Origin of the sequence: Paenibacillus sp. FSL H8-0548, assembly GCF_038630985.1 — a bacterium.
Classification (GTDB): domain Bacteria; phylum Bacillota; class Bacilli; order Paenibacillales; family Paenibacillaceae; genus Pristimantibacillus.
This window is the reverse complement of the sequence record NZ_CP152049.1, coordinates 190,001-420,686: the sequence shown is the minus strand read 5'-3', so window position 1 is coordinate 420,686 and position 230,686 is coordinate 190,001. Positions and strand designations below refer to the sequence as shown.

Genomic DNA, 230,686 nt, shown 5'->3' with positions numbered 1-230,686 from the left:
CCATTAAGACCCGCTCAATGCGGCTCATCATCTCGCCAAAGCCTGCGGAATGCGAGGAACGTGGATGCTTGATGCCTACCTCAAAAATCTCTGCGATCTCGCCATGCTTCATGACGACTACTCGATCTGCCAGATAAACAGCTTCGCTAATGCTGTGCGTGACGAACAGAATGGTCGGCTTCAGCTGGCTGCAAATCTTTTGCAGCTCTACGCGCATCGTCTCCCGGGTCAGTACATCCAAAGCTCCAAACGGCTCATCCATCAGCAAAATATCCGGCTTGCTCGCAAGCGCCCTCGCAATACCAACGCGCTGCTTCATGCCTCCCGACAGCTCACCTGGATAATGCGACGCATATTGCTCAAGTCCAACCAGCTTTAGAAACTCATTTGCCGTTTCCTTCGCCTGTGCTTTGGGCACCTTCTGCACCTCTGGGCCAAAGGCAATATTGTCCTTAATCGTCATCCATGGAAACAGGGCATGATCCTGAAACACCATCCCGCGAGACTTCGACGGTCCCTTGATCTCTTCTCCGTCTACGGAGATAGAACCATCATCGGGTAGAAGATAACCCGCAATCATATTTAACAGCGTCGATTTGCCGCATCCGCTATGTCCAAGTATGCAAATAAATTCATGTGAGTTGACCGTGAGATCAACATTTTTCAAAATCGTTCTGCTTCCAAAGCTCTTGCCCACCTGATTCACTACTAATTTCATTTTTTCCAACCCCAATCCATTTTGTTGTTAGCTTTCATTACATGTATCGGTGATGTATAGCTACATCATAATCTGATTCGCCAGCATTGTCATTGTGCATTATAGCTAAAAATTTGTACTTTTCATTGAATATAGTAGCTAATCATACATTTACAGCTAGTGGCATAGGTGATATATTAACGTTAGATTATATGACATTAAAATAGACTGGTGGTGCCGTCATGCTGCTCAAAGAGCTTATTTCCCTCCCTATTTACGCGAATGCAAAGGTTGTTGCCGGAAATGAAGGCATGACAAATAACGTCCAGTCGGTCAATATCATGGACGCTCCCGATATTATCAATTATTTAAAGCCAAATGAGCTGCTCCTAACGACTGGCTATGCCATGAAGGACCACCCCGAAGCGCTGCTATCGCTCGTCACAAGCATGGCCAAGGTTGGCTGCGCTGGGCTCGCGATTAAGACGAAGCGTTTTCTGCAGGAGGTGCCCGCAGATGTGTTGCTGCGCGCTGCAGAGCTCCATTTTCCCATTATCGAGCTTTCATTAGAGCAATCATTAGGCGATCTCGCCAACTACTCACTTAGTCATATTTTGGAGAAACGTACCGATGAGCTTAACTATGCGTTAACTACGCACAAGCAGTTTTCTCAAATGATCATGCAGGGCAAAAGCACGGAGGATATTATCGAGGCCTTATCTCTTCTGATTGATTCGCCAGTCATGCTGGTAAACCAGCAAGCGGGATTGCTCTTTCGTTCCAGCTCGATGACCGAGGAGCTCTATCAATGGCTGCCATCTGAGCTTCTTACCACGTCCGCCGCAGTCGGGACTCACAATTCATTTACCGTTACGCTGCTGCAGCCATCCTATGTAAACATACCTTACTCCGCAGCCGAGCTCCATCCGATCACAACCTTTCAACTGGAGGGCTACTTAGTCGCATTAACGAGCAATAACAGCAACGAGCTTAACAACCTAACTAAGCATGCGATGGAGCAAGCTGCTAATGTGATCGGCCTAGAGCTCATGAAGAAGCAAGCAGTCAAGGAGCGTTCGCGGCGTTACAAAAATGAGTTTTTCTCCGACTTCGTCGACGGCCTCATTACTTCTGAGCAAGAGCTGCTTCACCGCAGCAAAAACTATGATTTGTTGAATCATCCTGTGTACATTAGTGTAGTCGCTAAACGAGATACGTCGTTCGACTCGCTTCATCCCTCCAGCGCGCTTGAGTCGGATGGCCGATTTATTTCCGAGCGCGACCGCCATTACAATGTGCTGAAAAGCGAGTTTTCGAAGCTCGATTTGCGATTTGTTTTATTTACGAAAAATGAATACTTCTGCTTCCTCATTGCGCTGCATGCCAGCCAAGATGTAACCGACAGCAAAGAAAGCAAATTTATTGAACAGTTGAAGCAAATGGTACGCAGTCTGAGTGCTGAGCACAGTATCCCTATTTCCATCGGGATCGGCAATCCCGTGTCGCAGCTTCCAGATATTCCATTATCATATAAGGAAGCGATCGAAGCGCTGCAAACCGGCTATGACGCCCGTAAGAAACAGTTTGTCCAGCCGTATAGCGCCAAAAATTTCAACAATCTGCTGAGGATGATTCCGAAGGAGGAGCTGAAGGAGTATTACGAGGAAACGTTCAAGGATTTGCTAAGCATTGAAGGGAAAGAGCGGAGTGATTTGCTGAAGACGCTCAGCACCTTCTACAACACTCACTGTCAGCTGGCCGAGACTGCCAAGCAGTTATTCGTTCACCGCAACACCGTTACCTATCGCCTCGAAAAATGTGAAAGGCTCACCGGCCGCGACCTGCGCGACCCCGTTGAGAGCCTGCGTTTCCGCACAGCATTCTCTATGGAATCACTGTTTTTGGCGGAATAGAGGGGCGGGTGACATGGCTGTTCGCCAGATGGGGAAGCCCTTTCCCCCGTGGCGGGGAGGGGCCTTCCGGGCGGATGGTTAAGCACGCATATGTGCTTATTGCCGCGATACAGCTTACTTTCTTAGGCGATAAGCACGCATGTGTGCTTATGAGACTGAATTAGTGGCGGGGACGCACATTTTGATGCGGATAAGCACACATAGGGGCTTATTGCCGCGATACAGCTTACTTTCTTTGGCGATAAGCACGCATGTGTGCTTATGGGACTGAATTAGTGGCGGGGATGCGCATTTTGGTGCGGATAAGCACGCATAGGGGCTTATTGCCGCGATACAGCTTACTTTCTTTGGCGATAAGCACGTATACGTACTTATCAGGTTGAATTAGTGGTGGAGCGCGGCTTTTTGGGGCGGATAAGCACGCATAGGTGCTTATTGCCGCGATACAGCATACATTCTGGAGTCATAAGCACGTATACGTGCTTATTAGGTGCAATTAGTGGTGGGGAGCCGCTTTTTGGGGCGGATAAGCACGCATAGGTGCTTATTGCCGCGATACAGCAAACATTCTGGAGTCATAAGCACGTATACGTGCTTATTAGGCGGAATTAGTGGTGGGACGCGGCTTTTTGGGGCGGATAAGCACGCATGTGTGCTTATTGCCGCGATACAGCAAACATTCTGGAGTCATAAGCACGTATACGTGCTTATTAGGCGGAATTAGTGGTGGGACGCGGCTTTTTGGGGTGGATAAGCACGCATGTGTGCTTATTGCCGTGATACAGCAAACATTCTGGAGTAATAAGCACGTATACGTGCTTATTAGATGCAATTAGTGGTGGGGCGCGGCTTTTCGGGGCGGATAAGCACGCATGTGTGCTTATTGCCGCGATACAGCAGACATTCTGGAGTCATAAGCACGTATACGTGCTTATGAGGCGGAATTAGCGGCGGGGCGCGGCTTTTTGGGGCGGATAAGCACACATGTGTGCTTATTGCCGTGATACAGCAGACATTCTGGAGTCATAAGCACGTATACGTGCTTATCAGGTGCAATTAGTGGTGGGGCGCGGCTTTTTGGGGTGGATAAGCACGCATGTGTGCTTATTGCCGTGATACAGCAAACATTCTGGAGTCATAAGCACGTATACGTGCTTATTAGATGCAATTAGTGGTGGGGCGCGGCTTTTCGGGGCGGATAAGCACGCATCTGTGCTTATTGCCGTGATACAGCAAACATTCTGGAGTCATAAGCACGTATACGTGCTTATTAGATGCAATTAGTGGTGGGGCGCGGCTTTTCGGGGTGGATAAGCACGCATGTGCGCTTATTGCCGCGATACAGCAGACATTCTGGAGTCATAAGCACGTATACGTGCTTATTAGGTACAATTAGTGGTGGGGAGCCGCTTTTTGGGGCGGATAAGCACGCATGTGTGCTTATTGCCGTGATACAGCAAACATTCTGGAGTGATAAGCACGTATACGTGCTTATTAGATGCAATTAGTGGTGGGGCGCGGCTTTTCGGGGCGGATAAGCACGCATGTGTGCTTATTGCCGCGATACAGCAGACATTCTGGAGTCATAAGCACGTATACGTGCTTATCAGGTGCAATTAGTGGTGGGGCGCGGCTTTTCGGGGCGGATAAGCACGCATGTGTGCTTATTGCCGCGATACAGCAGACATTCTGGAGTCATAAGCACGTATACGTGCTTATTAGGCGGAATTAGCGGCGAGGCGCCGCTTTTTGGGGCGGATAAGCACGCATGTGTGCTTATTGCCGCGATACAGCAAACATTCTGGAGTCATAAGCACGTATACGTGCTTATTAGATGCAATTAGTGGTGGGGCGCGGCTTTTCGGGGTGGATAAGCACGCATGTGTGCTTATTGCCGCGATACAGCAGACATTCTGGAGTCATAAGCACGTATACGTGCTTATTAGGCGGAATTAGCGGCGGGGCGCGGCTTTTTGGGGCGGATAAGCACACATGTGTGCTTATTGCCGCGATACAGCAGACATTCTGGAGTCATAAGCACGTATACGTGCTTATTAGATGCAATTAGTGGTGGAGCGCGACTTTTCGGGGTGGATAAGCACGCATATGTGCTTATTGCCGCGATACAGCAGACATTCTGGAGTCATAAGCACGTATACGTGCTTATCAGGTTGAATTAGTGGTGGGGCGCGGCTTTTCGGGGCGGATAAGCACACATAGGTGCTTATTCTCGCGATACAGCAAACATTCTGGAGTAATAAGCACGTATACGTGCTTATCAGGTGCAATTAGTGGTGGGGCGCGGCTTTTCGGGGCGGATAAGCACACATAGGTGCTTATTCTCGCGATACAGCAAACATTCTGGAGTGATAAGCACGTATACGTGCTTATCAGGTTGAATTAGTGGTGGAGCGCGGCTTTTTGGGGCGGATAAGCACGCATGTGTGCTTATTGCCGTGATACAGCAAACATTCTGGAGTCATAAGCACGTATACGTGCTTATCAGGTTGAATTAGTGGTGGGGCGCGGCTTTTCGGGGCGGATAAGCACGCATGTGTGCTTATTGCCGCAACCCCAAAGAAACCAATCTTTAGCGAGATGGCAGCGATTAGCAGCCATCCAACTAAGGAGAGGTTTCTTTTGTTCGTTTATAGCTTACCGCGCTTCGCCTTTTTGCAGTTCAGAGTGTAGGTTCTACCATAGGCTTTGGCGTAGCGCACGATTTTGCGGAGCATAGTCTGGTCCCGAAGAACCGCAAACGGGCAAGGGTCTGGCACAGTATTGGCCTCAATTATCCAAGGCTTAAGCCTACGATCAATTGCCAAATCCAATCCAAGCTCATTCATACCGGAATAGCTGCGCCCCATCTTCTTTGCCATATGGATGCCAAGCCGGTCCATATCAGCCAGCATGCTTTTGCGCTTCCCTGTATCCGTATATTTCCTCAGCAAAAACGCAGTCGGATAAATCGTTCCCCCCTGGCTTCCGTTCGTTACGATTTTCCGAGGATGAGCGACTCTTCCCAGTGTACCCGTTGCTTCCCAGCCGCCCCGCGGCGTTCGCTGAACAACAAGTCGGATATCAAATGGACGTCCCGCATGCTTAAGCATATGAATCCCCTTCTGCACGAGATAAACCTTCCCCTTAGTATCCTTCAAGAGCGAAGAATACAATGCCTGATACGAACCAAAGCTGTGCCTCCGCTCACCAAGCTGATAATGATACCTCCGAACCACACGGCCAGCACTCTTCACCTTGCTTTGCTCTACTCTCATCACACCGCGGCCCTGCGACCCCCTCGTCGGCTTCACATAGACCATGCCCCACCGCTCCAGCATCTTCTGTAGATTTCCTGCAGTCAACAGCTTCGCTGCGGGGAGATGCTTTCTGAGCCTTGCATCCCCCAGAAACAGCAGCGTTTTCTCCCACTTATCCGCGGCGCGGTGAGCTCGTTTCGAGACAACTCCTCGTTTTCTCCTCACAAACTCCCTCCTTTCATTCTCGCTTCTATTAGCATACGAATCTTTTGCAAAATGGATGTAGGCCGCTATACCCTAAGCTCGAACATGAGAGCGAAAGCAACATATGCTTTAGTAATCCAGCCCCTAAGAATATTGTGCCATAGGAGGTTTCGACCAGCATGACCGCAATCACTCAGCTCTATCAGCAAATCAAACGCATTGGCCAGCTCCACCCTTGGTACGACACACTTCTTTTACAGCAAGGGGTCAACCCGCATGCCTGCGAGCTGACCGAGCTGCCGCTTATGACATCAGAGCTTCTGGAAAAGCATTACTATTCCAAGGAAACAAGATCCGAGCAAGGACTATCCGTATATAAAACCTCCGGCACCTCCTCGGGCATTCGCAAAGCGATCTATTACTCTGAGGAAGATGATGAGAGCTATATTGCCGCGAAGACGGCCTGCTTTCGGGATTGGCTGACAGACAGCAGCCTATCCAAGCAGCAGCTCCCTCCAATTCGCAAAGCATTGGCGGATATGGGCACCGGACATGCAGCCAGCACCGCTATGATGATATTCGAGCGGCTAGGTCTTCAAGCAGAATCATTATCCTTCGCTCTGCCAATTGAAGAGCATCTGAGCAAACTCGCCTCGTTCCAACCAGAGCTGCTGTACACGATGCCGTCCATTCTTGACGCTATCGCTTCCGCCTCAGGTGATCCGAAGCATTTTGGCATCCAAAAAATAATTTTAGTAGGCGAAATGGCCCCGCTAAATTGGCAGGCCAATATAGCGAAGCGGTTCGGAATCGAGCCTCACCATATTTTGGACACCTATGGCTCGATTGAGATTGGCGCTATCGCCTCTTACTCCCATAAACTCGGGCGATATATTTTCGCTGACGGCATTATAGCTGAAGCTCTGCCCGCCGAACAGATCGATCATCAATTCGAGCCGCTGCAAGAAGGAGAGAATGTTCTCGTGCTGACCTCTTATCATCGCTCGATGTTCCCGGCTATTCGATACGTTACCTATGACGTGGTTCGGGATTTTCAGACGATCGTTATAGACGGCGAGGAGAAGCAATGCTTCCGCTGCATAGCCAAACGCATCGGCACTGACCTGAAGCATGGCGAAAAAATCAGCTTATATGACATCGAAAGTGTCGTGCACCAATTTGCGCCGGATGCCGAGCTTCGCGTACGACTGCGCGAAAATAAGCTGTCCATTCATATTCGCAGCCAAGCGCTGGATGATGAGAAGCTTGTTCACATTCAGCATGCCATTGAACATACCATTGTCGAGATTGGACAAATGATTCAAAATCGCATGCTTGATGGAATTACGGTAACACGCGCAGCGGAAAACGAGCAGCTCGAACGCGGGGCGGTGAAATCCAAAAAAATTTATTTTTAAGGAGATAAGGGTAGTGGAGAGAAATTTGTTGTCTATCATCGGGAATACGCCACTCATTCAACTTTCAAAGCTATTCGCGAACGATCGCGGCATCCAGGTTTTTGCCAAGCTCGAACTGCTGAACCCCGGCGGCAGCGCAAAGGATCGCTCCGCTGCGCGCATCATTGATAAGGCGTGGGAGGAGGGCCTCATCGGGCCTGGCTCCGTTATTATTGAATCCAGCTCCGGCAATATGGCGATTAGCCTCGCCGCCATTTGCTCCTACCTCGGAATGCGGTTCATTAGTGTCATCGACCCAAAGGCAACGCAGCAGAACATTCGGATTATGCGCGCCTATGGCGCAGACATTGAACTGGTAGAGACGGCCGATCCTGAGACAGGAGAGTTTTTGCCAGCAAGATTGCAACGAGTTCAACAGCTGGTGAAACGCATACCGAACAGCTTTTGGCCAAACCAATATGCCAATACAAACAACTATTTATCTCATTATGAAGGAACGATGCGCGAGATCGTTGAAGAGCTGGGTCATGTCGATTACATAATCGGCGGGGTCAGCACCTGTGGTACGATGCTGGGCTGCGCACAATATATAAAGGATCATAAGCTTGCTGCGAAGGTGGTCGCCGTCGATGCGGCAGGAAGCGTTATTTTTGGCGGAGTGAATGGGAATCGCCGGTTTCCCGGACTCGGAGCAGGAATTATCCCTACATTCGGGGAGAAACGATTTATGGATTATGCGATTAAGGTCGCTGATCAAGATATGGTCGCAGGCTGCAGACTGCTGGTGAGCCAGGAATCCATTCTCGCTGGACCCTCCTCCGGCGCAGTCATTCACGCCTTAAAATCGATGGAGCACGAGCTGCCGGACAAATCGGTTTGTGTCGTTATTTTGCATGATCGCGGTGAGCGATATATGGATACCGTATATTGCGACGAATGGGTCAAGCAGCAATTCCACTCCTCCTAACTTACACAAAACAGCAGCATATACGCTCCATTATTTTAAAACTGAAAGGAAAATGTCCGTGTTATATCTCGGTGATGAGCATATTCGCGCAATCGGCCTACACTGGAAAGCGCTCGTAGACAGCATGGAAACAGCAGTGCTCGCTCTCGATTCCGGTGATTATGCGCAGCCGATCAAGCCTTACCTGCGTTATCATAATCCAGCTAATCGAATCATCGCCATGCCGGCTTATATCGGGGGAGCCGTGCAGACGGCCGGCATCAAATGGATTGCGAGCTTCCCAGGCAATATCGACACCGGTTTGCCGCGCGCCCATAGTATTACCGTGCTGAACAATGCCGATACCGGCATCCCTTACGCCATACTTAATACGCCGCTGCCAAGCGCCGCCCGTACCGCTGCCGTAAGCGGCCTGGTCATTCGTCATTATCTAGCAGCTCAGGGGGCGAAACGTCGCTTCAAGCTCGGAATTATCGGCTTCGGTCCTATAGGGCGGCTCCATTATGATATGTGCGGTCAATTATTCAAGGAAAGAATAGATGAAATTTATGTTTGCGATATTCGAGGCTGCGATCTGAATCACACCGATCTGTCTCATCTTGATCCTTCTCTGCGCAATTGCACCCACATAACGAGCAGCTGGCAGCATTTGTACAGCGAGTGTGATCTTATCATCACCTGCACGGTAAGCAATCAACGGTATATCGACCTCCCCCCTGCAGATGGCAGCCTGCTGCTGGATGTGTCTTTACGGGATTACACGCCGGCCGCAATAGGCGGTATCACAGCGATTATCGTCGATGATTGGGAAGAGGTATGTCGCGAAAATACAGACATTGAGCTGCTGCATCTTAAGTGCGGCTTAACCAAGGCGCGGACGATGACCTTAACCGACGTCATATGCCGCGGCGCATTAGCAGCGTATCCGAACGAAGCGTCCGTATTATTTTGCCCGATGGGAATGGCTGTGTTTGATATGGCGGCAGCCGATTATTTTGTACGAAGCGCTAATGCTCATGGCATTGGATTACAGGTAAAATGAAAAATGAGGATGATACCGGCATTCCGGTCATCATCCTCGTTTTGTTATCGCTATGATAAGCCTACGGTTAACCCACTTACGTTATTAAGCGGATTGTCCTAGGCGGTTTACAGGGAATTTGTAAATTTTCGAACGATCTCCCGTTTGAGCCGCAGCATCCTCGCTTGCCTTCCGCGCACTTGTCAGCTCCATGAACCAAGCCTCATCCCATGTATCCAATGCCAAATCGATAGAATTCTGATAAACATAGGCATCATCTATTGCAATATCGGAAACGGTCTTAAGCCAGGATGATCGAACAGCAACGATTTTACCAATGACTTCGACATTATCCGATTTTACAACATTAACCGTCACGAAGCCTTGCAAAATATCAATCGTTTCCACAAATCCATGGATAAGCTCTCCATCTTTCGTTTTACCTTGAACCCAGTCGCTTATGTTGAATTTCATCCTCCAACACCACCTATCTCTAATAGTAGGACTAGCCCTCTAAACTGTATCTTTTTTTATTACACTTACTGTAAAAAAGTAGACGCAGCACATTCGATTACTCAAGTGACGTCTTTATTAGCTTTCATACTGTAAGTTTAATGATTACAGTTATCTTTGTCAAGTCTTTCCGAGAAAACTAGCTCCAGCCCCAGAAGAAGCCATCTCGCTCCCACGCCGCTTTCCCTTTATGCAGCTTGCGGAATACTTTCTTTACTTCTTTATCAATGGATGGATTGCCGTGCTCGTTTATGTAGATAAACGATTCTCCAAAAAAGCTTTTAATATGCTCTACGGCAGCGCTTTGATGCAAAATTCCTTTTTCCTTCAATTCACTTAGCATCCACTCTGCAACCTCATTGGCGGTATAGGTCAATCTTCTCACTCCTTCATGGAATAAACGCTGTAACTATAGCATACTTCACTGCCACACTACAATTAAAACGACGGACGGCGTGCAAATTGACAACTTAATACCGCTTCTACTATATTGTATTTATAACAATTTAATTTTACTAAATCGGTTTACGATACTCAGCGTATTCGAAGCCCAAAAATTCACCTTCCCTTGGAGGATAACAACATGAATAACGATGACATATTAAAATTAGACAACCAAATCTGCTTTGCCTTTTATGCCTGTTCACGGGAAATTACGAAGCTGTATCGACCTATGCTGGAAACGATTGATTTGACTTACACACAGTATGTTACGATGCTCGCTCTGTGGGAGCAGGATCACGTTACGGTAACTGCGCTTGGCAACAAGCTTTATCTCGATTCAGGCACATTAACACCTCTGCTTAAGAAGCTGGAGGCCGCTGGGCATCTCACTCGTACTCGCGATCGCAACGATGAGCGCAGCGTCTTAGTTGAGCTCACGGAGCAAGGCAGAGCATTGAAGGAGAAGGCACTCGACTTTCCTATGCAGCTCGCCTGCAAGCTTGACGGGACGCCTGAGGAGGGTGCGGCGCTGCTTGCGCTCATGCATCAATTTCTTAATCGAATCCACTCCACGATTCAAAGCTGACCAGATAGGGTATAGAAGGGTGTAACCTCATACTAGCTGACAAGCGAGAGGAGGGCTCACCATGAAGGTGACCATTGGAATTTTCAAAAGAGAAGAAGGCGTACTAGATGCAGCTCAAGCATTTCAAGCCACGAATACAGGTACGGGCAGCCTACGCATTATCGTTAAGAATAAGGAATCAGCGCCACTCCTAGCTTCACAATCGAGTACCCCAGTTGAAGAGGTATATGAGATTCGCGAAGCTCAAGAGCGCGGCAACGGGAATAATGTGCCCATAATTGGGGCGGCGCCTATTTCTACGGCGGCATATTCAGCCGGAGGGCTGGGTATAGGAACGAACTCGGGCGGTGTCGTCGTAAACGCGTATGATCCGGTGCTGGATCAGCATCAACGCACACAGGATGTACTGCACGCTATAGGCATTCCAGGCAGATTTGTCGAGGAGTGTGGCGACGCCATCGAGCAAGGACATTTTCTATTAGTAACCCAAGACGAGTCAGGAGCTGCCGCGGAAGAATTACTGCTGCGTTCCGGAGCGTTTAACGTCATCCATGAATAATTTGCTCACTTACAAAAGAAGCTTCTTGTCCTTATCTAAGGACAAGAAGCTTCTTACAAAAATATAGGCGGAGTATACATGTGTAACTCCTCCCTTCGGGCAGGTCAAGTTCTTCGGTCTCCTCAATCTTAGCGGACGTCATCACCGCTTTTCTGCCTGAACCTCTCACATAATCGCTCGCAACCTTTTGCGTTTCTGAACTAATCGGTGCAACCCATTTACCAGATGATGAAATTATAATTACTTGGGGACTTGGGGACGCTTATAGCTAAGTTACTTTTTTGCGTCCGAAAACGATTAGTTGAGGTATCATTCACGAGAGCTTCGTCGTTTACAGTACTAGTCGTTGATGTTATGCTATGTATACAGTACTCTGATTTTTTTCGATGTTGTAACCTTAGCCAAGGAGACATACTTTATTTGGTTTAGCTGTATCCTTTAACGGACAAGCTTGTACCAGGAGGAGTGTTTATGCCAAAGCAGGGTAACTTGGAAGGAGGTCGACATAAAATGACGACTGAAATAAAACCTATTCGTCCAACATACTTGGAGTTCGAATCTGAAGAAGAGATGAATAAGTTCATCAATTATGCGACCAGTACGAAAAAAACAGCTGATCCTGGTTTGGATCGTTTGCGTCAATTGATGAAAACTCATAAACGTGCACCGGAAAGGAAGTAACTTCTGGAACAATGCTAACGTATAAACATATATCATTCGAACACAAAGAGGCTATTGATAAATTTAATTGTTCTGATGAAATCAGTGTTGAACTCTTTTTAAAAGAACAAGCTTTAAAATTACATTTACTTCGTTCAGCGATTACCCGGCTGTATTTTGATGAAAGTCAGAATTTAGTCGGGTTTTTTACTTTGTATAACGATCATGTTCACCTATTTCCCAGTCAAAAAGCAAAACACGGATGGAAACTTCCTGAACTTGACCTGTTCCCAGCTGTAAAATTGCACTATATTGGCATCGACATCCGTCATCGGAATCGTGAATTACATCGGTATGGAGAGTATTTACTCGGTGAAGTTGTGGATCTTATTGAGGACATAGCAAAAAATAGTGGATGTAACTTCATCACGATTGAAGCATTGCCGAGCGCTCTTTCATTTTACGAGAAATATGGCTTTAAAGTTAGTTCGAGGCAACCAGGAAATGGAGAGCTTTACAACATGGTTTTAAAACTTGGTGAACTATAGGAGTAAATACAAAAGCAGAAGCTGTTCGCTATTCACGCGAATAGCTTCTGCTTTTTTTTAAATTGACACTCCATTATATATTGTGTAAAATTAAATTATACAAAATATAAATTCGATTCATGGAGGTCACTCGCTATGTCCTTGTACAATATTGAAGTAAAGACGATAAAGGGAGATAAGCAGACGCTCGCCCCCTACAAAGGCAAGGTCATGCTTATCGTGAACACAGCTACCAAGTGCGGCTTTGCCAATCAGTTCAAGGGTCTCCAGAAGCTTCATGACACCTATAGCAGCCAAGGCTTCTCCGTACTAGGCTTTCCATCCGCACAATTCGCTAACCAAGAGCTTAGCGAGGATAGCCAAGTCGCAGAAGCATGCGAAATTAACTTCGGTGTTTCTTTTCCACTCTATGCAAAAATCGACGTGAACGGCAGCACAGCTCATCCGTTGTTCCAGCATCTTACGAGGGAAGCCCGCGGCTTTCTCGGTTCAAGATCAATCAAATGGAACTTCACCAAATTTCTTGTTGATCAAAACGGGAAGGTGCTGAAGCGCTTTGGCTCCAAGGATACACCCGAGCAGATCGACAAGCATATCCAGAAGCTCCTGCGGGTTCCTACACACGCTTAATCAATAAAAAGGCTGCTCTAAAGGAGAAATCCCCTCTAGAACAGCCTCTTTTTAATATGATTAACCGATAAACTGCTGCGTCCAATATGAGTTATATTTTCCGACACCAATGTACATAAACGAGCTGTTGAGCATATTTCTCAAATGGCCCGGGCTGTGTTCCCATCCACTAGTCACCGACGTCGCCGTACGATAACCATAAGCAATATTCTCGCCCGCCGCACTATAGTCAATCCCGAATTGCTTCATCATTTCGAATGGGCTGCCATACGTAGGCGAGGTATGATCAAAATATTCATTCTCGCTCATATCCTTCGACTTCAAACGAGCAACCTTGCTCAGCGGTACATCCAAACCGAGCGGCCCTTCTGTACCCATCTTCGCTCTCACATCGTTCGTAAGAAAAAAGACCTCAACCTCTTCTTTCAGCATTTCCTTTAAATCCCCACGAAGTGCATACTCAGGAAAAGAAACCTTCGTCGCAGCCACTCCTGCCTGCTTCAAGCCAGCTTGAAGGGCATTCTCCGTCCAAGATACTGAATAACCCAGAAACTCCCCGCTAGCACGAAGCGGTATATAGACACGATTGTTGATCATGCGCGTCGGCACATCCACCTGAACCACCTTCGACGAAACCGCCCCATTAGAGCTCGTCAGCGTACGCCCCACGAACGGGGAGCCAACTGTCATTTCTACGTGCACGATGACATTGTCTGTATCCTTTGCATAATCTACCGTTACAAGCTGCTGCTTGCTATTCCAATCAATTTTGGCACCTATCCCTTCCAGGACAGCCCTTAGCGGAACAAGCACCCGACCTTCCGTTCGAATCGGCTTGGCATCTAGAAACACAACGGCTTTATCGTTTACCATAACACCAATTTCACCTGCACTGCTTGCCGCAGCCGCTGGTTGCGGCGCCATCACAGCACCACCAAGCCATAGAACAGGGAGAATAATAAAAGAGGCCAAAATAATTGATAGTTTCTTGTGAAAACTGAATCGTATGTCATTCATAGTATGCAATCCTCCAATATTATCCGAACATTTAATATCATAAATTAAAATATAACATATATTCTAATACAGGAGATGAAACAACTACATTTTATAATACTATTTTTTAGAGCAGCCCTAGGCTCTTCATCTGTCAGCCAAACGGTAAATCACTTCATCAATACACAGGTTTTGCTCCGTCCTCTCTTCCATATCCTTCAGGCGCACCAGCCCCTCCTTCCACTCCGATTCGCCCAGCAGCAAAGCATAACGGATACCACTGTCCGATACTGAAGCCAAAATATTTTTTAGTTTTCTCCCGCTCGTATCGAGCCTCACCCTAAGACCAGCAGCACGCAGCTCAGCCGCTGTCTGCAGCATTTCCACAGCCGTTACCCCAAGAGGAATAAGTACAATTGCAGCAGACGACTTTTCTACCGCACGAGTTTCCAGCAGCGCCATAATTGACTCCATACCGAACGAAAGGCCAGCCGCGCTATAATCCGAATCATTCCTGCCTACCAACTCTCCAATTATCGCATCATAACGTCCGCCTCCACCGAGACTAGAAGCGAAGTTGCTGGCAGCATCGAATATTTCATAAACCGTCCCCGTGTAGAAGGAAAGTCCGCGAGAGAGGAAGGGTTCAAACACACATACCCGTTCCAGACCAAGCTTAAGCAGCATATTTCGAACAGCTAAAACCTCCAGCGCCCCTTCACTGTTCTGCAGTCCGTAATTATTCATCAGCAGCTCCAAGCTCGGCTCCTTCAGCTCAATCAGCGCCATAATGCCGTTTATTACGGTATCACCAAGCCCTTTGCCGATTAGTTCCTGCTTCACGCCGCTTAATCCAACTTTTGCGAGCTTATCTAAAGTCAGCATCACTGACAGCGTATCCTCTGCCCGAACCTCGATAGCAGCCAGCACTTCACCTAAGAAGCGACGATTATTCCATTTAAGCGCAATCTCGATATCAAGTGTCCGAAAAACATCAACAGCCAGCTGCATTAGCTCCACTTCCGCCTCCGGCCCCTTTACTCCTACAACATCCACATCACATTGTAAAAATTCACGCAGCCGCCCGCGCTTTACAGGGCCATCCCGGAACACCTTTCCCATCTCATACCGCTTGAAGGGCAGTTCAAGGCCCGGATTTAAAGCAATCACCTTCGCGAAAGGAATCGTCAAATCGTATCGCAGCCCTAAACTTCGCCTTCGCTGATCAGTCAATTGGTACATTTCCTTGACGATTTCATCGCCGCCGGCATATTTGGAGGTAAGGAATTCGAGCTCGGTCAGCTCAGTTGTCACCATTTCATCGTAATCATACAGCTCAAACTTTTGTCTGAGGGTGGTTTGAATCTGCCTCCTGAGCGCTTGCTCCTTGCCAAAATAATCATAGGTACCCTTCACATTTTGCATACGTTTCATCCCTCTTTCGAATTATTGGAATAAAAAAAACGCGCAGGACCTCTTGGTCCTGCGCGCATCGTATGCTGCAGGGAGGCCAACGCGAGAAGCGCTAGCCCACCCTGAAAATGTTCAGGGGTGCTAACGCTTGGTGAAATGATGAAGCTGATTCCATTGTAGTTGATACATAATACCCCATCCCTTCAGATGAATTAATGTGATTATAGCTAATCAACGCTACTTACGCAACTCTATGATCGGGCTGCTTAAATTCGCTCATTCATTTCATGATGCTTTTTTTGCACAATAGTTTATATCATTCGTCGCCGTAGCTACAAGCAGCGCATCCGATGTAAACTTCACCTATCACCACACACTGCACTTTTTACAACGTAATGAGGGATATTCGACTTGTCCTTATCGTACACTGCACTTTTTACAACGGATTGCCTGCTTTAATCGTAAATTCACTCGTTTTACCACTATTCTATTGCATTATTACATCGTAGCCGCACCAAACAGCTCTCATGTGAGGTTTCTGTTGCACAAAGTGCATTGTAGGCGGGGCGGGGCGGGGCGGGGCGGGGCGGGGCTGAAGCAGTGTCATGTGTGTGGTGTGTAGGTAGTTTAGCAGCTATGTTCCATACGAAAAGAGATAGATGCAGGAGAGCGATCCTCACAAGCGATTCGCAATTAATTGGACCAATATGCTATTATACAAGTTAGATAATAAAGTCGGATGCTTTGCTTATCGGATGCGGAGGAAACTCCTATTTGCATTCGCAATTTTAAGGGGGATATGGGAATGTTATTTAAAAACAAACGTCTTGGAATGATGCTACTTTTAACACTTACTTTGCTCATCGTAGTTTCAGGCTGCGGCGGCGGCAGCAAAACGAACAACAACACTGGGGCGGCGGCGCCAACTGAAGCACCGACGGAAACACCAGCAGCGGAAGGTCCTGAGCTACTTGGATCGGACAAGCACCCCGTTGTTACGATGGAGCTAAGCAATGACAAAATCATCAAGCTCGAGCTTTATCCTGAAGTGGCACCCAATACCGTTCAAAACTTTATTTCTCTCGTTAATAAAGGATTTTATGACGGCCTCATCTTCCACCGCGTCATCCCAGACTTCATGATTCAAGGCGGCGATCCCGATGGCATCGGGTCTGGTGGTCCAGGCTACAGCATCCCTGGTGAGTTCAGCAGCAACCGCTTTGAGAACAAGCTAAAGCACACACGCGGCGTTCTCTCTATGGCTCGCTCGAGTTCCCCAGACTCTGCAGGCTCGCAATTTTTCATCATGGTTGCCGATTCTCCATCGCTCGATAACGAATATGCAGCTTTCGGAAAAGTAACTGAGGGCATGGATGCAGTTGATGAAATCGTTAATCAGAAGAAGAACGCGAATGACAGACCCGATACACCGATATCGATGAAAAAGGTTACAGTAGACACGCTTGGCATGACTTTCGATGAACCCCAAAAAGCTAATTAAAAGTAATCGGTAACGGAAGAACTAATAAAAAGACGACTTTTCATTCGGTATTTTCGAATGAAAGTCGTCTTTTTTTACCCATTAGCGCTGCTCTGGGCCTATTCACTTTTCCCATCTTCAGGAAGTCGCGACCTGAGCACGCATCTATACGCAGCGGCTATCCTGCACTTCCGCAGGATGGCCACTACTTTTTCACCGTAGCAGCTGTCTATGCTGTACTTCTGAAACATAGACACCTATTTAGAGATGAAGAAGGTTAATAACAAGCCATTCTAATGCAATTATGCAGGATAGGACATTCTTTCAAGCAAAAAAGAGCAAAGTTGCTGCAACGATGCAGGATAGCCCGTACTCTAGAGCTGCTGTAAAAGCGACGTAGTTTACTAGAACAACCCACACTTGGCGGTTCATTTGCGGTTCATTTGCGGTTCATTTGCGGTACATTAACGGTTCATTTGCGACTCATTAGCGGTTCATTAACGGTTCATTAACAGTGCAATAGAATCCAAAAAAGGCGCTGCCTCGTCAAGCAGTAAGACCACTTAACGAGGCAGCACCTTTATTTCAATTAAACTACGCTTGCTCCTGCGCTACAGGACGCGCTTTGCGGAAATGATCCTCGCTCGGACGCTCTAGGCCAAGATGCTCGCGAAGCGTATTTCCTGTATAATCCTTGCGGAACAGGCCCCGCTGCTGCAAAATCGGTACAACTTGATCAACGAAGTCATCAAGGCCGCCGGGAAGTACAGGCGCCATAATATTAAACCCGTCGCAGCCATATTCTTCAAACCAATGCTGCATCAGATCCGCCAGCTTCTCAGGCGTGCCCACAAATTGCAAATGCCCCCTTGCACCAAGTATCCGTCTTCCTAGCTCCCGCATGGATAGCTGCTCCCTGCGCGCCATATCCATAATGAGCTGCACGCGGCTCTTCATCCCATTGGAAGCACCAACAGGGTCAGGAATGTCTGGCAGCTGCTCCTCGAGCGAATAGCCGCTTATGTCGAAGCTAAGGAAGCCAGATAGGAAGCCGACAATAGCTGAGTCGGGAATCAACTCCTGCAGCTGCTGAAAGCGCTGCTGCGCCTCTTCCTCAGTCGCTCCGAGCACCGGAGACAGGCCAGGCATAATTTTCATGCTGCCGCGCTTTCTTCCATAGCCGCCGAGCTTGCTGTTTACACTTTCATAAAAAACTTTGGCCGATTCCAGCGACTGCTGTGCTGTGAAAATAACCTCGCCGCTGCTCGCCGCAAAATCCTGGCCTGGATCAGATGAACCCGCTTGAATGAGCACCGGATAGCCCTGCGGCGATCTCGGTACATTTAACGGCCCCTTCGTCGAATACCATCGACCGCTGTAGTCTACCGGCTTCACCTTCGCCTCGTCAGCAAATTGTCCGCTCTGACGATCCAGCACAAGCGCGCCATCCTCCCAGCTATCCCATAACCGCGTGACCACATCAACGAATTCACGTGCCATTTCATACCGAAGCCCATGCTCTGGATGCTCAGGCTTGCCGTAGTTATGAGCCTCGATATCAAGCTGTGAGGTTACAATGTTCCAGCCTGCTCGCCCGCCGCTAATATGATCAAGCGAAGAAAATTTACGCGCTACATTGTACGGCTCATTATAAGTAGTCGATACCGTTGCAGTCAGCCCAATCTTCTCCGTCGCTGCGGAAAGAGCTGACAACAGCGTAACCGGCTCCAGCATACCCGCTACAGCCTGACTGACATTAGTCGCATACAATAAATCCGCGAAAAAAATCATATCCATCTTGCCCCGCTCCGCGGTCTGTGCCAATTCGCGATAAAACTTTACGTCGAACATCCCTTCTACTCCTGAATCCGGATGTCTCCAGCCCGCATGGTGATGTCCTGCATAATATATAAAAGCTCCCAGATGGAGTTGCTCGTGCCGTTTCCCCATAATCGATAACCCGCCTCTCCGAACCATTGATGTCTTTACCCTTTGTACGTGTCGCGCCAGCGCAGCCACTTAGCTTCCAGCAAACGAACAGCCGAATCCGATAATTTGCCAACAACCGCGAATATAATAATGCCGACGAACACAATTTCCGTTTCTGAATAAGCGCGCGCATCCTGAATCATATAGCCAATCCCGGCGCTCGTCCCCATCATTTCAGCCACAACAAGCAGCAGCCAAGACACCCCTAGAGACAGCCTTACACCTAATAAAATATTCGGAAGCGCAGATGGGATAATGAGCTTAGTCACCTGCTGAAGCTTTGTGTATTGAAAAATACGGGACACCTCATACAGCTTCACATCGGTGCTGCGAATACCTAGAAATGTATTGACGTATACCGGGAAAAACGCACCCAATCCAATCAGCAATACTTTCGAGAACTCGCCAATGCCAAACCACAATATAAAAAGCGGAATAACCGAGAGTAAAGGTACGGTGCGCAGCATTTGCAGCGATGGATCAAGCGTCTTCTCTACTACCTTGCCAAGTCCCGAGGATAAGCCGAGCAGAAGGCCGATTGTACCGCCAAGAAGGAAGCCTAAGCCTGCACGATATATACTGATACCCAGATGCTCGAACAATTCCCCGCTGGCCCCGAGATCTGCAAAGCTCTTCAATATAGCAAGGGGAGACGGCAATAGCGTCTCAGACAGCACTCCCATCCCAGAGACCACCTGCCATACGGCAACAATAAGGAGCGGAATAATCCAGCCATGAAGCGGCTTCGGAATACGACCGAGCCAGTCCCCGCCAGCTACCGGAGCAGTCGTTTTCTTATCAATCGCTTGCTCGCTCATGATGCATCTCCCCCTCTATAGCTGTCCTGCCATCTCAGCAATCTTCTCTCCAGCAGCTTCACAAGAGAGTCCGTCACCTTGCCTACGAGTGCAAATACGATAATGCCGACGAATACTACGGATGTAATCGAGAAATAACGTGCATCGTTGATCAAATAACCAATGCCTGAGCTGGACCCCATCATTTCCGCTACAACGAGTCCGAGCCACGCAACGCCGATGGAGAGCCTCAAACCGAGAAAAATATTCGGAAGCGATGCCGGGAGCACCAGCTTGCTAATCATTTGCCAGCGGCTGAACTGCAATACACGCGCTACATCAAAGAGCTTTCCATCAACCGAGCGAATACCGAGAAATGTATTCACATACATCGGGAAAAACGCTCCTTTTGCAATTAACAATACTTTCGACGTCTCATCAAACCCAAACCACAAAATGAACAAAGGAGCCACGGCCAGATGCGGCAGTGTACGAAGCATTTGCAACGATGGATCAATCAACCGCTCTGTCTTATAGGAAAAGCCTACCCAAAGCCCGGCTGCAAGCCCAAGTCCACCGCCAAGCAAGAAACCAAGCAATGCACGCCAAGTAGAAATTTCTAGATGCCGAAGCAGCTCGCCCGAGGCGGTCAAACTTATAAATTCCTGCACAATAACGCCTGGCGTTGGCAATAGCGTCGGGTTAAGCTTGCCCATCATGCCTGCGATTTGCCATACGGCAAGCAGAATGACCGGCAGCAGCACACCTAGCAAAACATTCACCGACTGTATGGAGAAGCGGCTTGGCTGCCTGCGCTTCTCTGCCTGGATACGCTGTGGCAGCATATTTTCCGTTCCTGCTTGCTGCATAACAAACGCCTCATTTCTTCATCATTTCTGACCGTTTACTTCAACGCCTCTTCGATAAAGCTGTTGTCAAAAACCTCAGATACGTCTATTTTTTTGCGGATCGATTTAATTTCAAATTGGAAGTCGGCCGTTTTTTGCTGCTCAGCAATGATCTCATCCGTCACCGGAATGCTGATAGATTTCGAGCGTTTGAAGATCGCCTCGATGATTGCAGCCGGAACATTGCGTTCTGCCGCATAACGTTCAATCGCTTCATCCCAGTTGTCATTTTCCCACGTTAATGCTTTATCCAGCACCTTCAGGTATAACGTTACAAGTTCTGGATAATCATCAGCGAATTGCTTTCTAGCGATGTAGTACGATGGAGACAATACACCTAGCTGCTCGCCATCGGCAAGTACTCTAGCTTTATCCTGCAATGTATTAAGCGTGATATTCGGGTCCCAAGTAGCCCACGCGTCAATTTTACCGGATTCGAATGCCGGCTGAGCCTCATCAGGCTGCAGTGGAATAATTTCTAAATCCGTCGATTTCAGGCCCGCTGACTCCAAACCGCGATACAGAAAATTGTAAGCGTTGCTGCCTTTCGCAACAGATACCTTCTTGCCCTTCAAATCAGCTACGGTTTGAATATCGCTATCCTTTGGTACAATGATCGCGACATTGTTTTTACCTTCAAGCGCTTGAGAAATGACAGTGAACTTAATATCCGCTGCTTGAGCAGCAATAATCGGCATATTGCCAAGTCCAGCGAAATCAAGTCGATTGGAAGCCATCGCTTCCGTCATAGGCGGTCCACTTTGGAATTCAGCAAATTCCACTTTTACGCCCAGCTTATCAAATTCCTCTTCAAACCATTTTTCCTCAATCGCTTTGCCAAACAAACCGCCACTGCCCTGATAACCAATAGTAACAGTCAAATCCTTGTACTTGTCAGCCCCGTCCTTAGCATTGCCGCTTTCCTTGTTGTCTTTGGCTGCGCATCCGCTTATAAACACCGCCAGTATAATAATTGCTGCTGAAAGCCAACGTAATTGCTTCTTCATCGTTAATCGCTCCCTATTTTTTCAATGTGATAAAACCTACTTATTAGATACCCGCACCCTCATCAATAGATGGCCCTTCGACCTTTTCAAATTCACCCAGCACCTTATGGCGCAGCTCCTGAAATGCGATTCCTGATCTCTTCCTCGGATAAGGCAAATCAATCGGCAAAATACTTCGAATATGTCCCGGACGCGGATTCATAATTACGACTCGATCTCCCAAAAATACCGCCTCATCCAAGTCATGCGTTACGAACAGCATCGTCGTACGATTTTTCTGCCAAATATCGAGCAGCACCTCTTGCATATGCGATCTAGTGAAAGCATCCAGTGCGCCAAATGGTTCATCAAGCAGCAAAATATCAGGACTGCGAAGCAATGCCCTTGCTATAGCTACACGCTGTGCCATACCGCCTGACAGCTCGCGCGGGTACGATTGCTCGAAGCCTTTCAATCGAACGAGCTCAATTAGCTCATCTACGCGCCTCCGCACCTCGGGCTTGCGCAGCGACAGGTTCGCCGCAATGTTCTTCTCCACCGTAAGCCAAGGAAACAGCCGGGGCTCTTGAAAAATAAACCCTTTCTCAATGCTGGGTCCGTCAATTGGTTTTCCGTTCAGCAGCACCGTTCCTTCATAACGCGTATCAAGTCCGGCCACAATTTTGAGAAGTGTACTTTTGCCGCAGCCGCTCGGTCCAATAATCGTAATGAATTCTCCCTGCTTCACCTGAAGTCCAATCCGGCTTAATGCGATAACATCGCCGGATGGTGCCGGGAACGTTTTGTTAAGCTCATGAACAACGAGCATTTCTGCAGCCATTGGAAAAGCCCCTCTCCTACTAAATGTATTATTCATACCCGTTTACTTGGTTTTATGCTAAAATAAAAAGACTTAACGCTATTCAACACGAACGTTAAATCTCCAGTCGTCTGGTCGATCAGTCCATTTATTATCGGCTTTCACAAGTCGAATCAGTATTCGGTTTGTTATGTTGCTTATTTTGCAGTACGGACCATGTTTTGTCAACATTTTTTTCGAGCTGGATTTATGATTTTCCTTCACTACAAATAGACGAATCATAGCATCGACGTTCATATCAACAGGAACCTCATAATCAGGCGGGCGCTGCAGCGTCAAGCCTTGAATTAAACTCACAAAATAGAAGGCTAGCTGCACAGGGTCCTCATCTATAATGACTCCTCGCTCAATGCCCTCCTGCATAATAGCCGCTACTGGATTCAAGTTGGCGGTAAAGCGATCGGTAATTGCTTTTTTTATGTCCGGCGGGGTCGATTCCGACAATCTGGCCGTATGCATCAATATCGTAAATGCCCAATTCGTACGCATCGACAGCCAAAAGGACATGATGACCCTCAGCTTGGTAACCGGATCTACATCCATCGCCGCAATCTCTGAAACATATTTACCGTAGCTCGTCTGTCCCGTCCGCAAAACCTCGCTAAAAATTTCTTCCTTTGATGAAAAATAGTGATAGACATTGCCGACGCTGACATTCGCTTCACTTGCAATATCCTGTATGCTCGTTAACTGAAACCCGTTAACGGCCATGACTCTTAGCGCACAATCAAGGATGTGCTGCATACGTTTCTCGCGCATGAGTGTATCTTTCTCCACATTTCTCGGTGACACTTCACTACCTCCTTAAGCAAGCTCCAATTCATCTATTGCTAGGTATGATGAATACCGATTCTATCATAAACCATATCAGAATGTTTTAAATAGTCCTATCCAGCAAATATTACAAGCGACAAGGTGAAACTTACACTTTCCTATATTTCAAAAAAAGACGGCCCCTCAAGGTCTCAGCAGACCTCTTGGAGCCGCCTTTATGGCAGCTAACTATTTATTCGCTTTTTTCGAGCATATTCATAATAACGGTGATCGCATCCGCTCTCGAAGCTGTAGCTTTTGGAGCAAAAACATTGCCTGTGCGGCCTTGAATAATACCTTTGTCGCTAACAGCCTTGACTGCGCTTTTCGCCCAAGCAGGAATGTCCTTGTCATCAGCGAAGCTTGTTGCGGCATCAGACTCTAAGGTCAGTCCCGCTCCCTTCGCAATCATTGATACCATTTCCATTCGCAAAATATTATCGCTTGGCCGGAAGCTGCCGTCTGGATACCCGCCAATAATTTCTGCTTTGACAGCCAGAGCAACAGCCTCCTTAGCCCATGCTGCAATTTTTGCCTGATCGGTAAAGGTAAGCGCTGCGCCTTCGCCCTCCGCTTTCAATGCACCCATCAGCATCACGGAAAATTCTGCACGTGTAACCGTTTGGTTCGGTTTAAATGTGCCGTCAACATAACCTTTCACAATACCGGCAGCTACTGCTTCTTTAATCGCAGCCTCTGCCCAGTGTCCTGCAATGTCCGTAAACGAAGCCGCTGCTTCATCTTCCTTATCTACTGCAAACACGGCGAATTTAGTGAAATGATCGGTGTCTACCGTAATTTGGTCACCTTTTACTGTGCCACCCATTTCAACCCACTGCTTCTTCGCCTCATCGTAGTAGAATACGGATGCCGTTTGACCCTCTTTAACAAGCGTGGTATCAAACTTAAAGGTCAGTGTCGCTGGAATTAAGAAATTATCCGAGACCGTCTTCAGTATTTCAAAAATCGACGATACCAGCTGACTGGAGGAATCTACAATCCCAGCTGTGCCCGTCAGCTTTGCAATGGAAAGCTGCATCTGCTCCTTCGTAGCCCCGGCAGGTATAGATACCGTGATACTGTCATCCAACCCCAAAGTGCCAGAACTGCCAGCCCCGATCGTCACCTGACCAACATTCGATCCGCCTGAGCCGCCATTTCCTGTCGAAGGAGTCGTCGGTGTTGGCGTTGGTGTTACAGGAGTTTCCCCTGCATCGATTGAAATATCCTGAGTTCCTACCGTTTCGAACCAGCTTTTGAGCTGGTTGAAATCATCCGAGAAAGCCAAGGACAGCATAAGCATAATGCGAGCATGCTGTGCATTTAAGTTATCTCCGGCAATAATGCCGTTGCCTCCCCCAGTAATCGTGCCTGAGCCAGTTCTTGTCGTTGATACAAACGTTACGCCATGGTCCTTGATCGCTGCGGTACGTGCTGCACTCATTTTCGACGAAATCCCCGCCGCACCCGTCCCTGCAGTTACGATCCCTTTGGCTCCATCCTCAACCAACGCACGAATCGCTCCGCCGCTCGCTTCTTGATAACTGTAAACAATTTCAACCAGCGGAAGCTTATCGCTTGAAATCAGCTTCAAGTTAAATGGCGTTGCCCAGTCCGCTCGTCCTGCCTTTAACGCCCTAGCATTTAACCGATAAATCCGCACTGCTGGATCATCAACGTAGCCGAGTGCACCGAACATCGGCGTTTCAAACGTATCCATACGATGCGAGTTGGATTTCGTTACCTCGCGTGCCGCATGGATAACATCATTCAGCATAACGACCGTACCAAACCATTTGGTCTTGCCGCTACCCGCAACCTTAATGGCTTGATACAGGTTGGCTGGACCATCTGTACCGATAACGTCCCAAGGCCTCATAGCACCTGTGACCACTACCGGCTTCTCACTCTGAACCGTCAAATCAAGGAAGTAAGCAATCTCCTCCATCGTGTCCGTTCCCGTTGTAACAACGGCGCTGTCATAAATTTCTAGAGCAGCATCTACAGCAAGAGATAAATTATACAGTTCTTTCATCGTATAACCGCCTGAACCTTTGTTGCCAAATTGATAGGTAGCCACATCGGCTATTTTTCCTTTATTCGGGAGCTGGTTCACTAAATCAGACATTAAAAATGTGCCTGCTGCGTAATTTTGAAAATTGGTTGGATCATTATCTCTCGCCTTGCCTGCCAGCGTACCGCCCGTTGCTACCACGATAACATTAGGCAGCGGAGAAGTCTTATGCTCCTCAGACAACGCCGGAATGTCGAAGGTCGGCAGTACGAGCGCTTCCGCCTCGGCACGAACTGGACTGGCATAGCTAGTCAAAATCGTGCTGAGAAGTGCTGCAATGAGGAGAGGAATGAAAAGTTTCTTAGCCGTAAATGGATGATTTCGTATAGTCATAGCCGTGCTCCTCCCCAAAATTATGGCGTTACTGGTGCTGCTTCAGGCGTTGGCTCTACAGTGACTGGCTCTGTAGGAGCATCCGTAGCAACAGGAATTTCAACTTCAGGGGTAGGCTCAATTACTACAGGCTCAGCGATCACCTCTTCTACAGATGTGCTCAAAACTGTATTTGCATCAACCGAAATTTCTACATCCTGTGTACCGAAAGTCGTAAACCAATCTCTAATTTTACTTACGTCATTTGTGAATGCCAGTGAAAGCAGCAGCATCATACGAGCATGAGCAGCGTTGAGGTTGTCTCCGCCAATCACATTGCCGGTTCCACCATCATAAACAGAACCTGAACCCGTTCTTGTTGTTGAAACGAATACAACACCATTTTCTGATATCGCCTTTGTACGTGCTGCGCCGAGCTTAGATGAAATACCGCCTGCGCCAGTACCTGCGGTTACAATCCCTTTCGCGCCGTCCTCTACCAATCCACGAATAGCGCCTCCGCTTGCTTCTTGATAGTTATATACGATTTCTACCATCGGTAAGCTGTCCTTGGAGATTGTTGTAAGGTCGAACGGTGATGCCCATTCCGCTGTGCCTGCTTTTAGCGCTCTTGCAGGAGCACGATAAATACGTACAGCTGGATCATCAACATAACCAAGTGCACCAAACATCGGAGCATCAAATGTATCATTGCGGTGTGCATTTGTTTTCGTCACTTCACGAGCCGCATAAATCGTATCATTCAGCATAACTACGGTACCAAACCATTTGGTTTTGGCGCTGCCTGCTACTTTAATCGCTTGATAGAGATTGGCAGGCCCGTCTGTTCCAATAACGTCCCAAGGCCTCATAGCACCTGTGACAACAACCGGTTTTTCACTGCGAACCGTCAAGTCAAGGAAGTAAGCAATCTCTTCCATCGTATCTGTTCCCGTCGTTACAACGGCGCTGTCGTAAATTTCAAGCGCTGCATCAACTGCAAGCGAGAGATCATACAATTCTTTAATCGTGTAACCACCTGAACCTTTATTGCCAAATTGATAAGTAGACACATCAGCAATTTTACCTTTATTCGGGAGCTGAGCAACCAAATCTGCCATTAAGAAAGTGCCTGCCGCGTAGTTTTGAAAATTGGTAGGATCATCATTTCTAGCTTTGCCAGCTAGCGTTCCTCCCGTTGCGACAACGATAACATTTGGGAGACTTGATGACTGATGTTCTGAGGTAAGGGCCGGAATATCAAAACTAGGAAGCTGCGGTGCCTCTTCCGCCCGAACAAAATCAGTTTTTACCAGTACTCCAACCATTGCTGCAAGCAGCGAAAGAACCAATAGCGGAATAAGAACCTTTTTTGCAAACTCGCTTTTCACCATTTGTGTCATATTTCCCACTCCTTCTATGTTATGTATTTCTCTATTCATGTTTCATAGTCTATTTCATGTTAGATAACATAACAAATTGAAAAACATTCATAAAAACGGAAACAACGCATTCTATCTCGTTATACCTTTTGTTTTCAATATAATTCTAGCTTTCTCATGATATACATATGTTAGTTTAACTTACACAATTTAACGTAAATTTCGACATAACTAACATACACATTACATAATAAAAACATATAAATTAAACTTGCATCCTTTTTATATTTACTAATAAAGAGCCCCTTTCGTTAAACCTGTATGCCAAATGATCGATTTATTTGTCATCCCGCTTAGTTATGGGCTGATGCTGGTTGACACTCACAATTCGCAAGTGCTATGGTGGACGTGAAAAGGCATTCCGCTACTTCGCGGAATGCCTGTCTGTCTAGTTGGCACGGGGGGTGAGATAAGCATGATACAGGTTAAAGAGTTTATCGATACGGATACTGTTTTTGCAGAAAAAAGAGCAAATGAATTTTTGGCAGAACTGCAGGATGACCAAATCATCAATATTTGCTACGGCTCCATGATCAAAACAGCCACATCCGGCAACACCTATCAACGCAGCACGATATTGGTTGTTTATAAACAAAACCGAGAATAGCATTTTAGAAAGCGGGTGATCCCATCATTAAGCCTCGTCAGGACAAATCAGTATCATCTTCGACGCAGGGAAATGAAGCAAAGGACATTCGAAGCATTAAAAAAGATAAGTGGGAGTGGTTTTTCCTTATTCTTTCAACCACGGCAACAATCGCAATCATTGCAGCCGCAATTAGCTACACCGTATACCTGATTATTACGTAATAAGAACGGCAGCCATGTGAGCGATATTACCGACTCATGATCAATGACACAAACACAAAGAAGCAAGCAGCCTTTGCCTAAGTACGGCGTCAGCAACTTGCTTCTTTGACTTGTCTTCTAAAGCGATATTTTCTACAAAAACACTATTTGACGCCAAGTCTCATACGGTAGCTGAACATAACCTCCAGCGTTCTACCTGCAAAATATTGTTCCACACTGCTTCGGAAGGCTTGCAGTGATTGCTCCAGTGCCGATGAGCCCAGCTTGAATACAGCTTGTATGCCGCCCTGACTAAGCGCCAAACCAATATAGCGAGCTGCATCACATTGCTCCAAATTATGAAACACAATTTCCTTCGAGAAACGGAAATGTCCGCTGTTTCGAATTTGCGTGAGATGCTGCTCCTTGTCACGCTTACTCGCTCGATCCTTTTCTGCGATATACTTGGCAATAATTTCTTCGGTCTTAGCAATGAGCTTCTCGTATTCAGCCTCCACACTCCAATGAAGCGTCGGCGGCCAGTCGCAGTCATAGGCTGCGAAAACTCCCCCCGGCTGAAGAACACGAGCAAATTCTCGCAGTGTACTAACCGGCTCCATCCAATGAAACGACTGTGAGCAGGTAACAATATCTACGCTCTCTGCGTCCAATGGCAGCTTATCAGAGTAACCCTTGACGAAGGATATACGTTCTGGCTCGGCCAATGAAGGCAGCAGCGACAGCGCTTTTCCTCTCATATCATCATTCGGCTCGAATCCAATAATTCGCTTAGCATTAGCAAGCCAGACATAGGAGGACAAGCCTGTACCGCAGCCAACATCCGCAACGAGATCTGGCGTCCTGCCTAGATAGCTTGTCAAAATAGTAATAACTGCTGTCGGCGCCTTCGGTCGATGCTGGTCGTAATCATTTTCAAATCCAGAGAATCGGTCAATATTATTTTGAAAATGGCTTCCTGAGGTCATTGCACAGCCTCCGTTCTGATTATAGGGAGCTAAGCCAGTTACAGCTCGCTACTCATAATAATAGCATTGAATTCCTCATCATGCGCAAGAAACAGTGAAGCTGCATCCGCCAAATAGTCCGCATCTACGTAAAGAGTTCCTTTCGTCAAAACGATAGTCCCTTTCGCATTCGCCTTGAGCGTAAGCTTCCAATCTTGCTTCGTTACATAGACTTCCTTCGAGGCGGCATTCCACTTTATTTCCGCTCCCCATGCCTCAAACACAGCTCTTGCCGAAAGATATGTTTTATCTCCGCTTGTGTACGGCTTCTGCCCAGCATTGAACTTAACCTGCTTGCCCTCTAGCCAAACCTGTACTTCAGCGCTTGCCGGCAACAGCTCTGTTCCTGCGATTAAATCCTCTTTCGTGACCACAGGCTTAAGCGCTCCCGGTATAACTGCCAGCACTTTTACCGTATTGTTTAACGTATCCGCAACATATAGCTTGCCTGAAATATAAAGCAAGGAGGAGGGCTGATTAAATTGTGCCTTCTCCACTTCGCCAACGGCATCGCCAGCCGTGCTTTGACCTGCTATAGTAATAACACTCCCGTCAGCTCGCACAGCCCTTATACGGTTATTGAGACTGTCCGCAACGAACAATACACCATCAGCATACGCAAGCCCGCGAGGCCGGTTGAACTTCGCCTCACCGCTCTTTCCATTGACATAGCCGCCTTCCATATAGCCCGTCAGCGCATCAACAGCCGTCGGTTTTCCAGCTATCGTCGTAACCTTCCCATCGTGTATATAACGAATCAAATGATTGCCGCTATCTGCTACGTATAATCCGCCTTTTTCGTCGAATACAAGCCCCGTTGGCTCATTAAACAAAGCTTCATCAGCGCTTCCGTCCTTATAGCCGGAGGTTCCATTACCAGCTCCTGCAAAGGTAGACGTCACACCTTCTGGCGTAATTACCCGAATGACATTATTGAGCGAATCGGCCACATATACATTATCCTTTGCATCAACTGCTAATCCCATAGGAGCATTAAAGCGCGCCTCGCCGAATTTGCCATTCTCATTTCCCGCTTCGCCATTTCCAGCAGCCGTATATACACGTTCATTCACAATTCTGCGGACAACATGGTTTTCCGTATCAGTGACATAGAGAACACCTTTACTATTAACAACGGAATAAGTAGGCTGATTAAAAGTAGAGTTGGCTGTCGTCCCGTCAAAATATCCCGTCTTTGTTTGTGCTGTAACAGGCGTAAGCTTCCCGTCCTGCCACTTGCTGATTTGATTGCTGCCAGAGCCTATCACATAAATGCCGCCATCCGGCGCAGCAGTCAGCCCCCAGGGCTGACTAACTTTCTCGATGACTTTAGCAATCGCGGCTTCACTCGTCTGATCCGTTATAGCTGCCACATTTTCCGTCGCTGCATAGGCCGCCCCGTTAAGTGCCACTAGTGCTGTCGCAAGTGCCGTGCTTACTGCCAATATCCGAATTTTATTTTTCATTTGAATGCTCCTTTCTTTTTTTAAATATTAGCCTGGTCCAGGTCCCACAAATATTTCTATTGTATCTATTGGTTCACCTATTGAATCATCATTGTCCGTAATAGACAATCTGATGTAATGATATCCCTGTAATGTATTAAAAAACGCTCCCTTAAGTCTCATTTTTACAACAGGCCCCACTCCCAGCAGCTCATACGCCTCGCTCGGTAATGGTTGGTCTTCATTACATTCCTCATCAACACAGTTATACATATGCTCAGAGATCTTAACTTCCCCTATAGCATAACCCTGAGTATAAATGAGAAGCTCTTTGTCCGTGAAATTTGAAGGCATATATTCAAATTCTATATAACTAGGAGAAGCATCAGCCACATTGGTAAAATAGAATACTTGATCCTCCATTTGTACATTATTAGTGCGTAAGTTAGATACTGTATCCCCTTTAACATAGATATCAACATATGAGCCATATTCTAAGGGATCTACAAGTTTAACAATCAACTGTGTGCGGTCTTCCGAATTGACTACTGTATTCCCAAGGTCAACAGCTTTGGGCAGACACTGCTCACCTTCCGACCCTTCCTCACCCTCTCCAAAATCCCAACTACAGGCATTTACATGTATAATCTCCGAAATAGCATCTGAAGTCAGCACAATTTCAGTCGTAAATGGAAGCACGATTGTAGACTTGTCAGTCATATAAACCGGCTTTAAATCGTCTGCCCAAGGAGCCGCATTAGCCCAGACAATAATATCGATTTCCAGAAAGCCTTCAACTGGTTCAGCGTTAGCATCAATTAATGAAATACTTAATTTATAGGTTCCGGGACCTAAATAATCATCGGCAAAATAAGATGGCATAAGCTTCACACTTGCAAGATTATACGATGTAATACTGAACATTAATGCGTCACTCGGGATATTTCTTTCCATTGGATAACAAAACGCTTCATCATCAGAGCAAACTCTAGTGACAATTATATTCGGAAAATAACCCCCGTCGGATTCTATCGGGAGATTATATCCTAAATTAGGAAATTCTATTTCTTGCGCATGCTGTTCATCCCTGTCCATGAAAATAAATTCAAGCGGAGGATGGTCATAGTTGTACTTAAAAACAAATGTGATAACCTGAGCTTCATCTTGAATATCATTGGTCTCAGCATTTTTGAATTGGTCGCCTTGAACTGTCATACGAATACTTGACCCGTATGGTACAGCTTCTGAGAGTTCGATGATTAATTGATCAGCATTATTAGGAACAACATCGACGCCCTCAATCCACTCGGTACGATCAACGAAGTCTCCGGCCCCAGACTCGTCTATCTCAAATGCTACAATTTGAGACGGAATATTAGGTTCCGACCCGTTATACATAAGCTCCGTAGTAAACGGCAGAATAAACTTTTTGTCATTAATCATATACGAATAAGGCTGAGCATAAAAACCTGATACGTCTAATACAGGCGGCACCGGTGTTGGTGTCGGCGCTTCTGATGGTGTTGGTGTTGGTGTTGGTGTTGGTGTTGGTGTTGGTGTTGGTGTTGGTGTCGGTGTCGGTGTTGCTGTTGCTGTTGGTGTTGGTGTTGCTGTTGGCACTGGAGGCACTACACTTCCGCCGCCACCGGATGAGCCTGTTTTATCCTCATAAACAATCGTAGAGTCCGCATTTTGGCCTCCATTATTTGTAGAAGCATCCGCTGCTTCCTCTTGTTTTTTCTTTTCGATTAATTGCTTGACCTGTTCGATAAGTGCTTTGTTTGCCGCAGCATTCTGCTCAAGCAGCTGCACATACTGCTCTAGGCCAATGAGCGGAAGATCACGATAATCCAGCTTCTCTTTTTCACCTGTCCCCGATGCATCTAATTGCAGCTGCTCATCCGGATTTACAATCGTTTCGTCAGACAAACCTTGTCCATGCTTAGTTTTAACAGCGCCTTCGAACACGCCTAGATAGCTCTCTTCGTCCTCATATTGGACGGTAAACTGAGTGCCCATTACGCCCATAATTGCTGTAGGAGTTTCGATTTCAAATCTAGAGTCGCCATCAAGCTTTTTCTTAATAGAAATGACCACTTTCCCCTTCAATAAGCTGAGACTTGTCTTGCCGCCGAGCGCCTTCGCACTCTTGACAAGCTGGCTGACAACAAGTGTCGTATTGGTGCCTATCGTCACCTCTTTATCACTGTCCAGCTCCAGAGTAATCTTGCCATCACTGCCAGTTATAATCGTATCGCCCTGCGTAATAGCCATTCCTTTAAACGCGTTAAACTTTTTAGAGCCGCCATTCTTCTTCACTTCAGCTTTACCGGAAACAGTGGTAATCTTCCCCGCCTTATCCGTATCCTTCGCAAAAACCGATGCAGGCAGGATGAGCGCCATTACGAGCAGAGACACCAAAAACAGCTTTAATGTTTTCATTGCAATCCCTCCAATTCATAAATGATAATGCCCTGTTCTTTACCTTTGACCTTGATTTCACCCAGCGGATTAACCTTAACCCTGTTCTTAACAGCCTGATAAACCACATCACTCAAAATAATCTGCCCTGGCTTCGCATTGCTCTCCAGCCGCGCTGCCGTATTGACCGTGTCCCCAATGGCGGTGTAGTCCATTCTGCTCTTCGAGCCAATATTGCCGAAAACAGCAGGGCCTGTATGAATCCCCAAACCAAACTTCACACCAAATCCAAAACGTTCAATCAGCTTGCGCTCCAGCGCAGCCGAACCTTCCTTCATCGCCCATGCCGCTTCTACAGCTCGCATAGGATGATCCTCCAGAAGCAGCGGTGCGTTAAAGATGGCCATAGCCGCATCACCAATGAACTTATCCAGCGTTCCATCAAATTTAAAGATGCAGTTGGCCGCAAGATCGAGATATTCATTTAATATTTCTACGATTTCCTCCGGCTCTGCCTTCTCTGAGAGAGGCGTAAAACCGCGAATATCGACAAACAATACGGTCAACTCTCGACGCGTTCCGCCAAGCTTCAATCCTTCTTCGCCATTTTTCAAAATTTGGTTAACTACCTCTGGCGCAACGTATCTCCCAAAAATATCGGTTACTCTTCGCCTTTCAAACAGCTCCTCCACATAATGAAAACCTACGACGACAATACAGCTAACAATGAGCAGCGGCACAACGTAACCTATAGAGACAATGACCCCTTGCCTATACAGGTAACCGCCTCCAATAACGAATGCCGCGATAAGCACGGCAACCGATACAAAGGAAAACAGCATATTCCACTTTCGGAACAGGAAGTAAGCGAGCGCGGCTGCAATTAGCAGAATAAACGCATTCCATTTCCAATCAAGCTCATGCTTAAAATTTCCTTCGAGCAGCGCTTGAATAATATTCGCATGTATTTCTACTCCATACATAGGACTCTTCACCTGCAGCGGTGTCGGATAATCATCCTTAAACCCTGTAGCATACGGACCAATTAAAACAATTCGATCCTCAAAATAGTCCGCAGGAACATCGCCGCTGAGCACAGCCGAGTACGGAATCGCCTCATACTGAAAAGGCCGCCCTGTATAAGGAATATGGAAGCGCCCAAAGTCATCGAGCGGTAGCATATCTGCATTTGCGGTCTCGCCCATTCTTTCCTTGTACATCTTATAGACAACCCACGAAAAGCTCTCTATTTGCTTTCCCTGATCCATGAAGCTATACAAGGAATTCCGTACAACCCGGTCACGATCGGGAATCGTGTTAATATGTCCTACCGTTGCAGCTGCCGCTTTCAGCTCTGGGTAAGGCTCAGACATTTGAATCGCTTCAATCGCCCCCCGCTCGGCAGAGGAAGCAAAGGTTCCATATACCGGCATGACGACATTGCCCGCATTTCTCACTGCGGCGATCAACGCTTCATCTGATGAGGTATCATCTGCCGAAGGAGCAGGGAACGTTACGTCAAATGCAATAACCGCCGGCTTCCCTTCCGCAAGCGTGTCGACAAGCATCGCATGAACATTGCGATTCCAAGGCCAGCTGCCATATTCATTGACACTCTCGTCATCAATAGCGATTATAGCAATCCTCGTATCTATGCTGCCTTCCTTCTGCATAAACCGATCCTGGAAGAAATAGTCCATCGTATCCAGAGTTCCTCTATACATAAAGAAGACAGAGAGCGCAGTTAATAGGGCAATAATATGTACCAGCTTTAGCTTCATAGCTTCCTCCTACCTATTTTCTTTGGCAGCACTATATCAGAGAGTCCCCTAAGCATAACGATTCCTGTAAGACTCTCGTATTCATCTACCTCATTATTGGAAAAATTAGTTCTTTAGTTATACGAATCTATTATATATGAAAAGCCCATTAAATAGTAATTTGTTATAGCTTATCTAAACATTAAATGTACTGCCTAATAAACGCATATTCCCTCTACGTCTGACAACTGCGTGTAGAACCAGATTTGTTTCGAAAATTGGATATTCAACAAAGACAGATTTTCGGAAATTAGTTTTTTAGCAATATAGTCAGCTTACTTTAGCTTTCTTTCTGCGGTTATTAGGTTGGGCGTGCTAGTTGGATTAATTCATTTATGAAATAGCGCTGTAGACCGATGCTACGCTGCAGTTTGTACAACGTAATCGACTTTACTAGCCTGATCCGACACGTACAGTGCAGTTTCTGCAATAGAATGCCTAGCTTAGGGCGATATTCGTTGGTTTGGAGCTCATTCTACTGCAGAATTACAATGTAGCCGCCTGAAACGGTTCTCATGTGAGGTTTCTATTGTACGAAGTGCAGTGTAGGCCAATTCTCCTTAAACTAGCGGGGACTTTAGTGCATGATATAACGCATTTAAGGTCGTACGCAGCTAACGATGCTGCAAGATTAGCTGTGCATTGGAGTTTAGTCTATAAGTTGAACTTAAATAATGATCGATTAGCTGTTGCCAAAACGGGTATTTTTCAATAGTATTAAATTATTAAATACCACTTGGGAAAGTTGGTTTTTGTATGAAGGAAATTCCTATTCCATACGTCCGCGCCAATCAGACCGGCATAGTCACCGTGCTTCTCATTGCAATAGTACTGCAGCTGCCTTGGCTAATTGCAGCATTGTGGGTCATTCAAGCAGCTGGACTACTCTTTGGTCCAAAAGCTAATTTGTTTATTCGCATTGCCCGTCCGCTGCTCACTCGTTATATTGCTTCATCCCAGACGGAAGCAGCCGAGCTGCAGCGCTTCAACAATTCACTCGGTGTAGGCTTCCTCACCTTTTCATTGCTGAGCTTCGCATTCGGCTGGTCCATTGCAGGCTATATATTTGCAGGCATGATGGGTGCTGCTGCTCTCTCCGCTATTCTTGGCTATTGCATTGGCTGCACACTTTATTTTCAATACAAGCAATTTCGCGCTCGGAGCTTAAACCGGGATTAAATACTCTCTTCCAGCCAAAGAGCGGAGCAATCCGCTCCACCTGCTGCCTCGTTATGATGACAATCGCGGCATTGTCACCTGGACCGTCGTACCGGCGCCAGGCTGGCTCTGTATCGTAATGCATCCTTGATGCAGAGATACTAGCTTCTGCACAATTGAAAGACCCAGCCCGCTGCCAGTCGACGCATGATCTCTGGCCTTATTCGCTTTATAGAAACGATCGAAAATAAACAAAAGCTCATCCTCAGCTATGCCAATCCCCATATCGCGTATTTCAACAACAATCTCCTCTGTATTTGTGATCGCAATGCTGATAACCTGGCCCGCATTGGAAAATTTTATACTGTTGGTGATGAGGTTCAGCCATACCTCATAAAGCAGCTGTTGATCAGCAACGATGACCGTATCCGGCAGCTCCAGCTCTAATTGCAGCCCCTTCTCCGTCCACTGCCACTCAAGCGCAATCAAAACCTCGCGAATCTGCTCATCAAGGCGATACGTTGTTTTATGGAGCGGCGGATGATCCTTGTCCAGCACCGCGAGCTTCAGGAGCTGCTTGCTGAGCCCGGAGAGACGCCCGCTCTCCTTCTCGATGATAGTCAAGTAGTTCTCCCGCTGCTCTTCAGTCGTCTCCTTGTCACGTGCTGCCCTTGCAAGGCCCTGCATTGACGTTAGCGGTGTCTGAAATTCATGCGAGACGTTGGCGACAAAATCCTGCCGCACCTGATCCAGCTGTTTGATCGCTTTAGTCATTACAGAGAAATTACGTGCCAGCTCGCCAATTTCATCCTTCCTAGACAGCTGCAGCGATGCATGAAATTCACCGACAACCATTTGCTTTGTCGCTTTCGTCAGCTGATTAATCGGCTTGACAATTAGCCGCGACAGAATGACGATAAACAGCAGGCTAATCAAAAACGTATAACCAATTAATATGGCTGCAATAACGCGGACCTCACCAATTTGCTGCTGGAGATCAGGGCGAATAAACCATGCCTCCACACCGTTTGGCGTTTGAACGGGCAAGCCTGCCGTATTCAGAACACTGTTTTTGAAATAGGAAAACAGCTGCAGCCGGTTTTTCTGCTCCTCCATGCCTAAATAAGCAATGCCATTCTGTACGGACTGAATTTGCTGCTCCGTCAGCTGTCCATGCTTAAAGGGCGAGCCGTAGGCTTGTCCTTCTCCATTCGCGCCTGCTCTATAAATTTGGAAGCCTAGCGCCGCAATATGTGTCAAATACGCATTCAAATCCATTTCCGGATTTTGCTCATATTGCTCCTGAATATTGGTTGCAATATCGAGCATCGTTTGCTCATTTCCCGACTGCTGCTTATTTTGATAATACAGGCTTGTTACGATTAAACCGAGGACCCCGCTTGCCATAGCGACTATTACGAACGTGAAAACAATGCGAACATATAATGACTTCATCCCTCATGTACCTCCAGCTTATAGCCGAGTCCCCGAATCGTCTTAATCGTAAAATCATCCTGACGATCAGCAAAGCGCTCCCGCAGCCGCTTAATATGAACATCAACCGTACGGCTGTCCCCTTTAAAATCCGAGCTCCAAATCAGCTGAATCAGCTGCTCTCTCGTATAAATACGGCCAGGGTGGCTCGCCAATTGCGACAATAGCTCAAATTCCCGCAGCGGCAGCGTAAGCAGCTCGTCCCCCACCGTAATTTCATATCCTCTGCGATCAATCATAATGCTGCCTAGCTGAATCACCTCGGAGGATACTAGCCGATATCGGCGCAGCAATGCCTTCATACGAAACAAAAGCTCCTTTGGCTCGAAGGGCTTGACCAAATAATCGTCCGTTCCCGCATCAAACCCTTTCTCCTTATCCTCCATCTCTCCTCTGGCCGTGAGCATAATGACTGGAATATCATAATGCTGCCTGATTTCCTGACAAAGCTCGAAGCCGTCCTTGCCGGGCATCATAACATCAACAACAGCCAAATGAACCTGTTCATTTTCCAATAGATTAGAGGCTGCCTGTCCGTTTTCTGCTTCTAGCACAACATAGCCCTCCTTCCGCAGCACGAAGCGCAGCAGCTCTCGAATAGAGGGATCATCATCTACAATTAGCACATGCATTCTCATCGTCTTATTTTAGTCCTCCTATGGATAAAAGAAACACCGGTATGGTTAGCCATTATGCCCACGCTACAGGTGCTTCTCTGCTCAGCTTACCAATTATCATAATACTTATTAGATGAGAAAGGTACTTTCCCCCACACTGCCTGCAATTCCAATCCTCTCGTAATCCCTCTGCCCCGCTGGAATAACGTCATTCACTGAAAGCCTGCGCAAGTATTCGAAGTCAGGATGAACGACCAAATCCTGCAGATAAGCTGAAATCGTGCTTCCTCTTCTCCTCATTCGATTCAGTGCAGCAATAATATCCTGCCCCGACTCAATGCCGATTCCGTGCCCAAAATATAAATTGTCATCGAGCATAATCACATTTTCTCCCTGCCACTCCGGTGTTTCCGGATCATGGTCGGGGTTTTTAAAGTAAAGCACATCACCTGGATAGGCTTCGTTTTTATTGTAAGTCGTAATTAAGCTCAAATCACGGTCATATTGCCAATCCCTCAAAAACAGGTTTTGAAAATACGCGTTGAACACCGCTTCGCCTACCGTTTCGAGTACTGCTTTATATAAAATAATAATAATAGCGCCTGCACATTCGAAACCATACAAATGACCATTTTCAAAAATATCGGTTATACCTACAGAAGGCAGCACGCCCCCCCTGAGCTGGAAGCCTCCATTTGCTGTGCGAATCCAATACTTCTCATTGCATTTGGACCCCTCAAACGTTGCAAAGTTGGCTCCGCCCGCATAAAGAGCCTTGGCCGCCTCGATAATATGCGTACGCATCTTCATCTCAAACACTAGCGCGTCGACTGACGGATAGCGATAGACGACCTGGCTTCTCCGCTTAGCTTGCAGTATCCTTCTTTCCAGTTCTGACAGCGTTAGCGGGTTAAGCTCAAACGTAGGACTATCCGAAACAAGTATCACTGTCGTTCTCCTCCATTTCATCGATTTCCTATTGGGTTATTGTACGTGTAAAAGAAAAATTTGTGATCAAAGTTTAAGCAAACCGTATACTATCCACGATTTCATCCATCTTCTGTTCATCAGCAGACCATGTTATAATTTGTCGATATCACTCAGGAAAGGTAAATATGCCCATGAGCTGCTATTTCACGATATGCTCCACCGCTAAATCCCAAGAGATTTATATGCAATTTTTGCTAGAGAACTATGACGCCTTAAATTTGCCCTATTCCTTTCCTGTTGCCCTAAGCTATATCTCAAGCCCTGTATTAATGGGAGAGGAATGTATTCTCATTAGAGATTCCAATGACGAGGCAGCAGGCGCGCTTGGATTTATTCGCGGAACAGGAGCGCAGAGCTATGAGGATCAGCACATACTACAAATTCAAACGGTTTTTCTAAAAGAACACTTTCGGAGCAGCCGACTCTTTCTGCAAGCATCGCAGTTTCTCGCTCAGCATTTGGCCCAGCTAAAGCATCCCGTGACTGAGCTTCGTTTCTGGATACCGGCACAGCCGCGCCTTCAAAGGCTATGCGGCAAGCTCGCTCAGAAAACCGCAATTCAAGAAACCGTTCACGGCATAATAGAGGAATATCGGATGGATTTCGCCGACTGGCATGCATCCATGCAGAAATATCCCCATGAACTATACTTTTAAGCTCAGGAGGAGCAAACGAACTTATGGCCTTTACTGTCATCAGGCAATTAATCGGTTATATGCGTGCTTATAAGCCGCTGGCTGCCTTATTCTTTGTCACCCTATTTCTCGATCTACTCTTCATATCTCTAGCACCTTTAAGCTTTCAGGTTCTCATCGACAAGGCTATTACTCCGAAGGACATGAATGCATTCACTCTCATCCTATTCATTATTGGAATTAGCGGAGTGATCTGTGTCAGCGCCGGTGTTCTGAGCGATTATGCACTCTCCAAGCTGATTGCACGTATTCAAAAGGATTTGCGAATGAAGCTGTTTCAGCACATGCAGCAGGTCAATATGGGCTTCTTTCAAAAAACGCGTTCAAGCGAGCTGCTCTCTCATTTCACCGTCGACCTGCCTGCGATTGAATATGCAATGAGCGCTTTACTGACAGTCGGCATCCAGTCGGCAGCCGTCGTAACAATTAGTACAATTGTTTTATTTTATTTGCAATGGAAAATGGCACTTGTTATTCTGCTTGGGGCTGCCTTTGTTTTTATTGGACCCTATCTGCTTAGCCGCCGTGCGCAAGCGATTAACTCAAGCCACAAGGAACAGCTGGACCTGATGACCGGAGATGTGCAGGAAACACTCAAAGCGCAAAAGGTGATTAAAGGCTTTAACCTTCAGCAGGCGATGACTGAAAAATTTGCTGATCGATTGCAAACGATGTTCCATATTCATTACCGTAAAAATATTATGGCCGCTCAGCTTGAACGATTGCCGATGGTCAGCCTGCTGGTCGTCAATATGACCATTATCGCTATCGGATCTTATCTGGCGCTGCACGAATATATTACACTCGGTGCGTTGGTTGCTTTCTTCACGATGTATACGTCTATGGGAAATTCAGTATTTAATTTAACCTTTACCATACCCGCATTTACCGATGCTTCGGTAAGTATAGAGCGAATGAATCGGCTGCTGAATGCGCCCAAGGAAGCAACGGGAAGCCTGCCTTTGGCGAGGGCAAAAAATCAGCTTCCTGATCTTCGTTTCTCCGACGTTTCCTTCAGCTACAACGAGGAACGGGAAACGCTGAAAAAAATCAATCTGCACATCGCTGCAGGAACTACCGCCGCATTCGTAGGCTCCAGCGGCTCCGGCAAAAGCACGCTCATCCAGCTTGTGCTCGGATTTTATGAACCGAGTGCGGGACAACTGGAAATAAACGGCCAGCCCATGCAGGACATCAGCCGCGGCTCCATTCGTGATCAGCTTGGCGTCGTCTTTCAGGAAAATTTTCTTTTTCGCGGAACGATAATCGAAAATATTCGAATCAGCAAGCCCGAGGCGACCAAGAAAGAAATTATTAAGGCAGCCGAGCAAGCGGAGATTCATTCCTACATTATGTCACTGCCCGATGGCTACGACACGCTCGTGATGGACGATGGCTCAAACTTCTCTGGCGGACAGCGGCAGAGGCTAGCCATTGCCCGCGCAATATTGAGAAATCCACCAATGCTGCTGCTGGACGAGGCGACCTCTGCGCTTGACCCCATCTCTGAAGCATCGATTAACGAAACGTTTAATGAGCTCGCGCCCAATCGTACAGTCATTACCGTTACCCATCGTCTCGCCTCTATCGTGGAAGCGGACTGTATATTTGTGTTCGACAAGGGCGAGCTTGTGGATAGCGGCACTCACCAGCATATGCTGAGCACCGACGGTTATTATAAGCAGCTATGGGACAAGCAGCATGGCATTTCGGTATCTGAAAACGGACAAGAGGCCGATATTGACGAGGAAAGACTAGCGAAGCTTCCGTTTTTCGAAGGTGTCGACCGCAGCATTTTGCAAGAAATCCGAAGTCTATTCAACACCGAAACGTTTGCTCCCGGCCAATCGATCATTCAAGAGGGAGAGCAGGGCGAGAAGTTTTACTTCATTGCCCGCGGCCGTGTAGAGGTTTCCCGCCGAGATGCCAACACTGATACCGGAGTGCATCGTCTGGCTGTTCTTGGAGATGGTGATTATTTTGGAGAGATTGCCCTAATGAATAACGTGCCTCGTACAGCCGATGTAACCGCCATTACAGCCTGTACGTTTCTTACGCTTCAGCGGAAAGGCCTTCATTATGTACTGTCCAAGCATCCTGAGCTTGATGAGCGCGTGAGGCAAACCTTAAAGGACAGAAAATAGGAGGAGGCTCGCTAATCGATGCTTGCACACTATCAAATATGTCAAAGCGGCACGGACTTTGCCGAATATACGTTGTTTTTTATCAAGCATCGCGCCGATTTCAAGAGACAGTTCTCCCTTTCAGATACGCTATTGCATATTTTGCAAGCTTCAGCAGACGACAAGATCATGTTGATTAAAAGTCCGCAAAACGAAACCATCGGCTGGGTACATTTCAAATATCTAGCCTCCAGCTATGAGTCCGATCCTCAGGGAGAGATTGCTTTTGTCGATTCCGTCATTATAGACAACGCCTACCGAAGCAGCCGCTTGTTCATAGAAGGCTTCCGTCATTTGATCAGCCATATTGCTGAAGAAAATAAACAGGTGAAACAATTCGAATTCCATTGCTTGGCGAGCCAACCCTACTTAAATCGACTCTATTCCAAGTTTGCGACGCTCAAAGCTCAAAGAGAATGCGATGACGAACTAGAAAATATTTATTTGGCCGACTTCCTTCAACTGCAGCTCTACTTAAATACAACAAAAAGTTACAATTGACGCCACTTTCTTCCATATGCTATGTTGGCCCTATTAACTAGTAAAAGGAGGCCTAGCAATGGTACCCCCAAAACCTACGATTACTAAAGACACCAAGGGCAGTGGATTCGGTAAGTTCTCTGACCTGCTCAAGCTGAATGAGCAATCTCGTTTGAATGCTGCTGCCAAATAGTGCTTAAAGCAGGCAAGGTGAAACGGCTGTCGCCGTCCTTATGGCGATGGCGCGTTTCATTCCGGAGAAATATAGAGAAAGTATGGTGAAATGATATACTTTCCTATATTTCAAAGAAGAGAGCCGCAGACCAACAGGTCCACGGCTCTCTTCTTTGTCATTTATTTAGGCGAATTTCCGCTGGCAGAGCCTGCGCCGCCAGAGCTGTATTGATCCGAGTATTCTGTGCCGCTCTTCTCCCAAACATCCTCATAGGCAGGATAACGTTTGAACTGGGCGAGCGCGTAGGAGCAGGAGGGAATAATCTTCCTTCCCTTCTCTCTAGCCTCTTCCACTACAAAATCCAGCAGCTGTTTCGCCAAGTTTTGACCGCGATATGCTCCGTCGACAAACGTATGATCGATGACCCAAGTGTCGACGTCAACCATAGCGTAGGTGATCTCTCCGATGGTGCCCTTTGTTGTCGTTAAAATGTAGCTGTTTCCTTGTTTTTTCGCCAAAATCTCCTCTTCTACTGCACCATACAAATCCCGATCTGTACTCATATTCACTTGCACCTCCGAGAATGTTTTTGTTAATTCTCTGTTTTCGGTCAAGCATCTGCCCTAGGATTAATTACCCCGAAATGGCGGCGGTGAATCTATTTGATTTCTTTTCCTTTCAAATGGAGACCGGACGTACGGCGGTTCTACTAATAAAGCCCCACACCACAAAGCAGAGGATAGCCGCTGGTACAACCGCCCATAATCCAAGCAGCTTATAGCCTGCAATAGACGACCAAATGAGCATCGGCAGCAGCAGCAGCCAGAATCGCGATAGAACCGCTCCTCTCTGAGCATCATGATCCGTCCAAGGGAACTGGGTTAAAAATTCTTCACCAAACCACTGCTTCCACTGCAGCTGCAGCCATGTAGAGCCGATGATCGTCAAAGCAATGACTAAGAACAGTGCAATTGGGCCAGGCACAAGCGTTACCGCATACGTAGTTGCAAAAATAAAGCTAATCCAGACACGTATATGCGTCATGCCTCGCAAAAAAGCTTTTATTCGCATTTCCGCAAGCATCGTCCCTGCATCTGATTTACGAAAGATACGTTGTGAACGACGGAAAAATATCGGTCGCTTAATCCGGATCATCGGCTTTGATTCAACGACCTGACTCATTAGCAGCTCCGTGCTGCGCAGCCGTGCTTGGCTTTCTGCTTTCACCTCTGCTTCAAAGTTGATTTTGAATTTCAAGCTGACCCGCAGCACTAGAAGCATAACGATTACTCCAATACTAAGCACGATGCCCAGCATGGTTGCATTTTTGGCCCAGGCTAGCATTGGAATTAAATAAACAGCAACAAATAACAACAAGCAAGCAGCATCTATTGCCGTTTTGCGCCAGCCCCTCATCCAGCCGTTCATCATCTGTATGCTGACAGCCAAAATCATCCCGATAACAATCGTATAGCTATAAGCCATCACCAGCTGAAGCCAAGACAACCCTTCGACCTTTATTAGAAAAGGCACTAGCAGGCTAAAAGGCAGCCCGATTACGACAAGCTTAGCAGCTAACGTATAAGCTATACCATGTCGCTTTAACGATTGCAGCCACTCTGGCTTTTGCAAAAGAAACAATCGATCGGCTTCATCTACAAATATACGGATCTGTCCAAAAAATAAAATAATAAGCAGCAAAATAGGGTACAACGTAGTCCAAGGAAAATTCATAGCCCATAACGGCATTTCCAGCATAGCCTCACGGTAGAGACCGCCACCTATGAATAGACCCGGGATAAGCAAATACAGCCATACCGTCCAATCCAGCACGCTCGTCCAAGCGCGAAGCTGCTCCTTTCGGTTCCGCTTCAGCCGAATCCAAAATAATTGCCTGGGAGTAATCATCTGCCTCCACCTCCTAAGTCAATGCGTGAAAGCAATCAAATAATGTCGCGTCCTCTGCGCAGCCCGCAGCGGCTCTTACCTGATCCAATGAGCCCCGGGCAACCACCGATCCGCTATTAATAAGGACGAAGCCGCTGCAAATTCGCTCTGCGGTGTCCAAAACATGTGTAGACATCAGTACGCCTGCGCCTCGCTCCCGTTCACCCTCCAGCAGCCTCAGGAAATCTGCTGTTGCCCGCGGGTCCAGACCAACGAACGGCTCATCCACAATATAAATATCCGGCTCCAGCAGAAACGCAATAATAAGCATTAGCTTCTGCTGCATGCCCTTGGAGAAATGAGTCGGGTAATGATGCTTCTCCTCTGTCAGCCGAAATCGCTCCAACAGCTCTTCTGCCTTCGGACCGAACTGGCGCTCGTCCATGCCAAAGACCGATGCTGCCAAGTGCAAATGCTCCCATAATGTAAAATATTCATAGAAGACCGGCTGCTCCGGGACATAGGCATACCGTTTATTTTGACCACCGAGCTCAATTTCACCATTTACATGCGCCATCAATCCAAGAATTGTTTTAATCGTCGTGCTTTTCCCCGCTCCGTTAGGCCCAATTAAGCCAATTAGCTGACCTGGCGCAACCTCCAGCCCAATTTGACGAATGACCGGCTTTTCCTCATCATAGCCAGCCTCTCTTATCGCTACGCGAAGGACGTAATCCTGCATGCTTATATACTCGCTCTGCTTATTCATCATTTCGGGGCCGCCCTTTCTTGCCTGTTTATTAGTATGCTTATACGGATAGGCATACCTTTTCGTGCCAATATTTAACATACATCTTACAGTTGATTATTCCCATAAAAATGCTGGCTATCGTATACTATTGCGATTTGTTATACAAACAGCCCTGTCTCGCGAGGAGACAGGGCTGTTATGCTCCCACTAGGGGATGATGAATCGCTCTTATTTACAATAAACCTGCTTTAACTAATCCATTGCGAATGCCTTGCTCATCTACATGGGTAGTCACAAAGTCAGCGAATGGCAGCAGCTCTGGATGAGAGTTGCCCATAGCAACCCCGAAGCCTACCGTCTCCAGCATCTCTTTATCGTTCAGCCCATCCCCGAAAGCAACCGCATCGGCAGGTGTCAAGCCTAGCTTATTAAGCAGCGCTTCAATCCCTTGTGCCTTGGAGCCTCCTGCCGGAAGAACATCAATCGCTTGTGGATGCCAGCGGATCAGCTTTAATTCAGAGTGCAAGCCATCATACAAGTGCTCTTCATGATCTTCACAGTGAAGGAACACCTGATAAATGCCGTCTGTCTTCCAAAACTCTGGGTTATAGCCCGGCAAATCAACCTTTAAAGAATTAACCGACTCGATAATAAACGGATGATCCTCTTTATCAGCGAAGAAATTATGCTCGCCTTCAAATACGAGCCCGTGGTTATGCTCGGCAGCAACCTTAACAAGCGCCTCTAGCCTGCTCTTCTCAATTTCCCGTCTGTACAGAGCCTCACCTTTGTAGACAACATATCCGCCGTTCAAGCAGACGAAGGATTCAATACCTAGCTGCTCCGCAAGCGGCTTAATGAAATAGGGTGCCCTGCCCGTTGCGATAACCGGCTCCACGCCGCTTTCCTTCAGCTCGGCAATAGCTTTAATTGTATCCGCTGGAATTTCCTTTTGTTCATTGATTAGCGTCCCATCGATATCAAAAAACACGATTTTATAACCCATTATGTCATCTCTCCTGTCCCTAATCGCAGACGTATGCCGCCTGTCCTTTTTATACAGTATAAAGAAACACAGCCAGAAAAGGAATGTTTGATCCTGACGGACCAAGGTAAAACGGCTGTCGACGTCCTTGTCCAAGGGCAAAAGGTTTCTCTGGAATATACAGGCGGAGTATAAATGTGTAACTTCTACTTTCCTGTACTTATTGGATAGGAGGCTAATTATTAATTAGCCTCCCTCCCACACCACCAAGCATACCGTTCGGCGCTTGGCGGTTCCTAAGTTTACACCTTTACTATTTTAAGATAATCCGAGAAGCATGCGTATCCCGCTTGCTTTAAGCGGGCATTCGTTACAGTAGTACTAAGGATAAGGATTTTGGCTATTCGCCAACAGCCTTTTCTTGTGCATGCAAATTTAAAGGCAGTGTTATGGTTAAAGCCGATGCCTTCAGCAGCTTCTCCATCTCAGTAAGTTTGAAGTCGTTTACCCATCCTGTTATGAACGTTTTCAGTTCTAACTTCAATCAGGAGACTTGTCACATTTCTCAAATCGCGCATGGATCGCCTTAGTCGCTTTTGCTTCCGTCCCATTGTTCGCTTCGACGAGCAGCAAGCAGGTTTGAAGTATTTTCCGAAAAATGCGCTGGACTGTTCGTACTTTGCTTACTCACCTATTTCCTATTTCCTTGGATTTAAATTTTCAATGTATGCAATAAACCGTTTGGCTGCTGGAGAAATATGACGGTCTTCTCTCCACTTCAATCCAATTTCCCAATACCAACCTTCGTCAATGATTGGAATCCAAATCAGTTCATCCAACATCAACCCCAGAGTCTTAGGCAATACAGACACACCTAGACCTGACTTCACGAAACCAGCTACAGTAATCAGGTCTTCGGCTTCATACGCCGAATCAAAAACAAACCCGGTATGTTGGAACCGAGACATAATCGTAGCCTTTAATCCACAGTTATTTTTCAAACCAATGAATGGCTCACCCGACAGCTCTGCCAAATTTAGAGCAGAGCAATCCGCATAATGATGCTGGGAGGACACAACAATATATAAAGGGACCTTTTGAATAATTACCCATTGATGATTATCTAAAGTGGATTCCCTCGATGTAATCATAACATCCGAAAAACCTTGTTCCAGATGGTCATCAATATCCCCTAGATTCCCTTGTGTCAATTCAAAACGAACTTTGGGATATTCCAACTGGTAACTCCGGATTAAACTAGGGATCAAATCCACACCTAGAATATTCAGATAAGATAACGTAATCACTCCTGTTTCAGGATTAGACCATTCTTCAATTTCCTTAATGCCATTTTCGATATTTTGCAACGCTCTGCCAATCCATTTTGAGAACATGGTTCCATTTCGGTTCAGCTTTATATTTCGTCCATTTCGCTCAAATAAGGGAGCTCCTATTTCGTTTTCAAGCTTGGCAATCGCATGACTTAACGCTGGCTGAGTAATACCGAGTGTTTTGGAGGCTAAGGTCATATGTTCAAGCCGTGCAACGGTCATAAAGTATTCTAATTGTGTAAGTTCCATTAAAATATCCCTTCTATACATTAATATTATTCATCATTTTTATTATTATAATAAATTGGACGTTATAGAAGTGGCAAGTGTAATATTAAATTTAGCTCCTCTCGAACAACACATCAAGGCTAACGGACAGAGCTATTTTAGATGAATCATTGAATATGAACGTGTCCATCACTAGGAGGAATAGATATGAAAAAAGTATTTGAGTTCTCTGCAGCAGAATTTGAAGGCAAGAAGGTGCTTGTAACCGGAGGAACAAAAGGAATGGGACAAGCTGTTGTGAAAAGGCTCACCAACAGTGGGGCTAGTGTCCTGACAACTGCCCGTTCCCAATCTGCGAACTTGCCGAATTCAGTCAAATTTGTTCAAGCAGATATTGCTTCACCTGAAGGTGTAGATCAAGTGATCACCGCAGTGAAAGAACAACTTGGCGGTATCGATATTATTATCCATTGCGTAGGTGGATCAACCACACCTCCCGGAGGTGCTCTTGTATTGAGCGATGAAGATTGGTTTCAGGCATTAAATTGGAATCTGCTCGCCGCCGTTCGGCTTGATCGCGGCTTAATTCCACTCATGTTGGAAAATAAATCAGGCGTTATTCTTCATTTCACCTCAATCCAAAGCCGGTTACCTCTATATGAAACGACACTAGCTTATGCTTCCGCAAAAGCCGCTCTTGCTAATTACAGCAAAGGATTGTCTAATGAGTTTTCTCCTCAGGGAATTCGAATAAATACGTTGTCTCCTGGTTTTATTCAAACCGAGGCAGCAGATGCATTGATTGATCGAATCGCAACGGAGACAGGAAGCAGAGAAAGCGCGCTCGAGCAACTCATGGCTTCGCTTGGAGGCATACCCATTGGTCGGCCAGGATTCCCAGAAGAAGTGGCTGAACTGGTCGCATTTTTGGTTTCCGACCGTGCAGCATCCATTACAGGAAGTGAATACGTCATTGATGGTGGAACCATTCCTACCGTCTAACCATTAAAAATGGAGTGAACAATACCATTTCGGGGCAAACGTAACGTTGGAGCCAAAAGAAACAAAAGAAGATGGCGAAGAGATTGTGGTAACTTGCCAATTGGATGGAACTTACGACAAAACCGGTTTACCCGATCCGTTATTGTTGAACTATCATTTCGGTATTGTAGACGATAAAATTGTGAGCCTATCCATTTTCTGAGCAATCACCATCGTTGGCCTTAGGGACCGTTCCCTAAGGTCATGTTGAATTCAAATACAATGACGGAGGTACCCATGATTATTAACCACTTGCTTTTAAAGTTGAATGACAGCGATGCCACGAAGATTAAAGAAACAAAGGACGTTCTCCTTGGAATGAAAGGAAACATTCCAGCTTTACTTGATATACAAGTTGAGGTGGACATTCGCCATGATGCATCTTCTTACGATCTCATTCTGATTACAAAATTTGCGTCGATGAGGGATATGGAAACTTATCTTGCCGATCCATTACATTTACAAGTTGCGAAATTTATTGGTAGTGTATTGGATACTCAAGCATCGGTTTGTTGCGAAATATAAAGACTATAGAAACAAGCTTAAAACCTCCATATAGCATGTATTCAATGAAAACCCATCAATCTGAGCCCCCTCCTATCGGATAGTGGGCTCTTACCCGTTTCCACTGTTTCCCAATATACATTCGCAGCCTCCGCCTTCACCATTCCTCCGTTGCCTTCAGCAGCTTCTTCATCTCCGCAAGTTTGAAGTCATTTACCCATCCTGTGACGTAGGTATACCCTTGGTTCGCATATTCCTTGCACTTCCTCAACGCATCCTGGGCACTTCTTTTCGATCTGAAACCATAACTATTTTTCAAAAATTAGGGTTCAAAGACAGGCGTTAGTACTTGGGTCACAGCTTGTTGCAGCATTTTGTCTACTGCCTCCCTGGATTCCCAACGTTCGTATGGTTCCCTTGTCTTTGAGATCGTCCAGAAGAACCCTAGAGATAGCGCCCATGCTGGGCGCACCTAAAAAAAAGCCTGGATTCCTGTTTGGAATCCGGGCTTTTAAAATGATTAAATCAAACGTTGTTGGGGTGCTGCCAGCAATAACATTCCGGTTAGTCTTAGCGAAGTTGACCAAAAAACTTTCGGATGTCATTCACTAATAGGTCAGGTGCTTCCATTGCCGCAAAGTGACCACCTCGATCGAATTCCGACCAGCGCACGACGTTATGCTCGCGTTCAACAATACCCCGAATCGAGATGTCTTTCGGAAAAACCGCAACACCGGTAGGAACTGTGGAGCGCTGAGCAGGCATGCCCCAGGATTTTGCCTCCTCTTTATAAATCCTTGCCGATGACCCTGCTGTTCCGGTCAACCAATACAATGAAACATTTGTCAGCAAGTGGTCGAGACCAACCGCATCTTCCGGGAGATTTGCGGTAGGATCTGTCCATTCCTTGAACTTCTCAACGATCCAAGCAAGCTGACCGACAGGCGAGTCAGTCAGAGCGTAAGCAAGTGTCTGTGGTCGTGTAGATTGTATAATCGCATAACCTGTTGTCTCATAGCTTTGTTCAGTCAACGTATCGTAGCGCGCTCGCTCGAGTTCAGTTAAATTAAGCGATTCTGCGGGATCTCCGGACGGGAATGTTGTAAGCCCGTTTGCATGTATTCCAATGACAGATTCTGGCGCAAATCGTCCAAGCTCTGGAGAGACCATCGCTCCGGTGTCCCCGCCTTGTGCGCCGTAACGTTCATAACCTAGACGACGCATCAGTTCAGCCCAAGCCCTGGCTACTCGACCAATGTTCCACCCCACCTCGGTTGTCGGTCCAGAAAAGCCAAAGCCCGGTAGTGAAGGTATAACGACATGGAAAGCATCTTCCGGGTTACCGCCATGAGCACGGGGATCGGTGAGCGGTCCGATAATGTTCATGAACTCTACGATTGAACCCGGCCAACCATGTGTGATGATCAGTGGCATTGCCCCAGGTTCTGGTGAACGCACATGCAGAAAGTGTATGTTCTGTCCGTCTATGATGGTAGTGAACTGTGGGAATTGGTTAAGAGATTCCTCGTGTGTGCGCCAGTCATATTTGGTTCTCCAGTATTCTGCCAGTTCCTTGAGATAATCAACGGGAATACCATAGTCCCAGCCTACACCGGTCAAAGCATCCGGCCAACGGGTACGGGTTAAGCGGTCTCGTAATTCATCAAGATCCGCCTGCGGAACATCGATGCGGTAAGGCTTGATCTCAGTGCTCTGGTGGTCACTGCGTACACTTTGTTGTTCTGAACAAGTCATTTTTGGAAAGCCTCCTCAAATTTTTTACTATTTTCTTGTGACTGATTCATGTGTTCGCTCTATTTAAACTCATAATAAACCATGCTTGTTGACAACTGTGTGTCAACAATCGATATAAAGTTTAGCTATCTCCAAAGCACTTCTTCGTACCGCCTCAGCAATATGCGGGGGTTCAATTATAAACAAATCCGTCCTAAAATGAAGTAAAAAGCCGATTAACCAATCGTTATCCGGATATCGAACCCGAACGATAAGCGAACCATCGGGTTGCCGTACAATTTCATCCGAATCAAAATGATCTTCGGCTGAAACCTTAGCCGGCCCTGTAAATCTAAGTACCAGATCGACCATTCTGGAATCATGCTGCTGACCCCAATTTTCATTCAACTCAGACAGTGTCACCATTCGACGCTCGAACATGTCCTCAAGAATGAGTAGATTTCGGATCCGAGAAAGCCTGAACATGCGTAATGCTCTCGGTTTAAGCAATAGCCGTGAAGATACCACGTGTAGCCTTTGAGCACCAGCCCCATGGGTTCAATACAACGTTCTGTTTCTCCCCCTTGTCCGTTGGTATAGGTAAAACGGATCAGCCTTTTATCACTTACGGCTTTATGCAGCGTATCGTACTAGCTCTACCTTCGAGACTAATGCGCCAACTTTATCGAGCAACCCATCCAAATTTTGGTTGCCGAATGCCAGTGTAGAAGGATCGTAATGGCCATAAGTCTTTCAAGTTTCACTGTTGTCCCCTCCAATTCAGAACATAATAATTCCGAGAAAGCTTTGTTCTTATCAATATATATATAAGTTGAACTAAACATTTACGTTTTGGGCGCTGTGCGAGAAGATCATTCTAAAGGGTCGCTATTGCAGCCAGATTCTTTGATTTTCTAAGACATTTAAAGGTGAAAATAAGGCTGCAAAGGAGAAGCAGCCTAGACTGCACTTCGTGCAATAGAAACCTCACATGAGAGCTGTTTCAGATGGCTACATTGTAATTATGCAGGAGAATGAGCTCCAAACCAACGAATATCGCCCTATACTAGGCCATCTATTGCAAAAACTACAGTGTACGTATCGAGTCAGGCGATTAACGTCGCTTACGTTGTACAAACTGCAGCGTAGCCTCGTCCTTAGCGCTATTTTCTAAACGAACTAACCCAACTATATCAGTTGAACCAAAGAAAACGGCGATGTCCTTGACTGCTTTTCCCTTATGATATGAATATAACGCTTGATAACGTTCATCCCTGCCTGTTCGAGTTATTCGCTTTCTTATTCGACATGCAGGCCGCTATTTCCTTACCATAGGTTTCCAAAAATTAAGTTCAACTTATATAGCTTCAAACTGCACCCCCCCCTATATCAGGTACTGTTGAATGAAGCAGTGATTTGGAATCGCAGACGTATCAGCTCACACTTCTAACGGAAACCAAAGACGCTAAATCGCCTTTATTTTCCGTTTCAAGATTTTAACGGAAACACAGGCCTCTATTTGTACCCAATATGCCCCATCTCACTTCATTTCTGCGGAATAGCGTCTCCCACTTCCGTTAAAATGTGACGCTAACCAAAAATGGAACTTTAGCGTCTCTGGTTTCCGTTAGATTTCGTTAGATTTCGTTATCCGCTCTCCGGCTGCTGGCGCAGCATCGTTATCAACAGGTTCCGAGAATCCATAGCTTCCTGTACAACAACAAAAAGGACTCCACATATTAATGTGGAACCTTTTTGTCTGATTTAAATTTTTTTGTATGCCTACCACCCAAAATCGAGGTTCTTGCCCGTTTCAACATACGTTTTTACATTACTCAGAATCATCCACCATTGGCTGTCCACCGTTTCCAGCGAAGGATGATTGTCTGTAAATTGGTCATTGACTAGCGTCAGCTTCGTTGTTGTCCCAACCGCTTCCAGCGAGAATGTAATTCTGGACTCCAGCTCCGCATGGTTCGGTCTATAGGACGGACCTGGATGCTCTAAAACGCTAAATATTTTATTCTGCTCATATGCTAGAATAGTACCATAGATATGAACCGTCTCATCGCCATCCGTTCCTGGGCCAATGTATTCAAAGGTCGAACCCGTCTCGAATGCAGACTTAATGATGCAGCCAAAAAACGTTTGTCTCGTTCCCTCAGGCAATACAAGCGCAGCCCATACCTTCTCTGGCTCCGCTCCGATATAAAACTCATACTTGAACTCCATCGCCGACACTCCTTCTTTTGCGTTTCTATTGATCTTGCTTTTGACTCTATCTATTCGAAGTATAGCGTTACTAGCAGACCCCCGTATTGTAAAAACGCGACAAAACAATCAATAGGAGAGATTCACTAATGACGATAACGGACAGAAAGCCCAGCATGGGTATTTTGCAGCTGAGCGAGGGCGAGAAAAAATTTCAACTTACCCGACATGACCCCTCTAAACAATTACGCCCCTTTGTTAAGCATTACTGGGCCGTAAGCTGGAATCTAGATGATCAGCCCCCCTATTTGCAAAATGTTGTCCCCAATCCTTGTGTGAATATGGTGATGGAGGATCATCAAAGCGGTATTTATGGGCCTGCCAGCCGCATGTATACGAAAAAAATTGAAGGGCATGGACAGGTTTTTGGCGTTAAATTTCATCCTGGGGGCTTCTATCCCTTTATTCAATCACCGATATCCAAGCTTACGGAGCATGCTTTGTCGCTTGAGGACGTTTTTGGCAATGATGGTATGGTATACGAGGGACAATTGAAAGCTCAGACGGATACGGAAAGTAAAATTGCATTGACCGAAGCTCTGCTTTTGAAGCATCTTCCTAATGATGACGAGTACGTTACGCAAATCAATCAAATGATTACTCATATTCTTGAGGACAGTGAGCTTACAATGGTTGAACAGCTATGCCGCAAAAACCAGATCAATAAGAGAAAGCTTCAGCGCTTATTTAGCCAATACGTTGGCATTAGCCCCAAATGGGTGATCAAGCTGTACCGACTGCAGCATGCCGCAGAGGCTATGGATAATGGCAGCTATCCAGACCTATTAAAGCTATCGACGGATCTAGGCTATTATGATCAATCACATTTCATAAAGGATTTCAAATCCATTATCGGAAAAACACCAGAAGAGTATACGCAGAGCAACTCGGTATAGGCCATTTCACCCTTGACGACAGCTTGAATCATCCTGTATATTGGTAGAATTAGTTAAATAAGCACGGCTTACGATGGAAGCACCCGTAAGAGATGGCGCATGACGCCTATCTTGCTGGTGCTTTTTTTGCGTTGTAATGTACGTGCCAAAGGAGGCTTCATTATTTATGAGTATCGTTTCACGGTTAACCGCAATTGGGCTTGTTATTCTGCTTGTGCTTATCAGTCCAACCGCTATTGCTGCTGCATCGTTCGAGTTCAGCGCCACTGCCAGCACCGCCTTTGACAAAATGAAAGGAGCTGCCGATAAGACAACGGCCGCCAAGCTTACCTCGCAATATGCGGAGCTGCAAGCTGTTCAGAAGCGAACGATAGAGTGGGATACGAAGATTGACAAGCTACATTACCAGAATGAAGAGGCTGTGCTGGCGACACGCAAGCGCATTAAGGAGGTTGATGCAGAGAAATTGCAGAAGCTTGAAGGCGCCGTAGTCCAAGCGAAGAAAAAATACGAGCCCTTGTTCACACTTTATAATTCATTAAACCAGCAGCTAAACATCGCAAAATCCTATAAAAATAAAACCATGGCAAATGTACTGAAGCCGCAGGTTGAGACGACAAAGGCTGCCGTTCAAATCGCTAAGCTCGATATACGCAGCAAGGAGGCATCACTAAAAGCAGCAAAATCGGCTGCGACAAAATCGATAAAAAAACTACGCGATTCACTAAGTGCTATTGATCCGCTTAAAGTTAAGCTAAAGGCTTCCAAAAGCTCCATCAGCAGTACGAAAAAGCAGTTTACAACCGAATCCTCCCTGTTAAACCAAGCGGTCAAGAAAGGAAATGCGACAGCTTCGTTAAGCTCTATGACCAGAATGCTCACCTATGTTAACCAAATCAATGCGCATAAACAAAAAGCATATGTATACGAGCAGCAAATGATGAGCATTATTGCAAAGGTTGACGCGCAATTAGCCCAAAAATAACGGTATATACGCAGCAGAAGCGCGTTTCGTCATTCGAAACGCGCTTCATCCAAATAAAATATTGCCTTCTCCGCTTTGTTTAATCCTGTGGAGCAAGCTTGATCTTTATCGCATCGAGATAGAAGGTAGTTAGACCCTCATAGCCAGAATCGCTTCCTATGATAACATAAAGCTCGCCCTTCTCATTGGATTTCAGCGTGGCAGCGTAATCCATCGCCACAGGCTGAAAGCCCGTGAGCGTATCATCGGGCTGTACCATATTACCAACGATTTTCATATCCTCGCCTTCGCTGCTTTGATTGCCTTTGTCGATATTCATACGGAAAATGGGCTCGCCTTCCGTATCCGACTCAATAGCCTTTGGCTCCTTGTTCAAAATTCCCGCTTTAATGCTGACAGCTTCCCCTGGCGCGCCGCCTACCCCCATCATACCGCCTGCTTGGTCCGTGTAAAGCTGAAAGGATAATGAAGCCTGGTAGGTTGTGTTTGGCTGCAAGCCTTCTATTTTTTTCGTAACGTACATAAACAAATCGTCACTGCGATTCATTCCGCTAAGCTTCAAGCCATAGTTGGTTTTATTATTGTTCGTCGGCAGTAATTCTCTCGCGTACGCCAGATTATATATGTCTGGATTGTAATCAACGGGATAATCAGCGAATGCGCCCTGCCAGCCCTCTTCACTTTGATCGAAGCTGTAGTGAAGCGATAGCGCTGTCTCGTCCGTCTGAATCGACACTTTTTTCTGTTTCGCATCCCATTCGGTCTGCGCTCCTAGAAGCTGCGCCACCATCTTCGCCGGTACAAAGACATTTCCTCGTACATTAGCTACCTTCGCAGGAAGCTTTACGTTTTTAATATACGTGCCAATGACCGCGTCGCTGTTTTGTGTAAGGTGAACGGTAAGCCCTTCTCGGATTAATAAAATACCTTTTGCGCTGGCATCCCACTCTATCGTTGCTTGCAATCCTTCCGCCAAAGCTCTGACCGGTACCATCGCAATACCGTTCGATATATAAGGTGCTGCGGCAAGCGTATGCGCGCCGCGGTAATCAGTCGATTGATTACTGCCGATTTGAAATTTTACTGGGACAGAGGAATGAGCAGCAGCACTATAAGAAACCCCTCCAGGGGCTATTCCACTTAAGAGTACGGCTGTCGTAAGAGACACAGTTACTAGGCTCCTGCTTATCTTTCGATTTAAGGTCACTTTTCTACCATCCTTTTTCGTTAGTCATTGGGTGCGTACATTAACTAACGAACAAAGGACCCAATAGGTTGCGAAGCCTCAAGCAGCTGGTTACGCTCTCAAGCCCTGCTCCAAATCCTCAATGAGATCTGCGTAGTCTTCAATCCCAACAGATATGCGAATCAGTCCATCAGTAATGCCGAGCTGAGCCCTTCTTTCAGACGGAATAGAGGCATGTGTCATCTGGGCTGGCACAGATATGAGGCTTTCAACAGCTCCAAGACTTTCCGCTAGAGTAAAATATTTCAATAGCTTGATGACCCGCGATGCATTGTCTGCACTGCCAACATCAAATGATATGATGCCCCCAAAGCCCCGTGCCTGCTGCTTCGCAAGCTCATGCTGCGGATGGCTCGGAAGCCCAGGATAGTGGATGCATAAGACCGCATCTGAGCCCGACAAATAAGAGGCGATTGCCCTCGCATTCTCTTCGTGAGCCTCCATTCGGAGTCCCAGCGTCTTCAAGCCGCGCATAAGCAGCCAAGAATCCTGGGGACCGAGAACTGCTCCCGTTGCATTTTGTACAAAATGCAGCTCTTCGCCCAGCTTCTCGCTATTGACCACCGCCAAACCCGCAACGACATCGCTATGGCCGCCGATATATTTCGTTGCTGAATGCAGCACAATATCTGCTCCAAGCGCAATCGGGTTTTGCCAGTACGGTGTACTAAACGTATTATCGACGATAAACAGCAGCTTCCTATGCTTTGCCCATTCGCTGATTTTGGCAATGTCAGTTACTTTCAGCAGCGGATTCGTAGGCGTTTCCACAAACAGTGCCTTCGTGTTCGGCCGAAGCGCCTTGTCGAGCTCTTCTTGCTTGGTTGTATCGATGAAGGTTACCTCGATGCCAAGGCGGCTCAGTACCCTCGTCACGATACGATACGTCCCCCCATACACATCATCCGTTAAGATAATATGATCACCTGAGCTTAACAGAGAAAATACGGCATGGATGGCCGCCATCCCCGAGCTGAATGCAAATCCTCTTACGCCTTCCTCCAATTCCGCTACATACCTCTCAAGTGCATGACGAGTTGGGTTTCCGGTGCGTGAATACTCATAGCCCTTATGAACGCCGATATCATCCTGCTTATAGGTGCTGACCTGATAAATGGGTATGCTTACCGCACCTGTATGCGGATCAAAGGGATTACCCCCATGGATTAGCTTTGTTTTTCTGCGCAGCTTAAACACCCCCGCCATAAATTTGTTTACTTAAGTAGCGCTCGCTGCCATCGGGAAAAATAGTTACAATTCGGCTGCCAGGCTTTGCACCATGTGCCTCAATCAATGCAGCATGCAGAGCAGCTCCAGATGAGCTGCCTACCAGCATACCTTCGAGCTGCGCCAGCTCCCCCACTCTAGTAAAGGCATCCTCATCCTTAATCGTATGAATGGCATCGAAGTAAGTGCTGTCCATAAATGGAGCCAGCTTCTCAACGCCGATTCCCTCCGTCCGATGCGGACCTGGCGCACCGCCGCCAATAATCGAGCCCTCTGGTTCAACAATGACCGTCTTTATATTTGGATTCTGCTCCTTCAAATAGATCGCCGTGCCCATAAAGGTTCCACCCGACCCCGCTCCAGCTACAAACACATCAAGCTCACCGGCCAAATCATGCCAAAGCTCAGGACCGAGTGTTTTATAGTAGGTTAACGGGTTAACAGCGTTTGTGAACTGCCTCGGTGAATACGCCCCAGGTATTTCCCTCACAAGCTCTTCAGCCTTCTGAATGGCACCGGTAATACCAAGCTCTGAATCCGTATTGACAATTTTCGCGCCAAGTGCCCGCATAAGCTGCTGCTTCTCCACACTGAATTTCTCTGGGACGACAAATATCGTCGATATGCCCCGCCCAATTGCAGCCAAAGCAAGTCCTATCCCCGTATTCCCGGCGGTAGCCTCAATAACAGTGCCTCCCGGCTGCAGCTGTCCGCTTGCTAGTGCATCGTTCAGAAGCTCCACGCCAAGCCGATCCTTGACACTGCCCCCTGGATTTTTATATTCAAGCTTTGCATAAAGTTGTACTCCTTCCGGCAGCGCAAACCCCTTAAGCTCAACTAGAGGTGTATTGCCAATAAGCCCGTGGACATTTTGATACTTAGCCATCTGTTGTCCCTCCCACGATATCCTATTCCTCTCATGCTCATTCATGGCTAGCCCTTTACCCTTCATCATATGAAACGGCCATGCTTCGTGCTCATGCCTCGGCCCTTCCGAATAGTGTTATTAAGCAGTTGTTGCTTGTCATTCATTCCTAAAAATACAGCAAATCATTTCTATCGCTTTATACAATATTTCAATTATAAACAACTATTCCGATATGTTATCATGACTTTATATCCTCAATCTATTCGGAAATGAGTAAATATGTTAATCATAGGAGGCTGAATGTTGTCAGCAGAACTAACCGAAAAACGGAGTGAGCCACTTTATGCCAAAGCATCATTTTGGCCTGCGCTGGCGACGCTCTTTTTTGGCTCATTTGTAGGCATGTACCATGTCGTTTCACTCAATGTATCCCTGCCAGGTTTTATGGGCATTTTTCATACCGATTTGGGGAAGGTGCAATGGATTATTACAGGCTTCTCGCTTGCCTGCGGCGTAATAGCTCCCGCCAGCGGCTATGCAGGGGATCGATTCGGAGGAAAACAGGTCTTTCTCTTTTGTCTAGCCGGCATTACGATTACGTCCGTCTTATGTGCCTTATCATGGAATATCTATGCGCTTATCGCTTTTCGTATTTTACAAGGTATTTTCTGCGGACTCATTCAGCCCGTATCACTTGCTTTAATCTACCGAACAGTCCCGCCTGATAAACAGCCGCTGGCTGTGAGCATATGGTCGTTCTCGACCATTCTTGAAACGGCGCTGGCTCCTTCTGTAAGTGGCTGGCTGCAGGGCTATGATTGGCACCTTATTTTTCTAGTGACCGTACCGATTGGCATTTTGGCCCTAATTATTGGCCATCGCATTCTTCCATCCAGTCCTATAAACAAAGAGACTAGGCTTGACCGTATAGGACTTGCGCTCGCTGCTCTTGGCAGCCTGTCACTCCTGCTGCTGTTTGGAAATATATATGCTTGGGGCTGGCATTCGGCAGCTTTTTGGCTATGCCTGACTGTTGGTTTAAGCAGTGCAGTTCTGTTTGTTATCCATCAATTGCGGACAGAGGCGCCCTTGCTCCAGCTTCGCTTGTTTCGCAATCGGACATTTACGGTAAGCTTAATTATTTCGCTTATTCTCTCTGTTGCGCTTTATTCAGGTATTTACTTTGTTCCTTTATATTTGGCAGAAATCCACTCACTCAGCTCCTTTCATATCGGCCTTCTGTTCTTGCCGGGAGCTGTTTGCTTAACCTGTGCCACCTTCTTCTCCGGTCGCTACTATTATAAGCTTGGCCCTGCGGTGCTAGCCCTTGTTGGCGGTTCTATTCTTATTATTACAACGTATCTGTTCAGCAGGCTGCAAATAAGCACAAGCCTGCTGACCATAATGATTATTCTCGCTATTCGCAATACAGGAACGGGCCTGGCGCTGACGCCCGTGACCAATGCCGGGATGATGGCGATTCCAAAGGAGCTGTCCGGTCACGCCTCCGCGCTCATTAACTGGCTGAGACAAATCTTCAGCGCGATGGCGCTCGGCTTGTTTACATCGTTATTTTATGCCCGGCTGGCTGTTCATCAGGCTCGGATTGGCGAAAGCCCCGCTGATTATAAAGCAGCCTATACGCTCGGTATTAATGATGCCTTCTTATTCTCAGCTATTATTATTGTGTCTGCGCTGCCGCTTTCTTTGCTGCTTCGCAAGCCGGCAGCTGGCAGCGCAAAGAAGACTAAGGCTGAGGCCTTTCAACCGGACAGTTGATAGAAAGCTCAGTCTTCGCATAAGCGCCCAGAAAATGGCATGCTTCATTGTCCTATTCAGCGCGCTCCACTTGCTTCCATTCTCCCGGTATTTGGACGCATAGGCAGCCTCATTTTTCATTGAGTATGACAAAGTATTACTTTGTAATATCATGAGTTATAGGCGAGCACGCCTAAAAAAGCTTTGATTTATTTGAATATTCTCAATATAATAAAGTAAATATTTGGTATGTGTAACTGGCGCTAACGTGGAGAACCACGAGGAAGCACATATTCATACTGTCGTACGCCTGGGCAAAGTGTTTGATCATAGATCAAATGCTTTTTTTATTTTATAACATGGAAGGGCCGGTGCTTAAGATGAAGATGGCTTTCATTCTGTTTGATCAAATGACTACTTTAGATTTTGTTGGGTTTTATGAATCGGTAACGCGGCTCGGGATTGTAACAGCAAATGAGAACATATCGTGGGATTTTTGTTCAAACAAGGATCAAATTACGGATGATCGAGGCTTGACGATTAAAATCAATCATGTTTACCCTGACCTATCAGGTTATGATGTTGTATTTATTCCCGGCGGTATGGCAACAAGGCAGCTTCGATATGATGCTGAATTTATATCATGGATTCAAACAGCGCGTGATGTCCAGTATCAGGTGTCGGTCTGTACCGGAGCTTTAATTTGGGGTGCTGCTGGTTTTTTAAAGGACAAAAGAGCGACAACAAATCCTTCTGCCTATGAGCTGCTAGAGCCCTATTGCTCTGAGGTCGTTAAAGAACGTTACGTAAGAGATGGGAACGTATTCACAGGCGGAGGAGTTTCGGCTTCGATTGATTTAGGTCTATTTTTCATAGAGTCTATTACGAGTGGCGACGTGGCTAGGCAGGTGCAAGAAAAAATGGACTATCCCTATTATAAAGCTGGGGGTTAATAGGTGAGGCTGCTCCAAAAGTGGTATGCTCACTAATAACATAGCTCGCTATTAGTGAAGAAAATTTCAAAAAATAGCGGTGCAGGAGTTAATTCCTGTACCGCCAATAATTTCACCTCATAAGCGCATATATGTGCTTATCGTGCAAGAATGCCCGCTCTCTGTGGCATTAAGCGCCTATGTGTGCTTATCGGCACGATGTGACCATCTCCCGCCAATAATTTCGCCTCATAAGCACATATATGTGCTTATCGTGCAAGAATGCCCGCTGCTCTATCGCATTAAGCACCTATGTGTGCTTATCGACACGATGTAACCATCTCCCGCCAATAATTTCGCCTCATAAGCACATATATGTGCTTATCGTGCAAGAATGCCCGCTGCTCTATCGCATTAAGCACCTATGTGTGCTTATCGGCACGATGTGACCATCTCCCGCCAATAATTTCGCCTCATAAGCACATATATGTGCTTATCGTGCAAGAATGCCCGCTGCTCTATCGCATTAAGCACCTATGTGTGCTTATCGGCACGATGTGACCATCTCCCGCCAATAATTTCACCTCATAAGCGCATATATGTGCTTATTGTGCAAGAATGCTCGCTGCTCTATCGCATTAAGCACCTATGTGTGCTTATCGGCACGATATGACCATGTCCCGCCAATAATTCCACCTCATAAGCGCATATGTGTGCTTATCGTGCAAGAATGCCCGCTGCTCTAGGGCATTAAGCACCTATGTGTGCTTATCGATTGAATTGGTTCATTTATGCAATAAATAGCCTATTATAGTCCCATATTCGTTGTTTTAGAGCTAATTCTACTGCAGGATTACATTGTAGACATCTGAAATCTCCCTCATGTGAGGTTTTTATTGTAAGAAGTGCAGTCTAGGTGGGGTATAGATATCAAACTTATACTTGCCTCTATACTTTAAAAAAAGAGAGGCTAAGCGCCTCTCCCTACCCTTGACTTATTGCAATCATCCTTATAATTTTTCCTCAATTTCAGCCTTTAACCGCTGCACAACCTCAAGCACCGCTTGCGTTCCGAGGTCGCCTTCGCCGCGTTTCCTAATAGCAGCTGTATGCGCATTTTTCTCATTCTCACCCAGCACCAGCGTATAAGGAACCTTGCTCAGTCCCGCCTCGCGGATCTTGTAGCCCAGCTTCTCATTCCGAGTATCCACCTGCGTACGAATGCCGGCTTCTGCCAGCTCTTGCTTCACCTGCAAAGCATAATCGATATACTTCTCCGAAACGGGCAGAAGCTTCACTTGAACGGGAGCGAGCCACAGCGGAAATGCTCCGGCATAATGCTCTGTAATAATACCGATGAAACGGTCGATCGATCCATAAACCGCGCGGTGAATAATGACCGGCCGATGCTTCTGATTATCCTCGCCAATGTAGGATAAGTCGAACTTCTCCGGCATTTGGAAGTCCAGCTGAATCGTTCCGCACTGCCAGCTGCGTCCAAGCGCATCGAGAATATGGAAGTCGATTTTCGGTCCGTAAAATGCACCATCGCCTTCATTTACACGATATTGAATATTTCGGCTGTCCAGCACGCTCCGCAGCGATTGCTCCGCTTGATCCCACAGCTCCTCTGAACCCATGGAATCCTCCGGTCTTGTCGACAGCTCAATCCGAAAGGCAAAGCCGAATACGGCATAAATATGATCGATCAATGCGATCGCGCGGCTTATCTCCTCTTCAATCTGGTCGGGTCTGACGAAGAGATGGGCATCATCCTGACAGAATGTACGAACACGCATCATGCCATTTAGCGCTCCCGAGTATTCATGGCGATGCACCTGACCGAATTCCGACATTCGAATCGGCAGATCCCTGTAAGAGTGCAGACTATTTTTGAAAATGAGCATATGCCCTGGGCAGTTCATTGGCTTGAGCGCATATGACGTATCGTCAACATCTGTAAAATACATGTTCTCTTTATAGTGATCCCAGTGCCCTGACTGCTCCCATAGCCGCCTATTCATCATGAACGGCGTACGTACTTCCTCATAATCCCGCTGCCGTTGAAGCTCGCGGATCAGACTCTCCAGCTCTGTACGAATCGTCATTCCGTTCGGCAAATAAAACGGCATGCCTGGCGCTTCCTCGGAGAACATGAACAGCTCCAGCTCCTTGCCGAGCTTGCGGTGATCGCGCTTCTTCGCTTCCTCAAGCAGCTGCAAATGCTCCTCCAGTTGCGCCTTCTTAGGGAAGGATGTGCCGTATATTCGCTGCAGCATTTGATTGTCCGAATTGCCGCGCCAATACGCGCCGGCTACATTTTGCAGCTTAAACGCTTTAATTCGTCCTGTTGAAGGCAAATGCGGACCACGGCAAAGGTCCACAAACTCGCCTTGCTCATAAAGCGTAATGACAGCGTCCTCCGGCAAATCACGGATCAGCTCCAGCTTGAGCGGCTCCTCCAGCTGCGCAAACAGTGCTGTCGCCTCCTCCCGGCTTACTTCCCGGCGCTCGATGGGCAAATTCTCTTGTATAATCCTGCTCATTTCTGCTTCGATAGCAGTAAGATCATCGCTTGATAACGGCTTCTCAATATCGATGTCATAATAGAAACCATCTTCAATGACAGGGCCGATTGCCAGCTTCACTGCTTTGTCTCCGTAAATTCGCTTAAGTGCTTGCGCCATAACATGTGCTGTACTATGACGGTAAACTTCAAGTCCCGCAGCCTCATCCAGCGTTACGATCTCTACTTGGCTGCTCGCATTTAGGGCATAATTCAAATCGACCAGCTTGCCGTCAACCTTGCCTGCCACTGCGTTTTTGCTTAGTCCCATGCTGATGGATTCCGCGATTTGCTGTGGTGTGGTACCGCTCTGATACTCCTTAACTGTTCCATCTGGTAATGTAATTTCAATACTCATATTGCAGCCTCCGATCGAATTAGTTGAACGCAAAAAAAACACATCTCTCCCGTAAAGGGACGAGTGCGTTCAGCTCGTGGTTCCACCCTCATTCGATCTGCTGCTTTATATCACTGGCTGAACGCCAGATCCGTAAGCTAGAGCAAGATCCTTATTGAGCATCCGGTAACGGGGATGAAACGGTGTTATGTACAACCGTCCGAGCAAATAAGCAACGGGTTCCATAACACGGCTGCAAAGGGGTAATTACACATTCGGTTGCTGGAGAAGCTCTCAGCTTTCGCCTCTCTCTCTGGACAGCCCGCTTAAGGTAATCGTGTCTTTGGTCAAAGCCTATTTCTGGGTAAATTGTAATCCGAACCTGCCGAGAAGTCAACCTTGGCGAATCCCCGCTTTACACCGTTGAAGAACGCTCATGCAGGAAATCAGAAGGCGAGCTTCCCGTGCTGCGCTTGAATATACGATAAAAATATGACACATCGTTATAGCCCAAATACTCAGCAATTTCACTGATCATCAGCTGCGATTCCGTCAGCATATAGATCGCTGTCTTCATCCGTTGATTATGAACATATTCACTAATGGTCTGATTAGTGACCGATTTAAATAAGGTCGCTGCGTAATTAGGCGTCGTATTAATTACATCGCCCAGCTCCTCCTTCGTGACCTTCTCGCGATAATGCGACGCAATATACTGCTTCATGCTGTCTACGCGCCGATGCTTCTCCGAGGAGATCAATCCGCGATCCTTCTCCTGATTCAAATAAATCAAAGCTTCCACCAGCAGCGCCTCCGCCATCAGCTCATAATAAGCCGGCTTCTCCTTATATTGCATCAGAATGCCCCGAAGCCTCTCCTGCACAACCTCAAAGCAGCCCAGCCTTTGCTTCATCGGCTCTTGCAGCCCAAGCAGCGGCAGAACAACTTCTCCCTCAGCTCTTCGAAAATTGATCACATATTTCGTATGAACGACCGTAGGAATGCTCTTCCCGTAGAAAGAATTAGGACCAGGAACCAGAAGCAGATCTCCTTTCTCTAAAATAACCTTCTCCTCGTTCACCCAATATACACATCTCCCGTAGGTCACCAACGCGAGGTGAAAGGAACGCTCTCGCCCCTCTCCCTCCTCGTACCAGTCCGCTCCATTGTCTTGGTGCGCATCCGAAATCACCAGCATGCCGCATGCCCCTTTCGACAGTACTATTGTACAATCATTGTACTATAGTTCTCATTCACTTTCGACAAACTACGTTACAATGAAAAAAACGAGGAGGCCTACAACATGCTAAAAACAAAAATTATTTGTACAATGGGTCCCGCTTGCGACTCCGTTTCGACGATCAAAGAAATGATCCAAGCAGGAATGACCGTTGGTAGACTGAATATGGCTCACGGGGAATTAGAAGATCACGTCATGCGAATGAATAATATACGACAAGCGGCGCGCGAGCTTAACACTTACGTGCCAATTATGATGGATATAAAAGGCCCTGAGGTACGGATTGGTAAGCTAAAAGAAGCTTCCTGCGAGCTAATTATCGGCGAAGAGCTGATTCTAACGACAGAGGATGTGCTAGGCGATGCGACTCGTCTGCCTGTCAATTACGCGGAGCTTCCACTAGTCGTGAAGACCGGTGACAGAATACTTATTGATGATGGACTCGTTGATCTTAACGTGATTTCTGTTGACGGAAATGACATCCGCTGCTTGATCATTAGCGGCGGCACGCTGAAGCCGCGCAAGGGCGTCAATCTGCCAGGCATCAAAACGACACTTCCGGGTGTAACCGAGCGTGATGTCGTGCACATCAACTTTGGCATTCAGAATAATGTTGAGATTATTGCCGCTTCCTTCGTACGCAAGGCAGAGGATATTTTGGAAATCCGCAACATTCTTGAGGAAGCAAACGCCAGCCATGTGCAAATCATCTCCAAGATCGAGAACGAAGAAGGCATGCTTAATCTCGATGCCATTATTGAAGCCTCCGACGGCATTATGGTTGCCCGCGGCGATCTCGGCGTAGAGGTGCCTATTGAGGACGTTCCGATGATGCAGCGTGAAATGATCAACAAATGTAATCTCGTTGGCAAGCCCGTTATCGTTGCTACACATATGCTCGAGTCGATGCAGGTAAACCCTCGTCCAACTAGAGCTGAGGTTAGTGACGTAGCAAATGCCGTTATTCAAGGTGCAGACGTTGTTATGCTCTCCGGCGAAACCGCCGCTGGCAAGTATCCAATTGCCTCCGTACAAACGATGGCTGCTATTGCCAAAAGAGCGGAATCGATGATCGATTACAAAGAGCAGTTCGATAAAAAAAGATCGCAGCAAAGCACGAATATTACAGAGGTTATTAGCCAAGGCGTCGTTAGCTCTTCGCTAGAGCTAAGTGCCAAAGCTATTCTAACTTCGACGGAAAGCGGCTTTACGGCGCGCATGGTATCCAAATACCGTCCGAGTGCTCCGATCATCGCGATTACCCAGCATGATCATGTATTGGCGAAAATCTGCCTGCTCGCTGGTGTTATTCCGGTGAAGGGTGATCCTGTGACGACTACTGATGAAATGTTTGAATCTGCTACGCGAAATGCTAAGCTAACAGGCCTGATTGATACAGGAGATATTATCGTGCTCTCTGCCGGCGTTCCGATTGGCCAAGCCGGTGCTACGAACCTAATCAAGGTGGCACAGGTTTAGAAATCACGCTCCTTCGATCATTATAATAGCTGCAGCGTCCTCGGATGCTGCAGCTTTTTTTCCCTAGTAAGCAGCAATATATTCTACATTTTCAAGAAGCTTTCACAATATACACGCTTCCTAAGCAGCAAAAGGGCATAATATAATAATAACAACACTTACGTATAATTGATCTGGAGGGAATCATAATGAAAAAAGAACATACCGTCTATTTCAAAATTATGCATGGAGCGGAAACGAAGCAGCTGACTGCTCTGATTTATTTGGAAGAAAACACTCTACCCACTGTCCAGGATTATGAGCTCTGTTTAAAGCAATGCGGACACGATGTACATATCATCGACAAGGAGCAGTTTATTTTCCGCTCCAACAATCCCGCAGACGACTATTTAATCGATGTGCTCGAAAACTACAAAAAAAATGATAAAGATCTGTACGCCAATCATCTCGCCCAAAGCTTCGTAAAAAAGACACCTTTCCTCTAAATCATTTGTGGAATTCGGTTGGCGTCTGACCCGTTACCTGCTTGAATATACGGCTAAAATAATACGGGTCGGCGTAGCCTACCTGCTCGCCAACTTCCTTGATGGATAAGCCGCGTTTATGAATCAGCAAATATTTGGCTTCGTTGATTCGTAATGTAATTAAATATTTGGAAGGCGGCTCGCCTGTATGCTTCACGAATATTTTGCTTAAATACGATGGGTTGAAATTGAAGTTGGCAGCAATCTTCTCCAAGCTCAGCTCGTTGCTGAAATTTTCACGCATATACGTCTGCACCTTGGCTACAATTTCTTCGGGGGTTGCGCCCTGCTGAAATGCCCCTTTCATATTTTGGCCGTAGCTTGGATGATCAAACTCAGACTTGACACGTGACAGCGTAGCTGCCAGCTCGCAGGCTGAGATGGGCTTTAACAAGTAATCGACTACATTGTATAAAATCGCTTGACGAGCGTATTCAAAATCACTGTATCCGCTCGTAATGACAATTCGAATACGCGGATAATACTTGTCGACATTGCGAATAAGCTCCATTCCATCCATGATCGGCATCCGAATATCAGTGAGCAGCAGGTCCGGCTGGAACTGATGAATCATTTCCAATGCCTCCTTGCCATCCTGTGCCGCTCCTACAATACGAATCGCCGGCTCGCTGCCCAGTTTCCTGATGAGACTGTTGCGTATTAAATCCTCGTCCTCCGCAACAATTGTCGATATAGCCCCTGGTTTTTCCATGCCGCATTACCCTCCATTCACTGTCTTGCCGCCGATTACAATACTCGCACCACCGGCCTTTAGATTTCCGACCTCGAATAAAGCAGAATCCCCATAGGTTAATCGCAGACGGAGATAAATATTAAGCAGCCCCATACCATTAAGCTGGAGGGTTGGAATCTCACCCATCCGCTCTATTTCCCGTCGCTTGTCGGCTAAAGTTCGCAGGCTTTCCTCACTGAAGCCTCCGCCATTATCCAATACCTCAATGATCCAGCGACCTTCCTCCACCTTGCCATTCACCTGAATCATCCAATTTGGCTGAGTACGGGTGACAAACTTTATGGCGTTCTCGACCAGCGGCTGAATCACCAGCTTCGGAATTTGGTCTTGTAAAATACGTGCATCCATATTAAACGAGAAGTTCAGCTTGCGGCCAAAGCGGATCTGGTTAATCTCTAAGTAATTTCGTGTATGCGCAAGCTCCGTCTCCATCGATACCAGAGAGGCATCAGACGAAATATAACGTAGGAAGCCCGACATATTTTCTGATAAGGAAACGATCTGCTCATTCATATTTTCTTCTGCCATGACTTGAATCGTAGCTAAAGTATTGTACAGGAAGTGAGGATTCATCTGTGATTGCAGTGCCACGAGCCTTGATTGCAGCTCTTGCGACTGGGCAAGCAGCAAATCGTCCATCGATTCTTTTAATCTTGTGCTCATTTGCTGAAACTCCCAGTGCAGCTGATCCAGCTCATTCAGTCCGCTGTTCAGCTCACGCGAGGCTATACGTCCAGTGCCAGCATCCTCAAGACGATAATTGCGCACGGCACGGTGGATTTTTTGAATCGGTGATGCGATTTTACGTGCAGCGACGAAAGAAAGTACAATAGCCATAAGCAAAATGACAAATGCCACCAGCACCGTTTGCTTGGAAAAGGTGGATAGCGGTGAGAGAAGCTCGCGCTCTGACACGATCAGCATCGTAGTCCAGCCCGTGAAATCCGAATAATTAACCGATAGCAGCTCATTCTCGCCGCTGGCTGGATTAAGAACGGCTGTACTCGCAGAGCCTGCATTCTCTCTCTGCTGCTCCGTCAGCCGAATATAGGCTTGATAGTCCGCGGGCTCCTCGCCCATGGGAAATATAATCTGCCCTTGATCATCATACACGATGACCTTCTCATGGTAGGCGCTTAGCTTGCGCTGATCCAATACACTACGAAATATACGACTATAATATTGTTTAATTTCAACAATGCCGATCGGCACGTTATAGTTATCGAAAAACACGCGGAACAGCGACAACGAATATTGCCCCTCACGCGTGGATACGTATTTGGCCATATCCGTATCGATGACAGGCCGTCCAAGATGCTTCTTAAACGGATTCTCTACAACGCCGTCGTACCAAGGCTTGTCATTGGAGTTATACGTACGCTCTCCATTATCAAATCCGTTGCCGTACATTTTCCCTGCAAAATCATAGAGGTACAACTGCTCCACCGGCCTCGACGGACCGATAGCAGCCGTCAATATATCCGCCAGCTGCTTGGCGCTCTCCCGTGGATTTGAAGGAATAAGGCCTTCTGGAGGTAGGGGGGAAGCTTCAGCCTTCTCTTCCAAATCCGTACCTGATTCGCCTTCGACCAACCGTTTAAACTGCTCTTTTACTAGATTGGAGTACATGACATTTAAGGAGACATCATTCATTTTTTGCACTTCGGAATCAATCTGGTTTTGTACAGAGCTGCCCATTCCCGCAAGTGTATCCAGCGCGTTGCGCCGCAGCTCGCCGGATGCCCACCAGTAGAACCAGAGGACAAGCACTGTAAAGACGACGACAATAATGAGGGTATAGGTGAGAAAAAGGATCGTTCGGATGTTATTGAATTTTGTCGTCATAAGCGTCCTCCGCAGTCCGTCTTTTCTTACGTTTTTCTATTGTGCGTTCGCAGCACTGCTTTTGTCAAAATATTTAATTGGAAATGTAAGCGGTAAAATAAAGACAAAAATGAATCCGTTTTCTCCATGGAGACAACGACCATTAGCTCTTATATTAGTTATAAGTCACGCAGGCGGCAAGCTACCGCCAGGAAAGACTGAAAGCGAATACAAAATTTTTGATTAAAGGGGAGTACGTTTATGAAAAAGACCATTTGGAGTATGATTTCCCTCGTTCTCATTATCGCTTTAATCGCAGGCTGCGGCAGTAACAGCGGCAACTCAGACAATCCCAGTGCTACAAACGGGGGAGCTGCTAGCGGAAAAAGCGACGTGACCTTAACGTATATTGCCAGCCAAGGCTGGATCAAGGATGCAGAGATGGAGCTCGCCAAAAAATTCGAAGCAGAAACCGGCATCAAAATTGATTATCAAATTGTACCGTCTGATCAATATTTCAACGTGCTAAAAACAAGATTGAACTCCGGTGAAGGCCCGGACATCTTCGGCGGCCAAAGTGGGAAAAGTGAAATTCAGCTCAACTACAACGTAGAAAAAAACGCAGTCGATCTCAGTGATCAAGAATGGGTTCAGCGTGAGGATCCCTTGTCCATTGAGCAGCTGTCCCTTAATGGAAAAGTTTATGCTCTAACTATTTGGGATACTTACAGCAGCTTTGTTATTACGTATAACAAGAAAATGTTTGCTGACCTTGGAATCAGCGTACCGAAAACCTATGAGGAATTCAAAACGATCAGTCAAAAAATTAAAGACTCCGGCGTTACACCTATCTATGAGCCAATTGCAGACGGCTGGCACCATGTGCTGTGGTTCGCGGAGCCCGGCCCTCGCTACGACGAGCTGCAGCCAAATTTGTATGATGATTTGAACGCAAATAAAGTGAAATTCGAAGGCAATGAACCGATGACAACCGCACTGACTCAATTAAAGGAGTTGTACGATCTCGGCTATTTCGGCGATAATGCGTTCTCTGATACTGGCTCTGATACTGCTAATAAGCTAGGAAGCGGCGAATATGCCATGTCCTTGACTGCACAAAGCACGCCTTCTGATATCGCAGAGGCATTCCCTGATCTGAAAGCTGAGGACTTTGGTTACTTCGTTATCCCGCTGGCAGACAATCAAATCTATTACATCAATCCAGGAGGTCCGAGCAAATTTATTTACTCCGGCTCAAAGCATATTGACGAAGCCAAACAATACTTTAATTTCTTAACTAAGCAAGAAAACCTGCAATTCGTTCTCGATAACGATACAACGATTGCCAACCTTAACTTCCCTGGCTTGACGGATAAATACAGCGATGATCAAAAAGCATTGTTTGAAACGTATCCTGTTAAAGGCACTGATATTCAAAACATCGTCAACTACGTGAATCCGCAGTGGATGGATATCGGCAAGGATTTGCAGTCCATGTTCGGGGGAGCAATGACACCTGAAGCGCTGTTGAAAAGCATTGATAAACGCCGCAGCGACATGGCGAAGGTAGCAAAAGATCCTGCTTGGGACAATTAGTCTGGCCTAAGCAGCGTTCGACAATGGATGCCAACATAGATAGGGATCGGTCAGCGCCCTGCAAGGCTGCTTTGGCCCTGCGGGGCGCTGCTTTACCGATCTCATGAAAGCGAGAGGAGAGAACGCTGTGAACAAAAAAATATATCCCATTCATTTTGCATGGATTACGCTTGCCTTATATACGGTATTTTTTGTATTGCCCGGGCTCATGGGCTTCTATTACTCCTTTACGGATTGGAACAGCTATTCAACCGAGATTAACTTTATCGGATTCGACAACTTCAAACAGCTTTTTTCCGCCGACGAAAATTACTTGGGTTTCATTAACAATACATTGATATTTACCATTGCTACGGTCCTTCTTAAGACGGGCCTAGGTCTTGCTTTCGCTATCACACTAAATGAAGGCGTTCGCATGAAGGGGTTCCACCGCGTCATGCTGTTCCTGCCTACCGTCGTACCGATGCTGGTTGTCGGTTTAGTGTTCAAGTCTATTCTAAATCCGGCTACAGGCTTGCTTAACGAGACGCTTCGCTCGGTAGGACTTGGCTTCCTTGCGCAAAAATGGCTTGTCGATCTCGATTGGGCATTCAAATCCATCATAGCCGTTGACACTTGGAAGGGTGTCGGCTATATCATGATTATTTTGCTCGCTGGCCTGCAGGCTATTTCCAAAACGTATTATGAGGCAGCTTCGATCGACGGTGCAGGCGCTTGGAATAAGCTTCGTCACATTACAATTCCACTGCTAATGCCTGCACTAGCCGTAACGACAGTACTTAATTTGCTGCATGGATTAAAAGTATTTGAGGCCGTTTATGTATTGACCAATGGTGGTCCCGGCTATGCAACGGATGTCCTTTATACGTCCATATTCAAAGAGTTTTCGATGGGACGCTTCGGTATGGGAACCGCGCTGTCTACATTGCTATTCGTCTTCATGACCATTGTCGGATACTTCGTCGTAAGAATTATGTCTAGAGAGGGGGATGGAGAATAATGAAGCAAGGAAAGCTGCTGTCCTTATTCCGCAACGTATTTGCCTGGGTGCTTAGCCTAATTATGTTCATTCCCCTCCTGCTCGTGGTCATCAATGCACTGAAGACGAAGACCGAAGCCAATGGGATGAATATGTCGCTGCCAAGCTCCTTGCAATGGAGCAACTTCGCGGTCGTTATTGAAGAAGGCAAACTCATTCAATCCTTTTTCAACAGTCTGCTGTATGCCAGCGGATCTACCGCTTTGAGCATTATTCTAGCATCTGCCGCGGCGTACGTATTGTCTCGCAACCGTACGCGTATCAACAAGGTGCTGTATTTCTATATTATACTCGGCATCGCCATGCCGATGAACTTCGTTACGCTGACCAAGGTGATGCAGGCTACGCATCTCATTAATACACAAATCGGCATCATTATTCTTCTTGCAGCTGCTGCACTTCCGTTCAGCGTATTTCTTATCTACGGCTTCGTAAGCTCGGTGCCTAGGGAGCTGGATGAAGCAGGCATTGTCGATGGCTGCTCACCGTATAAGCTATTTTTCACTATCGTGCTGCCGCTGCTGCTGCCCGTCATCGTGACGGTCGGCATTCTAAACTTCATGGGCGCATGGAGCGACTTTATTCACCCGCTTTATTACTTGAACAGCTCTGACAAGTGGCCTATGACGCTTGCGGTATACAATTTCTTCGGACGCTTCCAGGTGAACTGGAACTTGGTTTCCGCCGATATCGTGCTCACGACGCTGCCCGTTGTCGTTATCTATTTACTAGGCCAAAAATTTATTATTTCCGGCATGACCGCTGGTTCGGTAAAAGGCTGATTCAGCCTATGGTCTAAGGAGGAGATCTGCTGATGTACGATCATGATTTGCGCCCAGATCGAGAACTGAAGATAGAATGCCGCTTGGACAGTGATACCGAGCATGAGCTGCACCGCCACGATTTGCTGGAAATAAACGTGCTGCTTGAGAGCGAAGCAAGGTTCCGGCTTCTAGATCGAGATTACATCGGCAAGCCTGGCGATGTATTTCTGTTCCGGCCCTTTGAGCCGCACTATAACCTCGCGGCTGAAGAAGGAGCTCCTATACGTTGGATTATGCTGCTGTTCTCGCCTTCAATTGCAAGACTCATTCCGCAGGGCGATCGTCTGCTCTATCCATTTTATACGAGCCGTTCCTCACCGCTCATTAAAGCTCATTCCGAGCATGCCCGCCGCATTCAAACAGCGGCAGCGGCGGCGCTTGAGGAGCAGGAGCAAGCACTGCCTGGCTGGGAGGCCAAACGTTTCTTGCACTTTGTCGATATCCTCGTCAGCGCTTATCGTCATTCCCTTGAAGCCGCTGAGGAGAGCACACCCGGCCAGGAAATCAAGGTAGAGACCGGCGTCGTCAGCGCAGTCGAATATATGATTCGCAACGTCACCGAGGACATTGATATGCGTCAGCTTATCGATGGATATAAACGGGGAAAAACCTACTTCTATACGGATTTCAAACGAACCGTTGGGGTTACACCTAATCAGTTCATCCACCGGATGCGCATGCAAATCGCTATGCATCTGTTGCAGACAACAGGAAAAACCGTAACCGACATCGCCTTCGATTGCGGCTACCATTCGGTCCATTATTTCAACAAGCATTTCAAGCAGTACCGCAGCGTATCGCCGAGTGAATACCGGAGCCGGTATCAGCGGTCGATGTGACAACTAGGATGTTAGCGTGAAAGGAGAACATAACATGACGACTGATAGAACAGCTTGGTTTACACATGATCGATTCGGGATGTATATCCATTGGGGACTATATGCGCTTGGCGCACGCCATGAGTGGATGCGTTCTCGTGAATTTTTGAGCAATGAGCAGTATAACAAATATTTCAAACGATTCGATCCCGATCTCTACGATCCGGAGCTTTGGGCTAAGCTTGCCGATGAGGCAGGCATGAAATATATGGTCGTAACAGCCAAGCATCATGAAGGCTTCAGCTTATGGGATACGCAGCTATCCGATTATAAGGTTACGAACACCCCTGCGGGCAGAGATTTGCTTAGGCCGATGCTCGACGCCTTCCGTGCAAGAGATATTAAAGCTGGTCTCTATTATTCCTTGCTCGATTGGCATCACCCGCATTATACCGTTGACGTTAAGCATCCACAGCGTTACGATGCCGCCTTCGTCGAGCAAAGCAAGCAGCGCGACTGGCAGCAATACATTGATTACATGTTCGGCCAAACTGAGGAGCTGCTGTCCAAGTACGGCAAAATCGACGTTCTGTTTCTAGACTTCTCCATCCCGCCAGAGCAAGGCTTCCCAGGCAAAGGGAAGAAAGAATGGCAGAGCGAGAAATTTGTCGAGCTTGTTCGCAGGCTGCAGCCGCAAATTATGATCAACGACCGTTTGCAAATTCCAGGTGACATTACGACGCCTGAGCAGTATCAGCCGCGGGAATGGATCAAAGTAAATGGCGAGAAGGTCATTTGGGAAGCTTGCCACACCTTCAGCGGCTCATGGGGCTACTACCGTGACGAGGAATCCTGGAAAAGTGTGGACATGCTCGTCAAAATGCTTGTAGACACCGTCGGAAAAGGCGGTAATTTGCTGCTTAACGTTGGCCCTACCGGTCGCGGCGAAATCGATGAACGCGCCGTTGAGCGCTTGAAAGGGATGGGAGAGTGGATGCGCCGCCACAATCGCTCCATCTACGGCTGTACGGCTGCACCGGAGCAGTTCCGCTGCCCGGACGATTGCCGCTTTACCTATAATCCGGAAACGAATCGGCTGTATTTGCATATTTTCAGTTGGCCATTCAAGCATCTGCATCTCTATGGCTTATCCGGTCAGGTCGAGTACGCACAGCTTCTGAATGATGCTTCCGAAATTCGCATGGTAGAAGGAGCTCAGGAAATGACAATGGAGGCCGGTGCTTTCAATGAAGGAAGAAGTGCTGACACGCTGACGCTTGAGCTGCCCATTAAGCCGCCGAATGTAGCTGTGCCGGTTATTGAGCTCTTTTTGAAATCATAACTGTCAGTTACAAGGTGAAACGGCTGTCGCCGTCCTTATGGCGGTGGCGCGTTTCATTCCGGAGAAATATAGAGAACGTATGGCGAAATGAACTACTTTCCTATATTTTAAGAAAAACCTCCGATAAGCCGCAACAACGGCAAATCGGAGGTTTCCTTCTTTCGAGCTAGCTGCTAACGCTGGCAATCTCAAAATCAAGCGTATAACCAGCTTGGTCTCGCGGATAGATTCGCACCTCGGTATCGCCAAAGCGCTGTGTCCAGCGGTTCTCTCCGCAGGTAAAGGGAGCAGTAGCTTCACGCACGCGCTCCGACAGGAAATCCTCTGTCGGCAGCCAGCTTCCGCCACCGGCAAAGCCTTGCTCTGTTTGCCACTCGGAAGGAAGCAGCCAGGATGCGACTATAACCGTGATGCCTTCCTCCGCTAGTTTGCGAACATCCTGCAGCGTAGCCGCGGAGACCGATGAACCAGCCACGAGAATGAGCTTTGGACGGCCGATTTGCTCTGCCCGCACAAAGCCATCATACACAAGCGTACTTGGCAGCGGTGCGAATAAAGGATGCGATGCTGGCGGATAGCCGCCCGCAGCTGCCGTATCCACGCCAAGCGGCAGCGGAAACTGATCGGCGGGCACTCTTCTTTTTAATTCATGACGCGGGAAATCATAGCCTGGAATGTGTAGACAGCTGCCATGTGCGGGAATAACACCGCCGCTCAGCAAATGCCAAACATGGAATATGCTCTGCGAAGCTTCTGGCATTTGCAGCGCTTGGCTGCCAAAGGGACGCTCGTTTTGTCCATAATTGCTGTCATCGGAATGAATAAATACAACATCGGCGACAGCATCAAGGTGCGACCAAGTGAGCGGGTTCGCTGCGGCATAATCGATTACGAAGCTTTTCCACACATCGCCGAACACCGATTTCTTAAAGCCGTCGGCACTGTATTGCAGCAGGCCATCTGCGTTTTCCGTGAATAAATGGGTCGGTCCTTGTAAGTAGCCCATACGCAGCGCTGAGGCAAATTCCTCTGGCGAGTGACCTGGAAAACCCGAGGTGCGAGTTGGCCAAGGACCTACGTCAGGACCCCATAAATCAGCACAAATCCACATGGGCAAGCCATATTGCTTGGCGGCTCCGAGCGCTGTAGCCAGTTGAAGGGGCTGAAACGATTCCTTCATGATTTTCGGGCATGGCGCCATTCCACCTCGCGCATGGGTATGAAATAGTGTTGGAAACACTTGCTCAGACAACAGCGGGACTGCTTCAGCATTATAGCCGGCAGCTGAAAGCTGCTTATGAACATGCTGAACACGTGAGGCTACTGCTTGCGTAACCTCATCTCTGGCAGCATCCATGGAGATGCTCCCGCCCGCTCCCCAATGCGGCTGCCAACTATCCTCGCGATACTGCGAGACATTAATTTGCAAATGCTCAGGCTCGTCGTAAAGCAAGCCAATCAGCTTGCCTGATGCCGCGGCATCAAGCAGGGCATTATCCGGTACATCGTACCGATTCGTCCCTTCTATCCAAGGGCCGTTAATATTGCCGTACTCATTGCCAAGTACGAGATCGATTCCGTTGTCGCGGGCATCCTGCAGCAGCTGCTCCTGCCCTTCAAGATTTGGAAAGACATGATGAATATAGAAGTCAGCCTTTAAATCCTGCAGTGCTGCTATAAAATGCGCTGGTGGAGGCGTTAAATCCTGAGAGGCAATGATTGCACCAGTCCCCGTGCGCATGTATAAATCAGACGCGTCCTGCGCCCAAGGGTCCTGCCAGCCGATAACGGTGCCTTGAATGCCGAAGCGAGGCTTATGTTGAGCATTATCCTTCATGAGCGATTCTCCTTTGACGATATGATTAGCATGCGATTTTGCTACCTCTAAAGTTAGCACAATAAGCAGTCGGCGGCTTGAGCAAAACAATCGCAAAAGTTGCAAATCTGTCCAGCCTTCAATAAAGGATGCAGGGGCATAATCAATCCTTTCTTCCCGAAATTTAGGCGGAGTATAAATGTGAAGCTTATGCTTTCCTATATTTGAACAAAATCGCAAATCCTTGCGCATCTCCTGACAAGCGGGCGAACCCGCTATTCGTTATACTTTGCCTACAACTACTACACATGAAGGAATGGTGAGACGATATGATGACAAAAAAATATAAGCTTGGTGTAATTGGGCTTGGCGAAGGCCGCAGTATTATGTCCGCTGCATTGCAAAGTGATCGCTGGAGCTTGGAAGCGGTATGCGATTTGAACGAGGAGCTATGCCGTGCCCGCGAGAAGGAATTTGGCTTCTCCAGCTGGACAACAAACTATGATGAGCTGCTGCAAAATCCAGACATTGATGTTATCGCGATCTATACGCCCGATCAGCTGCACTTTACTCATATCCGTCAAGCAATCAAAGCTGGCAAGCATGTCATCTGCACGAAGCCGGTGCTGCCATCCCTGGATGATGCGGCAGAGCTGCTTCGCTTATGCGGAGCCACGGATCGCAAGCTGTTCGTAGGACAAAGCACACGCTTCTTCGAGCCAATGCTCCATCAGCGCCGTGACTATGAAGCCGGCAAGCATGGCGCTTTATCCGTCGTAGAGTCGCATTATATTACTGACGGACGTTGGTTTCTTGACAAGGGCTGGAGCAAGCAAAAGGGGTTTAGCTGGATGTATGGCTTCATGATCCATGCGGTAGACATGGTTCGCTGGTATTTGCCGGACGTAAGCGAAGTAACGGGCTATGCCCTAACGAGCGACAATACGAAGGAGCATGGCATGGACGCTTGGGATTCGCTGCGCTTCCTGCTGCGCAATCCCTCCGGACAAATCGCGCAAATTGCCGGTGATTACACGCTTCCAACGCTTGGGCAGCATGTCGAACCTTCCATTGCGTGCGTTCTTCGCGGAACAAACGGAACATCGCGCTCTGAATATTCCAATTTGCAATACCACGCTCACTTTGCCGGTGAAGATCCGGTCACGCAAACGTTCGAGGAGAAAAACGATTATTATTTCCGTTTTGAGGGAAAAAGCCACCATGCAGGCGAATACCAAAATTACATCGAATATTTTGCAGACTGCCTAGATCATGGTTCTTCGCCACTTCCCGATGCTGCAGAAGCCATTCGTACGCTAGGGCTGATGCTCGCGATGGAAAGAAGCGCCCGCGCAGGCGGCGTGCCGGTGAAAATTGATGATGTGCTGCAGGAATTCGGTATCTAATAACGATTACGGCTGCAATCCGGCAACGCTGATAGTTGTATTGAAAGTATAGGCACGCTGAAGGGAGAAGCGCAGATGAAGCTCACATACGATAAACCGGCACGCCTTTGGACCGAGGCGCTGCCCATCGGCAATGGAAAACTGGGAGGCATGGTGTTTGGCGGCATTGATCTTGAACGTATTCAGCTGAATGAGGATACGCTATGGTCAGGATACCCGCGGGATTGGAACAATCCAAAGGCTCGCGAGGCTCTTCCAAGATTGCGCAATCTACTAGATGAGGGCCGATATGAAGAAGCAGAACAGCTTAGCAAGTCTGCGATGATGGGGCCCTATACGCAGTCCTATATGCCGCTCGGCGATCTGCATCTTCGCTTTTTTCACGGTTTTTTTGTTAGCGATTATACGCGTGAGCTTGACCTCGCTAATGCGGTAGCTCGTACCTCCTTCCGCATCGGTGAAACGATTCATACACGCGAGGTGTTTGCCTCTTATCCTGACCAAGTCATCGTCATACGACTGCGTACGAGCAAGCCTGGCCTGCTCAGCTTCCGTGCATCTCTGGATAGCCCGCTGCGATCCTTGATGTCCTACAGCGACGATGGGCTAAGCTTGCAGGGCTATTGTCCCGAAGAGGTAGATCCTAATTATTACGATACGGATCAACCCATTCGCTATGGAGAAGAAGGAGCAACGAGCGCCATGCGCTTCGTCGGACGACTCGGCTTTCGCCTCGAAGGAGGCGGCAGCTGGCGCACCGATGCAAGCGGCCTTCATATCGAAGGAGCAACGGCCGTGACACTGCTGTTTACTGCAGCAACGAGCTTTAACGGATTTGATCGTATTCCTGCGGGAGAAACAGGCAGCAATCCCGAGCTGCTCACGACTAAGACGCTCCACACTGCTCTATCTCATACGGACGATGCGCTTCTGCAAGCGCATCTTGATGATTACCGCCCGCTCTATGGAACAGCTGGCATTCAACTTGGTCAATCGCCCGCTCCTGCTGGCCTTACTACCGATCGTAGACTTATAGAGTACGGAGCACAGGATCCGCGGCTCATTGAGCTGATTTTTCAATACGGTCGCTACCTGCTCATCGCCTCTTCCCGGCCTGGCTCTCAGCCTGCCAATCTACAAGGGATTTGGAATGCGGATGCACGGCCAATATGGAGCTGCAATTATACACTCAATATCAATCTGCAAATGAATTATTGGCCCGCTGAAGCAGCTGGCCTCGCATCCTGCCATCTGCCGCTGCTTGAATTCATACGCGAGCTTGCTGTTACAGGAGAACAGACAGCGCTAACCAACTATGGGTGCCGGGGCTGGACGGCTCATCATAACTCGGATATTTGGCGGCAGTCCGCTCCTCCGGGCGATTATGGGCATGGCAATCCGCTCTGGGCCAATTGGCCGATGGGCGGTGTCTGGGTCTGTGCACACTTATGGGAGCATTATAGCTTCGGCAGGGACATCCACTATTTGCGTGAGCATGCCTATCCCGTTATGCGCAGTGCTGCACTATTTTGCATGGATTGGCTTATCGAGGACGGTAAGGGTGGACTTACAACTTCTCCTTCTACTTCGCCAGAGCATCGGTTTGTTCTAGAAGATGGACGCATTCCTTCACTTAGCAAAGGAGCAGCGATGGACATCAGCCTCATACGTGAGTTGTTCACGCACTGCATCGAGGCTTCGCGGCTGCTTCAAACGGATGAGCCCTTCGCTAATCAGCTTGCTAACATCCTTGCTCGTCTCCCTAAGCACCAAATCGGACGATACGGTCAGTTGCAGGAATGGTCCGAGGATTACGGTGATGAGGATGAGCAGCATCGGCATGTCTCTCATCTATATGACATTTTCCCCGGCGAGGGATTGCATGCGAATGAAGAATCTGAGCTGATTCATGCAGCACGACTCTCTCTTGAGAGGCGCGGTGACGGGGGAACAGGCTGGAGCCTCGGCTGGAAGGTTAACCTATGGGCCCGCTTCCAAAACGGCAATCGTGCCTTCTCCCTCATCTCGAATCTTCTGAAGCTTGTCGAGGATGACGGTAAAATGGATTTTACACGCGGTGGTGTTTACGTCAATTTATTCGATGCTCACCCGCCATTTCAAATTGACGGTAATTTCGGCGTGACAGCCGGTATCGTTGAGATGCTGCTCCAATCACACCTTAATGAGCTGTGTTTGCTTCCCGCCTTGCCCGATGCATGGCCCGAGGGAAATGCTTGGGGGCTTCGCGCTCGCGGCGGTTTTACAGTTACACTAGCTTGGTCCGAGGGCCGTCTCTCCAGCGCAAAAATCCAGTCTGTGCAAGGCGAGCAGTGCAGCATCCGTTCATCCATACCTCTATTTGTAGCCTGTGATGATACTACGGTCGCGTGCCAGAGCAGCAAAGATGGGGTTTATACCTTTGCAACCAAAGCAGGGAAGACCTATCTCATAACTACAGCGTAGAAAATACATCTATTTACGTTTTGGGCGCTGCGCGAGAAGATCATTCTTACAATCATGGTTGCAGCCAGATTCTTTGATTTCCTAAGACATTTAAAGGTAAGAATATGGCTGCAAAGGCGAACACTTCGTTTCTCCAGAACGATCCTCTCGCTTCGCTAAACCTTCATTTTTCAAGTTCAAGTTATATACTCAACTTTCGCAGAGTCAAAACCGAGTTGACTCCAATCCGGTGTTAAGGTAAAGCTGGTTTAAGTAACGATCTTGCCAACATAGAAAAACACCGCTTCATTTGGTAAAGTGAGATTGTCGAGATCCACTAAACCAAAGAAGAGGTGTCCCTTCCATGATAAAGCAAAAGTCGTCCCTAGATCAACTCCCACCTGAAATGAGGCCTGCTTTTCAGGAACTCGGTGTACTGAAGCACCTGAGAAATGCAGGATTCAAAAAGACTTTTGGCTATACCTGTTCCCATCTATTTATGCTCGTTTTTGTCCTTCTCTTTCATCAGAAGAACTGGTTTCGTCTGCTCGAAAGTTCCAAAAGTGAAGCCTTTCCTGGCAAAGATGCCGTCTACCGGTTTCTTAATCACAGCGGATTTGCTTGGCGGCGTTTCTTGACTTCTCTCAGCAGTGACACCGTTCAGCGAGTCGAAACCTTGACCTCCGTCACACGAACTTCCGTGTTTATTGTCGACGATTCCATGTTTGAACGAAATCGCAGCAAAGCGGTAGAACTTCTCGCTCGGTTCAAGGATCACGCCACCGGTGCTTATTATAAGGGGTTCCGTATGCTGACTTTAGGCTGGTCGGACGGCCATACATTTCTCCCTCTGGACTTCGCCCTGCTCAGTTCTGTGAAGGCTGGACTGACCGGTATTCATCCGGGAATCGATAAGCGATCCACTGGGTACAAACGCCGGAAAGAAGCTCTGCTTTCGGCCCCGCATCTGGTTTCTGAACTGCTGGATCGGGCCATCGCCTCGGGTGTTTCTGCGTCTTACGTACTCATGGACAGTTGGTTCACTCATGCGCCCTTAATCGAGCGAGTGGTGGAACGAGGTCTTCATGTCATTGGCATGGTGAAAAACGACAACAAGCGATATCTCGTTCAGGGCAAGCGGGTCGATCTCAAAGGTCTTTACCGATCTGCAACGCAAGTCCAAGGGAAGCAACGGAATATTTTGCGTCAGATTCATACGGAACTGGTTCCCGGTATTCCAGTCGTCGTGGTCTTTGTTCGCCATCGCTCCAAGAAAAACGAGTGGCTCGCGATTCTATCGACGGATCTCACACTGACGGCACCGGAAATCATTCAAATCTACGCTCTTCGCTGGGACATCGAGGTTTTTTTCAAATGCGCTAAATCCTTGCTGCGCCTGCAAAAAGAGTTCCAAGGTCGCTCCTACGATCTGCTCATTAGCCATACTACGATTGTCTTTTCCCGTTATATTCTGCTGGCTTGGCAGCATCGGCAAAGTACCGATCAACGGACGCTCGGTGGACTGTTTTATTTGCTATGCGATGAAGTCGGTTCTTTGGACTGGGCAGTGGCTTTACAGCAACTGGTGGAATTGATGAACGAAATCGCTAATCAAGTCGGCAAAAAGCTATCCGCTATGATAAAAAGTCAACTACAGCTCTGGATCTCCGCTTTGCCCAATTACATCAAGGCTTACTTGCCAATTTCAGGCTGCGAAAGTTGAGTTATATAGATCTAAATTTTAGACCTATTCCCATCAATTCAGTCCACAAGACAAAAATAGATCTAGTAAATAGACCTATTTCCGTTTATCCCATCAAAATGAGGGTTATATATGGATTTGAGATGAAATAGATCTAAATTTTAGACCTATTTCCATTAATTCAGTCTAAAGGACAAAAATAAGTCTAGTAAATAGACCTAAATTCCGTTTATCCCCCTCAAAATGAGGGTTATACATTGATTTGAGATGAAATAGATCTATCTCAAAAGGACAGAAATAACCTCTGAATTTGCTGTTTTTGAGACACTTATGCTGAGGCAGCCTTCTTCGGTTCCCGCAGCAACAGAATAAGCGGCAAGGAAACGATAATTATGATCGTTCCAATCACGAAGACGTCCTGCACGCTAAGGGAAAGAGCAGCGGTCTCCGATACGTCGCCCGATTTCATATGAGAGATCGTCCGTGCCGACAATATGGAGCTGAACAAGCTAATTGACAGCGCCGACGACCCCTGCCTGATCCAGTTCATTACTGCAGAGGCATGGCCTGAGTTTACGCTTGGCACAGCTGACATTGCCGCATTCATTACCGGCATATTGCTGAAGCCGATACCTATTATAACGGATGATCAGCCAGACGGTTATAAATAATGCGCTGGTGGCAGCATTTGCATGACTAAGCTCCCAAGTCGCGATGCCCATAAGAACAAGGCCTACTAAAATTAAACGCGCCGGCCCAACTTTACCATAAAGCTTACCCGCGGCAAGTGAAACTAGAGTCATCGCCAGCGTTCCTGGCAGCATGATGAGTCCAGTCGTTAGGCTGGATTCTCCTTTTACCGTTTGCATAAATACGGGAATTAACAACGCAGCTGCATACAGTGAAATCGTAATGCAGCAATTGAGAATAAGACCGTACGTAAAGCGTGAAATTTTCAGCACACTTAAATTTAGTAAAGGATTGCTGACGCGCAGCGTCCGCCGTATGAAATAAGTGAGTATAAGTATGCCTGCCGCAAGCATTCCGAGCGTCTCCCAGCTTGCCCAGCCCCAGCTATGTGCCACGCTAAAAGCGACCAGCAGCGCGCTAGTTCCGATGACCACCGAAGCAAACCCTATCCAATCCAGTTTGATGCCTTTGCTTAAACGATAATTAGGAATATATTTCGCTGCGACGATAACAGCGATAATACCGATAGGAGCATTCATGCTCCTATTCCTCTAGACGATCAATAGCGTTCAGCACCCTATTCTCATACTCTATTAATTCATCTTTAAATTGCGCCATTCTTGCAAGCTTATTATCGATCATCGTCAGTTCATCCTGGAGTATCTTCGATATATCGATGAGCTTCAATCGGCGCGCTGCACGGTCCTCTGTCGAATGATAGTCACTTTTTTGCTGCTCAATCACGGCTTGAAGCTCCAAATATTGCTGAATCTCTGAGAGCGAGAAGCCCAGCACCTCTCTTACTAGCAATATTTTATTAATTTTCTATATGTCTTCCTCCGAATATAGCCGCATACCACCCTGTGACCTCTCCGGAGCTGAGATAAGTCCAATATCCTCATAATAGCGAATCGCTCGCTTGGTTAAGCCTGTTCGTTTGGCTACCTCTTCTATTTTTAACAATTCCAAAATGTCCGCACCTCCATAATTTTAGCACTCATAGCATACGCCTAGTTACAGTTAACGTTAACGTTAACTTTAGAAGCAAAAAAAAGAAAGCATAGCTTAAATGCTTCCTTCACCAGCATTATTTTGTACAGAACGCAGCTGCAGCTGCTTACGGAACTTCAAGTACGATACGATTCGCCAAGGCAATATATAGGAAAAGGCTACAAGCATAAATAAGGCAGCCAACGTTTGCGGTTCAATCATACTCAAATAGCTGCGCAGGACAAAGCGTATAGCTATAACTACGATAAAGGCAAACACAAACCCGATGTTCCGCTTCGCATAGATCTGATTGTCGTCACGCACCTCATAGTTAGTCGTCCAAATTAGCGGCAGCGATAGTACAAGCCCTAATAAAGCAGCGATTAACCAATCATAGAGCGGCGCATGAACACTCGGCTCTAACAATAGAAATACACCTGGCAGCATAAATAACAAAGGCATCAAAATCCTTCTTCCATCACCGCGAATCGGCTTATAGAAGTTTCTTTTCATTCATTGTTCCATCCAATTCATCCCAGCTTCTGCAACAGCCACTCCAGCACGATTTGACTGCCTTTCTGATTGCCCTTGGAACCGTTCATAATCAGATCCGCATACCAACGAGTCGGCTCCACATACTCATCATGCCTATGTCGGACCAGCTCCAAATATTCATTAATCACCTCTTCGCGCGAGTAACGGCCATTCACGAAATTGTCCAGTCTCCTGGCAAGCCTCTCATCGGAGGGGCAATCCACAAATATTTTATAATCCATATTTTCTCTTAGCCTAGCATCATGAAACAGTAGAAAGCCCTCAATAATGACAACGTCTTCCTTTAATGCAGCGTATTGAAAATCTTCCAGTACCTTATCCATATGTATGGCGCTCGGGTGATTAAAATCTTCATATTGCTTTCCTGAGAAGGGAGCTGTCGCAATCGGCCTTTTCTCCTTGTAGTACTTGTCCATATGAATCATTTTCACCTTATATTCACTCAATCCGCTAGCTAAAAACCTGCTTAAGGTTGTTTTTCCGCTGCCAGACCCTCCAGCAATACCAATTGAAATCATAGAACGCAACACGATCCTCTCTATATGGGATTTAGGAGCAAGTTTATTTTACCATATACAGGTAATTAAAGACTTTCGCAAGCTTATCTATTGAAAAGCATCAGCTGCTATCCCAATTGTCGCCGACAAACGCTATGAGCATGCTGCTGTTACGCTGCACTTTCTGCAATAGATTCGATACGGATTGACCAAACTTTGGCCTACACTGTACTTTCTGCAGTAGTTTACCTATTTTTCGGAGGAAATCGCCCGTTAGGCGTTACTCCTGCTGCATTATTACAATGTAGCTGTCCAAATCAGCTCTCATGTCAGGTTTCTGTTGTATTTTGTGCAGTGGATCTGCGCAAAGGATGGCATTATCGGGCCGAGGAAGGCTGCAATCGCGTTATGAGCTAATACTGCTAATACTCACCGTTGAAGGAAGCGCTAGCAGCGTTCTCCTGCCACCAAAGTCCACAAAAATGCACCCCATTCGTTAGATGCTGTCTAACAAATGGGGTGCATTTCATCGTGGTTTGATCTTGTTATTTTTTAGCAATAGGAGTCCAGCTTTTCACGCCATCATCCTCAATTATGCCTAAAATAGCATCGGTGATGTCAGTGTCCTGGAGCAGTCGATCACGAACTTTAAATTTGATGTCATCTGCATCGGCAAGCGTTAATCCCGGCTTTAGCTCCATCATGGCCTCAACGTGATAATAGCGCCCTTCCTGCAAAATACGCAATTGATAAATATCAGTCACCAGAGGCTCAGATAATATGATGTTGGAAACCTTATCGGATACTTCCTTCGGAGCAGAGACGCCGATCAAACCGACCATATTATCATAACCGACTCGAAAGGCGACACCAACCATCAGCAATCCGATCAGTATGGTCACCAGACCATCCATCACTTCAAAGGTAGTTAAGGAGACAACAATGACCGCAACCATAGCCAGAAAAGCTCCAGTTACGGCAACGATATCCTCATAAAACACTAATCTTGTCGCAGGTGCTGAACGGCCTACATTTTTGAAAGCAGCGCGCATAATCTTAAATCCACTTGCTTCTACCTTCGCTTCCGTCAGTATTTCTTTCATCGCTTTTATTAATATCAACCCATCCACAATAAGGTTAACCAGCAGCACCCCAATATTGAGCCAAATGCCTTCGCTTGCCACAGGATGCTGAATTAAATGCCAACCCTCGCGTATCGTTTCGTAAGCCATAACGGTAACGACGATAACAGCAATCATACAGAAAATATTAATGACGCGTCCAAAACCGGTCGGAAACCGCGGTGTCGGCTTTTTCTCAGAGAGAATGCTGCCAGCAAAGACAAAGCCCTGATTTACTGCGTCTGCCAATGAATGCATAGAGGAAGCAAACATCGCCCCGCTGCCGCTGAAGGAAGCGGCGAAGCCTTTAATAACGGCAATAATCGCATTTCCAATCATCGCTATGGCAGATGATTTATTTCCTTTCTTAACTAGTACCCAAAACCCTTGTCCTTGTGATGTCGAATTCATTTTCGCCCCCTAAGGTTTGTGTATTGTTACCTTACCACCGTTGCCGACAAAACATTCTACACATGGAAGATTTTTTAATGAACTATCCACATTTCCGACTGTTTCCGCGTCATTATTTTCTTCTTGTTAGTTTCAAAATAAGGTAGGCCCCTTCAACGAGCAAGCCTGCCGCGACACCTGCCGCAACTGCCTCCAGAAAAACAAGCAAGCTGATTAAATCCTCCCAGCCAGTCATATTGCGTGAATACATAGCCATCAGTACAAGACCTATGAACATGCCAATATTCGAGAGAAGCCACAGCTTCCTTGCGCCGAGCCAGCCAGTAAAGCTGAACAAAAAAGACAATACGACGGCAAGCACCATAAATCGGAAGGCGTGCAAGCCCGTGAACGGCTGGCCAAGTATAAGAAATCGAATGATCCATAATAAAATACTGACTAACAATGAGGATGCTCCAGCCAATAGCCACCATTGATTGCTTCTTGCAGCAGGAATCCAGCGCATCTGAACCAACCCCTCTCCTGTAGCTCCATTCTTGCTTATATAAACGTCTGCTGCTCTTACTATGTTTCGCTTATGAACCTCAGGCAGAAACCATTTCAGGCACAGCGAAGCATTCAGTAAACGTTCAGCCATTCTTCATATGCACTTAACGTTGCGGTACGACAATAACAATGTGCCTATGTGAATAATCAATCGCATTTTTTTGGAGAGCTGCTTATTCTCTCATCCCATTTCAGGAGTTGATTGACATCATAAAACTGACGAAACGCAAAAAACTTGGACTTCTAATCACCGCCCTCATCCTGCTTGTCAGCTGCATCTTATACTCGCTTGCTGACCGTTATCTGATCGAACATGTAGAGGTACGCGTCGCCAATGAGGTTGATCAGAACAAGCCTACTGCTGATGCGGCAGTTGAAGAGGATACAGAGCAGCAAGTACAGCAGGACGATTGGAGCTACAAAAGCGCGAGCACCAGCATTCAGATTGAAAAAGTAGAAACAGGCTCCGGAAGCGATAAGATTACTTATTTTGTTGCAGACGTTCAGCTTACAGAAACAAGTGTGCTGCAAGCCGCCTTCGCAAAAAATTCGTTTGGCCGCAACATCATTGAGAAGACCTCAACGATAGCAGCAGAGCACAATGCTATCTTCGCCATAAACGGTGATTATTACGGCTTTCGTGACGACGGAGTCATTATTCGCAACGGCACCCTTTATCGAGACGAGCCTGTACGCGACGCCCTAGCTCTTCTATCCGACGGCTCGATAAAAAGCTATAACGAGGAACAGCTTAGCTCCTCTGCCCTTCTGGCTGAGGGTGTATTGCACACCTATTCGTTCGGGCCCATTCTTGTGAAGGATGGCGCAGTCGCGGACGACTTCAGCAAGGTCGCTATCGATAAAAATTTCGGGAATCGTTCCATTCAAGGCTCAAATCCGCGGACGGGCGTCGGTATGATCTCACCTAATCATTACGTATTCGTCGTCGTCGACGGTCGTAAGGACAATTACAGCAAAGGGATGACCTTAGCTGAATTTGCCAACGTATTTGCGGAGCTAGGCGCTGCCGAAGCCTACAATCTGGACGGAGGCGGCTCATCAACCATGTATTTCATGGGCCGAGTCGTGAACAGTCCGGCAGGCAAGGAGCAGGAGCGCGGCGTCAGCGATATTTTATATATTTCAGAATAGAAAATTTCATGTGTACTTAAGTATGTAAGGAGGCTGACCGCCATGAACATATTAATCCCCTCCTATGAGCCGGATGAACGGCTTTTGATTCTTATTGAGCAGTTGAGAGCGATTGGCTCTGCCCAGATTGTCATTGTAGACGACGGAAGCGGCGCGGCGTACAGCGAGCTGTTTCGCACTGCAAGAGAGCTCGGCTGCACGGTCATCACGCATATTGCCAATAGAGGCAAAGGGCATGCCCTGAAGTCAGGTTTTCTTTATTTTCGGCAAAAAGGCACGACAGACGGCATCGTCTGCGCTGACAGCGACGGACAGCATCTTCCGCATGATATTATGAGAATTGCCAGCAGCATTCAGGAGCATAATCAGCATATCATTCTCGGAAGCAGACGATTTACCGGTAAGGTTCCGATGCGAAGCCGCTTTGGCAATGCGCTGACACGGCTCGTCTTCTCATTCACAACAGGCAAACGCATTTATGATACGCAAACAGGCCTGCGCGGATACTCTGCTGACATGCTGAACTGGCTGTGCCGCATTCCTGGTGAACGCTTCGAGTATGAGATGAATCTGCTGCTGGAAGCGCCTGCTGCTGGATTTTCCTTTCATGAGGTTCCCATTGACACCATATATCTGAATCACAACGACTCCTCCCACTTCAGACCGATTATAGATTCAGCCAGAATCTATGTGCCGTTTCTTACCTTCAGCCTTAGCTCTATATTATGTGCCGTTATTGACTTTCTATTGCTGGCTGTCATTCATTTCTTTAGCTCCAGCTTGTTTTTCGCTGTTCTAGGAGCAAGGCTCACAAGCTCTGTTTTCAACTACACGATGAACAGGAAATTCGTATTTTCCAAAGGCAAAAAGTCTAAGCTCCACTCCTCCATGCCAAAATATTTCACTCTCGTATTCGTTATACTTTGTTTGAATTACGGACTCATGCATGTCTTTAATGAGCGAATTGGCATCCCTTTGCTGATCGCCAAGCTTATGACTGAAGGCACGCTGTTTCTATTCAGCTATTGGGTACAGCGCAAATATGTATATTAATAGACAACAAGACATCAATTCAAACAAAAAGACGGGCAAAGCTTGCAGCGATTATTCCCTGCAAGCTTTGCCCGTCTATTCAATTTCGCTTAATGAGCTGCGGTTAACATTCTTTCTGCATTCATGCCTTGCGGAAGCTGAAAGCTTACGTCCCGCGATATGAGCTTATCTATCAAGGATGTGAAAGGCACTGAGCCCAACCAGTCATGAATCTTAATAATCTCATTCCCCGCAGCAAGCGGAGTGCTCTGCGTTCCGTCTCCTGCTGCTAACGCGGCTAAGTCAAACGTATCCCTCGTATGCGTTACATGCAGCCCCTGCTGCGAACGGTCCTCATGATCTTTTACATTTTCAAACAAAGGCTGTCTGTACCCAAGCTCCTCCAACATACTTTGAAGGTCCGCAAAATGGCCGTCATTCACTTCGTGATGCATATAAGGAAACCGGAACGCCTTGCATGGCCTAATGACCTCCGCTCCTGCATAAAGCTCATTGATGATCTGGTCCGTTCGTTCCAATTGCTCCCTGGCTTCCTGAAGGCTTATTGCCGAGAAATCAGCATCATCGTAGCTGCGATTGCCAATAACATGGCCCGCTTTTATCGCTAGTATCGCTTCTTCTGCAAAGTCTTCCAACGCCTCGCCGAGACAAAACCAAATGGCCTGAATACCCAAAACATTCAAATACGCAACTTTTTGTTTAAAATCTCCGGCAGGACCATCATCAATCGTGAGGTACACCGTTCTTTCAACCGCCAACATAACATGAAACCTCCAATTGTTTATTGCTGCCAAGCTCTATGATCTATGCGTTATCCTACATTTCGAGGTTTATGTATTTCAAAGGATATCCTATAGGTTAAATGTTAAAGTATTCTCAACCACAAGTAAAGGAAGCCGCACACAAAAAAGCTGAGCAGCCATCGTTTCTTCTGCTCAGCTTTGCATACAACTATGTTTTTTCAACCATATCGATTATGATTGCTTCTTTACACTGTTCATTTCATTCTCAGTTTGATGCCACTTTTTAATCATGCTTTGATAATAATTGCTCTCCTGCAGGTTTAATGGCTGCCTATTGTCTTTAATCACCATTCTTCCGATGCTGCGCTTCAAAATTTCACTCCGACGTTCTAACATGTCCATATAAGTCAAGTAATTTCACCCTCCAGATAATGTTTTTCAATCGGTCCACTTAAGTATATCGAATACTAAACCTAATGAAAAACCGTATCAGGACGCGATATTTCCAATATTGCCTTCTTAGGAGGGGTGAGCTGAAGGGAGCCATAGCCGTTCGGAAACATACGGCCATATACGCCATATAACGCCCCTATAGCCAAAAACAACAGCCTCAAGAGAGGCTGTTGTTTTTGGCTACGATCAGGATTTTCCTAGGATTTCATCTATTTCGCTTTTCAGTAATAGATATCTGTGGACGCTGCGATTAATCGAAACCTTCGTCAGGTTATGCTTAAGCACATACACCTTCATCTGGTCCTTTGTCAGGCCTAGTAAGTCTCCTGCTTCAGTTACGGTCAATACAACTTGCTTGCTCGTTGCATTAAACGTTTTCTTTACCTTTTGATCCCAGTCTTCAAATACTACCTGCATATTTCCGACTCCTTTATCATAGTCAATGATCTTTATTGACTGCACCTCTTAATTATAGCATGAACAGTCAACTAAACTTAGCTTGATAAAAAATATAAATCTAAATATTACTAATCGACTATCCAAAATGTGTTATTTTAAGCAAGACAGCCAGACTTTAGACCCAAAGTGGATACAGGATAAATGCTATAATAGACATATAAGCGTAAACGGCTGTCGCCGTCCTTTAAAGGCAAAGCTCATTTCACATTAAAATATAAGCACGGCAGCGTCTCAAGCTTATGCTTCCTTAGTATTTTCTAAATAAAACAACTCTATTCACTCGGGAGAACGAAGTCATGAACCCTATCGATACGTTAAATATCGCGCAGTGGCATGCACGGTTTCAACAGCAAACCGCCACTTTAACTCATACACGCAATCTTGCCTTTGTAGAAGAAGCATTAGCTGCATTAAACCGAGGGAAGCCTGATTTCTCCCCCTTCATGAGCCGTTTATTCGAGCTGCATGCACACCTTTTTGTTTTGGAGCTGCTCCTTAATCGATCACCTCATCCTGCGGCAAACATAGGATCTTTTATCGGTTTTCAAACGCACGCAGCTATCGCTGACGTTCAGCAGATGATTACTGACATTTTGCAAAATAAACCTCTCTACATAAGCAGCAGCAAAAGCGAATGGTCATCCTTAAAGGAAACGCTCGCTTATTTACGCCAGCATATGCTGATTGAGACCAGCTCGAAGTCCTACTTCTTCCAGCCTTATTTTCAGCTGCTTAAGTATTGGGCTTCCCCGCACCCAGGTGAGGAAAACCTCTATTTACACGAGCTGGAGCAGTTAAATGCAGCACCAGCTGCGCTCGGCTCAGCACTTTCACGTTATTCATGGCTGCTGGCGCTGGCCGTCGTACATTTTTTTCTGCGCAATGATGTAGAAGCTCGTGCAAAATTAATGAAAATCGACAATGACCTTAACCTTCCTCCTGAGGAATGGCTACGCCTGCTGGCTATACTGGCCCTCGCCGAGGAATGGGGACGGCTTTCTGAGTGGCTCATGGAGCTGACTCCAATAGCCGAGAAACTGCGCCTGCAAAATATGGAACAATTTTATCAATACTGGGATATCGTCATTGTCCATATGCCAGAGCTGGAGCAGCGAATGTGGGAGCCGCTAATGCGTTCCTTGCCTTATTCCAGTGCCATTTATCAACAAAAGCTTCTTCTTCATGGCAAGTGGCAGCAATGGATCGATTATCAGCTTAGTAAAGCTTCTGAGCCGCTCAGCTTCCGTGTCAGCGTGCTTGCGCCTATCGAGAAGCATGACCCAGCGCTGCTGCTTCCCTACTACCATCAAGCAGTAGAACGCTATATTTTGCTCAAAAACAGAGCTGACTATAAATCAGCAGTAAAGCTGCTTAAACGGCTCGCGAAGCTGTACAAAAAAACGAAAAATGAAGAACGCTGGGAAACGTTTATTACGGCCTTCGCTTCACGAAACAGCCGGCTTCGTGCGCTTCAAGAGGAGCTTCGGAAAGGAAAGCTGATCGAATGAGTAAGCATATAAAATCGATTTCCGTTCACATGAATTTAACGACTCACGGTGATGCTCTCCTGTATGGCGTCACCAGTAATAACGACTACTTAAGCGGCGTTAGCTTAAAGCAGCAATTGTTCGCTTGGCACGAGGCTTCCTTCTATGGGACAGAGCTTGAGGTGCAGCAGGTGCAAGGCTTAGAGCTGGTACTGCTCCCTGCTGAGCTGGTTATTCCCTTCTTCGCAGAGCAAAAGCTGCTTGAGCACATCGCATGGACATGGGGAGAACAAGCTGAGCAGCTCTCCTTGCTTTCACCCTTGCTTATGGCAGAAATCGAGGCCAAGCGCTTCAAGCCCAGCTTCTCGGCGTTTCGCTCAGGCATGCTGCAATGGACCTGGGACAACGCTGCCTTAAACAAACAAATTCAAGCAGCACTCCAGATGCTGGATGAAGACAACGCTATTCAGGCCGGCCTGCAAGCCGCGTTCTCAGCGGTTGTCTTTGACCTCTGCTATGGTACCGAGACAACTGCGGCAGATTTACGAAGAGAATATCCGCTGCTCTTTGCCAATAGTGCTGCTGCAGCAGCGGGGCTGGATGCACAGTCGTGGCTGATCTCTATTGGCTGGAAGGCTGATCAAGCGCCCTTCCGACCGATGCTGCAGCTGCTTGAGCCGCAGGATACAGACGCGACATGGCAGCTTAAGCTTATTTTGCAGGACAAGCTTGATGAAGCGGTGCTTGTCCCTCTCAAAATGTCAGCCGCTGGCGAAGCTCTTGGCTCTTGGCCCGCTTCTTGGACAGCCGCCATACGCGAGCGTGAACGCGGCTGGCTGGATCGTCTCCGCGCCTGTCTGCCGCGAGAGCGGCTGGCCGGGCCTGCCGAGGATCTCCTGCACTCGCCCCTCGATAATGATGCAGCGTGGCGCTTCCTTGCAGCCGACAGCCCTCGGCTGCTCGAGGCTGGCTGGCAGGTGCTGCTGCCAGCATGGTGGGAAACTGCAAGCCGCCGGAAGCCGCGGCTTCGTGCCAAGATCAGCTCCCGTGCGGAGAGCGCCGGCGAATCCTTATTCGGACTGGATTCGCTCATCGAGTTTGATTGGCGAATTGCGATTGGCGAGAGCGACTTAACGGAATCCGAGTTTAACGAGCTTGTTGCCCGCAATGAGCGGCTGGTGCGATTCCGCGGCCAGTGGATTTCGCTGGACCCGGCCTTGCTTGCACAAATTCGCAAGGCGATGGCTGGCATTGACCGCTCCGAGGGACTGTCCTTTCAGGATGTCCTTCAGCTTCATCTGCTCGGAAGCAGCGACGAGCCGGAGGGTGGTCCAGCCGAGCAAGATGCGGAGCAGGCGCAGCGCATTATGCTTGAGGTTGAGCTCAACGAGCATCTGGCTAAGCTCGTCAGCCAGCTTAGCCAGCGGGCTGACTGGCCAGTCCTTGATGTGCCTTCTGGGCTGCAGGCGGAGCTGCGCGCTTATCAGCGCGAGGGCTATGCCTGGCTTGCCTTCTTACGCCGATTCGGCCTTGGCGCTTGCCTCGCTGACGATATGGGGCTCGGAAAAACCGTCCAGCTTATCGCCTATTTATTGCATCTCAAAGAGAGCACGGCAGATTTGGCGAGACATAGCCCGTCGCTCATTATTTGCCCAACCTCGGTGCTCGGCAACTGGCAGAAGGAGATCAGCAGGTTTGCTCCTTCATTGAACATTATGCTTCACTACGGAAGCAGACGTCTGGAGGGCGAAGCCTTCCAGCTTGAAATGCAGCAAGCCGATGTCATTCTGACCTCATTCGCAACAGCAACGCTTGATCAAGAGCTGCTGAAAACATACCACTGGGCATCGATTTGCTTGGATGAGGCGCAAAATATTAAAAACGCTCAAACGAAGCAATCCGCAGCGGTACGCAGCTTTACAGCTCAGCATCGCATTGCGCTGACCGGTACGCCAATTGAAAACCGTCTATCCGAGCTGTGGTCCATTTATGATTTTATGAATCCCGGATTTTTGGGCACCGCCCACGGCTTCCAGCAGCGATTCAGCAATCCTATCGAGAAGGAGCACAACACGGAGCGCACCGCGGATTTGCAAAAGCTCGTCAAGCCGTTTATGCTTCGTCGCAAGAAGAAGGACCCAGCGATCCAGCTTGACTTGCCGGACAAAAATGAAATGAAAACCTATATCCATCTTACAGCCGAGCAAGGCGCGCTTTATAACCAAACCGTCAACCAGCTCATGGATCGGATGCAGAAGCTTGAAGGCATCGAGCGTAAAGGTGCTATTCTGTCCGCTATTATGCAGCTGAAGCAGATTTGCGATCATCCTATGCTCCTGTCTAAGGAATCGATTACAGAGGCAACAGCGTCATCTGACGATGACATCGATACGGAGCTGCTGATCAGCCGCTCAGCCAAGCTCGAGCGTTTGCTTGCCATGGTGAAGGAGCTTCGCGACGAGGGCGAGCGCTGTCTGATCTTTACGCAATATCTTGGAATGGGACAGCTGCTCCAAACGGTATTGCAGCAGGAGCTTCAAGAGCCGATTCTTTATTTGAACGGCAGCACCGCAAAGCCCGCACGCGACCGTATGATCGACAAGTTCCAATCGCAATCGCTGCCTGCTGCTGAGCAGCCTAATATCTTTATTCTCTCGATCAAGGCTGGAGGAGTCGGTCTCAATCTAACAGCGGCTAATCATGTGTTTCATTTCGATCGCTGGTGGAATCCCGCCGTCGAGAATCAAGCGACCGACCGTGCTTATCGGATCGGACAGACCAAAGACGTGCAGGTGCATAAGTTTATTTCGCTTGGCACGCTCGAGGAGCGAATTGATGAAATGCTGGAGAATAAGCAGCAGCTTAGCGAAAATGTCATTTCCAGCTCTGAGGGCTGGATAACGGAGCTTTCAACAGAAGCATTGAAGGAGCTCTTCACGCTGCGTCAGGATTGGAGCAGCTCATAGTCTCTGCACATACAATAGCTTGCAGCACAGCCAACGATTGTGCTACACTATTGCTAATTTAAATGAACGGAGGGTTACATGTGATAGATTTTATCCGAGTAAGATCTTTGCGCAGCTGCTAATTGAATAGCGCCAAAGCTCTGCCTGTGTGCAGAGGACTCAGGATAAGTCTGTCTTTTTGAAGGTAACCCATATTTTATGAATACGACGATACGGACAGGGATTGAACCCTTTTCGCGTATTCGCCTTTAGATTGAAGTCTATTTCCTAATGGATTTTTTTCTGATGTCCTCTTACGGTGAACACAGGCAGAGCTGCCTGTGTTTTTTGTTTTCCAACTAACCAAAAGAGGATGATGAATAATGGAACAACCGAAGCAAAAAGCAATAATCGTCGGCGTTCAGCTACAAAACCAAACCGACTTCACTTACTCCATGGAGGAGCTGCGCAATTTGGCTGCCGCTTGCTACATTGAAGTGGTCGATGAGCTAAGCCAGAAGGCTGCCCGAGTTAATCCGTCCCACTATATTGGAACCGGCAAAATTCAGGAGCTGCTCGCGCTGCTGGAGGCGCATGACGCACAGGTCGTTATCTTTAACGATGAGCTGTCTCCCTCCCAAATCCGCAATCTGGAGGCATCGCTGGAGAGAACGGTCATTGACCGGACGATTCTGATTCTGGATATTTTTGCGGAGCGTGCCAAAACAAGAGAAGCTCAGCTTCAAGTCGAGGTTGCCCGCCTCCAGTATATGCTGCCACGACTGGTCGGCCTTCGCGCATCACTTGGACGGCAAGGCGGCGGCTCTGGACTAAAAAACAGAGGTGCAGGCGAGACGAAGCTGGAGCTGGACCGCAGACGCATCGAAGAGAGAATTACAGCACTTCAAGCTGAGCTCGATAAGCTCGTGGCCAGGCGCCAAATTCAGCGGAAGCAGCGCCAGAAGAACGAGATGCCTGTCGTCTGTCTTGTGGGCTATACGAACACAGGGAAGTCCAGCTTGATGAACGCGCTGCTGGAGTGCTACAATCCTGGAAGCCACAAGCAAGTATTCGCACAGGATATGCTGTTCGCTACGCTTGAGACCTCTGTCAGAAACATTGAATTGCCGGATAACAAATCGTTTTTGCTGACAGATACCGTGGGATTCGTGAGCCAGCTCCCCCATCATCTGGTCAAGGCGTTCCGCTCCACGTTGGAGGAAGTGACCGAGGCCGATTTGCTGGTGCATGTGGTCGATTACTCCCACGAGGACTATGAGCAGCTCATTTCTGTTACGAACCATACGCTCAAGGAACTGGGAGCTCATGACATTCCAACGATCTTTGCTTATAACAAATGCGATTTGACAGACCATCCTTATCCAGATGTAAAAGACAACCAGGTTTATCTCTCGGCCAAAAAAAATAGCGGCCTTACGGAGCTGATCGAGCTCGTTCGCGATCAGATCTTCGATGACTACATGGAATGCGAGCTGCTAATTCCATTCAGCCAAGGACGCTTGGTCGCCTATTTCAATGAGCATGCTCACGTTCAATCTACAGATTACGAGCCCGATGGTACTCGCATGAAGCTGGAATGCCGCGTAGCGGACTTTGAAAGATATCGTAACGAGGTCACTGTCTTGTCATAGAACAAAGGCTCTCCCCTTGGTCAATGACCAAGGGGAGAGCCTTTGCGGCTTGTGAGCGACCTCGATTCATCACATTAAGCACGCATGTGTTCTTAATGTGTCAAAGTAACCTGGACTTGCTACTCTTAAGAACACATAGGTGCTTATTGAGCCCATTCGGCTTGTGAGCGACCTCGAATCATCACATTAAGCACGCATGTGTTCTTAATGTGTCAAAGTAACCTGGACTTGCTACTCTTAAGAACACATAGGTGCTTATTGAGCCCATTCGGCTTGTGAGCGACCTCGAATCATCACATTAAGCACGCATGTGTTCTTAATGTGTCAAAGTAACCTGGACTTGCTACTCTTAAGAACACATAGGTGCTTATTGAGCCCATTCGGCTTGTGAGCGACCTCGAATCATCACATTAAGCACGCATGTGTTCTTAATGTGTCAAAGTAACCTGGACTTGCTACTCTTAAGAACATATAGGTGCTTATTGAGCCCATTCGGCTTGTGAGCGACCTCGAATCATCACATTAAGCACGCATTGTAGCTAGAATAAAAAGTGGACACCTCATAAGAGTATGCAGATAATAAACTACAAAGAGGAAGAGGTGTCTAGTATGGGTGAGCATCAAACAGGCCCCACCTAGCAGTCAGATGGAAGCCCGTGTATGAAGGATCAGTATTAAGGCATGCGACAAGTATCCGGCAATGACGTGGATCAGGGTAATACTCAATCACGCTATACAGGGCTGCGCTGGCCTTCGCGCCCCGAGGTGTATTGAATACCCACTATGCCCCTGCTTTGGTTCATGTTCATAATATGGCTACTCACCGGATGGCAAAGGGATCTTTGCATCAACAGCAACTGGGACGCCAAAATCCGGATAACCTGACTCATTCCAGCTAAAAGCTTGAATTCTCGTGCTTCGTGTTGCCGTAGGCGCGCCTGATTCAGAAAGGGCATGATAAACAATCCAGTCCTCTGTCCCGTCAGGCGATACGGTGAAGCTGTTATGTCCTGGCGCAAACACGTTTCGTTCCGGCGATTTGCTGAAAACCGGCATCGGAAGCTTCGTCCAAGCAGCGGCATCGGTCGGCTCGCATGCTTCGTCTGCGATTAACATGCCTAATCCATAGTCATCCGCCCATGTCGTGCTGGCAGAGTACACGAGAAACAGCTTGCCATTCCTCTGCATAACAACCGGTCCTTCGTTAATAGCCATGCCGCCCTGCTTCTCCCATTCAAACTCAGGCTTCGTAAGCATGGTTTCCTTGGTAGCAATCGTCCAAGGATTTTCCATTCTAGCGATATAGATAGCAGAACCGTAATCGGGAAAATGCCCATAGCCGGCATACAAGAAATACAGCATCCCTTTATGGTGAAACACCGTTCCATCCAATCCCGGCAATTGCGTATTTACGGCGCCGCGCTCTACCCACGTTCCTTCAAATGGATCATGATGCTCGTTCTCAAGCACATAGACTCGCCTTGTATCATCTCCTCCGCCATCATTAGCGGTGAAATATATATACCATTTGCCGTTGATCACATGCAATTCCGGCGCCCATAGATTCTGACATCCGGGACCCGAGGCAGGCGGTGTATAGATAACCTCATGCCGTCCTTCAGCAATTCCGGTCATTGAAGTAGCCGATCTTAATTCCAAATGGCTTCTTTTGGTTACCATTAAATAATATTTACCGTCTGTATGCTTCATCATCCACGGATCTGCTCCGCCCGTCAAAATAGGATTCACAAATGTTTTATCCATTTCAACCCGCCTCTCTGTAACTATTCCAATCCGTCGGTTGATATCGGAGTCGCTCCCGCTACTAGCTCGCGATAGGTTTCAATCGGAAGCTTAGGCACGCGATCGAATGTTAGCAGGCCGTTTTTCTCCTGCTCGACATCGGTCAACTGCGTATAGCAATAGCCCTGCAATCCGCCGGCAGCGATAACCGGACGCATCACCGCGGTCAAACGGTTCAAGAAGTCCTGATTATCTTTCGCCGATGAGTAACCCCAGCCTTCACTGCTGCCCTGAATGTACGAAATACCTCCGAATTCCGATAGCTGTACCGGCTCGCCATGATAAGAGAATCCAGGAATCATAATTTTTCTGCCTTGTGGATCACTCTTAATGGCTAACTCGGGCGTTGCATATCTGCGCGCTAATACTTCTTCCCGGCATTCATAATCATGAACCGTATAAATATCCGATTTTACATGCTCCCAGCCGTCATTCGAAATAACCGGTCTAGTGTCATCCAGCGATTTGGTTAAATAATAGAGCGTGGAAGCATGGTGCTGCTGTCTTTTGTCTATTAAAATATTGGGCGTTCCCCAGCTCTCATTCAGTGGAACCCAGACGACGATACAAGGATGGTTATAATCACGTTGAACCGCTTCCTGCCACTCCTTCGTAATTCGGCCTACATATTGCTCCGAGAATTGATAGGCATTGGCCATTTCTCCCCACACAAGCAATCCAAGCTTATCGCACCAGTACAAATAACGCGGATCTTCAATTTTCTGATGCTTCCTCGCGCCGTTGAACCCCATCTGCTTCGTCAATCCCACGTCGGTACGCAGCATTTCATCGCTCGGAGCCGTAAGCACGCCGCCTGGGAAATAACCTTGATCCAAAATTAGCTTCATATAATAGGGACGGTTATTTAAACATATAACGCCATCTTCTATCGATATTTTCCGCATACCGAAGTAGCTTTTCACTTGATCAAGTTCTTCTTCGCCGTCCAGCAGCCTAAATTCGACGTCATAGAGATGCGGCTTCTCCGGCGACCACCAGCGTCCAAGGCCGTGATCGTTAAAGTCATGCAGCTTAATGGAAACTTCCTCTTCCTGCGCCATGACACGAATGACATCCTCGGCTATCAGCTCGCCCTCAAACGATATTTTTATGCTGAGCCGTAAGCTATTGTATAATTCCGTGCCCTTAATATAACTGCGAATATGAATTTTATTGGAATCGATATCCGGCGTCAGTCTCACGTGTTCCACATGCGCAGCATTTACCGCCTCGATCCATACCGTTTGCCATATGCCCGTCGTCCGTGTATAGAAGACCTGTTCCGACTTCTCCTTCCAGTACTGCTTGCCTCTAGGCAGCGTGACATCCTTGCTGTAATCCTGTGCACGCACAACGATGATGTTTTTCCCGCTAACCTGAAGGGCTGCTGTAACATCGGCTTGAAAAGGGGTATGGCCGCCCTCATGGGATGCAACCAAATGCCCGTTCACCCATACCTTAGCCTCGTAATCGACAGCGCCAAAATGAAGGATAATACGTTTTCCGGCATATTCAGAGGGCAGCTCGACATTTTTACGGTACCATACAATATCGTGAAAGGCTTGTTCATGAATGCCGCTCAGCTCGCTTTGATAACAAAACGGCACTTGAATCTTACGGTCAAAATTTTCTCCCTCATACCATCTATTGTCGCAGCCAACATTCGTATCATCGTAGGCAAATTCCCACTCCCCGTTTAAATTGAGCCAGGAAGTCCGTTCAAACTGCGGTCTAGGATATTCATTTCGTGATGGTTCAATCATGTTCCCACTCCAGTCCTATTGCTTATGCTTATATATTATTTTTTCAACGGTTTCACAATTAAATCGTAGAATGATAGGGTTGAGCGTTCAGCATGAATGCCTACCTTGCCATATAAAAATGGTTGCGGATCCGTGTACTGAATTAGCGGCTTCGGATCATCATTTAGAAACACTTGAATAGTCCCGCCTTTTGCTGCTGCCTTCAGCGTATAAACGCGTCCCGGTTCCAGCTCTACGGTTTCACTGGTTATAAGCTCGGAATCATAGTTCAAACGATGCAAGGTCAGCTGCGAAGAAGAAATGCCAATATAATAGCCCATCGCCGCATCTCTGACTTGAGCGGGATGATACGATTCATTCGTCTCGCGTATAAATAGACCGCCAATATCCGTATCCGCATTCAGCTTCACGCCAACCGAAAACGTATAGTCATCCCATGCGTCGCTGCCCGCAAACAAGCGGTCATCCTCTGTCCCGCTGCCGGTATAAGCATGGTCGTCCTCTCCAAATAAACCAAAACCCGATTGAACAGGCAATTGCTCGAATGATTGCTGCTCTTCCAGCTGCTCGGCAGTAAACAGTTCAAAGGATTGAATAACAGCCGCGCCGCTTTTTAATTCAAGCTTCAGTTCATGAAAGCCGGCGGAAATATCCAGTGTTCCGATTCGAAGCTTGGCTGTGTCTTCCGTAAAGGCCGGATCATCAGCGTTAATCTTCGTTTTTACCGGATCTCCTCCGTCAATGGACCATTCCAGCACGATATCCTTCTCTGGCTTCCGGAGAGCTAGACCGATTCCATACTTCGCATCAGCCTTCGCATTGAGCTTGTATTTTAACCAGTCTCCGGACTGCTGCAGCGTTACGGAGTAGCTGCCGTCATCGCTTTTTTGGATGGGTACGCCGTCTGCCGCCCGGTATGCGCTTATTTCTGATGACTTCTGCTCTACGTGGAAGCCTCGCTCCGCTTCCTTCAAATAATGAACCGCTTCAATCATGCCAGGTACCGGCTTATAAGCCTCAAAATCACTGCTGCCGCCTGCATCATTCGCGAACGCCGTATATTCATAAATCGGCTTCACATTCGTTGCAAAATACCCGATTTTCCCTTCGCCTGGACCAGCCGTTTCTTCCTCCAGCTTCTTCATCCCGTCAAAGAAAACAAGAACTTGGTCGTCACGCCGCTCTACCCGTATCGTATGCAGCTTCGAGTAATCAAAGTCAGAAGGAAGCGCGGCATAACCGCCATGCTGCTCGGAACCATTTTTTACAGTAATATAGTGAAGCTCATGTTTCGATGGCAGCAGGATAACCGCTGAATAATTAGAGGCGTCTGTATATGAAAATACCGCTTCAACCATCCCGTTACCCGCTGCTGCGTCTGCTCCGTCCAAACGGAAATTATATTCCGCAATAAACGTCGCTTCTGTCGCCAGTTTGCTGAGCACCGTCTCGCCTTTTGCCGTCTCTGTCTTGTCCCACTGTTCAGCCGCGATCCCTTCTGACAACCAGCCATATAAGGCTGGCATGGCAGGCGCAGGCTGCTTATGGTCATGCGTGGGGCCAAATACAACCAGCTTATCGCCATTATAAGCAAGCCGGTCAATATTGAGCTCGCGTACCGGGGGGCCTTCTGCGGAATGCCCGACCAAATTATGATAGGTCAAATAATAGGAATCCATATCCGGGCCAAGCACCGTCGCGCTATGCCCAAGCCCCTTAAATTCATCCTTCACGCCGATGACAATCGGATTGTTCGCAGGCAAGGCATAATCGCCGAAAGGGCCTTCTGTCGACACGGCATAGTTAACGCGATAGCCATTGCTGAATACATGATTTCCGGTATACGTCATATAATACAAGTCGTTTCGCTTCCAGATCATCGAGCCTTCCGTCCAATGCCCCAGAAAGGCGTTAGTCGTTACGCCGATATCAATTGTAAAGGGATCAGGCATCTCATGGGCGACAATGCCCTGCGTACCCGCATTCGTGAAATACCATTTTCCGTCATCATCGATAAATACGGAGCCATCAATGGAATTTCCTAGATTTTCTGTTTTGACAACGAACGGACCCGTTGGGCTATCACTCTGCAGCACATAATGTCCTTGTCCGGCGGGCGATGTATATAAGTAGAAGCTTCCGTTCCAATAAAAGACTTCGGGAGCATAAGCGCCTGTCGTGATCGGATCCTCTGTAACCAGCCCTTCATAACTCCAATCCACGAGGTTGTCGGAGCTCCATGCTTTGATGCCGGATCGAAAGTCCTTTGTACTGCAGTATAAGAAAAACCTTCCATTGTAACGCATGATGAAAGGATCGCCGATTCCGTAATCCTCCCACTCTTGGTCCAGCTTAAACGAGTTCGTATACACTTTTGCATCCTCCTTTAACAGGGTGATCTCTTTCTCATCCGGGCTGGATTCACAACCGCTCAGCATGAGCGCCAATGCTGCGGCAAGGAGTGCGACAGCTTTCATCGCCCTCCTTTTTCCTGCTACAAATATGCGCATCCGGTTAACCCTTTAATCCGCTGATCGCCATGGATTCGATAAAATAGCGCTGGCAGAAGAAAAATACGAGAATTACGGGAATCATGGAAATAATCGACGCCGCCAAAATAACCGGATAGTTAGAGGAGCCCATATATTGTGATTGCATTGAAGCAATCAAAACTTGAATCGTTTGCTTCTGCGGTGAGCTTAAGTAAATAAGCGGACCCATAAAATCATTCCAGATGCCCATGAAGCTTAATGCTGCTTGAGCCGCAATCGCCGGTTTGGCAACTGGCAATGCGATCGTCCAGAAGGTACGGAAGAATCCGCTGCCGTCCAGCTTGGCTGCTTCGACCAGCTCATTTGGTAGACCGCCCGCCAAATACTGCCTCAGGAAGAAAATAACGACAATGTTCCCGAATAGGCCAGGTACAATGAGCGGCAGCAGCGTGTCTGTCCAGTTGATCCTCGAGAAGCCAATAAATTGTGGAATCATAACGACCGAGAAAGGAATCATCATCGTTCCAAGCAAGGATAGGAAAATCGCATCCTTAAATGGAAAATCGATTTTAGCAAAAGCATAAGCCGCCATCGTAGATACAAAAATTCCAATTACGAGAACAAATACGACGATAATCATGCTGTTCATAAAGCCGCTAAGCAATGGAGAATCGTTCCAAGCCGTTACATAGTTTTTGAATGTAGCAGGATCAGGAATCCACTTTGGCGGAATTTCGAACACGTTTCGTTGATCTTTTAATGAAGTGGAAATCGTCCATACGAACGGTGCCAGCATGACAACCGAGCCGATACAGAGGATTAATGCCACCCAAAGGTTTGTCATTCTTTTTTGCAGCATGTGAAATCAAACTCCCCTCGCAAACTGTGACGGTAAACGATCAATCATTGTACACCCATTTCTTCGACAGTCGGAACTGAATGAGTGTAACGATGAAAATAATAACGCCAAGAACCCAAGCAACTGCGCTGGCATAGCCCATATTGAAGTACTTGAACGCATTTTCAAAAATATAAAATACTACGGTCGCCGCACTGTACTCCGGACCTCCGTCGCCTGCCAAGACGTAGATCTGGCTAAACGACTGGAATGCGCCGATGACGCCCATAACGATTACGAAGAAATGAATATTCGTGAGCAGCGGAATCGTAATCAACCACAGCTTCTGGAACGCATTTGCGCCGTCTACTTCAGCAGCTTCGTAATACGTAGATGAGATGGACTGTAATCCAGCCAAGTAAAGCACCATCGTACCGCCAACGCCGCCCCATACGCCCATAAGAATCATGGAAGGTTTAATCCAGCTCGCATCACCGAGCCAGTTAGGTCCTTCGATGCCAAACCAGCTCCACATCGTTTGATTGAGCAGTCCAAAATCTTGATTCAAAATCCACTGCCACAGCAGCGAAACGGCAATGATCGGGGAAATAACCGGCAAATAATAAATCGTCCGAAGATAGGATATGCCCTTGAGCGGCCGGTTCATCATAATCGCCAGTAGCAGCGCGACTACCATCCCAATCGGAATGCCAAGCATCATAAACACCGTGTTATAGAGAGATTTGTACACCTTCTCGTCGTGGAAAACCTCCACATAATTCTCAAAGCCAACAAATTCAGGCGGTGTAACGAGATCCCAAGAGGTGAAGCTCAGCCAGGCCGAGTAGAGAAGCGGCGCGACTCCAAAGATGAGAAAGCCAAGTACCGGCGCTGCCACAAATAGATAGGCCCAAATGTATTCTTTGCGGATATAACTAGGTTTTCTTTTTTTCATGCGTACACATCCTCGCACTAGCTATTCGTTATTTAAGTTTTAAAATGAACCTGATTTTTTAAATTATTTATTGCCCTTGTCATACAGCTCCTGAAGCTTAGGCTGCATTTCCTTCGCCCAGTCGGCTGCCGTCATCCTGCCGTCCCATACCTTGCCTGCCTCTTGCCACATCGTATCGATCCATTTCGTATCCTTCGAGGCGAATTCCACCGGCGGATGCCCGTAATCCTCGATAATGTCCAAGAACACCTCGCGGTTAGCCGGCGCTTTGTCATAAGCCACAAACTCACCTTTGGCCATATCGATCAGGTTAGGCACCGCTTGGCCCAGCTCATAGTTTTGCTTCTGGCCCTCCGCGTCCAGTGCCAGGAATGCAGCGAGGTTAAACGCTTCCTGCGCATGCTTCGATTTGCTCGAGACCGAGTAGCCCATCGACCCCACCCATGTTCCCGCTTTTCCTGTTGCTGGATTTACCGGCCATGCCGCAATATCCCATTCGAACGGCAAATCCCAGAAGCCCGGTTGATCCCACGGACCCATCGGGAACATGCCTACTTTGCCTGCCACGAAACGAGAATAAGCATTCAGCGCTTTCTCGTCCTCCGGCGACGGGGTTACGTTGTGCTTCAAGCGAAGATCCGCTACCCACTGCATCGCGTTTGTGAATTCAGGGGTATCGATGGTTACCTTGCCTGTGCCGTAGTCGATGAAGTCTCCCCCGCTTGCCCATACAGCTCCTTCAAGCGTAAAGTTTGCCCCGCCGTAAATATCGATCTTGCCGTCTCCGTTATCATCTTTTGTCAGCTTCTTCGCTGCGTCCAGCCAGTTATCCCATGTCCATTTGCCAACCTCGGCCGGCGGCAATTCCACTCCGGCTTCCTCGAACATCGTTTTGTTGTACGCCATTGCCCATGGACCTACATCCTTCGGCAGGCCGTACAGATCGCCTTGTCCGAGCTGCGTGCCGTCAAAGCGGTAACGGTCGAGCGCCTGCTTCCATACATTATCCTCTTGGAACAGCTCGGTCGTTTCTAGAAACGGCTGCAGGTTCTGAATCGTACCTGCCTCAGCGAATTTATAAAATTGCGGACCCGATACGTAGAATACATCCGGCGTTTTGCCTGATGCGACCAGCGTGGACAGCTTTTGGTTGTATTCCGCCGGAGGCACGCTTGTATATTCAACCTTTACGTTCGGGTATTTCGTTTCATAGGATTTAATGAGTTTCATGAATATTTCCTTCTCCTGCGGGCTGCCATGGCCCATAAACGAAATCTTCACCTGCTCCTGCGGCTTATTTCCCGTTTCTGCTTCTTTGTTGCCCGCGTTGCCGTTCGTTGTCGAGCCGCTGCCATTATTGCCCGATGAGCATGCTGACAACAGCATCCCGAAGCATAATAGAAAAATAAGTCCAAGCTTTGCCGATGGTTTTCTCTTCATTTCAATTGACCCTCCCTCGTAATTTAAACATGCTTGGCGCAAGATGTAAGCGCTTAAATCAATAAACTAATTATAAATTATATTGTTATATGTTTATATACTAAATACAATATAAAAAAGCACCTCTGCACAAAAGCTGTGCGAAGATGCTCCTTATAGGCTAAAGCTTATTTTTTACAAAACTTCACGGGTACGACGATCCGCTGCGGCGTATATTCGCCTTGCAGCTGCGCATGCAGCAAATCAACCGTAACCCTGCAGATTTCATCTTCATTTTGCTGCAAATAGGATACATCCTGAAAATCCGGCTGGTCGAAGCAGACAAGTTCGATGTCGTCCGGCACTGATTTTTTCAACCGTTTGGCAGCATAGTAAGTATAGTTGGTCAACTCCACATTTACTACGAAAGCAGCAGAAACCGCAGGCCTTTCGTTCATGAAGGCTTCTATAATAGGCTGCGCCTTGCCGCTTGATATATCCTCGATTTTTAATATGCACCACAAATCCTTATCAATCGGAAGCTTCTTGGCCATATAGGCTTTCTCGAAACCGCTCAACCGCTCCTCGGTCGCCGTATTCGTAATCTCCGGAGTAATAAGCGCAATATGCTCGTGACCGCTCTCCAGCAAATGCGTAATCGCCTGCTCCGTGCCGTTCACATTGTCCGAACTAACGCTGTACGTTCGGATTTCTTTTAGGAATCGGTCGATCAGTACATGGGGAAATTTATCGAGCGACAATCGCAAAATACTATCATTGTAGCGTTCCTCTTCCGTTGGAAACACAATGAGTCCCCTTACGCCGGAAGCGACCATCGATTCAATTGCCGCACTCTCTTCAATTTGAGACTCCCGCGTAATACGGACCTGCAAGCTGTATCCGCCAGCCGTCACGTATTTCTCAATGGAATCAAGGATCTTCTGATCCACCTTGGTCTTCATACACGGCAAAATGAGTCCAATCACGTCTCTCGCATGGCTGGATGCAACAGCTTCTACAGTGGATTCGCCATCCTGCCTCACAAACGTCCCTTTGCCCTGCACACGAACGAGTACGCCTTCATCCGCAAGCCCGATCAAAGCATTCTTGCTCGTAATTTGGCTGACCCTATAGTGCTCTGCCAGCTCTTTCTCTGAGGGGACACGATCTCCGGGACGCAGCTTGCCTGTTTGAATTTGTCCTAAAATATCAGCTTGGATTTGTTTATATAAGGGATAATTTTTCACATCGCACCCTCTTTTTATATTAATATATCAAGTATACTAAATTGATTGTGATTTGTCTTTATAAAAAAACTGTGCCTCCGAGGTTAACAACCCGAAGGCACAGCATTTAATCTTTCTTATTCCAATTATTTGTTGCCCTTGTCATACAGCTCCTGAAGCTTAGGCTGCATTTCCTTCGCCCAGTCAGCTGCCGTCATCCTGCCGTCCCATACCTTGCCTGCCTCTTGCCACATCGTATCGATCCATTTCGTATCCTTCGAGCCGAATTCCACTGGCGGATGCCCGTAATCCTCGATAATGTCCAAGAACACCTCTCGGTTAGCCGGCGCTTTGTCATAGGCCACAAACTCGCCTTTGGCCATATCGATCAGGTTAGGCACCGCTTGGCCCAGCTCATAGTTTTGCTTCTGGCCCTCCGCGTCCAGTGCCAGAAATGCGGCGAGGTTAAATGCTTCCTGCGCATGCTTCGATTTGCTCGAGACCGAGTAACCCATCGACCCCACCCAGGTTCCCGCTTTGCCTGTTGCCGGATTTACCGGCCATGCCGCAATATCCCATTCGAACGGCAAATCCCAGAAGCCCGGTTGATCCCACGGACCCATCGGGAACATGCCTACTTTGCCTGCCACGAAACGAGAATAAGCATTCAGTGCTTTCTCGTCCTCCGGCGACGGGGTTACGTTGTGCTTCAAGCGAAGATCCGCTACCCACTGCATCGCGTTTGTGAATTCAGGGGTATCGATGGTTACCTTGCCTGTGCCGTAGTCGATGAAGTCTCCCCCGCTTGCCCATACAGCTCCTTCAAGCGTAAAGTTTGCCCCGCCGTAAATATCGATCTTGCCGTCTCCGTTATCATCTTTTGTCAGCTTCTTCGCTGCGTCCAGCCAGTTATCCCATGTCCATTTGCCAACCTCGGCCGGCGGCAATTCCACTCCGGCTTCCTCGAACATCGTTTTGTTGTACGCCATTGCCCATGGACCTACATCCTTCGGCAGGCCGTACAGATCGCCTTGTCCGAGCTGCGTGCCGTCAAAGCGGTAACGGTCGAGCGCCTGCTTCCATACATTATCCTCTTGGAACAGCTCGGTCGTTTCTAGAAACGGCTGCAGGTTCTGAATCGTACCTGCCTCGGCGAATTTATAAAATTGCGGGCCCGATACGTAGAATACATCCGGCGTTTTGCCTGATGCGACCAGCGTGGACAGCTTTTGGTTGTATTCCGCCGGAGGCACGCTTGTATATTCAACCTTTACGTTCGGGTATTTCGTTTCATAGGATTTAATGAGTTTCATGAATATTTCCTTCTCCTGCGGGCTGCCATGGCCCATAAACGAAATCTTCACCTGCTCCTGCGGCTTATTTCCCGTTTCTGCTTCTTTGTTGCCCGCGTTGCCGTTCGTTGTCGAGCCGCTGCCATTATTGCCCGATGAGCATGCTGACAACAGCATCCCGAAGCATAATAGAAAAATAAGTCCAAGCTTTGCTGATGGTTTTCTCTTCATTTCATTTGACGCCTCCCTTTGGTAAGTGCTTCATTAAACACGGTTTCGCCATCAAGGATTGTGCAATGGAAAGCTTTATGCAATGAGCCATCCTACAGTTGCTTTCGACGCCTGACTCGCTTTTGCAAGCGCTTCCTTGATGAGCTTATTCTAGTTTATATTGTTATAAGTTTAAATACTGTATTTAGTATAAAAAACAAATTATTTTTCTCCAACCATTCCTACATGCTTCAATTTTGATCTTTTACCCTCGAAATTTTGTACATGTCCACCCTTCTATCCTCATTTTCACATGTCCCTTTTAGCATAACGGCTTTTATTATACTAATTTCAGTATATATTTAAATACTAACATACCTTATAATCCGTTTTGAAGCGCTTACATTATGTAAAAGGAGATGATTTCACTTGTCCGTAGCCAAAAAAATGAGTATCACTGCAAGCTCAACCTCCTTACTGCTTATACTCACTACCCTGTTAGCCTGCTTTCAAGCTTTTGCAGCACCAGGCTTAGCTTGGCCTTCTAACACCTCCACTGTTTTTGCTCCATCGAACGGAGGGGTATGGTATCCGCGTTTGCTTAAGCTTAACAATAACGATATTCTTGCTTCCTTTGATACAAATGCCGGCGGCGGAAAAACAAGAATCATGATTGCCCGAAGCAAGGACGGCGGGCATAGCTGGTCTTCTGCCATACAAGCTGCGGCTGATGCGAACGGCGATGTTGGCAACGGACAAATGCTTCAGCTCGCGAACGGCGATATTTGGTTATCCTACCGGCTTGTCGTGCAATCCGGCTCCAATTACAGCACCTATCTTAGAACAAGAAAAAGCACGGACGGCGGCAATACGTGGTCGGATCTCGCAAACGGACAAATCGGAGCTACTTCCGCCAACTCCTTTAAAGGCTTATGGGAGCCGCATCTACAAATGCTAGGCAATACCGTCGCTGTTTATTATGCGGATGACGGTCCTGCGGCAGCTGGAACAACGGGTCTTCAAAAGCTCATTATGAAAACCTGGACCGGAAACGGCTGGAGCGCCGAAACGGTTGTCAGCGACGGCGTTGCCGCGGGTTCGAGAGACGGCATGCCCGTCATCACCCAAATGGCGGACGGAAGATATATGCTTGTTTTCGAGGCGACTGACGTTGCCGGTCATCCCTTCGTCATCAAATATAAGATTTCAGCTGACGGCTATAACTGGAATGTGCCCCGTCAAACCTTGTATATTCCATCAAAGGCCGGCAAAAAAGCCGGTGCTCCCTTTGTCGTGAAGCTCGGGGACGGTCGTCTTCTCGTTTCCTTCCAAACCGACAATGACAGCACTAATACCGGCGATGCCTACTCCTCCATGTATACGATGATCAGCGCCGATAACGGGGCGACCTGGCAGTTCCGCACCAATATTTTTCCGGTAAGCGACTCGACCAGCTCCAATTGGAATACCTTACTCCCTATAGATGCTACGCATGTGCTGGCGGCAACTAGCTCGGACTATCCTGCCAGCGGCGTTTATGTTCGCTTCGGCCATGCCGTCACACCCTCCAACACGAATCTGCTTACGAATTGGAGCTTCGAAACCGCCAATGTAAGCGGCTGGACAACGTTCGGCGATGATTATCCCGTACGAATTAAGATTCACGGGACAAATGACGGCGTTGGCGTTCCATCAGCGCATGGCAATCATTTTATCGGATTAACCGGAACAAGTGGTCCTGCAACGGCTTATGTCGGTCAAACCATCAGCGGTCTAGATAACGGCAATTATACGATGCGCGCGTATATGCGAAGCAGCGGCGGGCAAAGCGCATGCGTCATGGAAGCCAAAGACTTTGGCGGTACGATGCGGCAAATAACTTGTCCGGTAACGACGGCATGGACGCCAGTTACCCTTACTAATATTACGGTTACTAACGGACAAGCAGCGGTTGGATTTTTTGCCTCGAACACGCTAGTAAGCCAATGGGTCGATATAGACCGGGTTGAATTTTATCGGAATGACGTTTATAACGGTGTGGTATCCGGTGCTGTGTATAAGATCATAAATTCGCACAGCGGGAAAGCACTCGAGGTTGACGGCTGGGGGACGGCAAACGGAGCCAATGTGCAAATTTGGACGGAAGGCGCGAGCCAAGCGAATCAGCTATGGCAAATTACGAATGCGGGAGGTGGAGCGTACAGGCTTATTAATACGAATAGCGGAAAAGCGCTTGAGGTTAACGGCTGGGGCACTGCGAATGGAGCGAACGTGCAAATTTGGGACTATACCGGCAACATTAATCAGCTTTGGAAGCTCGTCGATACAGGTAGCGGATATATGAAACTTATCGACTCAAACAGCAATAAGGCATTAGACGTAGCAGGCTCAGGCACGGTGGACGGCACCAACGTGCAAATTTGGGATGATCTGGGCAATGGCGCTCAAAGGTGGAAACTCGTCAGGGTGAGTTGATCGAAGGATTAGGGTTCTCGCGAGGGTTACATCCCTTGCGAGAACCCTTCTGCATGTGAGCGACCTCGAAACAGCACCTTAAGCACGCATGCGTGCTTATTGCGACAAAGTAACCTTGATTTGCTACTCTTAAGAACACATAGGTGCTTAATGAGCCCATTCGGCGGGTGAGCTACCTCGAAACATCATCTTAAGCACGCATATGTTCTTATTGCGTCAAAGTAACCTGGATTTGCTACTCCTAAGAACAACATAGCAGCAAACGACGCTTTCTGCCTCGTGTGTCGCCTACATTCTGCGATATTATTTAATATTTATATCCTGCGGATGCGGCTCAGAGACGAGCTCCACCGCTTTGGCATTAGCTTCAACCTGCTCAGCGTCCTTGCAGCCCGGAATAACCGCGGTAACCGCAGGATGCTTTAAGCACCAAGCAAGTGCCCAGCTTGCCATCGTTACACCCTGCGGAACCTCCTCGCGCTGAATATGCTCCACTTCGAGCAGCTTAAGCCGAGTGCTCTCTTTATCATGTCTGTGGCGTACATCGTTATCGCCAAAGACCGCGCCTGGCCTATATTTGCCGCTCAGGTAGCCGCTTGCTAGAGGCACACGCGCAAGCACGCCAAGACCCTGCTCCTCGCAAGAAGGAAATACCCGCTCCTCTGGTGCACGATCCAGACGATTATAAACGACCTGAATAACGCGAGAGTTCACTTTCGATGAAGCCTCCGTCTGATGCAGATTATCATTGCTGCCGATCGATGTTCCGAGAAAACGAATCTTCCCAACAGCTATTTGCTTGTCCAGTACCGTCCAAAGCTCGTCGTTGTCGAAGGCTTGATCCGGACCCGAATGGAATTGATATAAGTCAATGTAATCCGTTTGCAGTGCTTTGAGCGAAGCATCCAGTTGAGCAACAACTCCCTCGGCGCCAAATACGTCGGTGCGAGTGAAACGCTCATGAAAATGATGTCCGAACTTTGTGGCGATGATCCAATCCTCACGATTGCGGCGGCTAATATAATCCCCGATGAGAGACTCTGAAAGATGATCACCGTAACATTCTGCTGTATCAATTAAATTAATGCCGAGCTCCCGCCCCTTGTCCAAAATCATATCCGCTTCCGTCTGCGAATATTCCCTTCCCCATTCTCCTCCGAACTGCCAGGTTCCAATCCCGATCACGGATACATTCAGATCTGTACTTCCAAGCTTCCTATATTTCACAGCCGACACTCCTCTCAGATCATCTCATGCCTTCTGTTTCATTTTACTCCTTCAGCTCAAAAATATGAAATTCTATTCATGATCGATCATCGAACTCACATCAGCAGTACTGTAAATGCGCAGCCATAATGAAAAGAGGCGCTGGTTATGCTACAATACTAAAATTGCAAAGGTAAACACCATAGGGAGGCTTATTGAAACACCATGCTCATTATTGGAATCGCTGGCGGCACCGGCTCGGGCAAAACTACCGTTGCCCGATCTGTCATTGACCGACTTGGATCAGACAAAGTAACCTTCGTATCCCAGGATAACTATTATAAAAACCCCATACATCTCAGCCTCGCCGAGCGTGAGCGGATTAATTACGATCATCCGTTTGCTTTCGATATTGAGCTTCTGACACGCGATCTCCTTCTACTCAGAGAAGGCAAGGCTGCCTATGCCCCGGTCTATGACTTCACCATTCACGCTCGCTCCTCGAATGAGTCAGTCGAGCTTAAGCCTAACCATATTGTCATTCTTGAAGGACTTCATGTCCTCTCTGAGGAAAGCATCAGAAACGTACTTGATATTAAAGTGTTCGTTGATACGGATCCCGATGTTCGCATCCTCCGCCGGGTGCTTCGTGATATTGAGGAGCGCGGAAGAACGATTCAATCTGTTCATGACCAATATCTTAATACAGTGAAACCAATGCACGAAGCCTTTATTGAGCCCTCCAAAAAATATGCTGACCTGATCATTCCAGAAGGTGGTCACAATGCCGTCGGCATCCAGCTGCTATCGATCCTTACCGAGCGATATTTGCTGGACGGTCCTGAGTCGTTAAATGTTTAGCAACAGCGCGTATGCAGCCTCATGGAACAAAGAAGCACCTCGTTTGGGGTACTTCTTTGTTCCACAACTATACAGCAGCGTATCCACTTATAGCCGAATACCCAGCTCCCGTTATTTTGCAAACCGCAAAATCGCTATCGCTGCCCGTTCCCTCCGCTCTGCATCCTCACTTCCCATCGCACTCTTTAATATATCCAGTGCCTCCTTGACTGTAGCCTCATCTACAAGACTCATCTTGCCCGCTTCTTCATGCGGCACTTCGGCGGTCTTCGCCATCCACTGCTCCATCTGCTCATGAGTAACCTCGCGCTCAAATTCTGCTAGTGTCGCCTGCTTCCCGACTAACTGCTGCAGCTCTGCATGTAATTCCTCCCGTGGAAGGCTCTTTAGCCATGTGACGCCGCGCCGATGACTGATATTATCCTCCGATTCGCTGGTGCGCTCCACGTAATAATAGTCACCGAGATCGCCAAGATGAGCATGGTCTCCATCCGTCATGAGAACATAATCACCATCCTGCATCGTATATACGAATAGACTGATCTCCGCCAAGCGATCAAGTAAGGCCTGTCCATCATCCAAACATGCTTCAATAGCCTTCGCCTGCCATTCATCCTTGTCGACATGCTCCAAATCAGCTATACCCGGCCAATCAAAGCCTACATAATTATCTTTCAGAAAGTACGGCATGGGATTAAAGTGATTAGACTTAAGCCCCATATAAAATAAATTCATTCGAGACTCCTCCATCGCTTAGCTCGGTCATTTCAAATCTTCCATCCATATGATTTACATCGGCTTCTGAAGACGAAAGATTGCCTGCGCATGATCGCCAACCTCCCATTTCCCTTAAAGATCGCTAACCTAATTCCTTGCGGTGCACTCTGCAATTTAAAGTGCTTCTGCTATCTAACGATTATTTTATCCTTGAATAGAGAGCTGAGCAATTTCTTTCTCTTGCTCTTCCAGCTTAACACGCTTTAAACTGGAATATATTTCATTTCCCATTGCTCCTAATTCTCCATAAGTTAAATCTCATTTAGCAGATAGCCGTTTCTTCATATGTGTGGCTTATTTTGTTATTTGAAATACATCTCTGTATTTCCTTTTTCTTCTCTAAGGTTACTTACATATCGGCAATAATGTTGATAGTGGGCATGATATAGTTGACCATTTTTCCCCGGAGAATAGGTCAAGTATAATTGACGACGGCTCGTGCTAGCTGTGTTGGAGCCGCTTTGATGCGGTGTAAAGGAATGGAAGATAATAATATCGCCTGGCTCCGTCTCGACGATTTCGCCCTTGGACGCATCAATCTCAGCAATTTCTTCCGCATTCATATTGCGAAATTCTCCTCTCGCTGAACGAAAGCGATCATGATAGCCTGGAAAAAGCTCCAAACCCCCATTTTCTTCTGTCGCACCATCGATGGCTACCATAACTGAAATTAATCCTTCTAACGGGAAGCCCTGCCACCACGAGGCATCCTGATGCATGGTATACCCAGTAACACCTGGAAGCTTGTAGATGAGTTTGTCTTTAAACAACGTAGGCTCATCCATATAGATATCACGCAGCGGGGCCAGTATGCGCTCATCCTTTTCTAGAGCATGAAATACATCTGAAAGATCCTGTACAGGATCAATCTTCTCAATAATCGAACGATTATTGATATTACGGTAATTTACGCGCAGATTATTCGGATCAAGATACTCATCCAGAGTGAGCAGGCGCATACATTCCTGCTGCCATACGGCTGCCTCTGCGGCAGTAAAGACATTACGCAGTACGAGATAGCCATTATCGTTAAAATCTTTTAATTGACCAGAAGTAAGAAATTTTGTGATTTTCATCTTAACACATCCTCTTCTTTTTTTAAGATCCATATCGTTTTTTGTCATTTCCTGATATCATGATACTACTTGCAAACCAAGCAGAACATGCATGAACTTATCAACTTTCATATCCTTTTTTGTGCGAACCTGAGAGGAGGCGCCAGGCGATGCTGAAACATTCATTTCAAGCAAAACTGATGCGATGGCACAACACTTCAATAAAACAAGTCTTTATGCTGACGGAGGATACCTATGATGGCTGGGTCATATTAGCAGCTGATGAGGGCAGCTTCGATTATCGTATAGGCGAGGAAGAAGGCCGGGCGAAATTTGGTGATATCATCTTGTGCCCTCCTGGAATAACGCTGTACCGTAAGGAGGTTGACAGTCTCTCCTTCCTCTTTATTGAGTTTGACTGGTGTGACGAAGAAGGGACTCCACTGGTGCCTGGGCCAGATCTTCCTTACGGCAAAATATCTCTTCAACGCATGGAGCGTTATTCTTCAACCTATTCGTGCATCCGAGAGCTCTCCCACTCGAGTATGAACGAGCAATTTTTCTATAAACAACATCTGTTAATGGATTTATTGTATTTATATGTGCTAGAGCAACAAGAACACACCGCTCACTTACCCGTGAGAGATCCTATCGTTCGAATGGCCGTTCTTCATATCCAAAAGCATGCATATGAGCCGTTGTCCTTGAAGCTATTAGCAGATCAGGCATCCTTAAGCCAGTCACAATTTTCTAGACGGTTTCAAAGTGCCATGAGAGTATCCCCCATTACCTATTTGACGATGATTAGAATGCGTAAGGCCCAAAGTCTATTAATGAGCAGCGAACTTACTTTAGAAGAAATTGCCCCGCTTTGCGGTTACCAGAACGGCTTTTATTTGAGCCGGGTATTTACAAATAGCTGTAACATGAGCCCTTCCGCGTTTCGGAAAGCGTATCGAATATGACCTTTCTTATATACTTTCCTATATTTGAGAAAAGGGACTTCTACGGCCATATGCCGCAGAAGTCCCTTTTATTTCAACTCCATTATCCAGATCCATAAATGAGATGACTTATATCGGTTTACTCCTACACCCATTGCTGATGGATCATGAGTATCTCTTTCTCTGACAAAGCACGATTGAACACAGCCAAACCTCCGAGCAAGCCATTATAGAAGTTGCCGATTTCACCGGAACGGTTGACCGCCCCTACGGTAAAGTCTGCACCGCCTTCTCCCCCATTAAATAGTCCATCCGGGTAAGCGTAAGGATTATACCTATCTCTACGATCAAGCCGTCCATCCAGATATGCCCTTGCTTCCATACCATCATAAGTAAAGGCAATGAAATGCCAATCTCCTTTGGAGACGGGTGTAGCCCCGATTGCGCTTGTCATGCAGTATTTATACCCCGGAGTTGGACCCCCAACAGCAGACACATGGCCGCATACTTGTTCCGAACTGTCCCATATTTCCAGATTAATGAACATACCGTACTGGCGCTTTTTAGCTGTTTCATTCCATATTCCGGCAATAAACTCACATCCGCTGCTCGTGATCTCAGCACGGTTTATCCAGGCTGCGACAGTCAGAGTCGCCTGCGGTCCATGAATATTTAGTTCAGGGCAATCATTGCGAGGAATACTGAGCCAGCTGCCATTCGTTAAATTGACTGAGTTCGCTCCAAAAACACCTTTTTCCGCCTGTTCTACTGTCTCGTTCATTTTCTTCAATCGGTACGGATAAGGTCCCTTTGCCACGTATTCATCGCCACAAGCCTCCTGAAAATCCCAGAAGCTAACGAGTCCATCTACTCCTGTTATCCAATTAACACCTGAATGTGCAGCACTCTTCATTTGATATTTCTCCTTGCCTCGTCAGTTTGCTTATACAGCCTCTTCGCTCTCTGCTTCCTCTTACTTAAAGTAGCTTTTGTTTAGAGTCGTCGCGTCAACCCCGCGAGTAGCATAGCGGATATAATGCTGATAATGCGCTTTATATAACTGCCCATTTTTTGTAGGAGAATAAGTCAAAAACAGCTGTCTCCTGCTTGAATCCGATGTATTTGAGCCACTTTGATGTGGTGTTAAGGACGAGAATAGAATCATATCCCCTGGATTCGTCTCATAGATTACCCCTTTAGAAGCATCAATGGCGGCAATTTCCTCCGCATCAAAATTACGAAGCGGCTCTTTCTGACGCAGCTTATCATGATACCCAGGAAACAATTCCAAACCGCCGTTAATTTTAGTGGCACCATCAATGGCAACCATGACAGAGATCAGTCCTTCATACGGGAACGTATCCCAGAAAGCAGCATCCTGATGCATCGTATAGCCAGCATTCCCAGGTAGTTTGAAGATTAATTTATCTTTGAAGAGAAGCGGTTCATCCATATAAATATCTCGAAGCGGTGCCAAAATCCGCTCATCCTGAAAGAGATTAGCAAAAACCGGCGATACGTCCAGGAGAGGATCAAACTTCTCAATCATTTTCTCTCCATTAGCTATCTGACGAAAAGCAACACGAAGATTCAGTGGGTTCACATACTCTTCGAGGCTTTGAAGACGGTCGCATTCCGCTTGCCATAAGCGTACTTCTTGCTCGCTAAACACATTTCGCAGTACCAAATATCCCGTTTGCTTGTAGCTTTCCAGTTGCTCATACGTTAGATTTAAATTCATTTGAATATTCCCTCCTCTGAATGTATACCGCCAATTATTTACATTTGCACTAAAGATGCAGCCTTCCACTCCCATGAAGCTCACTCTTAACCATTGGCAGCCGAATACGGATGCATGTACCAATACCCAAGCGGCTAAAGCATTCTACTCCGTAATTGTCCCCGTAATACAGACGAATCCGTTGATGCACATTTTTCGCACCGTATCCGCCGCCCCGATCCTCTTGCAGCAGTATAGCTTGCTGCTTACGGGTCATGCCCACTCCATCATCAATAACATCGAATACGTAATGGGCATTGTCCGCATATACTCGCACGATGACTGTGCCAGAATGGTCTTCCTTTTGCTGAATCCCATGCAAGACCGCATTTTCCACTATGGGTTGTAAAATTAACTTCGTAATTCGACAACTAAGCAATTCACTGTCTACCTCATACCAGTAGCTAAGCTTTTCTGAAAACCGAATATCCTGAATATTCATGAAGGCTTGGACATGACCTAGCTCATTCACCACAGTTGTCAGCTCCTGACCACGATTCAAGCCAAGCCGAAAAAATTTCGACAATGAATCTACGAGAGAAACCATATGATCTGCCTTGATTTTCATCCCCATCCACTTCAAGGTATCCAGTGTATTGTAGAGAAAATGAGGCTTAATCTGTGATTCCAATGCCGTAAGCTCTGCTGCCTGTTTTCGTACGCCCATGAGATAGACGGTCTCAATCAGCTCTCTTATCCTTAAGACCATACTATTGTATTGCGATTGCAATCCCGATATTTCATCGTTTCCGGTAACTCGGATCAATTGACCGTAGCTCCCATGCCTAACATCCTGCATATGCACAACTAGAGTACGTAAACCACGAGTCAACTGATTAGCCAATAGAGCCGCTGACAACGTTGCCAAGGAGATGACAAGAAGACCAATTAAACCTGTAAATTTTCCAATGATTTGGCTCTTGGCCCTAATTTCTTGAACGGGAACCAAGGCCGCGATCTCCCAGCCGCTGTACTCCACCTCTTGGAAAATAGTGAAGTAGTCCGTCTCGCCTAGCTGAATAATAGGCAGTTCCTCTGAGGGACTCGCGTTTAGTATCTTATCCATTACATCGCTTTCCGCGTAATCGGAAATCGCCGCGGAGGTAAAGGAGGTAATCCTCTCTCCATTGTTATAGACGAAGATGGCACCGTTTTCAGAAAAATTCACATCCTTGAAAACGCCGTTCAGCACATCCTCCTGAATATCGATAGCAACTACGCCCAGTACCGTTTTAAGATTGCGCAAGTCATTAATGGTACGAAACAAAGAAATGACCTCTTGCTTGTTCGAAGGCAAATATTCCTGCTCGTAAGTACTCTTCCACAAGATGTGCCCATTCGTATCCATTATTTGCTGTATTAATTCACTGTCTAGATCCTGCATTCTAAAGATGTTATTGTTCTCGCGTGAATATAGTGAATCACCAGGAACGAATAGCCGAATTCGGTAAATATTCCGATTATTCTCTAGATTAGATATAATGCCGATCAAGTCTTGAAAATCATTCAGCAGTTGTACCGTTGTCGTATCGCCGTATCCTGATTGCGCCCTCTTCAGAATAGGCTGCAGCCGTGAATGAGTCAGAATAAGCTCTGATACATTCTCTACTTCCTCCAGCCTATACGTGATATTGATGGCAGCTTGATGCAGCGCTTGCTTAAATGTCGCACCGACTTGCTCCTCCACAATCTGTGTTGCCTTCATATACGAGAAATAGCCAATCAGAAATGTCGCCAAAACAATCAATGTCAAATAAGAAAGCATGAGCTTCCCCCGCAGGGTGATCCGTCGTGGTAAGAGTATTCGAACGGTTCGACCCAGCATGGACAGCACCCTCACAGCAGCTGCACTAATCCTCATAACCACTGTTCTCTATAGTCCTTCGGACTAAAACCTGTATATTTCTTAAAGACCTTAGCGAAATAGTTGGCGTCTGAATATCCCGTACCCCCAGCAATTTCATAGATCCTGAAGGATGGATCACGCAGCATCCGCTTTGCGTGTTTCATCCGAACCTTCGTCAGATGATCGACAACCGTCTCACCGGTCTCCTTCTTAAAGACACTTGCCATATGGTTGATGGATAGACAAACCTCAGTAGCAATGTCCTGAATCGTAAGCCGTTCCATATATCGTTGTTCAATTAGCTTAATAATCTCTTGGGACAACCGCTGATCTCGAGTACCGCTGCCGATGGTCAATACTTGACTCGGGATATAATCCGCGATCATTCGATCCCGCTTTACCTGCAAGATGACTTTGCCCATCACCTGCTCCAGCTCAATCTGGTTGAATGGCTTAACTAGATAGTCGACGGCATTAAACTTGAGCGCTGATTTAATATATTGGAAATTCTCGAATGCACTAAGAACAACAATCTCTACCGGATGACCCTCTTCCCGAATGGCTTGAATGAGCTCCAGCCCATTCATGCCCGGCATCACCACATCGGTAAGCAAAATATCCGGCTTGAGATCCCTGACCTTTTGAAGTGCTTCCTTGCCATTTTCTGCTTCACCACTGATCTGAATACCCATCTCAGACCAAGCGATATAATCGCGCAGTCCCTCACGAATAATATCTTCATCGTCTACTATGATCATGGATAACACGAATCGTTCCTCCTAACCTGCCTTTGAAAAACAACGCAGATAAAATCAACTTCTCGTGTCCTATTGTACCACTCTCAATCGAGACTATTTTGCAAGATTGCTAGGTTTCACTTGAATGTTTGGTACCATTCATTGATTGCTGTTAGTGATGCCTCACCCCCAAGGCTGTTCCATTTGTTCACATACTCATCAAAGGCATCAATCGGCAAAGCTCCCGTAACTATTTTTATAAAATATTCATTCGTTAAATCCAACAGTGATTGCGAATTTTCTTCAACCTCAGGAATCGGAGGTGCAAAGTTCGTGATCTCTGTGTACTTCACGTATTCTTTAAGCGGTTCATAATAAGGTGAGAAGCCCTTCAGCGCTACCCGATTCAAGAAGTTCTTTTCAGTATCCCACAGCTGATAGTAAATTCTGTAACGGATCTGTTCTGCGGCTTCAGTAGCGACTATGACACCATCTGTTGTATTATAATGATTTCCTTCCCATCCGTAGGAGACGACGTTCAGTACATCTTCTGCCATATAGCTATTGATAAATTCAACAGCCTCCTTCACTTTTTTGCTTGATTTCGGCACTAGCATATAAACACGTACTGGCGTATTCTGCTGATAACCGAATTTACCGTCTGCACCTACTGGCGGGTGAATGAACTCTAGCTTCGCATTTGGGTTTTTCTCCAAAAGAGCCTCTGTTATGCCCTTGGCATCCGCCCAACCGATTGTAGCCATCGCCGCTTGCCCGCTAACCATTTTCTCTTGTATATTAGGATTTTTATTGACGGGATACTCACGATCCAAAATTCCTTCTTTATATAGATTGTTCATATACGCCAGGAATTCTTTGGCAGCCGGTTGTGTATACGTATGAACGACATGATCACCCTCTACGACATACTGGGAGCCCAGGCCAAAGGCGCCAGAAAAGCTCTGAATATAACCAAAAGTATTCCCATTTCCATCAGCAGCCCCGCCTAGCAGCGGTATAAGCCCACTATCAGACTTTTTCTCTTTAATTGTCTTCAAAGCAGCCGTATATTCATCCAAGGTCTTAGGAATTGCAATTCCGAGCTCATCCAAAATATCTGTTCTTACGAGCATTCCCATCGTTGATACCTGATTCTGAGGAACCGCGATCGCATAGATGCTGTCATTATAGGTAACCGCTTTCCACGTATCTGCAGGTACGGTTTCCATAATTCTTGGTCCGACCTCTTTCAATGCTTCATCAAGCGGCGCGAGCAATCCTTGCTGTGCCAAATTAGCATAAATTTCTTTGCTGCCTGTAATAATTAAATCCGGTGCATCTCCGGAAGCCATCATAATATTGATCTTCTGATCAACACTCTCCTTCGGCTGCATTTCCCATTCAATGTAAAAATTTGTTTGCTCTTCAATGTAGCTTACAATTTCGTTTTTATTCAAATCTGTCCCAGAAGGAAATTCCTCAACATTGGATGGAACATACACCTTTAGCTTCGTCTTTTTATCTCCATCGGCGGTTGGGCTCTTATCCTTTTCCGTTGACCCCGTGTTGCTGTTCTTGCCCTCCGATGAAGCATTATTGCCTCCGTTCCCGCATCCCGCAATCATGATCATCACAAGCATCGCGATTAACACCGCTTGAAGCCTTCTATCCCATCTAGTTCTCAAAAGTAATTCCTCCCTTTTTGTTTTGTTAATCTATGAATAAAGAATGGTTAAGCTTTAGCCCCCACTCTGAATTCCGATAAGATGGCTGAACAGTATCGGTTAAACCCCCTTATTGCTTGACAGCCCCCAGCATAACACCTTTAACAAAGTGCTTCTGGAGAAAAGGATACACAAGCAAGATAGGCAATGTAGCCGCCACGACCGTTGCTCCTCGTACCGATTCTTGCGCGGTGTTCATCATCAAATCAAGATTGTTTATATCGGCACTTGAAGCATTAATAATAATTTCTCGTAGATAGACCTGCAGAGGAAACAAACTATGCTTGTTAATATAGATCAGCGCATCAAAATAATTGTTCCAATATTCCACGGCATAGAATAATGAAATGGTAGCAATGGACGGCATCGCAAGCGGAATCATAATTGAAAACAAGATTTTGAAATTTGAGGCTCCATCGATCTTCGCTGACTCCTCCATACTATCGGGGATATTATAGAAATACAGTCTCATAATAATCATATTGAAAGGTGCTACCATACCAGGAATGATGAGCGCCCACAAAGAGTTCAAAAGTCCAATCTCCTTGACGATTAGATAAGTTGGAATGATCCCCCCACTGAACAGCATCGCGAAGATAAACATAAACATAATCAAATTCTGACCTCTTAGCCGCTTGCGGGATAATGCATATCCGGCAAAAATCGTCAGCATGGTATTCAGCGCTGTACCGACTACCGTAATGAACACCGTATTTCCGAAGGAGTCCCAAAACCTCCTGCTGCCGAGAACGATCTCATAAGCAGCAGCAGTAAAGCCCTTCGGCCATATAAAGATTTCTCCAGCTAAAACATAGGCCTCACTACTGAAAGACTTTGCAGCAATATTGAGCAGTGGCAATAAACACGCCGCCATAATCACACTGAGCAGGATATAATTGCTGATTTCGAAAACCATTTCGCCTCTCGATTTTAACTTCATTATGCTCTTGCTCCTTTGTCCTATTGTCTGGTTGCACCCGCGAGCATTACCATAGCCCACGCTCTCCGAACTTTTTGCTTACCGTGTTGGCTATAACGACTAACGCCAAGCCGATGAGTGACTGGAATAAATTCACCGCTGTACTGAAGCTATATTTCATTTGTCCCAAGCCGATTCGGTACACATACGTTCCAAGCACGTCACCCACGTTGTATACCATAGGGCTATAAAACATTAATACCTGCTCCAGATCATTCGCTAAGGCAGCGCCAAGTCGAAGCATGATGATGAAGACGATAACACTTCGAATTCCCGGCAAAGTAATATGCCAGATCTGCCTAAGCTTACTCGCTCCATCCATCCGTGCTGCTTCATATAACTGCGAATCGACAGCCATAATAGCCGCTAGATAAATAATGGAGCTCCATCCGCTTTCTCTGAAGGCAGACGATGCGACAAGCACCGCTCGAAAAAAGCGCTCATCCGTCATAAACATAATAGAGTCTATCCCCAAATAACCAATAAAAACGTTCACAATCCCGTTTGTCGGTGACAATAAATTAGCGAAGATAGCGCTTACAACAACCCATGATAGAAAATGCGGCATGTACGTAATACTTTGGCTAAAACGCTTAAATACCGTGTTTCTAACCTCATTGATCATTAACGCTAAAATAATGGGTATGGGTAATTGAAATACAAGCTTATATAGGTTAATGAGCAGTGTATTTATAAACACGCTATAAAATTTATCTGAACTAAATAAACTCTGAAAATGCTTTAATCCTACCCACTTGCTCCCCATAACTCCATCAAGCAAGTTATAATCCTTAAACGCAATGAGCGCCCCGTAAATGGGGAAATACTTAAAAATAATTAATACCGCCAAGCCAGGCAGGAGCATCAGATACAATTGATAATCCATTAAAAGTTCTTTCCATGCCTTGCTCGTTTTTTTAGTTTTTATTGGTTCTGCTATGGATGCGTTTGCTTTCATTAATCCAGTGCCTCCCTTTCATACTAAGTCATATCAGCTGAACTACATGCTTAGGATAAGTAATTATTCGACCTGTTCTGTAAGCCTTTTCATTTCCTAGTGTTCACATTATATAATTTGAGGTTCAACATTTGTACCTGAAAATAACACGATTTAGGGGAATATAACACGGACTTTGAATGGGGGGAGTTTATGTTGATCAAATACATACTGGGACACAGAAAAACAGGATCCCCTGCCTCGAAATGGAGGTAAGGTATCCTGTTTATACGATTTACTTATCCCGTGCCCAGCGCTGCCGCGGAGCTGTAATCGTTTCTCCCGTCTGAATCGCTTTTTCAATCATCATCCCGAGATAATGATCCTGCGAGGCATCCGCAAGGCTATACAGCTCAGGACCGCCATTCACATAATCGGCCATCTTCTGCAAGCAGCTCGCAATGGCAATTTCATCATCGTACAGCCGCGCCGGAGCGAATGGATTCTCATAAAGCCAACGTTCACCGCAAAGAATACCTTGAAGAAAATATCCTTCCTGATTTTCCAATTCGCCTTTATTTATTCTCTTTAGCTCTAGCTGAAGGGGAATCGTCGTTTCCTGCTGAATAATGACGCGACTATCAAATATTTCTCCCCGCTCCCCCCGTACTGACAGGTGGTTCGAACGAATCCATGAGCGATGCTGATCCTTCGTAAAATCATAAATTCCTAAACGGTCGCCGAAATCAAGCCATGCTAAATCCCTTTGAGAGGCAATTAATTTGTCTTCTGTCGGGGGACCGCTGCGTGTAGGCCCGCTAACCCAATTGGATTCGAAGCGCATAGCCCTTATTTTGACCTCTTCAAAGGCAACGCCCAGCATTTTGCGAATTAAGCTGACTCCATGATACAAATGAGAGATGGAAACAGTAGTTTCGGTAACTTTTCCGAGCATCCCTGATGCAATAGCTGCCAAGCGTGCCTCCTGAATCGGATGATATTGATATTGCTCCGCCACCTGTATCCGTGCGCCTGGAACGATTAATTTGTCATATAGAAGCTCAAGCCCCTCCATATTAGGTGCTGGCGGTGTCTCGGCGAGTGCAGGGATGCCGATCTCCGCCAGCTGAAGTAAATAATTCATTCCGGCTGCTCCACTGACAGAAACAACAATGAAATCAGGAGCTTCGCTCTTAAGCAGTTGTTCCAGGGTCCGATAAGTTGTAACACCCCACTGCTCCTCCATCGCTTTGCCCTTTTCTATATCCCTTACAACCATACCGCTTATATGAAAACGATCGGGCATCGCCTGAGCTATTCTTAAATAATATTGCGCACGAAAGCCGGATCCACCAATTATGCTGAATTTCACTTTCATCTTGAAATCCCCCCATTTGCGATTTTTCTTACTCCCTTATGGTCATCATTATTTAATTAGCTCTGTTGGATTCATGCCAGTCATTTTTTTAAACAAAGTGCTGAAATAAGGGACATTTTTGTAGCCTACCTGCTCCGCTACTTCATAAACGAGCATATTCCGCTCAAGCAGCAATTCTCTCGCCTTCTCAATCCGTACCCGGGTTAAATACGTATTGAACGTTTCACCCGTCATGTTTTTGAAAATAATGGACAAATGATTGCGAGAAATAAACACCTTATCGGACAAATCCGCCAGCGTCACCTCATCTGCATAATGCTCATGAATGTATTGAGTTATAAAATCGACCACCTGCCTGTGCTTGCTGCTTCCCTTACACTGACGACTGCAGCAAATAATCGAGATCTTCGCAGACAGCCACTTCGCTAATTGCTCCGGCTCCGTAAGCTCAACCAGCTCCTTGGCTATTTGATCATTCGTAAACAGATCGTCAAGCACCAAGCCCGCTTCATAAAGACAATACGTGATAATTCCCCATAGCTCGCTCCCCAGCATCTGGACATAATTCTTCGTAATTCCCTTTTGTGTTTCTAGTTCTCCGATATACTCAGCAACGAGCTGCTGCGCCTCAGCTTCCTGTGCAGATTTGATGGCGCTAGCTAGTTTAAATGAAAATTTAACAGGAAATAAAACAACCGATTTTTGCTCATTGCTCATATTCTTGCTGTACGCATACAAATCATAGGTCGAAATCAGCCGATGCTCCCTCAAATCAATCGCTCGAAACCCTTCCTCGGTTGATTCCGGAATTTTCGTCCAGCTTTCTTTCAGACTGCCGATTCCAACACGCATCCCCAGCTTGAGATAGCTCTTGATGCTATCAATCATTTTTATGCCCAAATCCTGCAGCTTTTGCTCCACCTGCTCATGATCATTCGATTCCGGATGAACAATCAACACCGCTCTTGTACTGTGAAGCTCTGCATATTCTATTTCCGGGAAAATTTTGCGGGCAATTTCACATACAATATTACTAATCGCAAAACGGTACAAGTTCCAATCCGACAAGGAAAGCCCGCTTGCCCTTGCATCATGAACAAGATCAAGACCGATAACGACATGGCTGCTCTCCGACCAGTAACGATACGGATACGGCAAATGCTCGCCATCCTGATAAGAGCTATCCAATGTACCAACAGCAGCTGATCTTACCCATTCCTTCTCAATGAAGGGCTCGTATATCATCAGCTTTTGCTCAATTTCATCCTGCTTTATTTTCTTCTCTTCATCCTCATCTATTTCCCGAATAACCTTACATAAAATAGACTTTAACGTGGGCACAGATATGGGCTTGGAAACATAATCACTTACATTGTACCTTAACGCCTGTCTAGCATGTTCAAAATCAGAATACCCGCTCAAAATAATAATTTTACCGTTAAATCCTTCTTTTCTTAATTGCTCAATCATATCCAAGCCGTTCATTGCTGGCATATAAATATCCGTAATGACGATATCTGGTTTGGTGGCACGAATCATGTCCAGTCCATCGGCGCCATTCATCGCTTCACCAATCCATACTGCATCCAATTCATCCCATGGAATGACGCGTTTCATGCCTTGAAGCACCTGGCGTTCATCATCAACAATCGCAATTTTCCGCACCTTACCTACCTCCTCAAACCTTAACAAACGACAACCTTACAAGTGTTAAAATAGACTATTGTCTGCTCCCCCCTATAATTCCTTTACAGGCGGCTCCGCAAGCAGCGGCAACCGAATATCGATTCTAGTTCCACCCTCTTCCCGTTCAGAGAGGGTCACGCCATAGAGCTCCCCAAAATAACCCGAGATTCGCTCTCTCACGTTCCGGATTCCATATCCTCCCGTATGACGTTTTTGCCTAACGTCCTTCCCTTTCCTAAGACCACTGCCATCATCATCAATAATAATTTGCAAAGCATTGCATTTATTAACTAACTGAATGCTAATATGGCCTGCTGTCCTAGTATTAAAGCCATGAACGATTGAATTTTCTACAAATGGCTGAAGCGTAAGCTTCGGAATGTATCGTTGCTCGATTTCCGGCGATACCTCAATCGTATAGTCCAGCCCGCTTCCCCAGCGCAGCTGCTGAATTTCAAGATAACATATAGTATGCTCAAGCTCCTCTTTGATGGTGATGAAGCTGTCACCGTTCGACAAGCCGATACGGAACATGCGTCCCATTAGCTCCAAAATTCGGCTAAGCTCGTCCTGCCCGGCTTCGATAGCCATCCAATTGAGCTGATCCAGCATATTATATAAAAAATGCGGGTTGATATTGGCTTGCAGCGCTTCTATTTCAGCCTTGCGCTGCTGTTCATATCGGCGTTGAAGCGAATAATATAATTCCTCAATGCGTTCATTTTGCTTGCGATAGCCGGCAAATAAATACCCAAACTCATTTTCATAATCGGCTGGAAGCTCTGCATTGTCACCGCCCACTGAATACATCCCCATCGCAGCTACCAGCTTCTTAATCGGCTTAGTGAATTGTTTGCTTAAAAAGTGCGTGAGAAGCAGCAGGAGCAGCATAACCGCAACTCCAATAATGATAATAACCTCGGCTAGCTTGAAGCTGCTCATCGTAATCTGATTCCATGAGGTGATTTCAACCAGTGTCCAATTTGAAGTATCCAGCTTCGAATAAACAAGAAGGGAATCATCTATCTTCTTATCTCCGCGTATATGCACATACCCCGACTTCTCGGTTTTAACGTCAACCCACAAGGAAAGCTCATTTTGACTCAAGGACTGTCCCGTCTTTAGAAATTGCTCTCCCTCGGCATTAGTCATCATACGATTTGATTCGGACGATTTGCCCTTTAGCAGCTTCCGAATTTCCTCAGCCTTCACATGAACAACAAGAACGCCCAAATACGTATCTTCATACATAATCTTTCTTGCCAAGCTAAGTACGGGTACGTCTCCTTGAAAGCTGGGAATATCATGCTCGCTAGACCAAGCAAAATCATTCTGAGCGAGATAATGAGACCAGTTCTGCTTGTTCAGATCCTTGATATCCCGAAATTGGATATAGCTTTTGGCATCACCTTGAAAAGGAGCCTCCATATACAAATCAATCCCTTGGATAAGCGGAATAGCATAGGTTAAATTAGCTAGCGCTCGTTCCACACCCACGTATCTCCGATAACGATCAAAGGCATCCTGTCTGTTTATTAAAAAAGTAATCAGCTCATTGTCCCGTGAGGTCGATAATGAAATTTGCTCAATCGTGACGAGCCTTGTCGTAATTTCATTATTCAGCTCATCCAGCAGCTGCTGCTGATAGTGGGACGTCGTCTGCACGAGTGCCTTCGACGAGATGCTGTAGCTCATCCAAGCGATAAAAGAGATCAAAACGACAATAAGCACGGAAAAGCTCAAGAAAAACAAGCGATCGATTCTAAACCTTTTAAAAGGGTTGATCATGCAGCTGCACTTCCTTCATCCCGGTTTATGCGAAAGAAACGGTAAAGCTGCGAAAGAAAATCGTGGCTTTACCGTTCCGGGAGCTATCATTTTTTTCATGTTATCCTTTTATTCCAGTTGTTGCAATCCCGTCGACAAAATACTTCTGTAAGAACATAAAGACGAGCGTGGCCGGAACGATCGATAACAGCGACATCGCGAGCAATTGTCCCCATTCCTGAGCAGATTGTGAATCATTAATCATTCGCAGCCCTAGACCAACGGTATACTTGTCTACCGAATTGATATATAGCAGATGGCCTAGAAAATCATCCCAGTTCCATAAGAAGCAAAAGATCATGACGGTAACAATAGCTGGCTTCGTAAGCGGCATAACCACTCTCCAAAAAATACCGAACCAGGAGCAGCCATCTATTTTTGCAGATTCATCGAGCTCCTTCGGAATCCCCCTTACAAACTGAATGAGCAGGAAAACAAAAAACGTACCGCCTGCCCCGCTTGCAAGCAGGTGAGGGACAATAAACGGAAGATACGTATTTACCCAGCCAAGCTGATGAAACAAGGCATACTGTGGAATGATGAGCACCTGCCCAGGCATCATCAATGTCAGCATAAGCAGAGCAAACCAAAAGTTTTTAAGCGGAAAGTCCAGTCTTCCGAAGCCAAATGCGACTAATGTGCTCGAGATAAGTGTAGCGATCAGAACGGCAATCTCGAGCCCAAAGGTATTGAGATAAAAGTCCGTAAAGGAATGGCCCGGAACCGAATTCCAGCCTTTCACAAAGTTGCTCCACTGCGGTACAGCTGGAAAAATATTAGGTGAGCTTAATTCATGATTTTGCTTTAACGATGCGCCAATCCACCAGAGAACAGGATAAACCATTAAAAAACTAAAGCCGAGGAGGAAAATATGCCTTATCGCCAGCTTCCACTGTTTTGTCATTTGCGTTTTTTCCCTCCTGTGTCTGTTTCATAGAATACCCAATATTTCGAGGTACCAGCAATGATAACTGTCGCGAGCACGATCATAATGAGCATAATCCAAGCCAAAGATGAAGAATAACCTAGTTGATATCTGCTGAATGCACGCTCGTACAAATAAAGAGCATACACATAAGTGGAATTCATCGGTCCGCCATTCGTAATAACAAAAGCGGAGGTGAACATTTGAAAGGCATTGATGACGCCCATGATGAGATTAAAATATAATATCGGCGAGAGCATCGGCAGCGTAATTTTGAAAAACTGAATAAAGCGATTGGCTCCATCCACCGACGATGCTTCGTACAGATCGCTCGGAATTTGCTTGAGTCCAGCAAGGAAAATAACCATGGATGATCCGAATTGCCATACCGTCAGCAATACAAGCGTACCAAGCGCTGTATCTGGATTCGTGATCCAACCCTTTCCTTCAATGCCGAATACCGCAATAATTTTGTTGAAAATGCCATCCACTCCGAACAGGTTTCTCCAAAGCAATGACACCGCAATGCTTCCCCCTATTAATGAAGGAAAATAAATCGCCGTACGATAAAGAGAAATCCCTTTTACAGCCTTGTTGAGCAATATAGCCACAAGCAAAGCAGCTGCCAGCTTCAGCGGTACAGAAGCAATGACATACATAAAGGTTACTTTCACGGATTGTAGAAATTTGGGATCTGCTGTAAGTATCTGCTCATAATTGCGTGTACCGACCCAGCTAATAGGCTCCATCAACGTATAATCCGTAAAAGAATAGTATAACGATAACAGCAGCGGATAAGCGGTAAGGCCAAGGAAGCCAATCAGCCACGGCGAAATAAACAGGTAACCTGCAATAGGTGCGTTCCATCTGCTTAGAAAGGAATTGGGCTTCTTTAGCTTCACAGCGGGATTTGCAGTAACGGCTGTGGAACGTTTCATGTGTAGTCACCTCTTGTAGTCAATTTTATATCTTAAGTATAATGAAGCGCTTCCCTTCGCTAAAGGAGGGGAATCATCGAATTCTTTCACTATTTAACGAAAAAAAAGAAGAGGCGGATCGTTCGCCGCCTCTTCCCTTAACAAGTACGCTTTAATAAATTTCTCTTCCCTGCTCATCAGCAATGCCGCTCTTACGATAAAAATAGGTGTTTATTCTGTCGCGCCATTCCTTGGCATGCTCCGCCTGCTCCGCCAGACGCTCCGCTGCTTGCTTATGCATCCGCTCATCCATACTCCCGCTAAGAAGCTGCCACTTGTCTGACAATGCAATCGCCCGCTCCACTCCTTCGAAGTGAGTATCGTAGATGTGCTGTATAACCGTTTTTCCAGAATGCAGCACATGCTTATACGGCACATGATGGAAGAACAGCAGCAGCTCGTCCGGACAGCTTTCAAGCGACTCATACTTATTGACGTTAGCGCCAACATATTGATTAACATAGCCGGTGCCTGATGCTATTGTTCGATCCACGCCTATGCCATAACAATCCGCAAAATGATAAGTCCCCCACATCGAATATTCATAGCCCTCAACGTTCGGGCCGTAATGATGGTCAGGATTAACCATAAAGCCTACGCCAAGCGGAGCGGTATACGACTCGTAGATCTCCCAAGAATCCATCAGCATCTTTTGAATCGTATGCACCAGCTGCTCCTCTCCTCCAAAGGTCAGCCTTACCCATTCCTCAGCAATTTGTTCAGAGGAAAGCTCTGGGTTCCAAGCTAGCCGACCATAGCCATAGAGATTCGCCTGAGCCAGCAAATGTCCCGTCCAATTCGTATCGTCGCCGATATTGGAGACGGCGGCAAAGCCGCTGTATCGGTTGCCGTGAAGCGAGCCATCCGCAATGCGTTTCACGGTAGAGCCTTCCCCCTTAATAAGGGTATCGAATTCAAGAATCTCTTTCCACTGCGGAACCAAATAGCATAGATGGCGCTGCTGGCCGGTATACTCCTGCGTAATCTGAAGCTCAAGCACTTGGTTCGTTGAAGGCATTGCTCCTAGAAGCGGTGATACCGGCTCCCTCACTTGAAAGTCGATCGGCCCATTTTTCACCTGCAAAATTACATTATCCATAAACTTTCCATCCAGCGGCTTAAAATGATCGAAGGCCGCCCGTGCCCGGTCCGTCGATCGATCCCGCCAATCCTGCTTGCAGTTATACACAAAGCAGCGCCAAATCACGATCCCTCCAAAAGGCTCTAGCGCCTCTGCCAGCATATTGGCTCCTTCTGCGTGGTCCCTTCCATAGGTAAACGGCCCTGGCCGGTTCTCCGAATCGGCCTTAACGAGGAAGCCGCCAAAATCAGGAATGGCGGTGAACACCTCGGCTGCCTTGTCATGCCACCATTGCCGGACGCCCGGATCAAGCGGATCTGCTGTAGAGAGTCCGCCTATTTCAAGCGGGCTGGCGTAATTGGCGCTCAGAAACAGCTTGATGCCGTACACTCGAAAAATGGCAGCGAGCCTCGCTACGTCAGATAGATACGGCTGTGTAACCAGCATGCTCTCGACTCGATGGACATTAACATTATTGATGGAAATGGCATTTATACCCGCTGAAGCGAGCAGTCTCGCATAATGACGAATACGCTCTACATTGTCGGTCACTTTGTTGTCTGAATAAAAAATAGATTTCCCAGCATAGCCCCGCTCTACGCTGCCGTCTATATTATCCCATTGATTAATCATGCGAAGCTGATTAATCGGATTCTCTACAATATTTAAAGCATCTACGGCACAGCCTGTGCTGAAAAGGCGCAGCAGATGGAATGCTCCATATAAAATACCGACGGAGGAAGACGCGCCGATCGTTATTCGGCCATTTGAGCTGTCCGTTTTAATGGCATAGCCTTCTCCACCTACGGCTGAACGGACTTCTGGAGCGAAGCATTCATCAATGATGCCGTTTTGATCAAAAATGCCAAGTAAAATGCCAGAAGTGCCCTCAGCGTATTCCGATACGATAGCCGGCTGACCAAGTAAACCCTCAATCCCTTGAGACAGCTCATTTATAGCTGTCTGAATAATGTCATCTGACTTCGTCACTGCAATGTTGCTATATAACGCATACTGATCACAACGCTCACCTTTAGCCATTGGTTGATAGCCTAGCCAGGCCTGACTCCCATCGCCAGATTGGAATAATGTAGATTGACTCATGAATAAACCTCCCATTTTCGCCTCTTATTGTTTGTTGTGCCTTGCCCGCTAGATCAATTGAAAGGAATGCTCCCCAGATACAAATTGAACCGGAATGAGGGAAAAACGCGCTTCCATCCATTTTGCCAAATATCTCATCCCAGGCTCTTCACTATGCGCATGACCAAGCATGATTAAAGCTTTCTGTCTCCCCTGCTGCGCGGCATCCCTAACATATTCTGGGGTTTCCCATTCGGGTCCTTCTCCCGCAATGATTAAATCCATACCTGCTTTCTCAAAAAAAGGAATAGCATTGGCACCGCCGCCCCTATACCCTACCAGCAGTCCAATACGTGTACAGGGCGCCGTCAAATCTCCAATTGCCCGGACAAATGAAATCCCCAGCTTCTGTTTCACATACTCAGCTACGTCATACACGGTCATAGCGGGGATAGTCACAATTGCTGCTGCCGGTTCATATTCGCTTACGGCTGATTCCCAGCCCAGCTCCTGGAGCAGCCCTGTCATAATGCCGTCAGGCTCGTAACGATGGTAATAATCATGAAACCTGTAGATGGCTATGCCATTCTCTTCAATAAGCCTCTGCTTCTGTTGATAGACTGGATCGTATTGCAACCATTCCTTATTGCCTGTGTGACTGTAAAAAGAGCCCTCATGAGCAATTATTAAATTTGCTCCCCGTGCAATGGCTTGTTCAATAACATATTGTGTCGCCATAAACGTAACCACAATTCCCGTTACTTCTGAAGAGGCATCCCCTGATTCCAGCTTGTCTACCGTATGCTCCAGCCGAGCAACCGGCGATTCTAATTTGTCTATCACATCCTGAATGAAAATTGCCATATCCCCACTCCTTTGAATAAAACACGCAATGCCCGGAACAAAAAACGTTCCGGGCGTCGAGCTATACTTTATTTTTCGTAAGCCTTAGCTGCGTCTGCCAGTTGTTCGTAAGCTTGCTCAGGTGTTATTTTATTAAAGCTAAGCTGATCTCGCACAAGCGGCCAATCCTTATCAATATAGTTCGTCCAGCCTCCTGGTCCAGCAGTCCAGGTTTGACCGTCGGTTTCTGTTGCACGAAGAAGCTCCAAGCCTACTTTATCTGTATCGCTCATTGTTTCCTGCAAAGCCGTTGCATTGTCCTTATTGACTGGCAATCCGCGTGCAGTCTTCAATATTTTAGCTGCTTCAGGATCGTTCACGAACCAGTTGACGAATTTTTTTGCCTCGTCTGTTTTTTTAGAATTTGCGGAAACGGCTAGATACATAGATGGTTTAAGCCAGCCGCCTGCTTCTGTTGAGCGCGGCATAGTCACAAGTGCGTATGCCCCTTTCTTCAAGCTATCCCAAGAACCATAGTTATTAGAGAAGCTCAAGCGCAGCAATACCTTGCCAGAAACCATCAAATCCATTTGTGGATCAAACTCTTTATCCGATGAATTGACATCCGCAGGCGGAATGATTCCTTCCTTGCGCAGCTCTTCAAATTTTGTTGTCCATTCTAGGAAAGATGCCTGATCCACGTTGAATTTGCCATCCTCTGATATGATCGTTCCTTTACCTTTACTGTACTGGAATGCTGAATATGCAAAATAATCACCTGCGTAATCTTTAGAGAAGTATTGACCACTTGGCAGCTTGGACTTAGCTTCCTTCGCTAAAGCGAAGAAATCATCCCATGTCCAACCGTTCGATGGCGCTGCAATGCCGAGCTTCTCCAGCGCAGCTTTGTCATAAATCATGCCGTAAGCGACGGAGCCTAGCGGGACAGCATATTGCTCGCCTCCGGATTGTCCTCCAGCAAGTAATTTAGGATCAATTTGGCTTACATCAAGCTCTGGCGTCAGAACCGACAATTGCTTGCGAGCCGCCCAATCCGGTGTCCAGCCCGGATCCAATTGAATAATATCAGGTGCGTTGCTTGCTGCAGCTTGGGTAGACAGCTTGTCCAAATAACCATCCATACCGGAGTACTCCGGTTCGAATGTAACATTCGGATTATTTTTTGTATACAAATCAAGCGCCGCCAATGTTGCTTCATGACGTTCCTGCGCACCCCACCACATAATCCGTAATTTTACCGATTGGTTCTCTGATGTCGATGCTGAGTTTCCGGGTTCTGTTGCTTTATTTTTCTCTCCCCCGCCGCATGCAGCCAGTGTACCAACCAAAGCAGCTGCTAGTAAAACCGTTAGAGAACGCTTCCATTTTAACATTTGTACCCCTCCTATTTATACTGCTATTGTTTTGCTCTGTTATTATAGTACCAATTGAAAATGAAAGATTATATAAGAGTAATGCACGAATTATTATAAAATCATCCGATAATATTTTAATATTTAAAGAGCCTTTGGACTTGCTGCTTAGATTCAACTACTATTATCCTCAGGTACGGCTGACACTATCCGCCCGTATCGCAACACAGAAAAACCGACCTTATGAGGTCGGCTTTCATGCTGGTGAATGCGAGGGCATTTCTTTATTATTTTGGGTAAATCATAATTTTCATGCTGCTATTCTTCTGATGTATGGCCATATCTAGCGCCTCTTGAATATCATCAAGTTTAAACTTGTGTGTAATTGTTTTTTCAAGCTGTATCTTGCCCGACTGCAGCGCTCGTATCGCCGCAGGGTAAGTATTCGCATACCGGAACACACCCAGTACATCAATCTCTCCATCTATAAGTTCATTAACATTTATACCAATGCTAGCGGCAGCGGGAAGTCCTACTAGTACAATCTTTCCTCCCCGCTTTACATGAGCCGTTGAAGCTGCGATCGCTCCAGCATTTCCTGATGTTTCAATAATGACATCTACACCCTTGCCATGCGACCACTCGTTTACTTTGTCTTGAAGCGACTCTGTCATCGGATCACAGACATCGGTAACACCCATCGTTTTGGCAAGCTCTCTGCGATACTCGACTACATCGCTTCCATAGATCTCTGATACACCGAATAAGCGTGCTGCAGCGACTGCGAGTTGTCCAATCGGGCCTAAACCAGTGACCAGCACTCGATCTTCAGGCTGAACCTGAGCACGTTTCATCGCATGGAAACCAACGGATAGCGGTTCAAGGAGAGCTCCTTCTTCAAAACTCATTTCGTCCGGCATAGGAAATAAAAAATCTGCACGGACGGCTACGTATTCTGCCCAAGCTCCATCAACTGGGGGCGTAGCCATAAAAACAACATCCGGGCATAAATTGTAGCGGCCGCTTTTACAATTTTCACAGCGGCCACAGGTCACTCCCGGTTCAACAGCGACACGATCTCCTACTTTAATATGCTGTACATTCTCACCTACCTCGACGACTACACCAGCAAGCTCATGTCCAAGTATGAGGGGCTGCTTCACTTCATAGCGACCAATCTTTCCATGCTCATAATAATGAACATCTGAGCCGCATATGCCGATGCATTTCACTTCAACTAACGCTTCATCTGCTTTTACTGAAGGAATCGGTACTTGTTTTACTTCGATGCTCCCTTGGCTTTCCAACACAGCTGCTTTCATTGTTGACATCGCTACTACACCCTCTTGTCTTTATTTTTCTACTATACTATCACTCTTCCTAGTGAAAGCGCATCCCTTTTCTGTGATCCCGTAGAAATGTATTAGCTTCGGTATCCGCAAGAGGCTTGCTATAATAATACCCCTGTACTTCCTTGCACTGTTGTTGCTTCAGGAAATCAACATGCTCCTTCGTCTCCACACCCTCAGCAATAACGGCTATCCCCATATTGTGTGCCATATCAATAATGGTTTTAATAATCGCTTGATTGCTCACACTCAAATGACGAACGAACGACTGATCTATTTTTAGCCGATCGATCGGAAACTGACTTAAATAGCTTAACGAACTATATCCTGTGCCAAAATCATCAATGCTAATTTTCACTCCCAAGCTTTTAATGCGATTTAATACCCGAATGGTTTGTTTGGCATCATGCGCAATACTTTCGGTAATCTCAAGCTCCAGAAATTCCGGCAATAAATCGTTCTCTTCTAAAATCTCTTTAATGATCTCATGAAAATCATTTTGCATAAACTGACGCAATGAAATATTGACTGCAACCGTCAGCTGCTCATACCCCGCTTGATGCCATTGCTTCACTCGTCGACACGCCGTTCGCATTACCCATTCTCCGATTGGAATGATCAAGCCTGTCTCCTCTGCAATCGAGATAAATTCCATAGGTGGTACAAGGCCCAGCTCAGGATGCATCCAACGGATTAAAGCTTCCATACCTATAATTTCACCAGTATTAATTTCAACCTTCGGTTGGTAATACAAAATAAACTGGTTCTGATCAAGAGCTCTGCGCAGATCACTCTCCAGCTTTAGCTTGTTAGCTATCGCTTTATGCAATTCCTTAGTGAAAAATTGATAGTTATTCCTTCGTTTTTCCTTAGCTAAATACATCGCTGCATCTGCATTTTTAAGTAAAATTTCAATATCATCTCCATCGTCTGGAAACATACTAATTCCAATGCTCGGCGTGCTGTATATTTCCAGGTGCTCGATATAAAATGCCTCAGACATCCGATCAATGATCCGTTTTGCAATCACTTCAATTTCTGTCCGAGTAATATTAGGAAGGAACAAGGTAAACTCATCCCCTCCTTGCCGAGAGAGAAAATCGCAGCTTCGCAAGCATTCCGATATCCGTTTCGAAACGGCCTTTAACAAATGATCGCCCATAGAGTGTCCGAGTGTATCATTAATCGTTTTAAATCGATCCAAGTCAATAAATATGATGCCAATTTGTTCTGATTTTTCTCTCGCATGAGCGAGCGCATTCATTAATTCATGATTGAACAACGTACGATTAGGTAAATGCGTCAACGCGTCATAGTGAGCCATATAATGAATGGTATCCTCCGCTTTTTTTCTTTCGGTAATATCAATCATAGACCCTACAACTTCAACTATTTTTTCATTTTCCTGAATAGGAGACAAGGTCATATAAAAATGCCTATCCAAATACTCCATCTCAAAATTTACAACCATTCCAGCCAATGCATTGCCCAGATTAAGCTCCATTAGCTCTGCAACATGATCGTTGAAAATCTCATGCGGTGTTTTATTCAAAACCTTGTCCATCGTCAAGCCCAGCTCTTCAGCCAGCTTGCCTTCACTTAATGTATACGTGAATCTATTGTTATCATCCGTTTCCATTTTAAAAATACAATTTTGCAGATTTTGAACGGTTCTGCGAAAATCACTCTGCAGTGCTTCTGCAAGAGCAGTCTCTGCCTTGATCCGATCCGTAATATCCGTGCGAATGGATACATATTGATAAGGAATACCACGATCATCGAGATACGGTACAATCGTTGTATTCATCCAATATTCGCTGCCATCCTTTGCGCGGTTTTTCACCTCGCCCTTCCAAACCTCTCCCTGCTTGATCGTCTCCCACATCGACTTGAAGAAGGATTTCGAATGATAACCGGAGTTAATAACTCGATGCGTCCTTCCAACTAGCTCCTCACGAGAATACTTAGAAATTTTGCAAAACTTGTCGTTAACGTAAGAAATGGTCCCCTTCTCGTCCGTAATTGCCACAATGGAGGATTCATCGAGTGCATTTGTAATATCATGCAAATCCTTTATTGTTTTTGTGAACGAATCGTCGGACACCTGGCCACTCGTCATTTCCGTTCCAATTATGATATATTGAAAAATACGGTTTTGTTCATCCTTTAAAGGAATAATAGTGATGTCCAGCCAATAATCGTTTCCGTCCTTCGACTGGCTCATGATTTTACCTTCCCAAACGTTCCCTTGACCCACAATTTGAAGCAATTGGTCAAAGTATGAATGAGAATAGCTTTCTGAACTGATTTTTTTATAGTTATATCCGATTAATTCATTTTTTTCATACCGAGACAATGCTAAAAACTGATTATTCGCATATGTAATCGTTCCTTTTTCATCGGCTAATAAAATAATAGATGACTTTTCAATCGATGATATCGTAGATGTTAAATCTCTCATGTCAGTTATCATACTCCTAGTCATAGCTGTTTTTTGGTTCATAGTGCTAATAGATCTATACGCTCTAATTATCGGTATTGGAAATCGTATAGCATAGTTGTAACAAAGGGTTCATCGGCAGTTGAATCAATAAAATGAATATCAATTTGGTCTTTTGGGACACTTGTAGTCAATAAAATGCAAAAATCCACAACCGCGGACGATTGTGGATTAAAATGGTGGTCATGCCCATAATAAAAAGCTAAGGATTCCGGCCTATGGCCGGCGTCCCTAGCTTTAATTTTAACAGCATTATTTAGCGTAATATCCGCCATCAATCGGCAGTTCAATACCTGTAATATAAGACGATTCATCCGAGGCTAGGAACAAGACACCGTTAGCGATGTCCTCGGCTTTGCCAAGGCGCGGAAGCGGTGTTTGAGCAAGAAACCACTGCTTCATTTTCTCGTCTTTCATAAGATCTACAGTCATTGGGGTCTCGATATAGCCTGGGTGTATAGAATTAGCCCGAATGTTATGCTTTGCAAAATCAACAGCCGTCGCCTTAGTAAGCATTCGAACAGCACCTTTGCTCGCCGTGTACGGGCCTGCGCCGCTGCCTCCAGTCAAACCGGCAATAGAGGAGATGTTTATAATAGAACCGCCGCCAGCTGTAATCATATGAGGTATAACGTATTTTTGCCCAAGAAAAATGCTTGTTACGTTAATCGACATCGTTTTTTCCCAGCGCTCAACCGTCTGGTCCATGAATGGCGTTGGATCAGAAATGCCGGCATTGTTCACAAGGATATTAATTTGGCCAAATTTGCTGATCGTTTGCTCTACGACTTGAACCCAGTCCTCTTCGGACTCTACATTATGCTTAATGCCGAGAGCCTCGCCGCCCATATCCTCGATCTCACGCACAACCTCCTGCAATTTTTCTTCCTGCAGATCCGTAATGACGACCTTCGCGCCTTCTTTGGCAAATAGGAGCGCATCAGCTTTTCCCATACCGCCTGCTGCGCCAGTTACAATAGCTACTTTATTATCTAATCTTCCCACGCGAAAAACCTCCTATGAATTTCACTCTGATTTTTGCTCGTTGCTCTTGCTCTCCATCTTCGCAATCATTTTTTCATAAGAAACAATAAGCAGGTCCAGCTCCTCATCCGTAAAATCAGACCATAAATCATCCGTCAGATACCGATATCTCTCCAGCATGCGCTGCTCAACCTCGCGTCCCTGCTCCGTTATTTTCAAATAAGTCTGCCGTCTGTCCGTCTCCGAAACCACACGTTCAATGTAGCCCTTCCGTACCAGCTTATTGCTTAAATTGGTAATGGCAGAGAGCGTCACGTCCATGATGTTTGCAAAATACGAGCTGGTTAACATGTCTTGCTTAGCTAACGTCTGAAGAATATAAAATTGAGGTGCCGGTAAGTCACTATCACGAATTTTGGAGAAATTGCCCACTATCGCCAGCATATGATGGCTAACCAAATTGGACAATTGGTTTTGCTTGTCCAGCATTTCACACCTCGATCGCTAGCAATTAAGTGCATTAGATTTAGTTGTTATATTAATAGTTAAGATCTCTTAACTAATATTAGTTTATTCCCATTCTAGCTTTTAGTCAAGTGAGCTGTTCTTTTCCTTCTCCACATATGCCAGACCATTGCTCATATTTGCTGTTGCCTATTTTCTGGTCATGATGGTTGCTGTTATCCTTACTTTCATGAAATTGAACAAAATGAAAAAAAAGCGCTAGTCAGCTTCAAGCTAGCATCTATCCATGCTGTATAAGTATATCCACACCAAAAAATCCACAACCCTATGCGGCCGTGGATTTATTGCGCTTCGAAACACTACATATAGGCACATCATAATCCCAATTAATCATGTTCTCAAAACTTAATTTTCTTATGAATATGTAATAGTTTTTGCAGGGCCGATGAACCCACAATTGGACTAATACCTTTGGCATATTCCTTCCTCTGATCCTTCCATTCGGACTGAAGCCATTTTTTCCAATGATCAATTGCAAGCGTCCGAGCAGCTTCATCCCCTTTTTTCGCGGCATCAACGATATTTTGAATATTCATGACAACCTGCGGCCAATCTGTATACCGCTCTTCAGGCCTATTGCCAATTACTTTGATCACTTCTTCAAGCAGCTCAACATATTCCGATTGCCATTCGACTACCGTATGATCATCAGGATAAACCTTAAATACATTGCCGCTTGCCACAGCCTCTTTCCCCATAGCGCCTACCTGTCCGAAATTAGTATAACTATCCCCTTGTATGATAGTACTCCTCAATTGAGCAAGCTCTTCATAACGCTCTCTGTCATTTATTTTATGGAGCTCCTGCTCCCACTCTTTGATGCTATTCATAAGTCGTTCTCGGCGGCTATCAAATCCAATTCCTTTACAAATAACCGAGTATGCAGCTTTATAAAAAGGTTCGGCCGTTTGAACAACGTGATCCATCTCTGATAAAAAACGTTTGACTAAAGGGTTATAGGCGGTACCCTTAGGTGCCCCTGCCTCAGGCTTAACCAAGCTCATATCTGCTAAATGCTCCTTATGCCTTTTCGTTACGACATAATAATCTTCATAAATCCGTTTTTTTAGCAACACCAATTCATGAATATGCAAAATTCTCCAAAAAGAATGGAGCACAGATTGCCGTTTACGCTGCGGGCTATATAAATATAAATTTCCTTGTGGGGAAGCGAGCAGCTGTTCTTTGACGATCGTTTCCCCAATCCTACTATTCATATTTAGAATAGTTGGGGAGCTATGAAACATGCTGGCTGTCAGCTCATCCATGTTATCATCACTAACAACAGAAACAGAGCTGCTCCACTCTTTATCATTCGTTTTAAGTTGTGTACCATCCTCAAACAGAGAAACCGCAATGTTAGCTGTGATTTGTTTCATTAGTTCATTTAACTTTAATTCGCCAAGCTTACTTTTCCATACCCAAGTATTTCCTTTCCGTCCAGGGCGGGTCTCTTTAACTAAATCATGAATGTCACGCGCACTCCTTGCCTCTGTTCCTTTCAAAGCAGTAGCCAGATGAAGTCCAATGTATCCGCTTGGATAAAAATGAATGAATAGCTTACCCTTGGCTACAGAGTTATCATTATGGAACATCTCTATCGGCATAGACGGTCTCAGCTCAAAATATAAATAATTCATTCGTTGATCTTCAAGCTCTGGATTGTAGCCAAAAAACGGAATATCACGTAAGGATGCGGCATCTACATTGTCAGAATGATCATATGGATTCCAGTAATCTGTTTTATTCGATACTAATAATGCTAAATCTTCACGATCATAGGCTGAATCAATGTAAAAGGCTCTTTTTGTATTAAAGCATACCTGACCCATATGACGTATAAAAGGAGCGTTGGTAACTGGGTATCGTTCCCTTTTCACCTGTGTATATGGACTGCCATTTACACGATAGTAATCGTATATCGCTAGTCGCATATCTTTATAACAAGTCTGGCTTGTATACATGGGCTGAAACGCCTTCCTGAGACGACCACTGCTATTAAAGGGTTCTTCACCCAACGAAATCATTTGCGATTGAACGATATAGACGGAACGCGCCACTTTTTATCTACCCCTCTACAAATAGAAAAAACTATTCATCTTGATCAGGACAGGACAAACCTTATCCTCCTTTCACCTATCAACGGTGTAAGCGGTCAACGACGAATAGTCACTTCTATTATATCTAGTATTGGATATTACTTTCAAGCTTATAACGTAGATAGGCCTAGCAGTTTTAATAACGGTAGACTCAGCGTAACCACATCAGCAGTAATCGCTAAAAACTTCAAAGAGGGCTCTTTCAGGCTGGCTAGCCAGGAATGCCATTTGCTCAAAGCGTTTTCCTGCTTCTCGGTTTCCTTTGACTCGGACGCTTCAATAAATTCTTCTAAATGCGCTGCACCTGTAAGGGCTTCAGCCGTCTTTATCTCCGTCGCATTTGCCGAAATAATCTTGTTCATAAAATCTTTCAGCAGCAATAACTGCTGCTCATTCATATTATTCAATGCCTCGGTATTTCCTTGATTAAAAATAATTTTAGAGGCACGAGCCTTTTTTCCCATAGCACCAACTTGTCCATGATTTGTATAGGTATCTCCCACTAAGTCGACCCCCTTGTAAACAAACAATATTTTCTAGATCTTATTTTATATTCTCTATTAGATATTGTCTATATAGTGACTGCTAGCGAGCCATAATGTAAAATCACCAGGCAATAACACAATGGGGCTATTCACAGTAGAATCCAATGAATCCACTTATGCGCTGCGTTTTTTGAAAAGTATTTGATCGACCGATAATGGGGTTGTTTCTGAAACAATTAAATAAATAGACACCAACATGAAAGCTAAATCCAGCTCGTACCCCGCCATTTCTGCACTTCCAAGCAATCCCACAGAAAGCTTCATGGTAACAATCGCGCCAGCGAGCATAATCGTGAAGATAGCTGAAACAATACGTGTAAATAGACCAATAATAAGCAGGAAACCACCGAGCAGCTCAAGCAGTGCTACGACATAAGCTAAAAATCCTGCAACTCCCATCGAGCTAAACCAAGCTTCAACATTCCCTAGTCCCATTTGCAATTTACTAATTCCATGAGCTAAAAATAATATTCCCAAGACTACGCGCATTAATGTCGATACTGCTGCTATTTTCGTCATCTTTTCTTTCTCCACCTTTTTTCGGGTCAACCTAATAATCAGTGCTTGACAGCCTAAAGTAGATTGAGAGGAGAGTAAGAGGGGGCTGAAGAAGCGGAGCGTTTGCCTTTGTTCCCAGATATCACCCCTTAGGTGGGTGAATACAGAATATCTGGGAACAACAGCGATCGGAAGCCCCCTCTTGCTCGCAGCGGTAGTTCAGCTTCCCCAGGTCAAGCACTGATTTCGGTTTGGAGCCCTTTTTTCATTTTATTTTTTACATTTCAGTCATGGAAATATTTATAATTCGGCCTCTCTCCGCCTATTAATATAACCAATAGAAATATAAAATTTGTATAGTAAATTTAACGCACATCAAAGTAGCTTGTCAATAAAATAATTGTTATTATTAATTTATAATCTGTATTACAAATATTTTGAGGAGTGAACACGAATGGACATCGGGTCTACCATACGAGCAATTCGGAAACGGAAAAATATGACCATCGCTCAAATCTGTGAAGAAACAGGCTTATCTCAAGGCTTTATGAGCCAGGTTGAAACAAATAAAACATCACCCTCCATATCAACCTTAGAAAGTATAGCCAATACGTTGAAGGTGCCATTAGCTTATTTGCTTCTAAAAAATGAGGACCGCATGAATATCGTGCGTAAAGAAAACCGCATGATCACAAAAAGCGGCAGTGAAAATTTAAAGGTAGAGCATCTGAGCTCAACAAAAAAAGTACGGATGATGATCGTCGAGCTGCCGCCTGGCGCTTCTACAGGTAAAGCCCCACATGCGCATGAGGGAGAAGAAGTACATGTTGTCATCAAAGGGAAAATCTATGCCGAGCAGGGGGAGGATGCCGCAGAATTTGAAGAGGGTGATTCCTTTAGCTGGAACGCTTGCACACCCCATATGGTAAAAAACATTGGAGAGGAGCCAGCAACTGTACTGATAACCGTTTACACTGAAGCTGAACATACGCAAAATCTGATTTAACTAATAATTATGAAGCTAGACAATCAGCAGCAGGATCACTTGTAAAAATAGAAAAAGGGCCATTAAATGCCCTTTTCTGTAGACGTTTTTTTATTCATAATGGCTTAGCCACATCAGGTTCCGCAAAAGGTTTGGTATGGATACGCGGATTCCGCAGGCAGTGCAGCATACGCAGCCTGTTCGGGAGAGTGCGCGTAGGGGCTTGAAAGTACATCAAGCAATCGCTCCATCACGCTGTAGTCTCCTTCTTTCACTGCTGCTTGAATCGCTTCCTCTACCCGATGGTTGCGCGGGATTATTGCTGGATTGCTGCTTCGCATCAGCTGTTGCACGGAGGCGTGGGACTCCTTCTGCCTTCCTAATCTCGCCTGCCACAGATCCTGCCACTGAGTAAATTCCTCAGTCTCAAACAGGACCATTTCCTCCGTTTTATCAAAGGTTAACGCCCGAAATGTATTCGTATAGTCCGCACCATGTTTCTGCATTATGCTCAGAAGACCTTCGATAAGCGATTCATCCTGCTGTTCTTCATTAAAGAGTCCCAGCTTTGCCCTCATTCCAGCTAGGAAATTACGGTGATACAGCTCAGAAAATTCCGAAAGCGCGTCTTCAGCCATTTGAATAGCCTCGGCCTCGTCGGTATGCAGCAGCGAAAGCAGAGATTCAGCAAATCTCGCGAGATTCCACACAGCAATATGCGGCTGATTGCCATAGGCATAACGACCATGAGTATCAATCGAGCTGAATACTGTTGCTGGGTCATAAGCATCCATGAAGGCGCAAGGACCATAATCAATGGTCTCCCCGCTAATGGCCATATTGTCGGTATTCATTACCCCGTGAATAAAGCCCACGAGCTGCCATTTGGCAATGAGATCAGCCTGACGTTTAATGACTTCCTTAAGCAGCGTAATATAGCGGTTCTCATCTGTGTCAACCTCTGGAAAATGTCTTTGCAAGGTATAATCAGCAAGAGCCCGCAGACCCTGCCCCTTGTCCACGTTTGAAGCATATTGATACGTACCAACGCGCAGATGGCTAGCAGCTACTCGGGTCAAAATTGCGCCAGGCAGCTTTGTTTCACGAATTAATGACTCACCAGTCTCCACGACTGCTAAGCTGCGGGTCGTAGCAATGCCAAGCGCATGCATCGCCTCGCTGATAATGTATTCGCGCATCATCGGTCCAAGTGCTGCTCGCCCATCGCCACTGCGGGAGTATGGGGTTCTGCCTGCACCTTTGAGCTGAATGTCAACTCGCTCCCCAGTAGGTGTAATCTGTTCGCCAAGCAGAACGGCGCGTCCATCCCCCAACTTATTTAAATGCCCAAATTGATGTCCTGCATAAGCTTGTGCTAGCGGCAGCGCACCTTCAGGAATTCGGTTGCCTGCCATCACCTCCGCGCCATCATTGCTTTGCAGCGCTTGAGAGCTCAATCCCAAAGCTTTCGCCAGCGAATCATTGAATATAATCAGCTTCGGTGAGCGCACTGGGGTTGGGTTCTGTTTTGCAAAAAGAGAGTCCGGAAGTCGTGCATAACTGTTGTCAAAGTTCCAGCCTGTTTCTATCATCGAATTGCTAATGTTATCTGTCATTGTATCTCCTTTTGGCTTTATTGTTTGCCTCTTCCTTTTAATTATACCCTTTCCACACACCGACAGTAAGTTTCTGTGAATTAGCTGTTTGTCACCATATATTACCTATTTTATTTAATCATCCATTAACAAATAAGCTTTATACTAATTGTAACGCTTCACATTTTACATTAAATTAGAGAAAGGAATTGTATGCTATGGGAATTCATACGTACTTTCAATCACTTAACGATCTCGAACGTATTATTCGTTGTCCTGGCAAATTCAAATTTGAAGAGCACAGCGTATCCGCTCATTCATGGAAGGTTGTACAATACGCAAAAACGTTGGCAGATATTGAGGAAAGCAATGGCGTCACGATCGATTGGAAGAAGCTTTACGAGATTACTAGCAGCCATGATTATGGTGAAATATTTATTGGAGACATTAAAACACCCGTTAAGCATTACTCCCTAGAACTGCGCGGCATGCTGCAGCAGGTAGAGGAGGGAATGATTGCTCTTTTTATAGAGGACAATATCCCAGAGGAGTTTAAGCCTATTTTCCGCAGACAGCTGCGCGAAGGCAAGGACGATTCCGTCGAGGGTCTTATTCTTGAAGTGGCCGATAAGCTTGATCAAGTTTATGAGGCGCTTACTGAATTGCAAAGAGGCAATACGGAGAAAGAATTTGTGGTTATGTACCGCGAAGCGCTCATCAAAATCAAAAAAATCAAGCTGCATTGCGTAGATTATTTCTTAAAGCATATTTTACCTGACATCGTTAAGGAAAGCTCCAATTGCCCCGTTGACATCCAAAAGATTACAAAGGAAGCTTTAGAGGTTTAACTTCAGCTTTAGCTTCCATTTTTAACCTCCTCACCGCACACTTTGCACCCCCCTATATTTCCATATGTCTGAATTTCAAACAATCCACAATCGTATGATCAAATTTAACGCCTTCCTCTTTTCCCTTTCTACCATTTCTTTAAGAATCTCCTGAAAACAGTGTGACTATGAACCTAATTTATGCAACGTTACCCATCCAGTAGTGCGAAGAGCCCTTCATTATTAATTAATGAAACTCTGTATCAAGCTCTTCTGTAATCTATTTATCAGCATCACTCACCCTTGCTTTCTCTGACGCATATGATGCTTGGAAAATATTCATGAAGGTCGACAGGGTATCATTGTGGACATGATGGTTACGAAGGGAGATTTGAGAATTGGATAAAAAACTTCATTTAGGCTGCGGCAGAACGATTTTACCCGGCTGGGTCAATCTGGATCTAGTTGCCATGCCCGGGGTGGACGTCATTGCCAATCTGGATGAGTGTGCGACTACACCGTTGCCGTTCGATGAAGACAGTTTTGATTATTTCCTTGCCAGTCATCTGCTTGAGCACATCAGCTATCCGCTTCCCCTGATGCAGGAGCTTCACCGGATCGCTAAACCCGGAGCAACCGCAGTTTTCCGACTTCCGTACGGATCAAGTGACGATGCTTACGAAGATCCAACGCATGTAAGGCAATATTTTTTGCAATCATTCGGATATTTCTCCCAACCTTATTATTGGCGCGCGGATTATGGATACCGGGGCGACTGGCTAACTGAAAAAATCACCCTTTATGTCGATCGCAAGAAATATGGCGATAAATCGATAGACGAGGTCATGTATGACACCATGAAGTATAGGAACGTAGTAAAGGAAATGGTCGCCGAATTGAAAGCCGTAAAACCGTTACGGGAAGCACGAAAAGCGCTGCAGATCCCACCACGGATTGAAATTGCTCTTTCAGACTAATACGTAAGGATACTCTAAGCGCAAGGTCATAACAAAAAAAATCCGTAAACCTTATTGGTTGCGGATTTTTCATATATAGTTCTTCGCTGCCATCGATGCGCTCTCCCAGTTGAGTTAAGACTCGCACTAAAAGCACCCAAAAACATCGTATCCTTGCTATTTTCGAGCGAATACTGTCATATCTCATTTATTCATTACGAACCATCCATATTTGGCACTCCACATGTGTCGAGCAGGCAGAGTCAACCTATACAAAGGGAGAGGAAAGCGCAGAAAATCTGCGCTTTCCTACTAGGTAAAGATCGTCTTTGGATGCTTTATTCAGACACCTTGTAATTGGGTACTAGTCGAACCTTTGCAGTGATTCGAATAAACGTCTTAAATTATTCAATAATCCGTTTTTTTCCTCTAAAGTCCAATCAGCCAAAGCTTCACGCATAACACGCTCACGGGCGAGACTAATCATTGCATTAATTTCCTCCCCGTATTTCGTCAATTCAGACACACGAATCCGAGAATCTGAACTTGATGGATAAGTATTTACCAACCCGGCGATCTCTAGCTTATCGATTTGTCGACTAACACTCGAATAGTTTTTTCCCATCATGGCAGCCAAATCACCAACACTAGTTGATTGGAGATGCGCGATCCCAACTAAGACGCGAAAGGTTGCCGCCTCTAAATTAACGCCAGCATTCGTAATCATTTTTTTATCGCGGTCTGGCCTATTCATAATGGAGACTAATTCAATCAGCGCTTTAAAAATTTCTTTTTCCATGTTTTTATTATACCTTAACGACAGGGCGGGGCGTCAATGGCGCGTGCCATGCTTCTTCTATCTCTTCTAGCGCATACTCTTTTGTGGCAATTTTTATCTTTCTCTCGGCGGCCATCTCAAAAACGCCCTTAACAGAGGATAGCATATCAGCTTTAGAGACACTCTTATCTCCGCTACCTACCAGTTCAATAGTTGATGAACGTAATATTGTCGAAGGTAAATGAATGTTTTCTTGTCCAGATGAAGTTCCAATGCTAACGTAGCGGGTTGCGCGATCCGTATTTGTCTTAGCAAGAGCTGACATGATGGCGAATGCGCTATCGCCCCATAGGTAATCCAATATCACATCAACACCTTCAGCAATAACTGGCATTAGAGCTTTTTCAAACCTTTGTTGTCCGTTGTCGACTGTCATATCAAATGCAACGGCCTCATCGGCTCCAAGTGCTTGTAACTTCAATTCGTTACGCCCCGTTACAATGATCTTCTTGGCCCCCAGGCCCTTGGCAATCTGTACGGCCAAACTGCCGGATCCACCAGTAGCGCCATTAATCAACACCGTTTGGCCGGATTTGAAGCCAGCTCGAAATACCAATGCAGCCCATGACGACATAGCTGGGTTGGCGATCGCGGCAGCAGTGAAATCATCAACACCATCCGGTAAAGGGACTGTTAGCTTTTCGTCGACAATGGTTTGCTCAGCCAAACTGCCATACGGCGCAGTTGGTAGTGCAAAGTAAACACGGGACCCATCCACTAAAGTCCCAACACCGTCAATACCGGCTATAATTGGAAAGCTTACCTCAGATGAGTAGTGCATACCCATTGAACGAAACTTACTAACTCGACTTAAAGCTGCAGCCTTTACGTTAATTAAAACTTGGCCCTCTGTCGCAACGGGAGAATCAAAATGACCCATTACGGGAATTGCCCCCTTCTCCTTCACAATTGCTGCCTTCATAGTTAGAGCACCCTCTATCACTTAAGATTATGTGCATATTGCACATAATACAGTATAACAAAAAATATGTGCAAAATGCACATTTTTTCGGATTGTTCCCCCAAAATATAGAAGTTGAAAAGGGCTGACTATGGAATTTCAAAAAATGAATTACGTCCCAAACTCCCTAGCCTCTCACTCTGAGCCTTTATACACCAAGGATACTACAGCTTCCACATGACTCATCTACAGAAACATATCTACAAGCGTAAATTGCTCTAGCATGTAGTAAAATCTTGCTCCATGATCTTCTGCTGCCTCAAGAAAGCATTTTCCCGTAATGACAAAGCTTCCCCCGTGACCATTAGAAAGCACGTATACTTTCACAACCGGGCTATCCCAGCTTTGCCCGTCCTTCGCAGATATGAGCATTGCTTCTAGAGGCTCCGCAACCTTTACCGGAGCTTCAACTTTCGCATATTTCTCTGCCAAAAGCTGCTGTTGCTCCGTAAAAGCCTGCTCAGGCAAAATCCCTTTCAGCTGCTTAATGCTCATTGAAACCTCAGGATATCGGATCTTCCAATGGCACCTTCGGGACGATCACATCTTGATTCTCTTCTTGAACTAGCTTATATCTTTCTTCGTCGATATAAATCACATAACCCGATTCTGTATCCTGCAATACAATATCCTTCTCTTCTGGCATACCCTCGTATTCCTCAATAACCTTTTTCTCAGGTTCAAAATATTGCTTTAATTGATTAACAAAAGCTTGACCCGTATTCGTCGTCACCATCACACCGACGATACTCGCTGCTGCAACAAGTGTCGTCACTCGAATCCATTTATTACCCTTTTTTTTGTCTTTTTCATGTTTGTCTCCTTACTAAGCACTGCACCTCCAGATTCATGCTGTAACAAGTTTTTCAGCTTCATGCGAGCCTTATATAACCGTGATTTAATCGTATTCACATTTTCCTGTAATACAGCTGCAATTTCCAGATCCTTCATATCATGCATATATTTCAAAATAACTGGTATGCGATTATGTTCATCAAGCTGCTGGATAGCAGTATAGAGAGATTCATATTCAATAGTTCCTTCTACCTTCTGTTCTTATTGAAAAGTAATTATATATATTACTCTCATTATTTCGATTTCGTTTTCAGGCGATAAGTGGGAATTTATTCTTATTTTATTAAAATTAGTTATTTTATCATCATTATAGAATTATAAGAAAAACAACCTTATGCGGCGAGCATCAGCTCATTACATAAGGTTGCTTGACTGTTATTATGAATTGGCTACAAATAATGCCCTTGTCAGTAGCATACAAGGAGTTTACTCCACCTACAATTCTCAAAGAAATTCTCAAAATCTTACATGTTTGTGTTTGAAACCAAGCTCTCTTTTTGTAGTCGCCCTTTTGCTGCCACCCGTATAAATCCCTGTAATGTATGCAGCGTGAGTTAGGAGAACCCCTCAGCCTATTATCTATATTAGTTTCAAATAAAAATCGAACGTTTGATCCAGCATTTCAGTAACCAATGAGACGAACATCGTATTATCTCCACTCGTATGAGCATGATCCAACGCCGTATAGTATTCACTTCGGTTTTCTTTTTGAATGACAATGGGAGGGTAACCATTTTTCATTAACTCAAAATTCAACAACAATCGTGCCGTTCTACCATTACCATCAATAAAAGGATGGATACCAACAAAATCAATATGAATGATCGCTGCCCTTTCAATAGGATGCAATCGCTGACCTTCATGCTGATACCAGTTAATGAATCGTTCCATCAAAGACTGAACCTGTACAGTATCAGGAGGGATATGTTGTGCACCGCTAATGATAACATTTTCTTTACGATACACTCCAGCATGTTCATCTTCAATTCCTTTTAATATGAGTCGATGAATACTCTTGATTTGCCATTCCGATAAACTCTCTTGATTCTTAACAATTTCTTCGACGTATAATATTGCATCTTTATGGTTAATAACTTCCAAATGCTCTTTTATCGTTTTACCACCCACTGTGATACCTTCAAGAGCTACTTTTGTTTCTGATAAAGTCAGTGTATTTCCTTCAATAGCGTTGGAATGATATGTCCAATTGACGATTAAGTGCTCTCTTATACTTCTGAGCGTATGGACCGGCAGAGGCCTTTTTTGATCGAGCAAACTTTTCTTCTTATCCATTTGTTCAAACATCTTCTTCACCCCAGCCTCACTTCTAATCATAAGTATAAGATCCTCATTATACCATAATGCTCAAGTAAACAGCACTTTAAGCTAATACGGTCAATGTGCTAAAAAATGTTATTAAGCTTCTACAGTGTGGTCACAATATTGAAACGCTTTCCGTCTGACACATTACAAGAGGCTTGAAGCATTAGTCATCAGACCAATACTTCAAGCCTCTTGCTGACATCAGCCCTACTATCATGAGGCCTTTAAAGACTCAGCTAGCTATAACCAAGCTAATGACATTATGCTCTAACTGAATCGAGTATGCTTCTAAGTGTATCAACGTTACACACGAGTATTTTTTTCTGATCAATCCGTATCAATTGTTCATTTTGTAATTCAATTAATGATTTTGTCACGGTCTCGCGCGCCGTTCCCGTCATATCTGCCAAGTGCTGATGCGTTAGTTTCAAATCGATTAGAACACCTTCAGCAGTGGGCACTCCATGCTGTTCTGTCAAGCGCAGCAGCATGCGAGCAATACGTGTGCGCACGTCGAGTATGGTTAAATCCGTTATTAATTTATTGGCATCACGTAGACGATCCAAGGTTGTTTCGAAAATGCCGATCAGTATTTCAGGCTTGCTTTTTATCAAGGGTAGAAAATCGCGTTTTTTCAAAATACATAAGACAGACTTCTCAATTGTCCTTGCAGAGGCCGAACGTACTCTTTCATTTTGCAATAAAGCCATCTCTCCAAAGAAATCACCTTCTCTAAAAATAGAAAAGACCACATCCCTCGATTGGTTATCTTGGTAGATTTGAATTACTCCAGATATAACCAGATAGAGCTCATCTCCTTCTTCCCCTTCAAAAAAGATAGACTCGCCTTTTTTATATAAACGCTTGGTACATAACTTGGAAATTTCAGCTAAATGTTCCTCGTCAAGATGCTCAAAGAACGGAAAATCTCGTAATACCTGTGGGTTCATCTTCAGAGCTCCTCCAGTATCAATGAAATTACAATCATTACAACATTGCTTGCTATTTATGTAAATGTAATTTTTGCGGGCTATTAAAGCAACAAGTCTATCTTTCAGTATAGCATTAATAATTTTAGTGTATGAAGATTAGTAAAAAAAATTCTGAGTAACGGCTTTTTCAACAAAAAAACCAACAAACGCGTTTGATCCGCGTTATAGTTGGTTTTTTGTTGATGAAATGTTCTACACGATTTCAGGCCTATTTAGAGTTGTTTTCTTTTTAAGTATCGTTTGTTCATATCTTGTAATTTTATCATTTCATGCGTTCAAACACTTTCTTCATCTCTTCCGTTCTGCTCTCCAGTTGCTTACGCTGCTCGATTAGGATTTCTTTTCTAGCCTCAATCGTTTCATCACCCTGTTGAAACAACCCAACATACGATCATCGCATTGCAATAGCACCAACTACCGGATGAGGAACATACGTCTCTTCCAGCGATGCAATTTCTTCTGGTGTTAATGTAATTGATAGAGCCGCTACAGCATCTTCCAGATGAGATATTTGGGTAGCACCAAAAATCGGGGCTGTTACTGGTTCTTTCTGCAACAACCACGCAAGTGCAATTTGAGCGCGGGGAACGCCATGTTTTTCTGCGATTGCTGCAACCCGCTCCACAATCAATCGGTCCGTATTTGCAGTCGCATCGTATTTGGATTTTTGAGCTTGGTCGGTTTCCGAACGATGTGTTGTTTCCGACCAATCACGCGCCAATCTTCCTGAAGCCAGCGGGCTATATGGAATCACGCCGATTTTTTCTTCCTTACAGAGCGGTAGCATCTCCCTTTCCTCTTCACGGTATATGAGGTTTAAATGATTCTGCATAGATACAAACTTTGTCCATCCATTTCTCTCTGCTACATGCAATGCCTTTTGGAACTGCCATGCGAACATGGCAGAAGCACCAATGTATCTTGCCTTCCCAGCCTTCACAACATCATGCAGAGCTTCCATCGTTTCTTCAATGGGGGTATTGTAATCCCAGCGATGGATTTGATAAAGGTCTACATAATCGGTTCCCAGCCTCTTTAGACTCTTATCAATTTCACTCATGATTGCCTTGCGGGAAAGCCCAGCACCATTGGGACCTTCATGCATACGGAAATGAACCTTAGTCGCGAGGACAATTTCATCTCGATTGGCATATTCCTTTAAAGCTCGACCAACAATTTCTTCGCTTGTTCCGTCTGAATAGATATTCGCCGTATCAAAAAAATTGATACCAAGCTCCAGAGCTTTTTTTATAATTGGGAGACTATGCTCTTCATCAAGTACCCAAGGATGAGTCCAACGCTCCGCTACACCAAAGCTCATACAGCCAAGACAAAGCCGAGATACATCCAAACCTGTATTTCCGAGTTTCACATATTCCATTTCATAGTTCCCCACTTTCGAATCGATATGGTTTCCTTCCATTTTACTTTACCTCTTAGAGTTAACTCCAAGTCAAGTACTTGTGCGATATCAATATTAGGCACCTGAACGCCAGGTCGATTGCTCGAAGCCAGAGATACGATTCCGCTCTAAGTTGAGTTATAATGGACTTAATCTCATCACTCAGTAATATACGTTTACTGACCCATTTTATCGTTGAAAGCAGGAAAGTTATGCGTATACAAGTGCATATCATTGCTCCTTATGAAGCAATGGTTCCCATTATTCAAGAATGCATTCCACTATTCCCCAACTCAGATATCCATTATTCTGTAGGGGATTTAGTCAAAGGAGCCGAAATTGCCCATACGGCTGAAAGGGATGGAGCAGACGTCATCATTAGTCGAGGCGGTACAGCTCGATTAATTAAAAAAGCAGTCACGATTCCAGTCATTGATATGCAGCTTTCAGGCTATGATATGATACGTTCTCTAACTTTAGCTAGCCACTCCAATGAAAAAACTGCGATTGTCGGTTTTTCGAATATTACATCTGGTGCACAGTCCATTATTGATTTAATGGATTTGCCTTTAAAGGTTTATACGATAGATCATTCAGATGCGGTCGCCCCGCTGCTGTTAGAGCTTAAAGCTGCGGGATATCGACATATCGTTGGTGATGTCATCACCTTCAACACAGCCAACACTTATGGCTTGAATGGATTTTTAATTCAATCGGGCAAGGAATCGATCATTAAATCTCTTGAGGACGCTCAGCTAGTACACGGTTATCTAACAAAAAAAGAGATTATATCTAGTATTTTCAACCACCTTGCCTTGACGGAGCACCCTAATATTGTTGTTTTAAATGAACAAAACGCAGTTATTTTCGAACACTTAACCCATTTCCATCACAGCCCATTATCTGAAGAGCACATCCATCTTATGAACACAAACCTGTCGTTTAATAAAACGGTAATCACTAACAGTTTCATCGTGGATGAATACCAGCTTTCCGTTACCGCCTATGAGACGGATTTTGGAAATAAAAAATTCAGAGTATATCTGCTAGAAAAAGGGGAGCCGTACCTGTTTTCTCAACGGGGAATGACAGCGTGTTCTGACATTGTTTCTGAGCCGATTGCTGCTGCGTCACATTCAATGCGAATTGCCTTAAATCATATTGAAGCACTCTATAAGCATAACGAAGCTATTCATTTACAGGGAGCTTTAGGTAGTGGAAAATCCTTTATTGTCAGCTACATTCATCAGCATTTTGCAGCTCGAGGCCTATTGTTAAAGGTGGATTTGGCACAATTCAACCCTGAGCAATTAAGCGAAATTCCACTGGTTAAAGTAAGTACTATTGAAATCACGTATGCTGAGCAAGCAGCAGATCGTCACATGTTGCAGCTATTCATCGAGACATGCCTTTCACTGCAAATAGCTGTATTTGTTCTTAGTGAGCAAGCACTTGATAAGCAGAATTTGCAAAGTCTAAAGCTGAATACCATTATTGTCCCTCCGCTATCCGAACGAATTGAAGATATTCCGATCTTCATTCAATATTTTCTAACCGATTATTACCATAAATACGGAACTACCGCTGTCAAAATCAAAGACGATGCATTAAAGCTGATTGAGAATCAAGCTCCATCTATGACTGTTAGTCATTTGAAAGCACTAATGAAGCAAGCCGCGCTGAACGAAAGAGAATATGTCATATCCCTCGAAACCTTAAGCACTATGCTGAATGAACAGCAAAAACCCATGGATACTATATCCTTAAATGGTACCTTAAAGGAAATTGAAAAAGAAGTTATAAATTTAGTGCTTAAGGAGGAGAATAATAACCAATCAAGAGCAGCTGAGCGTCTGGGAATCAATAGAGCTACTTTATGGCGTAAACTTAAAGATTAGTCTTTAGGTTTACGCTTTTCTCTCCCTATAATTGTTGCATTTTTAAACACTTAAAATTGTTTTTGAATTTCTCAAAAAATAACTGTTGCTTTTATAAACATTTTACTTTAGTATAACTCATGCAAACGCTTTATATCTTAATTCACTTTTCAACAAAGGAGCCAATATTATGAAAATTAAAGCGACATTAGATCGTATTCCTGGTGGAATGATGGTCGTTCCTTTACTATTAGGAGCATGTATAAACACCTTCTTTCCAAATGCACTAAGAATTGGCGGATTCACTGAAGCCTTATTCGTGAATAGCGCTAGTGCCCTGATTGCACTATTCTTATTGATTGCCGGCACACAAATTAATTTCAAAACTGCAGGATCATCTGTAGGCAAAGGTGTAACGTTACTCGTTTTCAAATGGGTACTAGGTGCAGGGTTGGGCTTAATCGCCATCTTACTCGCTGACTCTAATGGATTATTTCTAGGCTTGGCACCGCTAGCTATTATTGCCGCAATGACAAACTCAAATGGCGGACTTTATATCGCATTAGCGGGTCAATACGGTAAAGAAGATGACAAAGCTGCTTATCCCTTCTTAGCACTAAGCGATGGGCCTTTCCTAACCATGGTCGCTCTTTCTATCTTCGGTGCTATGGGTTTTGCAAACGGAATGTTCTCCCCTATGTCCTTCGTCGCTGTTCTGCTTCCACTTATTGTTGGGGTCATTATCGGCAACTTGGATCATGACATGGGTGCCTGGTTGAATAAAGGCAGTGACAAGCTAGTACCATTCTTTGCTTTCGCTTTAGGCATGGGAATTAACTTTAGTGCGATTATTAAAGGTGGATTAAGCGGAATTTTACTTGGAGTACTGACTGTTCTTCTAACCGGCGGTATTGGATATATCATTTTTAAAGCGATAGGCTGGAATCCTATTGTTGGTGCTTCAGAGGGGTCTACTGCTGGTAATGCCGTTGGTACACCTGTTGCAATTGTAGCTGCCAACGCCTCATTCGCCCCTATCGCTGAGCTAGCAACTGTTCAAGTTGCCGCCAGTGTCGTTACAACCGCTATTCTCCTTCCTGTCTTTATCGGCTTCTTATCAAAGCGATTAGAAAAGTCGGGTGGAGTAGCTAAATACAACCAACCTAAAGAAAGAAGAGAGTAGCTACTCTCTTCTTTCCAAGGTTTCACTGGAGAGTTTGGAGGAAACAGGAATGAAAATAGCAATTATTGCTGATGATTTAACAGGAGCCAATGATAGTGGCGTTCAATTAGCTCGTCATGGTTTAAAAACAACCGTTTTGTTTGATATGGATGAAGCAAATATAAATAAATATGAAGCTGTAGTCTTTGACACCGATAGCCGCTCAATAACTCGGCAAGATGCTTATCATCAAGTAAGCCGTGCGGCTCATTTCTTGCTGAATGCTGGATTTACAAATATCTTTAAAAAAATCGATTCTACAATGCGAGGCAATATCGGTGCTGAAATCGATGCACTTTACGATGTAGTAAAGCCAGATTTTATAATGATTGCACCTGGCTATCCTAAAAATAACCGTACCATTTTGCAATCTACACATTTCTTAAATGGTGTTCCACTCGCAGAAACAGAAATCGCTAAAGACCCTAAGACACCCGTTTCGATCTCGTATCTTCCTGATCTTCTTAAGGAACAAACAGATAACGCGATTGGAACCATTACGTTGGTTGATCTCGCGCAAGGAAAACAGCATATAGAAACCAAATTTAAAGAATACAAGAAAAACCATATTCCTTATATTATTATAGATTCTACTGAAGAAATTCACCTGGAACAAATTCTTAATTTAACAAAAGGAATAGACTATAAGTTTACTTGGGTTGGTTCTGCTGGAATTGCCAACTATCTGCCTACTTACTATGAATTACCCGAAAGAGCGACACAATTAAGTATCGCCCCTAATCAGGGTCCTATTCTTACCGTTGTAGGCAGTGTTAACATAAACTCTAGAGCTCAATTAAAGCTGTTGCTGGAACAAACGAATGTTCATGGCATTGCCTTTCATTCCTACAAGGCTGTTTCTGAAGATTCTGTACGCAATGATGAGATCGACCGGGTATTTGAAGAAGCAGAAGCAAAAGCATTGGAAGGCACAGACGTTGTCATTTATTCTACCGCCGAACAACAGGATATCGAACAAGCATGGGCAACGGGAGAAGCTAGGGGCCTCAGTCATACCGTTATAAGCAATGAAATTGTAAAAGCCATAGGTACCGTTTGTTCCAAACTTTTGGAAAATGGCTATTTCAAGGGAGTTTCCATGACAGGTGGGGATACTGCGAAGCAAATCTGTATGCTGTGGGACATCAAAGGCTTTGAATTACGGGATGAATTAGAAATTGGCGTTCCTATCTCAACGTTTATAGGAATGGAAAATCTACATGTGATTACCAAAGCAGGTGGATTTGGCTCTCCAGAAGTATTTATTAATGCCATAAATAAACTAAAAGGGGTTCATACATCATGAAACCAATTATTGGGATTACAATGGGAGATGCTGCTGGCATCGGACCAGAAATTATCGTCAAAGCATTAGAGCATGAGGAACTTTACCTGAGCTGCAGACCTTTAGTTATTGGTGATGCGAAAATTTTGGAAAGAATTTTACCTATTGTAGGATCTTCTTTACAAATCCATGCGATTCAAGAACCATCTGAGGCTGTATACCAGCATGGTACGATTGATGTCATTCATCTTGATTTGGTTCCAGCTGATCTGCCATTTGGTCAAGTTTCTGCAGTCGCAGGCGATGCAGCATTTCAATTTTTAGCCAAAGCGATCGATTTAGCTAAAAAACAACAAATCGATTCCATCTGTACAGCCCCTCTAAATAAAGAAGCGCTGCATTTAGGTGGACATCTTTATCCAGGTCATACTGAAATTCTCGCTGATCTAACAGAAACAGAAGATTTCTCTATGATGCTAACGACACCTAATTTGCGTGTCATTCATTTAACGACTCATATGGGGCTTATCGATGCGATTGCAAGCATCAATCCTGAAAGAACATACACAGTTGTAAAGCTGGCCCATGATACTTTGAAAAAGGCCGGATTTGAAAAACCAAGAGTGGCTGTTTGTGGGATTAACCCTCATGCAGGTGAAAATGGTCTATTCGGAAACGGCGAGGAAGAAGAAAAATTAATGCCGGGTATTGAACGCGCACAAGCAGAAGGCATTAATGTAGTCGGCCCATTACCTGCAGATACACTATTTTTTAGAGCAGGCAGAGGAGACTTTGACATCGTTGTTGCTTGTTATCATGACCAAGGCCACGCTCCTGTAAAAGTAATGGGTATCGAAGAAGGCGTTAATATTACGGTCGGTCTAAAAGGCGGAATCATTCGAACATCAGTTGACCATGGAACTGCATTTGATATCGCTGGCAAAAATATTGCTGAAGATAAGAGCATGCTGGCTGCGATCCGTTCAGCTATTGAATTGGCTCCTAAACATAAGTAAATTAGAAAATGATCACCTCCCAAGCTGTAAATTGGAGGTGATCATTTCTGTTTCAGAAATATAACAAAGGAGATGCTCAACTACGTCGATCATTTAACTTTTGGCATCCTGGGTTTATCGACTACTTCAAAGCCTCCTGACTCAATTCGAATAGCAGTATATAGCCATGGTACATGCTATATGTTCTACTTGCTCAGTTTCTGCCCGTAATTTGGACAGAGGTCATTGTGCAGGAGACAAGCAGGCAAAATCAGCAGAAATGGTTCCATTATAGAGAAAGATGGAAACACTAAATTTATTCGATTTTGTTCAGCAAGATAAAGGATCTGCTCTGCGGAGTTTGACTCTTCTTGTGCAAGAACACTCAAGAATAAAGTTAGATTCTACGTATATAATCATGTACGCACCTCTGAAAGAACAGTAGCACCATGGATAGTTTCAATAAAGCCGCCTTCTAATAGTTTTTTTTCTGTTTCTGTTGTAAAACTATAACCTTCATTGTATTTTGATTGTAAGCTGTGGTGTACCATAATATTTCTTCTTATCTTCTTAGCATCCTCTGTATTTAAATTTTGCAATTTTCCACTTCAATGATGGCTATATTACCATTACCATTTTTAATTAAGATATCAAAGGGGTTTGAACTCATAGCCTTACCACCTCATTCAGCTTTTAACTTAGTTATACACGATGCCCTCCTCATTTAAAGTTGTTTAGAATAGGCCTCGCTCCCCTCAAGAACGACCCATTCTAAACTTCATCCCATCGCATCTTGGACACTTCCGGTTAAATAATTACTGTTATTATAGCTCTTCTAAACCAAAGTCAGACCTCCGCCCGATCTCTGGAGTTCTTTTATAAAGCGGTATCCTTCTAAAAATCCAACCACAAAAGCCTCCTCTTCTTCAAGTCCCTGTTCTGTGTTCATAGCCTCCTCCATACGTCCATACAATTTATGTTGAGTCTCGTTCAAACTACTGTGTAGGCGTTGAATTGCATAAGATGACTCTTCGCTAGCCTTCCTGATATGAGGATTGTTAGAACGCATTCCTCCTATTTCAAGATATCTTCTAGCAGCAATCTCACTCAGTATTTCTCTCATTCCATCAAGATAGGCATTTTCCAGTGCTTCATATTCGGACATCGTTTCTCTTTTCTTCGGAAAATGCTTTCCCACTGTATCCATCTTTACCATTGATATACGACAAACTCCCATTCCCTATCCCCCCTTTTAAATCTACAATAATAGTATTTCCTATTTGCTAGATTTAAAACAACGAACAGTGACAGGTAGCTAATTATTATATATAGCATGGTAACAATAAAAACCAAGAACGAATGTTCTTATTTTTTATATTTATTTGAAGGAAGGTGTACTATGGCGACTATATAGTCAATACGAATACAAAGGATGTTCACAAAACTACTAAGGTAGAGTCACGCTGTAGAATTGAAGAAATTAAAGCATTTCATAGAATTGATACTGATAATGTCCAACCTTACTTTGCTCAAGGCTATAACGGCTGTAATTGGTACTATCCAGAAAAGAATTCTGAGTACGCTTTATAATTTAAATCACTAGTGTTGTTAAACATAATAATTCAATTACTCATATTGCTGCTCACTATTCAAATTAACCACGAAATTTACTGCTATCATAGATGATAGATACAAAAACATTAACATTGAATATCGCACTTATAAGTGTATAATTGTTATAACAATTGAATATAATATTGGGAGGGAATTCAATGAATAGGGTGATTGAAATGGAACGAAAAGTAACGAAGTTCGGCAACAGTTTAGGTTTGACAATGACTGATGCACTTAAACAGATTGGATTGGATCTAGGAGATTCTGTAAGTATTGATGTAAACCAGTCCACTGGAGAAATCATTATTAGAAAATCAAAAAAAGTGTCATTACCTAATGGACTAAGTGAGGATTTCATGGATGCTTTGGCAGATGTAATCGATGAATACGATCAAACATTACAGGGTCTCAAAGACAGATGATACTTATACGTTATTTATCCGTTCAAGAAGTTATAGCCATCAATCTTGCAATGATTCAACGTTATAGCCCAGGTGAACAACTTGGGGTAAAGGACTCAGGGCTGCTCGAATCCGCAGTGCTTCGACCGCAATCTTCAGCATTTGGTGATGACGCTTACCCAAGCGTTTTCGAAAAAGCAGCCGCTTTGTTTGAGTCACTAGGTCAAAACCATCCTTTTCACAATGCAAATAAGCGCACAGCTTTTACAGCACTTCTCATATTTCTACGCTACAATGGTTTACACTTTAAAATGAATACCAAGAAAGCAGAAGATTTTACGGTGGATATGGTTAATCATGAATACGAATTTCAAAAATTAGCTTCCGTTATTCAAATACACTGCGTAAATATATCTGAAGTATAAGAAGAGAAGGAACAAAATCACCCTTACAGAAACACGGGCCTCTATTTGTACCCTACATGCCCGGAGAATGCATAGTTTCCTTTACAACAAAAAAGACACCTGATATGGTGTCTTTTCTCATGATATTGGAGAAGGTGCGCGGATTTGATCCCCTGTCCTAAGAACACGCCGCACAGGCTTCTACGGGTGTAGTCAAAGTTTTAATATTACCCAAAGCTTCAGCTTAGTTTAATTTTTTTAACTCGTCCATGAGAGCAGGTCTATTCGGATAAGTGAGGCACAACTGCTCAATAATTCTTTTCGCATGGACTCCCCCGCCTGCCTTGATGAGATGACGAATAATTTCACATACTCTCCGATACTGACTTCGATTCGAAGACTGGGCAGTTTCCTCTGATATGACCTGCGTAAACAACAGAAAAACTTCCTCTGCATGCTCACTTATGAGATGAGGGTAGTAGTTCATTAAGGTATGTTTGTGCTCATGAACATATTTCAGAATTCTCAGCGTCTCCTTTTCCTCAACAAGTACTCGGGTGTACAAGGATGCTGTATTCCAATTCCTATCGCTATTAATTTCAATCTCGTCTAAAAAACCCTCGTACGCTGCTTCCCATTCATCCTTGCTATACAATTCTTTTAATTTCAAGTAATAACTATAATCACCGGATAATGCAAATTCCTTTGCGAGATCTAATTGATGCTTCACTTGATGAGTGCGCTCATAAATTTCATAACGGCACTTTTTCCATTTATCAACGAGACCAGGATAACCCTTACTAGCATCTTTTTGTTCTCCTTGCTCGACCAGCTCCAGCGCTTTGTCGAATTGAAGATTCTTTATCGCGTTTTCAATTGCCATTTCGCGAAAGGCTGTAATGTCGAGACGATCTTGTAAAAACATCAGTGCTTGGCTGTCGCCTTCAAGCCTTTCAATGACTTGAAACCGAAGCTTAGCTGCTTCTTCAGTAAAATAGGAACTGTATGATGAATTATTCCTTTCATGAATTTCCAATCTTTCGATCAATTCACTCCACAAATCTTTTTCCGAAACGTTCGTTATGAAATAAATAGCACTTTCCATGAGGGACAACTGCCACTCATTCCACCCCTCTAAACTTGGGTGAAGCACTTCTTTTAGAAGCATCTGAAATAGAACTGGTCTATCCTTCACGGAGCAATATTCAAATTGGCTAGCTGTACTATGTACAACGTTCAAGCATTCCTCAATTAAACCGCCTACATATCCGTCAGAATCATCACACGACTGCAATAAATCTCCCATCTCATGCATAATACAAAAACTAATTTCAACGGCACGAAGATAATGTCCACTTTCCAATACTTCCTCTGCTTTCTCCATTATTTTGTTAGCACCAGCTATAGCAGAGGAAACATTACGATAAGCAACAAAGCCATGACGATCGGAATTTTGCTTAATAGAAGAACGAATTATTTTTTTATATTGATTTAAACCCTCTTTATTATCGATATCTATAAATTTCAAGGAAAGTGCCTGCTCTACTTCCTCGATTTCATTAGAAAAATTGATTAGCAGCGTAATTAACTCATCCTTACTGAGCTTAGACAATTGGTAAGCGATATTCTTTTTAGGAGCAGGCTTGTTTTCAGGGGAAGACTGGACCTTCTCTTTACTGGAAAATTCGTCTCTGATTTCCAAAAGAACAGCTGCTGCATGCTTACATATTGGACCTTTATCGTAAGGACATTCACACAATGTAGAAGTCACTTCGCCATGTGAATCAAGCTGAATCTCCACATCGTAGAGCTCACTCCCCACAACTTCAGCATGATAAACCCGTGGCTTGATTTCATTAATAGAAAGGATATGACCGTTTTCTCGATATACTTCTCCACGCTCAAGAATAAATGGTTCTATCCTAATCTCAATCTGGTTCAGTTTCATGCCAATCACCCTGCTTTCTTTAATTATCTACCACTATATTAGCTAGTCGCACAGGAGTCCAGGCAATAGCCAAATTTTGAAATGAGGTAAAGACCCTTACGGGACTGCGATACGACGTTATTCATTATTCAACAACATTATATCACTCCTATTAAAAAAGAAAAAAGAGTACCACTACAGTTCTTTCTCATGGTTTGGTGGAGGTGCGGGGATTTGAACCCTGTCCGAAGATCACGCCACACAGGCTTCTACTGGTGTAGTCCCTAAATGCTATCTCTCTCTATTTTGATGTACCTTCTATGGGTATTTTAAAATTAATGTATTATAAATATAAGCTTTGATATTCACCGCTACTATATTAACTCACTAAAAGAGATCTCTTAATAAAACACATATTAAATAACATTTCAGATAAATGGAAATAGCAGAACTCCTACATAAATCAAATTCCTAGAAATCATTACACATAACAAAAACACCATCCTCATGCGAATGGTGTTTTTGATGAGACGCGGGGATTATAGTAGCTTACTTAATAGAGTTGCAAGCTCTGCGCGAGTCATTGAACCAGTAAGAGTATTTGGGAAGAGATCGTCTAACGAAATATTTAATCCGCTCAATTCTACATATCTCGATATAACAAGCTTCATCTGCTCTGCAGTCAGACTAGCATTTGGCATGAAGTTCCCTTTTCCATCGCCAATAACAAGTCCATTCTCCACTGCCCAGCCAACATATCCACTATACCAGCTATTTTTCACAACATCATTGAAGGCGCTGGATTCAGTTTGCTCTATTTTAAGAAGCCTACCAAGAGTTGTAATCGCATTTGCGCGTGTTACTGGTAAATTTGGTGAAAATTGAGTCGAACTCGTTCCAATCATTATTCCCTTTTCATACAAAGCCTTAATTGCATTATAAGAAGCGTCGTTTGATTTCACATCCGTGAAGGGTAACACACCAATTGCAAATTGCCATTGTGATACCCCAGTGTATGTTTCATTAGAGGACACTACCGCAATGGTAAGACGGTATTGGCCATCCTCTTCGGGCATAATTTTGGATAAATCACCTTTCAACTCAGAAAGAAGATACGTTTCAGAATAGTTCTCTGAAGGCACATCTGTTACGGTTAGCTGAATATCACTTTCAGGAACAGCTGTACTTGCTTTAACTCCCTCAAATACAATACTTTTACCAGAAGCTACACTTTGGATGCCAGCACCGTCATTAACCGTAAAAGTAACTTTCGTTTTACCGCTATTGTCAGTTGCCTCGGAAACACCTGAAAAGCTATGAACAGATTCCGTTATTTTGAATGCTGTAGAGCCTTCACTGCTTACCTCCGTGTTAACTTGTCCATCTGGATTAAATCCACCTTCTGGCATTCCCTGCATGCCATCTGGCATTTCTGGACGCTCTCCTGTTGGAGGAGTACCTTGACCAAATTGTCCGTTATCACCGCTAGGACGATTTCCACCAAAGCCGCCACCCATCATGCCAAAAGAATTTCCTGTATACTGTTGCTGTACACCATTAACGTACAGATGATATTCAGTATTGAGTTTAAGGTCAGCAGATGAAAATGTTACGCTTTGAAAATTCTTTTCCGCTATATGGTTTAGAAGTTCATTACCTTCCGTGTCTGTTAATTTGATTATACTTCCCGCCGCTTGTGTCGTAGCAAAAGATAGCTCCATAAACGGCTGCTTGGAAGTAGAAGACGACGCATCATTACGTGTTCCTAGTGCAATGACTGTACCACCATTAATGATAATATCACTATCGGCATCAATACCACCGTCAGGACTACGTTCGTTAGCCATAGTAACAATAGTTCCTCCATTAATCGTTAAGTACCCATTGGAGTCAATTCCATCACCCTCGGCTCCTAGACCTGCATTTACATAAAGATACCCACCATTGATACTTGTAACCGAAATTCCATCCTCATTCGTATTGATTCCATCATCCTGAGCCTCAATATAGATCTTCCCGCCGTTGAGAGCTAAGTGCAGCTCAGAATCGAGCCCTTCATTAGCAGCAGTAATATGCAGCTCTCCTGTTCCCTTAGCTTCTCCAGAAATGTTCATAGACATTTTAGAATAGAAGGCTCCATCATATTTATGCAGCTTTTTCGTTGAACCCTCTTTATAAATTCGTGCGACATAAGAGCCATTCACAATGTTCACAGAATCATCGGCTAATAGAACCTGTGCCCCTGCTTGACTAAGATCAATAATTCCTTTTGTATCTTCTTTTATTGAGTATTGCTCATACACATTGTAGAAAATAACTGCGGGAGCAACTGTATTCGTAATATTTACTCCGTCTAAAATAAGTGTCACGACCGCTGTAGGGTCAGAAGCTGCATCGTCTCCCAAATCAATTGCAAGCTGTCCTTTCGATAACTTGCCTGATACACGATAAATTCCAGGCTTCGTAATGGTCACAACTCTATGCTCAGCTGCTTCCTCCGCACTGTGCGCATCTGAATCTGTACCTTCTCCATAGCTACTGTCATGTCCGTCCTCATAATATATAATGCTAGCTCCTACATATACCGCTGCCGATGAACTCGTTGACGCCTTTTGTCCATCAACGGTTACTGCTGTATCAGAAAGATTAATAACCGTTTCCTTCGTAGTTGTACTAGCAGAAGCAATACCCATCACACTAGTCATTGTCAAGATTAACACAAGCATAAGAGCCATTGTACGTTTCAGCATACTAGATCACTTCCTTTCAATAGGTTTTATATATGACTAGTATATATTACTGATCATAAACATAACTTATTTAAAGCTTAATGCTAACTGAAAATACACTGAATGTTCTGCTAGTTATGGGTGTCGGCGTTGCCCTAGATTTCACTCTCACATCCTATTATTCCGTTAATAATCTTGTTCTAGTTCAACCATCTCTGGAACGGTACACACGTTTAGACTAGCATTTGTACTTTGAGACGGTCAGATCGTTTTCACTATAGAAAGCTAATCATTTGTAGATTAAAATAAAGCTTAAAATAAATAGCAAAAACCCGACCTCACGAGGTCGGGTTTTTCATGGTACCACTAGAGATGGAGTCTATTTATGAGAATACTCATATTCACCCTCATCAGCTGTCTGCCGTTTTTGATTAGATTCATCTAATGACTCTATTGCAGTGCGTTCAATACCATGAGCAATATCATATCCCGTTGGATTTTGGAACACACGAAGTCCAAATGAAGGAGCAACGGCAAAAATATGATCAAATATATCTGATTGTACTGATTCATATACAACCCAATTCGTATCGTTAGTAAATGCGTAAATTTCAAATGGCAATCCATTTTCTCCTGAAGCTAACTGTCTAACAATAAGCGTCATGTTCTGATGTATTTTCGGATGATGCTTTAGGTATTGCTGAATATACACACGGAATACACCGATATTCGTTAGCTGTCTGCCGTTCACTTTATTGGATTTATCAATGTTACGCTCTTCATTATGTTGCTCAATTTCACTTAATCTTGTCGCTAGATAGTCACCTAGATACTGAATTTTATGATACTCTTCGATCATTGCCTCTGAGCAGAAGCGGATACTACCTGTATCGATAAAAATACTACGTTTAATTCTTCTACCACCCGACGTCTGCATGCCACGCCAGTTTTTGAAAGAATCTGAAATTAAAGCATAGCTAGGAATCATCGTAATCGTCTTATCAAAATTCATAACCTTAACCGTATTCAATGTAATATCAATAACATCACCATCAGCATTATATTTAGGCATCTCAATCCAATCACCTACGCGTACCATATCGTTCGATGACAACTGTACTCCCGCGACTAAACCTAGTATCGAGTCTTTAAATATTAACATCAAGACCGCTGACAACGCACCAAGACCACTTAGAATAATTAACGGGTTTTGACCAATGAGATTCGAGATGATCGTAATCCCACCAACGATAAAAAGAATTATTTTTACAACCTGAATATATCCTTTTATCGGTCTAACCTTGGAAACGGGAAACGTTCGATAAATAATATCAAATGCATTCAGTAACGCATTTATCACCACTAAAGCAACGACAATAATATACGTTAATGCAGTCTTCTCGATCAGATTTTGATAGCTAGGAAACATAGAACCCGCAAAGTAAATAATGATTGCAGGAACGATATGAGAGATATTATGAAAAACCTTTTTTTCCAAAATAACATTATCCCACGTTACCTTATTACTCGCCTTATTACTCGTAATCATATGAACAATAATCCGGAGAACTACTTTTTTCGCGATTAAATTTGCTACAACGCTAATTACTGCAATCAAAACAACCATAATGACAGTAGATAGACCATCAACTTGCTTGGGATTTACTCCGTATCTTGTTAGCTGTTCTTGTATGAATTCCATTGTAACCTCCAATGCATGTATTCTTCTGATCTTAGCATAGTTCATTTCATAATTTTAGTTAATGAGAAAGTTATTACTTTGGCCATAATAACAAAAACCCCAACCTCATGCGGTCGGGGTTAATGATGGTGGAGGCTTGGGGATTTAAACCCCTGTCCGAAAATCATGCCACACAGGCTTCTACGGGTTAGTGACAATTTTGATGTCGCCTGAGTATCGCTCCGTAAAACGGTTCTCAATAGGTCAGCTTGATTGTCTTCTTCAGCTCACCGAAAGCGGAGATGTGACAGCGTATTCCACTATAGTTGGGCCCTAATCCAGTCACATGGACGATGCTGGGTAGAAGCACGCACACAGTTTCTTAGGCTGTGAAAGCGTAGTTTGTTTTTTGTTTGACGTTTAATAAGCTTTAGCGTTGATGAAGCAGACGACTCCCTGCTACCCGCTGGCTAATTCACCATTATTTCCATTTCGCCAACATCAATTTTTGCACCCACTCTTTTCAACAAATCAAAACCTATTATCCCTTGCATCTCTAACCCATAATCCATGCTTCCAATTTCAACTTGAAAGTCTTGAACCACAGATTCCCCGATTGCAATTGAATCAATAATCTTGGTATAAACGTACTCTACTCCACCTATACCTCTGATTGCATCAACTACATCATCTTTTTCAGGGATTATCCCTATGTCTCTAACGATGTCTGCATTAAACAGAGTACTGCCTGATCCTGTGTCAATCAGTACATTTTCCAAACATAATCTTTCTCCGCGAAACTCAATGACTATAGTGACAAACGGAAGACCATACCATTCTGTTATTCTCATCTCGACCTTCTTACTCCCACATAGCGTTCTCTTGCCACCACTTCAGGGCGTGAGGTATGGAAGAAACAGTATTCACGATGAGGCTCTTTTCCATGCAACTCACCATACCTCTTTAGAGCCTTCTCCGAGTCGTCGAAAGAATCGATCACAGTCATTTCTTCAATAAAACGTTGACCTTCCTTGGAAAATGCCTTTGTCGCCTCTAGCACAACCCATTCATTGGGAAAACGCTCTTGAACTTCATTCCACCGCATCTGGACACCTCCGAATAAATAATTACTATATATTATAGCATATCGGGTGGTATCTTCTAAACCATAGTCTGACCTCCACCCGATCTTTGGAGCTCTTTTATAAAGCGGTACCCTTCCAAAAATCCAACCACAAAAGCTTCCTCTTCTCCGAGACCCTGTTCTGTGCTCATAGCCTCCTCCATAAGTCCATATAATTCACATTGAGTCTCGTTCAAACTACTGTGTAAGCGTTCAATTGCATAAGATGAATCTTCGCTAGCTTTTCTGATATAAGGATTGTTAGAACGCATTCCCCACGTTTCAAGATGTCTTCTAGCGGCTACCTCGCTCAGTATTTCTCTCATTCCATCAAGATAGGCATTTTCTAGCGCTTCATATTCAGACATCGTTTCTCTTTTCTTCGGAAAATACTTTCCCACTGTGTCCATCTTTACCATTGATATACGAAAGGCTCCCATTCCCTATTCCCCCTTTCAAATCTACAATACTAGTGTTTCCTATTTGCTAGATTTAAAACAGCAGGAACAACATAGAAGCCTCCATAAAAAACAGAACAAATGTTCTTGTTTTTTGTTAATAATTTTGCTAATATATTAATAGAACTTACCGAATAGAGGTATACATCAAGATAACATCAGAAGTAGGTAACGTTTAATACGTATTGGGAGGGAACTACAAGTGTCCAAATTTTATTACTACAACAAAAATACTGATAACAAGGGTAATCATGAGGTTCATACAGAAGACTGTTCCTATATTCCCAACTCAACAAACCGAATTTTAATTGGTTACGAAAATAATTGTCAATCTGCTATTCAACGAGTCAAAAAAGATACAAACAAATTAAATTATGATGGTTGCTACTTCTGCTGTAAGGATTGTCACACAGGCTAACCCGCTCTAGTATGCTTTTCAATTACATGAGAGATATAAAATGTAACCAACCGCAAATTCTCCTTTTTACTCTACGCAAAAAAGCGACCAATTGAGGTCGCTTTTCTCATACTCCATATGGAGCCGTGGGGAGTCGAACCCCTGTCCCTAACTTTTCAATTGGTTTTAGAACGTACCCACAAGTGTTACTAAGCCTTATTTGATGCGGGTTGTAGAGGCTGACTTTGTTAATTTGTGTTATTCAATTTTGAATGATTTTATATAGTTTTATCCATTTTGGCTATACCTTGACTACAAAAACCGAGGGGATTCTGAGGTGACGTGTGGTTCTGTTAGTTGTCCATTCCTCGGAAACGATGACTTCAAATTCCCGCCCCCAAATAAACTTCATTACGATAGAATGGTTCAATTTGTTATATCATGCCCCCATGATACACCTCTAGTTTTATGAGTTTTTTGGTTCTATAAATATTAAGTTCACTATATAAACAAATTCAGTCCATAAAGTGTAGATAATATATACGTAAGTTCGTGGTGAAATGCTGGTCACAGGATACACCGCCAACGAAAAGTAGGAATGCTACTTGGGTTCAGCAAGCGGCGATCTTTAAGTTGTACGAGCTGGAATTATTAAACGTATATGAACTTAGTCTTAAAATATTCATACCCTTTTTACATACATCGAGAATATATCAAAAATATTGTCTAATCCATCAAAAAGTAGTTGAACTTCAGGACTTCTTTGAGTTTCAACTCCATCGTGGGAACATACATCAGCATTTGCATGTGGTGAAACAGTTGTTACTTGTGGTTCCAAAAAATAATCAGACGGTAAATGAAAACTTTCATTTATTTTCATGATATGACTATTATAATTCGATTGATTAAATCTATCTGATTTTAATATCTGATCTATCTCTGATCTCGAAATATTTGTTTGCTTCGATAAAGACAATTTAGAGTATCCTTTTGATCGCATAAAAATGATTAAATTTCTCGTAATGGATTCTCGATGTTCAATAAAGTTAATTGTCATTCGCGATTACCTCACTTTAATGTCGTCAGACAAGATTTACAACGGTAACATTCCCTTTTACCTTTCCAGTATGACTAACTGATTCAATCAATCATAAGATTTGGATCGCCATTATTGACATCTAATGAAGAAAAGAACCTCAATTAAGAGATTCTTTATTTATATGAAAATATTTTCATTTTTATGTTGACTAATAGAAATAGACTATGCTATTATAAAAATACGGCATAGTTTGAATTTGACCTATTCTGATCTTGTTAGGTAGTTGATGATTCCCGTCATCGTTCCCTTGTCTCATCTTATTGTTGAACTTGTTAAATCAATAATAGCAGAGGGTGTGTATGAAGTCAACACGCATTCGCCCTTAATATACAAGGTGAAACCGATCAGATCCCTACAAAAAGGAGGAAAAGTGTTACATAGGTTAGGGCAATTCAACTTCCGTACCATTTATTTATATACTAAAGGAGAAGTGAATTGTTGTGATTACTGGAAAAAAATTTATTAAGTCACTGAATGGTCATATCGGTCATATTGAAGAAGGAAGTTCCTTCAAGGTTGGGGTTCTATTAACCCCAGAGGATGCTTCCCGACTCGAACATCTTGGTTTTACCTCCAATTTGACTAATGGTGAGCAACTCATTCCGCAGACATTCGGGCGGTACACAAGAATCAATCACGAAGGTGAAGAAAATAATCTCAAGCACCTTCCAAAAGTCGATGCGTACACAACATTATATTATACCCGAAGTCAATTTGCAGGTAGAGACGAGCGTAGAGAAGTGACGGAGTTCTATAACCGTCGATATAAGAAATGGCAAACGGAGCATATTCCAGCACCTTCCCTTAATATTTCTGTTATTTCTAAAGACGAGCAATTCTTGCTCGTAGTAAACCAGGAATTTATTAAAGGGAACGGAGAGAATACAGAAGCCTTGTTTGCTACCAATTTGATTCTTGAACTTTTTCGTCGAGCCGAGTTTTTTACGGAAGATATGACAACATATCAGGTGCCATCCCACCCTATTCGCATTGTCGATTGGGTCTTTCTTCCTCAAGGTGAGGATATGCCTTGGAATAGGCGTTTGGAGATGTATAGACCGTTGATTGAAAAAGCACGGGAAACCAAAAAAGTTGTTTTCCTGGATAGGTTCGGAACAATACTCCAATACAAACCAGATGCAGAAGCTCGTGGCACAAGAGGATTTCAAGGGTATGTTGTGTTCAGTTTCGAGAAACTTGGCATTCATGTATTTGAGAGTATGCATATCGGAAATGCAACTTATGTTGTGTCAGGTGATTGGGAATCTGTGTCACACATGTCTAAGTCCCAAATTATACAAAATTCATTACATGAATACCGATTGATTCATCATGATACCTGGAAAGAAAAGATTAAGAACCTTCTCATAAAGAATATTGAATTGGTATCATAAATTTAATTCCCATTATTTGCAATGACAACATTTGAAGCACCTCTCTTTTTGAAGGTGCTTCTTTTAAATATAATGACCAATTTTAGTATCCAGTTTGAATTATCCCAAACCGTTAGACGGTATGATAAATCGCCTCACTACTAAGATCTGCCGCAACCTCCGCTAACCCCTTTTGAATTTCCTGAACAGCTTTCTCACTTGCCTCTGTCTGTTCAATTAAACCTTTTATAATTTGAACGATTTCTTCATCTAGTGTAGTTATCGGCATTTTTTCTGCGATGACTCGGCTATGTTCTGTCTCCTTATATCTTCTCGCAATTTTGTTACCCGCATCTATGGCTTTTTTCGTGGCACTTTTCAATTCTTCCTTCGGATCCCTCAAGTAATGATCGTCATCGATTAACTCCCTTGGAATGTTCAACACTTTTGCTACGGTATCAACACAGAAATAATTCTCAAGCTCACCTTTTTCCAACAGAACAAAACAATCGTTCTTCAATCTTGGAATTTTCCCCTTTAAAAATCGGATCTTCGCTATACTGTTTGTTTCTCCGTGGTTATCATTATCAAGTACTATCTTAAACGGAACATTAAAATCATGTAGTATAGAGACGTTGGCAAAGTAGTCCATGTTTTGACACCCATCCATGGAAATGAAATGTATTCCTTGCCGTTTGATATCGTACCCCAACTTATATGCCCACTTCTCAAATGAAAACTTATCTGACAAGCCCTCGACCAAACAACATACCTTTCCAACGAGCAATTCACTCAATTTGACTCGTTCACCAAGATAATCTTTAATTTCTTCCACTGGTATATGTTGTCTTGAGATCGTCTTCCCTTGTTCTCTTATCAGGAGAACGACATCATTCATTTCGGACTCATCGATAAAAAGTGTTGAATGTGTTGTAATAACGACTTGACTGTTGTGTGAAGTGAGATCTTTAAGCGAATAATAGAGATCCTTTTGTGCTGTTAAATGTAAGAATGCTTCTGGCTCCTCAAATATATAGAGAGTTGGTTTTACATATTCACCGCTTATCTCAGATTTCTCCATAGCTTCGGTGACCACATGTTGTGGTTTCATTTTTTCTATTAATCCATTAACCTCATTTTGGGCACGAATTACTGCAACAAGTACAGCTCTCTGCAAACCACTTCCACGCTTACTCAGCGGCGTTTCCACTCCATGCTCATCTTTCACCTGCATTGTAAATGAAAAACCTTTACTCACGTCAAGAGGATCAATATCTTGACTTATACTGTCTGCTAGAGGTAATTGTTCTTTTAACTTCCCCTCTACAATTTTTAAAATATGGTTATTAATCATTTCAACTTTGCTATGAATTGTTTCCATTGCACTTTTACTTTCTGGGTCTGCTTTGAGCCAATTACGAACCCCCACTCTAAACAATTTCCCAAATAACGATGAGTCATTAGACATTTTTTGTTCATTTTCATGATCTTGTGATGCAGGTATGTATAACACTTCCGGCAAGTTATTATTGATGTCTTCCCAATTGACCTCTACCCAATCTTCTTTAGGTCCAGTTTGAATTACTTCAATAACTTGCTGACGTATCTTCGAGATTTCTACAAGTCCTGGTTTTGTTGGTGGGACTTCAATTCCCAACTTCTTTGCAACACTTTTCAATGTGGCATAGTTACTCAATTTATCTAAATCCGTATTTCCAAGCTCAGAAAATATCAATTTGTTACTTATTATTTTTTGGTCATTTTTTTTATATACATGTTTCAACTTAATAAGATCATTATGTTTTAAGTGATCCAGTCCCATACTTTCGAAATGAATTTCAATCTCGATAGGACTATCTTCGCTTCCTTTTTGAAAATCCTCCAATCCAATCTTTTCATTCTCCAGAAGTACACGGATAGCCTGCAGTAATGATGACTTTCCTACATCGTTCTGACCTACAATACACATTAAATTATTGTTCATGTATGCAGTAACTTCACTTATTCCTCTGAAATTTTTAACACGAATATATCGAATAAACATAGTTCTCACCCCTTATTTTCCAATATTCGACATCGAAAGCATCATCACCTTTTTGTGCAATAAAGAAAGTTCCATATACCCATTCAACTTTCGAGTCTGTACCATCCTCCATTATCGAAGCCATTATTTTAATCACAAAAAAGCCCGGTTTTTCACACGAACTTTAATTTGTTCCTATTTAAGGTTTATACAACCCGCAATCTCAAAGCTCTATAAAGAGTAGCACGCTTTATACCAGTCATGTCTTCGATATCAGCTATAGAATGTTCCTTTGCATCGTAGAGTTTCATTGCTCGCTCAACCTTTTTGCTATCCGTCTTAGGTCGCCCTCCGTTCCTTCCTCTTGCTCTGGCCGCTTGTAAACCTGCTTTAGTTCGTTCTACAATCATTTCTCTCTCTAACTCTGCTATAACACCAATCATTTTAAACATGGCTCGTCCGGTTGGAGTCGTTGTATCTAAACCATCACATATACTCACTAACTCAACACCTAGTTCCGTCAATTGCTCATAAACTTCAATTAGCTTCTTAGTTGAACGTGCTAACCGATCTAATTTATAAACAACAAATACATCACCATGCCTTAAAGAATCTAACGCACGCTGTAACTCTTTACGGTCATCCTTAGCTCCACTCGCCTTCTCCATATACATTCGCTCACAACCCGCATTGTTTAAAGCATCCATCTGTATATCAAGTGACTGATCAACTGTAGATACCCTCGCATAACCAATCTTCATTCCCAATCCCCCTCATCCGTTTATTATCATTATTGTGTGCACAAAACGTACATTTATAAAACGTAGATAATGTTATGGCTTTTGAAACGAATTGATTGCTTTTAAAGGCGGAAAAACGAATTAAATTGCGACTTACAAATATTGCATCAAATACGAAGGTTAATGAGACAACTTATTATGATTTAATGAAGTGCTTAAGTGATTGTTGTGAAAATAAATTTCACTTCACTATTTTGTAAAGTATTTTTTACAAAATATTTCTTATAATACTATTTTAACCCAATAGTTTCCGCTATTTTTTAAGACTCTCATAGTGTTATCATTACAACTGTAGAAGCTACTATAAACGTTACAATGGTTACTTATCCAATACATCAGTTGTTAAAAGTCAAAAAAAACATAAAGGGTGAGGAAATTGTCCATTTCAAATAATAATTTAGACATGTATGAATTGAAGAAAACGTTACGCCGAATTATTCCCATACAAGCTAACGTTAAGAAGCTACCATTAATTAAAGGCTATATCCACTGCTTTTTATGTGATGGTATCTATCTAAAAAAACAGATCATGTTCTTGTAGTATAAACTGGAAATATTGGGAGAGTAACTTTGAAAAAATTATTAGGTCAGTCAGTCCGTATTGGCTACAATCTCAATATCAAAATCTTGAAATGAAAAGTTCAAAAACAGGAAGTTTACTAGAAGTTGATTTCGTTGGAAAAAAAATAAATCTTCAACTCATAGATAAATTACCTATATTCGCCTTGGAGATTATGGAAATTGCCCATTTTCCAACTAAGCAGAAACAGATGAGAGTTTTTGATATGACCGTTGACACCTTTGTTAAGACTACTTTTTTTTGGAGAAATAGAATTCCCTTGCTATTTATCAACGTACACGAATTCGTAAGTATGGATAATATAAAGAAGAAAACTATGGATGATTCAGAAATTGAATCTATTGCATTATTTGTCCGTAATTTTTTAGACAGAGTTAATGTGTATAACTCTCTACCAAATGGCGAAAAAAAGATAGAATACTACAATAAAAATTTCGTGTTATTACCCTCCAAATATATTCGATTACAACCTAATTGTGAGATTGGTCATGACACAAAGCTCGTTAGGGGTTGTATGAATCTGATTGAACACGTTAATGCGAATAAACTAATCGATTATATTGAGAATCTTGAAAGATATCAATAAAGCCTATACACTATTCATAGCTAGGGGCCAACTTCCCTAGCTTATGAGTATTAAGCTAGCAAGGAATCTATATTGCCCTTAGCTTTACTATTGAGGACTACTTCTTTTAACTGCATTCGCTCATAAAATGTGAACTCTCTGGATTTACTTCCCCCAAGGACAGAATCTATATTCTGTTTTGTTTCTTCTTCAGAAAATAATTCATGAAGGACAATTTCTTTGGTTGTAATAAGTGGTTCGTACAATGCCAAACCGTAGTCTGATGACAATAGATACTTCCGGTCAATTAAAAACTCATTGATTGCCAGAAGCCTTGATCTCTCTTTCCGTGATGCATCTAGGGGTAATTTCCTATACTTAAACCCGATATCATCGAGAAATATAAATCCACCTGTCTTAAGCTGAAAAAAGTAACAGTCATTATCATCTTCACTTTGTAATTCGGCAATGAGGTTGTATCGAACTGCTTTTTTGATAAAAGACAAACCAATCTTTTCTCCGAAATGTCGTTCTGCCAACGTATCCAACATGCTTTTTTCCAGAAAAACATACAATCCTAAAAGCTTAAGTAGTTTTGAAACACTTTCGATTTGTGACTGATTCAGTACGTCACGGAATAACGCTTCGATTTCAAATTTTCCAATGGTTCTTTCTCGCAAATTCATTTCAAATGTCTCCCTTCCTTTATCTTGCTAAGTAAATTCTCGTAACGTCATCTCTCTCATGTCCTAAGAGCTTAGAAACCTCCTCCCTGGCTTTAATATCACTCTTCCCTTGGTCTTTAAGTGCCTCGTACATTGCTTGTGCGTAGGCGTGTCGTAAACCGTGAAACGTGATATTAACTTTATCTAGATCTTGATCCTTAAATTGATCTCGGTTTCTATTTATCCAATTTTGCATTTGCTTAATAACCAAATGCGTCTTTTCATCACGCTCTACAAAAAGCTTCTGACCACGATCCACTTCCTTAATGCAGTCTGTTAATAAGCGTCTACTTTCACTAGAAAGTGGCACATCACGAATCTTCCCTCCTTTACCTTTAATCGTCAAAATATTTGTTTGTAGAGCCTTCTCCGCTTGACTACGATCGATTTTGAGTGTTTCATGGATGCGTAATCCCTCATTCTTTGCCAGTATCGCTATAGAGGTGATTCTATCGTTTCCACGTTCAATGGCAAGAGCACAAAAGCGTTCGTATTCATTATTTGACCATGCTCTTGCAACACCTCCAAATGTTCTCTTTTCAAGATCAAAAGCAGAATTAGAGCTGATCCTATGCTTTGGTTGATCCACCTTATCATGGGTGAACCGAATAATAGAAAGACGATCCTTGATTGTAGATGGTGAAAGATCACTTGTCTGCATGAATCTAATATATGCTAGTACGTGTTTATCTCCTATGTTCTTGAAAGCTTGTAGCTTAAACTCTTTCGATAAAAATTTGCAGAAAAGCTTACTTTCCGCTTCGTATTTGTTCCTTGTGTGGTAGCTTCCTTGACGATTATGTTTATAAATCTTCTCAACTTGTCTCTCTAAATTTTCAAAGATTTTTTGCTCTTTCTCCGTAAGATCATAAGTCCGTTTCATTTGATACCTCCTCTCTTTAGTTTTGAACAGATTGGTGCTATATACTTTACCGGAGATACATCATCTTCCAAGAAATTTCCCGCTTTTGCTGTATATCGCCTTGATTGCCTTGGGTTCCCACAGTCTGTCTCTGTATCTTATTTACTCGCAAAAAAGTTGCTCATATAAGATAACAGAGACAGACTTGATTGGTTTGTGATTGTCATGGTACTTAGCATATTGCGTGTTCAGTAATTTACTGCCTCACAACTGCTATGCAGTTGTACAGCTTCGCTGTACGGAGGCAAATCTCATTCCCAAACGGGTGTTGCATCGCAACAGAGATTTACAAGGATGTTTAGACGCTTACCTCTAGTAGCGTGTTATGTTCTTTGATCTCATTTTAACGGCTATTTCTTTCCACGAAGAATTGCCAAGTGTGGTGCTTCACCACTGGAACCAGCATCGGTTGTGTGCCTATTGTGTTACTTCCCTATCTCTATTCAACGTAATAAATAACATATATAATGCCTCCTTTTTTTATTTAACTTTGCATCATACACAATCAAGCTTGCATTTATAACCGCCACATCACTTATGTATAAAGGTTACTTCTTATTATTGATATATACTTTTGATGATATGGCATCAAAAGACCGCCAATTATGTGGCGGTCACTAGTTTCATTTACTAGAATTTAAATGGATTAATAATTCCCTGACTTCTTCCCAAAATCACAGAGTCATATTCTGATATTGATATCGGATTAATCATCAATGCTTCCAACATCCTTAAATTTTGTCGAATAAGATATTCACTGTACTTTGGTTTCAACTTATATTTTTTTGATCTCATTTTCAACAAATGAATTCCATTAATCCCATATTTCGAAACGTTCTTTAAAAACTCTTTCAAGTTGGTTTTCTCTCGTTCTTTTAAACTGGAATTCCCAATTATTTTTGATGCCTGTATAAGAGTATAAAAATTCCCTTTACGGAATATTGGTGAAACATTCTCCTTCATGTATTTTTCCCAAAAATCTTTTTTGAAATAATTTTCCAATATCTTGCTTAAACCATATTGCCTTTTCATATAGTTCAAATGTCGGTTTAGGATTCGAACCTCCAGTCGCAAAACGTTTTTTTCGTAAACCTTGATTTCTTCATGCTTGTCCTCTCGCTCTGTCTCTTTATCATAAATAATTAATGTGATTGATTTGGAATTGTAGTAAACGGTGGTAGCAAAGTTTACATTTTTAACCTTAAAACCAAATCTTTCTACAGATTGTTTATACATATCAATCAAAACTATTCGTTCGACCTCATCTGAGATCCTTACATCCAATCGATAATCAATACGACATAGAGTAAATTCTTTATCATTCAAATTGAATACAAAAAACAGATAATCATCCAACCTTCGCTGGATAGCACCAATGTCATTCTCAAGGATTTCACCCCTATTAAATAACTTCACAACATCGATTGTGGTGAATAACCACCATGAATTAAATTTCTTGATTATATCTGTATCGAATATCCCATCGTATTGTGAATCTATCTTAACTGATGTTAAAACCATGTCCTCCTTGAACTTCTTTTTCAGATTACTAATATCGACCTCTGATAATTGTATAAATAATCTTGCCGTATGAATCATATTTCTGCACTCCTTCACTTTTTCTGAACTCGTTTTTCAACCCCCAATAACTCAATGTTTATAAGGGATACGAGCCTTATTTCCTCTTGTTTTTTTCACTAATCCAAACATCATTTTTTGTCCCCTAATCAATTTCCTATTTCCGGTGAATTGACTCTTTATCCATATCGTAGTAGTTGCTTATATTTCTTACTACTTGGTTTTTGTTCAATCACGCATAACAAAAAGACAGTTCCACATAACAAGGAACTGTCCATTGAGATAAGATGGTTAACCTAAAGCTTTTGACTATGTATTATGGTGCGGTTTAAAGCTACGACAGGTATAGAACCGATTTTCACCCAAAAAGACTATCTTTTATTTTAATATTAACAAACAAAGAAAAAAACAATTAATAGGAGGGTCACATAATGGAAAATAACAACAATTTGTTAACGATTGATGAAGCAAGATCTATCCTCAGAGTAGGACGGAACGTAATGTATGATCTCGTAAAAAGTGGTATGCCTCATATTAAGGTTGGTAAACAGATTAGAATACCCCAAGAAGCATTAACAGCATGGATAAAAAATCAGACAATTGCCTCATGAAAAGAGAAGAAATGCTTTATTTACGTAGTATAGGGATCTATTCCGGCAAATCTGTTTAACCTCAAACGCAGTCGAAACATTAAGTTGTCTCAAATCCTAAGTTCCCGGAATTTATAACGAGATCAACTTGAGAATGCTGTAATATCAAGGCCTCTCCGTAAATTTAATCATCAATCCATCGTTATACTTAAAATATTTATAACAATGGAACTTTCAAGTATTTACGCGAGGTTTTGAGATTTCTCGTTACACATTCCGGGAACTCAGGTCAAATGTTGCTGAACACTGTACATTTGGGATATGTAGCAAAAAATACTTAATTGCCTTGTATTATAAGTTGTTTGTGATCCGTGTAGAATATAAGACTTTTAAAGAATCAGGTGTTGCACTTATAACAAATTATTAAAGGGAGGACCACGCATGGCTGGAAATATCAAAAAAGTTGGAAACGCATTTAGAGTTTGCTTGGAATATGAGAGAGATGTAAACAACAAAAGAGTGAGAAAATACAAACAAGTAAACTCGAATGCTGAAGCTAAAAGATTGTTGCGAGACCATGAGTATCAACAGCAACGAAATCTATCCACAAATCCTAAGGACACTTATTTTTCTGATTTTTTGGATTACTGGACAGAAACCTACGTCAGAATGAAATGTCAAGAAACAACCGCATATGGGTATAAGAACATCATCAACAATCATTTAAAACCCTTTTTAGGTAAACATGAATTACAAAAGTTACAACCCGTTCACATCCAAGGTTATTACACACATCTACTCGATGATAAGGCTTTGTCGCCCAACACCGTAATTAAACATCACATTCTCCTAAAAACCGTGTTAAAATACGCTGTCAAGCAACAATTCATATTTAGAAATGTCGCCGAAGCGGCGGAACCACCCACCAAGGTAGAATTCAAGATACAGCCATATACTAGAAATCAATTGCAGGATTTACTTGAAAATCTTGAAGGATCAACAATTGAAGTACCCATAAGTTTAGCTGTGTACCTTGGATTAAGAAGGGAGGAAATCATGGGGTTAAAATGGAAAAATATCGACTTTGAGAATCGATTGATCTATATCACAGAGGTAAGAACAAGTGCCGGAAAAAAAGATGTAATCAAAAGACCAAAAACAGATAAAAGTGAGCGTACTTTACACATTTCGAATGAATTGCTGGCAGTTTTGCAGAAGCACAAAGAGAAACAGGAATCTTATAAAAAAACACTCGGTCGGACATACAAGAGTACCGATTATGTATATTCACACGATGACGGAGATTCGTTTCGGGTAAACACTGTCACGGAGCAGTTTCAGAAATTCCTGAAGACAAAGGGTCTGCCAAAAATCAGACTCCATGGTCTGAGGCACACTTTTGCCAGCATTTTATACGAAACTGGTGTTGATCTAAAAGCAATATCTGAATCGCTTGGTCATTCAGATATTGCTACAACCAACAAAATATATACTCACACTTTTGATAAGACACATAAGAATACGGTTAATGCATTAAGTGATGCATTGAAAAAAAGTTAGTCATTGATCTCCAGCTCGAAGTAATTGAGCAGGGGATTTTTTTGTTACAATCCTCAGTGATTTTTGTAGCCTTTGTGGCTACAAAAACCATCAGAAAATATAGAGAAAGTACTTGACGGCTACATTTGGGCTACATTTTTGGACATAACAAAGCCCCGTCCTAATCCGGACGGGGCTTTCGTGGTGGAGGCGAGGGGAGTCGAACCCCTGTCCGAAGATCACGCCACACAGGCTTCTACGGGTGTAGTCACAGTTTTGATGTCACCCGAGCAACAAACCAAGTAGACGATTAACCTGTTCAAAAGCATCTCGCTTAACCATATCTATTTCTTCATCATCATATACTTCAAGAAAAGATACAATATCCGCAGGACCTGCGTGGTTAGGAGAGTCAAATTTCACTTTTAGTTTTTGCAGCATATCTTTAACAAGACCGTGGTTAAGAAAAGGATGAAAGAGTAAGGCTAGAGAGTCCACTCCTCCTTCAAAGTTTTTTATACAAAAATAAATATCATAAGCATCTTTCGCCTTTCCTCGCCCTAAAGCTGCTGATTTCATAATAAGATAAGGTACAATAGATACTACATTTACGACACCTGTATCCATCGCCCCATCTGGACGTTTCGCATTTAACACGACTTTTGTAGGCGGTACCTCAAATGCAAAATTACCACCTGTTGCCTTTAATGCTGTTAGACCTTGAATACGTTGGCTTTTTCGCTTTTCAGCTGTCCCACCATACATACCTGCCAGAATATCTAAATCAACAGTAAACTCAACTTCATCTACCACAACCTTCTTAATAAACGTAAAATATTTCTCAGGATGGTTATTGTACCCGTTGTTTAGCAAAATTCTTTCGATCGTCGCATATGAAGCTTCTTCTAAAGCGAGATGGTTAACTAGTAAATCTACATCAATACTGCCTATATGGTCTCGTTCAGGAAATATAAGATCGGGTACCCACCCGCCAACAATCAAAATGTCTTCTTCGTACTCATGCAGTATATTTACAATCTCTAGAAGAATTCTATGGGCTGCTTCTATTTGCCCAGCTGAATAGTCTGTTTGTGAACGCAATTCACTATCTCTCATTTCATTATCTCCCCATCAAGAATACCAATTGCCGCCTCTTCTCCACGTCCTTTTAAGCCCAGCAGCTCAAGGCAAATTTGAACTGGTGACGCAATCCTTGCAGCTAGCAATTCCCTAGTATCCAGCAGAACACAGGGATCATATGGCACAATAATCGAAACATTTGAACCACTTTCAACCTCTTTTAGTCCTAAATAATCAATAGATTCTTGTAAATCTTGTAATGGGATATATACATGGACCTTGTTATACCTTACTATTGGCGAATACCTTACTCCCCCTGAAAATCCAGTTAAGGCATAATCAACTCCCTTCACTTCTCTCATCCTCATTAGCTTCCCTTCAATTTGAGGAATGGGGTCTATAGAATAACATTCAATTACTGTGTTAGGTTTCATATGGTAAACTTTTGCCCAATCATAAAGTAAATCTTTTGGTTTAGATACATAGAAGCCTTGTTCACCATTCATAATATATTCTTTGTTTTCAAGAAACTTTTTTACGTTTGAGACCTGACCTAGACTTGATGAAGTTGCTTCAGCTAAATCTTGTACTCGCCATTGTTTATGAATATCCGTTAAAATTGTTCTAAGTATAATACTTGATTTTACAGCTTTTCGTTCAAATATCGATCTACTCTTTCTTTCATCTTTATATATGTTAGGCTTTCCTTCTACTCGAATATAAAGGCCGTTATACATTATCAGGCAATTTCCCGATAAATCAATGTATCCAACATTGTGTTCTTCACAAATCTTACTCGATTGCTGTGAAATATATGGTGCGGCAACCATAAAATAAGGATTGATTAGGTCCTTATCTTTAAATATCACACTGTATTCAAGTAGTTGTTTAATAGCACTCCGAATATACTTAGGCTCCCCTGAAGTTTTCACTTCACAAAGAAATATAATCCGATCTCCTGACTCGGTTACTGCTTTTGCTTCTATGTCATAATTTTTATTCGAACTAGAAAATACATCTACATCTTTAAGTATTGGAATATTATCAAGCAGTCTTAATAATTGTTCTTGGACCTGGTTCTCTACTTGTTTAGCCGTTATATGCTGAAGTTTGAAATTTCCATATTTCATTATAAAACCTCTTTTCACCGTACTGGTGAAACGATTATACTACATAATCATTCGTTCCGCCACCTCAAAACATAATTTCATCGAAATGGTGAAACAATTAATTCAAGTGAAAAAGCACTGGCTATAAAACATACCCAACGACGACGAATGAATCCATAATGGATGGAGAACTTTGAAAATCGCTTGTTCAATAAGACTTCACCTTGCTCATCTTGCCCGATGAAAACGGTCTTCATATTGTCATACAAACAGGTTCTGATGATTCCTCCGAAAGTAGCCCATAATTCGCTCATGACAGCCGATGAGCGTTTCTACTTTCTCATCTTCTGTAAATTCCACATACAACGTCCACGAATACCCGAGCACCATAACAAACGCATACAGCCGCTTTTGTGATTGATTTCGGTCTGCTCGGAAATGCCCCCCATCGGCCTGTACTTGTTCACCAGGTTCAGTCTCAAGCCGTTCTGTTGCCTTAGATGCGAGGATGGGATTTAGAGGCCTCACAAAGTAGCGAAGGGTAGTCCGCTACCAGTGTAACCTTGAGCTTTTATTTCATCGAAGATGACCACAACGTTCATTATTTTACAATTGATGTTCACATCACTACAGAATGTTGAAATTATATATCAGATAATTGCATGATGATCAATATCAAAAAAACTTTTTTTATATTCTAGCTGCTTATACATTCAGTATACTTCTCAGTTCAAATAAAGCCACAGGAATGGAATGAATTATAAAAAAGGATAAACATGCTTACGATGACTGAGATATGTCAGAGTTAAATGCGAAGAGATAGCAAAAACCCGACCTCACGAGGTCGGGTTTCTCATATTGGTGGAGGCGAGGGGATTTGAACCCCTGTCCGAAGATCACGCCACACAGGCTTCTACGGGTGTAGTCACAGTTTTGATGTCACCCGAGTATCGCCCCGTAACCGGCTATACGTTGGGTCAGCCTGATTGTCTTCTTCAGCTCACCGCAGGCGGAGATGAGACAGCGTATTCCACTACTTGTTAGCCCCTATTCCAGTCACATGGACGATGCTGGGTAGAAGCACGCACACAGTTTCTTAGGCTGCGAAAGCGTAGTTTGTTTGTTGTTTGCCGTTTAATAGGCTTTAGCGTTGATGAAGCAGACGACTCCCTGCTACCCGCAACCCGCGCTCGTCCAATCCCCGTCGAATCCATAAACGCCCCCAATTTTGCATAAACAATTAGCTGCTGACCTACACGACTAAATCGCATAAACTCGGCACTAACGTTTAGCTCGATTGAAGCTTTAGGATTAAGGAGCAGCATCCGTCAGATGTACCATCCGGTAGGCTGTCCGATTGTCTTGCACGAAATGCACTTGCTTTGTTTAATTGCTACTTGCTTAGTATACCACGAAGAGCAGCATTCGTGCACAATTGTTATTGGCAGCGTTGGAGGCTGTCTCCCATGGTAATAAATAGTATTAGCGGACGACCTTTTGTTTCTCGCGCAAAGCACGCTGAATATCACGCTGAGCATCACGTTTAGCTGCTGTATCACGCTTATCGAACTGCTTCTTACCCTTACCCAGTCCAATCAACAGCTTTGCATAACCATTGCGTATATAAATCTTCAACGGTACGATCGCGTAACCTTCTTGCTTAGATAAGCCAAACAGCTTATGGATCTGTGCTTTGTGCATCAATAACTTACGGGCACGTGTCGGATCAGTCGGATTATGCATATTCCCTTGCTCAAACGGGCTGATGTGCATGTTGTGTATAAACAGTTCACCGTTCCGAATAGTTGCAAATGCATCACCAATGTTCGCTCTACCGTTGCGCAGAGATTTAATTTCTGTGCCCATCAGCACCATGCCTGCTTCGAACGTTTCCTCAATGAAATAGTCATGGGAAGCCTTCTTGTTCTGGGCGAGCTGCTTGCCGTCACTTTTCTTACCCATGCTAGTCACCTCGACTCATAACCTAATATTATACTGTATGTATTCTGCTGTCATTGTAACAATTTTAGGTAGGGAAATCAAGGTAATGTAAAGACCGCCATGTACTCTTAAGTTTAACCTTGTAACTTATACCGATTTTATGCTCAAAAAAACCGCCCTCAACCCAAAGGTCAAAGGCGGCTTTATTAACGTTCGTAAGCTACTACAGCTTTACAACGTTTTCTGCTTGTGGTCCACGGTTGCCTTGAACAACGTTAAATTCTACGCGTTGTCCTTCTTCAAGAGTTTTGAAACCTTCGCCAGTGATTGCGGAGAAATGTACGAATACATCGTTGCCGCCTTCAACTTCGATAAAGCCAAAACCTTTTTCTGCGTTAAACCATTTAACTGTACCTTGTTGCATGTGTAAAAACCTCCAAAAAAATAATATTAATATGCGCCTGGTTTGTCTTTAAACAAAAAATTCACACATTGGAAAGGGTTTCATGACTATAATGACACCCTTTTCAATATGTGAATTCAGGTTCATATTATCGATTGATTTGAGTGTACTATACCCAGAATTAAAAAGCAAGTGACGAGCTTAAATATATTTTCCCAAATTGTCCAGTTCGCGGCGACCCCAAATTTGTAGCTTATTGGGAATCGCCGCTGCTGTTTTATTTGCGATTTTTACGGACAAAAGCAGCTGTTTCGTTTCCGCCGCTTTTACTTTTGTTCTTTTTTTTGCTCTTTTCTTGACCTAAAATAGTACCTTCTCCGCCTTCGAGCGCCGCACTCCGCTCTCCGCCAATAACACCGCCATCCGGCGTATGGTTCCGCTTCGCTCCACCGCCGCCATTGCTCTCGCTCCGCCGCTTATCGGCGGCTCCGCGACCATTACCGCCATGCCCGCCGCCATTGCGGATGGGCAGGCCCCACATATCCGTGCGCCCATTACGGGCGCGCGGCTGCTCACTGCCTTGACCCGGCGACAATTCCGCCGTCTCTAGCCCACGCTCCGCCGGCGCATTTCCGCCGTCGCTCGCGCTCGCCCGGCCCCGACGCTTGCCTCCGCCGCGTCCGTTATCCGGTGCATCGATCCGCCATGGATTGGCTTGCTCGACAATGCCAACTACGCTGCGGTCGACGCCGCCGCCGAATCCTCCGCGTCCGCCGCTCTTGCCACCGCGACCACGACCGCCTTTGCCTCCGCGTGCTTCGCCTGCTGCGCCTTGGCTATTTCCGCCGCGGCCGCCTGCACCTGCTTCGCGTCCGCTTTGAGCTCCGCGCGCTTCGACTGATACGCCTTCGCTATTTCCAGCCCGGCCGACCGCACCTGCTCCACGCCCGCCTTGACCTGCGCGCACTTCTCCTGGCGCGCCTTGGGCTTTTCCACTGCGGCCCCGGCCGCCGCGCTCACCATTCGCACTTGCCCCACGCTTGCCCTTGCCGTCGCGGCCTTCGCCTGACGCGCCCTGGCCTCGATCACCACGACCATTGCCGCGGTTTTTGCCACCACCGGCAAAGCCTGAAGCCGGTATGCCTTTAAAACCACTCCGTGGCTTCATGTCCACCAGTTCAAAATCCATCGTATGCTCGGTCATGCTTACACGCGTTACGCGTATTTTCACTTCATCGCCGATCCGATAAACCTTCGATGTACGCTCGCCAACGAGAATCATATGCTTATCGTGGAAGTTATAATAGTCGTCCGACATATCACTTAATCGAATTAATCCCTCGACTGAATTATCCAGCTCAATAAACATACCAAAGCTTGTTACACTGCTAATAATACCTTCGAACTCTTCTCCAACCTTATCGAGCATAAACTCGCATTTCTTCAGCTGCTCCGTATCTCGCTCGGCATCGACTGCTACACGCTCACGCTCTGATGAATGCTGCGCAATTTCCGGCATCCGTGCCGTTAACGCCTCATGGCGAGCCTCTGTCAATTGACCGCCGCCATTCAGCACCTCACGAATGATCCGGTGAATAACTAGATCGGGATAGCGCCGAATAGGCGATGTGAAATGTGAGTAAAACTCAGAGGCCAGTCCAAAATGCCCCAAGCTTTCCGCGTCATATTTTGCCTGCTTCATGGAGCGAAGCATAACTGTAGAAATGACGGTTGCTTCCTTCGTGCCGCGAATATCCTCAAGCAGCGATTGCAGCGCCTTTGGATGCACGGAGTTGCCCGTTCCTTTCACAACATAACCAAAGTTCGCTGCGAACTGCACGAAATTAAGCAGCTTCTCTTGTGTCGGGTCTTCATGAATACGATATAGGAATGGTACACGCAGCCAGTGGAAATGCTCCGCTACCGTTTCATTCGCGATAAGCATAAATTCTTCAATGATTTGCTCTGCCACAGAACGCTCGCGCTTAATGATATCTACAGCTTTGCCGGTCTCATCTACGATAACTTTAGATTCCTGAAAATCGAAATCGATAGCCCCGCGCATCATCCGCTTCGAGCGGAGGCGCATCGCCAGATCTTCCATCAAGCTGAACATATCGAGCAAACCAGCATAGCGCTCCTTGAGCTCCGTTTGCGGTTCTTCCTCTGTAGCTGTCAAAATCTTTTTCACATTCGTATAGGTCATTCGCTCTGTCGTCCGAATCACGCTCGTGAACACATCATGACGAACACGCTTGAGCGTTGCAGCATCAAACTCCATCTCGCATGAAAGCGTTAGACGATCAACCTTTGGATTAAGCGAGCAGATGCCATTCGACAAACGATGCGGCAGCATCGGAATTACGCGATCAACCAAATAAACGCTGCAGCCTCTGCGGAAAGCTTCCTGATCGAGCTCGGAATTTTCTTTCACATAATAGCCAACGTCAGCAATATGTACGCCGAGCAAATAATTTCCGTTCTCCAAACGCTTCACATGCACTGCGTCATCAAGATCCTTGGCATCCTCGCCATCTATCGTTACGATGACCTCATTACGCAGATCTCGTCTTCCTTGCTGAACGATTTCCTCTTCAGTAATGGCATCCGGCGCAGCCTCGGCTTCGGCCATAATTTCTTCAGGGAAGCCCTCCGGCAACTGATGCTTACGGATAATCGACAAAATGTCTACCCCTGGATCATTCTTATGTCCCAAAATTTCGACAATTTCGCCTTCAGCAGCAGATCGTCCCTCAGGATAAGAGACAATATTAACAACAACCTTTTGCCCCGACACAGCCCCTTGATAACCGCCCTTAGGTATAAAAATATCCCGATTAATTCGTTTATCATCCGGCACGACAAAGGCATAGACATCATGGTCTTCAAATGTTCCAACGATTTGCGTGACCGCACGCTCGACAACTCGAACGACTTCTCCTTCCATACGGCCGCCATGCTCGCTTCTGGACGTAATGCGAACAAGTATGATATCACCATTCATCGCACTCTTCAGATCATTTGCGTGTAAATAAACATCGCCATGGTTTTTGTCATCCGGAATTAGAAATCCGAAGCCCTTGGCATGCGATTGCAGCTTGCCTCGGATCAAATTCATTCGTTCTGGCACACCATAATGATCATTAGGCGTTCGAATGATTTTCCCTGCATCCTCCAGTTGATTCAGCAGTTTAAGGAACTCCTTAAACTCCGCTGCGCCCTCGATACCAAAATGCTTCTCAAGCTCCTGGTACGTCATCGGCTTGTACGCCGTTTCTTTCATAAATTCAAGCAGTTCATGCTCGTAGTTGTTCATTATTATTTTTTCTCCTCATACACCCGTTGAAGTACTCTATTGTCTTTTGCAACAGGTTGATAGATTATCATATAACATGTAGTATACACGAAATAGATGCTTAACATCCGCGAATATGTTGAAAATACAAAAAAAGCGAGGAATATCCTCGCTTTCTGCATGTGTATCCATTATTGTTTTACGAAGTAAGAAACAACAAGCGCCAATACAAAGAAACCAACTGCCAGACCAACTGTCAAGCGCTGCAAGAACAAATCCAAACCGCGCGCTTTCTGTTTGCCGAACAGGTGCTCAGCACCGCCCGTAATTGCTCCGGACAAGCCTGCACTCTTGCCTTTTTGCAATAATACAACAGCAATAAGGCCGACAGAAAATATAACGAGCAAGATCTTCAATAAGATTTCCATTTATTCCACCTCCAGCATAGGAGCTCCGTAAAAACACGTAGATTTAGTGTACCATAGTTGGACACATATTACAATAGGACATGCTTTTAATCCCACTTTTTATACAAAACCTTGTGATTGTAAATATTTAAAACTATTTTCGGCACTCTCTAGTGAACTGGATTCGAATTGCTCTTGCTCCACAAACATAAACGAGACGTCAGCAGACTCCACTGCATTTAACAGTTGTGAATATCCAACCTCCCCTTTGCCAATTTCAGCATCGATCCTGCCCTTTGAAAAATCCTTCAAATGTACGGTAGGCACTCGTCCTTTATATTTTTCCAAATACTTCGCCGGGCTGTGGCCCGCCATATATATCCAGCCTAAATCGAATTGCATAACCAACAGATCAGGCGGCACCTTCTTTAAAATATGATCGATAACAGGCTCGTCATCGACCAGCTTAAATTCAAAATCATGATTATGATAACTATATTGCATGCCTGCATCCTTCACCTGCTCGCCGAGCTGGGTTAGCTTCTCAATCAGATAATCAACACTTGATACCGTTGGATGCTCTGGAAGCGGCCCCCAAGGTGTAACGACGTAGGACAAGCCAAGCTCCTTCGCATATTTAATTTGTCCTGCAAAATCTGATTGCATATGCTTCGTATCACTAAAGTTAATGGGAACATGTACAGATGGCGCAAGTAGCCCAAGCTCGTCGAGCTTGCTCTTTAGCTCGCTAACAGGTGTTTTAAAATATCCCGTAAATTCGACCGCTTTATATCCGATCTTCGCTATCTTCTCTAACGTACCCAAAAAATCAATTTCCGTCTGATCTCTAAGGGAATACAACTGAATGCCTACCACCGGCTTCGCCAATCTGAACACCACCTTATATAAAATAGCTCATATTTTATCAATTAGAATCATTGTTCCCTCATTTCTCAAAAAACCAACCAAGGTGAAACGGCTGTCGCCGTCCTTTTGGCGATGGCACGTTTCATTCCGGAGAAATATAGAGAAAGTATGGCGAAATGATATACTTTCCTATATTTCAAGGTGAAACGGCTCTCGCCGTCCTTTAAAAGCAAAGCTTGTTTCGTGGTGGTAGCGAAGCGATTAGTTCATTCTTTCTCCGGTTCTTAAGTAGGCGTGCTCGCCTACTGGGTTTATTTATAAAATAGCACTATAGGACGAAGCTACGCTGCACTTTCTACAACGTAATCGACATTAATTGCCTAACTGGACACGTACATTGCAGTTTCTGCAATAGACTTCCTATTATAGGCCCATTTCCGATGTTTTGAAGCTAATTCTACTGCAATATTACATTGTAACCGTCTGAAACCGCCCTCTTATGAGGTTTCTAATGTAAGAAGTGCAGTCTAAGCTGACTCTCCTTACATTAGCGAGGACTTTAGTGCATAGTGCATGATTTCTTGTCTAAAGACAAGAAGCTTCTCGCAAAAATATAGGCGAAGTATACATGTGAAACGTATACTTCGCCTATATTACAAAAAAGAAGGGTATGCCTACTAGGCATACCCTTCTTTACAAGCCGCTATTTGCGTCTTATTTAAAGTTTTTCAAGTTATAGAATGCTGATTTACCAGCGTATTGTGCAGTTGAGCCCAGTTGATCTTCGATACGAAGCAATTGGTTGTATTTTGCAACGCGGTCCGTACGGGACGGTGCGCCTGTTTTAATTTGACCAGCGTTTGTAGCTACAGCGATGTCAGCAATTGTGCTGTCTTCGCTCTCGCCTGAACGGTGAGAGATAACTGCTGTATAACCTGCACGCTTAGCCATTTCGATTGCATCGAAGGTTTCAGTAAGCGAACCGATTTGGTTAACTTTAACTAGAATGGAGTTACCCACGCCTTTGTCGATACCATCAGATAGACGCTCAGTGTTCGTTACGAACAGATCGTCGCCAACGAGTTGTACTTTACCGCCAAGTTTCTCAGTAAGCAATTTCCAACCATCCCAATCATCTTCGGAGCAGCCATCTTCGATTGTAATAATCGGATATTTGTCAGCCCATGAAGCAAGCAGGTCAACGAACTCAGCAGGTGTAAACGATCTGCCTTCGCCTGCAAGCACGTATTTGCCGTCTTTGAAGAATTCAGTAGAAGCAACGTCCATACCAAGGAATACATCAACGCCTGGCTTGTAGCCTGCGCGCTCGATAGCGGAGATAATTGTAGTAATTGCTTCTTCGTTTGAACCAAGGTTAGGAGCGAAGCCGCCTTCGTCGCCTACAGCTGTGTTAAGACCTTTATCATGCAATACAGCTTTCAGGTTGTGGAAGATTTCAGCGCCAATGCGAAGCGCTTCTTTGAAGCTTTCAGCACCAACAGGAAGAACCATAAATTCTTGAACATCGATGTTGTTGTCAGCATGCTCGCCGCCGTTGATGATGTTCATCATTGGAACTGGCAATACTTTAGCGTTGAATCCGCCAAGGTAAGTGTAAAGAGGTACATCAAGCGCGTCAGCAGCTGCGCGAGCTACTGCCATGGAAACCGCTAGAATTGCGTTAGCACCTAGCTTAGCTTTGTTAAGAGTACCGTCAAGCTCGATCATTTTGCGGTCGATAGCAACTTGATCAAGAGCATCTAGACCAATGATTTCAGGAGCGATTTCAGTGTTTACATTTTCAACAGCTTTAAGTACGCCTTTACCAAGGTAACGGGATTTGTCGCCATCACGAAGCTCAACAGCCTCGTATGCGCCTGTGGAAGCGCCGGATGGAACGATTGCGCGGCCTTTGCCGCCGGACTCAAGAGATACTTCTACTTCTACAGTTGGGTTTCCGCGGGAATCAAGCACTTCACGTGCGTATACATCAACGATAATTGACATGAGAGAAAACACTCCTTTTAATGGTTTTATTTTGGATTAATCAAGGAAACGCCAGTCATTTCAGAAGGCTTAGCCAGCTCAAGCAACTCAAGAATCGTCGGCGAGATGTCGGCAAGAATGCCGCCATCACGAAGCGTTTCTCCTGCTCTTGTTACGATAAGCGGAACAGGATTTGTCGTATGCGCCGTAAACGGACGGCCATTCTCGTCAAATACCATATCAGCATTACCGTGATCAGCCGTAATGATGCAAACGCCGCCTTTGGCCAGCACCGCTTCCACTACTTTGCCTAGGCACTCATCCGTCGCTTCAACCGCTCTGATCGTAGGCTCCAGCATGCCGGAGTGCCCTACCATATCAGGATTGGCAAAGTTAAGAATGATGGCGTCATGCTTGTCTGACTCAATCTCGCGAACCGTAGATTCAGCAAGCTCATATGCGCTCATCTCCGGCTGTAGATCGTACGTTGCAACTTTAGGGGAATTAATAAGCACGCGAGTTTCGCCTGGAAGCTCATGATCGCGGCCGCCGCTAAAGAAAAACGTGACATGTGGATATTTTTCTGTTTCAGCCGTACGCAGCTGTGTCTTGTTGTTTTGAACGAGTACCTCGCCAAGCGTATTATCAAGGTTCTTTGGTGAATACGCAACGAATCCGCCCACGGTTTCACTGAATAGCGTCAAGCAGACGAAATACAGATTAACAGGGTGATTCTCCCCACGGTCAAAGCCGCGGAAATCCTCATTCGTAAAAACTTGAGACAACTGAATCGCACGGTCTGGACGGAAGTTGAAGAAAATAACAGCATCCTCAGATTCCACAAGACCAACTGGCTTGTTAACCCCATCTACAATGACCGTTGGCATAACGAATTCATCATAAACTGATTTCTCGTAGGATTCAACTACAGCCTGAATGGGATCGTAGTATTGAGGGCCTTCACCGTAAACCATAGCACGGTAAGACTTCTCCGTACGTTCCCAGCGTTTGTCGCGGTCCATCGCATAGTAACGGCCTTGTACCGTAGCAATACGGCCTACGCCAACCTCTTCGATTTTCGCTTGCAGACGTTCCAGATAGCCTTTGGCACTGTCTGGAGATACGTCGCGGCCATCTAGAAAGGCATGAATGAATACGTCCTCGAGCTGTTCCTTCTTCGCTAGGTCAAGCAGAGCGAACAAGTGCTCAATATGGCTGTGCACACCGCCATCAGAAAGCAAGCCGTACAAATGCAGCTTCTTGCTGTTGACTTTGGCATGGCGAACAGCGCCAAGAATCGTTTCATTATCGTAAAACTCACCGTCACGAATCGATTTGCTGATGCGAGTCAAATCCTGATACACAATACGGCCTGCGCCGATATTCAAGTGGCCAACCTCGGAGTTGCCCATTTGACCCTCCGGCAGTCCAACGGCTTCGCCAGACGCTGTGAGTGTAGTATGCGGATATGTCGCCCAATAACGATCGTAATTCGGTTTTTTCGCTTGTGCCACGGCATTGCCTGTAACATCATCGCGTAGACCAAAGCCATCAAGAATAATAAGCGCTACAGGTTTTGGAGCAGCCATTTTACTTGGCCCCCTCGACCAGTGCGATATATGAAGCTGGCTCTAGGCTTGCGCCGCCAACAAGTGCACCGTCAATGTCAGTTTGACCCATGTATTCAGCAACGTTATTTGGTTTCACGCTGCCGCCGTATTGGATACGTACAGCATCTGCAGTCGCTTGGTCATACAGACCTGCAACAACGCCGCGGATATATCCAATAACGTCTTGTGCATCCTCAGAAGTAGAGGATTTGCCTGTTCCAATTGCCCAGATAGGCTCATAAGCGATAACGACTTCAGCCGCTTGTGCTGCAGATACGCCCGCAAAAGCCGCTTCTGTTTGCACTTTGCAAACTTCTTTCGTTTGGCCAGCTTCACGCTCTTCCAGCTTCTCGCCTACACAAACGATAGGAAGCAAGCCGTTTTTGAAGGAAGCATGAACCTTCTTGTTTACGATCTCATCGGATTCCGCAAAATAAGCGCGACGCTCGGAGTGACCGATAATCACGTATTTCACACCAAGATCCTTCAGCATAACGCCGCTGATTTCGCCTGTAAAAGCACCATTGTCTTCAAAGTGAACGTTTTGCGCTCCGATCGCGATCGAAGTGCCTTTCGCTGCTTCAACAAGTGCAGGAAGCGTTGTGTATGGTGCGCAGATCACGCTCTCTACACCGTCAACCTCAGCCTTGCCTTTAATTTCAGAGAAAAAAGATACCGCCTCGGATACCGTTTTGAACATTTTCCAGTTACCAGCAATAATCGGTTTTCTGTTGCTCATTCGAATTCCTCCTCATTGTGAGTTTTATAGGGTTGAAGCTATTATTTATCGTTAAGTGCGACTACGCCAGGAAGAATTTTGCCTTCCATAAACTCTAGGGAAGCACCGCCGCCTGTCGAGATGAAGTCCATCTTATCAGCAAGATGGAATTTCTCTGCTGCTGCTGCGGAATCGCCGCCGCCAATAACTGTATAGCCTGCTGTTTCTGCGCATGCATTAGCAACTGCTAGTGTACCGTGGGAGAAAGGCTCGATTTCGAATACGCCCATAGGTCCGTTCCATACCACTAGTTTCGAGTCTTTAATTACATTTGCATAAAGCTCACGTGTTTTTGGTCCGATGTCAATGCCTTCCCAATCAGCAGGAATGCTGTCAATGTCAACGATTTGCGTGTTGGCATTAGCGCTGAAATCATCCGTTACTACGATATCTACCGGAATCAAGAAGTTTTTGCCGAGCTTTTTCGCTTTTTCCATGAACTCAAGAGCCAGATCAAGCTTGCTGTTATCTACAAGTGATTTGCCGATTTCATGACCTTGCGCTTTGAAGAATGTATAGGACAAGCCTCCGCCAATAAGCACGTTATCAGCAATTTCAAGCATTTTGTCAATGACAGCAATTTTGTCTTTTACTTTAGAGCCGCCAACGATTGCTGTGAAAGGACGCTCAGGCGTATTCAACGCTTTGCCAAGCACTTCAAGCTCTCTTTCCATAAGAAGGCCAGATACTGCAGGTAGAATATGTGCAATGCCTTCTGTAGAAGCGTGAGCGCGGTGAGCCGCACCGAATGCATCGTTTACGAATAGGTCAGCCAGATTAGCCAAAGCTTTCGCAAATTCTGGATCGTTTTTCTCTTCGCCTTCATAGAAACGCACGTTTTCAAGCAGCAACACATCGCCGTTTTGCAGCGCCGCAACTTGAGCTTCAACCTCTGGGCCGATGACGTCGTTAGCTTTAACTACTTGTTTAGCAAGCAGCTCAGATAGACGCTCTGCAGAAGCATTGTGACGAAGCTCTTCTACCACTTGACCGTTCGGACGACCAAGGTGGCTTGCTAGAATAACTTTTGCGCCTTTTTCGATCAAGAAATTAATCGTTGGAAGTGTTTCACGGATACGTTTGTCATCCGTAATTTTGCCATCTTCAAGCGGCACGTTGAAATCAACGCGTACAAACACTCGTTTACCAGCTAGTTCTGCTACATCACGTACACTTTTCTTATTCATCAATGAAACCTCCCGAGTAATTGGTATGGAAAGGTATAGATATAGGACAAAAAAAAGAAGGGCGCTCCTTCAAAGAAGAAACGCCCCCATGATTTACGACTCTAGAAGCCGCAAATCAAAGACCTCTGCTCCCGCATGCGCGAGATGCCGCGGTCCGTCCGCCTTCTTTGCTTACAGACCTTTGCTAGCAATGTAAGCAGCAAGATCAACTACGCGGTTTGAGTAGCCCCACTCGTTGTCGTACCAAGAAATAACTTTAACCATGTTGCCTTCAACAACCATAGTCGAAAGACCATCGATTGTGGAAGAAGCAGGGTCGCTGTTGTAGTCGCTTGATACAAGCGGCAATTCATTGTAGTTCAAGATGCCTTTAAGCGGGCCTTCAGAAGCTTCTTTGAACGCTGCGTTAACTTCTTCTACAGTAACGTTAACTTTAAGCTCAGCAACTAGGTCAGTTACGGAAACGTTAGGTGTAGGTACACGCATAGCCATACCATTCAATTTGCCTTTAAGTTCTGGAAGAACCAGTGAAACAGCTTTTGCTGCGCCAGTGGAAGAAGGAATAATGTTCTCAGCAGCTGCACGAGCACGACGCAAGTCTTTGTGAGGAACATCAAGAACGGATTGGTCATTTGTGTACGAGTGAATTGTAGTCATCATACCTTTAACGATTCCGAATTTGTCGTTCAATACTTTTGCGAAAGGAGCTAGGCAGTTTGTTGTACAAGAAGCGTTGGAAATAATGGTATGTGCCGCAGCGTCGTATTTATCTTCGTTAACGCCGATAACCACTGTAATATCTTCGTTCGTTGCAGGAGCAGAGATGATAACTTTTTTAGCGCCGCCTTGCAAGTGAAGCTCAGCTTTTTCTTTAGCTGTGAAAATACCAGTTGATTCAACTACGATTTCAACACCTACAGAAGCCCAAGGAAGATCAGCTGGGTTGCGTTCTGCAAATACTTTGATTTCGCGGCCGTTTACAAGAATTGCGCCTTCTTTAGCTTCAACTGTAGCATCAAGTACACCGTGAGTTGTATCGTATTTAAGAAGATGTGCCAGTGTTGCAGTATCCGTAAGATCGTTTACTGCCACGATTTGAACATCAGAATTGTTCAGTGCTGCGCGGAATACGTTACGGCCGATGCGACCAAAACCATTAATACCAACTTTTACCATTTTAATTTCCTCCTAAGCGATTTAAAAGATTATTGTATATATTTCAAAATGTTTTGCGTGCACCCCGAAAGCTGCCTGCAAAGCATTATGATTCCGTGTTGCTCTTCTCTTGCTCGATCAAGGCTACAATTTCTAGCGCCGCAGCTTCATCCGTTATGAGTACATCATTGTGACCGAAGCGCATAATGGCTGCAATAGCCTCGGCCTTGCTCTTTCCGCCGGCTACGCCTATAACAACTTCAGTGTTAACAATATCCTCTAGTCGTAACCCCACCGTCTGCATTTTGTGCACGACAGCGCCTTTACGGTCAAAATAAAACCCGAATGATTCAGCGAGTGCACCCTCAGACTCCATTGCGTCAATAATCGCTCGGTCAAGCCGCCTGCGTCTTGCCATAACCATAGCATCCCCGATTCCATGTACGACGATGCGAGCACTGCGGATGACATCCACAATCTCCTTGATATTCGGCTCCTGCATAATGGATTCGAATGCTTCCTTACCTAAATGATCTGGCACGTGTAGAAGCCTGTATTGCGCCCCTGTGCCCTTTGCCATCATGGAGGCAATAGTATTCGCTTGATAGTCCAAACTCTCTCCTAGACCGCCCCTAGCCGGTACGAACAGGTTCGTCTTCAGCTGCGAGGAGCTGATCAATTGACTCGATAGCTGCGCAATAGTTGTTCCGCCAGTGACCGCCACTACATCATTAGGCTGCATAACCTTACTAAGCACCTGGCTGCCAGCGCGGCCGAGCTCTCGCTTCGTCTGTGCAGAAACTTCCGAATCCCCTGCGACGACAACGACCTGCGACAAACCATAATGGCTGCGTATCGCTTCCTCAAGCTCGGATATACCGAACATGATCTTATAGAATGGCTCGAGCTGTTCTAATAATTGCTTGCCTGAATCGCTAATTCGCATGCCTGACGAATAAATCTCGAGCAGTCCCTGCGCTTTCAGAAAATCAGTCTCCGCCCGAAGCATACGCTCTGTCATCGATAACGCCGACGCCAACGTTCGACGACCAATTAAATCCGACAACATCACTCGATGTAATATGGAATATCGTTTCTTCATGACGTCGAGCAGATCAGGTACAAGCTGCTGCTGCAGTTCAACGATCTGACGCATCTCTCATCCTTCACTCCATCGGCTTACAGCGTATTCGGTAATATTTCGTTGGACTCATTATGTCCCGCGGTATCATTTCAAGTCCCACCTTTAGTTTATCGGAAATATGCCATTGAAGCAAGTAGCGATTTACGAATGAAAACGATTTCTGTCACATTTTCACAAAATTAATTTTAGAACTTCCCTTGCTTTAAAAGTTTTAATATCATATAATCATTTTTGCGACTATTTTCTGCGCCCGTGGTCCAATGGATATGACGCAGCCCTCCGAAGGCTGAGATCTAGGTTCGATTCCTTGCGGGCGCGCCACCATAACTTTTCAGCCGCTTCGGCTTGCAATTCCTATAATGATACATATGAGCCGCTCCTATACATGGGGGCGGTTTTTTTGTTGGAATAGACTTGTTTGACTATCTTTGACTTTTGACTTTTCATCCGTTATTATAAAAATACGATTTAACCATTCATTGTTTTTTTGAGGAGGGGGCTTACGTTGGATATGAATTTCGTTCCTATGGTTATTGAGCAAAACAATCGGGGTGAGCGTGCGTATGACATTTACTCTCGCCTATTGAAAGACCGCATTATTTTTCTTGGATCAGGTGTAAATGACGTGGTGGCCAACTCCATCATCGCTCAATTGCTATTCCTGGCAGCAGACGACCCTGAGAAGGACATTTCTCTTTATATTAACAGCCCCGGCGGTTCGATCACGGCAGGCATGGCTATCTATGATACGATGCAATACATTAAACCGGACGTTTCTACGATCTGTGTAGGAATGGCCGCTTCCATGGGTGCTTTCCTGCTAACAGCCGGTGCGATTGGCAAACGTTACGCGCTTCCTAATAGCGAGGTTATGATTCATCAGCCGCTCGGCGGTGCTGAAGGCCAAGCAAGCGATATCGCCATTCGTGCAAAACGTATCATCGGCATGCGCGATAAGCTCAATGCCATTCTTGCTGAGCGCAGCGGACAACCGATTGAGCGCCTCGAGAAGGATACCGACCGCGATTACTTCATGAGTGCTGCTGAAGCCAAAGAATACGGCTTAGTCGATAAGGTTATCGAGAAGCTTGCCTAGAATCATACAAAACAATCAAAAAAAGAGCAGACCGGTAATAACCGGAGCTGCTCTTTTTTTCGTGATTCGGTGACTAACCCTTATAGATCTTAAAAGAACAAAAATCACCCTTACGGGTGATTTGCAATCGCAGACGCGTCAGCTCACACTTCTAACGGAAACCAAAGACGCTAAATCACCTTTATTGTGCGTTTCAAGATTGTAACGGAAACACGGGCCTCTATTTGCACCCTACCTGCCCGGTCTCGCTTCATTTCTGCGGAATAGCGTCTCCCACTTCCGTTAAAATATGATACTAACCAAAAATGGAGCTTTAACGTCTCTGGTTTCCGTTAGCTTTCGTTATCCGCTCTCCGGTTGCTGACGCAGCATCGTTATCAACAAATTCGGAGAATGTATCATTTCCTAAACAATCAAAAAAAGAGCTGCCGCCGCAAGTCCATAATGAACCTGCGTGACTTCTCCCCCTTCTTTTTACTGGTTCTCCAGCTCTTCTTTGCTGACCAAAGCGACTAAAGCGTTTACAGCCTGCTCTGCGTCCGAACCCTCAGCACTTATGGATACTTCAGTACCCGAACTGATCGCTAAGCTCATAATCCCCATAATGGATTTAGCGTTTACTTTTTTCTCGTCTTTCTCTACGAATACTTCGGAGGAAAATTTGTTCGCTTCTTGTACGAATAATGCTGCAGGTCTTGCATGAAGTCCCGTCTTAAGACGAACAACAACCGGAAGCCTTGTCATGGAAACCATACCCCCTATATTTTACTCAATCATTTGTATGCGGCACAAGCATTAACGACTCTACTTGCCGTCTTCTGGCTGCAAAAAACTCTTTTCCGGTTCATGAATAAGTCAGCATCAGCTATTATGCTTAGCATACTTACTCCTCTTTATTAAAGTCATTTTGCATTATTATATCATTATACCAGCTCATGCACTAGGATAAAAGTTCAGACACCACGGATTTTTTCCGCGAGCTCATCGATTTTGCGCAAACGATGATTTACACCTGATTTACTGACCTTTCCTTTAAGCATTTCGCCGACCTCTGTCAGATTCATATCGGGGTGCTGCATTCTAACCTCAGCAACTTCCCTCAGCTTGTCAGGCAGACTGTCGAGTCCTACTTCACGCTGCAGAAGCTTAATATTTTCAATTTGACGAACAGCTGCTCCGATTGTTTTATTCAGGTTGGCCGTTTCGCAATTGACAATTCGATTGACCGAATTGCGCATGTCGCGCATGATTCGAACATCCTCAAATTTGAATAAAGCTTGATGCGCACCGATAATATTAAGGAGCTCGATAATTTTCTCGCCCTCTTTGATATAGAAAATAAAACCCTTTTTACGTTCAATGCATCTCGCATTCAGATCAAATTTATTGGCAAGACCAACAAGTGATTCACAATGCTCCTCATACATCGAAGATATTTCAAGATGATAAGAAGAGCCTTCCGGATTATTCACCGAGCCCCCTGCAAGAAAAGCTCCGCGCAAATAGGAACGTTTACAGCAGGGCTTGCGAATAATTTCCTTATCGATGCCAAGGTTGAACATGAAGCCTTCAGATACAATCTTGAGCTCACTCAGTAATTCCTGTACTCCCCCAGGAATACGTACGATATACACATTATTTTTTTTGAGTCTCATTTTCTTGCGGACAAGCAATTCAACGTGAATCTCATAATGCTTTTTGAGCAGGGAATAAATTCTTCTTGCTATCGCGGCATTTTCCGTTGAGATGTCCAAAACGACTTTGCGGCTAGATACGCTAACCGAACCATTCATCCGTATGAGCGCGGACAGCTCCGCATTCTCACAACAGCTGTCCGCTTCTATTAAGGTCAGCTCTTTCTTTGTTTGTGCCGCAAATGACATGATGTTTCACCTCTTTCGTAACATCCAGTTCTCTACTAGCTTATAAATATGATGGCTTAAACGTTCGGCATCATGCCGAAGAAACGTACGGAACAAAACAAGACGATCAGCGATAACCTCATAACCCTTCTCCGTTACCGCATCTAAATCCAAATGGACCGCTTTCGCGCCTAGCTCCGCATACCTGCTCTCGATCTGTGGCGGAATTTCTCCGTTATTCACAATGACGTAGTCGAATAAATGATGGCCAATGTGAGCATGAACCGCATCCAAATGATCACCCACGGAGAAATTATCCGTTTCGCCTGGCTGCGTCATCACATTGCACACAAACAGCTTCACAGCTTCGGATTCCAATATCGCAGCAGCAAGCTTTGGTACAAGTAGATTAGGAATAATACTCGTATATAAGCTGCCTGGTCCGATTAGAATAGCATCCGCCTGCTCTATAGCCTCAACTGCCTCTGGAAGCGGCTCGACGTCTGTCGGCTCCAAAAATACTCGTTTGATGACCTTTCCTGACTTCGGAATCATCGATTCCCCCGTGATGATCGAGCCGTCTACCATCTCTGCTTTCAGCACGATAGCTTTGCCCGCTGCAGGCAGCACTCGGCCCCGCACCGCAAGAACTCGGCTGAGCTCGCGAACACCCGTAACGAAATCTCCGGAAATGTCGGTCATCGCTGCAAGCATGAGATTTCCGAGACTATGGCCTGCCAAGCCTGGTACGGTTTTGAAACGATATTGCAGCACCTCAGTGAGCAAGGGCTCCGCATCCGCTAAAGCCATGAGCACATTGCGAATATCTCCTGGCGGTGGAATTTGCAGCTCATTGCGTAAAATGCCGGAGCTGCCGCCATCATCGGCAACCGTTACGATAGCCGTAATATCAAGCGGCTTCTCCTTGAGCCCTCGAAGCATTACGGAGAGCCCTGTACCGCCGCCAATGACGACAATCTTCGGGCGTCTCAGTATTTTGGTTCTACTCTGCATTCTCTCACCTCGTCAATGCTTGTCACGTTCGGCATCGCGATGGCTGACACGCACTCGCTCCGTATCACTGCTGCCGAGCATGCGTCCCAGATATTCAGCAATAGCAACGGAACGATGCTTCCCGCCAGTACAGCCAATTCCGATAACAACCTGACTTTTCCCTTCCTTGCGATAAAGCGGAATAAGGAATTGCAGCATGTCTAGCAGCTTAGTTAAAAATTGCTGCGTTTCAGGCCATTTCATGACATATTCGTACACTTCAGGAGTTTGGCCCGTATTGGGACGAAGATGCTCGATATAATGCGGATTTGGCAAAAAACGCACATCATAAATGAGGTCAGCATCAATCGGAATTCCATATTTAAAGCCGAAGGAAGTTACATTTATCGATAGATTGTTTTGCTCCAGGTTCGTGAAATGGGAAATAATCCGTTCCTTCAAGTGCGCTGGCTTCAAAATACTCGTATCGATCACCTGTGAAGCCCAGCCCTTTAAATCCTCCAGCAGGCGTCGTTCATTACGAATGCCTTCAAGCGGCATACCGTCAGGTGCAAGCGGATGACGGCGGCGACTTTCTTTATATCGCTGTACGAGCACTGCATCTGTTGCATCCAAGAACAATATTTCACAGCTAAGCGTATAATGCTCTTTAATATAGGCGAGTGATTCGGACAATGCCGTGAAAAATTCCCGTCCGCGCAAATCAATGACGAGCGCAACGTTTCCGATCTTGCCATTCGATTGCTCAATTAGCTCTGCAAATTTAGGTATAAGAACAGGCGGTAAATTATCTACGCAGAAAAAACCGAGATCCTCCAGGCTTTGGACAGCAATCGTCTTACCTGCGCCAGACATCCCGGTAATAATGACAAGCTTCGCTACTGTTGCCGGCGTTTCCATAATAAACCTCCTAAAGACTTTGCGTAGCAAAGTCACTTCGTAAGGATATGCTTAGACTTTGCGGAGCAAAGTCTCTTCGTAAGGATATGCCTCTTAACCTAGCCTCTTAAAATAAGGCCAGCCGCGCCAACAACGCCAGCGTTGTTTCCAAGCGTAGCTGCTACGATTTTCACATTTTCCTTTGCTTGATCCTGTGTATACTTCTCGAATACTTCCCGAATTTGATCGAATAGGAAATCTCCTGCTTTAGATACGCCGCCGCCAATAATGAAGTATTGCGGGTTCAATATGATCGCGATCATCGCCATCGATTTTCCCAAATAATAAGCTGCGCGATTAACGATGCGCATCGCGACCTCGTCGCCTGCTTTCGCTGCATCCAGAACGTCCTTCGCCATGATGTCTTCCACTTGCGACAAAGAAGTACGATCGCCGCGTTCAACAGCGTCCTTCGCCATACGAATAATGCCCGTTGCTGAGGACACGGTCTCTAAACAGCCCATTTTCCCACAGCCGCAGCAAATAGCTTCAAGATCAGGCACAATAGCCATATGGCCAAGCTCGCCTGCCATTCCCTTGTAGCCCTCAACAATTTTGCCTTCTATAATTATCCCGCCGCCGACTCCTGTACCAAGCGTGTAGCATACGCAGTGATCAATGCCTTTGCCCGCTCCGCCCCAAGCCTCGCCTAGTGCTGCAACATTCGCATCATTGTTAACCTTAACTGGTTTGTTAAGCGCTTGTTCCAAATAACCCTTCAAATCGACATTTTCGATTTTTAGGTTTGGCGCAAATTTGACAAAACCATTTGGAATGTCCAAAAAGCCGGCAATGCCTACGCCCACTCCTTCAACTTGCTCCCAGTCAAAATCTGATTCGTCTACAATTTGCTTCGCATACTTTGCAATATTTTGAAGGATAGTGTCCGTTCCTTTACTCGTTTCCGTCGGCCCTTCATACGTTTGGAGCAATTGTCCTTCCGCATTGCAAATGCCTACTTTAACAGCAGTTCCGCCGACATCGACTCCAACGTAAATCTTCTCAGACATCACTAGTCCACCTCATCAATATGTTAATCTTCTCTGTAACACTATAAGCCACCTTAACCCTCTGGTCAAGATAACGAAATGCTGACAAATCAAGCGATCCCAGCTAATGAAAAGGCTATACCGTCAAGCATAACGCTCTGCTGGTATAGCCCCCTTCTGTATCTTATCCTGCCTTTAGCTAACGATTAAAGCGTTTGGCTCCAATCATGAGTAATAGAACCCTCAAGATATCTCTCACAATCAAGTGCTGCCATACATCCGCTTCCCGCTGCTGTAATCGCTTGACGATATTTGCTGTCTTGAACATCGCCGCAGGCGAATACGCCTGGGACATTCGTCTCGGATGAGCCCGGCTTCACAACAATGTAGCCATGCTCGTCTGTATCGATTTGGCCTGCAAGGAACTTCGTATTCGGTGTATGACCGATTGCGATGAAAATGCCATCTGTCTCAATAACTTCTTCATTGCCCGTCACATTATCGCGTACCTTTAGTCCCGTAACACCCATGCCGCCTGCAACTACCTCAACCGGTGTACGGTTTAGGCTCCAGCTGATTTTTTCATTCTCGCGTGCACGGTCCTGCATGATCTTAGAAGCGCGAAGCTCATCACGACGGTTGACAAGTTCAACGTTAGTCGCAAAACGAGTAAGGAAGCTCGCTTCCTCCATCGCGGAGTCACCGCCTCCAACCACAATAATTCTTTTGCCGCGGAAGAAGAACCCGTCACACGTAGCACATGTGCTTACGCCGCGTCCGACATTTTCTTTCTCGCCTGGAATACCGAGGTAACGAGCGGATGCTCCTGTTGAAATAATGATGCTCTCACCAACAAGCTCTCCATGACCCTCTACTTGCAGCTTGAAAGGACGCTCGGACATGTCTACGCTATTTACCCAGCCTGTAATAAACTTAGCGCCGAAGCGCTCTGCTTGCTTGCGCATGTTTTCCATGAGCTCTGGCCCCATAATGCCCTCAGGAAAACCAGGGAAATTCTCAACTTCAGTTGTAGTTGTCAATTGACCGCCCGGCTCAGGTCCTTCAATAATAAGCGGGTTCATGTTGGCACGTGCCAAGTAAATTGCTGCTGTAAGACCGGCAGGACCGGTACCGATAATAATGGATTTGTACATAACGTTCACCTCAAGGTCGTTTATTCGTCTTGCAGTTCCTGTGCAGCAAAGACGGTGCTTAGTGATTTCATCTTCTCTTTAATACCGCATACTTCGTCAATCATCTTGACGTTCTTGCTTACGGTGGCAATCGAAGTGCCGTAACGCAGCGACACCTCATGATAGGAGATCGCTCGGCGATGCATTTTAGCTGTCAAATACTCGAGCGCCGCTGCCCAGCCCTCAGGCTTTGTCAGCTTTGGAACGTCAGGGTAAACCCGTGACAAGAATTCTACCCATAAAGTCATCAAATCATGCTGCTGCACCAAGTCATATTGCTTGCTCATACGACTAAGCGCAGCCTCTACGACAACCTGCCATTTATCTTCCCATACAGGCAGTCTCGAAGGTACCCGATTCGGCTCAATGACCGTTTCTTCTCCTTCCAGCACAACGCGCAGAGACTCTTGAACCCCCATCGTCCGAAGAACGAAGATTGCAATGCGCTTCAGGTAATCATCCTCATCTTGCTCCAGCAGAAAGGTCTGCAGCACATCCTTCACTTCACTGTCAGCAATCATGCCGAGCGCCTGAATAACCTGCAGCTTCGTGTGCTGATCACCGTGGCGCAGAGCCCAGAAAAAGGATGAACGAACAAGCGGATCACGCTTAAGATGATCAGGAATACCATCCGAGGACTTCTCCCACAGCTTGAACTGCTCTTCAAACGGCAAATGGTAATGATAGCTTATGGAGGCCGTATGCTCGCCTCTTCTCACAAGCTCCAGCTGCTCCATGTAATAATGTGGGATTCCCGAGGTCGGATCGAGCTTTATCGTCTGCTTCCACAAACGTTCAGCCTCCTGCAAGCGCCCGATATTGCAAGCAGCTACAGCAGCATAATGGTATAGGCTAGGATCCTGCGTCAGTTCAGAATCCTTCAGTAGTCTAGTGAAATGTCTGTAAGCAGCTCCATGCTCTCCTAAGATGCCCATTGTAGTTGCCAGTTTAAACACATGCTCCTGATGGAACGGAGCCGTCTTTACTAACAGATCTACAAGCGGACGCAAGCTTTGCTCGTCATTTTTGTGCTGATAGAAAATAGCGAGGTTGCACAGCGCATGCAAATTGCCGGACTCAATGTCCAGCACAGCGTGGATCGTATCCATCGCTTTATCAAACATGCCCATATAATAATAAGCCAGCGCTAAATTGTTGCGAGCTGCAAGGAATTCCGGCTGGCCCTCAATGATTTTCTCTAAAATGCGGACGGCCTCTGTAAACTTGCCTTCCTCGAGCAGCGTTCTTGCCAAATCATGCTCGACCATGCCTTCTCGTGATTTAATGTTCGTCAGACGCGTAGGGCGCTCCAGCTCATAATGGAGCAAATCCATCATATCCTCTGCTTCATCAAGAAACTGCCCTTCCGAATCCTCTTCCAAATAACGAATAAGCGAACTCTCGGCCGCTTCATATTGCTCCATATTGGCAAAATTGTTTGCCATGTAAAAATGACATTCCGTCATCGTCGGATCAAGCTCATCCACAATCAAACCTAAGATTCGGTTTGATTCCTCATAGTTGCCCATTTCAGATAGGATACCGGCCATATTGCAATGGTTTACCGGGTTATCCGGCTCGTATTCGACGGCGCGACGAAAATATTTAAGTGCCTTGTCATAATGGAAACGATCGAGAGACTGAACCGCACGCTCGAAGAAAAACGTAGCGTCCCATTGAACCGGTATGACTTTCGTCTGTTGACTTACGACAACACGTTTCTTTTCTTTCACCCGCAAGGCACCTCCCGTTACTTCCGATTTTCTACGATTATACCATAGCCATATCCATCCGAACACGAAAGAATATGTGGGAAAATCGCGGACGGCAAATACACCATCCGCGATTTCCCGCGACCTTGCTATTCATTTTGTATGCTTAACATCCATTCTGAATGCTTAAACACCGTTGCTTTTGAACAACGTACTGATTGAGCCGCCTTCTAAAATAATACGAGTTGCTTCCGCAAGCAGCGGTGCAACAGAAAGCACTTTGAAGCGTTCCGGCGTTGACTCCGGCAAGCTTATGGAATCGGTAACGATGATTTCCTTAATATTGGGGTGATCCAAACGCTCAATAGCTGATCCAGAGAATAACGGGTGCGTTGCGCATACGTATACGTCCTCTGCGCCGCGCTCCTTTAAGCTTTCCACAACGTTGACAATCGTAGTTCCCGTGTCGATCAAATCCTCAATAATAATAGGCGTTTGACCTTCCACGTCTCCGATGACATGTGTAATAACCGATTGATTGTGTGCAGGGCGTTTCTTAATCATAATCGCAAACGATGTATCCAAGTAGTTCGCTAGCTTCTCTGCGGTTGAAGCACGTCCTGCATCCGGCGATACGACTACCGGGTTCTTGATGTTTTTAGACTTCAAGTAATCACTGATGAGATCAAGCGCAGTCATATGGTCGACCGGAATGTTGAAGAAGCCTTGAATAGCTGGAGCATGTAGGTCGATTGTAATTACTCGGTTCGCTCCAACAGTCGTGAGCACATCCGCCAGCATTTTCGCTGAAATCGGCTCCCGCGGTGCTGCTTTGCGTTCCTGACGTGCATAGCCGTAATACGGCATGATGATGTTGACCGTTCTGGCGGAAGCACGCTTCGCCGCATCGATCATAACCAGCAATTCGACAAAATGCTCGTTGATCGGATGGGAGAATGATTGTACGAGAAAAACGTCGCAATTCCGAATCGTTTCCTCGTAATGCACGTAAATCTCACCGCTTTTGAAACGGGACATCTTGATCGCACCTAGCGTCAGACCAAGCTCTGCACTAATTTTCTGAGCCAATACCGGATTAGACGAACCCGAAAAAATACGCACCTTGTCGCTTAACATGATACCCTCCTGAGCGTTAAAACCAATTAATTATTTTACGAAGCCAATACTCGTCTTTGCCCTAATGTTTCGACAAAGCTTGTTAGATCATCTATATTATACATGTAATTTACGATATTTCAAAAATCTATCAGCAACAATTTTCGACAATTGAATGTCGCTAGCTGTTTAAACCCAATATCTCTCAGCGTCTCGTACGCTTGATCCAAATATTGGCCGAGCCTTTCGGGCTGGTGAGCATCCGATCCTACGGTCAGCGGAATGCCTAAATCCCGTGCGTATTCAAGCATACGGCGGCTTGGAAACATCTCAGCGGCGGGAGTACGAAGTCCCGAAGCGTTCAGCTCTATGGCAAGTCCGTGACGTTTAACCGCTTCGAGCGCTGCATTTTCCAAATGGGCAACATCTCCCTCCGGCTTAAAGCCAAAGCGCTTGATCACATCGATATGCCCGATATAATCATAAAACCCAGTTGCCGCTGCTTTGCCGATGGCATCGTAATACTGCTCATAGACCGCCATCCGGTCGCGGCCTTCCCAGCCCGCCGTTTGCCTGAAGTCAGTAATATCCCATTCGCCCAGAAAGTGAACAGAGCCGATGACATAATCCCACGGATAAGCGTTCACGATAGCCTCAATTTGCTTCTCGCTGCCCTCGATATAATCGCCTTCAAGCCCCACGCGAATATCAATCTGCCCTTTATACTTTTCTTTAAGCGCAAGGCATTCCTCTACATAACGAGGAAGCTCCTCCATAGGCATCGCCATTTCCGGGTAATACGTTGCAGGATCGACATGGAGCAGCGGCATATGGTCGGAAAGGCCGAGCTGCACGAGTCCGATCTCTATTCCCTTCCGTACATATTCCTCCAGCTCGCCGACTGCATGGCCGCAGCGGGCATGATGGGTATGATAATCGATAAACATGTGCATACCGGCCTTTCTTCTTTAATTTATAAGCGCAGTGCTATCTCATTTTGTTCGTTGTTGGTTTGCCGTGACGGCTGTCGATTTCGCCAATGACATCATCCAGCGGCAAGCCGCGCTCGCGCAGCAGCACCATCAGGTGAAAAATAAGGTCGCCGGCTTCACTGCGAAGCTCATCATTGTCTTTATTTTTGGCAGCAATAATGACCTCAGACGCTTCCTCGCCAACCTTTTTCAAAATTTTATCGACGCCTTTATCGAATAGATAGCTCGTGTAAGAGCCCTCAGGGCGCTCTGCGTAACGTTCTGCGATAATGCCCTCCAATTGCCCAAGCGTAGCGAAGCGGTCGGAAGAAGACGCTGCAGCCTCTGTGGAGGCTCCGGTTACTTCAATTGAATTAAAGAAGCAGCTGTAACGTCCTGTATGACAAGCCGGCCCCTTCTGGTCTACCTTAACGAGCAGCGTGTCGCCATCACAATCATATGCCATAGAGACAATTCGCTGCGTATGGCCGCTTGTTGCGCCCTTATTCCATAGCTCGCCTCGCGAACGGCTCCAGAACCATGTTACGCCGGATTTTACCGAAAGCTGCAGCGATTCCTTATTCATATAGGCCATCATTAGCACTTCTTTGCTTTGTGCATCCTGTACGACAGCTGGCACGAGACCTGCATCGTCCCATTTGATTTTTGAAGCATCCAAGCTCTGGCTGTTCTCGGTCATCGTACCTCTACTCCCTTCAATCGCAAATCGTCCTTCACTTCACGGATTGTCATTTCTTTATAGTGAAAAATCGTAGCTGCGAGCGCTGCATCCGCATGAGCCTGCTCGAAAACATCGTGAAAATGCTCGATTCTTCCCGCACCGCCTGATGCGATAACCGGAATGCCTAAGGAATCCGATACCGCCTGCGTAAGCTTAAGATCAAACCCGTCCTTCGTTCCGTCAGCATCCATGCTAGTCAGCAAAATTTCGCCAGCCCCTAGACGCTCGACCTCGCGCGCCCACTCCAGCGCTTTAATGCCTGTCGTCTTGCGTCCGCCGTGTGTATAGACTTCCCACTCGCCCCACTCTGCATTGAACTTAGCGTCAATCGCTACAACAATGCACTGCGAGCCGAACTTGCGCGAGCCTTCCTTCACAAGCGCAGGATTCAAGACAGCCGCTGTGTTGATGCCGATTTTGTCTGCGCCTGCGCGCAGCAGCCGCTTCATGTCTTCCACATGAGAAATTCCGCCGCCTACCGTAAATGGAATCGTAATCTCTCCTGCCGTCCGCTTAACGACCTCAATCATCGTTGCGCGGCCTTCTACAGAAGCAGAAATGTCCAAAAACACAAGCTCATCCGCACCCTCCTGGTCGTAGGTAGCGGCCAGCTCGACGGGATCGCCTGCATCGCGAAGGTTCACGAAGTTTACGCCCTTTACCACGCGGCCATCCTTTACGTCCAAACAAGGAATAATACGTTTTGCCAGCATGTTGCTCTCTCCTTTACGCTCGCTAACCGAGCTTATTCTATCCGTTCAATGCCTCTGCTGCTATGAACGAGTACCGCTGGCAAGCGCTAGAAAATTGCCTAGCAGCTGCATGCCAAGCTCTCCGCTCTTCTCCGGATGAAATTGCATACCGTACACATTATCCCGGCTGACAATCGCAGTCACCTGCTGATAATAGTCCGTCGTAGCGAGCAGGTCAGATGCCAGCTCCGGCTTCGCGTGGAACGAATGCACGAAATAAACATGCCCCTCAGCAAGGCCGCTAAACAGCGGCGATTGCTCTTGGAGAAACGACAGCTTATTCCAGCCCATATGCGGAATTTTGTAATCGCCTGTGAAGCGTACCACTTTGCCTGGCAGCAGATTCAAGCCCTCATTAGTCCCATGCTCCTCGCTCTCACTGAACAGCAGCTGCATGCCAAGACATATACCAAGCAGCGGCTTGCCCGAGGCTGCGAATGCTTTGACTTCCTGGTCCAGCTTCGTTTCCTGCAAGTTTTGCATCGCATCGCCGAAGGCTCCAACGCCTGGGAGAATCGCTCCATCGGCGGAGGCAATTACTTTAGGGTCTGCTGTAATAACAGCCTCATAGCCCAGACGCTCAACCGCTTTGCTGACGCTATGCAGATTGCCCATGCCGTAATCGAAGATTGCAATCATCCTAGAGTACCCCTTTCGTCGAAGGCACTCCTTGCACGCGAGGATCAATGCTTGTCGCCTCATCCAGTGCACGTCCAAGCGCCTTGAACACCGCTTCAATCATATGATGCGTGTTTTGGCCGTAGTGCACGATGACATGCAGCGTGATGCGCGCTTCAAGCGCAAGCTTCCATAGAAATTCATGAACCAGCTCCGTCGAGAAGCTTCCTACTTGAGTCGAAGGATATTCCGCGCGGTATTCAAAATGCGGACGATTGCTTACGTCGATAATAACCTGCGCTAGCGCCTCATCCATCGGCACGAACACGCTGGCGTAACGTTTAATGCCGCGCTTGTCGCCAAGTGCCTCGCGAAGCGTATGCCCAATGCAAATGCCGATATCCTCAACGGTATGATGATCATCGATGTCGATATCACCGCGTGCTTCAAGCTCCAAATTAAACTGGCCATGCTTGGTAAACAGATCAAGCATATGATTAAGGAATGGCACATCCGTTTCAATCTTCGTCTCGCCCGTTCCATCCACTGCAAATGTAAGCCTAATATCCGTTTCATTTGTCTTGCGTGCTACCGATGCTTCACGTACCTGTTTTTCCGACACTTTTATTCCTTCTTTCTTCATTATATTCATATCGATATTTCCCCGCGAAACGTCAAAAGTCACGCTTATTCGCCAAAATAACGGAACCGCTATCGCCGTCTTATCCGCGTTCCTTCTCCAGACGAATCTCGATAGCGCGAGCGTGTCCTTCAAGTCCCTCGTGGCGTGCCAGTGTCATAATTTTCTCGCCATTGGCTAGCAGCGCTTCCTTGCTGTAGTAAATCAAGCTTGATTTCTTCAAGAAATCGTCGACATTCACCGGCGATGAGAAGCGTGCTGTTCCGTTTGTTGGGATGATGTGATTCGGACCTGCAAAATAATCACCAACCGGCTCCGAGCTGTATGGTCCGAGGAAGATTGCCCCTGCGTTCTGAATGTGTCCGAGCAGACGCATCGGATCAACCGTCAGCACTTCAAGGTGCTCCGGTGCAAGCTGATTGACGACATCGATACCCGCTTCCAGCGAATCGACGAGCAGTACAGCGCCGTAGCTGTCGATCGAGCTGCGCGCAATGGCTTGGCGCGGCAGCGTGGACAGCTGGCGCTCAACCTCCGCTGCGACCGCTTCCGCAAGCTGCTGCGACGGCGTTATTAGAATCGCCGACGCCATTTCATCGTGCTCTGCCTGCGACAGCAGATCCGCGGCTACGTACGCGGGATCTGCTGAATCGTCAGCAAGCACGACGATTTCACTTGGCCCGGCGATACTGTCGATATCGACGGCACCGAATACGGCGCGCTTAGCCAGCGCCACATAAATGTTGCCCGGTCCGCATATTTTGTCGACCGGAGCAATGCTGGTCGTGCCGTACGCAAGCGCGGCAATGGCTTGAGCTCCGCCGACCCGGTACATCTCCTTGACGCCCGCTTCCGCGGCGGCAACGAGAATATACGGGTCGATGCCCGCTGTGCCGCCGGTTGATGGCGGCGTCACCATAACAATCTCCGGCACGCCGGCTACCTGTGCCGGAATGACATTCATCAGCACGGACGACGGATAAGCCGCCTTGCCTCCGGGCACATACACGCCGACCCGCTTCAGCGGCCGCATAATTTGCCCGAGCAGCGTCCCGTCCTGCTGCAGATCCATCCACGAGGTACGCATTTGCTTCTCGTGGAATACCCGAACATTCACGGCTGCTTCGCGAATTGCCGTGAGAAAATCGGCGTCGACAAACGCATACGCCGCCTGAATCTCCTCCTGCGTCACGCGCAGCGATTCCGCATCCAGCTTCACACGGTCATGCTGCTCCGTATACCTCAGCAGCGCCGCATCTCCCTCAGCCTTCACGTCTGCGACGATCCTCAAGGCTGCTTCATTTTGCTCCGGTGTTCCGTACTCCACCTCGCGCTTCAAACCAAACTGCTCCGCTCGCATGATGCGCATACGATCCGCCCCTTCCAAACCAAATAATTTATATAGCTTCATCCCTTATTCTCAGCCAGTGCTATCGCCCGGTCTCATATACATCGTCAGCGCATTCACTCAGCGCTATCGCCCTGCGCTTCCTTATACCCGCGTAGCGAGTGTTGCCTGCAAACGATCACACAGACCTTGGATAACTTCATTTTTCATCCGGTAGCTCACGCGATTAGCGATCAAGCGGCTCGTGATGCCAAAGATCGATTCCATCTCCACCAGTCCGTTCTCCCGAAGCGTTTGGCCGGTTTCCACCATATCAACGATACGGTCTGCTAAGCCAATCATAGGTGCAAGCTCGATGGAGCCATTGAGCTTAATCACCTCAACCTGTTGACCAAGCTCACGGAAATAAGCAGAGGCTACATTCGGGTACTTCGTCGCTACTCTTGGATTCATCGTCGGCTTCCAGTCTGGCATGCCGATGACCGACATTCTGCACTTGGCTATACCAAGATCAAGCAGCTCGTAGACATCCTTGTTCTCCTCCATCAGCACATCCTTGCCAACGATGCCAATATCAGCAACGCCGTATTCCACATAGGTCGGCACATCGACAGGCTTAGCCATAATGAACTCCATGCCTACCTCAGGCAGCTCAATGATTAGCTTGCGCGTATCATCAAAATCACTCGGAATCGGCAGTCCCGCCTCACGAAACAGCTTCGATGCCACCTTATAAATGCGGCCCTTCGGCATCGCCACTTTCAAAATATCTCTGGATTGTCCGCTCATGAGGCGCTGCCACCTTTCGTTCCGTTTTGTTCAAACAACAGCAAGTCTGTATAGTTTACACCTTTATATATAAACGATTTTCCACCATTAGCGTTTTCCGATGCAGCAAGCGCTGCGTTTTTCCCATCTGAACGCTCCGTTACAACAATAACACCCTGCTCCCGCAGCTCCTGCGCTCTAACAAGCGCCTCTCCGCGACCAGCTGTGTCATACACAACTAATGTACGAGCTGCTTCCTGCTCCGCACGATCACCAAGCAGCTCCAAAATACGCGTCGTCTTAAGCGCAAATCCTGTTGCCGGTGCCGGTCTTCCGAACTGTGCCAGCAGATTGTCATAGCGTCCGCCGCTCACAACCGGGAAGCCAAGATCAGAAGCATATCCTTCAAACGTCATGCCCGTATAGTAGGAGAAGTCCCCAATCATCGTCAAATCAATAAGCACATGCTCGCAAACGCCATAAGCCTTCAGCACATCCCAAATTTCACATAGATGCTGAATCGCTGCCCTCGCATTCGCGTCCACGCTTAGCTGCAGCGCTTGATCGCAAATCTCTTGGCCTCCGCGCAGCCTTAAAATCCCTTCAAGCTCGGACTGCACTGATTCCTCAATTGACAGCTCGCGCAATTGCTTGCGATAGCCAACAAAATCACGGCCAAGCAAGCAGGCTTTAAGCTGCTCTTGTTCTTCCGTACGACCTGGCAATGATTCCTCCATTAAGCCGTTAAGGAAACCTACATGTCCAATAGCAATTTTGAAGCGCTCAACTCCTGCAGCCTTGAGCGAGGCAATCGCGAGCGCAACAACCTCCGCATCTGCTTCTGCTGAAGAATCACCAACAAGCTCTACGCCCGTTTGAAAAAACTCTGCCTCGCGGCCAGCCTCTTCCTCAATAGCGCGAAACACATTCGCATGATAGGATAAGCGCTGCGGAAACTCCGCTTGCTTTAATAAGGATGAGACCACCCGAGCAATCGGTGCTGTCATATCAGAGCGAAGCACAAGCGTTGTGCCCCGATTATTAAGCAGCTTGAACAGCTTCTGATCCGACGTGGAGCTCGCAACGCCCACCGTGTCATAGTATTCCATTGTTGGTGTTATAATTTGTTCATAGCCCCAGCCCTGCATGCAGTCTAGAACCTGACGCTCAATATGGCGCAGCTTCGCGACTGCGCTCGGTAAATAATCTTTAACGCCTATCGGCTTTTCAAATACTTTTGGTTTAGACACGCTTGATCACCTTCATCTGCTTTATTACTTTAATGCGCTACCATGTTACCATGCTAACAAATTAAAGGGTTTAGTCGTAATATTAGCATGAAAGGCTTATTCTCGTCAAGCCAAATAAGCCCTTTATAATCAAAAAAGCAAGCCCCGGCCAGCAGCGAAAGAAGCTCGCGCGGACGGGGCTTTACAGGCCATTTAATTTAATATATTGCGTACATTCTCGTCAAGCCCCACTGGCACAACCAGCTCACTGCTTCTAATTACTCGCATCGGATTGCCGCCTACAAATGCGTAAGCAGGCACATCCTTATGAACGACAGATCCAGCTGCGACAATCGCATGATCGCCGATAGTAACACCCGGCAGGATCGTCGTGTTCGCACCAATCATAACATTGGAGCCAATGACCACATTGCCGAGCCGGTACTCCTTAATCAAATACTCATGAGTCAGAATCGTTGTATTATATCCGATAATTGTATTATTGCCGACCGAAATGCGCTCTGGGAAGAAGACATCTACCATCACCATCAGTGCAAAGGCTGTATGCTCCCCTACCTTCATACCGAGCATGCGGCGGTAAATCCAATTTTTCATAGGAAGGATTGGACAATAACGCGCCAGCTGGATACATATGAAATTACGTACCGACTTCGCTCGGCTTACCGTCGAGTACACCTGCCAAAGCGCATTTGGTCCTTCCACTGGATACCGTTCAACATTACGCAAGCGTCTCCCGCTCCAATCCAACAAATGAATATAGATCCCGCATATCATGAATAATGTGATGAGCCCCTGCTTCCTTCAGCTTCTGCTCACCTTTAAGCGACCAAGCCACGCCAACCGCTATCGCACCTGCTGCAATGGCAGACTCGATATCTACCGTACTATCCCCAACCATCATCGTAGAAGCCGGTTCTGCTCCAAGCAGCTCAATCGCTCTGCTTACCGGCTCAGCATGCGGCTTAGGATTCACTACATCGTCAATCGTAACGATAGCATCAATGTAGTCAGACAGTCCGACATATTTCAAGCCGCGTTCTGTCGTTAGACGCATTTTGGTCGTTACGACTCCAATTTGAATGCCTTCGCCATGCAGCCTTGCGATAACATCAATAACGTAATCGAAGGCTTTCACATACTCATCGTGCAAACGCAGATTAATCTCGCGATAAGCAGCTACAAGATGTGTAACATCTTGTAGCCCTGAGAACAAACGCATCTGATCCGTAAGAGGTTGTCCCATGCTTGGAATGATATGCTCTCTTCCAAAACCAACAGGCGTTACGCCCTGCAGCGAATCTATAAAGGAGCGAATAATGAGCTCGTTGGTGTCGATAATTGTGCCATCCAGATCGAACAGCATCGTTTTAATATTGCCCGTCATCGCTGACCCTCCATTAAATATTATTTCCCTTTGTTATCTTCATCCTTTTGAACAGAAACAGAACCTTCCGACTTAGCTGCTGCTCCTTTGGCATAAACGTTTCTCTCCGGCTTACTTGTCACAATCGGATCAAGATAAAACTCCGATGCAAGTCCCGTCTTGCGACGCACAATAATGAGCGCAATTGCACCTACGATAAGAAGCAGAGCCAGTACCTGTGAAATTCTAATATTGCCGTATGCGGGATCTAAATAGCCTTGTTTAAATACAATCTCCATAGGCGTCCATAGTCCGTTAATGAAAGATGCCAGCCAAGACGGCCCTCTGAAAGCCAAGCTGTCTGTACGAAGAGCTTCAATAAAGAAGCGGCCGATCGAATACCAAATAAAGTAGGTAGCCATTAGCTCGCCCGCACGCAGAAATTTTTGACGGCGAAGCACGAGCAATAGTGCAATACCGACAAGGCTCCATAATGACTCATACAAAAACGCAGGGTGACGATATACACCCTCAACGAGCATTTGATCCACGATAAAGGAAGGCAAATGAAGCGTATTGCGCAGGAAGGTTTCGCTAACCTCTCCGCCGTATGCCTCTTGGTTCATGAAATTGCCCCAGCGTCCAATCATCTGGCCTGCTAACAGTCCTGGCACGCAAATATCGACTAGCCGCCAGAAGTTATAGCCCTTATAGCGGAAATAGAAGAACCCGCAAATGAAGGCTCCAATAATAGCGCCGTAGATGGCGATACCGCCATTCCATATTTTAAATACATCAATTAAGTTTCCTTTGTAGTCATCCCACATAAAGGCTACGTAATAGATTCTTGCCCCAATAATAGCTGACGGAACACCAAGCAGCAGCAGATCCATAAAGAAATCCGGCTTAATGCCGAAGCGTTTCCCTTCCTGCACAGCGAATAGCAGTCCAACAAGTGCCGCTGTTCCCAAAATAATGCCATACCAATGCACCTCAATTGATCCTAAGCTGAAGGCAATTGGGTTTAGTATTAATGTCTTCATTATTTTATATCCCCTTTAGGCTCAATCGTATTCATCCATATCGTCGGCAATTGTTTCCGTCAGCTTATTCGTAAATTGCAATGCTGCATTGTAGCCCATTCGTTTCAGCCTGAAATTCATGGCTGCTACCTCAATAATAACAGCTAAATTTCGCCCTGGACGTACAGGTACAGTTACGAGCGGCACATCCGTGTCGATAATGCGAGTCGTTTCTTCATCCAGCCCGAGCCGATCGTACTGTTTGTCCTGCTGCCAATTCTCAAGCTTAATCACAAGACCAATACGCTTCTGCGTACGCACCGCGCCTGCTCCAAACAGCGTCATGACATTAATTATGCCTAGACCTCTAATTTCAAGCAGATGTCTGATCAGCTCTGGTGCGCTGCCATGCAGCTGTGCATCAGAGGTTTGCATTAGCTCAACCGCATCATCGGCCACTAGCCGATGTCCGCGTTTAACGAGCTCTAGAGCCGTCTCGCTCTTACCAATGCCGCTTCCTCCTGTAATAAGCATGCCTACACCGTAGACATCAACAAGAACGCCATGAATGGTTGCCGTCGGTGCCAACTTTCTCTCTAGAAAGTCAGTAATTCTGCTGGACAAAATAGTCGTTGCCACATTGCTGCGCAGCAATGGTATTTGCATCTCATTACATTGTTCAATAAGCTCATGAGGCGCTTCCAGCCCTCTGGTCAAAATAATACAAGGCGTGTCTTCATTACATAGGCGCACCATGCGATCCTTGCGTTCCTCACTGTCAAGCATATTCAAAAACGATATTTCTGTACGGCCGAGCAGCTGTACACGCTCACTTGGGTGGTAATGAAAATATCCTGCCATTTCCAAGCCTGGCCGATACAAATCATCAACCGTAATGCTGCGTTTCATTCCGTCCTCACCAGCTATAATTTCGAGCTGAAACTTTTTGACGAGCTCAGATACTTTCACTTTCTTCGGCATCGTAGGGCCTCCCTCATATGACAACGGCTTGTGTGTATGTATGTTTTTTTCCAATGTCTTCATCGTAAAGGAAAAAGGCGCTGAACGCAACGTTTCCTCCGCTGCCCAGCGCCTAGATAATCATTTTATAGAAATGCTAATCGGCTCCATTACATACCCAGGATACTGCTCGATGTCGAAAGTAAGCGGCTGCTCATAATCCGCCTTAGGAATCTTGTAACTATAGATCGCTTTATTGTCACCTGCATTCCAGCGAACGCCATAATGATCCATGAACCGATAAGATTTGCCTCCTGCATCCTTGAATACCCCTTTATGCTCAAAGAGCATATAACCTAGCTGCATATCCATTTCATCTAATCCCGTAAGCTCAAATTCCAACACATCGCCCTCGGAGTTTTGCTGTTTGTTCACGAGCTGAAGCTTGTTCTGTGGCGACGATATAGTGACCATTTTATCCGTATCAACCGTAATGCTTTGATTTTTTTCAGATAAATGTAGTCCATCTGCAACTAAAGTCAGTTTTTTTGGTTTAACGAAATAGCCGCTCTTAAAATGTCTCGTTAAAGACGGATTAAAAATGCCAAAGCCTGTATGCGTCTCATACGTTCTGCCCTTCTCATCCACAAGCACCATATTTATGATATGATTTGCCCGCTTTTTATTATTCGGATCGGCCTCAAACGTCAGCGTTACTTGCAAAGGGGTTATGATCGCCTCTTTAACCGTAAAGTGCTGTCCTTCAACCTCAAAAGCTTTTTCAAGCACAATGCTCTCCTTCGTATCCTTAAACTGCTCATGATCAATCGGAAAATCGATTCGCAGCCACTGGTCTCCAAGCAATAAGCTGAATTGAATGCTTTCCGGCATTGGAACACCATCAGCCATCAGAATATCAAGATAATCATGGACGGGCACCTTTCCATCATCTGAATCACTGCCGCGATAATGAGATGATATAATAACTGATTCAACTTCACCTCCATCGCCATTCCTTATTTTATATTCGATAGACTGTGTATTACTATTAATATCAGGCCCCTCTGCCGTATACAATATGACTAAACGCTGTTCATCGGCTATAATGCCTTCTACAGTAAATTTATAGTTATCCTTCTCCAGCGAAAGATTAAGAGGCTGTATAAACTCATTCTCAATGGCCGATAGGAGCGAGTTATCCCCTTTGATTAATTCAACAAAGCCGCTTAAGCCTGGGATATCTCTCACCATCGCTGCAAAAGCAGGAGATACTCGCACGAACGCAGTAAGCAATAACATCATGCATAATGCACCAGCAATCAACGACAAGCTCCACCTTTTTCTGACTGCCCGTATCGATCGTTTTCGCCCTTGCTCAAGTCCTCCGAGCATAGCAGAATCCAGTGCAGCATCAGGCAGTCTCTCAAGCTCAAGATATACTCGCTCAGCATCAGTCAGAAGCGCTCGATTGACTTGACCCATTGCCTCGCTCGTTTGCTCGTTCATACGATCTCTCCCCCTCTTCTTCTGCCATATGAAACCTTAACATTTTCAAAGCTTTATTTAGCCAGGTTCGAATCGTGCCATCAGGTTTCTCCAGCAGCTCAGCAATTTCTGTAATCGTCATATCTCGATAATATTTGAGTGTGATCACCATTCGATATTTCGGTGGAAGCAGCTTTACCTGTGCCGCCATATCCAGCCGCAGTGCTGCTTCTATCCCCTCAGTTACGTCGAACTGCTGTGAAGTATCCTCTGTTGGACGCTCCCTTAACTGCTTCTTCTTAGTGTCCATGCATACCCGAATTAAGATTCTAATCGTCCATGTTGTAAAAAATCGCGGTTCCTTCAAGGTATGGCGTTTTATCCATATGCGACAAACGGTCTCTTGTATCGCCTCTAAAGCATCTGGCTCGTTCCGCATATAGGAATAGGCAATACCGTACATTTGATGCTTATCCAGTTCTATCCGCTCCAGCAGTGCTGCTTCATCATCACGTATAGCCCTAGAAGCCAAGTCATCTCTATTCATACCCATCCTCCTCTAGACAACCTGCAGCCCATTCCGCTCTCCTTCTATCTTCGTTTTGTATTAGACCGCTGAAGGCAACAAACGGTTTTCTTTTTTTATTTTGAGAATAAGCAAACTGCTCTTAGCAAAACAAATATACTATTCTGCACAAAAAAAAGAACGGTCGAATAGCTCGACCGTTCTTCTTTCATACTATTTATTAAGCTTCGAAAATGTTAAGTTCTGTTGTTTTGTCGAACAAATGAACTTTGTTCATGTCAAGCGCAAGCTTAACGCTTGTGCCATCGCGTAAACCAGAGCGGCCATCAACACGAGCGATAACTGTGTCATTACCGATACCGTTCAGGTACAAGTACATTTCGTGACCAAGGTTTTCAGCAACCTCAACATTCGCATTTACGATTGTTTGTGGTGATGCTTCCAAGAATACTGGCTCTTCGTGAAGATCCTCTGGACGAATTCCAAGAATTACTTCTTTGCCGATGTAACCTTTCGAGCGAAGTGCTGCTGATTTGCCTTCAGGAACTACTACGTCAACGCCGCTTGCTTTGAAGCGAAGCGCGCCGCCTTGCTCTGTAAGCATACCACTGATAAAGTTCATCGAAGGAGCCCCGATAAAGCCAGCTACGAAGATGTTTACTGGGTGGTTGTACAGCTCTTCAGGAGAAGCTGTTTGTTGAATGAAGCCATCCTTCATTACAACGATACGATCGCCCATTGTCATTGCTTCGATTTGGTCATGCGTTACGTAGATCGTAGTTGTTTCAAGACGTTTTGTAAGCTTGCTGATTTCAGCACGCATTTGTCCACGAAGTTTCGCGTCCAAGTTGGAAAGCGGCTCATCCATCAAGAATACTTGCGGCTCACGAACGATTGCGCGTCCTAGAGCGACACGTTGACGTTGACCACCGGAAAGTGCTTTTGGTTTACGGTCAAGCAAATGCTCGATATCTAGAATTTTAGCAGCTTCACGAACACGTTTGTCGATGTCTGCTTTTTTGAATTTACGAAGTTTAAGGCCGAAAGCCATGTTTTGATAAACGTTCATATGTGGGTACAAAGCGTACGATTGGAATACCATCGCGATATCACGGTCTTTAGGAGCAACGTCGTTCACAAGGCGATCGCCGATGAACAATTTGCCTTCGGAAATTTCTTCAAGGCCTGCAATCATACGAAGAGTTGTCGATTTACCGCAACCAGATGGTCCGACCAATACGAGAAACTCTTTGTCTTTAATATCTAAGTTAACGTCAGTAACCGATGCTTTGTCAGTACCCGGGTATTTTTTGTAAATGCCTTCTAAACGTACGCCTGCCATGATAATTTTCCCCCTAGAAAGAAATTTCGTTATGCCTATATCTTATCCCACACAGAAGCTTGTGACTATGCACAAACTTTACAAAAAAACTAATTTCTTTTCGTCACTTTGTACAATAGTAATATGATTTTGACCAGTACTGCATCTCTAAACTGACGAACATCCAATCCAGTCTCTTGTTTAAGCTTGTCTAATCGATATAACAGCGTATTACGATGAATGTATAATTTCTTTGCCGTCTCGCTAACATTGCAATCCAGCGTAAAGAAGGTTTCTAATGTGCTGAGCATTTCCGATTCCACGAACAAATCCGCTCGTTTAAGCGACTGCTCGAGGTATTTGGATCGCTGCACCTCTGGAATGGCATTTAATAATCGCTCCAGCTGCAGCATCCACGGTAAATGGATATTGGTTCCGATATGAAACTTACGGCCTAAATTAACCGTTTCACGCAGCAGCATCGTCGTTTCAAGCATTCCTTTAGCCGGTGTTGTTGGATGAGCAACCGCTAGATGGCATTCTCCAATCCATTCACTGGCTAACATCTCATGCAATCCGAAGCCTATAGAAGCTAAGCTTTCCTCAAGCGTCTCTTCCTCAAGTTCCTCGAATGCATCCGAATCCTCATCCTTCAACAACGATATCGATCCCCAAATCAACCATTCCTGAGTCTTCAGCGGAATAAGCAGCACATCATCCGACATAAATGAGCGGAGAAGCTTCTCAAGCTCTGAGTATGTCGCTTGCTTAGTGCCATGCTGCTCGGTGACAAGCAGGAATGGAATCATTTCATTGAACAAACGGCTGCCCGCCGTCAAATGATCCGGTAAGGAATAGACAGGCTCATCGGACTCCAACTGCTTCTGAATCCACTCCCCAAGCTTTAGGGCATGTCTCTCTGTTTCGGAGAGCGTCGATAATTTGTTTTCCTTAGCGCCAGCATGAAGCTGCAGCGTCCAGCTTATCAATTCTTTTTCAGTCTCATTAAGCGATTTGCTTTCAATTTCCAATACGTCTACTTCATATTCATTGAATGAAATAATAATCCATGTATTTCCTTCTTTTTCTACCCTTTGGCCTTCCATAGGAGACGCTGTTGTATGTTCGCCTAGCCATACCTTTTCGGCAGTGCTGACTAACTCACTCCACTCCGCTATTGATTTCGAAACAGCATGTACCGGACAATTCAAAATGTGCTGCAGTGGCTTCAACCAGTCTGTCTTGCTCATTTCTCTATCTCCAATCTCCTCAAGCGTCAGCGGTTGAATAAGTTAAAAAGCTTATTTCCACTTCTAAGATGAATAACGCTTTTTCTCGTCATTGTACCACATGCGACCATCGAATTCAGCTTATCACTAGTAAAAGAATGATCGACAGCAGCGCAAACAAAGCGGCAATGAGGTATAGAAACGATACCGTTTGTACTTGACTCAAACCCCATTTCATCAATATATGATGTGTGTGCAGCTTGTCTGCTCGGTGCAGGCTCTTCCCGCTGATTAATCTGCGCAGCATCACATAAGCTGTATCGAATATAGGCAGCCCAAGTGCAAGCAGCGGAACAAGCAGTGAAATAAACGTAGCTCTTTTGGATGTTCCAGCTACTGCAATAACGGCCAGCGTAAAGCCTAAAAAGGTCGCACCAGCATCTCCCATAAAAATTCGCGCCGGATAAAAATTATGTACCAGGAATCCAAAAGAAACACCTGCTACAATAACCGCAAGAATGGCTGTGCTGGATTGTCCTTTAATCAGCGCTAAAGTTAATAGCGTAAGCGCGGAAAGCGTACAAACTCCTGATGCGAGCCCATCCACCCCGTCTATAAAATTGATCATATTAATTAACCCAAACACCCATAGCATCGTCGTAAGCCACGAGAACCAGTCTGGAAACCAAATAAACTGATTTGTAACCGGATTTGTTATTCCTGCGATACTAATATGAAACATACTCGGTATAGAAGCAGTCGCGATATAAAGAATGAGGCGAGGCCACACAGGAAAATCCTTTCCCTTCGCCTTTGTGCCGTCATCTATTAGCCCGATAATGACGAGTACCGTCCCTCCCGTCACTATCGTCCAAGTCAAAGGTGTGAACCCGATAAAAATAAACATCGTAATGACACAGCCAACAAAAATAGCCGCTCCTCCCATTAGAGGTATCGGCTCATTATGAATTTTTCTATGATTGGGACGATCTACAAAACCAAGGTGCAAAGCAAGCATCCGAAGCGGTGGCACACTTGCAAATACAATCGCAAAGCTGATTAATGCTGCTAAACCGTATACCATTGCAGCTACCCCTTTTTGTATATTTTTCTGTATGTATACATTGTTCCCTTAAATCGATAAAATACAAGGTGAAACGGCTATCGCCGTCCTTTGGTGGCACCAGCGCCTTTCATTCCCAGAAATATAGGAAAGTATGAAGAAATGTCATACTTTCCTATATTTCAAGAAACGATCAAAACCCGTTTGACCAAAATGCCCTATTTATGGTAGGATTTAATCAAAGTTTATTTATCGGAATAATGTATATTTAAACTACTATTTAAATGTGAAAGAGGAGTGCTGCACATGACCAAAATCGTTATCATCTCAGGTAGTCCGAACGCTTCATCACGCCTAAATGGAATTACACAATATGTAGAGCAGCAATTAATAGAGAAGGCTCATTCCGTCAATGTCATTACCGTCGTCGCTTTACCAGCGGAAGATCTCATTCATGCACAATTTGGCAGTCCAGCAATTGTAGAAGCTAATAAGTTAGTCGAAGAAGCGGATGCAGTCATTATTGCTAGCCCTGTCTACAAAGCCTCCTTTACAGGCGTATTGAAAACATTTTTGGATTTGCTTCCGCAAAAAGGGCTTGATGGCAAAATTATTGCTCCTCTATTTATTGGCGGTACAATTGCCCATTTGTTATCCATCGATTATTCCCTTAAACCGGTACTGGCATCCATGGGTGCTAAACTATTCGTTAGCGGCGTTTATGCTGTAGATTCTCAAATTAATCGTACACAGGAGCCGAACGAAGCGCCCGTATTTGAATTAAGCGAGGACCTCACATTCCGACTATCAGAAACAGTTAACGAGCTTATAAGCGAGCTTTCACTCCGAGCAAAATAATTTTAAACAAGGTGAAACGGCTGTCGCCGTCCTTTGGCGGCCCCAGCGCGTTTCATTCCCAGAAATATAGAGTTAGTATGGAGAAATGATATGCTTTCCTATATTTTAAAGAAAAGGAGCGATCTCCATAAGGCATAATGCCTTATGGAGATCGCTCCTTTTTTGAAGCCTATAAAATCAAAAAAACCGAAGATCACTAGATCATCAGCTACAATTACATATTATATTCAAAAAATGGTGAGCCATGTAGGATTCGAACCTACGACACCCTGATTAAAAGTCAGGTGCTCTACCAACTGAGCTAATGGCTCTTGATGTAAAAAAGGAAATGGTGGAGGATGATGGATTCGAACCACCGAACTCAGAGAGAGCAGATTTACAGTCTGCCGTGTTTAGCCACTTCACTAATCCTCCATACTATTACTTATTTTCCGTCGCAACGAAAAATAAAGTGGTGGCTCGGGACGGAATCGAACCGCCGACACGAGGATTTTCAGTCCTCTGCTCTACCGACTGAGCTACCGAGCCTTACTTTAAAGAAAAATGGCGGAGCTGACGGGATTCGAACCCGCGGTCTCCTGCGTGACAGGCAGGCATGTTGGGCCACTACACCACAGCTCCAAGTGGATTCGGTTAAATACCGAATAAGTAAATAATGGTGGAGGATGACGGGATCGAACCGCCGACCCTCTGCTTGTAAGGCAGATGCTCTCCCAGCTGAGCTAATCCTCCAGATATTTCACTAAAAAAGGTAATGGTAGCGGCGAAGGGGATCGAACCCCCGACCTCACGGGTATGAACCGTACGCTCTAGCCAGCTGAGCTACACCGCCACGCTTGTCCCCCGAATAGTTGTCGTTTGCAGCGTTCGGGGACGCTAGCAAAGTCAGAACATTACGCCCTGAAAACTGGATACGAAAGTTAGGTTTGCTGAAAACCTGTTCTGCTGCTGTCTACTGGATGTATGGGTCACAGTAAACGTGTTTAGGATAAGCCCTCGACCGATTAGTATTCGTCAGCTACACACATTGCTGTGCTTCCACCCCGAACCTATCAACCTCGTCGTCTTCAAGGGGTCTTACATACTGGGAAATCTCATCTTGAGGGGGGCTTCGCGCTTAGATGCTTTCAGCGCTTATCCCGTCCGTACTTGGCTACCCAGCGGTGCTCCTGGCGGAACAACTGGTACACCAGCGGTACGTCCATCCCGGTCCTCTCGTACTAAGGACAGCTCCTCTCAAATTTCCTGCGCCCGCGACAGATAGGGACCGAACTGTCTCACGACGTTCTGAACCCAGCTCGCGTACCGCTTTAATGGGCGAACAGCCCAACCCTTGGGACCTACTTCAGCCCCAGGATGCGATGAGCCGACATCGAGGTGCCAAACCTCCCCGTCGATGTGGACTCTTGGGGGAGATAAGCCTGTTATCCCCAGGGTAGCTTTTATCCGTTGAGCGATGGCCCTTCCATTCGGTACCACCGGATCACTAAGCCCGACTTTCGTCCCTGCTCGACTTGTAGGTCTCGCAGTCAAGCTCCCTTATGCCTTTGCACTCTGCGAATGATTTCCAACCATTCTGAGGGAACCTTTGGGCGCCTCCGTTACATTTTAGGAGGCGACCGCCCCAGTCAAACTGTCCACCTGACACGGTCCCCGAACCGGTTTCACGGTTCTAGGTTAGAACTCCGATACGATCAGGGTGGTATCCCAACGGTGCCTCCACACAAGCTGGCGCTCATGCTTCGTAGGCTCCCACCTATCCTGTACAGATCGTACCAAAGTTCAATATCAAGTTACAGTAAAGCTCCATGGGGTCTTTCCGTCTTGTCGCGGGTAACCTGCATCTTCACAGGTATTAAAATTTCACCGGATCTCTCGTTGAGACAGCGCCCAAGTCGTTACGCCATTCGTGCGGGTCAGAATTTACCTGACAAGGAATTTCGCTACCTTAGGACCGTTATAGTTACGGCCGCCGTTTACTGGGGCTTCGGTTCACAGCTTCGGGTTACCCCTAACCGCTCCCCTTAACCTTCCAGCACCGGGCAGGCGTCAGCCCGTATACTTCGCCTTACGGCTTCGCACAGACCTGTGTTTTTGCTAAACAGTCGCTTGGGCCTTTTCACTGCGGCCCCCTCGGGCTATTCACCCTACCGAGGCACCTCTTCTCCCGAAGTTACGAGGTCATTTTGCCGAGTTCCTTAACGAGAGTTCTTCCGCGCGCCTTAGCATACTCTGCTCGCCTACCTGTGTCGGTTTGCGGTACGGGCACCTAGATCTCACTAGAGGCTTTTCTTGACAGCCGGAGTACATGACCTTCGCTACTGTAATTTTCGCTCCCCATCACAGCCCAGCCTAATAGTGTGCGGATTTGCCTACACACTAGCCTCACTGCTTAGACGGACTATTCCATCAGTCCGCGTCACTGCCCTTCTGTGTCACCCCATTGCTCAAACAATCTTCGGTGGTACAGGAATTTCAACCTGTTGTCCATCCACTACGCCTTTCGGCCTCGCGTTAGGTCCCGACTTACCCTGAGAGGACGAGCCTTCCTCAGGAACCCTTAGGCTTTCGGCGGACAAGATTCTCACTTGTCTTTTCGTTACTCATACCGGCATTCTCACTTGAATACAGTCCACCAGTCCTCACGGTCCAACTTCAATCCGTATTCAACGCTCCCCTACCCAAGTACCCTAAGGTACATGTCATAGCTTCGGTGGTGTGTTTAGCCCCGTTACATTTTCGGCGCAGAGTCACTCGACCAGTGAGCTATTACGCACTCTTTAAATGATGGCTGCTTCTAAGCCAACATCCTGGTTGTCTTTGCAACTCCACATCCTTTCCCACTTAACACACACTTGGGGACCTTAGCTGATGATCTGGGCTGTTTCCCTCTTGACAATGGATCTTAGCACTCACTGTCTGACTCCCGAGTAGCACGTCTATGGCATTCGGAGTTTGACTGGACTTGGTAACCCTTGGCGGGCCCCGCACCCAATCAGTGCTCTACCTCCACGACGCTCATTCCTCGAGGCTAGCCCTAAAGCTATTTCGGGGAGAACCAGCTATCTCCGAGTTCGATTGGAATTTCTCCGCTACCCCCACCTCATCCCCGCACTTTTCAACGTGCGTGGGTTCGGGCCTCCAGTGCGTGTTACCGCACCTTCACCCTGGACAGGGGTAGATCACACGGTTTCGGGTCTACGACCACGTACTTATTCGCCCTATTCAGACTCGCTTTCGCTACGGCTCCGTCTTCCCGACTTAACCTTGCACGTGATCGTAACTCGCCGGTTCATTCTACAAAAGGCACGCCATCACCCATTTAACGGGCTCTGACTTTTTGTAAGC

The 230,686-nt window shown here is 45.4% G+C and carries 196 protein-coding genes, 7 tRNA genes, 1 rRNA gene, 1 other RNA gene, 1 pseudogene and 1 riboswitch (2 of these 207 cut by a window edge); of the genes and pseudogenes, 56 read left to right on the top strand and 150 right to left on the bottom strand.

Annotation, left to right across the window (positions count from 1 at the left end; all coding sequences use genetic code 11):
* Window positions 1-718, bottom strand: partial view of an ABC transporter ATP-binding protein gene (locus MHI37_RS01920; RefSeq protein ID WP_076339920.1) — the 5' portion only. 44 nt of this gene lie to the left of the window's left edge; only the first 718 of its 762 coding nucleotides appear in the window; it begins with the start codon at window positions 716-718; its stop codon lies off the left edge, out of view.
* 221 nt (window positions 719-939) lie between these two features.
* Here MHI37_RS01920 and MHI37_RS01915 point away from each other — a divergent pair, with 221 nt between their 5' ends.
* Window positions 940-2,610: a PucR family transcriptional regulator gene (locus MHI37_RS01915; protein WP_076339921.1), complete on the top strand. Its 1,671-nt coding sequence runs from the start codon at window positions 940-942 to the stop codon at window positions 2,608-2,610.
* A gap of 2,648 nt (window positions 2,611-5,258) precedes the next feature.
* Here the strand turns inward: MHI37_RS01915 and MHI37_RS01910 are convergent.
* On the bottom strand, window positions 5,259-6,092 hold the full coding sequence (locus MHI37_RS01910; protein ID WP_076340046.1) for a YheC/YheD family protein: 834 nt from the start codon (window positions 6,090-6,092) through the stop codon (window positions 5,259-5,261).
* 158 nt (window positions 6,093-6,250) lie between these two features.
* On the opposite strand from MHI37_RS01910, the gene MHI37_RS01905 reads away from it, so the two are divergent.
* Genes MHI37_RS01905 through MHI37_RS01895 form a run of 3 tightly spaced genes read left to right on the top strand, consistent with a single transcriptional unit; the run spans window position 6,251 to window position 9,498 of the window.
* Entirely contained in the window at window positions 6,251-7,489 is a 1,239-nt protein-coding gene (locus tag MHI37_RS01905) for a hypothetical protein (RefSeq protein WP_076340047.1), read from the top strand.
* A 13-nt stretch (window positions 7,490-7,502) separates the two neighbouring features.
* Window positions 7,503-8,456 (top strand): 2,3-diaminopropionate biosynthesis protein SbnA, encoded by a 954-nt coding sequence (gene sbnA / locus MHI37_RS01900; RefSeq protein ID WP_076340048.1) that lies wholly within the window; start codon window positions 7,503-7,505, stop codon window positions 8,454-8,456.
* 52 nt (window positions 8,457-8,508) lie between these two features.
* Window positions 8,509-9,498 (top strand): 2,3-diaminopropionate biosynthesis protein SbnB, encoded by a 990-nt coding sequence (locus tag MHI37_RS01895; RefSeq protein WP_144023830.1) that lies wholly within the window; start codon window positions 8,509-8,511, stop codon window positions 9,496-9,498.
* Between the two features lie 84 nt (window positions 9,499-9,582).
* Here MHI37_RS01895 and MHI37_RS01890 read toward each other — a convergent pair whose 3' ends face one another.
* Window positions 9,583-9,951 carry a hypothetical protein gene (locus MHI37_RS01890; protein WP_076340050.1) on the bottom strand — a complete coding sequence of 123 codons (369 nt, stop codon included), beginning with the start codon at window positions 9,949-9,951 and terminating at the stop codon, window positions 9,583-9,585.
* A gap of 178 nt (window positions 9,952-10,129) precedes the next feature.
* The gene (locus MHI37_RS01885; protein WP_179090340.1) at window positions 10,130-10,366 is read right to left on the bottom strand and encodes a hypothetical protein; all 237 of its coding nucleotides are present in this window, start codon (window positions 10,364-10,366) and stop codon (window positions 10,130-10,132) included.
* Between the two features lie 207 nt (window positions 10,367-10,573).
* Here MHI37_RS01885 and MHI37_RS01880 point away from each other — a divergent pair, with 207 nt between their 5' ends.
* The 5 genes from MHI37_RS01880 (at window position 10,574) to MHI37_RS01860 (ending at window position 13,417) form a co-directional block, all read left to right on the top strand.
* Window positions 10,574-11,020 carry a MarR family transcriptional regulator gene (locus MHI37_RS01880; RefSeq protein ID WP_076340051.1) on the top strand — a complete coding sequence of 149 codons (447 nt, stop codon included), beginning with the start codon at window positions 10,574-10,576 and terminating at the stop codon, window positions 11,018-11,020.
* 61 nt (window positions 11,021-11,081) lie between these two features.
* Window positions 11,082-11,579: a hypothetical protein gene (locus MHI37_RS01875; RefSeq protein WP_076340052.1), complete on the top strand. Its 498-nt coding sequence runs from the start codon at window positions 11,082-11,084 to the stop codon at window positions 11,577-11,579.
* Between the two features lie 471 nt (window positions 11,580-12,050).
* Entirely contained in the window at window positions 12,051-12,260 is a 210-nt protein-coding gene (locus MHI37_RS01870) for a hypothetical protein (protein ID WP_076340053.1), read from the top strand.
* 11 nt (window positions 12,261-12,271) lie between these two features.
* Window positions 12,272-12,787 carry a hypothetical protein gene (locus tag MHI37_RS01865; protein ID WP_076340054.1) on the top strand — a complete coding sequence of 172 codons (516 nt, stop codon included), beginning with the start codon at window positions 12,272-12,274 and terminating at the stop codon, window positions 12,785-12,787.
* A 135-nt stretch (window positions 12,788-12,922) separates the two neighbouring features.
* Window positions 12,923-13,417, top strand: a complete 495-nt coding sequence (locus MHI37_RS01860; RefSeq protein ID WP_076340055.1) for a glutathione peroxidase — start codon at window positions 12,923-12,925, stop codon at window positions 13,415-13,417.
* A gap of 60 nt (window positions 13,418-13,477) precedes the next feature.
* Here MHI37_RS01860 and MHI37_RS01855 read toward each other — a convergent pair whose 3' ends face one another.
* Entirely contained in the window at window positions 13,478-14,434 is a 957-nt protein-coding gene (locus MHI37_RS01855; RefSeq protein WP_076340056.1) for a stalk domain-containing protein, read from the bottom strand.
* A gap of 126 nt (window positions 14,435-14,560) precedes the next feature.
* Window positions 14,561-15,838 (bottom strand): histidine--tRNA ligase, encoded by a 1,278-nt coding sequence (gene hisS, locus MHI37_RS01850; RefSeq protein WP_076340057.1) that lies wholly within the window; start codon window positions 15,836-15,838, stop codon window positions 14,561-14,563.
* 793 nt (window positions 15,839-16,631) lie between these two features.
* Between hisS and MHI37_RS01845 the strand changes: the two genes are divergently transcribed.
* Window positions 16,632-17,327 (top strand): peptidylprolyl isomerase, encoded by a 696-nt coding sequence (locus MHI37_RS01845; RefSeq protein ID WP_076338822.1) that lies wholly within the window; start codon window positions 16,632-16,634, stop codon window positions 17,325-17,327.
* 573 nt (window positions 17,328-17,900) lie between these two features.
* Here MHI37_RS01845 and MHI37_RS01840 read toward each other — a convergent pair.
* The 8 genes from MHI37_RS01840 to MHI37_RS01805 all read right to left on the bottom strand — a co-directional run bounded on the left by MHI37_RS01840 (window position 17,901) and on the right by MHI37_RS01805 (window position 27,468).
* Window positions 17,901-19,256: an LLM class flavin-dependent oxidoreductase gene (locus MHI37_RS01840; protein ID WP_076338823.1), complete on the bottom strand. Its 1,356-nt coding sequence runs from the start codon at window positions 19,254-19,256 to the stop codon at window positions 17,901-17,903.
* A gap of 35 nt (window positions 19,257-19,291) precedes the next feature.
* Entirely contained in the window at window positions 19,292-20,113 is an 822-nt protein-coding gene (locus MHI37_RS01835; RefSeq protein ID WP_076338824.1) for an ABC transporter permease, read from the bottom strand.
* The gene (locus tag MHI37_RS01830; protein ID WP_256710651.1) at window positions 20,110-20,937 is read right to left on the bottom strand and encodes an ABC transporter permease; all 828 of its coding nucleotides are present in this window, start codon (window positions 20,935-20,937) and stop codon (window positions 20,110-20,112) included. Before MHI37_RS01830 ends, MHI37_RS01835 begins: the two co-directional genes overlap by 4 nt.
* Window positions 20,938-20,996: 59 nt before the next feature.
* Complete coding sequence (locus tag MHI37_RS01825; RefSeq protein ID WP_076338826.1) at window positions 20,997-22,007, bottom strand: aliphatic sulfonate ABC transporter substrate-binding protein; 1,011 nt, start codon at window positions 22,005-22,007, stop codon at window positions 20,997-20,999.
* 43 nt (window positions 22,008-22,050) lie between these two features.
* Complete coding sequence (locus MHI37_RS01820) at window positions 22,051-22,827, bottom strand: ABC transporter ATP-binding protein (protein ID WP_076338827.1); 777 nt, start codon at window positions 22,825-22,827, stop codon at window positions 22,051-22,053.
* A gap of 78 nt (window positions 22,828-22,905) precedes the next feature.
* Entirely contained in the window at window positions 22,906-23,658 is a 753-nt protein-coding gene (locus MHI37_RS01815; RefSeq protein ID WP_076338828.1) for a TetR/AcrR family transcriptional regulator, read from the bottom strand.
* A gap of 214 nt (window positions 23,659-23,872) precedes the next feature.
* A complete protein-coding gene (locus MHI37_RS01810) occupies window positions 23,873-26,086 on the bottom strand; it encodes an asparaginase domain-containing protein (protein ID WP_076338829.1) in 2,214 nt (737 codons plus the stop codon).
* Window positions 26,087-26,106: 20 nt separating this feature from the next.
* Complete coding sequence (locus MHI37_RS01805) at window positions 26,107-27,468, bottom strand: asparaginase (RefSeq protein ID WP_076338830.1); 1,362 nt, start codon at window positions 27,466-27,468, stop codon at window positions 26,107-26,109.
* A 454-nt stretch (window positions 27,469-27,922) separates the two neighbouring features.
* Here MHI37_RS01805 and MHI37_RS01800 point away from each other — a divergent pair, with 454 nt between their 5' ends.
* Window positions 27,923-28,114 (top strand): sporulation protein Cse60, encoded by a 192-nt coding sequence (locus tag MHI37_RS01800; RefSeq protein WP_076338831.1) that lies wholly within the window; start codon window positions 27,923-27,925, stop codon window positions 28,112-28,114.
* Window positions 28,115-28,460: 346 nt separating this feature from the next.
* Here MHI37_RS01800 and MHI37_RS01795 read toward each other — a convergent pair whose 3' ends face one another.
* The 4 genes from MHI37_RS01795 to MHI37_RS01780 are packed head-to-tail and all read right to left on the bottom strand — an operon-like array spanning window position 28,461 to window position 34,968.
* On the bottom strand, window positions 28,461-29,282 hold the full coding sequence (locus tag MHI37_RS01795; RefSeq protein WP_076338832.1) for a class I SAM-dependent methyltransferase: 822 nt from the start codon (window positions 29,280-29,282) through the stop codon (window positions 28,461-28,463).
* A 38-nt stretch (window positions 29,283-29,320) separates the two neighbouring features.
* Window positions 29,321-30,787 carry a stalk domain-containing protein gene (locus MHI37_RS01790; RefSeq protein WP_076338833.1) on the bottom strand — a complete coding sequence of 489 codons (1,467 nt, stop codon included), beginning with the start codon at window positions 30,785-30,787 and terminating at the stop codon, window positions 29,321-29,323.
* A 27-nt stretch (window positions 30,788-30,814) separates the two neighbouring features.
* Window positions 30,815-33,208, bottom strand: a complete 2,394-nt coding sequence (locus tag MHI37_RS01785) for a FecR family protein (RefSeq protein ID WP_083676465.1) — start codon at window positions 33,206-33,208, stop codon at window positions 30,815-30,817.
* Window positions 33,205-34,968 (bottom strand): adenylate/guanylate cyclase domain-containing protein, encoded by a 1,764-nt coding sequence (locus MHI37_RS01780; RefSeq protein ID WP_076338834.1) that lies wholly within the window; start codon window positions 34,966-34,968, stop codon window positions 33,205-33,207. Before MHI37_RS01780 ends, MHI37_RS01785 begins: the two co-directional genes overlap by 4 nt.
* Before the next feature lie 795 nt (window positions 34,969-35,763).
* Here MHI37_RS01780 and MHI37_RS01775 point away from each other — a divergent pair.
* On the top strand, window positions 35,764-36,186 hold the full coding sequence (locus MHI37_RS01775) for a DUF4395 domain-containing protein (RefSeq protein ID WP_076338835.1): 423 nt from the start codon (window positions 35,764-35,766) through the stop codon (window positions 36,184-36,186).
* A 51-nt stretch (window positions 36,187-36,237) separates the two neighbouring features.
* Here MHI37_RS01775 and MHI37_RS01770 read toward each other — a convergent pair whose 3' ends face one another.
* The 3 genes from MHI37_RS01770 to MHI37_RS01760 form a co-directional block, all read right to left on the bottom strand.
* Window positions 36,238-37,620, bottom strand: coding sequence for a HAMP domain-containing sensor histidine kinase (locus MHI37_RS01770; protein WP_076338836.1), 1,383 nt, complete (start codon window positions 37,618-37,620; stop codon window positions 36,238-36,240).
* The gene (locus tag MHI37_RS01765; protein WP_076338837.1) at window positions 37,617-38,297 is read right to left on the bottom strand and encodes a response regulator transcription factor; all 681 of its coding nucleotides are present in this window, start codon (window positions 38,295-38,297) and stop codon (window positions 37,617-37,619) included. Before MHI37_RS01765 ends, MHI37_RS01770 begins: the two co-directional genes overlap by 4 nt.
* Window positions 38,298-38,405: 108 nt before the next feature.
* The gene (locus MHI37_RS01760; protein WP_076338838.1) at window positions 38,406-39,224 is read right to left on the bottom strand and encodes a protein-glutamine gamma-glutamyltransferase; all 819 of its coding nucleotides are present in this window, start codon (window positions 39,222-39,224) and stop codon (window positions 38,406-38,408) included.
* Between the two features lie 224 nt (window positions 39,225-39,448).
* On the opposite strand from MHI37_RS01760, the gene MHI37_RS01755 reads away from it, so the two are divergent.
* The 3 genes from MHI37_RS01755 to MHI37_RS01745 are packed head-to-tail and all read left to right on the top strand — an operon-like array spanning window position 39,449 to window position 42,645.
* Window positions 39,449-39,922 carry a hypothetical protein gene (locus tag MHI37_RS01755; protein WP_256710649.1) on the top strand — a complete coding sequence of 158 codons (474 nt, stop codon included), beginning with the start codon at window positions 39,449-39,451 and terminating at the stop codon, window positions 39,920-39,922.
* Between the two features lie 23 nt (window positions 39,923-39,945).
* A complete protein-coding gene (locus MHI37_RS01750) occupies window positions 39,946-42,105 on the top strand; it encodes an ABC transporter transmembrane domain-containing protein (RefSeq protein WP_076338839.1) in 2,160 nt (719 codons plus the stop codon).
* 18 nt (window positions 42,106-42,123) lie between these two features.
* Window positions 42,124-42,645: a hypothetical protein gene (locus MHI37_RS01745; protein WP_076338840.1), complete on the top strand. Its 522-nt coding sequence runs from the start codon at window positions 42,124-42,126 to the stop codon at window positions 42,643-42,645.
* Between the two features lie 333 nt (window positions 42,646-42,978).
* Here MHI37_RS01745 and MHI37_RS01740 read toward each other — a convergent pair whose 3' ends face one another.
* The 5 genes from MHI37_RS01740 to MHI37_RS01720 form a co-directional block, all read right to left on the bottom strand.
* Entirely contained in the window at window positions 42,979-43,362 is a 384-nt protein-coding gene (locus tag MHI37_RS01740) for a GNAT family N-acetyltransferase (protein WP_076338841.1), read from the bottom strand.
* A gap of 115 nt (window positions 43,363-43,477) precedes the next feature.
* A complete protein-coding gene (locus MHI37_RS01735; RefSeq protein ID WP_076338842.1) occupies window positions 43,478-44,707 on the bottom strand; it encodes an ABC transporter permease in 1,230 nt (409 codons plus the stop codon).
* A gap of 13 nt (window positions 44,708-44,720) precedes the next feature.
* Window positions 44,721-45,455 carry an ABC transporter ATP-binding protein gene (locus MHI37_RS01730; RefSeq protein ID WP_076338870.1) on the bottom strand — a complete coding sequence of 245 codons (735 nt, stop codon included), beginning with the start codon at window positions 45,453-45,455 and terminating at the stop codon, window positions 44,721-44,723.
* Window positions 45,456-45,669: 214 nt separating this feature from the next.
* The gene (locus MHI37_RS01725) at window positions 45,670-46,443 is read right to left on the bottom strand and encodes a Cof-type HAD-IIB family hydrolase (RefSeq protein ID WP_076338843.1); all 774 of its coding nucleotides are present in this window, start codon (window positions 46,441-46,443) and stop codon (window positions 45,670-45,672) included.
* A 677-nt stretch (window positions 46,444-47,120) separates the two neighbouring features.
* Window positions 47,121-48,002, bottom strand: a complete 882-nt coding sequence (locus tag MHI37_RS01720; RefSeq protein ID WP_076338844.1) for a LysR family transcriptional regulator — start codon at window positions 48,000-48,002, stop codon at window positions 47,121-47,123.
* Window positions 48,003-48,188: 186 nt separating this feature from the next.
* Here MHI37_RS01720 and MHI37_RS01715 point away from each other — a divergent pair, with 186 nt between their 5' ends.
* From MHI37_RS01715 to MHI37_RS01705, 3 genes are all read left to right on the top strand, one after another.
* Entirely contained in the window at window positions 48,189-48,983 is a 795-nt protein-coding gene (locus tag MHI37_RS01715; protein ID WP_076338845.1) for an SDR family oxidoreductase, read from the top strand.
* 46 nt (window positions 48,984-49,029) lie between these two features.
* Window positions 49,030-49,185: a hypothetical protein gene (locus MHI37_RS01710; protein ID WP_179090293.1), complete on the top strand. Its 156-nt coding sequence runs from the start codon at window positions 49,030-49,032 to the stop codon at window positions 49,183-49,185.
* A 74-nt stretch (window positions 49,186-49,259) separates the two neighbouring features.
* Window positions 49,260-49,547 carry a Dabb family protein gene (locus MHI37_RS01705; RefSeq protein ID WP_076338846.1) on the top strand — a complete coding sequence of 96 codons (288 nt, stop codon included), beginning with the start codon at window positions 49,260-49,262 and terminating at the stop codon, window positions 49,545-49,547.
* 549 nt (window positions 49,548-50,096) lie between these two features.
* Here MHI37_RS01705 and MHI37_RS01700 read toward each other — a convergent pair.
* The 3 genes and pseudogenes from MHI37_RS01700 to MHI37_RS01690 form a co-directional block, all read right to left on the bottom strand.
* On the bottom strand, window positions 50,097-51,281 hold the full coding sequence (locus MHI37_RS01700; protein WP_076338847.1) for an epoxide hydrolase family protein: 1,185 nt from the start codon (window positions 51,279-51,281) through the stop codon (window positions 50,097-50,099).
* Window positions 51,282-51,383: 102 nt separating this feature from the next.
* Window positions 51,384-51,871, bottom strand: a pseudogene (locus tag MHI37_RS01695) (WYL domain-containing protein).
* 1,171 nt (window positions 51,872-53,042) lie between these two features.
* Window positions 53,043-53,492 carry an SRPBCC family protein gene (locus MHI37_RS01690; RefSeq protein WP_076338849.1) on the bottom strand — a complete coding sequence of 150 codons (450 nt, stop codon included), beginning with the start codon at window positions 53,490-53,492 and terminating at the stop codon, window positions 53,043-53,045.
* 128 nt (window positions 53,493-53,620) lie between these two features.
* On the opposite strand from MHI37_RS01690, the gene MHI37_RS01685 reads away from it, so the two are divergent.
* Both MHI37_RS01685 and MHI37_RS01680 read left to right on the top strand, forming a co-directional pair.
* Window positions 53,621-54,427, top strand: a complete 807-nt coding sequence (locus MHI37_RS01685; RefSeq protein WP_076338850.1) for a helix-turn-helix transcriptional regulator — start codon at window positions 53,621-53,623, stop codon at window positions 54,425-54,427.
* A gap of 166 nt (window positions 54,428-54,593) precedes the next feature.
* Window positions 54,594-55,412 (top strand): hypothetical protein, encoded by an 819-nt coding sequence (locus MHI37_RS01680; RefSeq protein ID WP_076338851.1) that lies wholly within the window; start codon window positions 54,594-54,596, stop codon window positions 55,410-55,412.
* Window positions 55,413-55,491: 79 nt separating this feature from the next.
* Here MHI37_RS01680 and MHI37_RS01675 read toward each other — a convergent pair whose 3' ends face one another.
* The 3 genes from MHI37_RS01675 to MHI37_RS01665 form a co-directional block, all read right to left on the bottom strand.
* Window positions 55,492-56,580, bottom strand: coding sequence for a copper amine oxidase N-terminal domain-containing protein (locus MHI37_RS01675; protein WP_076338852.1), 1,089 nt, complete (start codon window positions 56,578-56,580; stop codon window positions 55,492-55,494).
* Window positions 56,581-56,709: 129 nt separating this feature from the next.
* Complete coding sequence (locus tag MHI37_RS01670) at window positions 56,710-57,846, bottom strand: bifunctional cystathionine gamma-lyase/homocysteine desulfhydrase (RefSeq protein ID WP_076338871.1); 1,137 nt, start codon at window positions 57,844-57,846, stop codon at window positions 56,710-56,712.
* Window position 57,847: 1 nt separating this feature from the next.
* A complete protein-coding gene (locus MHI37_RS01665; protein WP_076338853.1) occupies window positions 57,848-58,771 on the bottom strand; it encodes a cysteine synthase family protein in 924 nt (307 codons plus the stop codon).
* Between the two features lie 282 nt (window positions 58,772-59,053).
* Between MHI37_RS01665 and MHI37_RS01660 the strand changes: the two genes are divergently transcribed.
* Both MHI37_RS01660 and MHI37_RS01655 read left to right on the top strand, forming a co-directional pair.
* On the top strand, window positions 59,054-60,532 hold the full coding sequence (locus tag MHI37_RS01660; protein WP_076338854.1) for an MDR family MFS transporter: 1,479 nt from the start codon (window positions 59,054-59,056) through the stop codon (window positions 60,530-60,532).
* 222 nt (window positions 60,533-60,754) lie between these two features.
* A riboswitch (ZMP/ZTP riboswitch) is annotated at window positions 60,755-60,834 on the top strand.
* Between the two features lie 57 nt (window positions 60,835-60,891).
* Window positions 60,892-61,464, top strand: coding sequence for a DJ-1/PfpI family protein (locus MHI37_RS01655; RefSeq protein WP_076338855.1), 573 nt, complete (start codon window positions 60,892-60,894; stop codon window positions 61,462-61,464).
* 989 nt (window positions 61,465-62,453) lie between these two features.
* Here the strand turns inward: MHI37_RS01655 and thrS are convergent.
* Window positions 62,454-64,367 carry a threonine--tRNA ligase gene (thrS, locus tag MHI37_RS01650; protein WP_076338856.1) on the bottom strand — a complete coding sequence of 638 codons (1,914 nt, stop codon included), beginning with the start codon at window positions 64,365-64,367 and terminating at the stop codon, window positions 62,454-62,456.
* Window positions 64,368-64,761: 394 nt separating this feature from the next.
* Window positions 64,762-65,544: an AraC family transcriptional regulator gene (locus MHI37_RS01645; RefSeq protein ID WP_076338857.1), complete on the bottom strand. Its 783-nt coding sequence runs from the start codon at window positions 65,542-65,544 to the stop codon at window positions 64,762-64,764.
* Window positions 65,545-65,649: 105 nt separating this feature from the next.
* Here MHI37_RS01645 and pyk point away from each other — a divergent pair, with 105 nt between their 5' ends.
* Window positions 65,650-67,065, top strand: coding sequence for a pyruvate kinase (pyk, locus tag MHI37_RS01640; protein ID WP_076338858.1), 1,416 nt, complete (start codon window positions 65,650-65,652; stop codon window positions 67,063-67,065).
* Window positions 67,066-67,253: 188 nt separating this feature from the next.
* Entirely contained in the window at window positions 67,254-67,550 is a 297-nt protein-coding gene (locus MHI37_RS01635) for a hypothetical protein (RefSeq protein ID WP_076338859.1), read from the top strand.
* Window position 67,551: 1 nt separating this feature from the next.
* Here MHI37_RS01635 and MHI37_RS01630 read toward each other — a convergent pair whose 3' ends face one another.
* Together MHI37_RS01630 and MHI37_RS01625 are read right to left on the bottom strand one after the other, a co-directional pair.
* Window positions 67,552-68,301, bottom strand: a complete 750-nt coding sequence (locus tag MHI37_RS01630; protein WP_076338860.1) for a response regulator — start codon at window positions 68,299-68,301, stop codon at window positions 67,552-67,554.
* A 6-nt stretch (window positions 68,302-68,307) separates the two neighbouring features.
* The gene (locus tag MHI37_RS01625; protein ID WP_076338861.1) at window positions 68,308-70,188 is read right to left on the bottom strand and encodes a histidine kinase; all 1,881 of its coding nucleotides are present in this window, start codon (window positions 70,186-70,188) and stop codon (window positions 68,308-68,310) included.
* Between the two features lie 240 nt (window positions 70,189-70,428).
* On the opposite strand from MHI37_RS01625, the gene MHI37_RS01620 reads away from it, so the two are divergent.
* The 5 genes from MHI37_RS01620 to MHI37_RS01600 all read left to right on the top strand — a co-directional run bounded on the left by MHI37_RS01620 (window position 70,429) and on the right by MHI37_RS01600 (window position 75,786).
* A complete protein-coding gene (locus tag MHI37_RS01620; protein WP_076338862.1) occupies window positions 70,429-71,763 on the top strand; it encodes an ABC transporter substrate-binding protein in 1,335 nt (444 codons plus the stop codon).
* A gap of 127 nt (window positions 71,764-71,890) precedes the next feature.
* Window positions 71,891-72,763 carry a sugar ABC transporter permease gene (locus tag MHI37_RS01615; RefSeq protein WP_083676467.1) on the top strand — a complete coding sequence of 291 codons (873 nt, stop codon included), beginning with the start codon at window positions 71,891-71,893 and terminating at the stop codon, window positions 72,761-72,763.
* On the top strand, window positions 72,763-73,584 hold the full coding sequence (locus MHI37_RS01610; protein ID WP_076338864.1) for a carbohydrate ABC transporter permease: 822 nt from the start codon (window positions 72,763-72,765) through the stop codon (window positions 73,582-73,584). The genes MHI37_RS01615 and MHI37_RS01610 overlap by 1 nt, the downstream gene beginning before the upstream one ends.
* A gap of 32 nt (window positions 73,585-73,616) precedes the next feature.
* Complete coding sequence (locus MHI37_RS01605; RefSeq protein ID WP_076338865.1) at window positions 73,617-74,465, top strand: AraC family transcriptional regulator; 849 nt, start codon at window positions 73,617-73,619, stop codon at window positions 74,463-74,465.
* 34 nt (window positions 74,466-74,499) lie between these two features.
* On the top strand, window positions 74,500-75,786 hold the full coding sequence (locus tag MHI37_RS01600; protein ID WP_076338866.1) for an alpha-L-fucosidase: 1,287 nt from the start codon (window positions 74,500-74,502) through the stop codon (window positions 75,784-75,786).
* Window positions 75,787-75,952: 166 nt separating this feature from the next.
* Here the strand turns inward: MHI37_RS01600 and MHI37_RS01595 are convergent, their stop codons facing one another.
* Window positions 75,953-77,623, bottom strand: a complete 1,671-nt coding sequence (locus tag MHI37_RS01595) for a hypothetical protein (protein WP_076338872.1) — start codon at window positions 77,621-77,623, stop codon at window positions 75,953-75,955.
* Window positions 77,624-77,931: 308 nt separating this feature from the next.
* Here MHI37_RS01595 and MHI37_RS01590 point away from each other — a divergent pair, with 308 nt between their 5' ends.
* The 3 genes from MHI37_RS01590 (at window position 77,932) to MHI37_RS01580 (ending at window position 83,173) form a co-directional block, all read left to right on the top strand.
* Complete coding sequence (locus tag MHI37_RS01590) at window positions 77,932-79,008, top strand: Gfo/Idh/MocA family oxidoreductase (protein WP_256710650.1); 1,077 nt, start codon at window positions 77,932-77,934, stop codon at window positions 79,006-79,008.
* A gap of 75 nt (window positions 79,009-79,083) precedes the next feature.
* Window positions 79,084-81,471 (top strand): glycoside hydrolase family 95 protein, encoded by a 2,388-nt coding sequence (locus MHI37_RS01585; protein WP_076338868.1) that lies wholly within the window; start codon window positions 79,084-79,086, stop codon window positions 81,469-81,471.
* A gap of 343 nt (window positions 81,472-81,814) precedes the next feature.
* The gene (locus MHI37_RS01580; protein ID WP_076340183.1) at window positions 81,815-83,173 is read left to right on the top strand and encodes a transposase; all 1,359 of its coding nucleotides are present in this window, start codon (window positions 81,815-81,817) and stop codon (window positions 83,171-83,173) included.
* Between the two features lie 307 nt (window positions 83,174-83,480).
* On the opposite strand, the gene MHI37_RS01575 is transcribed toward MHI37_RS01580, so the two are convergent.
* The 8 genes from MHI37_RS01575 to MHI37_RS01540 form a co-directional block, all read right to left on the bottom strand.
* Window positions 83,481-83,621 carry a hypothetical protein gene (locus tag MHI37_RS01575; protein ID WP_179090333.1) on the bottom strand — a complete coding sequence of 47 codons (141 nt, stop codon included), beginning with the start codon at window positions 83,619-83,621 and terminating at the stop codon, window positions 83,481-83,483.
* Between the two features lie 40 nt (window positions 83,622-83,661).
* A complete protein-coding gene (locus MHI37_RS01570) occupies window positions 83,662-84,381 on the bottom strand; it encodes a hypothetical protein (protein WP_076339834.1) in 720 nt (239 codons plus the stop codon).
* A 4-nt stretch (window positions 84,382-84,385) separates the two neighbouring features.
* The gene (locus tag MHI37_RS01565) at window positions 84,386-84,652 is read right to left on the bottom strand and encodes a hypothetical protein (RefSeq protein ID WP_083676580.1); all 267 of its coding nucleotides are present in this window, start codon (window positions 84,650-84,652) and stop codon (window positions 84,386-84,388) included.
* A gap of 15 nt (window positions 84,653-84,667) precedes the next feature.
* On the bottom strand, window positions 84,668-84,811 hold the full coding sequence (locus MHI37_RS01560) for a MerR family transcriptional regulator (RefSeq protein WP_179090334.1): 144 nt from the start codon (window positions 84,809-84,811) through the stop codon (window positions 84,668-84,670).
* A gap of 96 nt (window positions 84,812-84,907) precedes the next feature.
* Window positions 84,908-85,345 carry a cytochrome c biogenesis protein CcdC gene (locus MHI37_RS01555; RefSeq protein ID WP_076339835.1) on the bottom strand — a complete coding sequence of 146 codons (438 nt, stop codon included), beginning with the start codon at window positions 85,343-85,345 and terminating at the stop codon, window positions 84,908-84,910.
* Window positions 85,346-85,362: 17 nt separating this feature from the next.
* Window positions 85,363-85,905, bottom strand: coding sequence for an AAA family ATPase (locus tag MHI37_RS01550; protein WP_076339836.1), 543 nt, complete (start codon window positions 85,903-85,905; stop codon window positions 85,363-85,365).
* Window positions 85,906-86,429: 524 nt separating this feature from the next.
* Window positions 86,430-87,416 (bottom strand): cation diffusion facilitator family transporter, encoded by a 987-nt coding sequence (locus tag MHI37_RS01545; protein ID WP_076339837.1) that lies wholly within the window; start codon window positions 87,414-87,416, stop codon window positions 86,430-86,432.
* Window positions 87,417-87,528: 112 nt separating this feature from the next.
* A complete protein-coding gene (locus MHI37_RS01540) occupies window positions 87,529-88,053 on the bottom strand; it encodes a hypothetical protein (RefSeq protein ID WP_076339838.1) in 525 nt (174 codons plus the stop codon).
* A 107-nt stretch (window positions 88,054-88,160) separates the two neighbouring features.
* On the opposite strand from MHI37_RS01540, the gene MHI37_RS01535 reads away from it, so the two are divergent.
* Window positions 88,161-89,114: a phosphodiester glycosidase family protein gene (locus MHI37_RS01535; RefSeq protein WP_256710720.1), complete on the top strand. Its 954-nt coding sequence runs from the start codon at window positions 88,161-88,163 to the stop codon at window positions 89,112-89,114.
* Between the two features lie 42 nt (window positions 89,115-89,156).
* Entirely contained in the window at window positions 89,157-90,167 is a 1,011-nt protein-coding gene (locus tag MHI37_RS01530; RefSeq protein ID WP_076339839.1) for a bifunctional glycosyltransferase family 2/GtrA family protein, read from the top strand.
* An 89-nt stretch (window positions 90,168-90,256) separates the two neighbouring features.
* On the opposite strand, the gene MHI37_RS01525 is transcribed toward MHI37_RS01530, so the two are convergent.
* From MHI37_RS01525 to MHI37_RS01515, 3 genes are all read right to left on the bottom strand, one after another.
* Window positions 90,257-90,928, bottom strand: coding sequence for a polysaccharide deacetylase family protein (locus MHI37_RS01525; RefSeq protein ID WP_076339840.1), 672 nt, complete (start codon window positions 90,926-90,928; stop codon window positions 90,257-90,259).
* 213 nt (window positions 90,929-91,141) lie between these two features.
* A complete protein-coding gene (locus MHI37_RS01520; protein WP_076339841.1) occupies window positions 91,142-91,321 on the bottom strand; it encodes a hypothetical protein in 180 nt (59 codons plus the stop codon).
* A 228-nt stretch (window positions 91,322-91,549) separates the two neighbouring features.
* Window positions 91,550-91,780: a DNA-binding protein gene (locus MHI37_RS01515; protein ID WP_076339842.1), complete on the bottom strand. Its 231-nt coding sequence runs from the start codon at window positions 91,778-91,780 to the stop codon at window positions 91,550-91,552.
* Window positions 91,781-92,118: 338 nt separating this feature from the next.
* Here MHI37_RS01515 and MHI37_RS01510 point away from each other — a divergent pair, with 338 nt between their 5' ends.
* The 3 genes from MHI37_RS01510 (at window position 92,119) to hflX (ending at window position 97,906) form a co-directional block, all read left to right on the top strand.
* Entirely contained in the window at window positions 92,119-93,330 is a 1,212-nt protein-coding gene (locus MHI37_RS01510; protein ID WP_076339843.1) for a hypothetical protein, read from the top strand.
* Entirely contained in the window at window positions 93,327-96,275 is a 2,949-nt protein-coding gene (locus MHI37_RS01505; protein ID WP_076339844.1) for a DEAD/DEAH box helicase, read from the top strand. The genes MHI37_RS01510 and MHI37_RS01505 overlap by 4 nt, the downstream gene beginning before the upstream one ends.
* A gap of 362 nt (window positions 96,276-96,637) precedes the next feature.
* Window positions 96,638-97,906, top strand: a complete 1,269-nt coding sequence (gene hflX / locus MHI37_RS01500; RefSeq protein WP_076339845.1) for a GTPase HflX — start codon at window positions 96,638-96,640, stop codon at window positions 97,904-97,906.
* Between the two features lie 816 nt (window positions 97,907-98,722).
* Here the strand turns inward: hflX and MHI37_RS01495 are convergent.
* The 8 genes from MHI37_RS01495 to MHI37_RS01460 all read right to left on the bottom strand — a co-directional run bounded on the left by MHI37_RS01495 (window position 98,723) and on the right by MHI37_RS01460 (window position 109,925).
* On the bottom strand, window positions 98,723-99,670 hold the full coding sequence (locus tag MHI37_RS01495) for a glycoside hydrolase family 43 protein (protein WP_076339846.1): 948 nt from the start codon (window positions 99,668-99,670) through the stop codon (window positions 98,723-98,725).
* A 20-nt stretch (window positions 99,671-99,690) separates the two neighbouring features.
* Window positions 99,691-101,472 (bottom strand): glycoside hydrolase family 2, encoded by a 1,782-nt coding sequence (locus MHI37_RS01490; protein WP_076339847.1) that lies wholly within the window; start codon window positions 101,470-101,472, stop codon window positions 99,691-99,693.
* Window positions 101,473-101,507: 35 nt separating this feature from the next.
* A complete protein-coding gene (locus MHI37_RS01485; RefSeq protein WP_179090335.1) occupies window positions 101,508-103,949 on the bottom strand; it encodes a family 43 glycosylhydrolase in 2,442 nt (813 codons plus the stop codon).
* A 37-nt stretch (window positions 103,950-103,986) separates the two neighbouring features.
* Window positions 103,987-104,823, bottom strand: a complete 837-nt coding sequence (locus tag MHI37_RS01480) for a carbohydrate ABC transporter permease (RefSeq protein WP_076339848.1) — start codon at window positions 104,821-104,823, stop codon at window positions 103,987-103,989.
* 40 nt (window positions 104,824-104,863) lie between these two features.
* The gene (locus MHI37_RS01475) at window positions 104,864-105,757 is read right to left on the bottom strand and encodes a sugar ABC transporter permease (RefSeq protein WP_076339849.1); all 894 of its coding nucleotides are present in this window, start codon (window positions 105,755-105,757) and stop codon (window positions 104,864-104,866) included.
* Window positions 105,758-105,820: 63 nt separating this feature from the next.
* Window positions 105,821-107,197: a sugar ABC transporter substrate-binding protein gene (locus MHI37_RS01470; RefSeq protein ID WP_342556527.1), complete on the bottom strand. Its 1,377-nt coding sequence runs from the start codon at window positions 107,195-107,197 to the stop codon at window positions 105,821-105,823.
* A 167-nt stretch (window positions 107,198-107,364) separates the two neighbouring features.
* Complete coding sequence (locus MHI37_RS01465; protein ID WP_076340176.1) at window positions 107,365-108,423, bottom strand: GntR family transcriptional regulator; 1,059 nt, start codon at window positions 108,421-108,423, stop codon at window positions 107,365-107,367.
* A 125-nt stretch (window positions 108,424-108,548) separates the two neighbouring features.
* Window positions 108,549-109,925 (bottom strand): sugar ABC transporter substrate-binding protein, encoded by a 1,377-nt coding sequence (locus tag MHI37_RS01460; protein ID WP_342556526.1) that lies wholly within the window; start codon window positions 109,923-109,925, stop codon window positions 108,549-108,551.
* A gap of 408 nt (window positions 109,926-110,333) precedes the next feature.
* Between MHI37_RS01460 and MHI37_RS01455 the strand changes: the two genes are divergently transcribed.
* Window positions 110,334-112,379: an RICIN domain-containing protein gene (locus MHI37_RS01455; protein ID WP_256710700.1), complete on the top strand. Its 2,046-nt coding sequence runs from the start codon at window positions 110,334-110,336 to the stop codon at window positions 112,377-112,379.
* Window positions 112,380-112,682: 303 nt separating this feature from the next.
* On the opposite strand, the gene MHI37_RS01450 is transcribed toward MHI37_RS01455, so the two are convergent.
* Window positions 112,683-113,606, bottom strand: coding sequence for an aldo/keto reductase (locus tag MHI37_RS01450; RefSeq protein ID WP_076339585.1), 924 nt, complete (start codon window positions 113,604-113,606; stop codon window positions 112,683-112,685).
* A gap of 204 nt (window positions 113,607-113,810) precedes the next feature.
* Between MHI37_RS01450 and udk the strand changes: the two genes are divergently transcribed.
* Window positions 113,811-114,446: a uridine kinase gene (gene udk / locus MHI37_RS01445; RefSeq protein WP_076339584.1), complete on the top strand. Its 636-nt coding sequence runs from the start codon at window positions 113,811-113,813 to the stop codon at window positions 114,444-114,446.
* Window positions 114,447-114,557: 111 nt separating this feature from the next.
* Here the strand turns inward: udk and MHI37_RS01440 are convergent, their stop codons facing one another.
* Window positions 114,558-115,181, bottom strand: a complete 624-nt coding sequence (locus MHI37_RS01440; RefSeq protein ID WP_076339583.1) for a hypothetical protein — start codon at window positions 115,179-115,181, stop codon at window positions 114,558-114,560.
* Window positions 115,182-115,525: 344 nt separating this feature from the next.
* The gene (locus tag MHI37_RS01435; protein ID WP_076339582.1) at window positions 115,526-116,299 is read right to left on the bottom strand and encodes a phytanoyl-CoA dioxygenase family protein; all 774 of its coding nucleotides are present in this window, start codon (window positions 116,297-116,299) and stop codon (window positions 115,526-115,528) included.
* Between the two features lie 149 nt (window positions 116,300-116,448).
* Here MHI37_RS01435 and MHI37_RS01430 point away from each other — a divergent pair, with 149 nt between their 5' ends.
* The gene (locus MHI37_RS01430; protein ID WP_076339581.1) at window positions 116,449-117,243 is read left to right on the top strand and encodes an AraC family transcriptional regulator; all 795 of its coding nucleotides are present in this window, start codon (window positions 116,449-116,451) and stop codon (window positions 117,241-117,243) included.
* A 124-nt stretch (window positions 117,244-117,367) separates the two neighbouring features.
* On the opposite strand, the gene MHI37_RS01425 is transcribed toward MHI37_RS01430, so the two are convergent.
* From MHI37_RS01425 to MHI37_RS01320, 22 genes are all read right to left on the bottom strand, one after another.
* On the bottom strand, window positions 117,368-118,135 hold the full coding sequence (locus MHI37_RS01425; protein WP_076339580.1) for a LamG domain-containing protein: 768 nt from the start codon (window positions 118,133-118,135) through the stop codon (window positions 117,368-117,370).
* 60 nt (window positions 118,136-118,195) lie between these two features.
* Window positions 118,196-118,963 carry a phytanoyl-CoA dioxygenase family protein gene (locus MHI37_RS01420; RefSeq protein ID WP_076339579.1) on the bottom strand — a complete coding sequence of 256 codons (768 nt, stop codon included), beginning with the start codon at window positions 118,961-118,963 and terminating at the stop codon, window positions 118,196-118,198.
* A gap of 49 nt (window positions 118,964-119,012) precedes the next feature.
* A complete protein-coding gene (locus tag MHI37_RS01415; RefSeq protein WP_076339578.1) occupies window positions 119,013-120,767 on the bottom strand; it encodes a sensor histidine kinase in 1,755 nt (584 codons plus the stop codon).
* A 92-nt stretch (window positions 120,768-120,859) separates the two neighbouring features.
* Window positions 120,860-121,606, bottom strand: coding sequence for a response regulator (locus MHI37_RS01410; RefSeq protein ID WP_256710701.1), 747 nt, complete (start codon window positions 121,604-121,606; stop codon window positions 120,860-120,862).
* A 116-nt stretch (window positions 121,607-121,722) separates the two neighbouring features.
* Window positions 121,723-123,270 carry an extracellular solute-binding protein gene (locus MHI37_RS01405; RefSeq protein ID WP_144023802.1) on the bottom strand — a complete coding sequence of 516 codons (1,548 nt, stop codon included), beginning with the start codon at window positions 123,268-123,270 and terminating at the stop codon, window positions 121,723-121,725.
* Window positions 123,271-123,379: 109 nt separating this feature from the next.
* Window positions 123,380-124,249 (bottom strand): carbohydrate ABC transporter permease, encoded by an 870-nt coding sequence (locus MHI37_RS01400; RefSeq protein WP_076339575.1) that lies wholly within the window; start codon window positions 124,247-124,249, stop codon window positions 123,380-123,382.
* Window positions 124,250-124,295: 46 nt separating this feature from the next.
* A complete protein-coding gene (locus tag MHI37_RS01395) occupies window positions 124,296-125,246 on the bottom strand; it encodes an ABC transporter permease subunit (protein ID WP_076339574.1) in 951 nt (316 codons plus the stop codon).
* 274 nt (window positions 125,247-125,520) lie between these two features.
* Window positions 125,521-126,603: a Gfo/Idh/MocA family oxidoreductase gene (locus tag MHI37_RS01390; RefSeq protein ID WP_076339573.1), complete on the bottom strand. Its 1,083-nt coding sequence runs from the start codon at window positions 126,601-126,603 to the stop codon at window positions 125,521-125,523.
* 48 nt (window positions 126,604-126,651) lie between these two features.
* Window positions 126,652-128,268: a response regulator transcription factor gene (locus MHI37_RS01385; protein ID WP_076339572.1), complete on the bottom strand. Its 1,617-nt coding sequence runs from the start codon at window positions 128,266-128,268 to the stop codon at window positions 126,652-126,654.
* A 72-nt stretch (window positions 128,269-128,340) separates the two neighbouring features.
* Entirely contained in the window at window positions 128,341-130,077 is a 1,737-nt protein-coding gene (locus MHI37_RS01380) for a sensor histidine kinase (RefSeq protein ID WP_076339571.1), read from the bottom strand.
* Between the two features lie 100 nt (window positions 130,078-130,177).
* On the bottom strand, window positions 130,178-131,020 hold the full coding sequence (locus MHI37_RS01375; protein WP_076339570.1) for a carbohydrate ABC transporter permease: 843 nt from the start codon (window positions 131,018-131,020) through the stop codon (window positions 130,178-130,180).
* Complete coding sequence (locus tag MHI37_RS01370; protein ID WP_076339569.1) at window positions 131,017-131,979, bottom strand: sugar ABC transporter permease; 963 nt, start codon at window positions 131,977-131,979, stop codon at window positions 131,017-131,019. The genes MHI37_RS01375 and MHI37_RS01370 overlap by 4 nt, the downstream gene beginning before the upstream one ends.
* Window positions 131,980-132,130: 151 nt before the next feature.
* A complete protein-coding gene (locus tag MHI37_RS01365; protein WP_076339568.1) occupies window positions 132,131-134,203 on the bottom strand; it encodes an alpha-glucuronidase family glycosyl hydrolase in 2,073 nt (690 codons plus the stop codon).
* A gap of 48 nt (window positions 134,204-134,251) precedes the next feature.
* A complete protein-coding gene (locus MHI37_RS01360; RefSeq protein WP_076339567.1) occupies window positions 134,252-135,046 on the bottom strand; it encodes a Nif3-like dinuclear metal center hexameric protein in 795 nt (264 codons plus the stop codon).
* 68 nt (window positions 135,047-135,114) lie between these two features.
* On the bottom strand, window positions 135,115-136,419 hold the full coding sequence (locus tag MHI37_RS01355) for an extracellular solute-binding protein (protein ID WP_076339566.1): 1,305 nt from the start codon (window positions 136,417-136,419) through the stop codon (window positions 135,115-135,117).
* Between the two features lie 266 nt (window positions 136,420-136,685).
* Complete coding sequence (locus tag MHI37_RS01350) at window positions 136,686-137,729, bottom strand: NAD(P)-dependent alcohol dehydrogenase (protein WP_076339565.1); 1,044 nt, start codon at window positions 137,727-137,729, stop codon at window positions 136,686-136,688.
* 49 nt (window positions 137,730-137,778) lie between these two features.
* Window positions 137,779-140,208, bottom strand: a complete 2,430-nt coding sequence (locus MHI37_RS01345; RefSeq protein WP_256710699.1) for an EAL domain-containing protein — start codon at window positions 140,206-140,208, stop codon at window positions 137,779-137,781.
* A 291-nt stretch (window positions 140,209-140,499) separates the two neighbouring features.
* Window positions 140,500-141,252 (bottom strand): glucose 1-dehydrogenase, encoded by a 753-nt coding sequence (locus MHI37_RS01340; protein ID WP_076339563.1) that lies wholly within the window; start codon window positions 141,250-141,252, stop codon window positions 140,500-140,502.
* A gap of 21 nt (window positions 141,253-141,273) precedes the next feature.
* Window positions 141,274-141,720, bottom strand: coding sequence for a MarR family transcriptional regulator (locus MHI37_RS01335; protein WP_144023801.1), 447 nt, complete (start codon window positions 141,718-141,720; stop codon window positions 141,274-141,276).
* 374 nt (window positions 141,721-142,094) lie between these two features.
* Window positions 142,095-143,816: a hypothetical protein gene (locus MHI37_RS01330; protein ID WP_144023800.1), complete on the bottom strand. Its 1,722-nt coding sequence runs from the start codon at window positions 143,814-143,816 to the stop codon at window positions 142,095-142,097.
* A gap of 149 nt (window positions 143,817-143,965) precedes the next feature.
* Entirely contained in the window at window positions 143,966-144,358 is a 393-nt protein-coding gene (locus tag MHI37_RS01325) for a hypothetical protein (protein ID WP_076339561.1), read from the bottom strand.
* 156 nt (window positions 144,359-144,514) lie between these two features.
* The gene (locus MHI37_RS01320; RefSeq protein ID WP_076339560.1) at window positions 144,515-144,919 is read right to left on the bottom strand and encodes a DoxX family protein; all 405 of its coding nucleotides are present in this window, start codon (window positions 144,917-144,919) and stop codon (window positions 144,515-144,517) included.
* Window positions 144,920-145,352: 433 nt separating this feature from the next.
* Between MHI37_RS01320 and MHI37_RS01315 the strand changes: the two genes are divergently transcribed.
* Entirely contained in the window at window positions 145,353-145,904 is a 552-nt protein-coding gene (locus MHI37_RS01315; RefSeq protein ID WP_076340119.1) for a cupin domain-containing protein, read from the top strand.
* Between the two features lie 113 nt (window positions 145,905-146,017).
* Here the strand turns inward: MHI37_RS01315 and MHI37_RS01310 are convergent, their stop codons facing one another.
* Complete coding sequence (locus MHI37_RS01310; protein ID WP_076340118.1) at window positions 146,018-147,499, bottom strand: YdiU family protein; 1,482 nt, start codon at window positions 147,497-147,499, stop codon at window positions 146,018-146,020.
* Between the two features lie 197 nt (window positions 147,500-147,696).
* On the opposite strand from MHI37_RS01310, the gene MHI37_RS01305 reads away from it, so the two are divergent.
* Together MHI37_RS01305 and MHI37_RS01300 are read left to right on the top strand one after the other, a co-directional pair.
* Window positions 147,697-148,326, top strand: coding sequence for a YfbR-like 5'-deoxynucleotidase (locus MHI37_RS01305; protein WP_076340117.1), 630 nt, complete (start codon window positions 147,697-147,699; stop codon window positions 148,324-148,326).
* Between the two features lie 377 nt (window positions 148,327-148,703).
* A complete protein-coding gene (locus MHI37_RS01300) occupies window positions 148,704-149,282 on the top strand; it encodes a methyltransferase domain-containing protein (protein WP_076340116.1) in 579 nt (192 codons plus the stop codon).
* 343 nt (window positions 149,283-149,625) lie between these two features.
* Here the strand turns inward: MHI37_RS01300 and MHI37_RS01295 are convergent, their stop codons facing one another.
* The 8 genes from MHI37_RS01295 to MHI37_RS01260 form a co-directional block, all read right to left on the bottom strand.
* Window positions 149,626-150,060: a MarR family winged helix-turn-helix transcriptional regulator gene (locus tag MHI37_RS01295; RefSeq protein WP_076340115.1), complete on the bottom strand. Its 435-nt coding sequence runs from the start codon at window positions 150,058-150,060 to the stop codon at window positions 149,626-149,628.
* A 7-nt stretch (window positions 150,061-150,067) separates the two neighbouring features.
* Window positions 150,068-151,021, bottom strand: coding sequence for a zinc-binding alcohol dehydrogenase family protein (locus MHI37_RS01290; RefSeq protein ID WP_076340114.1), 954 nt, complete (start codon window positions 151,019-151,021; stop codon window positions 150,068-150,070).
* A 225-nt stretch (window positions 151,022-151,246) separates the two neighbouring features.
* Window positions 151,247-151,555: a hypothetical protein gene (locus MHI37_RS01285; protein ID WP_076340113.1), complete on the bottom strand. Its 309-nt coding sequence runs from the start codon at window positions 151,553-151,555 to the stop codon at window positions 151,247-151,249.
* A gap of 7 nt (window positions 151,556-151,562) precedes the next feature.
* Entirely contained in the window at window positions 151,563-151,835 is a 273-nt protein-coding gene (locus tag MHI37_RS01280) for a hypothetical protein (protein WP_342556525.1), read from the bottom strand.
* Window positions 151,832-152,095: a sigma factor-like helix-turn-helix DNA-binding protein gene (locus tag MHI37_RS01275; protein ID WP_342556556.1), complete on the bottom strand. Its 264-nt coding sequence runs from the start codon at window positions 152,093-152,095 to the stop codon at window positions 151,832-151,834. Before MHI37_RS01275 ends, MHI37_RS01280 begins: the two co-directional genes overlap by 4 nt.
* 399 nt (window positions 152,096-152,494) lie before the next feature.
* Window positions 152,495-153,220, bottom strand: a complete 726-nt coding sequence (locus MHI37_RS01270; RefSeq protein WP_083676428.1) for a Fic family protein — start codon at window positions 153,218-153,220, stop codon at window positions 152,495-152,497.
* 278 nt (window positions 153,221-153,498) lie between these two features.
* Window positions 153,499-154,188, bottom strand: coding sequence for a Crp/Fnr family transcriptional regulator (locus MHI37_RS01265; protein ID WP_076338423.1), 690 nt, complete (start codon window positions 154,186-154,188; stop codon window positions 153,499-153,501).
* Window positions 154,189-154,621: 433 nt separating this feature from the next.
* Entirely contained in the window at window positions 154,622-155,611 is a 990-nt protein-coding gene (locus tag MHI37_RS01260) for an aldo/keto reductase (protein ID WP_076338484.1), read from the bottom strand.
* A gap of 233 nt (window positions 155,612-155,844) precedes the next feature.
* Between MHI37_RS01260 and MHI37_RS01255 the strand changes: the two genes are divergently transcribed.
* From MHI37_RS01255 to pdxA, 4 genes are all read left to right on the top strand, one after another.
* A complete protein-coding gene (locus MHI37_RS01255; protein WP_076338424.1) occupies window positions 155,845-157,530 on the top strand; it encodes a sigma-54-dependent transcriptional regulator in 1,686 nt (561 codons plus the stop codon).
* Window positions 157,531-157,699: 169 nt separating this feature from the next.
* Complete coding sequence (locus MHI37_RS01250; protein ID WP_076338425.1) at window positions 157,700-158,692, top strand: 2-keto-3-deoxygluconate permease; 993 nt, start codon at window positions 157,700-157,702, stop codon at window positions 158,690-158,692.
* A gap of 49 nt (window positions 158,693-158,741) precedes the next feature.
* The gene (locus tag MHI37_RS01245; protein ID WP_076338426.1) at window positions 158,742-160,037 is read left to right on the top strand and encodes a four-carbon acid sugar kinase family protein; all 1,296 of its coding nucleotides are present in this window, start codon (window positions 158,742-158,744) and stop codon (window positions 160,035-160,037) included.
* Complete coding sequence (gene pdxA / locus MHI37_RS01240; protein WP_076338427.1) at window positions 160,034-161,032, top strand: 4-hydroxythreonine-4-phosphate dehydrogenase PdxA; 999 nt, start codon at window positions 160,034-160,036, stop codon at window positions 161,030-161,032. The genes MHI37_RS01245 and pdxA overlap by 4 nt, the downstream gene beginning before the upstream one ends.
* Before the next feature lie 395 nt (window positions 161,033-161,427).
* On the opposite strand, the gene MHI37_RS01235 is transcribed toward pdxA, so the two are convergent.
* Window positions 161,428-161,610, bottom strand: a complete 183-nt coding sequence (locus MHI37_RS01235; protein WP_144023747.1) for a hypothetical protein — start codon at window positions 161,608-161,610, stop codon at window positions 161,428-161,430.
* Between the two features lie 236 nt (window positions 161,611-161,846).
* Entirely contained in the window at window positions 161,847-162,248 is a 402-nt protein-coding gene (locus tag MHI37_RS01230; protein ID WP_076338428.1) for a DUF6809 family protein, read from the bottom strand.
* Window positions 162,249-162,783: 535 nt separating this feature from the next.
* Between MHI37_RS01230 and MHI37_RS01225 the strand changes: the two genes are divergently transcribed.
* Together MHI37_RS01225 and MHI37_RS01220 are read left to right on the top strand one after the other, a co-directional pair.
* The gene (locus tag MHI37_RS01225; RefSeq protein WP_076338429.1) at window positions 162,784-163,047 is read left to right on the top strand and encodes an AbrB family transcriptional regulator; all 264 of its coding nucleotides are present in this window, start codon (window positions 162,784-162,786) and stop codon (window positions 163,045-163,047) included.
* Window positions 163,044-163,451, top strand: a complete 408-nt coding sequence (locus tag MHI37_RS01220) for a type II toxin-antitoxin system death-on-curing family toxin (RefSeq protein WP_076338430.1) — start codon at window positions 163,044-163,046, stop codon at window positions 163,449-163,451. Before MHI37_RS01225 ends, MHI37_RS01220 begins: the two co-directional genes overlap by 4 nt.
* Before the next feature lie 223 nt (window positions 163,452-163,674).
* On the opposite strand, the gene MHI37_RS01215 is transcribed toward MHI37_RS01220, so the two are convergent.
* The 7 genes from MHI37_RS01215 to MHI37_RS01185 form a co-directional block, all read right to left on the bottom strand.
* Window positions 163,675-165,378 (bottom strand): SWIM zinc finger family protein, encoded by a 1,704-nt coding sequence (locus MHI37_RS01215; protein ID WP_076338431.1) that lies wholly within the window; start codon window positions 165,376-165,378, stop codon window positions 163,675-163,677.
* Window positions 165,379-165,896: 518 nt separating this feature from the next.
* Complete coding sequence (locus MHI37_RS01210) at window positions 165,897-168,107, bottom strand: carbohydrate-binding domain-containing protein (protein WP_076338432.1); 2,211 nt, start codon at window positions 168,105-168,107, stop codon at window positions 165,897-165,899.
* Between the two features lie 358 nt (window positions 168,108-168,465).
* Complete coding sequence (locus MHI37_RS01205) at window positions 168,466-169,788, bottom strand: mechanosensitive ion channel domain-containing protein (protein WP_076338433.1); 1,323 nt, start codon at window positions 169,786-169,788, stop codon at window positions 168,466-168,468.
* A gap of 449 nt (window positions 169,789-170,237) precedes the next feature.
* Window positions 170,238-170,618 (bottom strand): retropepsin-like aspartic protease, encoded by a 381-nt coding sequence (locus tag MHI37_RS01200; protein WP_076338434.1) that lies wholly within the window; start codon window positions 170,616-170,618, stop codon window positions 170,238-170,240.
* Window positions 170,615-170,872 (bottom strand): hypothetical protein, encoded by a 258-nt coding sequence (locus MHI37_RS01195; RefSeq protein WP_076338435.1) that lies wholly within the window; start codon window positions 170,870-170,872, stop codon window positions 170,615-170,617. The genes MHI37_RS01200 and MHI37_RS01195 overlap by 4 nt, the downstream gene beginning before the upstream one ends.
* A 56-nt stretch (window positions 170,873-170,928) precedes the next feature.
* On the bottom strand, window positions 170,929-171,330 hold the full coding sequence (locus MHI37_RS01190; protein WP_076338436.1) for a hypothetical protein: 402 nt from the start codon (window positions 171,328-171,330) through the stop codon (window positions 170,929-170,931).
* A gap of 1,097 nt (window positions 171,331-172,427) precedes the next feature.
* Window positions 172,428-172,802 (bottom strand): hypothetical protein, encoded by a 375-nt coding sequence (locus MHI37_RS01185; RefSeq protein ID WP_076338438.1) that lies wholly within the window; start codon window positions 172,800-172,802, stop codon window positions 172,428-172,430.
* Between the two features lie 482 nt (window positions 172,803-173,284).
* Between MHI37_RS01185 and MHI37_RS01180 the strand changes: the two genes are divergently transcribed.
* Window positions 173,285-174,238 (top strand): hypothetical protein, encoded by a 954-nt coding sequence (locus tag MHI37_RS01180; RefSeq protein ID WP_076338439.1) that lies wholly within the window; start codon window positions 173,285-173,287, stop codon window positions 174,236-174,238.
* A gap of 112 nt (window positions 174,239-174,350) precedes the next feature.
* Here MHI37_RS01180 and MHI37_RS01175 read toward each other — a convergent pair whose 3' ends face one another.
* Together MHI37_RS01175 and MHI37_RS01170 are read right to left on the bottom strand one after the other, a co-directional pair.
* Complete coding sequence (locus MHI37_RS01175) at window positions 174,351-176,261, bottom strand: AAA family ATPase (protein WP_076338440.1); 1,911 nt, start codon at window positions 176,259-176,261, stop codon at window positions 174,351-174,353.
* Between the two features lie 185 nt (window positions 176,262-176,446).
* The gene (locus MHI37_RS01170) at window positions 176,447-177,001 is read right to left on the bottom strand and encodes a recombinase family protein (RefSeq protein WP_076338441.1); all 555 of its coding nucleotides are present in this window, start codon (window positions 176,999-177,001) and stop codon (window positions 176,447-176,449) included.
* A gap of 671 nt (window positions 177,002-177,672) precedes the next feature.
* Here MHI37_RS01170 and MHI37_RS01165 point away from each other — a divergent pair.
* The gene (locus tag MHI37_RS01165; protein ID WP_076338442.1) at window positions 177,673-178,206 is read left to right on the top strand and encodes a hypothetical protein; all 534 of its coding nucleotides are present in this window, start codon (window positions 177,673-177,675) and stop codon (window positions 178,204-178,206) included.
* A 50-nt stretch (window positions 178,207-178,256) separates the two neighbouring features.
* On the opposite strand, the gene MHI37_RS01160 is transcribed toward MHI37_RS01165, so the two are convergent.
* The 3 genes from MHI37_RS01160 to MHI37_RS01150 form a co-directional block, all read right to left on the bottom strand.
* Entirely contained in the window at window positions 178,257-178,871 is a 615-nt protein-coding gene (locus MHI37_RS01160) for a hypothetical protein (protein ID WP_076338443.1), read from the bottom strand.
* 19 nt (window positions 178,872-178,890) lie between these two features.
* Complete coding sequence (locus MHI37_RS01155; protein WP_076338444.1) at window positions 178,891-179,793, bottom strand: site-specific integrase; 903 nt, start codon at window positions 179,791-179,793, stop codon at window positions 178,891-178,893.
* Between the two features lie 669 nt (window positions 179,794-180,462).
* Window positions 180,463-181,431, bottom strand: a complete 969-nt coding sequence (locus tag MHI37_RS01150) for a phage/plasmid replication protein (protein ID WP_076338445.1) — start codon at window positions 181,429-181,431, stop codon at window positions 180,463-180,465.
* Between the two features lie 410 nt (window positions 181,432-181,841).
* On the opposite strand from MHI37_RS01150, the gene MHI37_RS01145 reads away from it, so the two are divergent.
* Window positions 181,842-182,021, top strand: a complete 180-nt coding sequence (locus MHI37_RS01145) for a helix-turn-helix domain-containing protein (protein WP_076338446.1) — start codon at window positions 181,842-181,844, stop codon at window positions 182,019-182,021.
* Between the two features lie 420 nt (window positions 182,022-182,441).
* Complete coding sequence (locus tag MHI37_RS01140; protein WP_076338447.1) at window positions 182,442-183,560, top strand: tyrosine-type recombinase/integrase; 1,119 nt, start codon at window positions 182,442-182,444, stop codon at window positions 183,558-183,560.
* Between the two features lie 261 nt (window positions 183,561-183,821).
* Here the strand turns inward: MHI37_RS01140 and MHI37_RS01135 are convergent, their stop codons facing one another.
* The 14 genes from MHI37_RS01135 to MHI37_RS01070 form a co-directional block, all read right to left on the bottom strand.
* Entirely contained in the window at window positions 183,822-184,655 is an 834-nt protein-coding gene (locus tag MHI37_RS01135; RefSeq protein ID WP_076338448.1) for a hypothetical protein, read from the bottom strand.
* Complete coding sequence (locus MHI37_RS01130; RefSeq protein WP_076338449.1) at window positions 184,652-185,749, bottom strand: type IV toxin-antitoxin system AbiEi family antitoxin; 1,098 nt, start codon at window positions 185,747-185,749, stop codon at window positions 184,652-184,654. Before MHI37_RS01130 ends, MHI37_RS01135 begins: the two co-directional genes overlap by 4 nt.
* Window positions 185,750-186,587: 838 nt before the next feature.
* Window positions 186,588-186,952: a transfer-messenger RNA gene (gene ssrA, locus MHI37_RS01125) on the bottom strand.
* A gap of 258 nt (window positions 186,953-187,210) precedes the next feature.
* A complete protein-coding gene (gene smpB, locus MHI37_RS01120) occupies window positions 187,211-187,690 on the bottom strand; it encodes an SsrA-binding protein SmpB (protein WP_076338450.1) in 480 nt (159 codons plus the stop codon).
* A gap of 202 nt (window positions 187,691-187,892) precedes the next feature.
* On the bottom strand, window positions 187,893-188,093 hold the full coding sequence (locus MHI37_RS01115; RefSeq protein ID WP_028609190.1) for a cold-shock protein: 201 nt from the start codon (window positions 188,091-188,093) through the stop codon (window positions 187,893-187,895).
* A 256-nt stretch (window positions 188,094-188,349) separates the two neighbouring features.
* Complete coding sequence (gene rnr, locus MHI37_RS01110; RefSeq protein WP_076338451.1) at window positions 188,350-191,388, bottom strand: ribonuclease R; 3,039 nt, start codon at window positions 191,386-191,388, stop codon at window positions 188,350-188,352.
* 170 nt (window positions 191,389-191,558) lie between these two features.
* Window positions 191,559-191,795, bottom strand: coding sequence for a preprotein translocase subunit SecG (gene secG / locus MHI37_RS01105; RefSeq protein WP_076338452.1), 237 nt, complete (start codon window positions 191,793-191,795; stop codon window positions 191,559-191,561).
* A gap of 99 nt (window positions 191,796-191,894) precedes the next feature.
* Window positions 191,895-192,671 carry a sugar phosphate isomerase/epimerase gene (locus MHI37_RS01100; protein ID WP_342556555.1) on the bottom strand — a complete coding sequence of 259 codons (777 nt, stop codon included), beginning with the start codon at window positions 192,669-192,671 and terminating at the stop codon, window positions 191,895-191,897.
* A 684-nt stretch (window positions 192,672-193,355) separates the two neighbouring features.
* Window positions 193,356-194,648, bottom strand: coding sequence for a phosphopyruvate hydratase (gene eno / locus MHI37_RS01095; RefSeq protein ID WP_076338454.1), 1,293 nt, complete (start codon window positions 194,646-194,648; stop codon window positions 193,356-193,358).
* Window positions 194,649-194,674: 26 nt separating this feature from the next.
* Window positions 194,675-196,216, bottom strand: a complete 1,542-nt coding sequence (gene gpmI / locus MHI37_RS01090) for a 2,3-bisphosphoglycerate-independent phosphoglycerate mutase (RefSeq protein WP_076338455.1) — start codon at window positions 196,214-196,216, stop codon at window positions 194,675-194,677.
* A gap of 1 nt (window position 196,217) precedes the next feature.
* A complete protein-coding gene (tpiA, locus tag MHI37_RS01085; protein ID WP_076338456.1) occupies window positions 196,218-196,976 on the bottom strand; it encodes a triose-phosphate isomerase in 759 nt (252 codons plus the stop codon).
* 41 nt (window positions 196,977-197,017) lie between these two features.
* Window positions 197,018-198,202 (bottom strand): phosphoglycerate kinase, encoded by a 1,185-nt coding sequence (locus tag MHI37_RS01080; protein WP_076338457.1) that lies wholly within the window; start codon window positions 198,200-198,202, stop codon window positions 197,018-197,020.
* 171 nt (window positions 198,203-198,373) lie between these two features.
* Window positions 198,374-199,378 (bottom strand): type I glyceraldehyde-3-phosphate dehydrogenase, encoded by a 1,005-nt coding sequence (gap, locus tag MHI37_RS01075; protein WP_076338458.1) that lies wholly within the window; start codon window positions 199,376-199,378, stop codon window positions 198,374-198,376.
* Between the two features lie 85 nt (window positions 199,379-199,463).
* On the bottom strand, window positions 199,464-200,513 hold the full coding sequence (locus tag MHI37_RS01070) for a sugar-binding domain-containing protein (RefSeq protein ID WP_076338459.1): 1,050 nt from the start codon (window positions 200,511-200,513) through the stop codon (window positions 199,464-199,466).
* Window positions 200,514-200,747: 234 nt separating this feature from the next.
* On the opposite strand from MHI37_RS01070, the gene MHI37_RS01065 reads away from it, so the two are divergent.
* Together MHI37_RS01065 and clpP are read left to right on the top strand one after the other, a co-directional pair.
* A tRNA-Arg gene (locus MHI37_RS01065) sits at window positions 200,748-200,822 on the top strand.
* 190 nt (window positions 200,823-201,012) lie between these two features.
* Entirely contained in the window at window positions 201,013-201,597 is a 585-nt protein-coding gene (gene clpP, locus MHI37_RS01060; RefSeq protein WP_179090270.1) for an ATP-dependent Clp endopeptidase proteolytic subunit ClpP, read from the top strand.
* Between the two features lie 474 nt (window positions 201,598-202,071).
* Here the strand turns inward: clpP and MHI37_RS01055 are convergent, their stop codons facing one another.
* The 25 genes from MHI37_RS01055 to MHI37_RS00935 all read right to left on the bottom strand — a co-directional run bounded on the left by MHI37_RS01055 (window position 202,072) and on the right by MHI37_RS00935 (window position 226,501).
* Window positions 202,072-202,341, bottom strand: coding sequence for an HPr family phosphocarrier protein (locus tag MHI37_RS01055; RefSeq protein WP_076338461.1), 270 nt, complete (start codon window positions 202,339-202,341; stop codon window positions 202,072-202,074).
* Between the two features lie 209 nt (window positions 202,342-202,550).
* On the bottom strand, window positions 202,551-203,480 hold the full coding sequence (whiA, locus tag MHI37_RS01050; RefSeq protein ID WP_076338462.1) for a DNA-binding protein WhiA: 930 nt from the start codon (window positions 203,478-203,480) through the stop codon (window positions 202,551-202,553).
* 6 nt (window positions 203,481-203,486) lie between these two features.
* Complete coding sequence (locus MHI37_RS01045) at window positions 203,487-204,473, bottom strand: YvcK family protein (RefSeq protein WP_076338463.1); 987 nt, start codon at window positions 204,471-204,473, stop codon at window positions 203,487-203,489.
* A gap of 12 nt (window positions 204,474-204,485) precedes the next feature.
* Complete coding sequence (gene rapZ / locus MHI37_RS01040) at window positions 204,486-205,373, bottom strand: RNase adapter RapZ (protein ID WP_076338464.1); 888 nt, start codon at window positions 205,371-205,373, stop codon at window positions 204,486-204,488.
* A gap of 98 nt (window positions 205,374-205,471) precedes the next feature.
* Complete coding sequence (locus MHI37_RS01035) at window positions 205,472-206,422, bottom strand: ROK family glucokinase (protein ID WP_076338465.1); 951 nt, start codon at window positions 206,420-206,422, stop codon at window positions 205,472-205,474.
* A gap of 185 nt (window positions 206,423-206,607) precedes the next feature.
* The gene (gene trxB / locus MHI37_RS01030; RefSeq protein ID WP_076338466.1) at window positions 206,608-207,555 is read right to left on the bottom strand and encodes a thioredoxin-disulfide reductase; all 948 of its coding nucleotides are present in this window, start codon (window positions 207,553-207,555) and stop codon (window positions 206,608-206,610) included.
* 20 nt (window positions 207,556-207,575) lie between these two features.
* Window positions 207,576-209,327, bottom strand: a complete 1,752-nt coding sequence (locus tag MHI37_RS01025; protein WP_076338467.1) for a tetratricopeptide repeat protein — start codon at window positions 209,325-209,327, stop codon at window positions 207,576-207,578.
* Between the two features lie 165 nt (window positions 209,328-209,492).
* Window positions 209,493-210,443 (bottom strand): ribose-phosphate pyrophosphokinase, encoded by a 951-nt coding sequence (locus tag MHI37_RS01020; RefSeq protein WP_076338468.1) that lies wholly within the window; start codon window positions 210,441-210,443, stop codon window positions 209,493-209,495.
* A gap of 119 nt (window positions 210,444-210,562) precedes the next feature.
* Complete coding sequence (gene hisJ / locus MHI37_RS01015) at window positions 210,563-211,369, bottom strand: histidinol-phosphatase HisJ (protein WP_076338485.1); 807 nt, start codon at window positions 211,367-211,369, stop codon at window positions 210,563-210,565.
* Between the two features lie 40 nt (window positions 211,370-211,409).
* Window positions 211,410-212,093 carry a bifunctional phosphoribosyl-AMP cyclohydrolase/phosphoribosyl-ATP diphosphatase HisIE gene (gene hisIE / locus MHI37_RS01010; RefSeq protein WP_179090268.1) on the bottom strand — a complete coding sequence of 228 codons (684 nt, stop codon included), beginning with the start codon at window positions 212,091-212,093 and terminating at the stop codon, window positions 211,410-211,412.
* Window positions 212,090-212,848: an imidazole glycerol phosphate synthase subunit HisF gene (gene hisF / locus MHI37_RS01005; protein WP_076338470.1), complete on the bottom strand. Its 759-nt coding sequence runs from the start codon at window positions 212,846-212,848 to the stop codon at window positions 212,090-212,092. The genes hisIE and hisF overlap by 4 nt, the downstream gene beginning before the upstream one ends.
* Before the next feature lie 60 nt (window positions 212,849-212,908).
* Window positions 212,909-213,526, bottom strand: coding sequence for an imidazole glycerol phosphate synthase subunit HisH (gene hisH, locus MHI37_RS01000; protein WP_076338471.1), 618 nt, complete (start codon window positions 213,524-213,526; stop codon window positions 212,909-212,911).
* Window position 213,527: 1 nt separating this feature from the next.
* Window positions 213,528-214,148 carry an imidazoleglycerol-phosphate dehydratase HisB gene (gene hisB, locus MHI37_RS00995; RefSeq protein ID WP_076338486.1) on the bottom strand — a complete coding sequence of 207 codons (621 nt, stop codon included), beginning with the start codon at window positions 214,146-214,148 and terminating at the stop codon, window positions 213,528-213,530.
* A gap of 79 nt (window positions 214,149-214,227) precedes the next feature.
* Complete coding sequence (hisD, locus tag MHI37_RS00990) at window positions 214,228-215,514, bottom strand: histidinol dehydrogenase (RefSeq protein ID WP_076338487.1); 1,287 nt, start codon at window positions 215,512-215,514, stop codon at window positions 214,228-214,230.
* 123 nt (window positions 215,515-215,637) lie between these two features.
* A complete protein-coding gene (gene hisG, locus MHI37_RS00985; protein ID WP_076338472.1) occupies window positions 215,638-216,282 on the bottom strand; it encodes an ATP phosphoribosyltransferase in 645 nt (214 codons plus the stop codon).
* The gene (locus MHI37_RS00980; protein ID WP_076338473.1) at window positions 216,279-217,511 is read right to left on the bottom strand and encodes an ATP phosphoribosyltransferase regulatory subunit; all 1,233 of its coding nucleotides are present in this window, start codon (window positions 217,509-217,511) and stop codon (window positions 216,279-216,281) included. The genes hisG and MHI37_RS00980 overlap by 4 nt, the downstream gene beginning before the upstream one ends.
* A 192-nt stretch (window positions 217,512-217,703) precedes the next feature.
* Entirely contained in the window at window positions 217,704-218,237 is a 534-nt protein-coding gene (locus MHI37_RS00975; RefSeq protein ID WP_076338474.1) for an acyltransferase, read from the bottom strand.
* Window positions 218,230-218,895: a pyrophosphatase PpaX gene (ppaX, locus tag MHI37_RS00970; protein ID WP_076338475.1), complete on the bottom strand. Its 666-nt coding sequence runs from the start codon at window positions 218,893-218,895 to the stop codon at window positions 218,230-218,232. The genes MHI37_RS00975 and ppaX overlap by 8 nt, the downstream gene beginning before the upstream one ends.
* Window positions 218,896-218,915: 20 nt before the next feature.
* Window positions 218,916-219,917 carry a prolipoprotein diacylglyceryl transferase gene (gene lgt, locus MHI37_RS00965; RefSeq protein ID WP_076338476.1) on the bottom strand — a complete coding sequence of 334 codons (1,002 nt, stop codon included), beginning with the start codon at window positions 219,915-219,917 and terminating at the stop codon, window positions 218,916-218,918.
* 21 nt (window positions 219,918-219,938) lie between these two features.
* Window positions 219,939-220,877, bottom strand: a complete 939-nt coding sequence (gene hprK, locus MHI37_RS00960; RefSeq protein ID WP_076338477.1) for an HPr(Ser) kinase/phosphatase — start codon at window positions 220,875-220,877, stop codon at window positions 219,939-219,941.
* Window positions 220,878-220,997: 120 nt separating this feature from the next.
* Complete coding sequence (locus MHI37_RS00955) at window positions 220,998-222,362, bottom strand: DUF4179 domain-containing protein (RefSeq protein ID WP_076338478.1); 1,365 nt, start codon at window positions 222,360-222,362, stop codon at window positions 220,998-221,000.
* Window positions 222,307-222,888, bottom strand: a complete 582-nt coding sequence (locus MHI37_RS00950; protein ID WP_179090269.1) for a sigma-70 family RNA polymerase sigma factor — start codon at window positions 222,886-222,888, stop codon at window positions 222,307-222,309. The genes MHI37_RS00955 and MHI37_RS00950 overlap by 56 nt, the downstream gene beginning before the upstream one ends.
* Window positions 222,889-223,087: 199 nt before the next feature.
* The gene (gene ugpC / locus MHI37_RS00945) at window positions 223,088-224,209 is read right to left on the bottom strand and encodes a sn-glycerol-3-phosphate ABC transporter ATP-binding protein UgpC (RefSeq protein WP_076338480.1); all 1,122 of its coding nucleotides are present in this window, start codon (window positions 224,207-224,209) and stop codon (window positions 223,088-223,090) included.
* An 89-nt stretch (window positions 224,210-224,298) separates the two neighbouring features.
* Complete coding sequence (locus tag MHI37_RS00940) at window positions 224,299-225,438, bottom strand: helix-turn-helix domain-containing protein (protein WP_076338481.1); 1,140 nt, start codon at window positions 225,436-225,438, stop codon at window positions 224,299-224,301.
* A gap of 115 nt (window positions 225,439-225,553) precedes the next feature.
* Entirely contained in the window at window positions 225,554-226,501 is a 948-nt protein-coding gene (locus MHI37_RS00935) for an MraY family glycosyltransferase (protein ID WP_076338482.1), read from the bottom strand.
* A gap of 285 nt (window positions 226,502-226,786) precedes the next feature.
* Between MHI37_RS00935 and ssuE the strand changes: the two genes are divergently transcribed.
* Window positions 226,787-227,338, top strand: coding sequence for an NADPH-dependent FMN reductase (gene ssuE / locus MHI37_RS00930; protein WP_076338483.1), 552 nt, complete (start codon window positions 226,787-226,789; stop codon window positions 227,336-227,338).
* Between the two features lie 235 nt (window positions 227,339-227,573).
* Here ssuE and MHI37_RS00925 read toward each other — a convergent pair.
* The 7 genes from MHI37_RS00925 to MHI37_RS00895 form a co-directional block, all read right to left on the bottom strand.
* Window positions 227,574-227,649, bottom strand: a tRNA-Lys gene (locus MHI37_RS00925).
* Window positions 227,650-227,667: 18 nt separating this feature from the next.
* Window positions 227,668-227,752, bottom strand: a tRNA-Tyr gene (locus MHI37_RS00920).
* Between the two features lie 38 nt (window positions 227,753-227,790).
* A tRNA-Phe gene (locus MHI37_RS00915) sits at window positions 227,791-227,866 on the bottom strand.
* 16 nt (window positions 227,867-227,882) lie between these two features.
* Window positions 227,883-227,959, bottom strand: a tRNA-Asp gene (locus tag MHI37_RS00910).
* Between the two features lie 35 nt (window positions 227,960-227,994).
* Window positions 227,995-228,070, bottom strand: a tRNA-Val gene (locus tag MHI37_RS00905).
* A 23-nt stretch (window positions 228,071-228,093) separates the two neighbouring features.
* Window positions 228,094-228,170, bottom strand: a tRNA-Met gene (locus tag MHI37_RS00900).
* 152 nt (window positions 228,171-228,322) lie between these two features.
* Window positions 228,323-230,686 (bottom strand): 23S ribosomal RNA (locus MHI37_RS00895); it runs 568 nt beyond the window's last position.

Coding starts and splice junctions, on each gene's coding strand:
- tpiA (WP_076338456.1), bottom strand. CDS start 196,976: ATGAGCAACAGAAAACCGATTATTGCTGGTAACTGGAAAATGTTCAAA.
- MHI37_RS01115 (WP_028609190.1), bottom strand. CDS start 188,093: ATGCAACAAGGTACAGTTAAATGGTTTAACGCAGAAAAAGGTTTTGGC.
- hisB (WP_076338486.1), bottom strand. CDS start 214,148: ATGAAGAAAGAAGGAATAAAAGTGTCGGAAAAACAGGTACGTGAAGCA.
- MHI37_RS01045 (WP_076338463.1), bottom strand. CDS start 204,473: ATGCAGAGTAGAACCAAAATACTGAGACGCCCGAAGATTGTCGTCATT.
- MHI37_RS01305 (WP_076340117.1), top strand. CDS start 147,697: ATGGGAATTCATACGTACTTTCAATCACTTAACGATCTCGAACGTATT.
- thrS (WP_076338856.1), bottom strand. CDS start 64,367: ATGAGTATTGAAATTACATTACCAGATGGAACAGTTAAGGAGTATCAG.
- MHI37_RS01270 (WP_083676428.1), bottom strand. CDS start 153,220: ATGTTTGAACAAATGGATAAGAAGAAAAGTTTGCTCGATCAAAAAAGG.
- MHI37_RS01140 (WP_076338447.1), top strand. CDS start 182,442: ATGGCTGGAAATATCAAAAAAGTTGGAAACGCATTTAGAGTTTGCTTG.
- MHI37_RS01070 (WP_076338459.1), bottom strand. CDS start 200,513: ATGCGTCAGATCGTTGAACTGCAGCAGCAGCTTGTACCTGATCTGCTC.
- MHI37_RS01550 (WP_076339836.1), bottom strand. CDS start 85,905: ATGATTTCAATTGGTATTGCTGGAGGGTCTGGCAGCGGAAAAACAACC.
- MHI37_RS01135 (WP_076338448.1), bottom strand. CDS start 184,655: ATGAGAGATAGTGAATTGCGTTCACAAACAGACTATTCAGCTGGGCAA.
- trxB (WP_076338466.1), bottom strand. CDS start 207,555: ATGTACAAATCCATTATTATCGGTACCGGTCCTGCCGGTCTTACAGCA.
- MHI37_RS01605 (WP_076338865.1), top strand. CDS start 73,617: ATGTACGATCATGATTTGCGCCCAGATCGAGAACTGAAGATAGAATGC.
- MHI37_RS01555 (WP_076339835.1), bottom strand. CDS start 85,345: ATGAAAAGAAACTTCTATAAGCCGATTCGCGGTGATGGAAGAAGGATT.
- MHI37_RS01690 (WP_076338849.1), bottom strand. CDS start 53,492: ATGGAGTTCAAGTATGAGTTTTATATCGGAGCGGAGCCAGAGAAGGTA.
- MHI37_RS01155 (WP_076338444.1), bottom strand. CDS start 179,793: ATGAAACGGACTTATGATCTTACGGAGAAAGAGCAAAAAATCTTTGAA.
- MHI37_RS01570 (WP_076339834.1), bottom strand. CDS start 84,381: ATGAATGCTCCTATCGGTATTATCGCTGTTATCGTCGCAGCGAAATAT.
- MHI37_RS01740 (WP_076338841.1), bottom strand. CDS start 43,362: ATGAGTACAGATCGGGATTTGTATGGTGCAGTAGAAGAGGAGATTTTG.
- pdxA (WP_076338427.1), top strand. CDS start 160,034: ATGAAACCAATTATTGGGATTACAATGGGAGATGCTGCTGGCATCGGA.
- hisF (WP_076338470.1), bottom strand. CDS start 212,848: ATGCTGGCAAAACGTATTATTCCTTGTTTGGACGTAAAGGATGGCCGC.
- MHI37_RS01845 (WP_076338822.1), top strand. CDS start 16,632: ATGTTATTTAAAAACAAACGTCTTGGAATGATGCTACTTTTAACACTT.
- MHI37_RS01375 (WP_076339570.1), bottom strand. CDS start 131,020: ATGACAAAACAGTGGAAGCTGGCGATAAGGCATATTTTCCTCCTCGGC.
- MHI37_RS01680 (WP_076338851.1), top strand. CDS start 54,594: ATGAGTATCGTTTCACGGTTAACCGCAATTGGGCTTGTTATTCTGCTT.
- MHI37_RS01205 (WP_076338433.1), bottom strand. CDS start 169,788: ATGGAATTCATACAAGAACAGCTAACAAGATACGGAGTAAATCCCAAG.
- MHI37_RS01435 (WP_076339582.1), bottom strand. CDS start 116,299: ATGAAAATCACAAAATTTCTTACTTCTGGTCAATTAAAAGATTTTAAC.
- ppaX (WP_076338475.1), bottom strand. CDS start 218,895: ATGACGGGCAATATTAAAACGATGCTGTTCGATCTGGATGGCACAATT.
- MHI37_RS01265 (WP_076338423.1), bottom strand. CDS start 154,188: ATGAACCCACAGGTATTACGAGATTTTCCGTTCTTTGAGCATCTTGAC.
- MHI37_RS01530 (WP_076339839.1), top strand. CDS start 89,157: ATGAACATATTAATCCCCTCCTATGAGCCGGATGAACGGCTTTTGATT.
- MHI37_RS01175 (WP_076338440.1), bottom strand. CDS start 176,261: ATGTTTATTCGATATATTCGTGTTAAAAATTTCAGAGGAATAAGTGAA.
- MHI37_RS01355 (WP_076339566.1), bottom strand. CDS start 136,419: ATGTTAAAATGGAAGCGTTCTCTAACGGTTTTACTAGCAGCTGCTTTG.
- MHI37_RS01825 (WP_076338826.1), bottom strand. CDS start 22,007: ATGAAGAAGCAATTACGTTGGCTTTCAGCAGCAATTATTATACTGGCG.
- MHI37_RS01870 (WP_076340053.1), top strand. CDS start 12,051: ATGCCAAAGCAGGGTAACTTGGAAGGAGGTCGACATAAAATGACGACT.
- MHI37_RS01540 (WP_076339838.1), bottom strand. CDS start 88,053: ATGGCTGAACGTTTACTGAATGCTTCGCTGTGCCTGAAATGGTTTCTG.
- hisS (WP_076340057.1), bottom strand. CDS start 15,838: ATGCAAAATGTGAAGGGTACCTATGATTATTTTGGCAAGGAGCAAGCG.
- MHI37_RS01400 (WP_076339575.1), bottom strand. CDS start 124,249: ATGAAGTTAAAATCGAGAGGCGAAATGGTTTTCGAAATCAGCAATTAT.
- MHI37_RS01495 (WP_076339846.1), bottom strand. CDS start 99,670: ATGGATAAAACATTTGTGAATCCTATTTTGACGGGCGGAGCAGATCCG.
- MHI37_RS01315 (WP_076340119.1), top strand. CDS start 145,353: ATGGACATCGGGTCTACCATACGAGCAATTCGGAAACGGAAAAATATG.
- ssuE (WP_076338483.1), top strand. CDS start 226,787: ATGACCAAAATCGTTATCATCTCAGGTAGTCCGAACGCTTCATCACGC.
- MHI37_RS01865 (WP_076340054.1), top strand. CDS start 12,272: ATGCTAACGTATAAACATATATCATTCGAACACAAAGAGGCTATTGAT.
- MHI37_RS01780 (WP_076338834.1), bottom strand. CDS start 34,968: ATGAAGCTAAAGCTGGTACATATTATTGCCCTATTAACTGCGCTCTCT.
- MHI37_RS01215 (WP_076338431.1), bottom strand. CDS start 165,378: ATGAAACTGAACCAGATTGAGATTAGGATAGAACCATTTATTCTTGAG.
- pyk (WP_076338858.1), top strand. CDS start 65,650: ATGCTAAAAACAAAAATTATTTGTACAATGGGTCCCGCTTGCGACTCC.
- smpB (WP_076338450.1), bottom strand. CDS start 187,690: ATGGGTAAGAAAAGTGACGGCAAGCAGCTCGCCCAGAACAAGAAGGCT.
- MHI37_RS01420 (WP_076339579.1), bottom strand. CDS start 118,963: ATGAATTTAAATCTAACGTATGAGCAACTGGAAAGCTACAAGCAAACG.
- MHI37_RS01365 (WP_076339568.1), bottom strand. CDS start 134,203: ATGAGTCAATCTACATTATTCCAATCTGGCGATGGGAGTCAGGCCTGG.
- MHI37_RS01645 (WP_076338857.1), bottom strand. CDS start 65,544: ATGCTGGTGATTTCGGATGCGCACCAAGACAATGGAGCGGACTGGTAC.
- MHI37_RS01440 (WP_076339583.1), bottom strand. CDS start 115,181: ATGAATTTATTTTATATGGGGCTTAAGTCTAATCACTTTAATCCCATG.
- MHI37_RS01610 (WP_076338864.1), top strand. CDS start 72,763: ATGAAGCAAGGAAAGCTGCTGTCCTTATTCCGCAACGTATTTGCCTGG.
- MHI37_RS01490 (WP_076339847.1), bottom strand. CDS start 101,472: ATGATTGAACCATCACGAAATGAATATCCTAGACCGCAGTTTGAACGG.
- MHI37_RS01665 (WP_076338853.1), bottom strand. CDS start 58,771: ATGGCTAAGTATCAAAATGTCCACGGGCTTATTGGCAATACACCTCTA.
- MHI37_RS01830 (WP_256710651.1), bottom strand. CDS start 20,937: ATGCTGCCACAGCGTATCCAGGCAGAGAAGCGCAGGCAGCCAAGCCGC.
- MHI37_RS01625 (WP_076338861.1), bottom strand. CDS start 70,188: ATGACGACAAAATTCAATAACATCCGAACGATCCTTTTTCTCACCTAT.
- MHI37_RS01360 (WP_076339567.1), bottom strand. CDS start 135,046: ATGGCAATTTTCATTCAGGATGTGATAGACAAATTAGAATCGCCGGTT.
- rapZ (WP_076338464.1), bottom strand. CDS start 205,373: ATGGAAACGCCGGCAACAGTAGCGAAGCTTGTCATTATTACCGGGATG.
- MHI37_RS01810 (WP_076338829.1), bottom strand. CDS start 26,086: ATGACTATACGAAATCATCCATTTACGGCTAAGAAACTTTTCATTCCT.
- MHI37_RS01380 (WP_076339571.1), bottom strand. CDS start 130,077: ATGATCAACCCTTTTAAAAGGTTTAGAATCGATCGCTTGTTTTTCTTG.
- MHI37_RS01835 (WP_076338824.1), bottom strand. CDS start 20,113: ATGAGCGAGCAAGCGATTGATAAGAAAACGACTGCTCCGGTAGCTGGC.
- MHI37_RS01890 (WP_076340050.1), bottom strand. CDS start 9,951: ATGAAATTCAACATAAGCGACTGGGTTCAAGGTAAAACGAAAGATGGA.
- MHI37_RS01160 (WP_076338443.1), bottom strand. CDS start 178,871: ATGAATTTGCGAGAAAGAACCATTGGAAAATTTGAAATCGAAGCGTTA.
- MHI37_RS01790 (WP_076338833.1), bottom strand. CDS start 30,787: ATGAAAAATAAAATTCGGATATTGGCAGTAAGCACGGCACTTGCGACA.
- MHI37_RS01210 (WP_076338432.1), bottom strand. CDS start 168,107: ATGCTGAAACGTACAATGGCTCTTATGCTTGTGTTAATCTTGACAATG.
- MHI37_RS01200 (WP_076338434.1), bottom strand. CDS start 170,618: ATGAGAATAACAGAATGGTATGGTCTTCCGTTTGTCACTATAGTCATT.
- MHI37_RS01585 (WP_076338868.1), top strand. CDS start 79,084: ATGAAGCTCACATACGATAAACCGGCACGCCTTTGGACCGAGGCGCTG.
- MHI37_RS01800 (WP_076338831.1), top strand. CDS start 27,923: ATGATACAGGTTAAAGAGTTTATCGATACGGATACTGTTTTTGCAGAA.
- MHI37_RS01515 (WP_076339842.1), bottom strand. CDS start 91,780: ATGCAGGTAGTATTTGAAGACTGGGATCAAAAGGTAAAGAAAACGTTT.
- gap (WP_076338458.1), bottom strand. CDS start 199,378: ATGGTAAAAGTTGGTATTAATGGTTTTGGTCGCATCGGCCGTAACGTA.
- MHI37_RS01725 (WP_076338843.1), bottom strand. CDS start 46,443: ATGGGTTATAAAATCGTGTTTTTTGATATCGATGGGACGCTAATCAAT.
- MHI37_RS01055 (WP_076338461.1), bottom strand. CDS start 202,341: ATGACAAGGCTTCCGGTTGTTGTTCGTCTTAAGACGGGACTTCATGCA.
- MHI37_RS01390 (WP_076339573.1), bottom strand. CDS start 126,603: ATGAAAGTGAAATTCAGCATAATTGGTGGATCCGGCTTTCGTGCGCAA.
- MHI37_RS01245 (WP_076338426.1), top strand. CDS start 158,742: ATGAAAATAGCAATTATTGCTGATGATTTAACAGGAGCCAATGATAGT.
- secG (WP_076338452.1), bottom strand. CDS start 191,795: ATGGAAATCTTATTGAAGATCTTGCTCGTTATATTTTCTGTCGGCCTT.
- MHI37_RS01295 (WP_076340115.1), bottom strand. CDS start 150,060: ATGGAAAAAGAAATTTTTAAAGCGCTGATTGAATTAGTCTCCATTATG.
- MHI37_RS01880 (WP_076340051.1), top strand. CDS start 10,574: ATGAATAACGATGACATATTAAAATTAGACAACCAAATCTGCTTTGCC.
- MHI37_RS01755 (WP_256710649.1), top strand. CDS start 39,449: ATGCAATTTTTGCTAGAGAACTATGACGCCTTAAATTTGCCCTATTCC.
- MHI37_RS01170 (WP_076338441.1), bottom strand. CDS start 177,001: ATGAAGATTGGTTATGCGAGGGTATCTACAGTTGATCAGTCACTTGAT.
- gpmI (WP_076338455.1), bottom strand. CDS start 196,216: ATGGCTGCTCCAAAACCTGTAGCGCTTATTATTCTTGATGGCTTTGGT.
- MHI37_RS01190 (WP_076338436.1), bottom strand. CDS start 171,330: ATGGGAGCCTTTCGTATATCAATGGTAAAGATGGACACAGTGGGAAAG.
- hflX (WP_076339845.1), top strand. CDS start 96,638: ATGGAACAACCGAAGCAAAAAGCAATAATCGTCGGCGTTCAGCTACAA.
- MHI37_RS01130 (WP_076338449.1), bottom strand. CDS start 185,749: ATGAAATATGGAAATTTCAAACTTCAGCATATAACGGCTAAACAAGTA.
- MHI37_RS00955 (WP_076338478.1), bottom strand. CDS start 222,362: ATGAACGAGCAAACGAGCGAGGCAATGGGTCAAGTCAATCGAGCGCTT.
- MHI37_RS01745 (WP_076338840.1), top strand. CDS start 42,124: ATGCTTGCACACTATCAAATATGTCAAAGCGGCACGGACTTTGCCGAA.
- MHI37_RS01575 (WP_179090333.1), bottom strand. CDS start 83,621: ATGAAATCGGGCGACGTATCGGAGACCGCTGCTCTTTCCCTTAGCGTG.
- MHI37_RS01425 (WP_076339580.1), bottom strand. CDS start 118,135: ATGAAGAGTGCTGCACATTCAGGTGTTAATTGGATAACAGGAGTAGAT.
- hisG (WP_076338472.1), bottom strand. CDS start 216,282: ATGAGCGGACAATCCAGAGATATTTTGAAAGTGGCGATGCCGAAGGGC.
- MHI37_RS01035 (WP_076338465.1), bottom strand. CDS start 206,422: ATGTCTGAGAAGATTTACGTTGGAGTCGATGTCGGCGGAACTGCTGTT.
- MHI37_RS01460 (WP_342556526.1), bottom strand. CDS start 109,925: ATGAAGAGAAAACCATCAGCAAAGCTTGGACTTATTTTTCTATTATGC.
- MHI37_RS01580 (WP_076340183.1), top strand. CDS start 81,815: ATGATAAAGCAAAAGTCGTCCCTAGATCAACTCCCACCTGAAATGAGG.
- MHI37_RS01480 (WP_076339848.1), bottom strand. CDS start 104,823: ATGCTGCAAAAAAGAATGACAAACCTTTGGGTGGCATTAATCCTCTGT.
- MHI37_RS00935 (WP_076338482.1), bottom strand. CDS start 226,501: ATGGTATACGGTTTAGCAGCATTAATCAGCTTTGCGATTGTATTTGCA.
- MHI37_RS01705 (WP_076338846.1), top strand. CDS start 49,260: ATGATTATTAACCACTTGCTTTTAAAGTTGAATGACAGCGATGCCACG.
- MHI37_RS01350 (WP_076339565.1), bottom strand. CDS start 137,729: ATGTCAACAATGAAAGCAGCTGTGTTGGAAAGCCAAGGGAGCATCGAA.
- whiA (WP_076338462.1), bottom strand. CDS start 203,480: ATGTCATTTGCGGCACAAACAAAGAAAGAGCTGACCTTAATAGAAGCG.
- MHI37_RS01255 (WP_076338424.1), top strand. CDS start 155,845: ATGCGTATACAAGTGCATATCATTGCTCCTTATGAAGCAATGGTTCCC.
- MHI37_RS01220 (WP_076338430.1), top strand. CDS start 163,044: ATGATACTTATACGTTATTTATCCGTTCAAGAAGTTATAGCCATCAAT.
- MHI37_RS01795 (WP_076338832.1), bottom strand. CDS start 29,282: ATGACCTCAGGAAGCCATTTTCAAAATAATATTGACCGATTCTCTGGA.
- MHI37_RS01430 (WP_076339581.1), top strand. CDS start 116,449: ATGCTGAAACATTCATTTCAAGCAAAACTGATGCGATGGCACAACACT.
- MHI37_RS01195 (WP_076338435.1), bottom strand. CDS start 170,872: ATGCGGTGGAATGAAGTTCAAGAGCGTTTTCCCAATGAATGGGTTGTG.
- MHI37_RS01510 (WP_076339843.1), top strand. CDS start 92,119: ATGAACCCTATCGATACGTTAAATATCGCGCAGTGGCATGCACGGTTT.
- MHI37_RS01660 (WP_076338854.1), top strand. CDS start 59,054: ATGTTGTCAGCAGAACTAACCGAAAAACGGAGTGAGCCACTTTATGCC.
- MHI37_RS01320 (WP_076339560.1), bottom strand. CDS start 144,919: ATGACGAAAATAGCAGCAGTATCGACATTAATGCGCGTAGTCTTGGGA.
- MHI37_RS01525 (WP_076339840.1), bottom strand. CDS start 90,928: ATGTTGGCGGTTGAAAGAACGGTGTACCTCACGATTGATGATGGTCCT.
- MHI37_RS01505 (WP_076339844.1), top strand. CDS start 93,327: ATGAGTAAGCATATAAAATCGATTTCCGTTCACATGAATTTAACGACT.
- lgt (WP_076338476.1), bottom strand. CDS start 219,917: ATGAAGACATTAATACTAAACCCAATTGCCTTCAGCTTAGGATCAATT.
- MHI37_RS01395 (WP_076339574.1), bottom strand. CDS start 125,246: ATGAAAGCAAACGCATCCATAGCAGAACCAATAAAAACTAAAAAAACG.
- MHI37_RS01860 (WP_076340055.1), top strand. CDS start 12,923: ATGTCCTTGTACAATATTGAAGTAAAGACGATAAAGGGAGATAAGCAG.
- MHI37_RS01730 (WP_076338870.1), bottom strand. CDS start 45,455: ATGAATAAGCAGAGCGAGTATATAAGCATGCAGGATTACGTCCTTCGC.
- MHI37_RS01145 (WP_076338446.1), top strand. CDS start 181,842: ATGGAAAATAACAACAATTTGTTAACGATTGATGAAGCAAGATCTATC.
- MHI37_RS01915 (WP_076339921.1), top strand. CDS start 940: ATGCTGCTCAAAGAGCTTATTTCCCTCCCTATTTACGCGAATGCAAAG.
- hprK (WP_076338477.1), bottom strand. CDS start 220,877: ATGCCGAAGAAAGTGAAAGTATCTGAGCTCGTCAAAAAGTTTCAGCTC.
- MHI37_RS01895 (WP_144023830.1), top strand. CDS start 8,509: ATGTCCGTGTTATATCTCGGTGATGAGCATATTCGCGCAATCGGCCTA.
- MHI37_RS01080 (WP_076338457.1), bottom strand. CDS start 198,202: ATGAATAAGAAAAGTGTACGTGATGTAGCAGAACTAGCTGGTAAACGA.
- MHI37_RS01165 (WP_076338442.1), top strand. CDS start 177,673: ATGAAAAGTTCAAAAACAGGAAGTTTACTAGAAGTTGATTTCGTTGGA.
- MHI37_RS01150 (WP_076338445.1), bottom strand. CDS start 181,431: ATGATTCATACGGCAAGATTATTTATACAATTATCAGAGGTCGATATT.
- MHI37_RS01310 (WP_076340118.1), bottom strand. CDS start 147,499: ATGACAGATAACATTAGCAATTCGATGATAGAAACAGGCTGGAACTTT.
- MHI37_RS01225 (WP_076338429.1), top strand. CDS start 162,784: ATGAATAGGGTGATTGAAATGGAACGAAAAGTAACGAAGTTCGGCAAC.
- hisH (WP_076338471.1), bottom strand. CDS start 213,526: ATGATTGCAATCTTCGATTACGGCATGGGCAATCTGCATAGCGTCAGC.
- MHI37_RS00940 (WP_076338481.1), bottom strand. CDS start 225,438: ATGAGCAAGACAGACTGGTTGAAGCCACTGCAGCACATTTTGAATTGT.
- MHI37_RS01785 (WP_083676465.1), bottom strand. CDS start 33,208: ATGAAAACATTAAAGCTGTTTTTGGTGTCTCTGCTCGTAATGGCGCTC.
- MHI37_RS01250 (WP_076338425.1), top strand. CDS start 157,700: ATGAAAATTAAAGCGACATTAGATCGTATTCCTGGTGGAATGATGGTC.
- MHI37_RS01620 (WP_076338862.1), top strand. CDS start 70,429: ATGAAAAAGACCATTTGGAGTATGATTTCCCTCGTTCTCATTATCGCT.
- MHI37_RS01635 (WP_076338859.1), top strand. CDS start 67,254: ATGAAAAAAGAACATACCGTCTATTTCAAAATTATGCATGGAGCGGAA.
- MHI37_RS01655 (WP_076338855.1), top strand. CDS start 60,892: ATGAAGATGGCTTTCATTCTGTTTGATCAAATGACTACTTTAGATTTT.
- MHI37_RS01750 (WP_076338839.1), top strand. CDS start 39,946: ATGGCCTTTACTGTCATCAGGCAATTAATCGGTTATATGCGTGCTTAT.
- MHI37_RS01260 (WP_076338484.1), bottom strand. CDS start 155,611: ATGGAATATGTGAAACTCGGAAATACAGGTTTGGATGTATCTCGGCTT.
- rnr (WP_076338451.1), bottom strand. CDS start 191,388: ATGAACAACTACGAGCATGAACTGCTTGAATTTATGAAAGAAACGGCG.
- MHI37_RS01630 (WP_076338860.1), bottom strand. CDS start 68,301: ATGGAAAAACCAGGGGCTATATCGACAATTGTTGCGGAGGACGAGGAT.
- clpP (WP_179090270.1), top strand. CDS start 201,013: ATGAATTTCGTTCCTATGGTTATTGAGCAAAACAATCGGGGTGAGCGT.
- MHI37_RS01485 (WP_179090335.1), bottom strand. CDS start 103,949: ATGAAAGCTGTCGCACTCCTTGCCGCAGCATTGGCGCTCATGCTGAGC.
- MHI37_RS01685 (WP_076338850.1), top strand. CDS start 53,621: ATGACGATAACGGACAGAAAGCCCAGCATGGGTATTTTGCAGCTGAGC.
- MHI37_RS01470 (WP_342556527.1), bottom strand. CDS start 107,197: ATGAAGAGAAAACCATCGGCAAAGCTTGGACTTATTTTTCTATTATGC.
- MHI37_RS01720 (WP_076338844.1), bottom strand. CDS start 48,002: ATGGAACTTACACAATTAGAATACTTTATGACCGTTGCACGGCTTGAA.
- MHI37_RS01875 (WP_076340052.1), top strand. CDS start 11,082: ATGAAGGTGACCATTGGAATTTTCAAAAGAGAAGAAGGCGTACTAGAT.
- MHI37_RS01775 (WP_076338835.1), top strand. CDS start 35,764: ATGAAGGAAATTCCTATTCCATACGTCCGCGCCAATCAGACCGGCATA.
- hisIE (WP_179090268.1), bottom strand. CDS start 212,093: ATGACCGAGAACAGCCAGAGCTTGGATGCTTCAAAAATCAAATGGGAC.
- MHI37_RS01715 (WP_076338845.1), top strand. CDS start 48,189: ATGAAAAAAGTATTTGAGTTCTCTGCAGCAGAATTTGAAGGCAAGAAG.
- MHI37_RS01370 (WP_076339569.1), bottom strand. CDS start 131,979: ATGAAACGTTCCACAGCCGTTACTGCAAATCCCGCTGTGAAGCTAAAG.
- MHI37_RS01770 (WP_076338836.1), bottom strand. CDS start 37,620: ATGAAGTCATTATATGTTCGCATTGTTTTCACGTTCGTAATAGTCGCT.
- MHI37_RS01475 (WP_076339849.1), bottom strand. CDS start 105,757: ATGAAAAAAAGAAAACCTAGTTATATCCGCAAAGAATACATTTGGGCC.
- hisD (WP_076338487.1), bottom strand. CDS start 215,514: ATGCGCATCATGCGAGCGGAGCAGTTTGGTTTGAAGCGCGAGGTGGAG.
- MHI37_RS01805 (WP_076338830.1), bottom strand. CDS start 27,468: ATGACACAAATGGTGAAAAGCGAGTTTGCAAAAAAGGTTCTTATTCCG.
- MHI37_RS01290 (WP_076340114.1), bottom strand. CDS start 151,021: ATGAAGGCAGCAATTGTGAAGGAGAAGGGGGCAATTCCCGTAATGGGT.
- eno (WP_076338454.1), bottom strand. CDS start 194,648: ATGTCAATTATCGTTGATGTATACGCACGTGAAGTGCTTGATTCCCGC.
- MHI37_RS01335 (WP_144023801.1), bottom strand. CDS start 141,720: ATGCTGGACAAGCAAAACCAATTGTCCAATTTGGTTAGCCATCATATG.
- ugpC (WP_076338480.1), bottom strand. CDS start 224,209: ATGGCAGGCGTACGTTTAGAAGGCATTTACAAAAAATACCCGGGTACT.
- MHI37_RS01590 (WP_256710650.1), top strand. CDS start 77,932: ATGATGACAAAAAAATATAAGCTTGGTGTAATTGGGCTTGGCGAAGGC.
- MHI37_RS01700 (WP_076338847.1), bottom strand. CDS start 51,281: ATGACTTGTTCAGAACAACAAAGTGTACGCAGTGACCACCAGAGCACT.
- MHI37_RS01545 (WP_076339837.1), bottom strand. CDS start 87,416: ATGAATTCGACATCACAAGGACAAGGGTTTTGGGTACTAGTTAAGAAA.
- MHI37_RS01600 (WP_076338866.1), top strand. CDS start 74,500: ATGACGACTGATAGAACAGCTTGGTTTACACATGATCGATTCGGGATG.
- hisJ (WP_076338485.1), bottom strand. CDS start 211,369: ATGTTTATCGATTATCATACCCATCATGCCCGCTGCGGCCATGCAGTC.
- MHI37_RS01855 (WP_076340056.1), bottom strand. CDS start 14,434: ATGAATGACATACGATTCAGTTTTCACAAGAAACTATCAATTATTTTG.
- MHI37_RS01840 (WP_076338823.1), bottom strand. CDS start 19,256: ATGGGGAAACGGCACGAGCAACTCCATCTGGGAGCTTTTATATATTAT.
- MHI37_RS01285 (WP_076340113.1), bottom strand. CDS start 151,555: ATGAGCATTAAGCAGCTGAAAGGGATTTTGCCTGAGCAGGCTTTTACG.
- MHI37_RS01020 (WP_076338468.1), bottom strand. CDS start 210,443: ATGTTAAGCGACAAGGTGCGTATTTTTTCGGGTTCGTCTAATCCGGTA.
- MHI37_RS01410 (WP_256710701.1), bottom strand. CDS start 121,606: ATGATCATAGTAGACGATGAAGATATTATTCGTGAGGGACTGCGCGAT.
- MHI37_RS01345 (WP_256710699.1), bottom strand. CDS start 140,208: ATGAGAGATTTAACATCTACGATATCATCGATTGAAAAGTCATCTATT.
- MHI37_RS01765 (WP_076338837.1), bottom strand. CDS start 38,297: ATGAGAATGCATGTGCTAATTGTAGATGATGATCCCTCTATTCGAGAG.
- MHI37_RS01820 (WP_076338827.1), bottom strand. CDS start 22,827: ATGGCTGCAGAAATGCTCGTTGTTCATGAGCTTAACAAAACGTTCCCG.
- udk (WP_076339584.1), top strand. CDS start 113,811: ATGCTCATTATTGGAATCGCTGGCGGCACCGGCTCGGGCAAAACTACC.
- MHI37_RS01735 (WP_076338842.1), bottom strand. CDS start 44,707: ATGATTACTCCCAGGCAATTATTTTGGATTCGGCTGAAGCGGAACCGA.
- MHI37_RS01595 (WP_076338872.1), bottom strand. CDS start 77,623: ATGAAGGATAATGCTCAACATAAGCCTCGCTTCGGCATTCAAGGCACC.
- MHI37_RS00950 (WP_179090269.1), bottom strand. CDS start 222,888: ATGAATAGAGATGACTTGGCTTCTAGGGCTATACGTGATGATGAAGCA.
- MHI37_RS01415 (WP_076339578.1), bottom strand. CDS start 120,767: ATGCTTTCTTATTTGACATTGATTGTTTTGGCGACATTTCTGATTGGC.
- MHI37_RS01905 (WP_076340047.1), top strand. CDS start 6,251: ATGACCGCAATCACTCAGCTCTATCAGCAAATCAAACGCATTGGCCAG.
- MHI37_RS01230 (WP_076338428.1), bottom strand. CDS start 162,248: ATGGGAGTTTGTCGTATATCAATGGTAAAGATGGATACAGTGGGAAAG.
- MHI37_RS01185 (WP_076338438.1), bottom strand. CDS start 172,802: ATGACAATTAACTTTATTGAACATCGAGAATCCATTACGAGAAATTTA.